Origin of the sequence: Enterocloster sp. OA13, from assembly GCF_022440595.1 — a bacterium.
In the GTDB taxonomy this organism is placed as follows: domain Bacteria; phylum Bacillota; class Clostridia; order Lachnospirales; family Lachnospiraceae; genus Enterocloster; species Enterocloster hominis.
Genome location: NZ_JAKNTF010000001.1, coordinates 6,340,399 through 6,571,084 on the forward strand (window position 1 = coordinate 6,340,399; position 230,686 = coordinate 6,571,084).

A 230,686-nucleotide genomic window follows, 5' to 3' on the forward strand; every position below is an offset into this window, starting at 1 on the left:
CCTGCGGCTTTCGCGGGTCATGGATGCCATGTTATGTAAATGGTTCCCAAACCCTGGAAATGATATATAAAAGATTCTGAGGTAAGGATTATTTTTCCAAAAACTTTACAGGATGCTGATTATGGACTTTACATGGTTCTTTTATACTGATACATGTGTTTACATATTTTATTAAATTGGCGAGGAGATGACTTAAATGAAAAAAAGAGGTTTATGCGTTATTCTGTCAGCAGTCCTGGCAGCAGCTTCCATGACAGGATGTTCCGCTAAGGCGGCGGCTCCGGCAGCAGACTTAAACGCTATGGGTGTGGATGAGATACTGGCAGAGGCAAAGAAAGAGGGAAGGGTCGATTCCGTGGGGATGCCGGATACCTGGGCAAACTGGATAGGGACTTGGCAGGATATTAAAAGTGATTATGGCCTGGAGCATACCGATACGGATATGTCATCTGCGGAGGAGATTTCCTTATTTGAATCTGAGAAGAAGAATGCCACCAAGGACATCGGTGATGTGGGACAGGCATTTGGTCCCATTGCAGAGGAAAAGGGAATTACATTAAAATACAAGACAAGCTACTGGGATTCCATTCCTGACTGGGCTAAGGATGGCGACGGGGACTGGATTATCGGCTACTACGGCACCATGACCATGATGACCAATAAAAAGCTGGTTGCGGAAGCGCCAAAATCCTTTGAGGATCTGCTTAACGGTGATTATAAGGTTGCGGTAGGCGATGTGACTGCAGCAAACCAGGCCCAGTTTGCAGTTCTGGCAGCAGCCATTGCCATGGGAGGAGATGAAGGCAATATCCAGCCGGGACTTGATTATTTCCGCCAGATTGCAGAGCAGGGAAGGCTGGATTTGGGAGAATTTTCCATGGCCCGTATTGAAAAAGGCGAAGTAGGGGTTGCATTCCTGTGGGATTACAATGCGCTTGGCTACCGTGACCAGTTTGTGGAGAATAACCCGGATGCGGATTTTGAGATTAATATACCTTCTGAAGGCTCCATCCAGAGCGGTTACTGCACTATCCTGAACGCATATTCCCAGAGGCCCCACGCAGCGGCCATGGCCCGTGAATTCATCCTCAGCGACAAAGGACAGATTAATCTGGCAAAGGGCTATGCCAAGCCTGTCAGGGATGTGGAACTTCCCGCTGAAATCAAGGAAAAGATGCTTCCTGACGAGCAGTATGAGAACAGCCGTATGGTAAATGACCAGGCCGCATGGGACAAGACCACCAAGGAAATCGGAACCCTTTGGCAGGAAAATGTGGTGGCATATGCTAAATAATGCAGGGGGAGTGAAATCGTGAAGAAACGGACGTATCTGGCCGCCCTTCTCCCCTTTTTGATACTGGCAGGAATGTTTGAAATCCTGCCGGTATTCACTATTATGGTGAAAAGTTTCATGCCCGAGAGCGGGGAGCTTGGCTTTACATTCCAAAATTATATGAATATATTCAGCAAGCCGTTGTATTATACGGCTATCAGGAACAGTTTCATCATATCTGTTGTCTCATCCGTCATTGGTCTTATGGCGGCGTTCATAGGAGGAAAGGCGGCCTGTGAAAAGGGCGGAAAGGCCAAGAAGGTATTCATGAGCGTTCTTAACATGGTATCCAATTTTTCCGGGGTGCCGCTGGCATTTTCCTTCATCATCCTTCTGGGCAATTCCGGGGTAATCACCATTCTGGGCAGGAGCCTGGGAGTGCAGGGAATGGCGGAATTTCCGCTTTACACCGTATGGGGGTTGATGCTTACATACATATATTTCCAGATACCACTTTCCACCCTGCTTTTGATCCCGTCCTTTGACGCCATCCGCAAGGAATGGAAGGAGGCGGTAAGCCTGCTGGGGGGAAGCAGCCGCGTGTTCTGGATGAAGGTGGGGATTCCCGTGCTTCTGCCCAGTATCATGGGAACATTTTCCACCCTTTTTGCCAATGCCATCTCAGCTTACGCCACGGCCTATGCGCTGTTGATGAATAACTTTTCCATCCTGCCGATCCGTATTGCGGAGCAGTTCAAGGGGGATGTGGTGCAGCGGCCCCAGTTCGGAAGCGCCCTAGCGGTGCTCCTGATGGTTATGATGACGGTGTCAATCCTGATTACCCAGTCCATAACAAAGCCGAAGGGAGGAGGACGGTAATGGAAAAAAAGAAAACCGGACCAGTGGTTGTCCTGTCCGTGATAGGGATTTACCTGCTGATACCCCTCTTTTTTACGTTCCTCTATTCGCTGTTCAGCGAGTGGATGGATATCATGCCAAAGGGATTTACCCTGCGGGCCTATGTGGAGATTTTTTCTGACAGTGCGTTCTGGATGTCCATTGGAAGGACCGTCCTCATATCCATCCTGCCCATTGTCCTCTGTACGGCCGCCGTGCTGCTGGCCATGTATGTGGTAGTGGTCTACTGCCCGGGGCTGGACCAATATATGCAAATACTATGCACCATTCCATACGCCATCCAGGGAGTCATCCTCCCCATCAGTGTCCTGGCCCTTTATGCCAATGCGCCGGAGCCGTTCAGCAACCGTGTATTCATGCTGACCTCCACCTACTGTATTGTGGTGCTTCCCTACATTTACCAGGGAATCAGGAATAACCTGAACGGAATGAATGCGTCCAGGCTGATTGAGGCCGCACAGATGCTGGGAGCGGGAACCTTTTATTCATTTTTCCATATAGTGGTGCCCAATATCATGAATGGGGTCATGGTGTCAGCCATGCTGGCCATGGCCATTGTGTTCGGTGATTTCGTTGTAATCAATACCCTGGCGGGAAATTATTTCCCTACTGCCCAGATGTATCTGTATGATGTGATGAAGAAATCCGCCCAGAGGACATGCGCCATCATCATCGTGCTGTTCTGCGTGACGCTGCTGATATCCGGATTTGTGTTCCTGCGTGGCAGGAGGGACGGGCAGGAACGATAGGCGGGAACCATGGACAGGAAGCTGGGGGCAGGAACGGCAGACGCATTGCATGAAGAAAGGAATGCATGGAGAGAGGAAGTAAACATGGCATATATTGAATTCAGGAATATAGATAAATTTTACGGGGCAAACCATGTGCTTAAGGGAATCAGCCTTGATATTGAGAAGGGACAGTTCGTGACCTTGTTAGGACCCTCGGGATGCGGGAAGAGCACGCTGCTGCGCTGCCTTTCAGGACTGGAGGCGGTAAATGGAGGACAGATTTTCCTGGACGGGGAGGATATCACGTCCAAGGAGCCAAAGGACAGGAACATCGGCATGGTATTCCAGCAATACAGCTTATTTCCCAACATGACGGTGGAGGAAAACATTGCCTTTGGCCTTAAGCTTAAGAAAATGCACCCGGATACAATCCAGGAAAAGGTAAAAGCCGCCATCCGTATGGTGGAGCTGGAGGGAAAGGAGCGGCAGCATCCGGCCAGCCTTTCCGGCGGGCAGCAGCAGAGGGTGGCGCTGGCAAGAAGCATTGTCATGGAGCCAAAGGTGCTGCTTTTGGATGAACCCTTAAGCGCCATTGACGCCAAGCTGCGCAAGTCCCTTCAGATCAGTATTAAACGGATTACAAAGGACCTGGGTCTGACGTCCGTGTTCGTCACCCATGACCAGGATGAGGCCATGGTGATGTCTGATGTGATTAACCTGTTCCACGATGGGAGGATTGAGCAGTCCGGTGACCCGGTGACCGTGTATACAAGGCCGGTCAGCAGCTTTGCGGCCAGTTTCATCGGAAGCTACAACCAGCTGACGCCTGAACAGTTTGCCCGGATGACCGGGAAGGGACGTTTGGGTGAGACAGCCATACGGCCGGAGACATTTTCCATATCATCATCCCCATTGGGCAATAGGGATGAGTACCAGTTTGAGGGGATTGTGGAGGATGACATGCCCAGGGGCAATGTGCTGCGGTACCAGGTAAATGTAAAGGGCGTACAGATCCATGTGGATGTGCTGTTCCGCAGCCATGTGCTGTTCCATCAGGGCGACAGGGTATACCTGTCGGTGGCGGAGAGGAACTGTATCCCGCTGTAGGGTGCATCTGAAGATGGTTTTTTGTCATCTGTGTGTCCAAGAAAGCAATGATTCAGATAAGGGCCAGGAGGGATTGGGCTTGATACAAGATCAGAGAGGTTTTACACCGGAAGGAAACTGGTACAAGGGCAATATCCACAGCCATACCACCAATTCAGACGGAAGGCTGGCTCCCGCTGAGGCGGTCCGGCTGTTTAAAGAAAACGGATATAATTTCCTGTGTTTTTCAGAACATGATTTATATACGGATTACAGGAAGGAATTTGACTGTGAGGATTTCATCATACTGCCTGGACTTGAGGCATCCGCAATCCTGTGCGGGGAGGACGGGCCACATAAATGCCTTAAGGTCCATCACATCCACGGCATCCTGGGAACCCGGGCCATGCAGGAGGAGGCAGGACAGAATGTGTTCAGGGAAAGGGAAGCCATACGGCCGTCTGTATCCTACGGGACATGGGACGGCGCGGGCGAGGCGGGAAGGCTTTGCAATTACCTGAAAAGCCGTGGCTGCATCACGGTCTACAACCACCCCGCATGGTCCAGGGTGGCGCATGAGGAATTCGTCCATACGGATCATCTGTGGGCCGTGGAAATCTTCAATTACGGCACTGTGAATGAAAGCGGCACGGGTTATGATACTGCCGGCTGGGACAGGATGCTCAGGGATGGGAAGAAGGTATTTGCAGTGGCAGCGGATGACAATCACAACGGAGGGGAGTTTGATGATGCCTGCGGCGGCTATATCATGGTGCGGGCAGGTAAACTGACCCATGAGGACATCCTTCAGAATATGATAGCCGGCAATTTCTATTCATCGGCAGGACCGGAGATATACAACTGGGAAATCCGGGACGGCAGGGCCTGTATCCGGTGTTCCCCGGTATACAGGATTGATTTTATTGCCGGGAACCATATAAATGCCGGGGGTTCCATTGTCTGTAAGGATATTGAAGGGACAACCGGGTATGGGGAATACAGGCTGACCGGGGATGAGGACTATATCCGGGCGCAGGTAAGCGACCGGTATGGGCGGACTGCCTGGACCAATGCGTTATTTTGACGGACCGGCTGTTGGGGGGGGGGTGGGATGGATGAAGTAACCTTATGGGGGACTTTTTAAATAAATACTTAATAAATGTGAAAAAGAGGGGTGTCCTTATACAAATGGACTCCCCTTTTTGAGTAGTAGAATAAACTTGTCCGCCTTATTTATTGGGCTCTTTGTCAATAGTTGGGGTGGGATTTGTAAAATCCCGCCCCAATTCTATGAAAAGGGCCCTTTTTATGTTTAGTTCCAGGTTTTACTGATTTTGGGCATGCCAAATAAGCCTCCGCATTACCGACCTTTTTATCCTATGATGTACAGTGAAGTATCCGGGTTCGGAACCGTTTGAAATTCCGGATTCCGTAGCTACTCCGTTTTAATACCTTTATCTTGTTGTTAAATCCTTCTGTGGGACCATTTGTCAACCCGTATTTAAAGGCATTCAGGATTTCTTTTCGCCAGGCCCTGTAGGTCTTAGCACAGGCTTCAAATTCCTTGATCCCACAGCTCTGTGCATTCGTAATCCAGTCATCAAATTCCTTCTGCTGCTGACGATACGCTTCCATCTGGCAGATATCATAGAACCACTCTTTCATCCGGTGTGCCAGACGTAGATCCTCGCTATAGTGAAGCATTAAATCACAGGCCTGTTTGTTCTCATCCTTCAGCTTTTTATAGCGGGTCAGAATGAGTTTCCGGCTGCGTTTATAATACTTACGCAGAGAAACCGGCATGGACCGCTGCAGTCGTTTGCGTACATTTTCAATCGCCCATGTCACCTGCCGGATGAAATGATATTTATCCACGATGATTGTAGCGTTTGGAAAGAAGGTCTGTGCAAGTTCGGTGTAGGGGCGCCACATATCGCAGACGAAGAACTTTACCTTCAGGCGTTCTTTCCTGGGAATGTTCCGCCAATAATCAGCCAGATGGCTCTGGGTCCGATCCGGGAGAATGTCGAGGATCCTGCGCTTTTTCGGATCAACCAGAATGCACTGATATTTACCGGTAGAAGCATTGCCTTTGAATTCGTCAATGGAAAGCGCTTGCGGAAGCTGGTCAGGCGGAGAATAGCAAATCGTGTCCAGAAGGCGGCAGACCGTCTGGACGGAAACACCGGTAAGCTCTGCAATCTGTTTTAAGGAAAAGGTCTGCCGGAGCAGGGAGACAATGTAAAATGCCAGCCTGCGGGTCCTGCGGTGGTATCTGGGGAGGAACGAATAGGGTTCCGTGAACCGTTTGCGGCAGTATGGGCAGAGGTAGCGGCGTTTGCGAAGGAGCAGGATAACTTGTTTTCCCAGTAAGGGAATGTCCTGGACCTCTTGTAAACGGTAATCATGAATCCGTTTTGTATTAGCCCCACAGCAGGGGCAAGTCTGTTCTACCGGTTGGGACTGGATGAAAATTTTAATGAAAGAGTCTGCCTGAACCACTTTTTTAATAAAAACACCTTCCAAGTTAAGGAAAGCCTTGGTATAATTAGGGTACATCTATAAGGGGTCACCTCCATAACATTAAACTTTGGTCGGAATAATGGGTTTGGGAGGCTTCTTATAGATGTATTTTATTACAATCAAAAGAATGTTGGAAGTGTGCTTTTCAGCACACCCCAACATTCAGTATAGAACCATTTATTGAAATAAAATGAGATTAAAATGATTAATAATGGGTAAAATATTATAAAAGACAATAATATATATAAAAAACAATTAATATGATTTAAATCTTATGGATATTGGTATATAATAATAAAAAGCCTAATAATAAAAAACCTAATTATAAAAATGAGGGGAGATTAAATGCTAAAATCAGAAGAAGTTTTTAAACCAGGCGCATTTCCGGATTATACATATGTATCCAGAAAGTTTGCTTCACCCAACATTTCATACGAGTTAAGATTGAAACAGGCATTGAAGATATCTGGCTGTCTGACTTCCCTGATAGGACCTTCCAAGATGGGAAAAACCATTTTGTGCGAAAAGGTAATTGGCTTTGACCATATCATCGAAGTGTCGGGAGCGGACTTTTCCGGCAATGCAGACTTTTGGGAAGTAGTCGCGGCCAGGGCGGGATTGCCATACCAGGGAGAGTTCACGATAACAAAGAACATAAAGGATGAATATCAGGATGAGGGGAGTGGGAGGACAGAAAAATTTGTCCTGACCAAAGATAAGGTAATCAACTACTATAAAGAGAAAAACTATGTATTGGTTTTAGACGATTTCCATTATGCCCCAGATGAAAAACGCTTACAGATTGCCCAGCAGCTAAAAGATGCCATACGGCGTGAATTCAAGGCGGTAGTAGTCTCATTGCCGCATCGTTCGGATGATGCTATACGGCAGAACGCTGATCTGTCAGGAAGGCTGAGCCTGATTAATATTGAGCCTTGGGAAGAACAGGAACTAAAAGAAATTGCCATAAAGGGATTTAAGGAACTGGGAATAGAAATATCGGATGCAATTGCTAAAAATATAGCCGTCGAAAGCCTTACGTCGCCCCAGCTGATGCAATACATCTGTTTGAGTATCTGTACATTGCTGGAAAGTGATGAGAAGAAGATAGAGCGGATAGATGAGTCTGTTTTAAAGACCGCATACTGCTTCACAACCATGAATTTTGAATATCAGGATGTAGTAAAGGTAATGACAAAAGGACCAAACCCAAGGGGAAAGAGCCGCACTATATTTGAGACAAAGGATGGCAAGCATTTAGATATATATGGTCTGCTCGTAGAGTCCCTGGCTAAAAACCCACCTATTATGAGCCTGACGTTTGACGATATCAAAGAAAGGGTTGACAGGTTGATTAAACCAGAGGGGAACAAACCCGGGAAGCAGGCATTGAAAGACAGCCTGAATAAGCTGCAGGAACTACTGACGGGAAGGGAAGATATTTACCGGGTGTTGGAGTGGAAGGATGGGATTGTTTATATTACAGATCCATTGTTCTTGTTTTATTTAAGATGGGGGAGAGAATCTTGACGACTGTTCTGGGAAAAATGATGGATAGCTTAGACGCAAGTGAAACAGAAATAGAATATAGGGCGCGGCTGGAGGAACTGAAGGAGACGCTGGCTGGTTTGGATGTTGACAATAACGTTCTGAAAAAGGTAAATGTACTTTCCGGTTACATGGAAAATAAGTTCTCTTATGAGGATACCTTAAAGAATATGAAAACAGCGAAAGAATGGGTGCTTTCTTATTTGACGGAGCAGATGTCCGCTATGCCCGGCAGCTATATGGAGACTGAAAACAGAATATTATGCCTGCAGGAAATTCTGGAAAAGTTCGACTTGTTTATGGAGGCATTTTTTGAAAAGGAACCCCATGGAAAGGCGGGTATTGATAAAAGAGCAATGAGGTCGCTTGAGATTAAAAATGAATATGACGTCCAACATATCTTATATGCGCTGCTCAAACCTCTTTTTCCCGAGGCCAGGACAGAAGTGCCGGAGGACACCGGTTTTTCGATGGTGCGCACAGATATATGGATAAAGGAACTTTCAGCAGTTATTGAAATAAAATGTTCCAGGGACTCCATGAGCATAAAGAAGCTGACCGAGGAAATCGCTGCGGATATGGTTCACTATCAGGCCGAACATATATTTTTCTTTTTATATGATAAAAATAAAATCATTGACAATCCTTATGCGTTTAGGAGCACTTACCAGCGGGTGATGGATGGCAAGGATATCCGTATCATCATCCACCAGCCTAAAACCCTGTAAGTGGGGCATATCGAAGAATAGGAAGCGGCTATCGTATTATGCCTTTTTATGTATAATTTTTGAAATATATGTTAAGGTCTTTATGATGATATATGTAAAAATGATTTACATTGCAATAGTTAGAAAACAGATGTAAAATATTTCTGTACTTAGAAAACTGAAAAGGAACAAAAGATGAATTTAATATGTGAAGTAACTATTAAAAATTTTCGCTCTATAGTGAGTCAAACTTTTATGACTCTTAGTATGAATATATTTGTTGGACTCAATGATGCAGGGAAGTCTAATTTCCTGAAAGCGTTGAATTTGTTTTTTAACAATGAAACTGACAATGGTAGAAAATTCGATTTTGATGTTGACTATTCAAACTTAGCTCCACAGCGAACGAAACGGGCAAAGGAAATTATTATACAGATTAAGTTTGAAATACCTACTAATTATACAGATGCAGGTTTCATAATATGGACAAAAACATGGCGGGCAGATGGTCTGTATTCTGATAAAAAAAACAGGGAATTTGCTAAATATTCTAAAGCGGCTACATTGTTAAATCGCATTAGATATAAATACGTTCCTGCAGTAAAAGGGGATGATTATTTTAGACAGTTGCTTGGTAGCCTTTATAGTAGTATATCAGTTAAAGCGGATAGTGAATTTATCAAGCTGACTGAGCAATATTCCACGGGACTTAAAGAATATACACAACGTATAAGCGATATTGTGGAAAAGAGTATAGGTATAAACAGTATTCTTGTTATGCCACGTAATCAATCTGATATTTTTAGTCAATTATCTTTTCTGACTCAAGACAATTCGTTAAATGAAATACTATTAGATCAGCGAGGAGATGGAATAAAAGCGAGGCATATCCCGGCAATACTAAAATTTATTGCTGAACAAAACAACAAATCAGTAGCAAGAGGTTCTGTTCCTTATACAACAATCTGGGGTTATGAAGAGCCTGAAAATGGTATGGAAATGTCAAGATGTTTTGATTTGTCGCGTGAATTGTCGAATTATTCAGAGGATATACAATTATTCATTACGACACATTCTCCTGCGTTTTATTCAATGAAAGATAAAAATGTAAGGATAATACATATTTGCAAAGATAAAACGAATGATGCTACTATTATTCATGAAAAAAATGATCCACAAAGTTTGCACTCTGCGATTGGCATTCTTCCACTAATTACACCTTTTATAGCGCAGTTGGAAAATCAACTGAAATCGGTTAATTCTTTGCTTAATGATAATTTTCTTAGTGATATACCTACCATTTGTGTCGAAGGGTTTACGGATAGGGAAGTTTTGAGACTGGCAATAAAGGTTCACTCGCCTGAACTATTTGACTTAATTAGAGAGGGAAGGATAAGAATACTAACAAGAGATGAAGGATGTGGTACAACACAGCTGAGAAATTGGGCGGAGGCCTGGAACTTAGTAGGATTTAAAAATAAATTATATATATTATTTGATAAGGATAAGGCCGGGAAGAGGGCAAAAGATGAGATAGATAAATTCAATAGTGCAATAATCAAAAGCCAGTATTATAAACCTTCTGATGAAATAATAGAAGCAGAGAAGTCAATGATTTCTAAAGGGGATTTTTTATTTGAAATGGAACATCTTTTTTCTACAGAGTTTTGGAACCTTATGAAACAGAAAGAACTTGTAGAGGAGCGGAGTACACAAGAACTGTTTGAAATGTATCAAGCTAATATGACTACAGATAGAACGTTAAATACAGTAATTTCGGAACTGGTTCCTAATGATGTAATAAGAAATACGATTGTAAAGCTTAATCCACATAGTGACAAAAAGGCTGCTATTGTAAGATTATGCCAAGAAGAATTTGATGCAGGAAACACGGCAATCTTTAATGGCTATAAGCGAACCGTTTATGATTTGGCAAGGAACTTTAAAGATTGTTTTTATGATAAGGAAAGTAATAGATACGAACAGCCCCAATCACTGGTTTGTTAGATAGTAACGTAAAAATCAGATATTACGCCGTGGTTTGCAACCTATGGAAAGATGAAAGGAGAACGGGATTTTTATGTCAGAAGTCTTCTGGATTATGAGAATTATGGAATAGAGGTGAAAGCAGGAAGTAACGCCGGTAATACTGTAACCCGCTTGTTAAAAGATGATAAGATAGATTATCCCTATTATTTGAAGGGGATACCTATGGGTGAAAGACATGAGATGGAAAAACCAGGACAGTTCCCTGTTTGGTGTATAGGATTGCTTTTGATTTGGGTGTATGGTAGCATAACTACTGTTTTTCAATCAAACAAATCAAATGCTAATATTGTGAAAATTGGGTGTCACTATGATGACATATGAAGAATATACATAGTATTTAATTGATATTGAACAGAGCGTGTTGACCGATACTATAATATACCTTATCGTATTACTTATTATAGGGACAAACTGACGTATTAAAAATATTTCCGCTAAATCCGTACGAGGTGGTGCTAATCCCAGGATTTTCCGCATATGATGTAAAAAAATCCTCAGGAGACTCACTTTGAAGGAGTATATTGAAGAACGTGCGGTAGCCATCGCCAATTACATCATAGACCACAATGCCACGGTAAGGCAGACGGCGAAGAAATTCGGGATAAGCAAATCCACGGTACATAAGGATGTAACTGACAGGCTGGAACACATCAATCCGGGGCTGGCTGCCCAGGCAAGGATTGTACTGGACGTAAACAAGTCCGAGCGCCATATCCGGGGAGGGCTGGCTACCAGGGAGAAATACCAGCACAGGCTGGCAATCTGCAGTAAACAGGAAGATTAAGCTGATATAAGGGCCAAATAAGAAAAACCACTGTTCCGGGCAGGTATGACTGTGCCTGGGACAGTGGTTTTACGTTGTCTAAGACTTATGGGCCGGTATTATCTTCCTACAGAATCAAACTCTTCGCAGATTTCTGCAGACGGCGCAGCGGTTGCCAGTGATACAATCACGATGGCAGCGCAGGCCACCAGGAATGCGGGGAGCAGTTCGTAGATATTCCATGCCCCGCCAAGGGGCCGCACGCCGTATTTCCATACGAATACCATGATACCGCCGGAAACCATGCCGGCCAGGGCGCCCTTGAGGTTGCTGCGCTTCCAGAACAGGGCGAACAGCATGACCGGGCCAAAGGAGGCTCCAAAGCCGGCCCAGGCAAAGGATACGATGGTGAACACGGAACTGTCGGGATTCCATGCCAGCGCAATGCCTACCAGCGCAATTCCCACAACCGTAAGGCGGGCAGCCATCATGGATGTTTTGGTGTCCATCTTAATCTTAAGGAAATCCTGGAGCAGGTTCTGGGACACCCCAGACGCGGCGGTCAGCAGCTGGGAATCAGCCGTGGACATGGTACATGCCAGGATTCCGGCCAGGACAACGCCTGCCACGATGGACAGCAGCAGTCCATGACGCCCCAGCAGGTCGGCCAGACGGATGATGACGGTCTCTGACTCGGAACTGGAGGAAAAGGTGGGGATGCTGCCTGCGACGGAAGCGCTGTAGCCGATGATTCCAATCAGGATTGCCACGAACATGGAGATGACCACCCAGATGGAGGCAATGCGTCGCGATGTCTTCAGCTTATCCTCATGGCTGATTGCCATGAAACGCAGAAGGATATGGGGCATGCCAAAATACCCCAGCCCCCACGCCAGGGTGGAAAGTATGGTGATGAATCCATAAGGGGAGGCCGTATTGTCCGCCATGTTATGGATATGGGTCATGCTCAGATATCCTGCGAGGGAACGGGCATTGTCCGCCACCGCATCCCAGCCCCCGGCAACATTGACCCCAAAGAATACAATGATGACCAGGGCAATGCTCATGACGATACTCTGGATTAGGTCCGTGGTGGAGACAGCCATAAATCCTCCCAGGACCGTGTAACCGATGATGACAATGGCGCCCACAATCATGGCTGCATGGTAATTTACGCCGAAAAGGCTGTTGAACAGGGTCCCCACAGCCTTAAAGCCCGAAGCCGTATAGGGGATGAAGAAGATAAGGATGACAATGGCGGCAATGCACATCAGTATGTTTTTCTCATCCCTGTAGCGCCGTGAGAAAAAGTCCGGGATTGTGATGGCGTCACAGGCCACGGAATAACGGCGCAGGCGCTTTGCCACAATCAGCCAGTTCAGATATGTACCTGCTGCAAGGCCGATGGCAGTCCACCCTGCGTCTGCGATACCGGTAAGGTATGCCACTCCCGGAAGCCCCATAAGCAGCCAGCTGCTCATGTCCGATGCCTCGGCGCTCATGGCGGTTACCAAGGCTCCCAGCTTGCGGCCCCCCAGATAAAATTCGTCGGCTGAATCACCGCCGCCTTTTTTGCTGAAATAGAAACCTACGTAGACCATGGCAGCCAGATATATGATGATGGCAGCCAGAATCCCTATTTGTCCTGTACTCATGTTTTCCCTCCTGTTTTCAATCAATTCAGCTTTTCAATCAATTATAGTGCATGCACCATATGTACGATACATTTTCGATATATTTATGATATATCTACATATTCATAATATATCCACGATACATAAAGCTGCATGGTGCTGCATTATATTGGCCATTACATACATTTCCCCGGAACCTGTCAGCCCGGGGAAAACGGAAGTAGCCATAATGTGCACATTATAACATGAGGTATAGGAGAACGCAATACAGAACAAAGTATAGACTGAATACTAGACGAAAATATTATTTATATTAAATATTCCTTATAAATAAAAGGAATATTGACCGTACGATATATTAAATAATATATGTTCAATAAAATAGAATTTATTTTCTTTCCCAATATTGGCCTGCCGGTTCCCTTCTTATAAGGTGTTTTCCCGGTGCTCCAGGAAGCTGCTCAGGAATCCAGGCATGACCGACACGCTGTACCGTCTGAGGGAGTATTCACCGCCGCACAGGCACCAGTCATAAAGGATTGCGCGTTCCGCTAATGCATACAGCTTTACCATTTCGCTGACGCTTAAGCCGGTGCTTAATTCACCGTTATCCTGGCCGTGGGCAATGATTTTGCGCAGGAGTTTATAATAGGTGCGGTTATGGTCCAGCAGGTGCTTTTCGCCGGCAGTGATCAGCTGGGTGGACAGGAGCCGGGCCAGAAGGTCCATGGAAATACTGTTCTCAATCATTCCAAACAGTTCGCTGTTAAGAAACAGCAGCCTGTCCATGGCGGTCATCTCCGGTTTTTCTGCCAGGATATCGGTAAGCTCTTCATATTTTTCATCAAATAACAGGCTTAAGGTGCTTAAAAGGGCATCCTTGCCATCAAAATAGTGGTAAAAGGAGCCCTTGGATGTGTGGGACAGCTCGATGATTTCCTCTACCGTGGTATCCTCGTATCCCTGTTCATAGAACAGCTTCCATGCAGCGCCTACAATCTTGCCCCGGGTGCCCCGGGCGGTTTTCTTGGCCATTGGTGATTCTCCTTCACATGTGTTAGATTATTTATTAATTTAACATATCTTAACATGTTTTACAATGAGGAAGAGGGATAAGCCGCCCTTAGGTCCGGTTATGGCTAATATGCACGAATTGTATATCACATTTACACAGAACCCATTGATTTTACGGATTAATGCGATTATAATTGTGTTCAACAAAACAAGCTACTTCTACCTGAACGGAGGAATTGATTATGGAAAAGAAAGACCTGGACTGGGGAAATATCGGATTTTCTTATATGCCGACGGACAAGCGATATGTTGCAAACTATAAAGACGGGGCATGGGGGGAGGGAGAACTGACTTCGGACTCCAATGTGGTGATTAATGAGTGCGCAGGCATCCTTCAGTACTGCCAGGAATGCTTTGAGGGCCTTAAGGCTTATACGACTGAGGATGGAAGCATTGTCACCTTCCGACCTGACCTGAATGCTGAACGCATGATGGACTCCGCGGCGCGCCTGGAGATGCCTCCATTCCCAAAGGAGAGGTTCTTGGAAGCAGTGGAAGCAGTGGTTAAGGCCAATGCGGCCTGGGTACCCCCCTTTGGCAGCGGCGCAACCCTGTATTTAAGGCCGTATATGTTTGCTTCAGGTCCGGTTATCGGCGTCAAGCCGTCGGATGAATATCAGTTCCGCCTGTTCGTGACCCCGGTAGGCCCGTATTTTAAGGGCGGCGCAAAGCCCCTGACCTTGTGCGTCAGCGACTTTGACCGTGCGGCGCCTCATGGAACAGGCCATGTGAAGGCCGGGCTTAACTACGCCATGAGCCTGTATGCCTCTGTCACCGCCCATGCAGCCGGTTATGATGAGAATGTATTCTTAGACCCGGGTACCAGGACTTATGTGGAAGAGACAGGCGGCGCGAATTTCCTGTTCGTTACCAGGGACGGGGAGGTGGTCACGCCTAAGTCTGACTCCATCCTTCCTTCCATTACCAGGCGTTCCCTGATCCATGTTGCCCAGCATTACCTGGGACTTAAGGTGACGGAGCGGCCTGTGAAGCTGGCTGAGCTGGCTGATTTTGCAGAGTGCGGCCTGTGCGGCACCGCTGCCGTCATTTCCCCGGTGGGCAAGATTGTTGACCATGGAAAGGAAATCTGCTTCCCCAGCGGCATGGATGAGATGGGACCTGTTACCAGGAAGCTGTATGAAACCCTTACCGGTATCCAGATGGGCACCATCGAAGCGCCGGAGGGCTGGATTAGGAAGATTGTATGAGGGAAGGTTGTATAAGGGAAGATTGTATATAGGGAAGCTTAAGCATTTTCAGGCACACTCTGAGATGAATCAAGAATAATCAGGACCTTCCGGAATATATTGATAGTAATTGTATCATATATTCCGGGAGGTTTTATTAACATGAAGGCATTTATCAAAGGGAAAATGTACCTGGGACTGCTGATGGTCATTGCCGCGTCGCTGTGGCTGGCAGGCTGTTCCGCTTCAAAGGATGACGGGGATAAGGTCCGGGACCTGGATTTTACGGTGGCCGGGGACCTGGATGTGCCGGATGAACTTAAGAAACTGATTGCTGAGAAACAGCAGCAGCCCTTCAAGCTTACATACAGCGATGAGCAGAACCTGTACATTGCAGTGGGGTACGGGGTACAGCCCACGGGCGGGTACAGCATCAGCGTAAACGACCTTTACCTTACCGACAACTCCATTGTAATCAACACGGAGTTAAAGGGGCCTGAGAAGGGGGAAAATGCAGGCACGGAGCAGTCTTTCCCATATATTGTAATCAAGACGGAGTATTTGGAGAATCCTGTCGTATTCCAGTAAAAAATCCTTTTTAAATTGAATATCATATGCTATACTATACGATATTTATGTTTTTCGGTAAATGTCGTGTCACAGCAGCAATGTTTTAACTTGTTAAAGAGAGGGTGGAGTATACTATGATATTCAAAGACATTTGGCTTGACATTAAGGCCGTACAGGAACGCGATCCCGCTGCCCGCAACGCACTGGAGGTGTTCCTGCTTTACCAGGGGGTCCATGCCCTCATATGGCACAGGTTTGCCCATTGGTTTTATCAGCATAAGATGTTTTTCATAGCCAGGCTTATTTCACAGATAGCACGGTTTTTTACTTTGATAGAGATACATCCGGGCGCCCAGCTGGGCCATGGGATCCTCATTGACCATGGAACCGGCGTGGTCATCGGTGAGACCGCGGTGGTGGGGGATAACTGTACGATTTACCAGGGAGTCACCCTGGGCGGCGTGGGCACGAAGAAGGGGAAGCGCCATCCAACCCTTGGCAGCAATGTCATGGTGGGGGCCGGAGCCAAGATTCTGGGGGCATTTGAGGTGGGGGATAACTGTTCCATTGCCGCCAACGCAGTGCTCTTAAAACCTCTGGAGGACAATGTGACCGCAGTGGGGATACCGGCCCGTCCGGTAAAAAAGGACGGCGTCACCATACCGAAGAATAAGAGAAGCCTGACGCTGGAAGAATACGAGGATATGAGAAGCCGGATGGAGCAGATGGAACAGGAGATTGAGTACCTGAAGCAGGCGCTGGCGGCCAGGGGGACAGAGGTTCCTTCCCAGGAAGACGCAGGGCAGGGAATACAGAATAAAGACACACGGGAGAAACCATACCAGTCATGAAGAATGAAGCACCATATGTGAATATAGAGCGGAGCATCATCAAGCAGTTCCGCAAGGAAATCTGGCGCCCCTTTGTCAGGGGGCTTCAGGAATATAAGATGATCCAGGACGGCGATAAGGTGGCTGTCTGTATCTCAGGCGGCAAGGATTCCATGCTGTTGGCCAAGTGCCTCCAGCAGTTAAAACGCCAGAGCGGCACGGAGTTTGGGCTGGAGTTCATTGTCATGGACCCGGGCTATCACCCTGACAACCGGAAGCTGATTGAGGATAATGCAGCCCTTATGAATATACCGGTCCGCATCTTTGATTCAGATATCTTTGATATCGTGGTGGATGTGGACCAGTCGCCCTGTTACCTCTGCGCCCGCATGCGGCGGGGGTACCTGTACGCCCATGCCAGGGAGCTGGGGTGCAATAAGATCGCGCTGGGCCATCATTTTGATGATGTGATAGAGACCATACTCATGGGCATCCTCTACGGGGGACAGATCAACACCATGATGCCTAAACTCCACAGCACCAACTTCGAGGGAATGGAACTGATCCGTCCCCTTTATTTTGTTAAGGAAGAGGATATCCTGGACTGGAAAGACTACAATGGACTGCATTTCCTCCAATGTGCCTGCCGGTTCACGGAGCAGGTTGCAAGGGAACAGGCGGCCAGGGGGATTACGGGGGATGCGGCGGATATCGTCCATACCTCCAAGCGCCAGGAGATGAAGGAATTAATCCGCTCCCTCAGGAAGAACAGCCCGTTCATCGACGCCAACATCATGAAAAGCGTGGAGAACATCAATCTGGACGCCTGCCTTGGATATGTGCAAAAGGGCGCGCGCCATCATTTTATGGACAAATACGATGAAAGATAAGATATAAAGCATAAACCACCTGCTGTCCGCATAGATTTTTCTAAAAGACCGGAGCGTATCTGAACACCATTCACGCCCGGCTGGCAGAAAACAATGTTCAGATACGTTCTGGAGAGATGGCAGGTGTTTTTATGGAATTAATAAAGAAACAGATACATATGAACCAATGGAAGGGAAATGTTACCACACAGATTACACTGGATGATGACTTTATTGTGCCGGACACCATGGACGATATGGAACAGGTGATGTTAGACACCGGGGAGATCCAGATTGAGACAGTGAAGAACCAGGGAGATAAGGTGGCGGTAAAGGGCAAGCTGGAGTTCCAGGTGCTGTACCGCAGGGAAGCGGGCGGACTCCAGACCCTGGGCGGCAACATCCCGTTTGAGGAAGTGGTCAATGTCCCCGGACTGGAGGAAAAGGACTACGTGGGCCTTAACTGGATGCTGGAGGACCTGAATACGGATATGATTAACTCCAGGAAGTTGGGGGTCCAGGCCATCATCACGCTTCAGGTGCGGGTGGAGACTTTGAGGGATGTGGAAGCCGCAGTGGATGTGGACATGGAAAGCGGAAGCCGCAGCGCCGGGGCCGGTCTGTCGGACACAGATGCATCGGGACAGGTACAGGTGGAAACACTGAAACGGACAGCCACCGCGGCAGCCATTGCCGTAAGGCGCAAGGATACATACCGCATCAAGGAAGAACTGAGCCTTACAGGCGGAAAGCCTAATATCGGCCAGCTTCTGTGGCGTGAAATGAAGCTTCGGGACATAACCGTAAAACCGCTGGACGGCCGTCTGCATCTGGACGGTGAACTGAGCGTATTTGTCATCTACAGCGCGGAGGATGAAAACATGCCCATGCAGTGGATGGAGGAGACCCTGCCATTCTCAGGCGACATGGAGATGGGCGATGTGAAGGAGGAGCAGATTCCCATGGTAACCGTGCGCCTGGCCCACAAGGATATGGAAGCCAAGCCCGACTATGACGGGGAAATGCGGGAAATGGACGTGGATGCTGTCCTGGAGCTGGATATCAAGCTGTACGAGGAAGAGCAGGTGGAGCTGTTAAGCGACATGTATTCCAACAACCGTGAGATTGAACTGACCCGGACAGAGGCCTGTTTTGACCAGATACTGACCAGGAATGTGTGCAAGTCCAAGGTGGCGGAAAAGCTGAAACTGCCCCAGGCCGAGCGTATCCTCCAGATCTGCCACAACGAAGGGACCATCAAGCTGGATGACGTGGAGGTGGGGGAGGACTGCCTGCAGATAGACGGCGTCCTGGAGGTGACCCTGTTATATCTTACCAGCGATGACACCTCGCCTGTACAGTCATCCGTGGAGCAGGTGCCGTTCCACTGTACCGCAGAAGCCAGGGGAATCCGTGAGGACAGCGTATACCAGCTGGATGCAGGGTTGGAGCAGCTGAGCGCGGTCATGATGGGCGGCGACATGGTGGAGGTAAAGGCAGTGGTTGCCCTGGATTTCCTGGTCCTGCAGCCGGTATGCGAGCCGGTGATTACCGGTGCGGCCGTCAATCCCATGGATCTGCAGAAGCTTCAGGAACTGCCTGGAATCGTGGGATATATTGTCCAGCCGGACGATACGCTTTGGTCCATTGCGAAAAAGTTCCATACCACCATCGGCACCATCATATCTACCAATGAACTGGCGGATGAGCAGGTGAAGCAGGGGCAGAGGCTGCTGTTGGTGAAGGAGATTGCGCAGGATTGAAGGGGCGGATGAAGGGGTGGGAAGGCTACGTCCGTGAAGAGGGTCAGGGCGGGCGGCGGCAGACCACGCGCTGAGGGCCGGAGGCCGCAGCTTCCAGGGCCCGGACAACAGAAAAGATGGGGGACCGGTGCTATTCACGGAGAAACTCTGATGAGCTTTCTCCGTTCAGAGCTCCTTGGATTCTTGCTTTGATGCAAGAATCCACCCCCATCTTTTCTGCTGCCCGGACCCAGGAATCTGAGGCCGCCGCCCGCCCTGACCCTCTTCACGGACTGCGTATTCCAACCGCTGCATGTGCAAAAGGGAAGAGGGTTGGGAGGGACGTGGGGATTATGCATTTAATTTTTTTTCATGAGTCCGGCGCCGCTGTTCCAGGCCTGGCCGACTTTTTCGCCGATGGCATAGTAGCCATTTTGAAATTGGTCAAATACGAATGCGTTCAGCTTTTTGGGGTCAACCTTGCCCTTTTCATTGAGTACATGCGCTTCCGCCAGTACGCCGACAATCCTGCCTATGACGTGGAAACCGTAGGCTTCATTTTTATATTCGACTACTTCACATTCAAGGGTTAGGGGAAATTCGTCGATGATGGGCGCGTTGACTTTTTGGCTTTTTACCGCAGTGAGGCCGCTGCGCTCAAATTTGTCCTCCATTTTGTTGCCGGTGGCAATGCCGAAGAAATCGGCTGCTTCCAGATGGTCCACGTCCGCAATGCTCAGTGTAAAAGCGTTTGTTTTCTTGATGTTCGCGGATGTTTTATGGTCCTCGCTGATATTGAGTGAGACCATATCTTCAGCACAGATACCTCCCCACGCCATGTTCATCACGTCTACCTTGCCGTCGTCACCATAGGTGGCTATCATAAGTACCGGCATCGGGAATAAATAGGGATTTACCGCAAGCTCTTTTTTCATGAATTGTACCTCCGTATTGTTTTGGTATTGATTTGGGTGTTTTTATGAACGTTTCCTTTACTGGATATTATAGTTGACGCAGAAACGGTTAACAAGTACACACATTAAAGATAGATACTTACTTATAGGGGAGCGCAGGAGCGGATGGTTTGAAATTAAGGAGGCGATGGGGACTTTTTGTGGCTGCTTAAGTTTGATAGCTGGATTATGCCAATCTTAAAAAAACTGTTTTAGTATTGGAAATTATGGTATACTAACAACAGTCGTACGAATAAAGAGAGGTAATTTTATGAAGCTTGATTTTAAGCCCGTGGTGGCTGGGGATATAGAAAGGCTGAAGCCTTTTTATGGCCTGAGGCCCAATAAAGCATGTGACAGTGTGTTTTTGGATTGTTTTTTATGGAAGGATTATTATCATGTGGAATGTACGGTCAGTGAGGACAGGGCGGCTTTGTGGCTGATGGAGAGGGATGGACAGGTTTCCACTGCCATGCCCATGTGCAGGGAGGAAGACCTGCCCTATTTTTTCCACCAGCTGGAGGAGTATTTCGCAGAAGTGCTCCATAAGCCGTTTTTTATTGCACTGGCTGATGAGGAGGCGGTGCAGTATCTGGGGCTGGACCCGAAGGAGTATGAGGTGGAGGAGCAGGTGGATTTAAAGGATTACCTGTATGACGGGGAGGCCATGCGCACCCTGTCAGGGAAGAAACTCCATAAGAAAAAGAACCATCTGAATGCCTTTATGAGGGAGTATGAGGGGCGGTATGAGTATAGAAGGCTCTGCTGTTCGGACAGGCATGAGGTCTGGGAGTTCATGGAGCGCTGGAGGCAGAAGAAGGCGGATGCCGATGCCCTGGAGGATTCATTGGAATATGAGGTGGCGGGTATCCATGAGATACTGAAGAACTGCTCCAGCCTGTGCGTGCGCATGGCGGCTGTGTATGTGGACGGACAGATGGAGGCATTTACTATTGGAAGCCTGAATGAACGGGAGAATATGGCGGTCATCCATATTGAGAAGGCAAACCCGGATATCAAGGGCCTGTACCAGTTCATTAACCAGCAGTTCCTGGTCAATGAGTTCCCGGATGTGGCCCTGGTGAACCGTGAGGATGATGTGGGGATGGAAGGGCTCAGGAAGGCTAAGATGAGTTACAATCCCATTGGATTTGCAAGAAAATATATGGTGAGGAAACGATGATCCGTTATTTGAACAGAGATGAGTATGGAAAATGCATCCCGCTGTGGAAGGAAGCTTTTCCTGAGGACTCAGAGGCGTTTTTGGATTACTATTTTGGGAAGAAGATTTTGGACAGCCAGGTGATTGTCAAGGAGGATGAAGGCGGGAAAATGCTGACCATGGCGCACCTGAACCCTTATAAGGTAAGGGTCAGGGACAGGATGTATGTCCTGCCCTATATCGTGGGTGTGGCAACCGCTTCAGACAGCCGCCATCAGGGCCATATGAGGGATGTTCTGGTGACAATGCTTCAGGACATGCATGAGGCGCATACGCCCTTCTGCTACCTGATGCCGGCTTCCCCGGATATCTACAGGCCCTTTGGGTTTGTATATGTCTTTGACCAGCCGGTGTGGACGCTGCGGGAGGATGCGGCGGCAGGAGTGCGGGCCATTGGGCTGCGCCTGGATGCTGCGGCGGATGAGGCCGGGGAAGAGGAGGCATATGTGGCTGCGGCGGAGGTGCAGACAGGGGCCTCGGGTGTAGCTATGGTGGAGATGCAGGCAAAGGCACCAGGCAGGATGGATCTGGCTGACTGGATGAACCGTTGGCTTGGGGGGCGTTTCCAGGTATATGCAGAGCGTGACAGCGCATATCTTCAGATGCTTCAGGCAGAGCTTGACAGTGAAGACGGACAGGTGTATGGATACCTGGATGGGCAGGGGGAACTGGCTGCCCTGAAGGCGGTCTGGGGCAAAGAAAAGCAGGAACAGAGGTTCCTCTATTGTGACAGGGATGAGTGGATTCAGGCGCCGGAGGACCTTCCGGCTGCTAGACCTGCAATCATGGCCCGTATTACGGATGTGGCGGCTATGGCGGAAGTCATTTCCGTGAATGAAGATTGTCCCTGCCCCAGGATGGAGGTTATGATAAGAATCAGGGACCGCCTGGTGGATGGCAATCACGGACTTTGGCGGTGGAGGCTGGGGACGGATGGTTCCAGGCTTGGGCGGATAGAGGGAATCGGGACCGTGGAAGGCTTTGGGATTGCGGAAGGCGGCAGTGATGCACTGGTATCCACAGAGGTTCTGGAACTTACGGTTGAGCAAATGACGGCCTGGCTGTTGGGATACCGTCCGCTGGATGAAATCATGGAGGCGGATAGCGGGGAGATTCCTTATTGGTGGCGGTACGTACAGCCGCTGAAAGGCGTTTTCCTGGATGAGGTTGTATAGCAGGGCTTCTATATAGCATAAGCTTGTATGATGGCATAAGCTTTTATCATAGCATAAGCTTCTATCATAGCATAAGGAGGGGAAAGTAAGTTATGGATGAAAAATGGCAGCAGCTTAAGGATTGGATTGATGGCAGCAGCAATATCGTATTTTTCGGGGGCGCAGGGGTGTCAACGGAAAGCGGTATCCCTGACTTCAGAAGCGTGGACGGGCTTTATAACCAACAGTATAAGTATCCGCCTGAGACTATCATCAGCCACAGCTTCTATGTCAGGTATCCCGAGGAATTTTTCCGTTTCTATAAAGACAGGATGTTGTTTACGGATGCCAGGCCCAATGCGGCTCATAAGGCCCTGGCGCATCTGGAGGGGCAGGGGAAGCTTAAGGCTGTGATTACGCAGAATATTGACGGACTTCACCAGATGGCGGGAAGCCGGGAGGTCCTGGAGCTTCACGGCTCCGTACATAGGAATTACTGCACAAGATGCGGGGAGTTTTATGATTTGGATTATGTGGTGAAGTGTGACGGTGTACCCCACTGCAGCTGCGGAGGTGTCATTAAGCCGGATGTGGTGCTGTATGAGGAAGGACTGGACAACCAGACCTTACAGAAGGCTGTAACATACATCCGGAATGCCGATGTGCTTATTATCGGCGGTACATCACTGGTTGTGTACCCGGCGGCCGGGCTGATTGATTATTACCGCGGAAATAAACTGGTACTGATTAACAAAGGCGCTACTTCCCGTGACTCCCAGGCGGATCTGGTCATCAGTGACCGGATTGGGGAAGTGCTGGGAACCGTGACAGGGGTGGACGGTTAAAAAGGATTGGGGACTGCGTGACAATCTTTTTTGGTTTTATATAGGGAATAAATCGGGAAAAGAAAAAAGAGAAAGGAAGTATACATATGTATAAGGCAGCAGAAAACAGATATGAGGCCATGGAATATAAGCGCAGCGGAAGAAGCGGGGTACTTCTCCCCAGGATATCCCTGGGGCTGTGGCAGAATTTTGGGCTGGAAAAACCATTGGATGAACAGAAGGAAATCCTGTTCAGGGCATTTGATATGGGCATCACGCATTTTGACCTGGCGAATAATTACGGTCATCCGGCCAATGGGATGGCGGAGGAGAATTTCGGCGCTATCCTGAAGTCGGACCTGGGCCGGTACAGGGATGAGATGTTCATTTCCACCAAGGCAGGTTATGATTTCCTGCCAGGACCTTATGGGGATTGGGGTTCCAGGAAATATCTGATGGCAAGTCTGGATTCCAGTTTAAAGCGGATGGGGCTTGATTATGTGGATGTATTTTACCATCACCGCCCAGATCCGGAGACGCCTCTGGAGGAAACCATGGGCGCGCTGTCTGATGCGGTCAGGCAGGGAAAGGCTTTGTATGTAGGCATTTCCAATTATAAAAAGGAGGAAGCGGAGAAGGCAATCAAGATCCTGCGCGACAACCACACCCCATGCCTGCTGCACCAGCCACGTTACAACATGCTGGACCGGTGGGTGGAAGACGGGCTTCTTGGGCTTTTGGACCGGGAAGGGGTAGGATGCATCTGCTTCAGCCCCCTGGCCCAGGGCGCGCTGACCAATAAGTACCTGCACGGTATTCCACAGGGTTCCAGGGCCTCCAGGGAAGGCACCAGCATAAGCGGGAATTACCTGACAGAGGAGAAGCTGGCGGGAATCCGGGAACTGGACTGCATCGCAAAGGAAAGGAACCAGACCCTGGCCCAGATGGCGCTGGCCTGGATCCTTCGGCGTCCTGAGGTCACAAGCGTACTGGTGGGGGCAAGCAGCTGCCGCCAGTTAGAGGATAATGTGGCAGCCTTAAAGAATACGGTATTTGGGCAGGAGGAACTGGCACGTATTGAGCAGATTTTAGCCGGTATACAGATAAAATAATAAATATGGAAGCCGGAGAAGTGAGACAATGGAAAAGCTGAATTACGAAGTGGGAGATGTTGTAAAGTTAAAAAAGCCACATCCATGCGGCAGCAGTGAATGGGAAATCCTCCGTGTGGGCGCGGATTTCCGCCTGAAATGCATGGGCTGCGGACACCAGATTATGGTTGCCCGCAGGCTGGTGGAGAAGAACACCAGGGGACTGACTAAGAAAACCGTATGAAGGTATGGCAAAACCGGATATCCAATCGGATACGAATCGGATATTTTACAAACGAGGATTGAAGAAAAAGTTGGAGAAAAATAAAAAACTCCTTGCATTTGTCCCAAGAGTTTGGTAAAATAATACTCCGTGACATATCATATCCTTGCTCCTGTTACTGAAAGCAGGGGCCAGAGACCACAAGGAGGTAAAGCAAGATGAACAAGTATGAATTAACCGTTGTTCTGAATGTGAAGCTTGAAGACGATCAGCGTGCAGCAGCACTGGAAAAGGTGAAAGGTTACATCACACGTTTCGGTGGCACCGTGACCAACGTAGATGAATGGGGTAAGAAGAGACTTGCATATGAGATCCAGAAGATGCATGAAGCTTTCTACTACTTCATCCAGTTTGAGTCCGATTCTGTATGCCCGAATGAAGTAGAAGCACACATTCGTATTATGGAACCAGTGATTAGATACTTATGCGTTAGGGTAGACGCATAAGATATACCCAACCCGCTTTTGCGGGGAAGAAAAAGGAAGAGTGACCGTATGAACAGAGTGATCCTAATGGGAAGATTAACAAGAGACCCGGAAGTCAGATATTCACAGGGAGAGCGTTCCATGGCTATTGCCAGGTATACCCTTGCTGTAGACAGAAGAGGACGCAGAGGCCAGGATGGCGGGGAGCAGACAGCGGATTTCATCAACTGCGTGGCATTTGACCGTGCAGGGGAATTTGCAGAGAAGTATTTCCGTCAGGGCATGCGTGTGCTTGTATCCGGCAGACTTCAGACAGGAAGCTATGTGAATAAAGAAGGTCAGAAAGTATACACCACCGAGGTCATCCTTGATGACCAGGAATTCGCAGACAGTAAGGGCGCAGCATCTGACATGGGCGGCGGCTATGGGCAGTCAGCACCATCTCAGAGACCGGCTCCTACCAGTGCGATTGGTGATGGGTTTATGAACATTCCGGATGGAGTGGAGGACGAAGGGCTTCCATTTAACTAGGATGTTCCATGGTTGAATAATAAAGGAGGACAACACCAATGGCATTTAATAAAACAGATAGACCAGATGGCGCTAAGATGAGAAGACCAGGCGGAATGCGCAGAAGAAAAAAAGTTTGTGTATTCTGTGGCGATAAGAACGGCACAATTGATTACAAGGATGTTAACAAGTTAAAGAGATACGTATCCGAGAGAGGTAAAATCCTTCCCCGTCGTATCACCGGCAACTGTGCAAAGCATCAGAGGGCACTGACTGTAGCTATTAAGCGTGCACGTCATATCGCTCTTATGCCATATACCTGTGATTAATTTATATTAACAGCAGATTCAGAGGACTTCATGCAGGGATGTATGAAGTCCTTTTTTGGCGAAAACCGGGACAATCGCAAAAGCGGGTTCAGAAGCATGAATAAATTTTCCAGAATGGTATTGACAAGTTTAAAGATTATGCTATAATCATTTACATAGCAAGGGAAACGTTCCCCTAACTCGAAAGGGAAGAATCCCTTACGCTTTTGCCTGAAAAGGGGAACGTTCCCCTAACTGGTAAAACAACAGGCTGCCCTCTACAACAGCATTGTCAAACGAATATATATATAGTATACTTAATCCGAAGAAGAATAAGTGACCATTCCTTCTTTTTATTTTAAGCATTTAGGGAAACGTTCCCCCTCCCTGCTGAAGCTTATAAAAAGGACTGGTCAATGATGAAAGCGGAGGTATGAGATGGCAACCATTATCGATGTAGCAAAATTAGCCAGGGTTTCAAAGACATCTGTATCCAGATATCTGAATGAGCAGGACCGGGGACATATGTCGGACGAGACAAAAGAAAGAATTAAAGATGCGATTGAACAGTTGAACTATGCGCCCAACAATGCGGCCAGGAGCCTGAAGGGAAAGGCGTCCAAGGTAATAGGGCTGGTCATCAATGACTTGGCAAACCCGTTTTTCTTACAGATGATACAGGGGATTGAAACCGAACTCAGGGACTCAGGGTATAATATCCTGATGTGTGATTCAAATCTGGATATTAACCGGGAAATCGAGTGTCTGAGGATGCTGGAACAGAGAAGGATTGATGGAATCCTGATTGTCGGCGTTAATCTTCCGGTCCAGCACCTGACGGACCTGAACATACGGGTACCTGTCGTATTACTGGAGCGTGATTCCGGGGACAGCCAGTTTGATTCAGTGAAGATTGATAACTATTCAGGCGCTTACGCAGCAGTTAAATATCTGATAGAAAAGGGATATGAAGGAATTGCCCATATAAGAGGAAACCAGGCTTCCATGATGGCGGTACAGAGAAAAGAGGCATATCAGGCTGCACTGAGGGAACATGGGTATGAGCCGGTTAAGGAATACGAGGTAGATGGACACTATACATTGGAGGGCGGCTACTCAGCCATGGAACAGCTGATGCAGCTTAAGGAACCGCCCCGCGCAGTATTCTGCGCCAATGATATGTCTGCGATTGGCGCATTGCGCTACTTGTCGCTGAATGGCTATAAGGTGCCGGAGGACATGGCGCTTGTTGGATATGATGATATTACGGTTGCATCCCTGGTGACCCCGCCCCTGACTACGGTCAGGCAGCCGGTTATGGAACTTGCGAAGATTGGCACACAGATATTATTGGAGCGTATGGAAATGAAAGAAGGGGAGACGTACCCGCCAAAGTCCGTTGTGCTTAAGTCTGAGCTGCTTGTACGGGATTCAACATAATATAAATACATTTGGGCCGTGTGCCAGGCTTACCGGACACAACGCGGCGCTGACAGGAGAATGGTGTATGAGGAATGAAGATTATCAACAGATGAAGGAAAACTGGAAGCAGATCATTTCCTACGGTCCCAGGCCCTTTGGTTCGGATTCACTGAAACAATGCAGCGATTATCTGACCGGGGAGATGAAAAAACTGGCTCCGGAAGCTTACCAGGAAAGCTACAGGGCAGATGCATGGGAAGTGGACAACTGGAATCTGGAGATAGTATCGCCTGCCCCAAGGAAACTTAATTCATATCTGTTTCTTGGCAGCGGGGCATCGGACGGATTTGAGGGAAGGCTGATATTTGCAGGACATAACCGTATCTGGAACATGTATGTGTGGGACCGCTATGCAGTGGTGGACGGATCAGGAGAAATCACGGCATATATTACGGTCAGGGGAAATGGGGAAGCGATTCCACAGATGCTGTTCACAGGGGACAGTGAACTGCCCCATTACATTGTGGGAATTGAGGAAAAGGATTTCTTCGAGGCTGCGGTGCTCGACCGTACAGTGGTCAGGGGATGTGCCCATTGCAGGAAGCTGCCTGATGCAAATTGTTATAATGTGGTGGGGATACTTGGGGAAGGGGACAGGAAAGTAGTACTCTGCGCCCATTATGACACTGTGTATAATACGCCTGGGGCCTATGATAATTCTTCGGGTGCAGCCGTTCTTCTGGAGATTGGGAGGCAGTTACATAATTATCACTTAAACACGCAGATTGAATTGCTGCTTACGGATGGCGAGGAGTTTAATCTGGTAGGTTCGCGCCGTAGATGCCAGCGGTGTGCAGATGATGATATCGGCATGGTCCTGTGTATCGACGGTGTTGGCCGGGATGAGGTGCTGGAGGTCTGGAGCGGGCCAGAACCATTCGAAAGGAAAATCCGCGGAATCCTCGAAAAAAGCAGCGAACATTTTAAAGCTTTATATAAATGTCCGCCTCCGCCGGGAAGCGATCAGGAACCGTACTATTCAGCGGGGATACCGGCCTGTATGCTGACATTTAATGACCAGGGGATCCTTCATTCGCCCAAGGACATCTTTGAGGAGAGCAAATTCAAGAATATGAACGTCATGGTCAGGATTTCACTGGACCTTCTGGAACAGTTGAATGTGATAAAGAGATAATGAAAGAAACAGGAAGAGTTACTTATGGAGAAGGAGGACAAAAGGAATGAAGAAAATGATGGCAATGGTGGTAACGGCAGCAATGTTGGCAATGACAGCAGTCACCGGCTGCAGCACGCCGGCAGGGAACGGGGCAGATACTGCCAGTACACAAAAGGAGTCCGGAGGGACACAGCAGGAAAGCCAGAAAACAGCAGACAAAGGGGAGGGGCAGAAGGTTATCGGCGTATCCCTGATGACACTGCAATATGAGTTCTTTCAGGATATGAAGGCGGGGATTGAAGCAGCGGCGGGCGATGATTATAAAATTGTATTTAACGATCCGGCCCTTGATTTACAGACCCAGATTGATGCCGTGGAGAATTTCTGCGCCCAGAATGTGGATGCCATTATATTGAATGCAGTGGATGCGGCGGGCATCGTGACTGCATTGGAAACAGCAGAGGAAAAGGGCATCCCGGTCATTACCGTGGATATGAAGCCGTCAGCCGGTACATATGTAACCTATATTGGTTCTGACAACTTCCTGGGCGGCGAGCTGGCTGCAAGATGGACCGCTAATAAGTTTAAAGGGGAAAGCCCGAATATTGTCCTGCTGACCAACCCGTTATCTTCAGCAGCCGTGGAACGTATTGACGGTTTTAAGGAAACCATTGCAGAGATAATGCCGGATGCAAAAATCATTGCAGAGCAGGGCGCGGATACAAGGGAAGCGTTCATGAGCACCATGGAAGATCTGCTGACCGCGAATCCTGAGATTGATTTGGTATTTGCCTACAGTGCCCAGGGGGGACTGGGAGCATATGACGCCATCCAGGCAGCCGGAAGGGACGGGGCCATATCAATTATCGGATTTGATGCCAGTGAAGAGGAGCAGACTGCAATTGCAGAAAAAGGATGTTATCAGGGTAGCATAATCCAGTTCCCGGACAAACTGGGACAGACATGTGTGGAGAGCGTGACCAGGGTATTGAATGGGGAAACATTGGACAAGGAAATTGGGGTGGAAGTCGGTGTCTATACGGCTGACGGCATTCTTTACCTGAAGGACCTGCAATAGCGCAAAAGCCGGTATGGGAACAGACTGGACTAGTGTACTGACACAATGACATTCAGGCAAACCTCCTTGTCTATTTTACTGATAGCACAGGTCAAAAATACTCAGCGTAGCCCGCTACGCCTCCGTTTTTTGACCTGCACTCTCAGAAAAATATCCTGCGGAGTTTTACCAGAAGTCATCGTGTCAGTACACTAGAAGACCAATAGATAAAAAAGGGGAATGAGAGGGCGTTATAATGAAGAAAATAGGATTGCTTCACGGGGAACTGTCAAGGACCATTGCAGAATTGGCACATGAGGACATTATATTAATAGGCGATGCGGGAATGCCGGTTCCGGAAGGGGTAAAGCTGATTGACCTGGCGGTTGTCTGCGGGGTCCCGTCATTTATCGATGTATTGAAAGCCGTTATGAGTGAGATGCTGGTGGCAAAGGGAATTATTGACATGGAGCAGGAGGAAGTCAGCCCGCAGATGGGGGTTAAGATCCGGGAGGCCGTGGGTAAGGAATTCCCATTGGAGATACGTCCTCACGCAGAGGTAAAGGAGCTGTCTAAGAAGGCGAAGGCTGTCATACGGACTGGGGAATTTACGCCATACTCGAATATCATACTGGAAGCAGACTGCTTATTTTAAACAACATAAGGTGGTGAGCACGTGGAGAATGATTATATACTGGAATTTCGGGGAATCAACAAATCATTTACCGGAGTAAAGGCCTTAAAGGATATCAGTTTCCAAATAAGGCGCGGAGAGGTACATGCCCTGATGGGGGAAAACGGGGCGGGTAAATCTACGCTTATGAAAATCCTTTCAGGGGCATATACAAAGGATTCAGGAGAAATCTTAGTTGATGGTAAGGAAGTAACCATTAAAAACACAAGTGATTCAGAGAAGCTGGGCATTGCCATCATATACCAGGAATTAAACCTGATTCCGGAATTGTCCGTGGCTGAAAACATTTTCCTGCACCGGCAGCCCCAAAGGGGAATCTTTGTGGACTGGAAGCAGATGAACGACCATGCGGCTGATGTGCTGAAACAGATTGATGTGGATATAGACACAAAGGCCACGGTGTCCTCCCTGAGTGTGGCGCAGCAGCAGATGGTGGAGATTGCCAAAGCGATTTCACTTAATTCCAGGGTGTTAATCATGGATGAGCCGACTTCAGCGCTGACAGAAGGGGAGACAAGAAAACTGTTCCAGGTTATTTCAAATCTGAAGAAGAAAGGGATAACCATGGTTTACATCAGCCACCGCATGGAAGAAATCTTCGAAATCTGTGATTCATATTCAGTAATGCGGGACGGCGCCTATATTGCCGGCGGCATGATATGTGAGGTGACGGTGGACAGGCTGATTGAGTACATGGTTGGCCGTTCCCTTTCACAGGTATTTCCGGCCAAACAGAATGTGATTGGCGATATAGTCCTGGAAGCCCAGGATATCAGCAGCGGTACTGAGGTCAGGAATGTCTCCTTCTATCTGAAGAAGGGTGAGATACTTGGGTTTGCCGGATTGGTAGGGGCAGGCCGGACCGAAACCCTGAAAGCCGTGTTTGGCGCAGATCCCAAATCCAAGGGGATGGTAAAGATAAATGGCCGGGTGGTTCCCATCCATTCTCCCAAGGATGCCATCCACTGGGGAATCGGCTTTGTCCCGGAGGACAGGAAACGGGAAGGACTGGTAACGGAACTGTCCGTCATGGATAATGTGGTAATGGCAAAAATGGAGAATTCCATGAACCATGGACTGTTCTCCATAGGGAAAGCTAAGGCGCTGTGCAGAAATTATATTGACAGCCTGATGATAAAAACCCCCTCGGAAAAGCAGCTGGCTAAGTATCTGAGCGGAGGAAACCAGCAAAAGGTAGTTTTGGCTAAATGGCTGAACTGTGCCCCGGATATCATTGTATTGGATGAACCCACCAGGGGAATTGATATAAATGCAAAAATGGAGATTTATAACATTATTGTGAAGCTGGCAAAAGAGGGGAAGTCCATCATACTGGTCTCTTCAGAGATGCAGGAGATTATCGGATTGTGTGACAGGGTCTATGTCATGTGTGAAGGTAAAGTGGCTGGCACGTTGATGAAAGAAGAATTAACACAAGAAAAGATTATGAGTTACGCAACAGGAGGCAGATAATATGGAGAAGGTAAGAAGCAGCAAAATCAATGTAAGCTGGAACGACATGGGGATTTTTATCATACTTGCTTTGCTGATAGTCATATTATCCGTTATTAGACCTGTGTTCCTGACCCCGGATAATATCATTAATGTCATCCGGCAGGTGACGATTGTGGCAATTATTGGGATTGGTATGTCATTTGTACTGATTTCAGGAGAAATAGACCTGAGTGTGGGTTCCATCTGCGCACTGTCCGGGATTATTGTTACCATGTGCCTGAGGGATGGTTTTGGGATGACGGTTTCCATCCTGCTGGCTTTAGGTACGGCGTCTCTTTGCGGGGCAATCAATGGGTCAATCCATGTTTTTGCAAAAATCCCATCCTTTATCGTGACCATGGGCATGCTGAATGTTGCCAGGGGGATTGTCCTTGTCATTACGAATTCCTATTCCATTACCGGTCTCCCTGACAGTTTCAAGGTAATCGGCCGGGGATACGTAGGCCCGATACCGGTTCCTGTGGTAATCATGGCTGTCTGTTATGTAATTGGTTTTGTAGTGCTTAAATATACGAAATTCGGCCGCAGCGCGTATTCCATCGGGGGTAATATTGAGGCGGCAAGGCTTTCCGGTGTTCCGGTGGTAAAGAATAAGATCCTGATTTATATCATCTGTGGGTTTACGGCAGGGATTGCGGGAATCATCCTCTCATCCAGGATGTTTTCAGGCCAGCCCAGCGCAGGAAACGGGCTGGAGCTGGATGCCATCGCGGCCTGTGTAATCGGCGGGACCAGTACCACGGGCGGAAAGGGAAGGCTGTGGGGAACATTTTTGGGAGCGTTGATTATGGGAATCATAACCAATGGAATGAATCTAATGAATATCTCCACAAACTGGCAGCTGATTGTACAGGGCATGATTATCGTCATAGCGGTTGGCCTGGACAGGATTAAGAGCAATTAATATAAAGGGGGAAGGATATGGATGATCTGAAGAAAGTGATACATGGGAATCAGGAACGATATCTGGACTTTCTGGGGAAACTGGTGAGCTTTGATACTTCTGTCATCCGCCACGGGGAAGACGGGCAGGAGGGCGCTGCGCAGATGTATCTGGCAGATTTCCTGGAAAGCCTTGGATGTGAGGTGGATGTATTTGAACCTGACAATGAACGGATGAAGCTATATCCAGGCTATAACCAGGGCCACAGCTATGCAGGAAGGCCTGATGTGGTGGGAACATACAGAGGTACGGGCGGAGGGAAATCCCTGATCCTTAATGGCCATATGGATACCATGCCATCCGGGAACCTGGACCGCTGGGAGACAGACCCCTGGAGGATGACGGAACGGGACGGACGACTGTACGGCCTGGGAACCGATGATATGAAAGGCGGGCTATCTGCCCTTGTGCTGGCATTGGAACTGGTGCTTTCCATGGGGATAAAGCCTAAGGGTGACATCCTGATCCAGAGTGTGGTGGATGAAGAGGGCGGAGGAAATGGGACACTGGCCTGCGCAGACAGGGGATACCGGGCCGATGGGGCAATCATAGCAGAGGGGTCGAACCTGGAGGTGTTTGCGGCAAACCGGGGCGCATGGCTGGTACAGGCGGATGTGGAAGGCATTCCCATCCATGCCAGCCTGAAAGGTTTTGGGGTCAATGCCATTGATAAGATGACAAAGGTTATTGACTCCATCCGGGAGCTGGAGACAAAGTGGATGACAACCAGACGCCATCCCCTTCTGGCACCGCCAACATTCAATATAGGCTGCATAGAGGGAGGGGTTGCCGCCTCCACGGTGGCTGAAAACTGCAGGCTTAAGTTTGATGTGGAGTATTTCCCATCGGAGACAGATGCATTTGGGGCCCGTCATCTGGTGGATAAGGACGAGGTGGCACGGGAGGTGGAACAGCATATCAGCCTTATGTGCCAGGGGGATGAGTGGCTGAGGGAGCATCCGGTCAGACTGCAGTGGTATCAGGACTGTTCTCCATTTGAAACAGACACCAGCCATCCCCTGGTTCAGACACTGGCGGATATATCAGGGGAGGTTACCGGGAAACGTGTGATTTCAGGCATGACAGCCGGATGTGATGCGCGTCATCTGACCAATATCCTTAAAATACCTACAGTGGTATATGGGCCTGGCAGCTGCCATTTTGCCCACAAGGTAAATGAATTCCTGCCCAAGGACCAGTTTTTAATGGCAATTGAAACGTATGCAAAGATGATAATCAAATGGACATGTTAGGAGGCTGTTATGGATAAGATAAAAGTACTGTTTGCAGGGGAATCCTGGTTTTTTACTACCACAGAGACAAAAGGGTTTGACCAGTTTACAATAGGCGGGTACGAAACGGAAATCGGCAGGGTAAGGGAAGTCATGAAGGATTATGCTGAGATTACCCATATTCCGGCCCATCTGGTATTACAGGAATTCCCAACCACGGCAGAAGAACTGAAAAACTATGATGTGGTGATACTCAGCGATGTGGGGGCCAATACATTCCTGCTGCACCCGGATACATTTTTCCGCAGCATACCAACGCCAAACCGCCTTCAGGCCATAGCCAGGTATGTAGAGGAGGGCGGGGCCTTTGGTATGATGGGGGGATATATGACCTTTATGGGCATCGAGGGAAAAGGCAAATGGCATAACACTGTCATTGAGGAGCTGCTGCCTGTTACCATGATGGAAGGGGACGACAGGGAGGAGCATCCAGAAGGCCTGGTTTTGGAAATTAATCCCCAGAGCCATCCCCTGCTGGCAGGGATGCCGGAGAAATGGCCGCCGCTTTTGGGATACAATAAGCTGGCTGCCAAAAAGGATGCGGATGTCGTGATTTCCTGGAAGGGGGATCCGGTGCTTGCCCTGGGCACATACGGGGAAGGCAGAAGCTTCGCATGGGCCAGTGACTGCGCACCTCATTGGATGCCGGCTGATTTTTGTGAATCTGACTGCAACCGTATGCTTTGGGAGCGGGTGTTGAACTGGGTGACAAAAAGAAATTAGGATACTGAATGATAAAATGGAAAAGCGGACTCTCCGGAGTCCGTTTTTCCATTTTGTATCATTAAGGGACTGTTGTATCCACCCTATAAATAAAAAACCATATCCTGCGTATTATACAGCTGTTTTGCCACAAACAGGGGGGTATCAAACCCGCCTGACTGGAAATCCCTGAACAGCAGCAGGGAGGAGCCGCGTCTGGTTTCCAGCAGTTCTGCCTCATAGGCGGTGGAGGTGGATATCTCCAGCGTCCTTTGGCTGGTATGTACGGATATTCCATGGTTGTTAAAACATTCAAAGATGGAACCTTCCAGATTCTCATGCAGGAGGAAATCATATTTCTTTAAAAAGTGGGATGTCTCAATCACCGTGGGGCGTCTGTCAATAAATCTCAAGCGTACCACTTCTATAATCTGTTCACTTTCATCAATTTTCAGGAAATCACATTCAGCTTTTGTCGCATAGGAGTAACCGGCAGAGAGTACCTGGGAGTGCAGTTCCTTGCCCAGGCGCCTGCAGGACTCGGTAAGTCCTGTCGTATCATTGGCCGACTGAAGCTTTTTCTTTGGAGCCACGAAGGTTCCCTTCCCCTGACTGCGGACTAAAAGCCCGTCCGACACCAATTCCAGGATAGCCCCCCGGACGGTTACCCTGCTGACATTGAAGACCTTCATGAGCAGGAGTTCGGAGGGGAGTTTTTCTCCAGCGGCTATGTTTCCCATGTTAATCTCTTCGGTTATCACATTGGCGACCTGCTTGTACAGAGGAATCATGCTGGTGGGGTCAATGCTGTTTGAATCGAAATTAAACATATGCTTCACCTTAATCATACCAAAATAGTCTTTGGCAAAAATCCTTTCTTAATACATTATAATACAACATAAATCAGCTTTTGGCAAGATGATACGGCGTAAACAAGGCACCCCCTCCTGTATTGTATTAAGATATGTATTAATACAATATAAAACAACATAGTAAAAAAGTACTATAAAATAAAAAGATATTTTAATTTTATATTATATATTGACAAATAGTGTATTAGAATGTATTATGACATATGAGGACAATAAACAATGTTGGAGGTGGAACAATGAAGTATGATTTGTTAACAGCCGGATTTCCCATTGTAGAAATCATGCGGAAGGAGAGAGGGGTAACCTTTGAAGAGCCAGCTGATTTTACCGGCCCTTATCCAAGCGGGGATACATGTATTGTTTTAGATGTTGCGTCTAGGCTGGGGTTGAAGTGCTGCTTTTTGGGAACCGCGGGCACGGATGCATTTTCAGACGTGGTGTTAAACCGCCTGAGGCAGGATGGGATTGACCTTTCATATGTAAGGAGGGTGGAAGGAGCATCCACGGCAATTGTTTTTGTAAGATACGGGAAGGATGGGAAACGGGAGTACCTGAATGTAATGGAGCACACTGCATTTTCTGATTTTAATGAAAGTGACATCTGTCTTGAGGCCGTGAAGGAGGCAAGGTGGGTACACTTCAGCGGGGAGGTGCTCAGCATAGCGTCCGACGGGGTCAGGAGAAAGGCAATGCTCAGGCTGCTGGAGGCAATACCGGCCGAAAGCAGGGTATGTCTTGACCCTAATTTCGTGGATGACCAGCCGGGCATCATGGATATCATGGAGCCGTTCATAGCCAGGGCCGACCTTATCCTGCCCAGTGAAGGGGAAGCCATGCAGATGATGGGCACGGATACGGACGAGGAGGCATGTAAAGGCCTGGCAGCCAAGGGGAAGACCGTGGTGCTGAAAAGAGGCAGCGGGGGCTGTGATGTCTATACAGCGGAAGGCGTATGCCATATCCCGGCATTCCACATAGAGGAGAAGGATCCAACGGGATGCGGGGATTCATTCTGCGCCGGGTTCATTACAGGACTTGTGGAGGGACAATGCATCCGGGATGCGGGTACGCTGGCCAATGCGGCAGGCGCGCTCCAGGCCATGCATGTAGGACCTATGGAAGGTGCGTTGTACAGGGAAGAAGTGGATGGGTTCATACAGGATCATAAAGGGGTGGAATAAGGAGGACAATATGGTAATCGATGTACATTATCATCCCGCGTTCATAAAAGAGGTCTGCGGGGATGAGGAATTGGCCGAGAGGCGCAGGAACGATATGGCATATTATAAGACCGGGGTTGCAGAGGTGGAGCGGATTAAGGAACGGATGAAGTCATCCGGGGTGGACCGGTGTTTCCTTCTTCCGCATGATTACTCCACCGTGTCCGGCGACAGGATTTCCAACGAGGAAATGAAGAATCTGGTGGAGCTGGGGGAGGGGATGTTCTATGGATTTGCCTCCGTGGACCCGGAACAGGAGGATGCGGGGGAAAAGCTGGAACATGCGTTCAGGGAACTGAACCTGTCTGGACTGAAGCTCCACCCTTCCAAACAGGGCTTTTATCCCAATGATAAAAAAATGTACGGGCTTTACGATATCTGCGTGAAATATAACAGGCCCATCCTGTTCCATGCAGGCTTCACATGGCAGCCGGGAACATTGGCAAAGTACTCCCATCCCCTGAACTTCGAGGAGGTTGCGCTGGATTTCCCTGAGCTCCGGTTCTGCCTGGCGCATATGGGATTCCCATGGGTGAAGGAGACAGCCATGATGATCCTCAAGTATCCCAATGTATATGCGGATACGTCGGCCCTGTATTTTGACAGCGCCTATGAATTTTACGAGTATCTGTTTAAACAGGAACTGGGATATGGGTGGCTGGACCGCAGCCTGCGCCACAAGGTGATGTTTGGTTCCAATATGCCCAGGTTTGAGGAGATGAGGATGCTGGCGGCTTTAAAAAGACTTGGTTTACGGGAGGAAACCGTGGAACTCATAACAGAGGACAACGCGTTGGTCTTCCTGGGAGAGAGGGAACAGGCATGGTTAGGTTAGAGAAGTTTGTGATCCATACAACAAAATATAATGATTTCATCAATATAACGGACCGGGTGGTGGATTTGGTGGGGCAGTCTGGGATTAAGGACGGGATGGCCCTTGTGATGACGGCCCACACAACAACAGGCATCACTGCCAATGAGGCCCTGGAATGCCTGCAGAGCGATATGAAGGATATGATGTGGAGGCTGGTTCCGGAATATGGGCACTATGCCCACAGCAGGATGCTCCATTCCTACGGCACAACGGCCGGAAACCCAACCGGTCATCTGAGGGCCATGCTCACGGGCAATCACGTGGTTTTCCCGGTATCTGAGGGGAAAATCGTCCGGGGGGATGCCCAGGAAATCTTTTTCTGTGAATTTGACGGGGCCCAGAGCAGGACGGTCTACGTAGAGATAATGGGTGAAGCATGATTGAAAGGAGGCACCTGGATGCCAGAAGATTACATACTCAGGATTGACAAGGTCGTAAAGCGGTTCGGCAATGTGACGGCGCTTAAGAATGTCTCGCTGAATGTAAGACGCGGGGAGATTCACGTACTGTGCGGTGAAAATGGAGCAGGCAAGTCCACCCTCATGAACATCATCAGCGGGGTATATCCGCATGGGACGTATGAGGGGAACTTTTATTACAATGACAGGGAATGCAGGTTCCGCTCCATTGGTGACAGTGAAAAAGAAGGAATCGTAATCATCCACCAGCACCTTGCCCTTATACCGGCCCTTTCCATTGCGGAGAACATCTATCTTGGAAATGAGATAAAAAAGGGCGTGTCCATTGACTGGAACCGGACCAGGCAGGAGGCAGCACGCTTCATGCACATCGTCGGACTCCATGAAAGCCCGGATACCCTGATACAGAACATCGGTGTGGGGAAACAGCAGCTGGTTGAGATCTGCAAGGCCATATCAAAGAATGTGAAGCTGCTTATCCTGGATGAGCCTACGGCTGCCCTGAATGATGAGGAAAGCGACACCCTGCTGAACCTGATACAGGAATTCAAGGAACAGGGCATTACGTCCATCCTGATTTCCCACAAGCTGAGGGAGGTCACAAAGGTCTGTGATGCAATTACCATCATCCGCGACGGGGAAACCATAGAGACACTATACAAAGGGGTGGATGAGATAAGCGAAGCCCGCATCATCAAGGGGATGGTGGGCAGGGAGCTGACCAACCGGTTCCCGGCCAGGGACAGCGCCATTGGCGATGTAAGCCTGGAAATCAGGAACTGGAATGTATATGACCCTGTAATCGCAGGAAAACAGATACTTCACAACATCAACATGTATGTGAGGAAGGGGGAGGTGCTTGGGATTGCAGGGCTGATGGGGGCAGGCAGGACAGAACTGGCCATGAGTGTTTTCGGCAGAAGCTACGGAACGGATATATCGGGGGAACTGCGGATGAATGGGAAACCCATACAGGTCCGCAATGTGCCGGAGGCCATCAGGAACGGGATTGCCTATGTATCAGAAGACCGCCATGTATATGGGATGATACAGGGACAGTCCATTACCAATAACATCACCCTGCCCAGCCTGGGGAACTTTGTGGACAGGGGCACCATTGACAGCAATAAGGAGGTGGTGGTTGCAAATGAATACAGGGAAAAACTGAGTATCAAGTGCTATAACGTGGAACAGGATGTATCCAAGCTTTCAGGCGGGAACCAGCAGAAGGTCATATTCAGCAAATGGGTACTGGCAGGTTCGGACGTGCTGATTCTGGATGAACCTACCCGTGGCATAGACGTGGGGGCGAAATACGAGATATACCAGGTGATGAATGAGATGGTCGGCCAAGGCAAGTCAGTCATACTGATCTCATCCGACATGCCGGAGATACTTGGGATGTGTGACCGCACATACATCATGAATGAAGGGTGTGTGGTCGGTGAACTGGAAGGAAATGAGATTGCTCAGGTCAATATAATGAATGCAATCATGCAGAATAGTAAGGTGGGTTAAGTCATGAAAAATAATAAAAAGATTCCTGCCATCAATTTGAGGCAGTATGGAATGATAATAGCGCTGGTGCTTATCACATTGTTTTTCGGGATCGTAACAGGCGGGGTGCTCTTTAAGCCCATGAACATCAGCAATATATTCATGCAGAACAGTTACATTATCTTTTTGTCAATCGGCATGTTTTTCTGTGTCCTGACAGGTAATGTGGATTTATCGGTAGGTTCGGTAGTGGGTGTTTCCGGGGCGCTGCTGGGGTTCATGATTGTGGAACACAGTGTACCGACCCCTGTGGCAGTGGTTGTCACATTGTTATTCGGTTTATTGATCGGCGTGTTCCACGGCTGTTTCATCGCGTTCTTAAATATACCGCCGTTTATTGTAACGCTGGCCGGCATGCTTATCTTCCGGGGCCTGACCATGGTAATCCTGCAGGGACAGTCCCTGTCGCCCTTCAGCAAAAGCTTCCAGTATTTCTCTTCTGGCTTTGTAGGGACGGATATGAAAGCCGGCGGTGTCAATCTCCTGTGCGTCCTGCTGTTTGCAGTGGCAGCGGCAGCCATTATCCTCGCGGAGAAGAACAGGAGGAAAGCAAGGATTAAATACGGGTTCGAGGTATCTTCCACCGGAATCATGGCGGCAAAGCTGGCAGCCGTGCTGCTGGCAGTGGGCGCCATCCTTATGGGACTGGGCATGTACCGTGGGATTCCCTTTATTCTGATCATATTGATTATTGTTGCATTGATTTATACATATATAGCGGATAAGACGCCGGTTGGCCGTCATGTGTACGCGGTCGGGGGGAACTCGGATGCAGCCAGGCTGTCGGGGGTAAAGACTAAGCTCATCATGTTCCTTGTATATGTAAACTGTTCCTTCATGGCTACCATTGCGGGCATTGTGGTTACCAGCCGCCTGAATGTGGCCACCTCCAAGGCCGGGACCTCATACGAGCTGGATGCCATCGCGGCCTGTTACATAGGCGGATGTGCGGCCTCAGGAGGCGCCGGCAGCATCATCGGCGTGATTACAGGTGCCGCGGTCATGGCGGTCCTTAACAACGGTATGTCCATACTGGGGATTGGAACGGATATGCAGCAGGTAATAAAAGGTTTCATTCTTTTACTGGCAGTAACATTTGATATCAGAGCCAAAGCAAAAGGTAAAAATTAAGGAGGAAAAAAGATGAAGAAGACGGTAAGAAGACTGATGGTGACATGTATGGTACTGGGCATGGCGGCAATGGCCCTGGGCGGCTGCAGCAGCTCAAAAAAGAAGGTCATCGGGGTATCCCTCCCAACCCAGGACCTGGCCAGGACACAGAAGGACCAGGAATATCTGACAAAATACCTGACAGAGATGGGCTATGAGGTAAATGTCCAGTTTGGCAAAGGCGATGCCAACATCCAGGCCTCTTCCATTGAAAACATGATTACCAGCGGGGTGGCAGGCCTGATCATATCACCCTTTGACAGCTCTTCCATGACAAAGGTCATAGAGCTTGCCCATGAAAATAATATCCCGGTCATTTCGTATGATTCCCTGTGCCTGAACACGGAATATATCGATTACTACAGCGCAGATGATCTGGAGGGAATCGGGGCCTGCCAGGCCCAGTATATCGTTGACCATCTGGGGGTTGCAGAAGGCAAGGGGCCTTTTAATATTGAGATTGTCGCAGGCGACCCTGCTGACAATAACGCTACCTACTTTTATAAAGGGGCCATGGATGTGCTTTCGCCATATCTGGAGGACGGCAGCCTGGTGGTTCCCAGCGGCCAGATTGAATTTGCAGTCTGCGGCACGCCGGAATGGGACGGCTCCAAGGCCCAGTCCAGGATGGATTCCATTCTGAGCACCTATTATACGGACAAACGTGTGGATGCTGTCCTGACCCAGAATGACGGAATTGCCCTGGGTGCAATCTCTTCCCTTAAATCCGTTGGCTATGGTTCCTCCGACATGCCCCTTCCTATTACCACCGGACAGGACTGTGACATTGCCTCCATCAAGTCCATTCTGGCCGGAGAGCAGACCATGACCGTGTTTAAGGACATCAGCGTGCTGGCAAAAAATGCGGCTGACGTGATTGACAGCCTTGTAAAAGGGGAAGAACCAAAGCTTGAGAATTACACCACATTCAACAATGGGGTAAAGGATGTGAAGGCAACCCTGGTCATACCGAAGGCCCTTGATAAAGATAACTGCGATGAACTGCTTTTTGACAGCGGCTACTATTCAAAGGATATGCTGAAATAAATATCTGGAGGAAATATGGGAAAATTAGGACTGAACCAACTGGCAGCCATGAACATGGTATATAACAGATATTCATTTACATACTTCCTGGATTCGCTGGAGCGGATGGGGGTAAAACAGTTTGAGCTTTGGGCCGGCGCCCCCCATTTCTGTAATTTCATCCAAAGCCTCAGCGATGCGGGTAAACTCAGGAAAGAGGTGGAAGCCAGGGGACTTAAGATTGTCTGCCTGACCCCGGAGCAGGTGCTGTATCCTCACAATATCGCATCGTCTGATAAGGAACTGAGACAGTTCAGCCTGGAGTATTTCTATAAATACATCGGACAGACAGCGGAACTGGGTGTGGATAAAATGCTGTGCTGCGCCGGATGGGGAGATTATGACCAGGACAGGGAGGATGCGTGGAAACGTTCCGTGGAAAGCCTGTGGTCCATGGTGGAGCGTGCAAAAAAGGCAGGAATCACGCTGGCCTTTGAGATATTGGGCAGATTTGAGAGTAACCTGGTCAATGACTTTGCGTCCACCAGGCGCATGATGGAGGAAATCCAGGATCCATGTTTTAAGTTATGCCTGGATACGGTTCCCATGCGCACCTGCGGCAGCAGCATATCAGATTTCTTCCAGGCGTTTCCGGGGCGGATATGCCATTTCCACATGACGGACGGGACCCCTGCGGGCCATGTACCCTGCGGCACAGGGGAGCATCCCATAGGCGCTTACATTGCCGAACTGGAACGGCTGGGATATGACAGGTACATTACCCTGGAAATCGGGGACACGTCCTGCTGTACCAATCCCCATGAGGCCACGGAATCAGGATTCAACTATGTAAAACAGTTTTTATGAAATGAGGCGGTCGGATGAAGCTTAAGAATATAAAAGATGTGGAAGGTTTCTTTCATGTCATTGACCAGTGTACGGGAAGGGTGGAACTTATATCTTCGGAAGGTGACCGGATCAACCTGAAGTCAAGGCTGACCCAGTATATGGCGATGGCGTCCATTCTCAACACGGACTATATCGATGAGCTGGAACTGGTGGTATCCAGCCCGGAAGATATGGAGCGCATTTTACGGTTTTTAGGCGTTGGAATCTAAAAAGCTTAAAAAAGTACTTTACAAAATATATTATATGTTATATTATAACGACATAGGACAATATATAACGAACTATTTCATATTACAGGAGGTAGAAAAACATGTTTAACTTCAATGTTCCACGTTATGAAAAGGTGGTAGGGGATGCAATCGCCTTAAGGCCACAGATTGAGAAAGCAGTGGATGAAATCTGCGCACAGGGCTACACCAATATTTTCTTCATAGGATGCGGCGGAACCTATGCACATTCGCTGCCCATGAAGTACTGGCTGGATACTACGTCGGATATTGATACATACAGCGTGATTGCAGCCGAGTTCATGGCAGCAGGGCATAAGAAGTTCACCAAGGATTCTGTCTGTGTGTTCTCCACCAGAAGCGGGAATACAAAGGAAATCGTGGCAGCGGCAAAGTATTGTAAGGAAGCCGGGGCAAGGACCATGGTGTATGTTTCCAATGACAATACGCCGGTTTGTGAGTATGCGGATTATAAGTTTGCAAGCTTTGCAGAGGATGACTGTCTGTGTGAAGCCATCTATACCTATATGATCATCCTCCTGAGCCGTTTTAAGAAAAATGCAGGGGAATTTGATGACTATGATGAGTTCCTGGGCCAGTATGAGGCGGTTGTCCCATATCTGGTTAAGGCCAAGGAGCAGTACGAGGACAGATGCGCAGCAATGGCAGCGCAGCATAAGGATACGGATTACCACATGGTAATCGGAGCAGGGATGCTCTGGGGGGAAGCCTACGATTATGCAATGTGTATCCTGGAGGAAATGCAGTGGATTAAGACAAAATCCATCCACGCAGCAGAGTATTTCCATGGAACCCTGGAACTGGTGGAGGAAGATACAAGCCTGATCCTGTTCTACGGGGAAGATGAGACAAGGCCCCTTATGGACCGTGTCCTGAACTTCTCCCAGAAGGTCACAAAGGTCATCAATGTATTTGACACCAAGGAGATAGAGCTTCCGTTTACCCAGGCAGTGTACAGGAAGATTGTATCACCCATGGTAATGTATGCAATCACCGAGCGCTTAAGCTGCCATCTGGAGAAGGAGCGGAACCATCCTCTTACAACCAGGAGATATTACCGTCAGATGGAATATTAATCTTATGAATCAATAGGAATCTGGGGAAATGCCGCCGGATCTGAATGGACAGCAGGAATCGCCCCGCATCATGTGCGGGGCGATTCCTTTGGGGAAAGGAACAGATATGAAATACAAGCTATTGGTCCTGGATATAGACGGGACACTGACCAATGAAAAGAAGGAGATAACAGGACACACAAAACATACAATCCTGCGCATGCAGAAAGCCGGAGTAAAAGTGGTCCTGGCATCGGGACGGCCCACCTATGGGGTGGTGCCTACGGCAAAGGAACTGGAACTGGAACGGTATGGAGGATTTATCCTGTCCTATAACGGAGGAAGGATTGTGGACTGTTCCACAGGAAAAACCATATATGAAAAGACAATTCCCCACAAGGCCATCAGTGGGATTTACAGCCAGGTCCGCGGCCTGGACGTGGCGCTGATGACATATGAGGGGGATACAATCATTACTGAGAATCCCCGTGACGCGTACGTGGACAAAGAATCATTTATTAATAAAATGAAGGTAAAGGGGGTTGGGAACTTCCTGGAATATGTCACGTTCCCGGTTGTTAAATGCCTGGTGGCAGCTGACGGCGGGTATCTTGCCACGGTTGAGGAGAAGCTGAAGGAATATTTTGGCAGCCAGTTAAGCATCTACCGCTCAGAACCATACTTTCTTGAAATCATGCCAAAGGATATTGACAAGGCTTCTTCCCTGGAACGTCTGCGCCTGCTGCTGGGGCTTGAAAGGGAAGGGATTGCAGCATGCGGGGACGGCCTCAATGACATTTCCATGATACAGTACGCAGGACTGGGGATTGCCATGGCCAATGCCCAGGAGGCAGTGAAGAAGGTGTGTGACTTTGTGACAAAGTCCAATGAAGAGGAAGGCGTGGCCTATGCCATTGACAGGTTCATCCTGAGTTAGGATGTGTCCGGACGCCCGGTGTGCGCGGATCGTCTGAGTATTGTAGGTGAGAAATACGAGCTGGAAGTGAATATGGCCGGCAGGGATAAGAAGTACAGTGAATAGGCGCGGCCTGTTCACTGTATTTTGTATATAGTGCATAAAAAATAGACCGTATATGTGTTGAATATGCAGAAATAAATAAAAACCCTTGATAGCTGATAATATCAGTGATATATTAAAGGAAACATCATTATAGGCTGGGCATGCAGATATACCAGAGTGTTTGCTGGCATCCCAAAGACAAACAAGAAGAAAAGGAGATTGAACCATGACCAAGAGAGAACGAGTAATCGCAGCAATCCAGCAGAAGGACATAGACGGGATCCCGTCCGGCTTTTCCCTTCATTTCCCGGAGGATAAAAAGAGGGGGGAGGCTAGTGTGAAGGCCCACCTTGATTTCTTCCGGGACACGGATACTGATATATGCAAGATTATGAATGAGAACCTGATTCCTGTGTTTGGGACAATCCATACCCCGGATGACTACAACAGGCTGATTCCCCGGATGACCATGGAAGATGGGTTCATGAAGGACCAGATGGCGCTGACAAAAGAAATCCTGGCCGGTTGTGACAAGGATGTGTTTACCATGGGAACCCTTCACGGTATCTGCGCGTCCGGCATCCATCCCATTGAGCAGGCCGGGGTCAACTACTTTGCTGCAAGGCAGATGCAGGTGGATTTCCTGCGGTGGGACGAGGAGAAGATGCTGTCCGCCATGCAGCGCATCACGGATGTGCTCTGCGACCTGGCGAGGAGTTACATAGAGGCGGGCCTGGATTCTGTCTATTACGCCTCCTTGGGCGGCGAGGAGTGCTTCTTTACCGATGAGGAATTTGCAAGATGGATCAAGCCTTTTGAAATCCAGGTCATGAAGGCGATTAAGGATGCGGGCGGATACTGCTTCCTGCACATCTGCAAGGATGGCCTGAACATGGAGAGATACAGGGATTATGCCCCTTACGCGGATGTTGTGAACTGGGGTGTATTCGAGGTACCCTATGACCTGGAAAAAGGCAGGGAGCTTTTTGGCGGCAAGACCCTTATGGGAGGACTTCCCAACCGCCACGGCGTACTGGTGGACGGAAGCGATGCCGGGATAGAGGCAGAAGTGAGGAAGGTCATCTCTGACTTTGGCAGGAAGGGCCTGATCCTGGGCGCCGACTGTACGCTGGCTACTGAGCAGGACCTTAATAAGGTGAGGCTGGCTGCAAGGACGGCACGGAGCTGCTGATATGCTGATAAGGGTTGTTGCAGGGACAGCGCAGGGCTGCTAATCTGCTGATAAGGGTTGTTGCAGGGACAGCGCAGGGCTGCTGATATGCTGACAAGGGTTGTTGCAGGGACAGCGCAGGGCTGCTGATATGCTGATAAGAACTGCGCAGGGACGGTGCAGGGCAGCACATAAGATATGTACAATAAAGGGAGAAAGCGGCGGACCGCTTTCTCCCTTTGACTTCTTAAGCATACAGCTCAACCAGATATTTAAGGATTTCAACCACCTTTTCCATGGACTGTACGGATACAAATTCATGACGTCCATGTCCGTTCTGTCCTCCGGTACAGAGGTTGGGGCAGGGCAGCCCCATGTAGGATAGGCGGGATCCGTCCGTGCCTCCACGGATCGGGTCCACAATGGGCGTGACACCGGCCTTTTCCATGGCGGTGAATACATGGTCAATCATTTCCTGATGGTCTTTTATCTTCTCATACATGTTCAGGTAGCTTTCCGTTATCTGGATTTCCACGGTTCCCTCACCGTATTTCCTGTTCAGGTATTGGGCAGCGTCCTTCATCAATTCCTGGCGTTCCATGTAATGCCCGTAATCGTGGTCCCTGATGATGTACTTCATGGTGGCTGTCTCCGTGCATCCCTCCATGCGGTCCAGGTGGAAGAAGCCCTCCCGTCCCTCGGTGCACGCAGGGGTTTCATAAACCGGAAGCAGGTTCTGGTATTCCATGGCCATGAGGATGGCATTCTTAAGCACGCCCTTGGAATAGCCGGTGTGCGCGGTCACGCCGTGGACCGTCACGACTGCCCCGGCGGCATTGAAGTTTTCGTAGGAAAATTCCCCAAGGATCCCGCCGTCCACCGTATATCCGTAGGCAGCGTCCAGTTTCTTCACATCCACATGGTCCGCGCCCCGGCCAATCTCCTCATCCGGGGTGAAAAGGATGCTGATTCCCGGATGGGGATGTTCCGGGTGTTCCATCAGAAACTGTGCCAGGGTCATGATTTCCGCAACCCCTGCCTTGTCGTCCGCGCCCAGCAGGGTGGTGCCGTCCGTGACAATCAGGTCCTGGCCCTTAAACTGTGCCAGGCTGGGATAATCGGAAACCCTGGTGACAATATTCTTTTCCTGGTTGAGGACGATATCCCCTCCATCATAGCCGGCCACAATACGGGGCTTTATATTGGCTCCCGACATGTCCATGGCCGTATCCATATGTGCAATCAGGGCAAGTCCCGGCCTGGTGCACCCGGCAGAGGCCGGGATGTGTGCGTAGACACAGGCGTACTGGTCCATCTCCACATCATGAAGGCCAAGTCCTTTTAACTCGTCCGCCAGGTATGCAGCCAGCTTCAGCTGCTTTTCAGTGGACGGCACCGCTGTGCTGGCGCTGTCGGACTGGGTGTCGAAGCTTACGTACGTTAGAAATCTGTCTTTCACGTTCTGGTTCATGTTATTCCTCCTGTTTTCCGTACTGCATGGAATGCAGCCGGTAAAATCCATTCTGCCGGCACGGTCCCTCCTGTCATCCTGTATGGACACTACCGGTAGGATACCCATATGATACCACTATCATGCGGATAATAAAAGATGCTGCCATATGAAAATGGCAGCATGGCTTGTTGGATCGGTTTTATTTGTGGAAATGCAGATGGCAGCATCCGTCGCCTGCAGCAATGGTCTTGGTGATATCCAGGGTCAGTCCCATCTGGTCGGCAATGCCGCGGTCACCATCCATGGCCATGTCACAGAGCAGCTCCAGTTCCTTGCCCTCGTAGCCCAGCTTCTCCCAGGCCTGTACAAGGGGACATTGATGGAACTCTGCAACCAGGTCGTCATGGGTTGCTTCCAGGACATCAATCTCCATGTTCCTTGCGCCCTGTCCGCTGAAGAACGCCTTGCCGAAATCGGCTGCGCTTTCAGGGTCTTCGCACTGTGGCTTGTACATATTGTCACCGTGGATGTGGCCGCACTTGCGGATTGCTTCACGGCACATCTTCTCGGCGTCAGCGCCCTGCTTTTTGGCCTGGTCATAAAGAAGGGCCATCCAGGTTGCCCTGTGCTCTACGGCACCGCGGCAGGCCATGGTTGCTGGGTCGGTAAATTTAGGTTCGTTGTGTTTGATAGACATTGTAAAATCCTCCTTAAATAAAATCAATGGATATTCTGATTTTATCCAGGCACGCAGGAATAACTGGTACTTATTTAAGCATGTAAAAATAATTTAGTCAATAGTTTTAACGCTTTATTTAATTTTTTGTCGCTTTTTACAATAAAACATCAAAAATATGAGCATTATGACTAAATATTATTAAGAAATACTCGAAGCCATTGACATTTTGTCGTCTTGTGATATTATCAGTGATATAACAATGATATTCTTAAAGTTCAGGCACGCAGCTACTATTAAGAAGTATCACGGAAATACGGAGGTCGATAAACAACATGTTTAAGTACACAGTCAAACGTCTGTTGGTAGCGATTCCCACCTTTTTCGGAATAACTGTACTTGTCTATCTGATTTCTGCAATGGCTCCCGGCAGCCCTTTGGAGATGCTCATGGCTGACCCCATGGCAACCAAGGAGAGCATGGAAGCCTTAAAGACGCAGATGGGGTTGAATGACCCGGCGATTATACAGTATTTCCGTTGGCTTGTAGCTATGCTGCAGGGTAATCTGGGAATCTCATACCGGAACAGCCTTCCTGTATTGGGACAGGTACTGGAAAAATTGGGACCCACACTGATACTTACCCTTTCATCCACTGTTTTATCAGTTCTGATTGCAGTACCCCTTGGAATCATGTCAGCGTATAAGCCTTATTCTGCATGGGATTACGCTTCATCCGGCTTTGCCTTTGTGGGAGCATCCACTCCTACCTTCTTCACGGGCCTTGTGATGATTTACGTGTTTGCAGTTAAGCTTCGGGTACTGCCCATGGGAGGAATGTATGATGCCGGAGTACATACAGTAGGTTCGGCAGCCCAACATCTGATCCTGCCCTGTCTGGTCCTGACCATATTTAATATAGGCAGTATACTGAGGCAGACGCGGGGCAGCATGATGGAGGTATTCAGCGAGGACTATATCAGGACGGCAAGGGCCAAAGGCCTTACAGAGCCAAGGGTGGTCATCATCCACGGCCTCAGGAACGCACTGATTCCTGTGGTTACCGTGCTCAGCACCATGATACCGTTCATGTTCGGCGGTGCGGTCGTGGCAGAGCAGGTATTCAGCTGGCCGGGTCTTGGAAGCCTGATGGTGCAGTCCATCAATGCCAGGGATTATCCCATGATCATGGGAATCACCGTAGTGATAGCAGCAGCCGTGCTGATAGGAAATGTCCTTACCGACATCGCCTACAGCCTGCTTGACCCGAAGATAAGAGAGAGCCGTTAGGAGGTAAGAGGATGTCAGGGACAACAGTTATGAAAAAGGACTCGTATTATCGAGACGTGCTCAAAAAATTCACGGCCCACAAGCTGGCCATGATTGGCGTGGCCATCATTGCATTAGAAGTGCTGCTGGTAATATTCCTGCCAATGATACTGAAGCTGGACCCATATACGTCCGATATACTGGCTTTCAGCGCCAAACCCGGCCCGGGGCATTTCCTTGGGACCGATGACACGGGAAGGGATGTGTTTGCAAGACTGGTATTCGGCGGACGGGTATCCCTGCTGGTAGGACTTCTTTCAGCCATCATAAGCCTTTTAATCGGGGTTCCCCTGGGGCTGATTGCAGGATATTACAAGGGTATCTGGGAAACCATCGTCATGAGGGCGGCGGACATCTTCATGTCCTTCCCATCCATGATACTGGTGCTGGTACTGGTGGCTGTGATCGGACCCTCCGTATGGACCGTAACACTGGTAATCGGTGTGCTGGGCTGGACGGATTTTGCAAAGCTCATATACGGCAATGTATTGTCGGTCAGGGAAAAGGAATATGTGGAATCGGCCAAGGCCGTCGGCACCAAGGACCTGCCCCTTTTGTTAAAGTATGTGGTGCCCAACGCATTTGCACCTATACTGATTAACTTTACATTCCGTACGGCGCAGGCCATCATCCAGGAATCCGCGCTTAGTTTCCTGGGCATGGGCGTCCAGCCGCCGCAGGCTTCCTGGGGTAACATCCTGTACGCCGCACAGTCCATCACCGTGCTTTCATCCAGGCCATGGCTCTGGGTACCGCCGGGCATCCTTCTGGTGCTGACGGTTTCCAGCATCAACTTTGTGGGTGATGGAATCAGGGACGCGCTGGATTCTAAGACGAAGATTAAGAAGAAATAATGAAAGATAAATCATCAAAGATAAACCATAAATGATAATAGGAGGAACATTATGAGACGCAATTTTGTAAGAGTAATCGCAGCTTCCCTTGCATCCGCCATGGTGCTTTGCGCATGCGGCGGTTCATCCACAGGGACGGACGGCACAACGGCCAACGCAGGCGGTGGGGCACAGGCGGAGGCGCCAAAGGCAGAGGGCGGCAGCAGCACCGGTGAGAAGATTGTCACCATTGCACAGTCCGGGGACTGGGATACCTTCATGGTCATGAACACCACCAACGCAGGCGCTGACAATGTAAATGAATTGATGTTTGACCGTCTGATGACCATCAACACCGACGGTACATTCGAACCCCGCCTGGCTAAATCATGGGAGACCAACGAGGCCCAGGACAAGATTACATATCATCTGTATGAGGATGCCAAGTGGCATGACGGCGAGCCTGTGACTGCCGAGGACGTTGTTTACTCCGCACAGGTTGCTTCTTCTGCTGAATATAACTATCTGCGCCGCATCCGTATGCAGTATTTTGCCGGCACGGATGAGACCGGATGCGAGACATCCACGGACAGCGTTGAGGTTAAGGCTGTGGATGACCACACCGTGGAGTTTACCTTAAAGACACCCATGGATCCCTCCATTGTTTACGCACTGGTGAACCGTGACTTCTTCATCATTCCGAAGCACCTGCTGTCAGGAATCGCTGACGCTGACCTGGTGAACGATCCATTCTGGCAGAAACCGGTAGGTTCCGGCCCATGTATCTTTGACAGCATGGAATCCGGCGTATCCATCGAGTTCCTGGCCAATAAGGATTACTACCTTGGAACACCTGACTTTGACAGGCTGGTATTCAAGAAGGTACAGTCCTCCAACATCCTTTCCGGACTTATGAGCGGCGAGATTGACGCGCTTTCCGGCAATACACAGATTCCGTTAGCTGACTGGGATGCGGCCAATAACACCCCGGGCGTGAAGGCAATGTCTGTCCCGACCTTTGCATACCAGTACATGGCCATGAACACGACCAGGGAATACCTGCCTGAGGAAATCCGCCATGCAATCAGCCTTGCAATCAACCGTCAGGTAATTGTGGAACAGCTCCTTCAGGGACAGGGCCGCGTTGCAATCGGACCCCTTCCGGAAGACCACAAGTACTATAACACCAACCTTAAGGTTGAGTATGATCCTGAGAAGGCCAAGAGCATGGTAGAGGCAGCTGGCTGGGATGCCAACCGCGAACTGGAAGTACTGGTTTCCACCGGTAACGAGGTACGTGAGAAATCCGCTATCTTAATCCAGCAGGATCTTCAGAAGATCGGCATCAAGACCAAAATCCAGACCCTTGACTTCCCAACCCTTCTGACCAATGCACGTAACGGGGACTACGACCTGTGCTTCATCGGTTCCGCTGGTTCCGTTGACCCATCCGAGTCCGTACCAAACGTAACCGCAGGCTACATGAATAACTTTACACAGCTGACCGACCCGACCCTGGGCGAGGTGGGCGAGTCCGGCGCCAAGGAAATCACCTTTGAGGCCCGTAAGGCAGTCTATGACAAGTACCAGGATATCCTGTTCCAGCAGATGCCCATGGCATTCCTGTACTTTACCAATGACCTTTTCGGATACAGCGACAAGCTGGAGAATGTCCGCGTAGGCGCCATTGATTACAATGTAAATAAGAATGTATGGGCTTGGAAGGTTAATAAATAATCTGGTTCAGGACGTTCCATACGAAAAGCGAGGTATTTAAATGTCTGAGAATTTGATTGAAGTAAAAAAACTCGTAACCCAGTTCTCCGGTAAGAATGGAACGGTTACTGCTGTGGACGGCGTATCCTTCAATATAAAGAAAGGGGAAACCCTTGGGATTGTAGGTGAGTCCGGCTGCGGCAAATCAGTGACGAGCATGTCAATTTTGAGGCTGATTCCTCCCCAGTCCGGTAAGATTGCATCCGGCGAGATCCTGTTTGAGGGCAAGGACCTGACCAAGCTTTCCGACAAGGAGATACGCCAGATACGTGGAAACGAGATTGCAATGATCTTTCAGGACTCCATGACAGGCCTGAATCCGGTGATGACCATCGGAAAGCAGCTTGTAGAAACAATAACCGCGCATAGTAAGATGGATAAAAAACAAGCCTGGGCAAGGGCCGAGGAGATGCTTATGAAGGTAGGCATCCCCTCCCCGGCCCAGCGCCTTAAGGAATATCCCCACCAGCTTTCAGGCGGCATGAGGCAGCGTGTCATGATTGCCATGGCCCTTTCCTGCAATGCCGCGCTGTTTATTGCCGATGAGCCGACCACTGCCCTGGACGTTACCATCCAGGCACAGATACTGGAGCTTATGAGGGAGTTAAAGGACAAGGAGAATAAGTCCATCATGCTGATTACCCATGACATGGGCGTGGTTGCGGAGATGGCGGACGACGTCATGGTCATGTATGCGGGCAAGGAGATGGAATACGGGGATGTCAAGAGCATTTTCAAGCATCCGCTCCACCCTTATACCCAGGGACTCTTAAAGTCCATACCGCGCCTGGACCAGGATTCCTCTGAGCGCCTGTTCAACATCCCGGGTTCCGTGCCGGACTTAAGTGAAATGCCAAAGGGGTGCAGGTTCTGTACCAGATGTACGCAGGCGTGCAGCAAATGCTTCGAGCAGGAGCCGGGACTCTATGAGATAGGGGAACAGAAGGTGCGCTGCTGGAAATACGCGCCGGAGGGAGGTTTTGGACATGATGGGGAATAGCAATGTACTGGTGGAACTGAAAGATGTGAAGAAGGAATTTGTCACGGCCAAGACCTTCACGGGGAAACCCCTGAAAATCGTACATGCCGTGGACAAGGTGAACCTTTCCATCTATGAAGGCGAGACCATTGGCGTGGTAGGTGAGTCAGGATGCGGAAAGTCCACTCTGGGGCGGTCCATATTAAGGCTCATCAATCCCACGGCAGGCCAGGTCCTCTACAGAGGGGATGACATTACAAAATACAACAAAGAGCAGATGCGCCAGATGCGCCGGAAGATGCAGCTCATATTCCAGGACCCGTATGCATCCCTGAACCCGCGTATGACGGTCCTGGAGCTGATCAAGGCCCCGTTAGACGCATTCGGCACAGGAACCAACGAGGAGCGGATCCAGAAGGTAAAGGAAATCATGGAGCTGGTAGGAATGCCGGAAAACATGATGAACCGTTATCCCCACGAGTTCTCAGGCGGCCAGAGACAGCGTATCGTCATTGCCAGGGCCCTTGTGCTGGACCCTGAGTTCGTGGTATGTGACGAGCCTGTATCCGCGCTGGATGTGTCGGTCCGTGCACAGGTGCTGAACCTGATACAGGACCTGCAGAAGACCAAGAAGCTGACCTACCTTTTCATTTCCCATGACCTGAGCGTGGTCAAGTATGTGTCTGACCGCATCGCGGTCATGTACCTGGGAAGGATTGTGGAGATTGCGTCCAAGGATGAGCTTTACAATCATCCGCAGCACCCCTATACAAAGGCCCTGCTGTCCGCAATCCCCATTCCGGATGTGGATAATAAGATGAAGAGGGAAATCCTCACAGGCGATGTCCCAAGCCCCTTGAATCCTCCGGCCGGATGCTATTTCCATACCAGGTGCAGATACGCATCTGAGCGGTGTTCGGCAGAATGTCCGCAGCTTCATGATGTGGGAGGCGGACACATGGTGTCCTGCCATTTGTGTGAGGAGGAACAGGACCATGTTTAAACCTGACAGCAGCTTAATGCAGGAAATTGATCAGTGGATAGAGAAGAACAAAGAAGCATTCGTAAAGGACTTAGACCGTCTGGTGGCTGTTCCCAGCATCTCGGTACATGGGGATGATACCTATCCTTATGGGAAGGAATGCGGCCGTGTGCTGGATGAGATGACAGCCCTGGCCGCGGGGTACGGGTTCCAGGTTAAGAACCATGAATACCACTGCGGCAGCCTGTTGGTTAAGGGAACCGGGGACAGCCCGCGCAGGATTGGCATCTATGCCCATCTGGATGTGGTGCCCCTGGGGGAAGGATGGCATAATCCTCCTCTTAAGTGTACGCAAAAGGACGGCTTCCTCATCGGACGCGGGGTGGGGGATAACAAAGGCCCGGGCATCTGCGCCCTGTACGCCCTGCGGTATCTGAAGGAACACGGCATTGAACTTAAAAATGACGTGTTGGTTTATTACGGGCTGTCTGAGGAAACGGGAATGCAGGATATAGAATATTTCTGCAGGACACAGCAGGTCCCGGATTTCAACCTGGTGGCGGACACCAACTTCCCTGTGTGTTATGGGGAAAAGGGGCTGATGCGCGCTGACATTGAGCGGGAGATTGAGGGAAACCTGGTATCCTTCCATGGCGGAAGCGTGGTGAATGTGATACCTCCAAAGGCAGAGGCCGTCATAAGCGGTGTAAGCCTTGAAGCCGCCAGGGAGAAGCTTGGGGATATTGAGGGAATCAGTGTGGACCGGGACGGGGAGTCTGTGAAGGTGACGGCCCTTGGGATTTCCCGCCATGCCGCATTTCCGGAAGGGTCCGTCAATGCCATCCAGGAGCTGTCCAAAGCCCTTACAGGCAGCGGGCTTCTCACCGGCAGCGCGGCCCATGGGGTGAAGGCCGTGGCAGCAATGACTTCTGACTATTACGGTGAAAGCTGCGGCATACCGTTTGAGGACAAGGAGTCCGGCAGGCTTACCTGTGTGGGCAGCGTTATCCATGCCCAGGACGGTGTGATGAAGGTATCCTTTGATACCAGATATCCGGTGACCGTGGATGGGGATGAGGTGGTGGATGGATTTAAGAAAAGGGCAGAATCCCTGGGGTTTGCGGTATCCGTGGGGGAACTGTCGGCCCCGGCCTATGTGCCCCTTGATAATCCCTATATCCCGGTACTCAGTGAAATCTGCGACTGCGTCCAGGGTAAGCACTATGAACCATATACAATGGGCGGCGGGACCTACTCCAGACACCTGCCTTGCGCCATCGGTTTCGGACCGGGCGTGCCCGATGCCCCCAATCCCTTTGAGAATGGCCACGGTCAGGGACATCAGCCAGATGAATGTGTGCCTTTTGACATGTTGCTAAAAGGCCTGAAAACATATATAATATCCCTATTAGAGTTAGACCGCATGCTATAATGCTAAGGGGAACAGGAACACAATAAGTTTGGCTGAACAGGACATGGAGGGGGAAATAAATGGGAAGCGGTAAGCCTTCGTCACTAAAGACTGAGATATATGATTCTATTCTGAAGGACATTATAGAGGGAAATTACAAGCAGAATGAAATTATCAATGAAAAGCAGCTGATTGAAAAGTATGGGGTCAGTAAATCCCCGATCAGGGACGCACTGATTGAACTTTGCAGCGAAGGCGTACTCATCAGCCACCCGAGATACGGGTACGAGGTGGTCAGGATTAATGAAAAGGAGATACGGGATATTGTTAACTTCCGTATCATGATTGAGACCGGCTGCTTAAGGGACGCGGCCACCATCATGACTAAAACGGATATCCGGGAATTAAGGGAATTCACCCTTACGGAGTGCAGCAACAGCGATGAGGACACCACCATCCTGGAACACTGGGATAACAACAGCAGGTTCCATCTCAGGCTGCTTTCCTACAGCGGCAACGATTACTGCTACAGCATGCTGCAGAAAAGCATCGGCATCATGACAAGGGCTTATGCCCAGAGACACTGGGAACGGTGGGGCACCATTTCCATACGCATGGGGTGTGAGAACCATCTGAAGGTGATTGATTACCTGATGGAGCAGGATGTGGACCGCGCGGTGAAGGAGCTGCGAGGGGATATTATATCTTTTCTTGATATCCTGTATCCTAATTATGGGAATAGGATGTATGTGTGATAATTGAATATGGATGTAACAGGCGGTATCTGGATTGTTGAAAACAGGTGCCGCCTGTTTTATGTAATTATTTGTATAAAACGTGTATTCCAATTTTACTAGCATATGATATAATGTAATATAATATTATATTAACACATAAAACATCATTGCATTTCCTTATGGGATTGATAAGATGTCTTTGAAAGAGGTGGAATATGCTGAATGCAAATAGTGCGGTGCCCTTATACCAACAGGTGGCGGAAGACATTAAGAACAGGATAACCAGCGGGGAGTACAGCCCAGGACAGGCCCTGCCCAGTGAGTCCAGGCTTTGTGAGCAGTACAATGTAAGCAGGATTACCATCCGCAATGCAATTGCCGACCTGGTGGAGCAGGACCTTCTCATCACACACCACGGCAAGGGGACATTCGTGCAGACACCTAAGATTTCCTCAAGCCTGAATACATTTAAAGGGTTCACTGTGTTCTGTCATGAGAACAACATCAACGCGTACACCCATATGCTGGGCATGAAGCGGCAGAAGCCCAATACGGCCATCATGAAAAAGCTGGAGCTTACGCCTGAGGATGACGTGGTATACCTGAAGCGCCTGCGCCATGTGAATGATAAGCCGGTCATGATTGAGCATGTAAGCCTTCCGTGCAGCCAGTTTGAATTCCTCCTGGATGTGGATATGGAGAACCAGTCCCTCTATGAGGTGATTGAGCGTCGTACAGGCATGCGGCTGGAAGATAACTGTTACACATCCATTACCCTGGAGACCAGTATTGCAACGGAAGAAGAAAGCCAGCTGCTTAAATTTGATTCGCCCCAGTCTGTTTTTGTGCTGATGGAGACAGTCATTACCCATACAGGCATACCGGTCCACTATACCAAGCAGATACTTTCAGGCAGGCATTTCAAGTTTTTCCTTTCCAATAAGGTAAACCAGCTGTCCATGAACTGGAATGAGGTTTAGGCTGTATCAATACTTCTCTGATTTCTGCTGAAATATGTTGTAAAATGTATTATGATGTATTATAATATATTTACTACTAACAATAGAAATGGAGAGTGTGATGGGGACAAGTAAAAATGTAAATCCGGACAGTATGACACCCATGTACAAGCAGATTATTGACATACTGGGCCGGAAGATTGAGGAGGGGGAATTAAGGCCCGGGGACAGGATCCCATCTGAGGCAGAGCTGATGCAGGCCTACCATGTGAGCCGCATCACGGTGCGCTCGGCCATCAATGAGCTGGAGGAGGACGGGATGGTGGTCCGCTCCAGGGGGAAGGGGACCTTTGTGGCTTCCAGGAAGGCCCTGTATTCCGTGGACGACCAGATCGGTTTTACCCATTCCTGTTTTCAGGAGGGCAAGGTGCCGAGGACAGAGGTATTAAGCGTGTCCTGGATTTATCCCACCAGGGCGGACGTGGAATTTTTCGGTATTGATGAAGATGAGACGATCCTGTGCACCAGGCGCCTGCGCTATGTGGATGATGTGCCTACCATGATTGAGGTAAACCACTACAACCGCATGTTCGGATTCCTGGAACGGGAGGATTTAAGCCAGTCGCTGTTTGAAATCCTCCAGAAACATAAAATCAGGCTGGGAGGGCATATACGTATCCTCGAGGTGTGTTACGCCAATTCCTCTGACGCAGGAATCCTGGGAGTGAAGCCCGGGGCGGCATTGCTGCTGTTTACGGATAAGCATGAAGATTCCGGGGGCAGCCCCCTTTACATATCCCGGCAGATGTACTGCACGGAGCGCCTTAAGTTTTATGTTTAAGCCCGTCGTATGGTTGGATATCAAGGAAGGGTATCGGGTAAGTGTATCAAGTAAGAGATAGCATTTTGAACTGAATTTCAGTTTAAAATGCTATTTTTATATTGACAGGGAATATGACATGATGTATACTTGTGGTAACATAATGTTATATAATGTATTATAAACAGAAGAGAGGAGTGGGAATATGGAGCAGTTCCTGTTGGCCAGTCATGGTTCCCTTGCGCGGGCCATGAAGGAGACAGCGGCATTTCTTTTAGGGGCAAATGAAAATGTCCATTGTCTCTGCGCCTATGTGGATGAAGCGTCCATGAACCTGGAGAAGATGGTGGGGGAGTGGGTGACGGGCAGGAAACCGGAAGAACACTGGACTGTCATTACAGATATCTTCGGAGGCAGTGTGAACAATGAATTCATGAAGTACACCGGGGACCGGAGGTTTAACCTGGTTGCAGGTATGAGCCTGCCTCTGGTCATTGCACTGCTTAACCATCCGGACGCAGTTGATCCGGACACTATCCGGGCCGTGCTCGCCCAGGTCAGGTCATCCATTGTTTACTGCAACGATATGGTGGAAAATCAGGATTTGGAAGATGAAGATTTTTAAGGAGGAAGAGTATGATTAAATTAGTCAGGGTGGATCACAGGCTGCTTCACGGACAGGTGGCAATGGCATGGACACAGTCCCTGGATGTGGATTGCATGCTGATTGCCAATGATGCGATCATGAAAGACGATATCCGGAAAACCACGCTGAAGCTGGCAAAACCAAATGGGGTAAAGCTTGTGATGAAGAACATCGAGGACTCCATCACGGCACTGAACAGCGGGGTTACGGACAAATATAAGCTTTTTATCATAGTGGAAAGCATCGAAGATGCCCACCGCCTTGCCACATCCTGTAAAGATATAAGGGAAATCAACCTGGGCGGCTGCAAGCCCAGGGAGGAAGCGGTTAAGAAGCTTTATAAGACCATACCGGTATCGGCCGGGGATGAGGCGCTTTTAAAGGAGCTTATGGAGGCAGGAATCAGGGTTGGGATACAGCAGGTTCCAAGTGATGCAAGGATTGAAGTAAAGGAAATCATTTAGGAGGAGAATTATGTTAGCGCAGGCAATTTTAATCGGATTCATAGCAATGTTTGTAACATTCGAATGGATGCTGGGTACCAACCTGGGGTCACGTCCCATTATAACCGGCGTGCTGGTAGGCCTTGTGATGGGGGATCTGAAGACAGGGATCATCCTTGGCGCAACCCTTGAGATGGTCTTTATCGGTTCGATCACCCTTGGGGCCGCTGTCCCGCCGGACGTCATCACAGGAGGAATCCTGGGGGCTGCATTTGCCATCTCAACCGGCAAAGGCGCGGACGTGGCCCTGGCCCTGGCATTTCCCATCGCGACCCTGTATCTTGTGGTGGATAACCTGCTTACCCTTGTGCTGCTTCCCGTGTTTGTCCATAAGGCTGACAAGTATGTGGAAAGAGGTGAATTCAGGAAGATGGAAATGATGCATATCCTGGGCGGCTTTGTGGTCAAGAGCCTTCCACGGGGAATCATATGCGCCGCTGCGTTTTACCTTGGCACGCCGGTGATGAACCGGGTTTTGGAGTCCATCCCTGAATTTGTCCAGAACGGCCTTGTGGCGGCAGCCGGATTCATTCCCGCCCTTGGTATTGCCCTGCTGACACGTATGATACTTACGAAGAAAACCGTTGTGTTCTTTGTGCTGGGCTTTACGGTCAGCGCATATTTACGGATCCCCATGCTTGGGATTGCCCTGCTTGCAAGTGTGCTTGCAGTGATACTGGTAGAGCTGCAGAGCAGCCAGACCGTTGTAAAACAGGAGGTAATGGAAGATGAGGACTTCTAATAACCAGATTACGAAAAAGGACCTGATGTCCATCTACATACGTTCGCTTTCCCTTGAGTATTCCTGGAACTATGAACGCCAGCAGCATATGGGGTACTGCTTCGCCATGCTCCCTGCAATCAGGCGGATATATGAGAAAAAGGAAGCCCAGATTGAGGCGGCCAGACGCCATATGGAATTTTTCAATACAACCCCCTATGTGTCCACCGCCATCATGGGGATATCCACTGCCATGGAGGAGAGCAATGCGGATAATGCTGACTTTGACACCTCTTCCATCAACAGCGTAAAGGTTGCGCTGATGGGGCCTCTTGCAGGAATCGGGGATTCCATGTTCTGGGGAACCCTCAGGGTAATCGCAACCGGGATCGGTACTTCCCTGGCGCTGAACGGGAACATACTTGGACCCATCCTGTTCTGGCTGATTTATAACATACCGGCGTACCTGGTGCGCTACTGGTGCCTGAAGTTCGGATACGGCTTTGGGACCAGCTTCCTGAACCGGATTGAAGAATCCGGCCTGATGCCCAAGCTGACCTACGGGGCTGCCGTCATCGGCCTTATGGTCATCGGCGCAATGATTCCCAACATGATTAATATACAGATAGCGGGAAGCCTGGGGACAGGGGAATCGGCGACGGCCGTACAGGCCATCCTGGACGGCATCATGCCAAGCCTGCTTCCGCTCCTGATGACACTGGGCGTGTACGGGCTTCTGCAGAAAAAGGTCAAGGTTTCATGGGTGCTTGTAATCCTTACATCCCTTGGTGTCATCGGTGCGTTATTTGGCATATTTGTGGTGTAAATCAGGACTGGGAATGATTTAAGATATAGGAGGAGAATGAAAAATGGTAAAGTTTGACGAACAGGCAATACTGGAAAATGGAGCTTACATCTATGCCATGAGGCAGGAGATTGAGGCAATTGCGGATACTGTGTGCGGTAAGGGATTTGACAATATCCTGTTCACCGCATCCGGCGGTTCCCTTGCGATGATGCAGCCGTTTGATTATATGATTTCCGCCACCTCCGGGCTGAATGTACAGTCCCAGGTGTCGGCGGAGCTGCTTACAACCGGCAACAGCCATCTGACGGACAGGACCATTGTGTTCATGGCATCCAAGTCAGGTGATACCAGGGAAACCGTGGAGGCGGCCAGGTATGTGAAGGAAAAAGGCGCCACAGTCATATCCGTCCTTGGAGTGGAAGGCTCCCCTCTGGAAGGTCTTTCTGACCACACGGTCATCTATAAGGACGGCCGTCCGCAGGAATACGTGTTATATATGCTGGTTGGCAGGATATTGTACAACATGGGCTATTTTGACGATTATGTCCAGTTTGCAGATGAACTTAAGAACCTGCCGGCAGCCCTTGTGTCCGTGGGAAAGGAAAGTGATGGAAAGGCCAGGGAGTATGCCATGAAATACAAGGATGACCCGTATCAGATATGGATCGGATCCGGCAACCTGTGGGGGCCCACCTATTCCTTTGCCATGTGCGTGCTGGAGGAATCCCAGTGGCTCCGCACAAAGTCCGTCACCTCCCCTGAATTTTTCCATGGGACCATCGAACTTGTGGAAAAAGGTGTGTGCGTCGCCCTTAACATGACAGAGGGCCAGACCAGGGTGCTGGATGAGCGCGTTAAGAACTTTGTCCAGGAGTATACCGATGACTTTACCGTGTTTGACACGGCGGATTACCAGCTTCCCGGAATCAGCCGGAAGTTCAGATGGCTCCTCTCACCAGTGGTAATCAACGCCGTCCTGTCCAGGGTAAGTAAGAATTTTGAGGAAATCAGGAACCACTCCCTGGATATCCGGCGATATTACAGGAAGCTTGAGTATTAAAGATTGGACAGGAGCGGGATGACAGACATGAAGATAGCTGGTATAGGTGACAATGTAATAGACCGGTATATGAACATGGGCGTCATGTTTCCGGGCGGGAACGCGGTGAACGTGGCTGCCCACGCAAGCAGGCTGGGGGCCGTGGCGGCCTATGTGGGAAGCATCGGGGCTGACCGGGAAGGCCGTATCATACGGGATGCCCTTACGGCCCTTAATGTGGACCTGTCCCAGTGCATATTCCATGAGGACAGCACCACTAAGAAGTGCGATGTGAACGTGTATGACGGGGAACGGGACTACATCGGGGCGGACGAAGGGAAGAACTGGGCCCATACCACACGGATAAGGGATTGTGATGTGGATTATCTGAGGGATTTTGATGTGGTGCACACCAGCTGCAATGCCAAGCTTCATGAGGATGTCCATAAACTTCAGGACCTGCAGGCCATGGTCACATTCGATTTTTCCGTAAAGGATAAGTACCGCACCCATGAATTCCTGGAACTGACCTGCCCCTACCTGGAACTGGGACAGTTCTCCTGTGAACATATGGAGACAGAGGCAATCCGGGAACTGATGAGGAAGGTATATGGCCAGGGCTGCAGGAACGTGGTGGCCACCATGGGGGGGCGGGGACAGCTGTTCTACAACGGAAAGGAATTTGTGGAAGGAAAAGCCCGGTATGTCAAGGCCCTGGACACCATGGGGGCGGGAGATTCCTTTATTGCGGCCGTGATTGTATCCCTTCTGAAACAGGGATGGAAGAAAGGGATTACATTGACAGGGGACGCAATCCGTCAGGCACTTCAGGACGGTGCGTCTTATTCAGCGGAAAACTGCCTTTGCGAGGGCGGTTTTGGATTCAGGAACCGGATTGAGGGGTGACAGGGATGAAGTGGGTTATATTTGATTTGGACGGGACTTTGAGCAGGACGGACATTTTCATCGTGCCATCCATCCGGGCGGCCATGGAGGAAGCGGGGCTGAGGGAGTGGACGGAAGAGGAAATCCGCATGACCATAGGGGAGCGGGCCGAGGAGACGAACCTGAAGCTGTTCGGCCAGGAGAGGTGCGCCCGGGCAGATGGGTTCTGGAAATTAGTTGAGCATTATCAGGAAAATGTATACAAGAATATGGAAACCGTGTACGACGGTGTCCAGGAGATGCTTGACAGCCTGCATCACAGGGGATACCGGACAGCGGTCTGTTCCAACGCGGACCGGGATTATATTGAAATGATGTTAGGCAGGCTGGGGATACGGGATAAGATAGATAAAATCCGGCCCGTGATACCCGGAAAGGATAAGGCGTGTTCCCTGGCAGCCCTTCTGGATGAGATAAAGCCTGAGGCCGCGGTCATGGCAGGGGACCGTATCTACGACGTGGCAGCGGCAAAGGCCAACCGGATTCCCTCCATTGCATGCCTTTACGGCTGCGGGACATGGGAAGAACTCAAGGAGGCCAGCTGCTTTGCCCAATCCCCGGCAGAGGTTGGCAGGCTGGCGGAGGCCATGCTAGGGAAAAAAGAATAGGGACAGATGAAAAGGATATCCCGGACGGGGATGTCCTTTTTTGATGGCCGCGATGCGCAGGGAAATGACGCCATGTGCCGGGGAAAACCGCCAAATGCCGGAAATTGCCGGGAAGTGCCAGGATATGCCAGGATATGCCGGAAACCATACCGCATCCCCGGCAATTCCCGGCATTTGTGCCAGTTTCCTGTGGGCAATCATAATTTTTATCAACAAAATACATAAAAAGGTATTTACAAAAGACAGGCGGTGTGATACTATAACGTCATAATACATTATGTATCGATATAATGATAAATGAAACAACTAAAGGAGAGGTGAAGTATGCTTAGACTCATAGGGGTAGGAGATAACGTGGTAGACTGCAACTACACCACAGGCATCATGTACCCGGGAGGAAACAGCCTGAATTTTTCAGTCTACGGCCGCCAGCTTGGGCATGAAACCGCGTATGCAGGGGTTTTGGGCACGGACATCCAGGCAGACATGGTGGTCCATGCGCTGAAGGATAAAGGGGTGGATATCTCCCGCTGCGTCAGGGTGCAGGGAGAGACCGGAATCTGCGGTATCCGGCTGAAGGACGGGGACCGCACCATTACAGATGAGAATGACGCTGGCGTGGTGAAGTCCCATCCGCTTCAGATTACAGAAGGACTGCTGGAATACATCAAGACCTTTGATGTGGTCCATTCCAGCTGTTTCAGCCACATTGAGGACCAGCTCATAAAAATCAGGGAGACAGGGGTCCCGCTTCTGTATGACTTCTCAGATGTGTGGGAGGAGGATGACCTGGCTGCGGTGTGTCCGGATATAACCATTGCATTCTTTTCCGGCAAGGAATTAGGGGAAGGGAAGCTAAAGGAGCTGCTGTACCGGTGCGTGCATGGGTACGGGTGCAGGCTGGCGGTGACCACCATTGGGAGCAGGGGAGCCATCGTGTATAACGGAAGGAAATACTACAGGAAGATGCCTTATAATTTTGAAGCGCCGGTGGTGGACACCACAGGGGCGGGGGATTCCTGGATAACGGCCTTCATTGCCTCCTACATAGAGAATAACAGGCGTATGTCCAGGCTGCATGAGGAACAGCTGCCTGACTTCACGAGGCAGGCGGACAGGGAGGATTACGAGGACCAGCTGATTGAATTCAGCATGTGCGCCGGCAATCTTCTGGCCAGGCATAACTGCCTGGTGGAAGGGTCCTTCGGATACGGGGCGGCATTTTAACCGTTTGATTTGGGAAAGGAGGCAGGACCTGCAGTCTGGGACCGCAGGGAAAGCATATGAGTGATACGATATTGAAAATGCAGGGAATATCTAAATTTTACGGCGGTATCAAAGCCCTGGAGAAAGTGGACTTTGAACTGTACCGGGGAGAAATCCTGTGCCTCTTGGGGGAAAACGGGGCAGGCAAGTCAACGCTGATGAAGATACTCTCCGGCGTGATTGAGCCTTCGGAAGGTGAGATTTTCCTGGAAGATAAGAAGATAAACATTAAGAACCCAAACATAGCCCACCACCTGGGAATCAGCACGGTCCATCAGGAACTGGTACAGTTTGCGGACATGACCATCATGGAGAACATCTATATGGGAAGGTATCCAAAAAAGGGCGGCCTGGTGGATTTTAAGACACTGAAGGAGAAGACCCTGGAGCTGATGGATAGCCTGGATATCCATTTCAATCCTTTTTCCTATATCAGGGACTTAAGCGTGGCACAGAGACAGATGGTGGAAATCATGAAGGCCGTGTCCTTTGACTCTAAGATCATTATCTTTGATGAACCCACGTCTTCCCTGACAACCGAAGAAACCACGGTGCTGTTCCGCATCATTGCGGACCTTAAGAGCAGGGGCATTTCCATGGTATACATATCCCACAGGCTGGAGGACATCTTTGCAATCGGGGACAGGATCACGGTCCTTCGGGACGGCAGGAACTCAGGCGGGGGAATGGTAAGTGAACTGAATACGGACCAGGTCATATCCCTGATGGTTGGAAGGGATGTGGAAAACCAGTTTCCCAAGGTCCATGTGGATATCGGGGAGGAAATCCTCAGGGTAGAGCACATAAACAATGAGTATGTCAAGGATGCGTCCTTTGTTCTGCATAAAGGGGAAATCCTTGGTTTCGGCGGATTGGTGGGCGCGGGACGGACCGAGCTCATGAGGGCTGTCATGGGACTTGATAAGGCATCGGGGACCATCTATAAGAATGGGAAGGTGATTGTGAACCACAACCCCACGGAGGCCATCCGCAATAAATTTGCCCTGGTTCCTGAGGATAGGAAGGACCAGGGGCTGGTACTGTTGTTGTCCATCCTCAAGAACATCGAGATGAGTTCCCTTCCGGAGCTGTCCTCAGGCGGCTTCATGAACTCCCAGAAGGAAAGGGAGTGCGCGGCTGAATATATGAAACGCCTGCAGGTAAAGGCAGCGGATGTCAACCAGGCGGCCGGGGATTTAAGCGGCGGGAACCAGCAGAAGGTAGTAATCGCAAAATGCCTTGCCACCAGGCCGGATATCCTGATTTTAGACGAACCCACCCGGGGCATTGATGTGGGTTCCAAGGCAGAGATTTATGAGATTATGAATCAGCTGGTATTGCAGGGGGTATCCATCATCATGATTTCCTCTGAACTTCCGGAACTGCTTAATATGAGCGACCGGATCATCATCATGAGGGAAGGGAAGATAACCGGCGAGCAGAACATGGGAGAAGCAACGGAAGAAACAGTAATGAAGCTGGCAACTAAGGAGGCAGTTTAATCATGAAAAATAAATCCATCCAGAAAGTATTGAACAATTCCAATTTTAAATCTTATTCCGGCCTGATCCTGGTCATCATCGTGGTGAGCGTGTTCATGAGCATCCGAAGCGAGAACTTCATGACACCTACCAATATCCTGAATGTATTAAGGCAGATATCCGTCTATGGGATCCTTGCCTGCGGCATGGCGTTCGCCATGATGACAGGGGGAATCGACCTGACGGTAGGATCCACTGCCGGCGTATGCGGCGCATTGGTAACCAAGTTTGTGGTGGAAGGGAACATGCCCCTGGTACCCGCCATCCTCATTGGGCTTTTAGTGGGCGCCCTTTTAGGACTGCTCTCAGGCATCTTTATCGCCAAGACAGGAATCCCTCCATTTATCATGACCCTGGGCATGCAGATTACCCTGAGAGGGGCATGTTACCTGATCTGTGAGGGAAAGCCCATTGGCAATATACCGGACAGCATGCTTCAGCTGGGCATCGGCTCCCTGGGCGGGATCCCCATCCCCATTTTCTTCATGCTTGGGACATTCGTGGTGGTTGGGATCATCCTTTCAAGGACTTCCTTCGGCCGTTCCGTCTACGCGGTGGGCGGCAACTACCAGGCAGCCCATCACTCGGGCATCAATGCCCAAAGGGTCATCATGTATGCCTACATGATCAGCGGTATCTGCGCTGCCCTGGCAGGCGTCATACTGTCAGCCAGGAATGCTTCCGCACAGCCCACGGCAGGCAATGCATTTGAGACAGAGGCCATTGCTGCCTGTGCAATGGGCGGCGTGTCGTTCAGCGGAGGAAAGGGCGCGGTGGTCGGCATATTCTTCGGCGCGCTCCTCATGGGCATCATCAACAACGGAATGAACCTTCTCTATATCAGCTCCTACTGGCAGCTGGTGGTTAAGGGAATCATCATCATAGCGGCAGTTATCTACTCCATCTTTAACAGCAGGAAGAAATAAAAAGGAAACTATAAAAAACCAAATAAATTTCAGGAGGAAAACAAAATGAAAAAGAGAATGGCAACCATGATCCTTTGTGCGGCAATGACGGCATCCATACTGGCAGGATGCGGTACGGGTAAGGAAAGCAATGCGCCAGGCGGCACTGCGGGAGGAACAGCCACAGGCACATCTCAGGATACCGCTGCAGCGGCCCAGGGCGAGGGGAAGGACGGTTACACCATTGCGGTTCTTGCATGGTCCCAGGCAGAGGAGTTCGGCGTGGACATTATATCCGGAGCTGAAAAAAAGGCGGCGGAGCTGGGCAATGTAACGGTTGTGAAGCCCGACCCGGCCGGTGACATGCAGAAGGAGATTGCAATCCTGGAGGACCTGATACAGCAGGGCGTGGACGCCATCTGCGTGGCTCCGGTGGATGCCAATGCCATTGTTCCCTATATAGATAAGGTAAGGGAAGCCGGAATCGTGCTGGTGGACTATGATATTGACACGGAAGCACAGTGTGATGCCAAGGTGCTTTCCGATAACGCGGCAGGCGGGGCCATGGCAGCGGATTATCTGGTACAGGAGATGGGGACAGAGGGTAAGGTGCTGATCCTTACCGAGGTTCCCGGGGTCACAACCGCAGAGGAACGTATCGCCGGATTCAAGGACCGCATGGCTGAGATTGCCCCCAACGTGGAGATGGTCGAGCAGCTTTCCAATGGTACGAGGGACACCCACAGGGCCACGACCGAGAACATGCTTCAGGCACATCCTGACATCACCGGAATCTTCTGCTTCATGGGCGACAATTCCCTGGGCGCTTATACTGCCTGCAAGACCAACAACAGGCAGGACGTGCTGATTGCCGGATATGACGCGACACCGGAACAGCTGGACATCATGAAAAATGACGGACCTGACTGCAACCTGATCTGCTCCGTTGCCCTGTATCCCAAGAAAATCGGTTACGTTGCTCTGGAAACCGCCTACAACATTCTGGAGGGTGAGGAAATCAGCGATGTTGTCTGGACTGAATTGGGACTCCTCACTGCAAAGGATGCTGATTCCTTTGAGGCAGAGTAGGGCATATCCGGGCGGAAGCGGGTCCCGCCATACGCCCGGGAACGTTCAAGGAGGAAACAGATGAAATTTTCGTTCTTAACATACCAGTTCTGCCGCTTTGGCCTGGAGCATTCATTTAAGATGGCGCAGGAATATGGGTTTGAAGGGGTGGAAGTCTGGGGAGGAAGACCCCATGCTTATGCCCATGACATGGGCAAAGAGGAGATACATGCCATTCTGGGATGGAAAAAACAGTATGGGGTGGAGATATCCATGTTCACACCTGAGATACTGGCATATCCATACAGCCTTACCTCGTCCATGGAAAAGGAACGCAGGGAAACCATTGAATACCTGCTGAAAAGTGTGGAGACAGCCGCAAGGCTGGGGACCGATAAGATGCAGATAACCGCCAAACACCCGGGATATGGGGTGAAACGGGAAACCGTATGGGAATACCTGGAAGAGGGAACATCCATCCTTTGCAGGAGGGCCGGGGAACTGGGGGTGGACATCATCCTGGAATCCCTGTCACCCTCGGAGGGGAACACCATCACCTGTGTGGATGACATCCTGCAGCTGCAGGAGCGGGTTAAAAGTCCCGCCCTGTGCGCCATGATTGACATGGTTCCGCCCGTTATTGCCAATGAGCCGTATTCTGACTATCTTGAGCGCCTTGGGGCATCCATGAAATACGTCCATATATGCAACGGGGACGGGGCCACGGAATTCCATATGCAGCTGGATGACCGGGACGGGGTGATTCCCGTGACTGACTTTTTCCGTATCCTGAAGCGGTATGGCTATGACGGATGGTGTTCCCTGGAACTGTTAAATCCCTACTTCAGGGATCCGGAGCTGTACCTCTCCCAGGCGGTGAGGGCCATCCGGCGTATCCGGGAAGAACTGGATTTATAAATAAAATATCATGTTCTGGGTGTTGTAGAGCTGTTTGCAGACGAACAGGGGATTGCCCTGGCTGTCTGACTGGTAATCCCGAAACAGCAGCAGAGGGGAGTTGCGCTTGATTTCCAGCAGTCCGGCCTCATTGGAGGACGCGTTGCTGATTTCAAGGGTCCTCCTGCTGTTGTGCACCGTGATACCGTGGGCGTGCAGGATTGAGAACACGGATCCCTCCAGGTTTTCATGGAGAAGAAAATCATACTTTCTTGGAAAGTAGAGGGTTTCCAAAATGGACGGATGTCCGTCTATGTAGCGGAGCCGTTTGATTTCAATGACCTGCTGGCTTTCATCCACCGCCAGGAATTCACTGTCGGCATGGGTGGGATAAGCGTATTCTACGGACAGCACCTGGGATTTAAGCACCTTGCCTGCCTGGCGGCAGGAATCAGTCAGGCCAGTGGTATCATTGGCGGACTGAAGCTTTTTCTGCGGCGCCACAAAGGTGCCCTTTCCCTGGCTGCGCACCAGAAGCCCGTCTGTCACCAGCTCCGAGATCGCGCCCCGGATTGTCACACGGCTTACGTTAAAGTCCTTCATCAGTTCAAACTCAGAAGGAAGCTTTTCTCCTACCTTCAGTTCCCCTTTGCGGATGCCTTCGGAGATAATGCTGGCCACCTGCTTGTACATGGGGGTAATGCTGGAGGGGTCTATACTGCCTGCATCGAAATGAATCATAAATATCACCGTCATTCTGCCCTATGGGGCGTTATGTCCGAACACGTCCCAGGCAGGAATCCTTTCTTAATACAATATAATATGACATAATCCGTGTTTTTGCAAGTTCCCATAAAGAAATTGGGAAAAAGAAAAAAAGTACTTTACAAAATACATTATGTGATGTAATATAACATCATAGGACGACATAATAAATTTAAATCCAAGGAGGAACCAGATATGTTTAATTTTGACATTCCACGTTACGAAAAAGTAGTCAGCGAGGCAATTGCCTTAAGGCCGCAGATTGAGAAAGCGGTAGACGAGATATGCAGCCAGGGTTACACCAATATTTTCTTTATCGGCTGCGGCGGCACATACGCCCATTCCCTTCCCATGAAGTACTGGCTGGATACAACATCACAGATTGATACATACAGTGTGATTGCGGCTGAGTTCATGGCAGCGGGCCACAGGAAGTTCACCAAGGATTCCGTATGTGTATTCTCCACCAGAAGCGGCAACACAAAAGAAATCGTGGCGGCTGCAAAGTACTGTAAGGAAGCCGGCGCCCGCACCGTTGTATATGTGTCCAATGACAATACCCCTGTCTGCGAATTTGCCGACTACAAGCTGTTCAGCTTTGCAGAGGATGACTGTCTGTGTGAAGCCATTTATACCTATATGATTGCCCTTCTGGCAAGGTTTAAGAAAAACGCAGGGGAATTTGACAAGTACGAGGAATTCATGGATCAGTACGCAGGGATTGTGCCATATCTGATCAAGGCAAAGGAGCAGTACGAGGACAGATGTGCGAAAATGGCACAGGAGCACAAGGATACGGATTATCACATGGTAATCGGCGCAGGCATGATGTGGGGAGAGGCCTACGACTATGCGATGTGCATCCTGGAGGAGATGCAGTGGATTAAGACAAAGTCCATCCACGCAGCCGAATACTTCCATGGGACCCTTGAACTGGTGGAGGAGGATACAAGCCTCATCCTGTTCTACGGCGAGGATGAGACAAGGCCGCTGATGGACCGTGTGATGGATTTCTCCAAGAAGGTCACAAAGGTAATCAATGTGTTTGACACCAAGGAGATTGAACTGCCTTTCACCGAAGCAGAGTACAGGAAGATTGTTTCCCCGATGGTGATGTATGCAATGACGGAGCGTCTTAGCTGCCATCTGGAGAAGGAGAGGAACCATCCTCTGACAACCAGGAGATATTACCGTCAGATGGAATATTAATTCAGGTTTGGTCCAGGGAGATTGAGGAGATAGAAGAAAATAGAAAAAGGCGTGGGCCTGGCGGCTGTGTGGCTGCCAGGCCCACGTCCTGTATCAGAGGGTAATCCGGTAAGTATACATGCTTCCTATATAATAGGTCTCAATATATTCCAGTATATCCCCGTTGTCCAGATACGTATTGTGAAATGATTTCAGCAGCGCCTCATTCTCTATCCCCAGCAGCTTCTTTTGCTCCTCAGTGGGCAGGGTGGCTGTCAGCGACAGGTCCATGGACTGTACGTTCAATCCGAGTTCCTTCACATATTCAAAGAAAGAGTGCTCCAGCCGGGTCACATCAATGGCCGGAAGGACCCTGCAGGGGACATAGGTATAGCTGATGCAGATGATCATGTCATTGCCGGTCCGGATGCGGGAGAAATAATGGACCATATCGTCCCCGGCCACGTTCAGGGCCTGGGCAGCGGCTTCAGGCAGTTCGCTTCCCCGGTATATCCTGTAGTCCACCAGCCGGGAACCGGGCGTCAGGCCAATGGAGCGCATGTCTTCTGAAAAGCTTTGAGGTATCCTGACAATGGGTTTCTGTATATGTACATTGGTCACGAAGCTGCCCTTGCCTGCCACCCGGTTGATATAACCTTTGGATGCAAGGGATTGGATTGCCTTGTTCACGGTCATCCTGCTGACCTGGAACGTGTCACACAGCTCCGCCTCGGTGGGAATCTGGTCACCGGGCCGCAGGATCCCGCCTTTTATCTGATTGAGTATGGAATCTTCTATTTGTATATACTTAGGTTTGCCTGACATGGAAATATCTCCTTTTATCTCACAATTATTCTAGTCTATTATATAATGAAAATTAATAAATGTCTATACATAAAGCGCCGTAAACCAGAAAAAACTTTATGAAAATTACTAAAAACCTCTTGAAAAGTATATGCGCTTATGGTAATATATAACCACGCGGACAAATGTATATACAAAGAACGATAAAAGATATATGCAATTGGACTGATTTAAGGAAGGAAATGGAAATACAAATAGACGGAAAGGAGGATGGACAATGAAAAATATGGTGCTGGTTACCCATGCGGATTTTGCAAAGGGAATCCTGACCTCCCTGAACCTGGTGCTGGGACAGGTGGAGCACGTGGATTACGTGAGCATCACGGCAAAGGAAACCATACCTGAGATAGCTTCCATGATTGAGGAAAAAATCACAGGCTTTGGCAGCAATGGCCCCACGGTGGTGCTTACGGATATCGCAGGCGGAAGCACCACCCAGGCAGCCATGAAGCTGTTGGGGGATGGACGGAAGGTGTATCTGGTAACAGGACTGAACCTGGGGCTGCTTTTGGAGATAGCGCTGCTTCCGCTGGGGGAAGGGGAAGAGGCTGACAAGGGGATGCTGCGCACGGCCATTGAGAATTCCAGGTCATCCATGTATCTGGTAAACGACATGATGGAATCCGGACCGGATACAGATGCATCCGGGGATTTAGGGGAACTGTAAGGAAGTAAAGGAAACTGCAGCAATGTTTTTAGGAAACCATAGGAGGAATAGGAATGATTAAGTTATTGAGGGTAGATGACCGTTTAATCCATGGACAGGTGGCTGTCAGCTGGACTTCCTATCTGGGGGCTGACACCATTGTGGTTGCCAACGATAAGGCGATTACGGATAAGCTGATGCAGATGGCATTTAACATGGCGAAACCTCCGCAGGCAGTGCTGTCCATCAAGTCCCTGGATGGCGCCGTGGCCGTCATTAATAATCCAAAGCATGCGGCCAGGACCATTTTCGTGGTGACGGCAAGCGTGGAGGATGCACGGTACCTGATGGAGAAATGCCCGTCCATCCCCAACCTGTGTGTGGGAGGCGTCCGTCAGGCGCCGGGAAAGAAGATGGTGGAACGCCAGGTGTACCTGGATGGGAAGGATATGAAGGGACTGGAAGAAATCCATGCCATGGGAAAGGATGTGTACCTTCAGGCAGTGCCCACTGAGAAGAAACTGTCCTATGAGGACATTGTAAAAGAGTATAACAAGTAAAAGAAGGGGGAATGTGTGATGTTATTTAAAGCATTAATTTTGGGAATCCTTGCAGGATTCGCCATCTGGGACGGCCGTGTATGCGGACAGCATATGTTTGACCGGCCAATTGTGACCGGGCCTATCGTAGGACTGATTCTTGGGGATGTACATACAGGCATCGTGATGGGGGCTTCCCTGGAGCTGGTCATGATGGGGATTGTGGGAATCGGCGCGGCCACGCCGCCGGATGTGGTCTCAGGAGGAATATTGGCAACGGCATTTGCCATCATGTCCGGCCTTGATATGGACGCGGCCGTGGCGCTGTCACTTCCAATCGCAACCCTGGCCCAGTCCGTGGGCATCCTGGACAGGACCATTAATACCACCTTCCTGCACTGGGCCGACAGGGCGGCTGAGGAAGGGGATTACAAGGGAATCTCAAAAGCCCTGTGGGCAGGGGCATGGCTGTTCTGGTTCAGCTCCTTCCTGGTTGTATTCCTGGGCGTGCTGCTTGGATCCAATACCATAGCCGGTTTTGTGGCTGCCCTGCCTCCGTTCATCCTGGGCGGACTGAAGGTGGCAAGTGGGATGCTTCCCGCACTGGGAATCGCAATCCTTATGCAGCTTATATTCGATAAGACCAATGCGGCATATCTCTTTGTGGGCTTTGTACTGACGGCGCTGCTGGGCATGAGCACGGTAGGCGTGGCGATTGTGGGCGCTACCATTGCCTATGTGGTTTATCAGCAGGCCATGCAGAGAAAACGCGACATGGCATCCATGGCAGTTAACACCATGTCAGATGATTTGGGAGGTGAATTATAATGGCAGGCACCAATGAAACTTTTAAAGAGGGCGGGATTGTCACAAAAAATGATATGCGCAGTGTATTCTGGCGCTCCTTCCCATTACAGGCATCCTTTAACTACGAACGTATGCAGAACGTGGGATTCTGCTATTCCCTCCTTCCGGTATTAAAACGCCTGTACCCGGAGAAGAAGGAGGCATCCGAGGCATTGAAACGCCACCTGTCCTTTTTCAACACAACGCCTCAGCTGGTGACCTTCATCACAGGCGCATGCATTGCCATGGAGGAGGAAAATAAAAAGTCCGGCGACCAGTTTGACATTGAATCCATTGCTGCTTTGAAGGCAGCCCTGATGGGACCCATTGCGGGAATCGGCGACTCCTTTTTCTGGGGTACCTTCCGCATCATCGCGGCAGGCATCGGCTGCGGGCTGGCGGCCCAGGGCAGCATCCTGGGGGCAATCCTGTTCCTCCTGATATTCAATATCCCCCACTATGTAGCCAGATGGTACGGGCTGAAGCTGGGGTATAAGAGCGGTGTCGGGTTCGTGGAAGCGGCCCAGGCATCGGGTATGATTGAAATACTTACAAATTGCGCCAAGGTCATGGGACTCTGCGTGGTCGGGGCCATGATAGCCTCCATGGTCTCCTTCTCAACGCCCCTGGTGCTTACCATGGGAGAGGCAACTGTTGAGATACAGGGTGTGTTTGACCAGCTGCTGCCTTCCGTGCTTCCTCTGGGACTGACTTTTGGGACATTTGCATTATTAAAGAAAGGATTTAAGACCACCACGATCATGTTCGGCATGATTGCCATCGGCATTGTGGGTGCGTTCTTCGGTATTTTATGATGGAATCTAAGATGTTTGAATACATATGTGAGACACCGGCCGTGCTGACCGATATCATTAACAGAAGAGAAGAGATAACAAAGGGCTTTGTAAGCCATTTTAAGGATGTGGAGATTGAGCAGATTTATGTAATCGGCTCCGGCACCAGCTATCACGCCGGCCTGGCAGCCAAGCTGTATCTGGAGGAGCTGCTGGGAATCAAGGTATTTAACATGTATCCGACCCAGTTTGCAAGGGAGGAAAAGGTATTTAATCAGAAAACCCTGGTAATCGGCATGTCCCAGGGCGGCCAGAGCCTGTCCACGGTGGAAGGCCTGGATTCCGCAAGGGAACGCGGACTGCACACGGCGGCCGTGTCCGAAAACCCGTCGGCACTTATCTTTGAACACGCCGACACATCAACTAAGATTGAGGTGGGGAATGAAAAATGCGGGGCAAAGACCAAGGGCTACGCAGGAACCACCGCTACCCTCATGATGATGCTCACGGAACTGGCCATTGCAAAGGGCATGGCCACGGAGGAAAAGGCGGCTGGATACAGGGAGCGCATGTTCCGGGTCATTGGCAACCTGGGGAAGGTCACGGACGCCGCCGTGGAGTGGTATAAGAGGATTAAAGACGAGTTCCTTCCGGCAAAGCGGGTGATTGTTGTGGGATATGACGGCATGTACTGTGATGTGCTGGAAGGCGCCCTTAAAATCCTGGAGACAGTCCGCCAGGGCGTGAGCGGGTATGATATCGAAGAATTTTTCCACGGCATCTATAACTCCATCACGGACAGCGCCCATATCTTCTACCTGGCTTCCAGGGGGGACTATAAGCCAAGGACCATGAAGCTGGTTGGGATACTCAGCGAGTGGACGCCGCATAATTACCTGATTGCATCGCCGGATGGAGTGGATGTGCAGTCTGACAAAAACCTGATTGTGGAATTCGTGGAAGACCCCATGTTCTCCTGCTGGGAATACATCATTCCCCTTCAGGTGGTAGCCTGCATGGCTCCCCAGGATTTGGGGATTAACCCGGACATACCTAAGGATCCTGAATTCCACAAGCGGATTGGCAGCAAGAAGCTGGACGGGGTGCGCGACCACTATGTGGCCCAGGAGGATGCATCCTTGAACACAGCGGTCCTGGAGAAATGATGATCCGTGCGGCGATATTTGACATGGACGGCCTGATGTTTGATACGGAGCGTCTTTATGGGGATGCCTGGTTGTATGCCGGAAGGGTAACCGGTTTCCCCATTACGAAGGAGCTGTTAAACCGTACCAGGGGAGCGGACCGCGGATCCTGTATCAGTGCGTTCAGGGAAGCGTTAGGGGATACATTTGATTTTTACGCTGTGCGCAGGTACAGGCAGGAGTATGTGGACGGGTATCTGGAAAAGAATGGGATGCCTCTGAAGCCAGGATTAATGGAACTTTTAGGTTATCTGAAACACTCCGGCTACGGTATCGGACTGGCCACCTCCACGGATGAACCCACTGCCAGGGAGTACCTCGGGATGGCGGGGGTCAGTGGATATTTTGACTGTATGATATTCGGGGATATGGTAAAGAGAGGTAAACCGGCCCCTGATATCTACCTTAAGGCGGCAGAGACACTGGGCAGAAGGCCGGATGAATGTATCGTCCTGGAGGATTCAATCCTGGGGGTCAGGGCGGGCGCCGCGGCCGGATGTCATGTAATCATGATACCGGATGAGGTGGAACCCGGGGAGCGGGAGAAGAAACTGATAACCCGCAGGATGGACAGCCTGATGGATGTGATTGCGTATCTGGGATAGGGGATATTTGAATACAATAAAAGGAAACGGCCGGGGCGCTCCAGGAACTGTTGGGGCGCCCCGGCCGCGGTCATGGGAAGGCCAGGGCCTCTGCCTGGTGTATTACTGGAATTTTATGCACAAGATTCAGCTTTTCATTTAAAATCACATATGCTAAAATAGGTACAGATAAATCACAGCTATTGACTTTTCCCAGCTGTGATGATATAAATAAAACCATACTAAATTACTATGAATAGTGTGCTTTGAATGAGGAATATTCTCAGGAGGAAACAGGATGAAGAATAAAAATACAATGGCTAAGAGGTGCGTTTCACTTGCCCTGGCCACAGTCATGGCCCTGTCGCTGGCAGGATGTAAGGCAGGGGGGAATGACGCGCCCCAGCCAGGAAGCGGGACAACAGGCCAGACCCAGGCCGGGGGCAGCGCTGCCGGGGAAAAGATTGTGAACATCGGTGTGACCAATACCCTGAACACCCTGAATCCCCTTCTGATGGACGGGATGGAGATGAACAAATACGCCACCGGCCTGATGTTCCTTCCTCTCATGGAACTGGACGGGGATATGAATTTTGAAGGGATGCTGGCGGATTCGGTTACGGCAGAGGATGACCGGAATTTCCTTGTGCATATAGATGACAAGGCGGTCTGGTCCGACGGACAGCCTGTAACCGCGGATGATGTGGTATATACGGCCCTGCGCATATGCAGCCCCACCATCGGCAATATGGCCATGATGTATTATGTATTCGAAGGCGTTGGGGATGACGGATTCGTGGCGGAAGGCGCAGACCATGTGGAAGGCATCACCAAGGTGGATGACAAGACCGTCCGCTTTACCACCAAGGCGCCCATGTCCCTGATTACATTTAACAGCTCCTATGCACGGTATCTCATGACGCTTCCAAAGCATGTGATTGAGAACATGAGCGAACAGGAGCTTATGTCCGACCCGTGGTTCAACCGCCCGGATGTGGTGAGCGGGCCATATAAAGTGACGGAATTTGACAGGGACCACTATGTATCCTATGAGGCTAATAAGGACTACTGGAAAGGCGCCCCCAAGATTGACCGGCTGAACATCAAGATCGTGGAGGGCAGCCAGCTGTATGCGGGCCTTAAGTCAGGTGAGATTGACGTGACCCAGAACACCCTGAGCGCCATCCCGCTGGAGGATTATGAGAGCATCCAGGCGCTGGAGAATGTGACCACCTCCTTCGGTGAACCCATAACCAACCAGTCCGTATTCATCAACACCACCAGCATAACGGATGCCAGAGTGCGCCAGGCCATGGTCTATGCCATTGACCGCGGCCAGATCCTGGAGCAGCTGTTAAAGGGCTACGGGGAGGTTTCGGAAGGTTTCCTGTCCTCGGCAAGCCCCTACTTTGACGATACCATCACCCCGCTTCCATATGACCCTGAGAAGGCGAAGTCCCTTCTGGAGGAAAGCGGATGGGACAGGAACCGGACCATTAAGTTCAGCATTAACTCGGATGACAGCACCTTTGTCAATGCTGCTTCCGTCATTGCCGCACAGTGGGCTTCGGTGGGCATCAAGGCGGAGATCCAGACCATGGACATCAATACCCTGATGGCCAATGCAGCAAAAGGTGATTTTGACGTGATGGCAATCCAGTACACCTATCCGCCGGTGGATCCTTACGCCGACGTGGCCTGGCTCCTTGGAGGCGAGGGCAGCTGGACCGGGTATGGCAATGATAAGATTAACGAGGCCCTGTCCAAGGTATCCCTTACCGATGATGTGGGCCAGTTAAAGGAACTGTACTCCATTGTTGACAGGCAGGTACAGGAGGACGTGCCCATGTTCTCCGCCTATATCATCAAGACCATGGCTGGCGTGAACAAGCGTCTTGTGGGTGCCAGGCCAAGTGTCTATGGTTTCCTGAACCATGTGGAACAGTGGGATATTGCCCAGTAAGCCAATTGAATCGCTAATATACAGAATCCCGGGGGGCGTTTGCTCTCTGGGTGTTCTTGATTCAGACCTGTTTCGGCCTGGCTGCCGCAGCAGGTCTGATAAATCAGTTCATAGAAATGAGGAATAATATGTCACATATCCTGGAAGTCTCGGATCTGGAGGTGTCCTTTTCCGGCGACGGAGGAAAGAATATAAGTGTGGACCACATAAGCTTTTATGTGGACCCCGGCGAGGTGGTCTGTATCGTGGGGGAATCCGGCTGCGGGAAAAGTGTCACGTCCCTGTCCGTCATGGGCCTTTTGGGCAGGGGAGGTTCCGTGACCTCCGGCAGCGTGCTGTTTGAGGGTAAGGACCTGCTGGCCATGACGGAAAAGGAACTGGACCAGATCAGGGGGGACAGGCTTACCATGATTTTCCAGGACCCCCTTACATCCTTAAACCCGGTGTTCACCATTGGGAACCAGATGACGGAAAGCATCCGGGTCCACATGGGCCTGGGAAAAGAGGAGGCAGCGGCCCGTGCCCTGATGCTTCTTAAGAAGGTGGGGCTGCCCGACGCTGCCGCCGTGATGCGGCGGTATCCCCATCTGCTATCCGGCGGCATGCGCCAGCGGGTGATGATTGCCATGGCCCTGTCCTGCAGTCCCTCCCTGCTGATTGCAGATGAGCCGACCACTGCGCTGGACGTGACAATCCAGGCCCAGATCATGGAGCTTATCCTGGAACTGAAGGAAGAACTGGGGATGTCGGTGCTTCTGATAACCCACGACATGGGCCTTGTGGCCCAGATGGCCGACCGGGTGCTGGTCATGTACGCGGGCCAGATGATAGAGCAGGCCCCTGTGCTGGAGCTGTTTGACCACCCGGCCCATCCCTACACCAAGGCCCTCCTGCGCTCCGTGCCAGGGATAATGGACCGGAGGGACCGGGTGCTGGAGTCCATAGAAGGCATGGTGCCGGAACAGTACGACATGATTACGGGCTGCCGTTTTGCGGACCGCTGTCCTTACAGAAGGGATATCTGCAGCCGGCCCCAGACAGATACGATGATAATGGACAGCCATCTGGTAAGATGCTGCCGCGCAGGGGAGGTGGGGAACGATGCTTCAAAATGACGGTATGGACACGGCTCCCCTTCTTCAGGTTGAAGGACTTAAGAAATATTATGCGGCCAAAAGCGGGATTTTCTCCCGGAGCACAGGCGAGATACGTGCCGTGGACGGGGTATCATTCTCAATCCATAAAGGTGAGACCCTGGGGCTGGTAGGTGAGTCAGGCTGCGGCAAATCCACCCTGGGCCGCCAGATTGTGGGGCTGGAGCGCCCCACGGGCGGACGCATCCTATATAAGGGCAGGGACCTGTCCCGTATGAGGAAGCCGGAGCTGAAGGCCATCCGTACCCAGTTACAGATGGTGTTCCAGGACTCCTACTCCTCCCTGAACCCGAGAAAGCATATTTTCGAAATCCTGGCAGAACCCATGCTTTATCATGGGCTGGCTGACAGGAGCAACATACATCAGAAGGTGGAGCATCTTCTGGATCTGGTGGGCCTTGCCAGGAATGCCCTTGGCCGTTACCCCCATGAGTTTTCGGGCGGACAGCGCCAGCGCATCGGCATTGCCAAGGCGCTTTCCCTGAATCCCAGCCTGCTTGTCTGTGACGAGCCGGTCAGCGCCCTGGATGTGTCCATCCAGGCCCAGATACTGAACCTGCTCAAGAACCTGCAGAAGGAGCTTGACCTGACCTGTATATTCATCGGCCACGGACTGGGCGCTGTCAATTATGTCAGCGACCGGATTGCGGTGATGTATCTGGGACAGATTGTCGAACTGGCCGACAGCAGGGAACTGTTTGACCATCCCCTTCATCCCTATTCCAAGGCATTGTTCGACGCAGTGCCCCTGGCCGATCCAAGGACCAGGAAGCGGCTGGGCCGGGGAGTGATTGAGGGGGAGGCGGAAATCCTGTCCGGGCCTGGGGAGGGATGCCCTTTTTATCCCAGATGCCCCAGACGCAGCCGGGAGTGTGCCGCGGCAGGGATGGACCTGAGGCCTGCCTCAGGCAGCGGCAGCCATCTTGTATCATGTATCCATGCCGGGCAGGAAGGAGTTGACTGATATGACAAAGTATATTATAAAGCGGCTTTTGATTGCCCTCCCAACCCTGATCGGGATTACCATCATTGACTATGCCATCATGTGTTTTGCGGGAAGTCCCCTGGAAATGATGCAGGGGGCGCGTATCTCCCAGGCAGCGGTGGCTGCCAAGGAGGCCGCGCTGGGGCTGGATAAGCCCTTCTATATCCAGTACTTCATGTGGCTGGGCCAGCTGCTCCAGGGCAACATGGGCTTTTCCATTAAATCCTATGAGGCGGTGGGCAGCATGATCGGAAGCCATCTTGGCCCCACCCTCCTGCTGATGGGGGTGTCCCTGATCGTGAGCCTGATCATGTCGGTGCCCGCGGGTATCTACAGTGCAATCCACCAGTATTCCAAGGGGGATTATGCCGTGGTCACGGCCTCCTTTTTCGGCAGCAGCATACCCGGATTTTTCCTGTCCCTCCTGCTGGTCTACATTTTCAATGTGACCCTGGGAATCCTGCCCTCAGGCGGTATGGTCACCCTGGGGACCGCAGGCGGGGCCGGGGACGTGGCGGCCCACATGGTAATGCCCGTGCTGGTGCTGTCCGTATCCATGGCAGGCACCAACATCCGCTATATCCGCAGCGCGGTTCTGGAAATCCTCCAGCAGGATTACCTGCGCACGGCCAGGGCCAAGGGTATCGGAAGACGGCTGGTCATCTACAAACATGCGCTGCGCAACGCCCTGGTCCCCATTGTCACGGTCATAGGGATGCAGATTCCCGTGCTGTTCGGCGGGGCCGTGATTGTGGAACAGCTTTTCTCATGGCCCGGTCTTGGACTGATGACCATGAGCGCAATCCTTAACAGGGATTACCCGGTCATCATGGGAGTCTGCCTTCTGTCCGCAGTGGTGGTGCTCCTTGCCAACCTGGTGACGGATATCGTGTATGCAGTGGTGAACCCGGCCATCCAGTATGAATGACAGGCGCAGAGGACGTGTTGGGAATTGCTTTCCGTTGGATGTACCGTTATGACAGGAGTAGGATAGAGATAAAATGGACAAAGACAGAGTTACGACATATGAAGATATAGGAAGAGAAAATTACTGGCAGACCGTGTGGCGCAGGTTCCGCCACCACCGCCTGGCCTGTGTGAGCCTGGCAGTGCTGGCTGTGATCTGTACGGCGGCCATACTGGCCCCCGTCATAGCGCCCTATGACCCGGAAGAGATAGCAGGTCCCTTTGGGGCGGCGCCCAGCCTTAAGTTTATCCTGGGCACGGACCAGATTGGGCGGGATATGTTAAGCCGACTGCTCTACGCTACCCGTATCTCCCTTCTGGTGGGCGTCCTGGCAACCGCCATCTCCACTGCCATCGGTGTGATCCTGGGGCTGTTAGGCGGTTACTTTGGCGGGTGGCTGGACATAGCCATCATGCGGTTTACGGATATGGTGATGTCATTTCCCTATATCCTTCTGGTGCTGGTGGCGGCGGCCATCTTTGAACCGGGTCTGTGGAGCATCATACTGATACTTGGGTTTGTGGACTGGCCGGGCATAGCCCGTCTGGTCAGGGGCAATGTATTAAGCCTGCGGGAAACCAATTTCGTGAAGAGCAGTATTGTGGCAGGCATGCCGGTGCGGCATATCCTTTTTTCCGATATCCTGCCCAACACAGTGGCCCCCATCCTGGTATACGCCACCTCGGTCATGGCGCTGTCCATGCTGGACGAGGCGTCCTTAAGCTTCCTCGGCATGGGGGTACAGCCCCCGGCAGCCAGCCTGGGCAACATGTTGAACAGCGCCCAGTCAATGACCGTGCTGACAAAACAGCCGTGGCTGTGGCTGCCTCCGGGTCTTTTGATTGTCATCCTGGTGGTTGCCATTAACTTTGTGGGGGACGCGCTCAGGGATGCCCTTGACCCGTCCGCTGTCATGACCATCCGAAAGGCCGGGACCGCTGTTCCCGGGACTGCGAAGGAAGATGGGGAAGGCAGCCGTGCAGAAAAAGAAGAAGGTGCAATATGAACCATTATATAGAAAAAACACATGCAATCCATACATTCTCCCCGGACCACCGGCCTGTGTGCCGGGTTAAGGCCGGGGACACCGTTGTATTTGAGACATATGACTGCCATATGGGCCAGCTCCTCCCGGAAGGTTCGGATTTTGCCCATGTGGACCATGGACTGGCCAATCCGGCCACAGGACCCATATATATAGAAGATGCATGTCCCGGCGACATGCTCCTGGTGGAGATACAGGACATGGAGCTGGACCAGGTGGGGATCCTGGACAAAGGACCTACAGGAGGTGCGCTTAAGGAACATTTCCCAGAGTATGTGATCCGGCGCCTGCCTGTAAAGGGTGGGAAGATATCCTATGGGGAACTGGAAATCCCGGTCCGTCCCATGATTGGGGTCATCGGGACCGCGCCGGGCCATGGGGAGGAAAGCACCCTGACCGCCAAGGACCACGGCGGCAACATGGACTGTACCAGCATTGCCCCTGGCGCGGTCCTCTACCTGCCTGTGAAGGTGCCGGGCGCGCTTCTGGCCATGGGGGACCTGCATGCCATCATGGGAGATGGGGAATGCGGCAACTGCGGTGTGGAGATCGGAGGAAGGGTCACGGTGCGGGTGGATGTGTTGAAATCGCTGGACCTTACATGGCCGCTGGTGGAACTGGCGGACCGGTGGATCGTGATTTCCTCCAGGGAGACCGTGGATGAGGCCTGCGGCCGGGCCGTGGAGCAGATGTTTGCGTTCCTCACGGAACGGGCGGGATTGTCCGGGCTGGACGCAGGGATGTATATTGATATGTTCGGCAATCTTGTGGTCTGCCAGATTGTCAATCCATATAAGACCGTGCGCCTGGAGATGCCAAAGTGGCCGTTGGAGCGGAAGGGATTTTATGGGTTCGGATTATATGGGGCCGGCAGGAATGCGCAGGAGGACGGCTTATGACCATCCATCAGATAGAGTGTTTCCTGGAAGCAGCCAAGACCCTTAACTTTACCGAGGCAGCCAGCCGGCTCTATATCTCACAGCAGGGCTTAAGCAGGCAGATTGCCTCCCTGGAAAAGGAGCTGGAGCTGCGCCTGTTTGACAGGACCACAAGGGATGTGCGCCTTACAAGAAGCGGCGAGCTGCTGCTGTGGAGGTGGAAGGACATCCCGGCGGAAATCAAGGATTCCGTGGATATGGCCAGGGAAGAAGGGGAGCGGGCAAAAAGCAGGATTAACCTGGCAGTGGTGGGGATGAACGGTATCATTGAGAAGGCGGGGAACCTTCTGGCTGATTACATGGCCATTGATTCTGACACGGAATTTGAGATAAATGAATTTACCAGCATCAAGGATATGACAAACGGCAATCCGGACCTGATGCTGACGGTCAGCTTCCTTCCCACCCATGAACAGCTGAAGGAGCGGTTCGGTGTGCTGTGTATTGGAAAACTCCCGTTGTACTATGTGCTGTCCAGGAAGAATCCCCTGGCAGAAAAGGAAAAAATAACCATAGAGGATTTTAAGGGGGAAACCATGCTCTGCCTGTATAAGAATTTTTTTGCAGGCGCGGAGATGCAGCTGTTCGAACTGCTGTCAAGGCAGGAACATATCCTTCAGAAAGCCCGGTTTTTCGAAAATGTCAACAGCCTTGAACTGGCATTGATAGCGAATGAAGGGATTCATATCGGCTTTAAGGAGTTCTACCATAATTACGGGGACCGCCTGAAACTGTTCCCCCTTCCCAATGAGGAAAACCAGGTCAGCGCCAATATAATTGTGATATGGCGTAAAGAGAATGAGAAGAGATTTGAAAATTTTATAAAATATCTGAAAAAATTTTATAATTAACAACTATAGGTTGTTAATTATCCGTATTTTGGTGTTAGACAAAAATGGGTGTGACTGTCTAAAATACTAGATGGTTGGTTTATATATAAAGAGGGCTTATATGGGGAAGGGCGCTGGCGGCAGACGCCCATTTCCCTTGTTTTTTTCTAACGTTATCATGCATCTCAAAATAATAAAGGATATGAAAGGAAAGAGGAGAAGATGAAAAAGGCAAAGACGCGCATTATCTGGGGAATCATTATTGTGATCATAGCAGTGATCCTGATTGCCCGCATTGTGAAGAAGGAAGAGCCTGTTGCCCCCACCCCGGATCCGGTAGTCACGGCTCAGACCCCGTTCATGGGAGATATTGAACTGACAACGGACCTGGTAGGCACCATTGAACCCGCGGATATTGTATACATATATCCAAAGGCTGGCGGTGACGTGACAGCAGTGAACGTTAAGGCAGGAGATACAATCGCAGCCGGCCAGGTACTTGTGGAGATTGATACAAAGCAGGTGGCATCAGCCAAGAACGCCATGGATACCGCCAAGGTTGCATGGGATGACGCTGTTTCCACGTTAAACCGCATGGCGCCCCTTCATGCATCAGGTTTTGTATCTGACAAGGAATTCGAGGGATATCAGACCGCGGCTGAGGCAAAGCGCCTCCAGTATGAGGCTGCCAAGATCGGCTATGACAACCAGATGGAATTCAGCCATGTCACATCCCCCATCAGCGGGCGCGTGGAACAGCTGAACGTGGAAGTCCATGACAGTGTGGGAACTTCAGGTCAGCTGTGCGTAATCGCAGGGGATGGCGGCAATAACGTGACCTTCTATGTGACTGAGAAGGTGAAGAACAACCTGAGCACAGGAACACCTGTGACAATGACCAAAGAAGGAACCCAGTACAGCGGCAGCGTGATTGAGGTTAACAATATGGCAGAAGCTTCCATCGGTCTGTTTAAGGTAAAGGCTTCCGTGGAGGATAATGAAACCATGGCGCCGGGAACCAGTGTGGAGATTAAGGTTCCCTCGGCAACGGCCAGGAATGTGATGCTGGTTCCCACCCACTGCGTATACTACAAGGCAGGGGACGCATATGTCTATACATACGACCAGGCCCAGGCCATCATCCATGAGGTCCCTGTGGAAATAGGCATATTTGATAAGGACAATATTGTTGTGACCTCAGGTCTTACCCTGGATGACATGGTACTCACCACATGGACCTCCGAACTTAAGGAAGGGACGAAGGTGACTCTGGATACAGGCGCAGCCAATGGGGACAGCCAGACAGGTGAATCTGAAAGTCCAGCCGCAGACCCAAGTGAAGCACAGTAGAAGGAGGCAGGAAAATGGGCTTAACGAAACTCGTCTTAAAAAGACCGGTCAGTACGGTTCTTGCAATCCTGTGCCTGATTGTGTTCGGTTTATCCTCTGTGATGAAATCACCGTTGGAATTAATGCCGGATATGAACATGTCCATGATGATTGTCATGACTGTCTATCCCGGGGCCAGCCCGGATGATGTGAATGAGCTGGTTACAAAACCCATTGAGGACAGGGCCAGTACCCTGAGCGGTCTGGATACCATCTCCTCACAGTCAAGGGAGAATACGTCCATCGTAATGTTAAAATACGATTACGGCACGGATATGAACGTTGCCTACGATGACCTTAAAAAGCAGATGGACCTTGCAAAGACGGAACTTCCGGATGATGCGGAGGATCCGATCATGCTGGAACTGAACACCAGCTTAAAACCGAACGTAATCATGGCTGTCAGCCATGGTGAGGACGATGACCTTTATAACTATGTAAATAACAATATCGTGCCTGAGTTTGAGAAACTGTCCTCTGTGGCAGAAGTATCCCTTGCAGGCGGCGTGCAGAAGTACATCAAGGTGGAGCTGCTGCCTGAGAAGCTGAAGCAGTACGGGGTCAGCATGAACTCCATTGCAGGCGATATCACCGGCGCGGACCTTACATACCCCGCAGGCAACACCGAGGTGGGCGACCAGAAGCTGGCCGTGTCAACGGAGCAGCCCTTTGAGACAATGGAAAGCCTCAATGACATCCCCCTTACGGTAAGCGGAAGCCAGACAGTTTATTTAAGCGATGTGGCCAACATATACATGGGCGCGGACGATATTGAGAGTATTGCGCGTTACAAGGCTGAGAACGGGGTACCGGAGGATATCGTGGCCCTGACCGTCAGCAAGCAGCAGGATGCGGCGACCCTGACCGTATCAAAGGATGTCAGCAAGGTGGTGGACCACCTGACAAAGCTGGACCCCACCCTTCAGATTACAGTGGTCAATGATGATAAGGACTCCATCATGTCCTCATTAAGCTCTGTTATTGAGACCATGGTCCTGGCCATCATCATTTCCATGGTCATTATCTGGCTGTTCTTCGGGGACCTGAAGGCCTCGCTGATTGTAGGAAGCTCCATTCCCGTGTCCATCCTGGCCTCGCTGATATTGATGCAGCTCATGGGCTTCAGCCTGAACGTAATCACCCTGAGCGCCCTGGTATTGGGCGTCGGTATGATGGTGGATAACTCCACGGTTGTACTGGAGAGCTGTTTCAGGGCAACGGACGATACGGGCTTCAGGGAATTTTCAAAGGCAGCCTTAAACGGAACAGGGGTTGTGTACCAGTCAGTCATCGGTTCCACACTGACCACCTGCGTGGTGTTCCTGCCCCTGGCCATGCTGGGCGGGATGACAGGTATGATGTTCCGGCCTCTGGGCTTTACCATCGTATTCTGTATGACGGCCTCCCTGATATCCGCCATTACGGTTGTGCCTTTATGTTACATGATATACAAACCGATTGAGAAGAAGACAGCGCCGTTCTCAAGACCGGTTGAGAAGATGCAGGCGGCTTACAGGACCATCATGGGAAGCCTTCTTAAAAAGCGCGGCCTTGTCATGCTGGCGTCCATACTGCTGCTGTTATTCTCCTTCTTCCTTGCCAGGTTCTTAAGGATGGAGCTTATGGCTGAGGATGACCAGGGCCAGATTACCGTTACGGCGGAAGTTAAGCCGGGTATGAAGATTGACAAGGTGGACGGGATCATGAAGCAGGTGGAGGAAATCATTTCCCAGCAGCCTGATGTGGAATCCTACTTCACCATGGCGGGAAGCTCAGGCCTGAGCATGAGTTCCGACCCCAGCGTGACCGTGTATCTGAAAAAGGACAGGAAGATGGAAACGGATGAGGTTGTCAAGCTGTGGAAACAGCAGCTGGCAGGAATCTCCGATACCAACATAACGGTGGAAGCCTACTCCCAGGTCAGCGCCATGATGGGCTCTGAGAATGATTATACCATTGAACTCCAGAGCACCAACTACGATGACCTGAAAGCGGTCAGCGATGACATTGCCCAGAGGCTGAGCCAGCGGCCTGAACTGACCAAGGTGCACTCCTCCCTGGAAAATGCGGCCTCGGTTGTAAAGGTTACGGTGAATCCCATTAAGGCCAGGGCAGCAGGCCTGTCACCGGCACAGATCGGCGGCACCCTGAACAACATGTTAAGCGGCGTGACCCCCACTACCCTTAACATCAATGGCGATGATATTGACGTTAAGGTGGAGTATCCCAGGGACCGTTACCGTTCCCTGGACCAGGTGGAGAGCGTTACACTCCAGACCCCAAGCGGCAAGTCCGTGGCCCTGACCGATGTGGCCCAGATCCGTTTCGCGGACAGCCCGGCATCCATCACACGACAGGATAAGCAGTACCGTGTGACGGTAAGCGGCATCTACACGGAGAATTCCAATAAGAATACAAAGACCCAGCTGATGGATGAAGTGATAAAGCCCAATGTGGGCGGCACGGTGTCCATTGCCCAGAATGCCCAGGAGGAATCCATGGCAACTGAGTTCAGCGCACTGTTCCAGGCCATTGGACTGGCAATCTTCCTTGTATTCGTAGTCATGGCGGCACAGTTTGAGTCACCTAAGTTCTCCATCATGGTAATGACCACCATACCGTTCTGCCTCATAGGCGCCTTCGGTCTCCTGTGGCTGGCGGACAGCGCCATCAGTATGACGTCGCTGTTGGGCTTTTTGATGCTGGTAGGTACGGTTGTTAATAACGGTATCCTGTATGTGGATACGGTGAACCAGTACCGGAGGGAGATGGACCTTAATACGGCCCTTGTGGAAGCAGGAGCCACACGTCTGAGGCCTATCCTCATGACTACCCTGACCACGGTGGTGGCCATGGTGCCCATGGCCCTGGCTCTGGGGGACAGCGGTTCCACGACCCAGGGACTTGCGCTTGTTAACGTCGGCGGCCTGACCGCGTCCACCATATTGTCACTGCTGATGCTTCCTGCATATTACAGCCTGATGAACGGCGGCGGGAAGAAGCGCATGATCATATCGGATTAAATGGTGTTAATAAGATGTTAAAAATTTACTATTTGCAAAACTGCAAAATGGTGGTATCATAAAAACAAATGCGGCTGCAGCAGAGAGGTCAATCGCCCCTTGGACCTGCAGCCTATTTTGATATAAGGAATTGTTATTTTTATAACAATTCCAAAGGTGCAGAATGGGTAGAAATATGGAAGCCTTTTGACGTTTTTTGTACGATATACAAAAATTTTTAGAAATCCTAAAAATTTTTCATGAAAAAGTAAGAAAGTGGATTGATAATTTTTTAGTCATGGGTTATAATCTATTCATATTGTACAAAAATAATAGGAAAGGCGTGGACAAATACTATTAACTTGTCATTTTATAGTTGAAACGTATTTGCCATAGTATTCCTACAGGCTTATCTGCACAGACTATTTACATATACCGGAGATAAGCATGGAGGAATTCCGGGAAGGAAAGGGGGATTTGGATTGGCCCAGGAGACAATTGATGCGATCCGGCAGGCAGAGGCAGCTGCCGAAGCAGCTGAAAAGGACGCGGTAAAACAGGCGGAAGCAATTGTGGCGGAGGCGAAGGCCCAGGGCGTGCAGTTAAAGGCAGACATGACAAGTGCTGCCAGGGAAGCTGCGGCGCGGGCCGAAGAAGACGCAAAGGCTCAGGGTGAGCAGATGATGCAGGCTGCGGGAGCAGAGGAAGTAAAGGAACTGGAACATCTGCGCAGTGCCGTGGCCGCGAAACAGGAACAGGCAGTCAAGATCATCTTATCGGAACTGCTGTGATGAAAGTCCACGATGGGAAGAATCGTGGAAAGGTAAGGAAAGTCCACGATGGGAAGAATCGTGGAAAGGCAAGGAAAGCCCACGATGATGAAGAATCGTGGGAAGGCAAGGAAGGAGGCGCTTAGGGTTGGCAGTAGTGCCCATGAAAAAAGTGCTGATCTGCGGACTGAAAAAGGACCGCAAGGGCACCCTTGAGCTTCTGCAGCGCCAAGGGGTACTTGAAATCAGCAATGTGCTGCAGGAAGATGATATGTTCCAGAAGATGGATGTAACGTCTTCCAAAACCGTATTTGAACGCAATGCCATCATAGCGGAACAGGCCGTCGGTATTCTGGATAAATATGCGCCGGAAGACAAGGGCATGCTGGACTCGTTCGCAGGCAGGGAAATCCTGACCGTGGAGCAATATGAGGCCAATGCAGGCCAGCACGACGAGACCATGAAGAAAGCCTACCGCTTACAGGAACTGGCAAAACAGATTGGCGAGAACAGTGCCGTCATCCCGAAGCTGGAGCAGCAGATGGAAGCACTGGCGCCATGGAAGTCCTTTGATCTGCCCCTTGATTTTAAAGGGACGAAGAAATCCGTGGCATTCATCGGTTCCATCCAGGAAGAGATTTCCCTGGAACAGCTGAGGGAACAGCTGGGCGTGCTTGCGCCGGGGGCTGAGACAATTGACCTTAACATTGTCAGTTCATCCAAGGAACAGACCTGTCTTTTCATTGTGTGTGCCAAAGGGGACGCGGAAGCAGTGGAAGACGCGTTAAAGAAGCTTAATTTTGTGAAACCGCCCCTCAGCTCCCTGGTGCCTGCCAAACGGCAGCAGCAGCTGGAGGAGGAGCTTTCCAAGGTAAAGGCTGAGATTGCAGGAGCGGAGAAGGCAATCGCCGAAATGGCGCCTGACCGGGACTCCATCAAGTTTGTTATGGACTACTACACCATGCGTTCCGAGAAGTACGGGGTGTTAAACGGTCTGGTACAGTCCAGGAGGGTATTCCTCATCACCGGATATGTCTCAGTGGAAGCAGCCCCCAAGCTTGAAAAGCTGCTTCAGGATAAGTATGAGGTGGTAATTGAATTTTCCGAGCCGGAAGAAAAGGATGACGTGCCCGTGGTGCTGCGCAACAACAAGTTCGCCGAGCCTGTGGAGGGGGTCATTGAGAGTTACAGCCTTCCGGGCCAGGGCGAGATAGACCCGTCCATGGTGGTGGCCTGCTTCTATTATGTGCTTTTTGGCCTGATGCTGTCCGATGCGGCCTACGGGCTTATCATGATTGCAGGAACAGCGTACTGCCTGACTAAGTTTAAGAACATGGAAGACGGAATGAGGAAGTTCATGAAAATGTTCATGTACTGCGGTATTTCCACCGCGTTCTGGGGCTTTATGTTCGGAAGCTTTTTCGGGGATGCGGTCAATGTGATTGCAACCACATTCTTCAACAGGCCGGACATAAGGCTGGCGCCCATCTGGTTTGAGCCGGTAAGCCTGCCCATGAAGATGCTGGTGTTCGCATTCCTGATCGGTATCATCCATCTTTTCACAGGACTTGGGATTAAATTCTATACCTGCGTTAAGAACGGAAGCCTGATGGACGGTATATATGATGCCGTGTTCTGGTATATGCTGGTGGGCGGCGGTATTGTATACCTGCTGACCATGTCCATGTTTACCGATATGCTGGGCCTGAGCTTCACCCTTCCGGCGGCAGCGGGAACCGTGGCAGCCGTGCTGGCGGTAATCGGCCTTATCGGCATTGTACTTACCAGCGGGCGGGAATCAAGAAGCTGGTTCAAGCGTATCCTGAAAGGCCTTTACGGGGCGTATGGGGTAACCTCATATCTGAGTGATATCCTTTCCTATTCCCGTCTGCTGGCCCTGGGTCTTGCCACCAGCGTCATCTCCACCGTATTCAACAAGATGGGAAGCATGGTGGGAGGGAACATTCCGGGAGCAATCGTATTCATCCTGGTATTCCTGATCGGACACAGCCTGAACCTGGCAATCAATGCACTGGGCGCGTATGTCCATACAAACCGTCTGCAGTTTGTGGAATTTTTCGGAAAGTTTTATGAGGGAGGCGGAAGGAAATTTGAACCCTTCGCCATTCACACTAAATATTATAAAGTCAAGGAGGACATTTAGTTATGGAGAATATGGGAGTTGTTTTAGCGTTATTAGGAGCTGTTCTGGCGGCACTTTTTGCAGGAATCGGTTCTGCTATCGGAGTTGGCATCGCAGGTGAGGCTGCTGCAGGGGTTGTGACAGAAGACCCCAACAAGTTCAGTAAGGTTCTGGTATTACAGCTGCTTCCTGGTACACAGGGTATCTACGGCCTGCTGATCGGTTTCATCACCCTGACACAGATCGGCATCATGGGCGGAAGCTCCGACATTTCCGTAGCTAAGGGATTCTTATATCTGGCAGCCTGCCTTCCAATGGCATTCGTTGGTTTATATTCCGCCATCAAGCAGGGCAAGGCCGCTGTTGCAAGTATCGGTTTAGTTGCTAAAAAGCCGGACCAGTTTGGTAAGGCAATGATCTTCCCGGCCATGGTTGAGACCTACGCCATCCTGGCACTGCTGATCTCCATCCTTGCTATCTTTGGTATTGCAGGCGTTAATGCGTAAGCATTGTACGGATATCAGGAGAGATTCAGGAAAGGAGAACATCGCATGGCGGGATTAGATAAAATCATCAGCCAGATAAAAGAAGAATCCCAGGAAACGGCGGCACGCACCTTAGCGGCGGCCAGGGATGAGGCGGAGAAGGTCCTGGCAGCTGCCCGTAAGGAAGCGGAAAGCGAGTGCGCCGACATTGAGAGGCGCTCCAGGCAGTCCGTTGCCAACATCCTGGAGAGGGGGCAGTCCGCTGCCGACCTTAGGAAACGCGGAAGTATCCTGGCCGAGAAGCAGAAGCTGATCGGCGACACCATTGAGAAGGCGAAGGCGGAACTCAAGGGAATGGACACGGATGCCTATTTCGACATGATTCTTAAACTGGCTGTCAAATCCGCACAGGAAGGTAAGGGCGAGCTTCTGTTTTCAGAAAAAGACCTTGCCCGGGTCCCTGAAGGGTTTGAGGACAGACTTAATGCTGCGTTAAAGGATAAGGACGCGGCCCTGCACATTTCCAAGGACACCAGGGATATTGATGCCGGATTTGTGCTGACCTACGGCGGGATTGAGGAGAACTGCTCCATCAACGCAATCTTTGATTCAGCCCACGAATTATTGCAGGATAAGGTGCAGGAAATTCTTTTTTCATGAACGGAGGAACTTTTTAAATGGCAGACAAACAATATGTTTATGCAGTAGCCCGTATCCGTTCCAAAGAATTGTCCCTGCTATCCGGCGCATTTTTAGATCAGCTGACAGCTGCAAAAGACTACGATGAATGTATCCAGCTTCTCATGGAAAAGGGTTGGGGCGACGACAGCACGGCAAGTGCTGAGGAACTTCTGGCCCTGGAGCGGGAAAAGACCTGGGGACTGATTTCAGAACTGGTGGAGGACGTGTCCGTATTTGACGTGTTCCTGTACGGCAACGACTACCACAACCTGAAGGCAGCCATCAAGGAGGCGGTCAAGGCAGAACGCACAGGCCATGACTATCCCGGAATCTACATTGACCAGGGCTCCGTGGATGTGAAGCTGATACGCGACTCCATACAGAACCGGGAATTCCAGAATCTTCCGGAACCCATGAGGGCACCGGCGGAAGAGGCCTATAAGGCACTTCTCCACACCCAGGACGGACAGCTTTGCGATATCATCATCGACAAAGCGGCCCTGGATGCGATTCATCATGCCGGTAAATCATCCGGCAATGAGTTCCTGAAGCTTTATGCGGAGCTGACAGTGGCAGCAGCAGATATAAAGACAGCGGTGCGGGCATCCCGTACCGGTAAGGACAGGGCATTTTTGGAACAGGCGCTGGCGCCTTGTGATACCTTGGATATAACACGCCTGGCCCAGGCGGCCATAGAAGGAGTGGATGCCATCGGTATTTACCTGGAATCCACCACCTATGCAGATGCGGTAGAGGAACTGCGCCGCTCACCTTCAGCCTTTGAACGGTGGTGCGACAATCTGATGATCCGCAAGATCAAGCCCCAGCAGTACAGCCCATTCGGACTTGGACCGCTGGCAGCTTATATTCTGGCGCGTGAGAACGAGATCAAGTCAGTTCGGATCGTACTTTCCGGGAAACTCAACCATCTTCCCGAAGAGTCCATCCGGGAAAGGGTAAGGGAGATGTATGTATAAGATTGCAGTGATGGGTGACCGGGACAGTATCTACGGTTTCGCAGCCCTGGGTCTGGAACCATTTCCCCTGACAGACCCGGTAGTGGCAGGAAAGAAATTAAGGGAACTGGGAGAAAGCGGATATGCCGTGATTTATATCACGGAAGCCCTTGCGGCCCAGGTTGAACCGGAGATTGACCGCTTCCGTGAAGCTGACCTTCCGGCCATCATACTGATCCCAGGTGTGTCCGGCAATACGGGCAAGGGAATCATGGCAGTGAAGAAGTCAGTAGAGCAGGCAGTTGGCTCTGATATAATATTTAATGGGCAGTAAGCGCTCATGACAAGGAGGTAAAAGATGAGCAAAGGCGTAATTAAAAAAGTAGCAGGTCCGCTGGTTATCGCAGAGGGCATGCGCGACGCCAACATGTTCGACGTTGTCCGCGTCAGCGACCAGCGTTTGATTGGTGAAATCATAGAGATTCATGGCGACAAGGCTTCGGTCCAGGTTTACGAGGAAACCTCCGGACTGGGACCAGGGGAGCCGGTGGAATCCACAGGCGTGCCCATGAGCGTTGAGCTGGGGCCTGGCCTGATTGGAAGTATATATGACGGTATCCAGCGTCCGCTGGATGCCATTATGGAGAAGACAGGCGGCAACCTGTTGAACCGCGGGGTGGAGGTTCCCTCCCTGAAGCGTGAGAAGAAGTGGACCTTTGTGCCTTCAGTGAATGTGGGCGACAAGGTGGGCAGCGGCGATATCATCGGTACGGTACAGGAGACGGATGTGGTACAGCAGAAGATCATGATTCCTGTCGGCATCGAAGGCACCCTGACCTATATCAGCGGCGGCGAGTACACGGTTACGGATACGGTTGCTGTGGTGACCGATGAGAAGGGACAGGAGCATCCTGTCAGCCTGATGCAGAAATGGCCGGTACGTAAGGGCCGTCCTTACCAGAGGAAGCTGTCCCCTGACATGCCCCTTGTAACAGGACAGAGGGTCATCGACTGTCTGTTCCCAATCGCAAAGGGCGGTGTTGCGGCTGTTCCCGGACCATTCGGTTCAGGTAAGACGGTTGTACAGCACCAGCTTGCAAAGTGGGCTGATGCGGATATCGTGGTTTACATCGGCTGCGGCGAGCGCGGCAACGAGATGACGGACGTTCTGAATGAGTTCCCGGAACTGAAGGATCCAAAGACGGGCAAGTCCCTGATGGAGCGTACGGTCCTGATTGCCAATACCTCGGATATGCCTGTTGCGGCACGTGAGGCGTCCATCTATACAGGTATCACCATTGCCGAGTATTTCCGTGACATGGGTTATTCCGTGGCCCTGATGGCAGACTCCACATCCCGTTGGGCCGAGGCACTCCGTGAGATGTCGGGCCGTCTGGAGGAAATGCCCGGTGAGGAAGGTTACCCCGCATACCTGGGTTCCCGTCTGGCACAGTTCTATGAGCGTGCGGGACGCGTGATTTCCCTGGGCAGTGATAACCGCGAGGGCGCGCTTTCCGTAATCGGGGCGGTATCCCCTGCGGGCGGCGATATTTCCGAGCCTGTCACACAGGCAACCCTGCGTATCGTCAAGGTATTCTGGAGCCTGGATGCCGACCTGGCATACAAGAGACATTTCCCGGCCATCAACTGGCTGACCAGTTATTCCCTGTACGTGGACACCATGGAAAAATGGTTCAACGCAGAGGTGGAAAGCGACTGGACCGAGCTTCGCGCCCGTCTCATGCGCCTGCTCCAGGAAGAGTCTGAGTTAAATGAAATCGTACAGCTGGTTGGTATGGACGCCCTGTCCGCGCCTGACCGCCTGAAACTGGAGGCAGCCCGTTCCATCCGTGAGGACTTCCTGCACCAGAACGCGTTCCATGAGATTGATACCTTTACATCCCTGAAGAAGCAGCACATGATGATGATGCTTATGATGGCATATTTTGATAAAGCAGGCCAGGCATTAAGCCAGGGTGTGAACATCGAGCGTCTGGTCAACCTTCCGGTGCGTGAGGCTATCGGACGTTTCAAATACACCGAGGAAGCCGATCTTGACAGCGTTTATGCAGATGTGATCAAGACACTGGAAGCAGAACTGAGCGATGAGCTGAGCAGAAAGGAGGACTTCTAATGCCCAAGGAATATAGAACAATTGAAGAGGTAGCAGGTCCTATCATGCTGGTCCGCGGCGTACAGGGTGTAACCTATGACGAGATGGGTGAGATTGAGCTGGCAAACGGCGAGAAACGCCGCTGCAAGGTCCTGGAGATAGACGGCGGCAACGCCATGGTGCAGCTGTATGAGGCGGCTACCGGCATCAACCTGGATTCCAGCAAGGTGCGTTTCTTAGGCCGTACCATGGAACTGGGCGTGTCCGAGGATATGCTCAGCCGTATGTTTGACGGCATGGGCAAGCCCATTGACGGCGGCCCCGACATCCTGCCTGAAAAGCGTATGGATATCAACGGCCTTCCCATGAATCCGGCAGCCAGAAGCTATCCTGAGGAATTCATCCAGACCGGCGTCTCTGCCATAGACGGACTGAATACATTGGTCCGCGGACAGAAGCTTCCTATCTTCTCCGCATCCGGACTGCCCCATGCCAACCTGGCAGCACAGATTGCGCGTCAGGCAAAGGTGCGCGGTACCAGTGAGCCTTTCGCCGTTGTATTCGCGGCCATGGGTATCACCTTTGAGGAGGCCAACTTCTTTATGGAGAGCTTCCGTGAAACAGGCGCCATCGACAGAAGCGTCATGTTCATCAACCTGGCCAATGACCCTGCGGTTGAGCGTATCGCAACACCGCGTATGGCGCTGACCGCGGCAGAGTACCTGGCATTTGAGAAGAATATGCACGTGCTGGTCATCCTGACCGATATCACGAACTATGCAGATTCCCTGCGTGAGATTTCCGCTGCGCGTAAGGAAGTTCCCGGCCGCCGCGGTTATCCGGGATACATGTACACCGACCTGGCTTCCCTGTATGAGAGAGCCGGACGCCAGAAGGGCAAGAACGGATCCATCACCATGATCCCGATCCTTACCATGCCTGAGGATGACAAGACCCATCCGATTCCTGACCTTACGGGATACATTACAGAGGGACAGATCATCCTGAGCCGTGACTTATACCGCAAGAACGTAACACCGCCAATCGACGTACTTCCTTCCCTTTCACGTCTGAAGGATAAAGGTATCGGCGAAGGCAAGACAAGGGCAGACCATGCCGATGTCATGAACCAGCTGTTTGCAGCCTATGCCCGTGGTAAGGATGCAAAGGAACTGATGGTAATCCTTGGTGAGGCAGCCCTGACTGACATGGATAAGCTGTATGCCAAGTTTGCTGATGAGTTTGAAAAAGAATACGTATCCCAGGGCTACTATGCTGACCGTGATATCGAGGAAACCATGGAAATCGGCTGGAAGCTCCTGCGCATCCTTCCAAGGAGCGAGCTGAAACGTATCAAGGACAAATTCCTTGACCTTTACTACGATGCAAAATAACCAGCAGTCAGAAAGGAAGTTGACATAACATGGGTGCAAAACATGTGAATCCCACCCGTATGGAGCTTACCCGTCTCAAGAAAAAGCTGGCGACAGCAATCAGGGGACACAAGCTCCTGAAGGATAAGCGGGATGAATTGATGCGTCAGTTCCTGGACCTGGTGCGTGAGAACAAAGCCCTTCGTGAGAAGGTAGAGGCAGGCATTGCGGCGGCCAACCAGAATTTTGTGCTGGCCCGCTCCGGCATGACAGACGAAGCCCTGAATGTGGCCCTGATGGCTCCCAAGCAGGAGGTTTATCTGGAATCCGAGACAAGGAATGTGATGAGTGTGGAGATTCCTGTGTTCAAGTATAAGACCAGGACTTCAGACCCCAATGACATCTATTCCTATGGATTTGCCTTTACCTCCAGCGATCTGGATGATGCGGTGAAAAGCCTGGCAGACCTTCTGCCGGATATGCTGCGCCTGGCCGAGTGTGAAAAGTCCTGCCAGCTCATGGCAGCGGAGATTGAAAAGACCCGCCGCCGTGTTAATGCCCTGGAGCATGTGATGATTCCCGAGACCCAGCAGAATATCCGCTACATCACCATGAAGCTGGATGAAAATGAGCGGAGTTCCCAGACAAGGCTTATGAAGGTTAAGGATATGATGCTCGAAGAAGCCCATCACTACAGCGAGAGGGAAGTTGTCCCTGTGGTGGATGAGGTGTGACCCGTATACAGTGAGCAGCGGGGAATCAGTCCGGACGGCTGAGGGACGGCTTCATGAAAGGTTAATAAAACTTTCATAAAAACCCCCGCAATGCCGGGTGGACAGAAGATAATAAATATGATAGAGTAAATTCCAGGTAATGGTATGAAAGCCATTGCCTGGGATTTATTATTTTCTAAGGAAGCCCGGATGACCGAGCTTTTTTTGTCACTGGAAACCACGGATCATGATACCGGAACCAGGATGGACGGATGGAACTGATAACGGTTTGGGATGATGGGAGGAAATGTAGATGAGGAAACCGTATTTTAGATTGAACAGGAAGTCAGCGGTCAGGATGGGTGCAGTACTGTCCCTGACCTTATGTATGGCCCTTCAGACAGCGGGGTGCAGTCCTGCGGGCAAGGGCGCGGAACAGACAACGGCTGCGCAGACGGCCGGGGCGGCCGGGGATGTTGCGGCAGACAAAGACAAGGCAGATGATGTCCAGGGCGCCGGTAAAGCTGCGGCAGACAAAGACAAGGCAGATGATGCCCAGGGCGCTGGTAAAGCTGCGGCAGATAAAGACAAGGCAGATGATGCCCAGGGCGCCGGTAAAGCCGCGGCAGATAAGGGGCAGGCGGGAACAGGCCAGGGCGTGGCGGATAAGGAGCAGGAAGGCGCCGGTGAGGCGGCGGCAGACAAGGCCAAGGCAGACGCTGGTGAGGCGGCAGACAAAGGTGAGGGCGACAGCGGAATCGAGGCCCAGCCGGGTGTGCCTTTAAAGGCAGGCAATAAGGCGCCTGACTTCACGGCGGAACTGATTGACGGTTCCAGCATCTCGCTTTCAGACCTGAAAGGAAAGCCGGTCATCATTAATTTCTGGGCGACCTGGTGCGGGCCGTGCGTCAGGGAGATGCCTGCTTTTGAGCGCTTAAAAGAAGATTTTGGGGATGAGATAGGCATCATTGCGGTGAACTGTGGGGATGATGCTGATACGGTGAAGGATTTTGTGGACGAATACGGATATACCTTCCCGGTGGTGCTGGATGAAGACTATGAGGTGACCATGCTCTATCCCTCCAATTCCATCCCATACACCGTGGTCCTGGATGCCAATGGCAAGATTACCCATGTATCAACCGGCGCATACGACGCAGATACCATGTACGGCAGGTATAAAGAGGCTCTGGGGCTATAGGGATACAGAGGGAAGACACGTGAAAGGGAGGACTGTCCCATATGAGGCATATGACGAGACAGAATCGAATAACGGTCCTGCTCCTTTTTCTGGGAGTTGTATTTCTGTGCGCCGGATTGTACCAGGGCGGATATCAGGACACCCTGCACAAGGCAATCCGGGTGTGTCTGGAGTGCATAGGAATCGGATGAAAGGATGAGGACCATGAAAAGGCGGCTGATACAGCTTTGTTCTGCATTACTATATAACCTGAACCTGAAGGGATTTGCCCAGGTATCCATTTATCAGGGCAAGGCCAAGGGCCTATGCGTGCCCGGCCTTAACTGCTACTCATGCCCCGGGGCGGTAGGTTCATGTCCGTTGGGGACACTTCAGAATTCCCTGGCGGCATTGGACCGGAAGATGCCCTTTTATATACTGGGGGTGCTGCTGCTCCTTGGGGTCACGCTGGGAAGGACCATATGCGGTTTCCTGTGTCCTTTTGGGCTTGTGCAGGAGCTGCTCTATAAAATTCCCGTCCCCAAGCTTAAGAAGAACCGGGTTACCCGGATTTTATCGAAACTGAAATATGTGATCCTGATTGTATTTGTAATACTGCTGCCCATTGTGTTTAAGATGGCCACAAGGCTTCCGGTGCCCGCGTTCTGCAAATACATATGTCCCGCAGGAACCCTGGAGGGAGGTATCCCCCTGGTGCTCCTGGATGAGTCCCTGGGCAGCCTTGCGGGGGCGCTGTTTTCCTGGAAAGTGCTTGTGATGGCCGCCATACTTATCAGCGCCTGTTTTATTTACCGAAGCTTCTGCCGTTTCCTCTGTCCCCTTGGGGCGGTTTATTCCCTGTTTGCCCCGGTGGCAATGCTGGGGGTCAGGATAGATGACGGCGCCTGTACCAGCTGCGGCAGGTGTGTGCGGACCTGTAAGATGGATATTAAGAATGTGGGGGATATGGAATGTATCCAGTGCGGGGAATGTATGAAGGAATGCGGTGTGGATGCAATCCATTGGAAGAAGCCATTCCGGTCATGAGAAGAAATCATTGAAAGAAAAAATACAAAATAAAAAACTTAGGATGTAAACTAAAAAGCTCCTGTGGGGGAAATTGGCGGCAAAAAGCCGTATTTCCCGTATACAGGAGCTTTTTCTTTTTAACCCATGTCCCTGGCTTTCAATCTTATTCCACTTCCAGAAGGACTTCGATTTCACATGCAATCCCACCTGGAAGTGCATTGGTACCGATGGCGGAACGGGCCGGGCAGCCCACTTCCTCGCCGAACAGGTCGACAAGCAGATTGGATGCGCCGTTTACCACCTGGGGCTGCTGGACGAAATCATCTGCGCTGTTTACAAAACCCAGCACCTTTACAAAACGTTTAATCTTATTGAGGTCGCCGGTTTTGGCCTCAATGTTTGCCAGAAGGTTCAGCATGCAGTTATAGGCAGCCTTCTGTCCTTCCTCCACCGTAAGGTCCTTTCCTAATTTGCCGACCACGGTGTTGCCGTTCCCTAAGTCCGGACCGCAGCCGGAGCAGTATAAAAGGTTTGTCCCAAATTCCTGTACTGGTGTATATACACCGCCCTTTGGCGGAGGCGCCGGAAGGGTGATTCCTTTTTCATTTAATCTGTCATATACGTTTGCCATAGTATTACTTCCTTTCAATCAAATGTTTATTTTACGGTTTCTGGCTGTTACTTCCCAAGTATCAAGGATATGTCCCTTTTCCACAACCGGTACCGATGGATACAGGGCGCTGGTGGGGCAGATATGGGTGGGCACCACGAAAAGTTCATCCCCCACCCTTGGGCACTGGTCTTCGTATCCTGGTTCCATGCAGAAGGCCCAATGTTCCTCGCTCTGGAACAGTTCCCTGACATGTTCCATTCCGGCAATGACGCCCCGGGTCCCTTCCGGGTCAGAGGCAATTCCCTTATATCCCAGGTCCAGTGTGAAATGACCCTTCAGCGGACAGCTGATGACCCTGGTCATGACGGCTGCGCCCGGAGTGAATACAAGATCCGGATACTTCATTGTATATCCATAGTCATTGACGAAATAGGTGCCGGGGGAAAGATACACCTCATACCCTGTCCTGGGAAAATCCACATAGCATGGCATGGAGGGGGAACCGCCCAATACCAGGGTCTTGCAGGAATATCCCTTTTCACACAGGTTCCTGCAGATGTCCCTAATCTGGGCAGCGCTGGTGTCTGCTTCCTTCTTGCGCTGGGTAAAGTCGTGTTCGGTACGGTGGCCGTCATAGCAGTGAAGGCCCATCATGGAGACGCCGTCCATCAAAGCGCAGTCCATGAAGAATGCCTCTGTATCCTTAACAGGCACGCCGGTGCGGTCCATGCCCAGATTCACATCCACCAGTACATTGGCCCTGAGTCCGGCTTCTGAGCACAGCTGTCCAAGGGCGCGTATCTGATTCTCATTGTCACCCACTGCCCAGAAACAGACCTTGGGATATGCCTGCATCAGTTGGATGAAACGGCTTATATTAGGGCCTACCAGAGGATATGCCACCAGGACATGGCCTGCGCCGCAGCCAGCGGCCATCTCTGCTTCCGCTATGGTTGCACACTTAAAACGGGTTATGCCGGCTTCCATCTGAAGGCGGACCATCTGGGCCATCTTGTGGGTCTTTACATGAGGCCACAGATATCCGGGGCCTCCGGCTAAGTCCACTGCCTTCTTAATGTTTTCTTTAATGATGTCCAGGTAGTAGACCAGGGCCGGGGTGATTACTTCTTTGGATTCTTCAAACTTGTAATGATTATCCATAACAACCTCCTTCACATCTAAACTCGGCAGAACCAGAAACACTGTTCATTATGGTTATAACACAAATTGTTGAAGCTTACAAGGCTAAAAATAGAAAAACATGCAAAAAAGTTAGTGATTAACAGAGGATAAAGAAAAAAGTGCACAAAAAAGTTAAAAAACATATTGACAATTTGTTTAAAGCTTATTACAATGGATTTAAACAAATTGTTGAACCGTTCAAAAATTTGGCAGAATTCAGAAACGGGTTCAGCAATCCTGTGGAACACTATCCATTTTTAATACTAAGGAGGAAGAGTATGTTAACAAAGACCCATGCAACATTCTTCATTATTGGATTCATGCTTTATGTGTGTTTGATGATTGTGGTAGGCATTATCTGCAGTAAAGGCAAATCCAAAGGAAAAGATTACCTTACAGGCGGCGGTAAGATGCCCATGTACCTCATTTTTGCCACCATGGGCGCCACCCTCATCGGCACAGGTTCGTCCATCGGCGCCACGGCCAACGGGTTTAAGAACGGTTTTGGCGGCTCTGCCTATGGTATGGGCGCTGCCCTTGGAATCCTGGCCCTGGTACTGGTGGCCAAGAAGTCCAAACTGAGGGCCAAGAACCTGCTGACCATGGCCGAGGAAGCGCAGTTCCATTACAACGGCAATAAGATGGTAAAAGCGGTCATGAGTTTCATGATGTACATCATTGAGGTCGTATGGCTGGGGAACCATATCAATGGAGGCGCTACTTATCTAAGCTATGTAACGGGAATGGACCTGACCACCTCCAAGCTGGTGGCAGTGCTTGCATTCGGAATCTATGTCATCATCGGCGGATATCTGGCAGTTGTATGGACAGACCTGATCCAGCTGACCGTGCTGGTAATCGGATTCATCGCCATTACAGCCATTGCCATTCCCATGGCAGGCGGATGGGGCAATATCTCCGGGACCATCACTGCGGCGGGCAAGGCAGGCAACTTAAGCTTTTACGGTGTTAAGTCCATGGGAGGCATGGCGCTGTTCTCACTGATGTTCTCCATTGCAATCCCCTGTCTGGGCACGCCTACATACCGTATGCGTATCTACACGGCCAAGGATGACAAGACCGCAATCCGGGCTTTGAGCCTTTCTGGATGGCTGTTGTTGATTTTCTCCCTTCTTCCTGCTATTATTGGTATGGCGGCATTTACAATCGCAACCAATACAGGCGCGCAGGCAGTACTGGAACAGCCGGATTTTGCATTTACCTATATCGCAACCGTTGTGTTAGGACCGGTCCTGGGCCTTATGTTCATGATTTCCGGCCTGTCCGCGACCATGTCCTCCGGTGACTCCGATGCAATCGCAGGAGTGACCATACTGATACAGGATATCTATCCAATCATCACCGGCCGGCAGCTGGATGATGAGAAGGTTGGGAAATACTCACGGGTAGCCACCGTGGCAACCCTGCTTCTTGCCTTCTTTGCAACCCTGTTTGCAAAGGATGTCATGAGTTACATCAGCAATGTAATCGGTTCCATCATCCCGGGCGTGTCCATCGCCATGCTGTTAGGCGCATGCTGGAAGCGCGCTACCTGGCAGGGAGGTATTGCCTCGGTAGGCGTGGGTACCCTGTTTGGCGTGCTGTATCTGGCAGTGCCCGCATTCTCCAGCGCGGTGGCCGGCATTTTCACCGGACCTGCCATTCCTGCAACACTGGTAGCCCTTGCAGCGGAAGTGATTGTTTCCTTATGCACAAAGAAAGAGGAAATGTCTGAAGAAGAAAGACTGGCTCTGGTTGTTGAATCAAGAGGAGCTGTAAAATAAGCATCAGCCGGGCATCGGGATGAAGACCCGATGCCTTAAGGCATGAAGGGAGATGAAATCATGGGGTTTGTAAAAGATAATTTCGAGGTTCTTGACAGTCTGGCAAAGTGTATTGCCATCCAGTTCGGGGCGAACTGTGAAGTGGTGCTCCACGACCTTACGCTGCCGTATGACCGCACGATCGTGTCCATCTATAACGGCCATGTGACGGGCCGCGAGGTGGGCGGAGGCGGCACCAATGCGGGACTGGAGATACTGAGGGGGACAGCCATGCCTGAAGACCAGTATGGTTATATCAACTATACAAAGGATGGAAGGACACTGCGCACCTCCAGCAAGTATTTCATGGGCGAGGATGGCAGGGTAGAGGGAAGCCTCTGCATCAACCTTGATATTACAGGCCTCATGATTGGCGAGGCGGCCATGAGGGCCATTAGCGGCCAGGGCGCTGAGACAAACACCAAGGAAGTATTCACCGCGAATGTGGACGAGCTTTTGGACACCCTGATGCAGGATGCGGTACAGAGCACCGGCAGACAGCTGGCCATGCTGACCAAAGAGGACAAGGTGGCAGTGGTCCGCTATCTGGATGAGAAGGGCGCGTTCCTTATTAAGAAGTCTGCTGAGAAGGTGGCGGATTTCCTTGGTATCTCCCGGTTTACCGTGTACAATTATCTGAACGAAGGAAATGGGACAAAGGAAAGCGGGGAAGACGGATAATGGCTTCAACATTAATAAAAAACGGATTGGTTTACGACGGTCTGGGAAATGCACCCCAGAAGGCTGATATATATATAAAGGATGACAGGATTGAACGGATTGGGGAAACTATCTGCCAGGAGGCGGATTTGGTGGTGGATGCGGCAGGAAGGGCGGTGACGCCGGGATTCATCGACATACACCGCCACTGTGATGCCAAACCATTTAACAGCAAGGACTTTGGGGATGTCCTGCTGTCCCAGGGCATTACCACAACCGTGGTGGGAAACTGCGGCATCTCCATGACGCCGGCCAGCGCGGACCCGGTGCGCGCAAAGGAGATGTATGAATTCGATGAGCCGGTGCTGGGACCGATTAAGGACAACCGGATCCGCACCTACCATGACTATATGGAAGCGCTGGATCAGACCGGGCTTCCGGTGAACTTTGGGTCCATGATAGGGACCGGGGCGGTGAAGATAACGGTCAAGGGATTTGCCGACACACCGTTCACGGATGAGGAGATGGCTGAGGCCAGGGCCTTGGTGGAGGATGCCATGAAGGAGGGAGCCGCGGGCGTGTCCGTGGGCATCATGTACCTTCCTGAATGCTACAGCACCACGGATGAGTTTGCCAGGCTGCTGGAGCCGGTGGGGCGTTACGGCGGGGTTGTGACGGCCCATATACGGGGCGAGGGCGACAGTATGGTGGACAGCGTGAAGGAAATGATTGAGATTGGACAAAAGGCAGGCTGTGCCGTGGAAATCAGCCACTTCAAGTCCTGCGGCATGGCCAATTGGGGAAAGGAAATCCACAGGGCCATCGGGCTGATTGAGGAGGCCAGGGCCAAGGGACAGGATGTGACCTGTGATTTCTATCCATATGAGGGAGGCTCCACTGCCCTGACCACCATGATTCCGCCTGTGTATGTGCGGGGGGACATGAACCGTGCGTTAAAGCGCATGGGGACTCAGGAAGGCGTTGCTGAATTCAGGGAAGCCTGCAGCGTGGCCTACGATGACTGGGATAACTTTGCAATCACCCTTGGCTGGGACAGGATACTCATATCCGGCGTTGTAAGGAAGCATAATGAAAAGTACCTGGGGATGACAGTGACGGAAGCCGCCAGGGCATTCGGGTTTGAGGATGCGGCGGCCTGTGCGGCCTGGCTGATGCACGATGAGGACGGAAGGACAGCCATCATTAACATGAGCATGTGCCAGGAGGACATTGACACGGTTGCCAGGCTTCCTTATTCCGTGGTCATATCAGATTCCATCTATGCGGACACCAATACGCCCCACCCCAGGATGTACGGTGCATTTCCAAAGATAATCCGGGAATATGTAAGGGAGAGGGGCATCCTTACCATGGAACAGGCCATCATGAAAATGACCTCCCTGCCCGCGGACCGCATGAAGCTTGAGGGACGGGGAAGGCTTGCCGAAGGGTGCTTTGCGGATGTGAACATATTTGACCCGGCAGAATTTAGGGACAATGCCACCTTCGCCGACCCTGCCAGGATGGCCGAGGGCCTGTGGCTCTGCATGGTCAACGGCAAGGCCGCTTTAAGGGATGGAAAGCCCTTAGGCGGATATCACGGAAGGAATCTGCGCATTAAGAGAAAGTAAAAGGAGGAAGACATGCCTCAGATTGTTACGGTTGGAGAGACAATGGCTGCATTTACCCCTGGTTCCACGGGATTCTTGCGGTATGTGAAAAACTATGAGATGCGGATTGCAGGCGCGGAAAGCAACCTTGCAATCGGCGTATCCAAGCTGGGACACAGCGCCGGATGGATCAGCTGTCTTGGCAGGGATGAGTTCGGGGAGTTTGTCCGAAACAGCATACGGGCCGAGGGCGTGGACACCAGCAGGGTCGTGTTTGACCCTGATTACAGGACAGGCATCATGTTCAAGCAGGTGAGGAACGCATCGGAGACCTCGGTATTTTATTATAGGGAAAATTCCGCCGCAAGCCATATGCATCCCCGGATGCTGGATGAGGATTATCTGGCCCAGGCCGATGTCATCCACCTTACTGGGATCACGCCTGTGCTGGGGGACAGCTGCCGGGAGACTGTATTGGCTGCCATGGATCTGGCGGGAAAGCATAAAAAGCTTATCAGCTTTGACCCCAATATCCGCAGGAAGCTTTGGAAGGACAGGGACTTTGTGCCAATGCTCCGGGATATGATGTTCAGGGCCCACATCGTACTTTTGGGAGCGGATGAGGCAGAGGCCTTACTGGGGGTATCGGAAGCCGGAAGGATCATGGACCTCCTGTTTGAAAAGGGACAGGCCAGGTATGTGGCTGTAAAGGACGGGGCCAAAGGCGCTGTTGTGGGAGACAGGGGAGGATTGACGGCAATCCCGCCGTTTCCCTGTGCCAGCATTGACCCGGTGGGCGCAGGCGATGCATTCAACGCCGCCTTCCTCTGCGGCATCCTGGAAGGAAGGGATGTGGCGGACTGCGGACGGATGGGCGCTGTGGCAGGGGCCCTTGCAACGGAAACCTATGGGGATACGGAAGGGTATCCCTCCATGGAACAGATGGAAACAGCAATGAAAGGTGAGGACATCATCTACCGGTAAGGAAGCCGGAAAGAAAGGAGAGGGAACCGATGAAACATATTTTGGAGAATAACAGGATTTGTGCAATCATGCGCGGGGTACCGTTAGGGAAGGCATTGGATTATGCGGACGCCGTATACCGCGGAGGCGTGCGGATGTTTGAAGTGGCCATGAACTCCGGGGATGCGGCAAAGCAGATTGAGCTTATGAGGAAGCATTTCGGGGACAATGCCTATGTGGGCGCAGGTACTGTAATCAGTGAAGAGCGCTGTAAGGCGGCCAGGGAGGCGGGAGCCCAGTTCTTCCTGACCCCATCGGCGACCACGGGCACCATGGAATTCTGCCGCAGATATGACATCCCTCTTCTTCCCGGAGTGCTTACCCCCACGGATGTGGCCGTCTGCCTGGAGTACGGATATAATATCATGAAGCTGTTCCCGGCCGGGGACATGCCGCCTTCCTATGTCAAAAGCCTGAAAGGGCCTTTTGACGGCACCGAGTACGTGGCTGTGGGCGGCGTCACCGCAGGCAATATCAAGACCTTCCTGGATAATGGATTTATCGGTGTGGGGATTGGAAGCAACCTGATGCCAAAGGAATACGTGAAGAATGACGAGTGGGATAAAGCGTCTGAATATGTAAAAGGGATTGTGGAATCCATATAAAAAGCGATGAACTTTACATTCCCAGCTGCCGGTGTTAAAATAAATTGGACACCGGCATTTTTGTATGCAAAAAGCATCTTGTAAAAACATCTTGCAAAAAACATCCTGGATACAGAGGTAATGACATGGAAACAAAGAGAATTGTTATTGAAGATAGAAGGAATATAAAGGATGAGGAGCTGGCAGAGGCTGCCGCGGTGCTGAAAAGCGGCGGTCTTGTGGCTTTCCCCACGGAGACCGTATACGGCCTGGGCGGCAATGCCCTGGATGAAGATGCGGCCAGGAAGATTTATGCCGCCAAGGGACGCCCCTCCGACAACCCCCTGATTGCCCATATATCATGCGCGGCAGAACTGGCACCCCTGGTAAGGGAGATACCCGAGGCCGGCAGGAAACTGATGGAAGCCTTCTGGCCCGGCCCGCTGACCATGATATTCCCCAAGAGCAGTAAGGTGCCCTACGGCACCACCGGAGGGCTGGACACGGTGGCTGTCCGCATGCCCGATGACCCGGTGGCCAGCCGCCTGATTGCCCTGGCCGGGGTTCCCGTCGCAGCGCCCAGCGCCAATACCTCGGGGCGTCCAAGCCCCACCACGGCGGACCATGTGTGGCAGGACATGAATGGGCGCATTGACATGATCATCGACGGGGGTCCGGTGGGAATCGGCGTGGAGTCCACCATTGTGGACATGTCATCCCCTGTGCCGTCGGTCCTGCGCCCGGGCGCCATCACCATGGAAATGCTCAGGGAGGTGCTCGGCGAGGTGGCTGTTGATCCGGCCATACTGGGACCCATGAAGGAAGATGTGAAGCCGAAAGCGCCGGGGATGAAGTACAGGCATTATGCGCCGAAGGCAGAGCTTACGCTGGTGGAGACTACAGGGCCAGTGGAGAGCATGGTGGAGAAGGTGAAGGAACTGGCCCATGAAAAGCTCGTCCAGGGCTGCCAGGTGGGCATCATCTGTACGGACGAATCCAGGTCATGCTATGCCGAAGGCACGGTGCGCAGCATCGGCGCCAGGGAAAGCCAGGAATCGGTAGCCCATAACCTGTATGCGGTGCTGAGGGAATTTGATGATCTGAAAGTAGAATATATATTCTCGGAAAGTTTTTCAGAGGACCACCTGGGACAGGCAATCATGAACCGGCTTTCAAAGGCGGCCGGGTATAAGATTGTGCGGGTGTAAGGATTGTGTGGGTATAAGACTGTACGGGAGTAAGGGTATACGGGAGTAAGATTCTACAGGTGTAAGAATGAGATGGAACGGACAAGGAGTGCAATATGGAGAAACAGACCCTGGGGGAGATTGCTGCCCAGAAGCTTTTAGGAATGATACAGGACAAGGGGTATACGGCTGGGGATAAGCTGCCTACGGAGGCAGAGCTGGTGGAACGTCTGGGAGTGGGGCGCAACACGGTCCGCGAGGCCCTGCGCATCCTTATGTCCAGGAATATCGTGACCATACGCCAGGGCTCGGGCACCTTCATATCGGACAAGAACGGGGTGGCCGACGATCCCCTGGGATTTTCCATGATAGAGGACAGGCGCAAGCTGACAGAGGATTTAATCCAGATCCGCGTGATGCTGGAACCGCCCATAGCGGCCCTGGCAGCCCAGAACGCCACGGCGGAGGATGTGCGGGTTTTAGGGGATATCCTGCTGGAACTGGAATCCTGCATGGAACGGCATGAGGATTATGCGGAAAAGGATTCCCAGTTCCATGCCCACATAGCCGGATGCAGCCACAATCTTGTCATGACCAACCTTGTGCCTGTGATTACAGACGGGGTCCGCGTATTTGCCGGCTCTGTCCGGGAGACAGAGTATGACAAGACCAGGGAATCCCATCGGAGGATTTACGAGGCAATCCGTGACCGGAGGCCGGTGGATGCCCAGCAGGCCATGTATTTCCATCTGATGTTTAATGACAACCGGTATAGGGATGAGATGAAATAGGGGGAAAGCATCCCCCTGTTTTTTATCTGTTTTCCAGCATCCAGTCCAGGATCCTGCGGATATAAACATCCCAGAAATCCCAGTTATGCCCGCCTGGCCCTTCTTCGTAGACAAGGTCTGCCTGCATGTCTTCCATGCGCTTTTTCACAGAACGGTTAATCTCATATAGGAAATCCCCGGTACCGCAGGCCTGATACAGCCTGGGGGCCGTATTATCATTCCTGCACTGCCCATACAGGGCGAACAGGTCCCTGTCGCTGCCGGAAAGCGCTTCCGGGTTCTGGAAGATATCATGCCATGGGAATGGGTTATCTATGGCGCCGCCCGTTGCCTGCTTATATAAAACCGCGATGTCCAGCGCCCCGGACATGCTGGCAGCCTTGGCATACAGATGAGGCGCTGACAAGGCCAGGTACCAGGCTCCGTAGCCTCCCATGGAGAACCCGGCGATGTAGGTATCTTCCCTTTTTTTGGAAACGGGGAACACGCTTGTGATGAACATGGGGAGTTCTTCCGTAAAAAAGGTGCGGTAGGCGCTTCCGCGGTACATGTCCTGATAGAAGGAATTGCCTGCGGAGGCCATGACCACGGCGCAGCGCCGTTCCTGGGCATACCGCTCGATGTTGCTGTAACGGATCCAGGAGCTGAAATCCCCATATGCGCCGTGCAGAAGGTAGACCACGGGCAGCCCTGTTTCATATTGGTACTGCTTTTGTACGTCCTGGTCCACAATCTGTTCATTTCCCTGCGGGGTTGGGATGATTACATTGATTGCAATATTATTTCCCAGTGTAGAACTATAATAGTGACATGTCATACTTGCCATAAAAATCCCTCCATAATCAAAAATTATTTTCATTATACAGGAAACGAAAATCTTATACTAGACGGAAATTGCCCTGTCTGGCCTGAAAATGAACGTATATTGTTCTTTTAAATCGGATGGGATTTTTTGTAAGCAATCGTATTTTAGTGAAAATACATGATAAATAGGGGGAATTCTTATGATTTCCTAAATAAAATACGAAAAATCCCATTTCGTTCAAAAGAGCAAGATATGCAAAGTTTCAGTGTAAATACTGCAAAATCCGTCTAGCTTTTAAACCTGCTTTTCCGTATGATTGAACCAGAATGATTCAAGGAGGAACGGTATGAAGGTATGTAAAAAGGCAATTGGAATCTGCTCCAGGGATGGTTATTATTCCATTCAGACCAATTGTGTGGAAATCCGTATATGGTTTCTGACAGATTCCATCGTAAGGATCCGGGCCGGGTTTGACGGGGATTTCGCAGAAGGGTCCTACAGCCTGGTCATGACTGCATGGGAGGATCCCATGGATGATTTGATGAAGGATTACAGGAAACGGATCCAGACGGCATGGTCCGGACTGACGGATGGAGAGGAACAGGCAGTGATCCAGGGTAAAAAGCTGAAGGTCGTGGTGGATAAGGAGCCGTTTGCCATCCGCATCTATGACCAGGACGGAACCATGCTTCATGGGGATATTGTGGACCTGGCCTACCAGGAAGATTCCAACCACCGCAGGATTCATACCAGCGAGATTTCGCCGGAAGATTGTTTCTATGGGTTTGGGGAAAAGAGCGGGGAGTGGAATAAAGCCCAGAAATACATGTGCATGAGCCCAAAGGATGCCATGGGCTATAACCCCAAGGAGACGGATTCCTTGTACAAGCATATTCCTTTTTATATTAAACTGAACCGCAGTACCAGAAAAGCAGTGGGGTATTTCTACCACAACACGGCTGAGTGTGATTTTGACATGGGACGTGAGAAAAGTAATTATTGGAACATGCACAGCCGTTACCGGACCGATGCGGGCGATATTGACCTGTTCTTTATTGCAGGTCCGGCTGTCCGCCAGGTTGTGGAGCGGTATACGGACCTGACGGGGAAATCCGCCATGCTTCCGCGCACGGCGCTGGGGTACCTGGGTTCATCCATGTATTACCCGGAACTGGAAGCGGACTGTGATGACGCAATCCTGGAATTCATCGATACCACGAAGGAAGAGGATATACCCGTGGACGGGTTCCAGCTCTCGTCCGGATACACCTCCCAGGAAACGGAGGAGGGCTTAAAACGCTGCGTGTTCACCTGGAATAAGAAGCGTTTTAAGGATCCGAGGAAGTTCTTTTCAGAAATGAGGAAGCGGGGAATTACCGTGTCTCCCAATGTAAAGCCCGGAATCCTTCTGGCCCATCCGGATCTTGAGAAGATGAAGGAACGTGATATTTTTGTAAAGGACAGTGAGGGGGACGGACCGGGCATCGGCACCTGGTGGGGCGGAAAGGGCGTATTCGTGGACTTTACGAAACCGGCTGCCAGGGCTGTTTGGAAGGACATGCTGAAAAAGTCAGTCCTGGAGATGGGGACCAGCTCTGTGTGGAACGATAACTGCGAATATGACAGCCTGGTTGATAAAGACTGCCGCTGTGATTTTGAGGGAAAAGGGACTACCATAGGCCAGGTGAAGGCTGCCATGGCTAACATCATGTGCCATGTAACGGCGGAGGCCGTGAGGGAAACCTTTGATAATACCAGGCCATTCATCGTCTGCCGTTCCGGACACGCAGGAATCCAGCGGTATGCCCAGACCTGGGCAGGGGATAACCTGACCTGCTGGGAGGCGCTTAAGTATAACATAGCCACCATCCTGGGCATGAGCCTGTCCGGCGTTGCCAACCAGGGCGCTGATATCGGAGGCTTTTACGGACCGTCCCCGGAAGCTGAGCTGATGGTAAGATGGGTGCAGAACGGCATTTTCCAGCCCAGGTTTTCCGTGCACTCCGTGAACACGGACAATACGGTAACCGAACCATGGATGTATGGGGACTGTACCGGACATATCCGGGATGCCATCAAGTTCAGGTACCGGATGATTCCCTATCTCTATTCCCTGATGGAGCGCGCCCATGAGACAGGACTTCCTATCATGGAACCTATGTGCAGCGCATTCCAGCAGGATCCGGCCTGTTATGAAGAGGGCGTGGATTTTATGATGGGCGATTCCCTTTTAGTTGCCAATGTGGTGGAAAAAGGCGCCGCGGCCCGCAGGATTTACCTGCCGCGGGAAGAGCGGTTCTATGATTTCTATACACGTAAGGCATATGAAGGCGGACAGACCATTGAGATACCGGTCACATTATCCAGCATTCCCCTGTTTGTACGCGGGGGAGCCATTATTCCCATGGCCCTGAACCAGATGGATAACCTGGCGGGGGAGAAGGCTGAAGGCATCTGCCTCCTATGCGCCCCGGACCGTGACGGTTCATTTACCCTTTATGAGGATGACGGGATTACGGAGGACTACAAAAAGGGCGGTTATCTGAAGACAGGGATTACCATGACCGCAGGCATCCGTACCATCCTTTCCTTCAGGCAGGAAGGGGATTATGAAACGGCGGTGGAGGACATGCAGATAGATATGATCCACAGGGAAAAGGCGCCGTTTGGAGTGACTGTGGATGGGGAGCAGCTGCCCCATTTCCTTCACCGGAAGAAATACGAAGCGGCCCGGGTTGGATGGTATTACAGCCAGACGCTGAAATCCGTACAGATAAAGTATCCGAACCCTAAAAAAGACTATGATTTAATCATTTCATTCGAACAGTTTGATATGATTGGAATGTGAGGACAGGAAGGAGATCCATGATTATGAAAAAATTCGCAGGCTTACTGACAGCGGCCGTCCTGACCGCCCTGACCTTGGCCGGATGTGCCGGTTCGGGGGCATCGGGCAGCGCTGATGCAACGGCAGAGCATCCATTGGTGCTGAATCTGGCCCACAACCTGGCGGAGAACCATATTACGTCAATCGCCCTGCAGGAGTTTGCAGATAGTGTGGAGGAAAAGAGCGGCGGACGTATCCAGATAAAAATTTTCCCCAACGGGACACTTGGCTCCGAAACAGAGGTGCTGGAGCAGCTGATGGCGGGTGTGGTGGACATGACCCGCGTATCGGCCCCCGGACTTGCGACGTATAATGAAGGGTATCATGCATTTGGGCTTCCCTACATATTTGATGACAATGAGAACTACTATAAGGTAATGGGGTCAGGGCAGATGGGGGAATTTTTCCGCTCCAGTGAGGCGGACGGATTTGTCACGCTGACCTATTACACTTCAGGCTCCCGTTCCTTTTACACCATAGACCGGCCCATCCGCACACCCAAGGACCTGGACGGATTAAAGGTGCGTGTACAGGACATGAAGTCCCAGACAGATATGATGAAAGCCCTTGGCGGCACTCCGGTTGCAATGGCCATGGGCGATGTGTATACCGCCCTTCAGACCGGGATCATCGATGGGACGGAGAACAATGAAACAGCGCTGACCACCGGTATGCACGGCGAAATCTGCAAGTTTTATTCAGTGGACCAGCATACCATGATTCCCGATGTCCTGGTCATTGCCACGGATACCTGGGAGAAGCTGTCACAGGAGGACAGGCAGATCCTGATTGACGCGGCAGGGGAGTCTACCAGGAACCATATCGAGAAATGGGAACAGGCAGTGGCAGAGGCAGTGGAGACAGCCACCAACGACATGGGGGTAACCTTCATTGAGGATGTGGACAAGGATGCGTTCCGCTCAGCCACGGCGGATATGATTGAGAGCTATAAGGCGCAGTATCCAAAAGTAGGGGATGTGCTTGATATCATCAATTCAGTGGAATAGGAGGGGGATTATGGAACAGTTCTTTACCAAATTAAAGCGGGGGATGATATTCCTGCTGTCATGGATTGCGGCTATCCTTCTGGTGGCCATGAGTTTTCTTGTTATTTACCAGGTATTTACCCGTTATGTGTTAAACAGCCCCAGCGACTTTACGGAGGAGATTGTCCGGTATCTGCTGATATGGACCGGTTTCATGGGCGCGGCCTATGGATTTTGCACCAGACAGCATATGGCCCTGCTTCTGCTCCATAATAAGATGACGCCTGAAAAGAGAAGGCTTCTGATGATATTTATCGATGTGTTGATATTTGCCTTTGCCCTGGCAATCCTGACAGTGGGAGGCGCCAAGCTTGCAGTCAGCGCAAGAAAAGAGTTCTCGGCCCTGCTGGGCATATCCAGAAGCCTGGTATACAGCATGGCCCCAATCTCGGGAGTGTTCATCATGGTTGCACAGCTTATCAATATCTGGGAAGATGTGACCGGGATTACCATTAAGGAGGAGGATAGATAAGTATGAATATAGCGATTACTGCTCTTGTATTGTTCGGGGTTTTTGCGGTATTACTGATTCTGGGCTGCCCTATTTCCATCAGTATTGCAATTTCCTCCATTGCCACCACCCTGGTGAACCTGCCCTGGGACCAGACCAGCTTCATCGTCATGCAGAAGATGAACAGCGGCGTGGAAAGCTTTTCCCTTCTTGCGGTCCCGTTATTCATACTGGCAGGTAATATCATGAACAACGGCGGCATTGCCAGAAGGCTGATCCGGTTTGCCCAGCTTCTGTCCGGACGCATTCCAGGCTCGCTGGCACATACCAATGTGCTGGCCAACATGTTCTTCGGCGCCCTGTCCGGTTCAGCGGTGGCGGCGGCTTCCGCTATCGGAGGCATCATGGCTCCCATGGAAGAGGAGGAAGGATATGACCCTGCGTTTTCCACCTGCGTGAATATTGCATCGGCGCCAACCGGGCTTTTGATCCCGCCGACCAGCGCGTTTATCGTATACTCCACGGTTGCAGGCGGCGTATCTGTTTCAGCCCTGTTCATGGCGGGCTATATACCTGGCATATTAATGGGCCTCAGCACCATGGCCATTGCATACTGTTATGCGAAGAAGCACAACTATCCTGTGTGCCAGAAGGTTACGGCCTCAGAAGCAGTCAGGATTACCCTGGACGCCATACCCAGCCTGCTTCTGATCGTGATTGTCATCGGCGGTATTGTGGGCGGTATCTTTACGGCCACGGAAGGCGCAGGCATCTGCGTGCTGTACTGCCTGATCCTCTCGCTGTTTTACCGTTCCATGACCAGGAAGAGCTTTATGAAAATCCTGCTCAACAGCGCGGCAACCAGCGGCATCATCCTGTTCCTGATATCCGCATCCTCGGCAATGTCATGGGTGATGGCCTATACAGGTATCCCGGCGGCCATCAGCAATGCAATCATGTCCATTTCCACCAACAAGTACGTGATTCTGCTTCTGATGAACCTGGTGCTTCTGGTGGTGGGCATGTTCCTGGATATCACACCGGCCTGCCTGATTTTCACGCCTATTTTCCTTCCCATTGTCCAGAGCCTGGGCATGGATCTGGTCCAGTTCGGCGTGGTGCTGACATTCAATATGTGTATGGGTACCATGACGCCTCCGGTGGGCTCGGTGCTGTTTGTTTCCTGCGGTATCAGCAAGGTGCCCATTGAACGGGTGTTCAAACCCCTTCTGCCCTATGTGGGGGCGCTGCTTATCGTGCTTCTTTTAGTCACTTATGTGCCGGCGGTTTCCCTGGCGCTTCCAAGGCTTATGGGACTCGTCTGATGATTCCCGCATTGCCCCGGCAGGCTTGCCGGGGCATTATTGTATCCATGATAGGAGGAATAGGAAAATGAACCAGGTAACGCCTGAAACAACCATAGGGGAGCTTTGCGGCCATGAGGAATTCAAACCCCTGTCGGATTACTTTTTTACAAACATGACGGAGGATGTATGGAACCGCCCCCTGAAGTATTATGGGTTTGAAAAATGTGGGTTTGCGGAAACATTGGAACGGATAAAGTCGCTGGTTGCCAGCGGGATGCCTTTGATTTACCCGGTGTATCAGGAGGGGGATGACAAGGGAAGCGTGAAGCTTGTTTTTATGCCGCCCGTGTCCCCTATGCTGTCCATGACGTCCAGCCATGCTTCTGGGAATTCCGGGAAGCCTTACGTGCTCATATGCCCCGGCGGCGCCTATGCGCGCCAGTGGGGCCTGATTGAAGGCCTGGCTTTAGGCGCCAGGATGAACAGGCTGGGATATCCGGCTTTTGTCTTATACTACAGGACGGCGCAGAAACCGCCGTTTGACCGTCCGCTGATGCCGAAACCGATTGAGGACCTGGCTGCGGCAATCCGGCTGATTGAACACAGGGCAGAGGATTTTGGGGTCAGGAAAGAAGATTATGCGGTGGCCGGATTTTCCGCCGGGGCGCACCTTGCCGCGGAGTGGGGGACGGTTAACCATGGCTTTGCCAGATACGGGCTTAATGGGCCGGCTGCTTTGCTGCTGGGATATCCCAGCATTTCCACGGACCTGTTCTTTGATGCGGCAGAGGAAGCCGGACGGAAAGGACAAGAGGCTGACGTGTCTTATCTCAAGCGGCTGGGCGGTGGGTCATTCACCAGGGAATCCCTGAGGGAATACAGCGTTGATCATCATATGGACCGGAATTATCCTCCTGTTTATGTGACCGCATGCAAAGATGACCCCATTGTTCCGGTGGGATGCAGCTACCGTCTGATTGGGCGGCTCAGGGAACTTGGGATTCCATTTGTGGCCAATATAGCGGAGCATGGAGGCCATAGCTTCGGGCTGGGGATTGGTACAAAGGTGGACGGCTGGCCGGAACAGGCGGCAGGGTTCTGGCAGCAGATGATTATGGAAAAGGCAGGTACAGGAAAATGAAGACCGTGGAATTAAAGGCCCTTGAGGTGATGGAAATTAATGCAGAGTGCCGGAACATAATTGAGGTGGGAGGCAACGAGGCCGGATACCAGAAGGTATTCCAGATAACAGGAGGGGACTTTCAGGGAGAAGGCATCAGGGGCAGGGTGGTGCCATGCGGTGCGGACTGGAATATAAAATACGGATATCATGGGCAGGGATATGTCTCAGAACAGGTTTATGCCAAATATATCCTGGAAACACAGGACGGGGTCCATATTGTCATTGAAAACAGGGGCATGTATCCCTGCGGACAGGACGGGGAAGCACGGATCAGGACCTCCCCCTCCTTCTTTGCCCCTGCAGGGGCCTATGAATATCTGAATTATGGCGTGTATGCGGCTGAACTCCATGCGGTCCGGGAGGAAGATGGCATACGCGTGCGGATTGTGGTGTACCGGTTATTGTAAGGACATGGAAGGTTTGCCGGTTAACAACCGGGAATACCGTGCCGTTCCATTGCAGCGCTGCGCTCCTTTGCCTGCTTACGGCTTTTGGAAGGGGACAGCCCGGTGACGGAGCGGTACACCCGGTTAAAATGTGTCACATTGGAAAATCCCACAATCTTGCTGATTTCCGTGACGCTCTTATCCGTTTCCATAAACAGTCTTTGGGCATGCCCCACACGCAGGCTGTTAATGTATTGGACAATGGTGCTGTTGGTGTATTTTTTAAATTCCCGGCACAGGTAATAAGGGCTGAGATAAAACTGTTCGGCCAGCTCATTCAGGGTGATGGGGTATGTATAATTCTCATGGAGATAGTGGATGATGCTGGTTATACGGCTCTGTTTCTCCGGTTTGGCGGTTTCGGTGGAATTGCGCAGCAGCAGGATCAGTATCTGGTTCAGGATGAAATACAGTGCCTCTTCTGAATAATTGTCATTGAATTCCTGTTCTTTTAACAGCGCGCGCAAAAGCGCGTGAGTCTCATTCTTCTCATCTGACTTATATACCCAGGCATGTTGGTTAAGCACATCTGTTACGCCGGGGACCGCTATCATTTCCTTGGTAAAATAAAGTACCAGCCGTTTAAAGGAGACATCGCTGTCCCCATAGGAATGGTGCATCACATAAGGGGGAAACAGGATGAATTCCCCGGAGTTAAGGCAGTACAGCGTATCATCCGCTATGTGGTACCGTTTGCCGGATTCCAGATAATACAGTTCAAAATACTCATGGTAATGGGACTTTGCCATGTTATCGTTTACTCCCTGTATCCGTTCGCAGGCAATCTGATATCCCTTGTCCATGCGCAGACCGGCCTGATCGATCATCTGAATTTCCTCCTGTGTTTTAAGCTGGATTATGTGGCGGTGTATCTGGTTTTACTATAATGAGGTTCAGGGGGAGATGTCAAGGGATTTATGTAAAACCCTCTAAAACACAGCGCATTATGTCCAGGAACCTGGATTTAAATGCCTGGGAATCCACCTTCAGCGCCACCATGGTTTCCCTGGTCCTTTCATGGTCCGCCATAAGATTTTCCGTTATCCTGCCGGTTAGGGGGCCGTCGGTGCACACGGTCAGATGGAAGGGCAGCATGGTGAAAATCTGCGGATTGCAGGCAGCAGCCACTGCCAAAGGGTCATGAAGGGCGCATCCTTTCAGGTAGGGATAGAAGCGGCGATACTCATTCAGATAAAAAGTAAGGAGATTACAGTAAAAGAATCCGGCTTCCGAACACAGATTCTTCCATGTCTGGATTTCATCCAATGTGAGCAGCGTTTTTCTGGTCACATCCAGGCCGATAAGGGTAAGAGGAAGCCCTGCTTCAAGTACTGCTTTCGAAGCCGTTGCATCAGCCTTTATATTGGCCTCAGCCACAGGGGAGGAATTACCCGGGCAGGTAAGGGCGCCTCCCATGGATATGATCTGGCCCATGGCCCGGCATTGGAGTGGATGCATACTAAGGAGTCTGGCCAGGTCCGTGAGAGGCCCGGTGGTGACAAGTGTTAAATCCCTGCCATACTGTTCAATGGATTCTTTTATGAATGTAACGCTGCTTTTAATATGCTCCGGCGGTCTTTCTTCCCATGACGGTTCCCCCAGAAGATTGGCTGCTCCGTCCATCCCGTGAAAATCCCCGTTGTAGGTGCGGATTCCCTGAAGCGGCGCGGTGCTGCCCGGATAAACAGGAACCTCCGGATGCCCCAGGAGGTTTAAAAGATGGCGGGTATTGCGGTAGGTTTTTTCCAATGGGGCCATGCCATAGGATACTGTAATTCCCAGAAGCCTGTATTCTTTCTGGCCCAAGGCATAGGCAATGGCCAGCGCGTCATCAATTCCCGTATCGACGCTCAAAATCATATAGTTCATTTTTTCCTCCTGTCAGCCCCTGCTTCTTCCGATGCAGGGTAATCACTTATTCCTCCTCTTGCCCGGTCCCGTCCGATGGACCGGACAGACGGTATCTGGAGGGAGGTACTCCCCAAAAAGATTTAAAACGTTTGGAAAAATAGAATAAATCGCTGTAGCCGGACTGCTCTGAAATCTGGGCAATGGACATATCCGTGTTTTTCAGCAGGTCCCTGGCGTGCTCCATTCTGCATCTGGTGATGTAGGCGGTAAGGGATATCCCCTGTATTTTCGTAAAGCTGCGGCTTAGATAGGAAGGACTGACAAGCAGCTCCGATGCAATGGTATTAAGGCTGAGACAGGCCTTGGCAAAATCCCGGTCTATTATCTTCTGGGACTGCAGGACCACTTCCTCTATGAAGTGGCGGTCCCCCGATTCCTGTGCGCTCAGTAAAGCTGAAAAGAGGCGGGTAAATGTTTCCTTAATTTCCTCCAGCCTTAGTCCGGATTGGATTAACTCGGTGCAGGACAGGGAATTCCAGTCCTTTTCACTGCAAAGGATATCCAGGTGTTTTTCGGCGGCATGATGGATGGCGGTTCCCATCAGGGATACAATTTCCGATTCAAGGGCCTGAATGGGAAACAGATGTTTTTTCAGCAATAGGAAAATCCTGTCCAGAACATGGAGTACAGCGGTTTCCTGTTTGCCGGACAGATCAAGCCTGAGCCTGTTGTTTAAGGCAGACAGACTGTCTAAGACCGGAAGGGAGGGCATTGACACCTGGCTGATATCAATGGTTTCCCCGTAAATGGTGCGGAGCCAGAAAAACTGAAGGCTGTTCTGATAGGCAGCAAGGATGTCCCCTGCTTTACCGGAGGCGGATATGGAATAGCCTGACAGCAAAGACAGATGAAACCGCTCACTGACTGACGCCTGCAGCCTGGTTGTAAGCTCCTGGCCTGACAGGGGGGCCAGGGAATTTTCTAAAAGAATGACGGAACGCCCGTATCCGTCCGGGTTGATCAGATAAAAGCAGGAGGAGGCTAAAAGCTGCTCCGCACAGTTATTCATAGCCAGCCGGTCAGCCTGCTTCTGGCCGTTATGCCGGTCACGGCTGTTCCTGGATGTGGTATCAAGAATCAGGATAAGGTAACGGGAAGAGGGGCGGATGCCGTATGCTTCCAGCAGTTCTTCCGCCCGGTCCGGGATATGCCCGGTATAGAGGCTTCGGAAAAAATTCCGCCGCGTTTCCTGCTCTATGACAGTACTGGTCCATTCCAGCTGTAAAAGAGCCTTTGTGCGGTTGCCCTCGCGGTCCAGTTCTGCCTTCAGGGATGTGATGGCCGCTGTCAGGGTTTCCGGTTTAATGGGTTTGAGGAGATAATCACTGACGCCATATTTCAGCGCCTCCCTGGCATATTCAAAGGTGGCAAAGCCAGTCAGGATGATTACATGGGGGCGCTTTTTTTCATCCAGAAGCTTCAGCAGGTCCATGCCGCTCTGTCCGGGCATGGAAATGTCCAGAAGAATCAGTTCCACCGCATTGTGCTCCAGGAATTCCATGGCCTGAGGTACGTTTGAGGCCTCGCCTGCATACTGGAAATCATAATCCTCCCATGGAATACAGCAGCGGATGTGCTGGCGTATGTAATATTCATCATCAACTATTAAAAAACGATACATCATGATTTATATTCCTTTCATCGTCCCTGTGATTGCCAGCTGGCTCAGCGGGAAACAACAGACAGATAACGGTCCCCTTTCCTGGTTCTGAGTCAATGGAAATGGACACCGAGTCCCCAAGGTTCAGCCGAAGCCGTTCTTCAATGCTGCGGATGCCAAAAGAGATGCCTGGCCGGGAAATGGATTCCCCTGAGAGGCAGTTCAGCTGTTCTTTTGTCATGCCGGCCCCATTGTCAGAAACAATCAGGCGGATCATATCCGATTCCCGCACACATGAGATAAGGATTTTCCCTGGGATTTTACCAGAGGAAAAGTCCGGGCAGGAGGCAAAGGCATGGATGATGGAATTTTCCAAAAGCGGCTGGAGGGTAAGCTTTGGAATGCGGCAGTCCAACACATCCTCATCTGCCCGGATATCCCAGGAAAACATTGCAGGATAGCGTTTGTCCATGATACTCATGTAATTTTCTGAAATCTCCAGTTCCGCCTTCAGGGAGATAATGGAATTGCCCTGATTTAATACGGCCCGGTAGAATTGGGAAATATCATGGATCATGGAAACAGCGGTGGAGTTCTCTCCGATGGCAACCATACCGCACAGATTTTCCAATGTATTATAAAGAAAATGGGGACGCATCTGCATTTGCAGATAGGCTACCTCATATTCCTTTTTCCGCTCCTCCGAAGTGCGGATCTGTTCCATCAAGTGTTCTGTATTTGCCGCCATCTGGTCAATCTGATTGGCAAGGGAACCAAGTTCGTCATGAAATGCGGCATGGATCCTGGTGGAGTAATCTCCCTGGGAAAGAAGCCTGACTTTATCCACAATCAGTTCCAGGGGCGCCAGGAAATACCGTGTTGCCTGATGGAATACAAAGAAGGACAGGACCAAAGCAGCAATGCCGATGAGTATGATGACTGTAACAAGGACATAGGAATCATGATAAACGGAGGCTTTGGAGACCAGGGTGGCGGTGGAGGCAGAGAGCCGGTCATAGGGCCTGGTAACCATAAGCTGGGAGTCATCCAGCATGACCGGGGTACCTGACAGGGGAGTAGGGGAATAAAGGTCCTCCGGGAACAGCAGTACATAAGCGGCATCTCCGGACAGCTCGGAAGGAAATAAAGCGGTGACGCTTTTTTCATCCAAGGTGAGGGAGAGGATGCCGCGCAGATGTCCATTGAGGTTATACATTTTCCTGATAAACACAAACTCTGCACATTGAGGATTCCCTTCCCTGGGAATTACATACCAGTGATGGGAATAACCATCGGAAAGAAAGGTCTCGATTAATTTTTCCTGGCCCGGAGAGCTTTTTAAGCTGCTTTCTTCATTAAAGGCCCGGTAAAAGCTTTTTCCGTCATATGTAAAGAATGCCATGGAGTAGATATCCTTCTGGACGCTTAAGAACTCCAGCAGATGGCTTGTGATTGTGGCGGAGTAAAGGTAGGAATCATAATAACCTGAATTTTTCTGGGATTCATAGGTCTCCTTATAAGCCTCATTCACTACAAAGTGAAGGGATGCGTTCTCAACGCGGTCCAGCAGGGCATCCAGCCGTTCCGATGCCAGGGCGGCCTGCTGTTCCAGGGATGCGATGGATTTTTGTCTCAGCATCCGGTTGCTGATAAAACCTATGCCTGCTGCAATACAGATGATGATGATGAGGTTAATTGCCATGCAGAATAGGTTAAGGCGGAAGCGCAATGAGGTTTTTTTGAACAAGGCCATTAAAATCTCCTTTCCTGATACAGTCTTATCATACTATAATGAAAATAATATTGTCAATTTTCCGGGGTTAAGCGGACAAAAAAATACAAAAAAGACAAGAAAGTATAAATATATTGAGAATAATTTGGGAGGGGGAGAATAATGAATGATAAATAGAGGCATATCTGCAAAAAAGTACAAATAAAAGAAAAAATGTCTCCATGGTAATGAACCATATTGGTGATAAAATAAGTTCAGATAGAAAAAATAAGGAGGAGAAGCATATGAAACGGATGGTATCACTGGTAATGGCAGCCGCCATGGCGGCTGGTCTTCTGTCAGGCTGCGGGTCATCTGGGGCCCAGGGGGGAAATGCCGGAACAGAGTCTGTGAAAGAAGAGTCAAAAAAGGAAGACTCAAAAGAGGAAGACTCAAAAGCGGCGGATTCAAAGACAGAAGGAGCAGGCGGCGAAACAGTAAAGATAACATATTTATCCAGATTTGTGAATCCGGAGCTGGTAAGGGCCGGCTATTATATTGAAAAGTTAAATCAGTTCCGCGAGGAAAATCCCAATATAGAAATAGAGGATATCTCCATTGGTGACGACTCGGAAGCCTTTAAGGCAAAAATCAATGCAGGTGTTGCTTCAGGGGACCTGCCGGACCTGTTCATTGCTAATAATGGGTTCCCTTTGGACCAGTGGGTTGAAAACGGGCTGGTGGCAGACCTGACAGAGGTGGTAAAAGCCCCTGATTGGACAGGCCCGTCTTCAGATGAGATGCTTGAGGCATTTACCTTTGGAGGCAGGATTTATGGCGTCCCCAATGCATTGAACACAGGACAGGTATTTGTTAATACCGGCCTGCTAAAAGAGCATGGCATCACAGAGGTTCCAAGAACCTGGGAGGAAATTGAGGCCATGGCGCCTGCACTGAATGAGGCGGGGATTGTCCCCTTTGGCGTGGCTGCCAAGAGCAAGGCAGAGGTGGGGAGGTTCATCAGTGCGTTATCCTGTATGATGTACGGCACCCGGTTCCGGGACCAGCTGGCAGATGCTTCGATTAAATGGGACGGCGGGGAAGGCATGGCTCTTGCAAAACAGTTTAAGACCTTTATAGACGAAGGCGTGCTTGACCCGGATGCTGTTTCCTTTGAAGTACAGGATACCATCTCACTGTTTGAACAGAAGCAGGTGGCCATGATGTACACGGCAGCATATCATTTTGACCGGTTCCAGCAGATGGACTTTTCAGACGATATTGTGTGCGTGAATTTTCCTTCCTTCGGTGACCGGCCTGAGAACAAGGACATCTGGATTGCCAGTGCCAGTGAAGGATTCATGATTTCTTCAAAGCCAGGTACCCCGGAATACGAGGCGGCCTGCAGCCTGCTGTCCTTCATGCTTTCGGCAGACACATTTAAGGGGTATGCAGAACGGAACGGCGGCGGTGCATTCCCTGTGGATTTTGACTTTGATTTTTCCAAGGCCAAGAATGTGGTGGGCAGCTTTATGGAAGAATTTTCAAAAAGAACGGCGTCCACAGATGAGTTTACGGCGTACCTGAATAATGCCAGCCTGGTGGATACAACCAGATCGGAATTCCAGTCCCTGTTTGTGGGAAGAAGTCCTGAGGAAGTGTGTAAGACCCTGGCAGAGCAGTATTCCAAGGAAGGGCGGTAGCCTTTAAAGGGCGCTGTGTGAGGAAAGGAGCTGCCAGATGAAGTTTCGTATAAATGGCAAGAAATATTCGCCGGAAGGGGTACTGCTCCTCCTTCCGGCCCTTCTTCTATATGGGGCAGTCATTGTGTTTCCGGTGTGCAGTACATTCTATACCTCTTTTTTTGAATGGAATGGGATTAAGCAGCAGGCCTACCGGTTTGTGGGACTTGAGAACTACAGGACCTTTTTTCATGATTATCAGACAGCCACTGCATTTAAGAATGTGTTCATGCTGGCAGGCACCGGCGTGTTCCTGACAATCCCCATTGCATTTTTCCTGGCTACCGTCATCAATCAGAAATTCAGGGGATTACGCCTGTTTAAAACCTTCTATTTCATGCCAGTGGTCATTAACCGGATTGCCATCAGCCTGATGTTTACATTCATCCTTTATCCCAAAATGGGGCCGGTCACTGTGCTTTTACGGGAATTTGGCATCCGTGGCATTAATATTCTGGGGAATTATACAACGGCCATGCCGGCGGTATGCCTGATTTATATGTGGTGTGATGCGGGCTTCCAGATGATTGTGTTCTCATCAGGTCTGGCAGCCATACCCGATGAGATTTATGAGGCTGCCCAGATTGACGGGGTAAGCAGCTTTCAAAAGCTGCGCTATATTACGGTTCCCATGATGAAGTCCACATTTAAGATTGTATTGGTATTTGTATTTACCGGGGCATTTAAGATGTTCGATTTGGTGATGGGCCTGACCTCTGGCGGTCCGGGCGGGGCGACTGAGGTACCCAACACGTTGCTTTACAACAATGCCTTTACATACAGCCGTCTGGGATATGCGGATTCCATTGCGGTGGTGGTGGTCCTTATCTGCCTTGCATTTTCATTTATTGTCAATCTTATATTTCGCCAAAGGGACTGAGAAAGGATGGAATCATGAAAAAAAGGATAACCCCGGGGACCATACTGTACTGGTCGGCAGCGGTCATATGGTTTTTGGCTGCTGCGTTCCCTCTGTATTTTACATTCATATCGTCCTTTAAGGACAACAGCCAGATATTCAGCGCCTTCCTGGTACCTTCGCTCCATCCGGTCTTTGAAAATTATGTAATGGCCCAGAAAATGGCCGGGATTTTAAAGGCCACGGCCAATTCGCTTTTTGTATCCGGCAGCGCCATCGCAATCATGCTGTTATTCTGTACAATGGCAGCCTATGTGACGGCAAGGAAAAGGGTACCGTTTGCATCGGTTGTTTCCGGCCTGTTAATCGCGGCCCTCATGATTCCCATACAGAGCGCCATTGTACCCATCGTACAGATGGTAAGCAGTCTGGGACTGAAGAACCGCCTGTGGACATTAACAATCATATATGCCGGATTAAATATGGCGCTTGTGTTTTTTATCATGAAAAATTATATTGAGGGAATACCCTCGGATCTGGATGAGGCTGCAATGATTGATGGATGCAGTTTGACCAAAATCGTCATGCTGGTCATCATGCCGGTGGCCAAACCGGCCATGGCAACCTGCGCCATCATCACCTTCCTGTTTACATATAACGAACTGCCCATTGCCAATGTCCTGATTAACGATAAAAGCTTAAGGACCATATCCGTGGCACTTCTAAGCCTGAAGGGGGATTTTGGGGTACTGTATTCCGTAATATTTGCAGCCATCATGATATCGTTGGTGCCCACGGTAACCATCTATCTTCTGGCGCAGGAAAAGGTAGAAAAGAGCATTGCAAGCGGCATGGTGAAAGGATAGGGGAAACGGACATGAAATGTGATATTTTGATTAAGGATTGTACGGTAATGACTGAAGATTATTCCACGCCCCGGCACATGGCGGTGGCGGTTGACCAATCCATGGTGCTGGAGGTGGGGGAAACAAAGGAGATGGAGGAAAGATACCAGGGAATCACGGTGTTGGACGGCAGGGGGAAGCTTGTCATGCCAGGTCTTACGGATGGACATACCCATGTATGCCAGCAGCTTCTCCGGGGCCGGATTTCCGATGAGTTTCCTATGATCTGGACCAGATTCCTGGTACCCTTTGAGAGCAGCCTTACAGAGGAGGATGTGGCTGCCAGCGCCAGGCTTGCATGCCTGCAGATGATTAAATCAGGGACCACCTCCTTTGCAGATGCAGGAGGCACGCACATGGAACAGGTGGCAGAGGTGGTCCTGGAATCCGGTATGAGGGCTTCCCTCAGCCGTTCCACCATGGATAAGGGGGAAATGATACCTGCTTCCATGAAGGCGCCTGCCAAAGCGTGCATCCAAAGAACGGAAGAACTTTACAGGCATTATAATGGAAAAGGAGATGGAAGGCTGGCCATCTGGTTTGGGCTGCGGCAGATTATTTCATGCTCGGATGAACTGATCCGTATGACAGGGGCGCGGGCAGCGGAATTAAAGACAGGAATCCATTTGCATCTGGCAGAACATAAGGATGAGGTGGTTTATTGCCTGGAACATTACCATCTAAGGCCGGTGGAATATCTCCACGGGATTGGGGTCCTTGGGGAAAATGTGGTTGCTGCCCATTGCGTTGCGGTAGCTGACAGGGAGATACCGGTGATGGCAGCAAGCGGTATGAAGGTGGTCCACTGCCCGCGGGCTAATTTCTGCTGCCAGGGATTCCCGAAAACGCCTCAGTTTTTAGACAGGGGGGTAACCGTGGGGCTGGGAAGTGATGGGGCTGCCAGGGATGATGTCAGCATATTTGAGGAAATGAAAACAATCCGGACCGGGTTGTCTGCTGCATGGGGACTTCCTGTCTTTGACTCCACGGCGCTGCCCAACAAGGATATCCTGAGGATGGCAACCATGGGAGGCGCTGCCGCCATGCAGATGGAGGGGGTAAAGGGGGCCGTGAAGCCAGGGGCGAAGGCGGACCTTATACTCATCCGCACCCATGCCCCCCATCTGGAGCCTACCAGCAACCTGGCCTACACCGTGGCGGAAACTGCTTATGGAAGTGATGTCAGTGATTCCATTATCAACGGAAAACTGGTTATGAAGGAAAGGCAGGTACTGACCCTGGATGAGGAGGCCATATTGGCAGATGCAGGACATAGGATGAAACAGGTCTATGAGAGGGCCGGGATTTAGAGGGGGATATGGTTTTGGAGCGGTATGACAAGGGAAACATGGTGCTAAAGAGGGTAAGGCAGCCAAAGGCAGAAATCCTGGAGCCGGTCCCTCTATCGGATTTTACCATGGAGGAGAGAAGGAAGAACTTACTTCGTGCAATGGAAGAGGAACAGATAGACTGCCTTATTATTTATGGGGATTTGGAGCATGGGTCTAATTTTGAATATCTTACAGGCTTCCTTCCCAGATTTGAGGAGGCGCTGCTGGTAATCCACCGCGGGGATACTGCCTTTTTGCTGTTGGGAAATGAAAACCTGAAAATGGCCAGCTATTCCAGGATACCGGCCAGGGCAGTCCATGTACCGGCATTTTCATTGCCGAATCAGCCGATGGACAGGGGACTTTCAATCAGGGACGGGCTTTTAAAAGCACGGGCAGCAGAGGCAAAGCGGATTGGGGTTGTGGGATGGAAGCTTCTTGAAGAAAGATGCACTGGTCAGGATGAGCTTTTTGATGTTCCATATTATATCATTGCCGCGCTGAAAAATCTGGCCGGAGCGGGGACACGGATAATAAATAAGACAGGCATCTTCATCCATCCCGGCCATGGAATCCGCACGGTGAACAACTGCAATGAGATAGCCCATTATGAATTTGGTTCAGCCCTTTCCGGCAACTGTGTCCTGGATGGCATGAACCAGGTAGGGCCGGGAAAAAGTGAGATGGAGATTGGGAGCAGCCTGAAAATCTGGGGACAGCCAAACAGCGTGGTGACAATCAGCGCAGCTGGTGAGCGGTTTCAGGACGCATCCCTTTACCCGGGAAGGAAAAGGGTTAGGATAGGGGACAAACTATCCCTGACAACGGGTTTTAAGGGCGGTCTTACCAGCCGGGCCGGGTATGCGGTAAGTTGTAAGGAGGAACTTCCTGAGACGTCCAGGGATTATCTGGAACGTGTGGCGGCCCCGTATTATGCAGCTATGGCGGCATGGCTGGAGCAGGTTAAGATTGGTATGAAGGGAGGGGAACTGTACCAGTTGATAGAAACCGTCCTGCCTAAGGAAGAATATGGATGGAGCCTGAATCCCGGGCATCTGACTGCGGATGAGGAATGGCTTTCATCTCCCATATGGAAGGATTCAGGCCAGCTGCTCAAAAGCGGGATGCTGCTGCAGGCAGATATCATTCCCAGCGTGCCTGGCTATGGGGGCGCCGGGGCTGAAAGCGGGATTGCCCTGGCAGATGAGGATATGAGGAACCAACTGAAGGAGTGTTATCCAAAGATGTGGAAACGGGTAGGGGACAGGCGGAAATATATGAAGGAAGAATTGGGAATCATCCTGCATCAGGAAGTGCTACCCTTATCCTGCCTGACCGGATATTACCGTCCATTCATGCTGGACAGGGAACGGGCGTTTACGGTTGTCAGGTAAAATCATATAGGAAAGGCGGAAGCCTTGATACCGACGGCATTGGCTGTATTGCGGTATCAGGGCTTTTTCTATAGGAAGGTGTGTCCTATGGAAAATGTACCCTATGGAAAATGTGCCAGTGGAGATACATACTCTGTATAAAGGAAAGTCATCCTATGAATTTCATGTAATTATATTTTTTGTATTGACTAAATCCATTATATATGATAAAAATAAAATATATTCATGGGATGAATCGAATGCGCATCAGTCAGATGGACGCAAAGTGCCAAAACAAGGAGGAAACAGCGGCATGAAACAGCTATATGATGTACTCATTATCGGCGGCGGCGTGGTAGGCAGCGCCATTGCCAGGGAAATGTCCAGATACACCCTTAAAATCGGTGTGTTGGAGAAGAATCTGGACGTATGCTATGAGACCAGCGGACGTAATTCCGGCGTGGTCCACGGAGGGTTTGCCTATGACACGGGATCCCTTAAGGCTAAGTTCTGTGTGGAGGGTAATAAAAACATGGGACAACTTGCAGAGGAGCTGGATTTTAAATTCATCCGATGCGGGAAGGTGCTGGTAGGCAACACGGAGGAAGATATGGAGACCCTGAAACGTACCATTAAGCAGGGGGAGGCCAACGGCGCTTCCGGGCTGGAGCTGATTGACAGCAGATGCCTCCATGAACTGGTGCCTGCAGTGGTGGGTGAGTTTGCCATGTTTTCACATAACAGCGGCATCGTGGATCCATTTAACTACACAATCGCGCTGGCTGAGAACGCACATGCCAATGGGGCGGACTACTTTTTTGACCATGAAGTGACTGCCATTGAACGGGATGGGGACGGAATTTACGCCCTTACAACCCCTCACGGCGTATTCCATACCCGCTGGGTGGTTAACAGCGCGGGGCTGGGCTGCGGACGGATTTCCGATATGCTGGGAATCAAAGGCTATAAGATCATCGGCTCAAAGGGCGACTATATCATACTGGACAAGAGGACCGGGCCGCTCCTTCCCATGCCGGTGTACCCGGTGCCGAGCAATACCTACATGGGGATTCATGTGACCAATACCACGGACGGCAATGTAATCATCGGGCCTAATGCAGATATGGTATCTGATTTTACATATTACGGCGTGCCCCAGGAAAATATGGATTACCTTGCTAAGAGCGCCTCCGGCCTCTGGCCCTGCATCCGCAAGCAGGATTATATCCGCAATTATTCCGGCATCCTTCCCAAGTGGGTGGATGACAATGGCGCAATCCAGGATTTTAAGATTGAAATCCGTGATGATATTGCCCCAAGGGCCATCAACCTGGTGGGGATAGAATCTCCCGGACTGACCGCCGCGGTGCCCATTGCCCGGTATGCAATCGGACTCATGTCAGAGCGGGAGAAGCTGGAGCCAAATCCTGGCTTTAATCCTGTGCGCAGGGGAATCCCAAGGTTTGAGGAGCTGACAAAGGAAGAACAGAACCAGCTGATACAGGAAAATCCGGACTATGGCGAGGTCATATGCCGCTGTGAAAAGGTGACCAGGGCTGAAATCCTTGCCGCAATCCACAATCCCCTGGGCGTGGACACCATGGCGGGCGTCAAGTACAGGACCCGTTCCATGATGGGGCGCTGTCAGGGCGGGTACTGCCAGATGCGCATTGCCCAGATGATAGAGGAAGAGCTGGGCAGGAAAGAGACTGAAGTACAATATGCAAGAAAAGGCTCCCAGATGTTTTTCGGCAGAGTCAGGCAGGAGGTGTAAGGAATGGACGGGCAGATGGACAAAAGGAAAGGCACCCGGATAGATACAGAGACAGGCAGCCAGATGGACGGAATCAGGACAGAAGCCGTTGACGTACTTATTGTAGGAGGCGGCCCGGCGGGGCTGGCGGCCGCAGTGGAATTATATCATAAAGGAATCCGCAATATCCTGATTGTGGAGCGCGAAAAACAGCTGGGCGGAATCCTGCGCCAGTGTATCCACGATGGCTTTGGGCTGACCCGCTTCGGCACCACGCTCAGCGGGCCTGAGTATGCCAAACGGTTTATCGATGAGGTGGAGGAACTTAAGATTCCATATATCACGGACGCTGCCGTGCTGGAAGTGACGGACACAAAGCTGGTAACAGCCGCCACCCGTGACGGCTTAAGGCAGTGGCAGGCCAAATCGGTGATCCTTACCATGGGCTGCCGGGAGAGGACAAGGGGGGCGCTGGGGATTCCGGGAGAGCGTCCCACCGGGGTGTTCACGGCAGGTGTTGCCCAGGCATACATTAATCTCTATAACATCATGCCCGCCAGGGAAGTGGTAATCCTGGGATCCGGCGATATCGGGATGATCATGGCCAGGCGGCTGACCCTGGAAGGCGCCCATGTACAGGCTGTATTTGAAATCCAGCCATATCCCAGCGGCCTTCCGCGCAACATTGAACAGTGCCTTAATGACTATGGCATCCCGCTGTATCTGAGCCATACGGTGACTGCAATCCATGGCGATAAGCGCCTTACGGGCGTGACCATTTCCCAGGTGGATGAGCATTTTAAACCCATTCCGGGCACGGAAAAGGAATACAGCTGTGATACGTTAATCCTCTCAGTGGGCCTGATACCGGAAAATGAACTTTCCCTGGATGCAGGCGTTGCCCTGGACGGCAGGACAAAGGGCGCTGTGGTGGATGAATATTTCCAGACCAATGTGCCGGGCATCTTTGCTGCGGGCAATGTGCTTCATGTCCACGATTTAGTGGACTTTGTATCCATGGAAGCCGAGAACCTGGCTGATTCGGCGGCGGAATACATCCGGGACGGGGGCCTCCCCGACTGTCCGGTTGAGATTAAGACGGACAGGAACATAAACCATACCGTTCCACAGCGGATTAGCGGCACACGGGGATTCAAGCTGTCCATGCGTGTAAACCGTCCAATGAAGGACTGCCGTATTGTTGTGCGCCAGGACGGCGTGGAGATTGCTGCAAAGAAGATGAAAAAGGCCATACCGGCAGAGATGATACAGATGGAAATCAAGCCGGAGCAGCTGAAAACATCCGGAAATCTGGAGGTGTGTGTGGAATGATGAGGGAATTTACATGTATCATCTGCCCGAATGGGTGCGAAATCAAGGCTGAAATAGAAGAAAAAGAGGGCGGCGCAGTGGAAATACGTTCCATTGAAGGCGCAACCTGCAAGAAAGGCAACGCCTATGTGGAACAGGAGTTAAAAGACCCCCAGAGGAATATTGCCACCTCCGTCCTTGTAAAAGGAGGAATCCTTCCCCTGGCCAGTGTGCGCCTGACAGCGCCAATCCCTAAAGGGCGCATATTCGATGCCATGGCTGAAATCAGGAAATGCACCCTGACTGCTCCGGTTGCATCAGGAACCGTGGTCATCCATAAACTTCTTGGTTACGATACGGATGTGATTGTGACAAAGGATATACCGGAAAGTACTGAAACATAATATATTATATTGATATAAATATATTAATCGGCCAATACTCAAAGCAAACAATACTCAAAGTAAATAATACTCAAAGCCATCAACATAAAAGCTTCCCAAAACATATATGCCGGCGTGGCACCATCCTTGGTACCACGCCGGCACATATACTGGGAAGCTTTTTTGCATCTTCGCATTTAAGACATCTGTTAATCTACAGGAAATAATCCGGGAACTTCTTTTTCAAAATCCCCTGGTCAACAAGGGCGGTGGATATATGTTCCACCATGGCCCTGCCGGCTGCCGCCGGGTCCTTATTCTCCAGCGCCCTGCAGATGGCCAGGTGTTCGTTGATGACACGGTCGGAGATGGCGATGTGGTAGCTGAGCTTTCTCTGGCGGTCGAAGTGGGGCATTACATTCTGCATGGTATCATAGATGAAGGACATGCCGCATATATCGTAAAATTCTTTGTGGAACGCAATGTCCAGGGAGAGGAATTTCTCAAAGTTTTCCCTGGGTCCGCCAGAAGCATAGTCTTTCTGGAGGGTGATGGTGTCATAGAGGTTGTCCAGGTTGCTCTGGGTAACAAGGGCGCAGCTCATCTCTGCCAAAGGGCCTTCAATCATCTTACGCATGGTACATACCTGTTCCACAATCTCCGAATTAATCAAGGACACAAAAATCCCGCGCTGGGGATAGCTTTCAATCAGCTGCCCGTTGGTAAGGGAGAGGATGGCCTCCCGGACCGGTGTCCTGCTGATATTCAGTTCTTTTGATATCTCCACATCTGAAATCTTCTGTCCCGGTTCAAAATTAAGGTTGATAATCTGGTACAAGAGGTACCTCTGTGCGTATTCCCGGGCAGTTTCCCCGGGCTTCTGAGTGAAATTTTCCATATTCAGGTCTCCTTTGGCAGTATATATATATTAATACCACGATTTGAGTAATATATTAAGTTATATATCTGTTAAATTTTACTTATCTTAGTATATCGTCTTTGTCATCAATCTGTCAAGTGAGACAGAAGACTGTGATATACAATAATACGGCATGTCAATAGGGTGTTAACAAACCTTAACGGTTAAAATGCACAAAAATTATTTAAAATAAATGTTAAATGTAACAAAAGTATCGTTAAAAAAATATTTATTATTGCAATTGTAACTCCTTGGTAGTATATTAACTGCATTAAGATATATTACATCCATGTTAATATATCGTTAAGATTCTTAATAATAGCATTAAGAAGGTATAAAGATAAGAAGAGGAGGATTAAAACATGAAGAAAAACATGAAAAAAATCTTAGGCGTGACACTGGCGGCATGTATGGTGGCAACATCACTGGCAGGATGCAGCGGTTCCCCGGGCAAGCAGACAACGGCAGCTCCGGCCGCAGGGGAGTCCGGGACAGAGGCAGGACAGGCAGCGCAGTCCACTGCAACCGGAGAGCCGATTAAGGTAGGCGTCTCCAACATGGTAACAGGCCCCATGGCAGCCGGCGGCATCCGTATGAAACAGGCCATTACAATGGCGTTTGAAGAGATTAATGCAAACGGCGGGGTACTGGGCGGGAGACCCCTTGAGATGGTATTGGTAGATGATACAGGAACCCCCACCGGAGCCGTTAACGCGGTTAACAAGATCCTGGGCGAGAACGTATCTGTTTCCATTGGACCGCACACTTCCCCAATGGCATCCGCAACCCAGGAACTTTACAGGAAGGCTGGTGTTCCTTTCATCACAGCAGCCACATCACCTAAGCTTCTGGAAGCTGAGAACCCATACTTCTTCCGTATTTCCGTATCCGACGGAGCAGTCGGACCGGCTATGGTAGAGTTTGCAAAGGACAAGTTCGGGGCAAAGAAGATTGGCGCCCTGTATGATACGGACGACTATGGCGTGGCCGCTGACGGGGCAACCAAGCAGTACTGTGCTGACAACGGCATTGAGTATTATTCAGAAGGCTTTACCTCCGGCGACAAGGACCTGACCTCCCAGCTTTCCAAGATTAAGGGATGGGGACCGGATGTTGTATTCGATTTCTCACATGACGCAGAGGCTGCCCTGATTGTACGCCAGTTAGACGAGCTTGGCATGGGCGATATCCCTCACGTTGGACCAAACGCACTTGCACAGTCCCAGACCTATGACCTGTGTGATGCAAAGCAGCTGGAAGGCACCTATGCATCCACTGACTTCTATGCAGACGAATCCAACGCAGCCATGAAGAAGTTCCTGGATGCTTTCCATGCACGCTGGGGCGAGGATGTGGAGAGGTATGCAGCCATGTACTATACGGCAGCCTATCTTGCAGCAGACGCCATTGACAGGGCTGGTTCCGACAAGCCTGAGGATATCAGGAAGGCATTGTCTGAGACAAAAGATTTCGACGCCGTATTCGGTAAGCTGAACTGCAATGCACAGGGTGAGATGAACACCAACCTGTACATCCTGGAATTTGACGGCGATAAGAATATGAACGTAACACAGCAGATATCCCTTGATTAATGGGTAATCACAAGGAGGTTTACATATGCAGGTATTTGTACAGCTGCTTATTACCGGTGTTGCCATGGGCTTCATCTATGCCCTGGTAGGTATTGAGTACACACTTATATGGAATTCAACCGGGCTCCTTAATTTCAGCCATGATAAATTTATTCTGTTTGGCGCCTATATGTTCGCAGGCTCCTATGTATTGAGCTTAGGGCTCCCGCCGGTACTGGCAATCCTGTGCACGGTCCTTACCATGTTCCTGCTTGGTATGGTAAGCGCATTTGCCATATTCAACCCCCTGAGCAAACTATCAACGAATTTATTTGCTGTAATCGGAACCGTCATACTTGGCAGGATCATCACGGAATGCGTACGTTTAATCTGGGGACCGCTGCCATTTACCCTGGACAACTTCCTTAGGGGCTCTTTTCATCTGGGCCCCATCGTAGTGTCCAAGGCACACATTGTAATCATCGTTGTATGTTCCATCATAACGGCAGGCCTTCAGATCTTCTTTAAGACCACCAAGATGGGGAAGGCCATGCGCTGTGTGTCTGAGAACAAGACAGCCGCATCCCTGATGGGCATCAACGTTCCCATGAACATTGCGTTTACGGTTGGCCTGTCAGCCCTTATCTGCGCAACCATCGGTGTCCTGGTCATACCGATTTTCAACGTAGAGCTGCAGATGTCATCCATGATTGGCCTGAAAGGCTTTGCATCCGGTGTAATCGGCGGGTTCGGATATCTTCCGGGCGCGATTGTGGGAGGCATACTCCTGGGGGTTGTGGAAATCTTCGGAAGCATGATCATCCCTTCTGTCTATAAGGACTGCCTGTCCTTTGTGCTGCTGATCATCTTCCTGCTGATTAAACCTTCAGGAATCTTAGGAAACAGGAGATAAGGAGGAGAGCGATGAAAAAGAATAAATCAGCAATGATAATTGCATTGGCGGCGATTGCTCTGGCAGCGGTTCTCCCTATGTTCATAACTAATAACTACCATCTGAACCTGATGATACAGGTGCTTATCAACATCATCATCGTGGTGGGCCTGAATTTCATCACAGGCCTGACCGGCCAGATGAACCTTGGAACCGCGGGAATCTTCTCCATGGGCGCTTACACATCCTCTCTGCTGGCTACCAAACTGGGGCTGAATCCCTGGATCTGCCTGGTTGCGGCTGTGGGCATGGGATGCCTCATCGGCATGGGCCTTGGATATCCTTCCCTGCGCGTATCCGGCGTATACCTGGCGCTGACCACCATCGGGTTTTCCGAGATTGTAAGGATCCTGATGACCAACCTGACCGGACTTACAGGAGGGGCGCTGGGCGTCACAGGCATTCCCACCTTCTCCATCTTCGGCTTCAAGTTCCAGAGCAACAAGGAGATTTATTACCTTTACCTGGTCATTGCGGTTCTGCTCATATTCAATGCGTACCGGATTGTCAATTCCAAGTGGGGGCGTTCCTTCCTTGCTGTCAAGGATAATCCGGATGCGGTTGAGGCGGGCGGCGTCAACATTGCCAACATCAAGATCATGGCATTTACCCTGGCAGCCATCTATGCAACCATCGCAGGCAGCCTGTATTCACACTATGTAGGCTTCATCAACCCAAGCGCCTACAACCTGGAATTTTCAATTAACTATGTAGTCATGCTGGTTATCGGCGGCATCGGTTCCGTGCCCGGCAATGTACTGGGCGCAATCCTGGTGACCCTGGTACCTGAGTTCTTACGGTTCATGGAGAATTATTACTGGCTGGTATTCTCCATCATCACCCTGCTGTTCGTCATTTTCCTGCCAAACGGGATTGTCTCCCTGTTCAGGATTAAGAAGTCAGCGGATAAAGCAGTGAAAGGAGGACAGGCAAATGTCTGATAACAGAGAAGGAAAATCCGTACTGACCCTAAAAAATGTCACAAAACGTTTCTCAGGACTGGTTGCGGTCAATGACCTGTCCCTTGACATGAAGGAGCGTACCATCCACGCCCTGATCGGGCCTAACGGCGCCGGCAAGTCCACGGCCATCAATATGATTACAGGACTCCTTCCATTGACCGAAGGTGAGATTTACCATGAGGGCACCAAAATCAGCGGCATGAGCGCACACCAGATTGCCCAGACCCGCTGCAGCCGTACCTTCCAGAACCTGAAGCTGTACCGTTCCATGACCGTGAAGGAGAACCTGATGATGGGCAGCATGATGGATATGAAGCAGGGCTTCTTCCCGTTCATGTTCAACTTCGGGGCGGCTGCAAGGGAGGAAAAGCTGATTCATGAAAAGGCTGATTCCATCCTGGAATTCATCGGACTTAAGGACCTGGCCAATGAATACCCGGCCAACATGCCTTACGGAAAGCAGAAGCTGACCGAACTGGCCCGATCCCTGATGTCAGACCCAAAGCTTCTGTTCCTGGATGAGCCGGCGGCAGGACTGAACCCGTCAGAACGTGTGGAATTCGTCAATATCATGCTGAAGGTATTTGATTCCGGCATTGACATTTTCCTTATTGAACACAACATGGATGTCATCATGAACATCAGCGACTATATCACGGTCATCAGCTTCGGCGCCAAGATTGCCGAGGGAACGCCGGAGGAAATCCAGCAGGATCCGGTGGTCATCAAGGCTTACCTGGGCGACCGTTATAAGCAGAACATGGCAAGGGGGGCTGCACATGCTTAAGGTAAATGGAATTGACGTATATTATGGCAAGGTCCAGGCTTTGTTCGACGTATCCATCGAAGTGGGGGACAACGAGATTGTCTCCATCATCGGAGCCAACGGAGCAGGCAAGACAACCCTCATGAAGTCCATCATGGGCATCAACAAGCCCAGGAAGGGAACCATTGAATACAACGGACAGGTCATCAGCGGCCTGCCCTCCCACAAGGTAGTGGGACATAAGATCGTGTACGTGCCTGAGGGGCGCGAGATATTCCCCAACATGACCGTGCAGGAGAACCTGGAGATGGGCGCTTACTCCGTGAAAATGTCCAAGGCCGACATGGACCGTCACCTGGAAGAGCAGTACGAAATCTTCCCAAGGCTGAAAGAACGTGCAAAGCAGAAAGCAGGTTCCATGTCAGGGGGCGAACAGCAGATGTTAGCCATTGCAAGGGGACTGATGTCAGACCCTGAACTGCTTATGCTGGATGAGCCAAGCCTGGGACTGGCGCCCGTTATCGTGGACGATATGTTCGACGTCATCGTGCGTGTCAATAAAGTAAGGAACATACCCATTGCAATCGTGGAGCAGAACGCATTCATGGCCATGTCCATTTCCAACAGGACCTATGTCCTGGAGGTTGGCAACCTGGTTGCCAGCGGGGACAGCAAGATACTGATGGATTCGGATGATATTAAGAAGGCGTATCTGGGGGGCTGATGATATGGATGGGCGTCGCTGTAATCCACGCAGTACTGTAATCCATGCAGTGCTGTGACCCGGGCGTCGCTGTAATCCATGCAGTATCAAATCCCCGGACGCCCAGAACCGAAAGCATTTAGTTAATAGGAGGAAAGAAACCGTGAAGGCGATTAAGTTTGAGGAACCATGGAAGGTTCAGTGCATTGATATAGAAAAACCAGAGCCAAAAGAAGGCCAGGCGCTGATTAAGGTAAGGGCAGCAGGCATCTGCGGCAGCGATATCGGGGCATTCAGGGGGACTAACCCACTGGTGTCATTTCCAAGGATAATCGGTCATGAGATTGTGGGTGAGGTGCTGTCCATACCGGAAGATAATGCCAGGGGGATTAAAGCTGGCGACCGCGTCATCGTGGATCCTTATCTCTACTGTGGTAAATGCTACCCATGTTCCATCGGCCGAACCAACTGCTGTACGGACCTTAAGGTATTAGGCGTGCATGTGGAAGGCGGGATGGCTGAGTACATGACCCATCCGGCCGATATGCTGTGGAAACTGCCGGACGACATGCCCTGGGATATCGCGCCCATGGCAGAGCCGCTGACCATTGCCCTTCATGGAATCCACAGAGGGAATCTGGCGGCAGGGGAGCACGTGGCCATTATCGGCGCAGGCCCCATCGGGCTGCTGGCAGCCATGGCGGCGCTGGCCTATGGCGCAGAGCCGATTGTCATTGATGTGGTGGACGGGAGGCTGGAATTTGCCCGTGAACTGGGAGTCAGGTATACGATTAACTCTGCTACCCAGGACCTGGCCAAAAAGGTGTCCGAATACACCGAAGGCCGCATGGCCGAGCTGGTGATGGAGTGCTCCGGCGCCAATGCCGCTGTCCGCTCCACCCTGGATATTGTGTCCCATGCGGGCCGTATCACCCTGACCGGATGGCCGAAGAAGGAAACGCCCCTGCCGACCGATGCCATCACCCGCAAGGAAGTGGACATCCGCGGCGCCCGCACCAGCGCCAATGAGTTTGAGGAGGCAATCGACCTGATTTACACCGGGAAGGTAGATGTGAGGAAAATCCTCACCAAGGTTGTGGATATGGATGGGACTCCGGGGACGATAATTGATATTGAGAAGAATCCGGGTAATTATATGAAAGTGAACGTAATGCTGGATTGATGAAGTGTGAGCCACGGGCCGGGGGATGTTGGGCCTGTGGCTTTTAATATGTCATGGACAGGAAATAAATACAGTAAATATATAAATATGGATAATTTACATAATAAATAAGGATAAACCAATACGAATATATCAATAATGTTGAAAAAATATTTAAAATATATTGACATCATAGTTGAAAAGTGATATATATAAACCATAAGATATTTATACGTATTTATAAAACATAAAAGAAAGGAAGAAAACATGAGCAAAACAGTTACCCGCGAAGACGTTGCTAGGCTTGCGAATGTTTCTCCTACCATTGTATCGTATGTGCTGAACAATTCCAACTATGTCAGCCAGGAAAAGAGGGAGAAGGTATTAGAGGCTGTCAGGGAGCTGAATTACATACCGAACCAGCTGGCAAGGGGGCTCAGGACCAGCCGCTCCGCCCAGTTCATATTTGTCTGCGACAATATTCAGGCGGAACTTTTTGAGGCAGTGGAAACCAGGCTTTTTGAGCATGGATACTATATATCCCTTAATTACAGCAGGAACACCAAGGAGTTCCTGGATATGCTGATCAGCAGGCAGCCGGAAGGAATCTTCATGGCTACCAATATGTTTGACGCCCAGCAGCTGAACACCATTGCCATGAACGGCATACCCATCATCCTTTACAGGACAAAGCATTACGAGGCGCTGGACCCCAGGATTGTGACCGTTGTACCGGATTACTATGACGCGGTCAGGAAGTCGGTGGATTATCTGATCCTGAAGGGCCATACCTGCATCGGCATGGTGCCCCCGGTCAAGTATCTGACAAAGGGCGTGGAGGGAGATGACTTCCGTGTCAGGGCATACGTGGAGGCCTTAAGGCGCAGCAACATTCCGGTCAGGCCCGAGCTTGTGTGTACCAGGACCCAGACCGTGGATGATATATGCGAGGAGGTATTCCGTATGCTGGTGTCCTCTGAGAAGGATGGGAAGCCCACGGCCCTGGTGGTGGGGAACGACTATCTTGCGGCCCAGATCATGCAGTACCTGAAGAAGCTGGATATTTCCGTGCCGGATGACCTGTCCGTGATCGGATGCGATAATACACAGATAGCGCCCCTTACCACACCGGCCCTTACCACGGTGGATGTGTCAAAGGAGAGACTGGCTAAGACATATGTGGATAAGATGCTTGCATTGGTGGAGGGACAGCAGGTGGAAGATGAATATATAGGCGTAAAGCTTATTATAAGGGAGAGCGCCTGAGAACACCCGTGCAGATGAAAAATGAAGAGGAATCCAAGTATTCCTTTTCATTTTATCCAATATTTATTCGAATAAATATTTTGATACTTAATCCCGGATAAGGGTTAAATATAATAAACATCAAAAAGAGCAAAAACTTTTTCTAAGAGAGGGAGAGAAAATGAGAGAAAAGAAAATCTATGAAGCATGCGAACGTCTGCTGACCGTGTGTTCCCACTGCAAAGAGGATGAGAATATCCTGATTGTGACGGATGAGGAAAGCATGGACATGGGAATGGCGCTCTGGGATGCCGCCGAACGGTTTCCCAACCGCACCCTGGTTCTGATGAATCCCAGGAAAATGCACGGAGAGGAGCCAACGGATCTGGTAGCTGCAGCTATGCTGAAAGCCGACGTCATCTTTCGTGCAACCACCTTTTCTTTATCCCACAGCTATGCAAGAAGGAGGGCGTGCGAGGCAGGTGCACGCGATTTAAACTGTTGTGACTATGACTTCGGAATGTTGGAAAAAGGCGGCCTCTACACGGACTTCGAGGCCAACAAAAAATACGTGGACCAGATTGCCAAAGGTTTTGCAGGAGGAGACCAGGTACACATCACTTCTGCCCTGGGAACGGACTACTACTGCAGCATCAAGGGACACAAGATATTCCCGCAGTACGGGATGAGCCATGAGAAAGGCCAGACCTGTTCACCGCCGGATATCGAGTGTGCCACCGGCGCCATCCCTGGCACTGCCCACGGCAAGGTGGTGATTGACGGAAGCATCACCCATCCGGCTATGGGGCTTTTGAAGGAACCCATTACCTTATATATTGAGAACAGCTTTGTAACAAAAATCGAGGGCGGCGAGGAAGCCCGGAAGTTTGAGAAGGTCCTTAAGGAGATTTACGACCCCAGGATTTACCGCATCGGTGAAATCGGCGTGGGACTGAACCCGGATGCAAGCCTCTGCGGAAGGATGCTGGAGGATGAGGGCTGCATGGGCTATGTACATGTGGCGCTGGGCAACAATGAGACGGATAACCAGGACTGCCTGCTCCACATCGACATGATGTTCAAGGACCCGACCATTGAAGTGGACGGCAAGGTGATTTTCGATGAAGGTAAGGTAGTGTTTGATTAAGAAGATAAAATATAGCTCAAACCAGGAGGAGCACAGAGATGAATATTAAGGATTACCCACACGGTTTATTATTTGATGAGAAGCTTCAGGCAGAGATAAAGGACAGATTCTGGAATGTGGATTCAGACCCGGAGGCAGGTAAGAGGCTGTTTTTTGAAAATGCAGGCGGTTCCCTGAGACTGAAGGCCGTCAACAAGGCTTACGGGGAAGCGGATACCTTCCCGGACTGTGATTCCAGGAAGCATCCAAGGGCAAAGGCATTGAGGCAGCTGACCTTAAATGGTTTCAGGGATTTGAGAATCATGTTCAATGCCCCCAAGTACGGACAGATAATTGCTGAGAAATCTTCATCTAAGGTAATGTTTGAGATGGTACGCACCGTCCTTGAGAACATAAAAGGCACTAATGTGGTTGTAACTGACCTGGACCATCCGTCCGCATATGATTCTGTTATGTACTATGGAAGAAAGGCAGGCATGGAGGTGCGCATTGCAAAGCCCAACAAGGTGACGGGCGGAATTGACGTGGAAGAGATTGAGCGTCTGGTGGATAAGGACACGGCCCTTCTGGTGTGCATCTATGCATCCAACCACACAGGCGCAGTGATGGACATGAAGGAAATCGTAACCCGCGCCCGCGCCATCAAGCCGGACTTATACATAATTTCCGATGCGGTACAGCACATGCCTCACGGACTGGTGGACGTGCAGGATTTACAGCTGGATGGAATCAACTTCGCAGCATACAAGATTTTCGGATGCAGGGGATTCGGCGCAGGCTATGTATCCGACCGTCTGGCAGCCCTGGACCATCCCGGAATCTTCGGCAACCTGGGTGACCCGTGGGAAATCGGCGGCCCTGCGCCAGCCATGTACGCCAGCGTGAGTGCTATCGTGGACCATGTATGCTGGATTGGCAGCCACTATATTGACAGCACGGACAGACGGGAGCTGTACGTGGAAGGTATGGAGCGCATTGAGATGCATGAGAGGGCGCTGCTTTACAGGGCCTTGGAGGGAACGGAGGAAGTTCCGGGAATCCGCCACATTCCTCATGCCAGGGTTGAATTTGACAGGGAGTCACTGGAAAACAGGGATTTCATCATGCCATTGACCTTTGATAACATCAGCTGCCCGGATGCGGTTACGGAGTTTGTGAAGAGGGATGTCATTGTCTATGACAGAAGCGATTCCAATTATTATTCCGTCCGCTCGCTGCATCCCTTTGACCTGGCAGGGATTGTGCGCGTGTCACCGCTTCATTGTCATGGGGTGGAGGATATTGATACGTTTTTGAAGGCGGCGGCGGAGATCGCGGCGTTGTAGGGTCCGCTGCATCCCGGGCATCCTCCCTGTTCAGACCCGCTCGCGCTTGGTTTACGCGCAGCGGTACTAAGACGCGTGAAGGACCGCGTCTAAGTGCCGGCGGGTAAAGATGGTCTTCTCAGGAAGGATGCCCGGGACACAGCTACGGTATTGGCAGGCCGGACCACAGCTTACTGGGTGGGAAGGAGTGGCAGCCGTACCGTAGCTTAATGGTTGAGATTGATTGGCAGGCCGTGCCATGGCTTAGTGGTTAAGATTGGTTGGCAGGCCATACCATAGTTTAATGGTTTAGATTGGCCATGCCATGGTTTGGTGAATATGAGGGGCTGGCAGGCCTGGGATGTGGAGTTTAGTGGTTTTTGCTGGGAAGTGGGTAGGGGGACTGCTTTTGGTGGATGTGAGGTTTTTTGGAGCTGTTAGTTAAGAGTATAAATAGGGAAGGGGTTTATTTTATGAGAAGATATTGGAAGATAGCAGCGGTTTTGACGGTGGCGGCCATGGTTATGGGGACGATGTCGGGGTGCCAGGGGGGTACGAAGGGGAAGGATGGAAAAGAGACGGTCGTGCTGGGGTGCGTGGGGCCTCTTACGGGGAATGCGGCGGCCAGCGGTCTGGTGCAGGCCAATGCGGTTGAGATGGCTGTGAATGAGATTAATGAGGCCGGCGGTATTGACGGGAAGTATATGATTGAACTTGTGAAGGAAGATGATGAGGGGGTTCCGGCAAAGTCTGTTACGGTTACGCAGAAGCTGGTGAACCAGAATAAGATAACGGCGCTGATCGGCGCGCTGAACAGTTCCTGTACCATTGCTGATATGGAGATTACGGCGGCTTCTAAGATACCGCAGATTACACCGTGCTCCAGCGCGCAGAGTATTGTGGAACAGGGGAATGAGTTTATCTTCCGTACGACTGCTACGGATACAACCCATATAAAGACGTTGTTTAAGTATTTTAAGGAAAAATTAAATGGACAGAAAGTGGCCGTGCTTTATGAATCGTCTGATTTCGGTACCGGCGCCTTTGGCATTATCCAGGAGCTGGCGCCGGAGTATGGGATCGATGTGGTGGCCAATGAAATGTATAATTCGGGTGAGAAGGATTTTTCCGTGCACCTGACTAAGATGAAACAGGCTGAGCCGGATGCCATTATCCTCTGGGGGTATTATACGGAGGCGGCGCTGATCTGTAAGCAGGCGAAACAGAACGGGATTGATGCGCCTCTTATCGGTACGGGATTTAATTCACCTAAGCTGGTTGAACTGGGCGGGGATGCTGTGAATGGGCTTATTTTTACAACTGCTTTTACAGAGGCTAACCCGGATGAGAAGGTCCAGGCATTTGATAAGAAGTATAAAGAGATTTACCAGCAAAGCTATGATCAGAATGCGCCTCAGGCTTATGACTCGGTTTATCTTCTGGCGGATGCAGTTAAGAGGGCCGGTTCGCTGGATGGGCAGGCTGTCAGGGATGCGCTCTTGGCAACCAAGGATTTTGAGGGAGCCGCAGGTGTCTATAACTTTGCTTCCAATGGCGAGATGATTAAGGACCTGATGGTTGTGCAGATTGTGGATGGCAGGCATACCATTGTGCCCATGGATTGAGGACGGCGTGTTAATGACAGACGGAGCCGCGGGGATGACTGTACTGCACGTAAGCGTTAAGGATAATGCTGGGTGCTCATAATGTAAGGAGGATACTATGGTCTTTCAACAGATTTTAAACGGTCTTACCAATGGCAGCATCTATGCTTTGCTGGCCATTGGCGTGACCATGATATATAAATCACTGGGTATGCTGAACTTTGCACATGGTGATACGATTATGATTTCTGCTTTTATCTGCCTGACCCTGATTACGGTGGGGATTCCCATCCCCCTGGCCATTGTGCTGACCATTATCGCGGCGGCGTTCATCGGGTGCTGCCTGGAGCGGTTTATCTACAGGAAGCTGGAGTTCAGCTCTTTTACCAATCTTCTGATTGCAACGGTGGGCGTGTCCTACATCATGAAGAATCTGGCCATTGTCATCTGGGGGGCTGAGCCTCAGGTGTTCCCGGCGCTGTTCAGCACGGATCCCATTAATCTGGGCCAGCTGCTGCTTCTGCCGCAGAACATTGGGATTATCTGTGTGGCTGCATGTCTTGTGGTGGTGCTTCAGCTGTTTTTTTATAAGACCAAGACCGGTAAGCAGATGAGGGCGGCTGCCACGGATTCCGAGGGCGCGTCCATGATGGGCATCAATGTGAATAGGTGCAGGCTGGTTACATTCGGCATCAGCGCCGCCTTTGCAGCCATTGCCGGAATCCTTCTTTCACCGATTTTCTATGTAAGCGTGGACATGGGTACGCTGGTTGGCCTGAAGGCATTTTCCGCTGCTATCCTGGGCGGGTTCGGCAATATCGTGGGGGCCATGCTTGGCGGAATCATACTGGGGATTGTGGAAGCGCTGGGGGCTACGTATGCCACGGCTGCTTATAAGGATATCATCTCGTTTGTGCTGCTGTTCCTGTTCCTGTATTTTAAGCCAAATGGGATTCTGGGCAAGCGCATCGAGCAGAAGCTGTAGGGAGGTATTGTGATGAAGCAGACAAAGAAAATTACCTTAATTGCAGTGGTTACGGCGGCAATCCTGATCCTGCCCTTCCTCCTTCCCAATGCATATATTATCCAGATTGTCAATATGATAGGCATCTATGCCATTGTTGGTACAGGGGTGAACATCCTGACCGGGTACACGGGACAGCTGTCCCTGGGGCAGGCGGCTTTTTATGGGATTGGCGCATATACCACGGCATTGCTGAACACAAAGCTGGGCTGCCCGTTTTTCGTGGTGCTTCCCGCGTCCATCCTGGTGACGGCCGTGTTCGGCGTGGTTCTTGCCATTCCGGCCCTTAAGGTGCGGGGCAGCTATCTGGCCCTTCTGACCATTGGCTTTGGCGAGATTGTCAGGATGGTGCTGGTGAACTGGATTGACCTTACCAATGGCCCGGCCGGGGTGGTGGGAATCAAGGCGCCGGACCTGTTTGGGTTCAAATTTGATACACTGTTCAAATATTACTATCTGATTGCATTTTTCGTGTTCATCGGAATCATGTACCAGAAATGGCTGATGAAGTCCAGGACAGGAAGGGCGTTCATGGCAATCCGTGATGATGACAAGGTTGCCGAGCTTACGGGAATCAATATCACTACCTTCAAAATCAGGGCATTCGTGCTGTCTGCGGTCTACTCCGCGGTGGCAGGCGTGCTGTACGCCATGATGATCCACTATGTAAGCCCTGACAGCTTTACCAGCAACGATTCCAACATGTTCCTGTGGACAGCCATCATGGGAGGCATGGGAACCACCATCGGGCCTGTGATTGGCGCCATTATCATGAATATCCTTCCAGAAGCCCTGCGTTTCCTGGGAGACTGGCGCATGGTTGTGTACGGGGTCATCCTTCTGACGGTCATTATCCGCTATCCGGGCGGCATCACGCCCTATGCGAAAAAACTCATTGGCTATGCACAGGCTAAATTCGACGGAAAGGACAGGTGAGGATTGTGGCAGTATTGGAATTAAAGGGAGTTACAAAACAATTCGGCGGCCTGACAGCTGTTTCTGAAGTTGACCTTAAGATAGAGAAAAACCAGATCTGTTCCTTGATCGGTCCCAACGGCGCAGGAAAGACAACGGTATTCAATATCATTACCGGCGTATACCAGGTGACCAAAGGCGATATCTTCTTTGAGGGCAGCTCCATCTGCGGCTGCGCCCCATATAAGATAGTGGACATGGGAATCGCCAGGACCTACCAGAACATCCGTCTGTTCAAGAAAATGACGGCAGTGGAAAATGTCATGACAGGTTTCCACTGCCGGAGCCGGGCCGGACTGTTCAACATCATCTACAACCGCAGGAAAATGCTGGAAGAGGACAGGGATATCCGTAAAAAGAGCGAGGAGCTTCTGGAGTATTTAAAGATTGCGGATTTAAAGGATGAGCTGGCCTCCAGCCTGCCTTATGGACACCAGCGGCTGCTGGAAATCGCCAGGGCCATGGCCACCCAGCCCAAGATCCTCCTGTTGGATGAACCGGCAGCAGGTATGAATGCCCAGGAAAAGGAAGAACTCATAAGGACCATCCGGGGCATCCGCAATGACTTTGGTATATCCGTCCTGATAGTGGAACATGACATGGACCTGATCATGAACATTTCAGATGATATCACGGTGTTAAACTATGGCGCGAGGATTGCCCACGGGGTTCCGGAAGAGATTCAGAACAATGAGGAAGTAATCGAGGCGTACCTGGGAAGGAGTGATTCTTAATGGGCCAGAGGGAAACGGTTTTAGACATATCCGGCTTACATTCCAGCTATGGGATGATTAAAGCCATCAAGGACATAAACATCCATGTGGACAGGGGAGAGCTGGTTTCTCTGCTGGGAGCCAACGGCGCAGGCAAGTCAACCCTTTTAAAATCCATCATCGGCATGGTACATATTGAAAGCGGCTCCATCAAGTACCAGGGCGGGGAGCTTGTGGGAAAGAAATCCCATGAAATCATCCCCATGGGAATCTCCATCGTACCGGAGGGGCGTAAGATATTCGCCGATGCCACGGTTATGGAAAACCTTGCCATCGGCTCCTACACAAGGGCTGCGGACAAAGCGCTGGACCAGAGGATATTAGACCAGGTATTTGAGTTTTTCCCGCGCCTTGCGGAGAGGAAAGGCCAGATGGGCGGGACGCTGTCCGGGGGCGAGCAGCAGATGCTGGCCATCGGAAGGGCCATGATGTCGGACCCCAGGCTCCTTTTGTTAGATGAACCATCCATGGGCCTTGCGCCGCTGGTGGTGGAGCAGGTATTCAACATCATTGAAAAGCTGAAACAGACAGGGATCACAATCCTCCTGGTGGAGCAGAACGCCAGGATGGCAATAAAGGTCAGCGACCGCTCCTACATGCTGAATACCGGAAAGATAGCTGGAGAGCTGGATGCCTCCGACGGCGCCAGCCAGGATGCGCTGCTTGAAGTGTATCTGGGCAAGAGCGGGAAATAAAGGGGGAAATGGGTATCATGAATCTGGAAAATGTTAAATTCAATACGGACACAAAGCTTGTGTTAAATATAGGCGACCCCATGGGCAAGACCAATGCACCCAGGGCATACAACAAACTGTTTGGGGAACTGGACATGAACGCAATCATGCTTCCGGTGGAAGTGGAAAAGGGAAAGCTGCCCCAGTTCATGGAGGCATGTAAAATGCTGGGCATCCGCTACATTTCCCCTACCATGCCCCACAAAAAGGATATCATCCCCCTGTTGGATGATGTGGATGAAAGTTCCAGGATATTCCAGTCCGTCAATGCAATCCGCATTGACGGGGACGGCACCAGCCACGGCGTGGGCATGGACGGTAAGGGCGCCCTGAACGCCATCCTTAGCAGCGGCGCCCAGCTTGAGGGGAAAGAGGCGGTGATGTTGGGAAGCGGCAGCATCAGCGGCGTAATCGGGCTGGAGCTGTCAAAGCACGGAATCAGGAAGCTTACCATATTAAACAGGACCGTTGAAAAGGCACAGGAAATCGCCGACATACTGAACACCCATACGTCCATGGAGACAAAGGCCCTGGCATCCACGCCGGAGAACCTTGACAAGGCGGCCGGGACAGCAAAGCTGTTCCTCCAGGTGACGCCCCTGGGAATGGCGGGATACGGTAAGACCCATGAATACCTGGGATTCATGGACTATCTTCCGCAGGACTGCGTGGTATTTGACGTCATCATCAACCCGGCGGACACTCCGGTAATCGCAGCCGCCAAGGCAAGGGGCCTTAAGACCGTACCCGGGCTTAAGATGCTGGCCGGACAGATGGAAGTCATTTTCCGTTTCATGTTCGGTGTGGAGCTTACCCAGGAGAATAAAGATGCCTGTATCCAGGAATTATGCCGGTTCCTGGGCGTTACCGTTGACTGATGATGGAAGTTAACCGTTATCTGGACCTGTTTGTGGACATAGGGCAGGCAATGCTTGAAGCAGGAGCCGAGATACACCGGGTGGAGGACACCATATACCGCCTGTGCGGCGCCTATGGCCTGGGAAGGGCGGATATATTCGCAATCCGTTCCCTGATCCTTGTGACAATCAGGGAGGACACGGGAAGGCTATACACGGACTCCAGAAGGATATATGGCATAGGCACCAATATGACCAGGCTGGAGGCGCTTAACGCCCTGTCCCGTTATATCTGCCGGGAGCGGCCGACGGCTATGGAAATCAGCAGGAGATTTAAGGAGTCCATGGAAAAAAATCCGGTTCCCTGGCAGGAGACCATGTTTGGATACATGCTGGCAGCCTCGTCCTTTGCCTGCTTCTTCGGAGGGCGTTTAAGGGACGGGGCTGCCGCTGCGGTATTAGGCTTCCTTCTGTTTGTGATGGACCGTCACATGGCGGGCAGAAGACTGCAGCGGTTTGTATACATTGCGTTCTGCTCCGTCATCCTCGGCTTTCTTGGGATGGGCTGGGGATGGACGGGATTGGGGCTTTTGCCGGACAAAATCATGATAGGCACAATCATGCTGCTCATACCGGGAATGGCCCTGATGAACTCTGTCAGGGATATGCTTAACAACAATGCCATCAACGGACTGTTCAGCTGTATAGACGCAGTCCTGACAGCAGGAGCCATTGCCGCGGGCTTCGGGGTTCCGCTGATACTGCTGGGAGGATTATAGGGAAATGATGGTTTCAGGAATAGCGGCAGCCGGCTCCTGGCTTCAGCAATCATGCTTTCAGGATTTAAGCTTCCAGGAATTAGGCTTCCAGACCCTTACCGCTGCCCTTGGCTCCCTGGCCTTTGGCATTGTCTACAAGGTAAGGAATGAGCGCCTTCCTGTGGTGGCGGCCGGAGGCGGCATTGGCTGGTTTTTATACAGCGTGATATTTTGCAGATGGGAAAGCATTTTCATAAGCAACATGGCGGCCTCGGTATTTGCAACCCTGTATTCGGAAGCAATGGCTAGGAAGCGAAAGGCCCCGGTGGTGGTGTTCCTGCTCCCGTGCCTGATACCCCTGGTACCGGGAGGCGGCCTGTACTACACCATGAGTTATGCCGTGTTAAAGGAAATGCAGCAGTTCCGCATCTATCTGTCCAATACGGCAGAGGCGGCCATCGGTATTGCGGCAGGAGTGATACTGGCTTCGGTTCTGGTACACCGTCAGATGCCGGGCCGGTGAACCGCAGCGCAGCCCCTGAAAAGGGGAGGATGAGAGGAGAAGAAGATGAGAGTAAAATATGAGGATATGGTAAACGAATTTAAACGTGTTCTGGTAAAATACGGATTTACGGAAAAAAATGCAGAGGATGCTGCAGGGATATTTGCCCAGAATTCCCTGGCGGGCGTATATTCCCATGGTCTGAACCGTTTTCCCAGGGTAATTGATTACCTGAAAAAAGGGGAGATTGACCCGCAGGTTACGGCTGACTGTGAGATGGCCATGGGCGCGTTTGAGCGTTGGGACGGACACAGGGGATTCGGCCCCCTGAATGCCAAGAAGGCCATGGACCGCGCCGTGGAACTGGCCAAACAGTATGGCATCGGCGTTGTGGCGCTGGGCAACAACAACCACTGGATGCGTGGCGGAAGCTATGGATGGCAGGCAGCCGACCAGGGATGCATCGGAATCTGCTGGTCCAACACACAGCCCAACATGCCTGCATGGGGCGGTATTGACAAGAAGATTGGAAACAACCCGTTTATCATGGCAATCCCAAGAAGTAATGGGGAGCATGTTGTAATTGACTGCGCCGTATCCCAGTTCTCCTATGGCAAGATGGAGGACTGCAAGCTGAAGGGCATTAAACTGCCAGTACCAGGCGGATATGACACCAAGGGCAATCTGACCACGGACCCTGCGGAGATTGAGAAAACCTGGCGCGTGCTGCCCATGGGATACTGGAAGGGAAGCGGCATTTCCATTGCCCTGGACCTGATTGCAACCGTGCTTTCCAATGGGAACTCCGTACATACCATAGGAACCTTTGGGGACGAGGTCGGCCTTACCCAGGTCATGATTGCAATTGACCCGTCGAAGGCCAACACACCGGAACTGACGGACCGGATAGTGACGGACATTGTCAACGATGTTAAATCCTCTGTTCCCGAAAAGGAAGGCGGCCAGGTCCTGTACCCAGGCGAGCCTGAGTTAAATGCCATCCGGGAGAACCGTGAAAACGGGATTCCTGTGGTGGAGGAGAAATGGAATGAAGTACTGGCCATGTAGATATCCATGCACAAAGCTATGAAAGAAGAGAGGTAGGAAAGATTATGTATGCAATCAAATATGACGAGCCGTGGAAGGTCAGGTGCGTTGAGGTTGACAGACCGGAAGCAGGAGAAAATGAAGCCCTGATCAAGGTCAGGTCGGCAGGAATCTGCGGAAGCGACATTGGCGCGTTCCGCGGTACCAACGGACTGGTTACATATCCGCGTATCATCGGTCATGAGGTGGCAGGGGAAATCCTGTCCATACCGGAGAATAATAAAAAGGGCCTGAAAGCAGGAGACCATGTAATTGTCGACCCCTATCTCTACTGCGGCTCCTGTTATCCCTGTTCCATCGGCCGCACCAATTGCTGTACGGACTTAAAAGTGCTGGGCGTCCATGTAGAGGGCGGGATGGCTGAATATTTTGTCCATCCGGCAGATATGCTGTGGAAGCTGCCAAAGGATATGCCTTGGGAGCTGGCACCCATTGCCGAACCCCTTACCATTGCACTCCACGGAATCCACAGGGGAGGTTTAAAGGCAGGGGAGCATGTGGCAATCATAGGAGCAGGTCCCATCGGCATCCTGGCGGCCATGGCAGCCATTTCGTACGGCGCCCATCCCATCATGATAGACCTGGTGGATGAACGGCTGGAGGAGGCAAGGAAGCTGGGGGTACAGTATACCATCAACTCCGGCAGGGAGGATACAGCGGCCAGGGTTTCAGAGTATACCAATGGACGGATGGCTGAACTGGTGATGGAATGTTCCGGAGCAAACCCGGCCGTGCGCTCTACCCTGGACCTTGTGTCCAACGCAGGGCGTATTACCCTAACAGGCTGGCCAAAGAAGGAGACGCCCCTTCCCACGGATGTGATTACCAAGAAAGAGGTGGACATCCGCGGCGCCCGCACCAGTGCCAATGAGTTTGAGGAGGCCATTGACCTGATCTATTCAGGAAAGGTGGATGCCCGGAAGATACTCACCAAGGTCATTTCCATAGAAGAAGCGCCTGAGACAATCATTGATATCGAGAAGAATCCCGGGGATTACATGAAGGTGAATGTTGTGATGTAAAAATGGTTTCCAGCCTGCGGTTGTGGGCTGGAAACCATTTTTTGCTTTTCAATTAAGAAATCACCCGGCCCATGGAGGAGAAGGCCCCAGGGACGGATACCCATCTTTGGGATACCCTGCATAAAGTCCGAAAACAATAGGAAAATGCCGGATTATGTGATATAATACGCTCCAAGAAATATTCCATTAATTGAAGACTTAAGAAGGAGGAATGCAGCAGTGACTGGAAAGCGTGCGGATTATATAACATGGGATGAATATTTTATGGGGGTTGCCCTGCTGTCAGGCAGACGGTCCAAGGATCCCAGCACCCAGGTAGGTGCGTGTATCGTGAGCCAGGACAACAAGATCCTGTCCATGGGCTACAATGGGTTCCCAAAGGGATGCTCAGATGACGAATTTCCATGGGGCAAGGAAAAACAGGAGGAAGACCCCTATAATTCCAAATATTTCTACTCCACACACAGCGAGTTAAATGCTATCCTTAACTACAGGGGAGGAAGCCTGGAGGGAAGCAAGCTGTATGTAACCCTGTTCCCATGCAACGAGTGTGCCAAAGCCATTATCCAGGCCGGAATCAAGACCATTATCTATGGGGAGGACAAGTATGCAGAGACTCCTGCCGTCAGGGCGTCCAAACGCATGCTGAACGCAGCTGGTGTGCGTTATTACCAGTACCAGCCCACGGGCAGGAAGATTGAAATAGAGGTATAAATCCCATGAAAATATTACTGGTGGCTGTCAACGCCAAGTATATCCATTCCAACCTTGGTATTTACAGCCTGAAGGCATATGCTGGGCAGCAGCTGGACAGCCTCCGGCCGCGGCAGGCCACAATCGAACTTGCAGAATATACCATCAACCATCAGATGGATGCCTGTCTGCAGGACATCTACAGGAGAAGACCCGATGTAATCGGGTTTTCCTGTTATATCTGGAATATCGGAGCCATCCGCGCCCTGGCAGCCGACCTTAAAAAGGTACTGCCCGGCATTCCCATCTGGTTCGGCGGACCCGAGGTATCCTTTGACTCTGAGAAGGTTTTGAGGGAAAATCCTTCTGTCACAGGAATCATGAAGGGTGAAGGTGAGGAGACATTTGCACAGCTGGCCCAGTATTATGTGGATAACCTGAGGGAAAATGAAGGATATTGTGGAGGAGCAGGCCAGGACGGGAAAGAGGATACATGTGGCCAGTCAGACGCCGACGGCCCTTCTGTTTGCGATATGTCAGGCGCTAGCGGCCCTTCTGCTTGCGGTATGTCAGACGCCAGTGGCCTTACCTGCTGCAATATTCCAGGTGCCGCTAGAGCGTGTTTGAAAATTCATTCCCGCCATCTGCACGCCCCACTTTGCGGCATATTTGGTCCCAATTCGGTCAACGTAGCCCGCTACGCCTCCCTCATCGGGACCAAATCTCCCACAAAGTGTGACGCACAGCTGACGGAAAGCAATTTTCAAACACGCTCTACTCCCCGCCCTGACTTGTCAGAAATCCCCGGTCTGACTTACCGCAATCCTGATGGTACAATCACAGATACAGGAATCCGTCCGGTGATGGACCTGAGCAGGATTCCATTTTCCTATCATACCGTGGCATTGGAGGATTTGGAGCACAGGATTATCTATTATGAAAGCAGCAGAGGCTGTCCATTTTCCTGTAGTTACTGTCTTTCATCCATAGACAAACAGGTGCGGTTCCGGGATTTGGAACTGGTTAAGGAGGAACTTTGCTATTTCCTGGATGCCAGGGTCCCGCAGGTGAAATTTGTGGACAGGACGTTTAATTGCAAAAAGAGCCATGCCATGGCCATCTGGAAATTCATACAGGAGCATGACAACGGTATCACCAACTTCCATTTTGAGATAGCGGCCGACCTGCTGGGTGAAGAGGAGATGGAACTTCTCGCAAAGATGCGCCCCGGTCTGGTGCAGCTGGAAATCGGCGTTCAGACCACCAATACACAGACATTGGAGGCCATACGGCGCAAAACCGACCTGCAGGAAATACAGCGAATTACCGCCAGGATTAACCAGGGCAGGAATGTACACCAGCATCTGGATTTAATTGCAGGACTGCCCTATGAAGGCATGGACAGCTTCCGGCGTTCCTTTAACGACGTGTATGCCATGGAGCCGGAACAGCTTCAGCTGGGGTTCCTGAAGGTGCTGAAGGGTTCTTATATGGAAGAGATGGCTTCGGCTTACGGACTTACCTACTCATCCATTCCTCCCTATGAAGTCCTCTCCACCAGATGGCTGTCCTATGACGGCATTCTCGAATTAAAGGAAGTGGAGGATATGGTGGAGGTCTACTACAACAGCAGGCAGTTTACCTGCACGCTGAAAGTCTTTGAGAAGGAGTTCACATCCCCATACGATATGTTTTACTTCATGGGAGAGTATTACAGGAACCGCGGACTGGCGGGAATCAGCCACAACCGGATTGCCAGGTATGAAATCCTGTTTGATATTATAAAGGAGCGCCTCATTTTGTTTGGTGGGCAGACCCATGATGTAATAGGGCATGCAGGTAATGCGGCCGTGTATGCAGATGATATGTCCAGACCACACTGTCCGAAACAGCAGGCCAAGCTGGCGGAACCGGTCCATCTGGATGATACGCCCCAACGTGAGCTGGAAACATACCGTGACCTTCTTATGACTGACCTTTACCTTCGGGAAAATGTCAAAAGCCGTCCTGGATTTGCCCGTGACCAGTCAGCGTTCAAAGCCCAAATAAAGGATTTCTTCATAAAAGAAGAAAAGGCCCCGCGGTATCTTACAGACTACAAAGGTTATGATTCCAGGCAGATGAGTAAAATGGCCCATGTGGAAGCCATGGCTGATGGAACCCTTGTCCTGTTTGATTACAGGAACCGGGATTCTCTGACCTATAATGCCAGGGCATGTGTGATAGATAAGACTGATAATGGATAAAGGAAGTAAATAATGAAAAAAACAGCAGTAAAAGCCCAAACGGTAAAGGAATCAGCAATGAAAGCCCCAACAAAAAAAGCCCCGGCAGCAAAAGCCCCAACAACAAAAGTCCCGACAACAAAATCCCCGACAACAATCCCGCCATCCCCCGCCTGCCCATCCGCCTCCAAGCCCTCATCTGGAAAACCGTCCAAAAAACGTGAGACAAAAAAGGAGCAGGCCGCCCGGATTGAACGCATCCTCAACGCGCTGGACAAGGAGTACGGAACTGAATACCGGTGCTACCTGAACCACGAAACCCCATGGCAATTACTGATTGCCGTCATCATGAGCGCCCAGTGCACGGATGCCAGGGTTAATATCGTGACCGCGGACCTGTTTAAAAAGTACGACACCCTGGAGAAATTCGCGGCCGCCGACCTTAAGGAGCTGGAGAAAGACATCCATTCCACTGGCTTTTATCATATGAAGGCAAAGAACATCATTGCCTGCTGCAAAGACCTGGTGGAGAAGTTCGGGGGCCAGGTGCCGGATACAATAGAAGATCTGACCTCCCTGGCCGGCGTTGGACGCAAGACTGCCAACGTAATCCGGGGCAATATTTACAATGAGCCAAGTATCGTGGTAGACACCCACGTGAAACGGATTTCCAGGAAGCTGGGACTTACCAAGGCAGAGGACCCGGAGAAAATCGAATATGATTTGATGAAGGTGCTGCCGAAGGGCCACTGGATTCTCTGGAACATCCATATCATAACCCTGGGAAGGACCATCTGTATTGCCCGCAGGCCGGGGTGCGGCCAGTGCTTTCTAAGGGAAGATTGCCCGGGCCGCGAAGAATAGGAGAAAATGTAAAACAATGACAAATTCATACATAGCCCTGGACCTGGAAACAACGGGACTGGAGCCAAAGCAGGAGAAAATAACGGAGATAGCCGCCTTAAAAGTAGTGGATGGCGTCATTTCCCAAAGATACGTCACATTTGTAAATCCAGGCCGGAGCCTTGGAGCATATATTACCCAGCTCACAGGAATCACGGACGGGATGCTGGCGGACGCGCCTCCCATTGAGGAACTCATAGAAGATGTGGTGAAGTTCTGCGGTGACCTTCCCCTTCTTGGCCATAATATCCGGTTTGATTACAGCTTTTTAAAACATGCGGCGGTCAACCGGCGTCTGGAGTTTGAACGTGAAGGCATAGACACCCTGACACTGTGCCGTGCATTTATGACAGGAGAGACCAGGAAGAACCTGTCCTGTGCCTGTTCCTATTTCCATGTTCCACAGTCCACGGCCCACCGGGCCCAGGCGGATGCGGAGGCCGCCCATCTGCTCTATCAGGAGCTGATGTCACGCCACGGCCAGGACCAGCCATCCATGTTTGACCCCAAACCATTGATTTATAAAGCAAAAAGGGACCAGGCGGCTACAAAAAGGCAAAAAGAATACTTGCAGGATTTATTAAAATGTCATAGAATAGACATAACTGTGCAGATAGAAGACATGAGCCGCAGTCAGGCATCGCGGATGATTGACACCATTATCTCCCAGTATGGAAGAATACCAAGACAAATCTCTTAAAAAGAGTGGTCTGCAGCAGACTAAGTAAGAGATTCTGAGGCATATTATTATAAAGAGGTGAATGTACATGATGAATATGAGTGATCCTAAATTTAAGAAAATCATTTCCACTGTCATTGTAGTGGTTTTAGTGCTGGCAATGATTGTGCCCATGGCGCTCAGTGCTTTGATGTACTAAGTAGTACTGGTGCTGGGATCCTGGATCCGCAGCATTGAATTAAAACCGGGAAGAGGAGAAATTATGAGAAAAGCAATAGGAAATGCCGGATTGGCGGCAGTCATCAGTATGGGGCTGCTTGCGGCATTTCCAGTGATGGCCTGGGCCGCTCCCGTACTGCCTGAGGGTATCAGCGCAGGCAGCCAGAGTCTGGCGGGGATGACGGCCGAAGAGGCAAAGGCAGCGGTGGAACAGTATGTGGACGGATTGGCGGGTCAGAAGGTGATTCTGAGCGTGGACGGACAGGATGTGGAAACCACGGCAAGGGAACTGGGCTTTCACTGGAGCAATGAACAGGCAGTAGACGAGGCGGCCAGCCAGTATGCGGGAGGCAGCCTGATTAAACAGTATATGGTCCAGAAGGACCTGGCGGCGGCGCCCGTGGACCTGGAACTGGATACGGCGGTGGATTCCGATAAGGTAAAGGCCTTTGTGGACACCCAGTGCCAGGCTGTGACGGCACAGCCCCAGGATGCGTCCATTACAAGGGAGAACGGCCAGTTTGTCATCACGGACTCCGTGGCAGGCAAGGTGGTTGACGCGGCAGCAACAGAAGCAGCGCTCAACGAAGCCTTGGAAGGCGGATTAGAAGAACCAGTTAAGGTAACGGCCCAGGTAACGGAACAGCAGCCTGCCATTACAAGCGAGGACCTGGCAACCATTCAGGATGTGCTGGGTACCTATACAACCGATTTCAGCAGCAGCGGCGCATCGCGCTCCACCAACCTGGCAGTAGGCGCGGCCAAGATTAACGGCCATCTGCTCATGCCCGGGGATGTACTTTCCGGTTATGAATGCCTGCAGCCATTTACAACCGCCAACGGCTACCGCACAGCGGCGGCTTATGAGAATGGCCAGGTAGTTGACAGCATTGGCGGAGGTGTGTGCCAGATTTCCACCACACTGTATAATGCATCACTGGAAGCAGAAGTGGAGATTGTCCAGAGACAGAACCACTCCATGATAGTAACCTATGTCAAACCGTCCAGGGATGCTGCCATTGCAGGCACATACAAGGATCTTAAGATTAAGAACAATTACGGCACCCCCATTTATGTGGAGGGGTATACCGAAGGCAAAAAACTGACATTTACCATTTATGGTAAGGAAACCAGGCCGGCTAACCGCAAGGTGGAGTTTGTTTCGGAGACAATTGGAAGCACCAGCCCGGGAGAACCCCAGCTGATTGTGGACAATTCCCTGGCTCCAGGCGCCCAGGTCAAGGTACAGTCTTCCCATACAGGACTTAAGTCCAGGCTTTGGAAAGTGGTGACCGTGGACGGCGTGGAGCAGGAAAGGACCCTTCTCAACAAGGATACCTATAATGCGTCCAAGGCAATCTACCGGGTAGGGCCAGCCCTTCCGGCTGTTGTACCCCCGGATCCCAATATGACAGCGCCTGTGGAGACGGCCCCGGCGGAGACAGCGCCAGCAACCGGCGTTGACGGCGGACCTGGAGTCACACAGCCGGCCCCGGAGAGTCCGGCTCCGGCAGCCCCAGCGGATCCGGCTCCGGCAGCCCCGGCGGATTCAGCGCCAGCACCGGCGGCGCCAGCTGATCCGGCCCCGGCAGCCCCGGTGGTAACGCCCATACCGGAGGCAGCGGGATGAGGACTGCAGGCCAGGGCCCGGAAGGGTTTGAGAAGCGGGATGGCTTCATGATACCAGGCCAGGATCTGGTGATGGCTGGCTTCACTGGTTTTGAGGGTACACGCAGGATTGGCCAATATAAGAGGGAAGAACTTGAGGCACATTTTTCCCCTATGTTCTTAAGGTGTCTGGACCAGACGGAAGACATTTCCGTAAAACAATGGATGGAATGTGAGACTGCACAGGGCAGCTGCCCTGTGTCGTCCTACGAATATGCAGGAGAGGGCGGCGTGTTAGCTGCCCTTTGGAATTTATCCGGGATTTTTAATGCCGGGATTGATGTGGATCTGAGGTTGTTTCCTATCCGGCAGATAACGGTGGAGATTTGTGAATTATATGAGCTGAATCCTTACAGGCTGCTGTGCGGCAACTGTGTTGTCATGGCGGCTGACCGGGGAGGACAGCTGGTCAGAAGATTAAGCGCGCAAGGGATTCCGGCGGCAGTCATCGGATGTGTGACAGAGGGCATTGCAAGGCAGATACGTCACGGAGAAGAGACAGCTGGCTATCTGGAACGGCCAAAGCCGGATGAACTGCTTAAAATTGTCACTACAATATAATAATCAGGATGGAGGATGTTGAACATGAGAGAGAAGATTCTTGCAGTCATTGAGAAGAACAGCAGGATTGATATTAAAGACCTGGCGGTCCTGCTGGGGGAAAGTGAAGTAGCGGTTGCCAATGAGATAGCGCAGATGGAGAAGGAACACATCATCTGCGGATACCATACCCTGATTAACTGGGACAATACCAGCGATGAGAAGGTGGTTGCCCTCATCGAGGTAAAGGTGACCCCTCAGAGAGGCATGGGATTTGACAAGATTGCAGAGCGCATATACCAGTACAGCGAGGTGGAGGCGGTTTACCTCATGAGCGGCGCCTATGATTTCACTGTATTCATTGAAGGAAAGACCATGCGCCAGGTGGCACAGTTCGTATCTGACAGACTGGCGCCGATGGAGTCTGTCCTCAGCACTGCAACCCATTTCGTACTGAAAAAGTACAAAGACCACGGCACCATCATAAGTGAGCCGGTACAGGATGAAAGGATGTTGATTACCCCATGAGAAACCCCTTATCAGAAAAAATTGTAAACATACCGCCCTCAGGCATCCGCAAATTTTTTGATATTGTAAGCGAGATGAAGGATGCAATCTCCCTTGGCGTGGGCGAGCCGGATTTTGAAACCCCCTGGCATATCCGGGAGGAAGGCATTTATTCCCTGGAAAAAGGGCGGACCTTCTATACCTCCAATGCAGGCTTGAAGCCACTGAAGGTGGAAATCTGCGAATACTTAAAGCGCAGATGTGGCGTGACCTATGACCCGGACCGGGAAGTCCTGGTGTCGGTGGGTGGCAGCGAGGCCATTGACCTTGCCATGCGGGCCATGCTCAATGACGGGGATGAGGTCCTGGTTCCCCAGCCCAGCTACGTGTCCTACATGCCCTGTGTCACCCTGGCGGACGGCGTACCCGTGGCAATCCAGCTGGAAGAAAAAGACCAGTTCAGGCTGACCCCGGAGAAGCTGCTGGAGAAGATAACGGACAAGACCAAGATCCTTGTGCTTCCCTTTCCCAACAACCCCACAGGCGCAATCATGGAACGGGAAGACCTGGAGAAGATTGTTGAAATCGTGCTGGAAAAGGATTTGTTTGTTGTATCCGATGAGATATACTCCGAGCTTACATATGGGGATGAGCCGCATGTGACCATTGCGTCATTCCCGGGCATGAAGGAGCGGACCGTCCTGATTAACGGATTTTCCAAGGCATACGCCATGACTGGCTGGCGTCTGGGCTATGCAGCTGCCCCGGCGGCCATACTGGAGCAGATGCTCAAGATTCACCAGTACGCCATCATGTGCGCCCCCACCACCAGTCAGTACGCAGCCATCTCTGCCCTTAAGAATGGGGACCCAGATGTGGCCATGATGCGCGAATCCTATAACCAGCGCCGCCGTTTCCTTCTTCATGCATTTGCTGAGATGGGAATCGAGTGCTTTGAGCCAAAGGGCGCATTCTATACCTTTCCCAACATCAAACGGTTTGGCATGACTTCAGAGGAGTTTGCAACCAGGCTGCTGCAGGAGGAAAAGGTGGCAGTTGTGCCGGGAACCGCGTTCGGGGACTGCGGTGAGGGATTTGTAAGGATTTCCTATGCTTACTCATTAAAGAACCTGAAGGAAGCCTTAAGCCGGATTGAGCGCTTTATTAACAGGCTGGACGGAAAGGCGTGACTGTATTATGATGAACGTAGTATTACTGGAGCCGGAAATGCCGTCCAACACAGGCAACATCGGCCGCACCTGCGTGGCTACCCAGACCAGGCTCCATCTGATTGAGCCTCTGGGTTTCAAGCTGAATGAGAAGGCGCTTAAGCGGGCTGGCCTGGATTACTGGGACAAGCTGGACGTGACCGTGTACAGTGATTACCAGGATTTCCTGGAGCGCACCCCGGATGCCCTGGGGCGCATGTACTTTGCTACCACCAAGGCCCACAAGGTTTACTCCGATATGAAATACGAAACAGACTGCTACCTGATGTTTGGTAAGGAAAGCGCTGGGATTCCCGAGGAAATCCTGGTAGAGAACGAGGACCACTGCGTCCGTATCCCCATGTGGGGCGATATCCGTTCCCTGAACCTGTCCAATTCTGTTTCTATTGTGCTGTATGAGGCGCTTAGGCAGCATGGGTTTGAGGAGATGGAGCTTATGGGGCAGCTGCATCAGCTGCATTGGAAGAATAAGTAGTTTCTATAATATTATGAATGGCTGCCGGCATGGGTGATGAACATGCCGGCAGCCGTTTTCTTTCCGTCCACCTGTCATAATCCCCCCATTTTACACATACCCTAGAAGTAGCTGAAACGGCAGCTTCCCGTTTCGACTAAATGTGATGGGATCAGAGTGTGGAGGGGTTGTAGATGAACGAGAAGTACGTGGAAGCCTTAGAGCAATATGATATGGATATTTTATCAGTCAGGAAGGGCCGTGGTTCATGGATCTGTGAGACCAGGAACGGATGCAGGCTTTTAAAGGAATACCGTGGAACGGTCAAGCGTCTGGAATTCGAGGACGAGGTCTTAAGGATACTGGATACGAGAGGAAGCCTGCGGGCGGACCAGTACATCAGGAACCGGGAAGGCAGTCTTCTGACCGTGACCGGGGATGGGACCCGCTACATATTTAAGGACTGGTTCATGGACCGGGAATGCAATATCAAGGACGGCTTTGAAATCCGCCAGGCATTGTCCCGTCTGGCCATGCTTCACAGTCAGTTAAGGGCAGTTGAGTTTAAAGAGGAATGGAGCATGGGCTCCAATCTTTGTGCGCCATTGGAAGAAGAATTAGAGCGCCATAACAAGGAAATGCAGCGTACCCGCAACTATATCCGGGGAAAGCGCAAAAAGTCCGATTTTGAGCTGTGTGTCATTGGAAACTACAATATGTTTTACGAGCAGGCCCAGGAAGCCGTGCAGGGAATCAAAGGGCTGTGGTCGGAGGAAGATGATCCAGCCTTTGAATATGATGCCCTGGAAGCAGCGGAAATACGGGAAATCGCCGCCAAAAGACAGCAGCGCGGTCCCGGCGGCGATGATGACCGCGCCGGAAAGCCCGTCTACCTGTGCCACGGCGACCTGGATCAGCACCATGTGCTGATGGGCAATGGCTATACCGCCATTATTGAATATAACCGGATGCATCTTGGCATCCAGGTTTCGGACCTTTACCGTTTCATGCGTAAGGTCATGGAAAAGCATGGTTGGAATATGGACCTGGGGCTGTCCATGCTGGACTCCTATGAGCGGGTCCTTCCCATGGACCGCCGGGAGCGGACCTGCCTGTACTACCTGTTCCTTTATCCTGAAAAATACTGGAAACAGCTGAACTTTTATTTTAATGCCAACAAGGCCTGGATACCGGAGCGCAATATCGACAAGCTTCGCGGCCTGGAGGAACAACAGCAGTTGCGGAATAGCTTCCTGAGGCGGCTGAGGGCGGACTGTGGCGTTTAAGAGCGGATTGCTGCTTAGGAGCGGGCTGCTGCGTTTAGAAACAGGCTGCTGCGCTTAGGAGCGGGCTGCTGTGCTTAGGAGCGGGCTGCCGCGTTTTGAAGCGGGCTGCCGCGTTTTGAAGCGGGCTGCCGCGTTTAAAAGTGGGCTGCTGCGTTTAAGAGCGGGCTGCTGCGTTTAAGCGCAGGCTGCTACGTTTAAGAGCGGACTGCTGTGTCCGGACAGACGCCTGTGGCTCGCTGTGTGGCGAAAAATAATGATGGCTTGTACTTCCTTTTTCTGGTTGGGTATAGTATAATCTTAATCAGAATATGCAGGCAGATTATGCATAGAATATCACATTCAGGAGGGAGTACAGAATGAAAGATTACATGAAGATATACCAGGAATGGTTATCGAACCCTTATTTTGACGAGGCCACAAAAGCTGAGCTTCGCGCCATAGAAGGCGATGAGAATGAGATTAAAGAGCGTTTCTATATGGACCTGGAGTTCGGCACGGCCGGACTGCGCGGTGTAATCGGTGCCGGCATTAACCGCATGAATATTTATGTAGTAAGACGCGCCACACAGGGCCTTGCCAATTACATCATCAAACAGGGCGGGGCAGATAAGGGCGTTGCGATTGCGTATGACTCCCGCCATATGTCACCTGAATTTGCCATGGAAGCAGCCATGACCCTGGCAGCCAACGGAATCAAGGCATACAAGTTTGAGTCCCTGCGTCCCACCCCGGAGCTTTCCTTTGCAGTTCGTGAGCTGGGATGCATCGCAGGAATCAATATCACGGCAAGCCATAACCCTCCGGAATACAACGGCTACAAGGTATACTGGGAGGACGGCGCCCAGTTCACCCCGCCCCATGATAAGGGCGTTACCGATGAAGTACTTGCAATCGAGGATCTGTCCACGGTTAAGACCACGGATGAGGCATCTGCACTGGCAGCAGGCAAGTATGAAGTGATTGGAAGGGAAATTGATGACAGGTACATTGCCCAGGTCAAGGCCCAGGTTGTGAACCAGAAGGCCATTGACGAGATGCAGGACCAGATTACAATCGTTTACACGCCGCTTCACGGAACCGGCAACATCCCGGCCAGAAGGGTGATGGAAGAGATTGGCTTTACCCACGTATATGTGGTTCCGGAGCAGGAACTGCCGGACGGCGATTTCCCAACCGTAAGCTATCCCAACCCCGAGGCTGCAGAAGCATTTGAGCTTGGCCTCAAGCTGGCAAAGGAAAAGGATGCGGACCTGGTACTGGCAACCGACCCGGATGCAGACCGTCTGGGCGTATATGTAAAGGACAGCGCTTCAGGGGATTACATCCCGCTGACAGGCAACATGTCCGGTTCCCTCCTGTGCGAGTACGTGCTCAGCCAGAAGCAGGCAGCTGGCAGGATTCCTGCCGATGGACAGGTCATTAAGTCCATTGTATCCACCAACCTGATTGACGCGGTTGCAAAGGAATACGGCTGTGAGCTGATTGAAGTACTCACCGGTTTTAAGTGGATTGGACAGCAGGTGCTTAAGAATGAGAAGACCGGACACGGAACCTATCTCTTTGGAATGGAAGAGAGCTATGGCTGTCTGATTGGCACCTATGCCCGCGATAAGGATGCGATTTCCGCAACAGCAGCCCTCTGTGAGGCAGCAGCATACTATAAGCAGAAAGGCATGACGCTGTGGGATGCCATGGTTGCCATGTATGACAAATACGGCTACTATAAGGATGCGGTCAAGTCCATCGGCTTATCCGGAATCGAAGGACTGGCCAAGATCCAGTCCATCATGGAGACCCTGCGCAACAACACCCCGGCCCAGGTGGGCAGCTACAATGTGGTTTCCGCAAGGGACTACAAGCTGGATACCATCAAGGACATGGCTACCGGGGAGGTGAAGCCTACCGGACTTCCGTCCTCCAACGTGCTCTACTATGACCTTAACGACGGCGCATGGATCTGCGTAAGGCCGTCCGGCACGGAGCCTAAGATTAAGTTCTATTATGGAATCAAGGGAAGTTCCATGGAAGACGCGGACGCCAAGGCGGAAAGCCTGGGAGCAGCCGTGATGGCCATGGTGGATAAGATGATGTAAGATAATATCATAATGGATATAAGGAGGGATGCCCGGCGGCGATGGCTGCAGGGCATTCCTTTTTTAAACTGAAACAGAACCGCACCATTTTACCGATGCAGTTCCATCCTGTTTAAAATATATCTGTCCTATCCGGACACCCGTCTACTTTTTCCTGTCAGCAATCTCCCTCAGTTCCTTCAGGGCCTCTGCAAACCTGGAAGAAGATGCGGTGGGGTTGCCCTTCAGCATGCTGCGCCTGTAATATCCCATGCGGCTGGACAGGCTGCGCCGTTTTTCCGTAATGGCAGTAAGCCGCCCGGATAGAGCCGCCATCCGTTCGTGGCGTGCCACGGCAGTGGCGCGTCTGTGCATATCTGTATCCTGCCCATCCGTATCCTTAAGTCCATCCACATCCTTAAGTCCATCTGTATCCTTAAGTCCATCCATATCCTTCAGTCCATCCGCATCCTTCAGTCCATCCATCCCCCTCTGTCCAAGGGAGGCGCTGACACGTGCGGCCGCATCCTCAGTCAGTTCAGCCAGCCGTTCCGCTGTCCGGGCCACCTTATCAGCGGTTCCCTCCACCAGCACGCCCACGCGCTCAGCAGTATCCTCCATCAAATCTCCCATGCGTTCCATGGTATTCTCCACAATCACATTCAGGCGTTCCGCCGCATCCTCTTTCAACGCGGATGTGCGGGAAGCTGCTTCTGACCTGACCTGCCCAAGCTTCTGTGACGCTTCTTCCCTGGCCTCCTCCATCCTCTGTGCTGTCTCAGCCTTTAAAAGCGCCATCTGCACCTGTATGTCGTCCAGCTCCGCACGCATGTTGGTCATGGCGTCCAGAACCTTGGCCAGGTCCAGGGCGGCCTTGACGGATTCAGCGGTATCGGCTGCAAACAGCAGTGACACCACAATCACGCATACCAGATTCACCATCAGCGGAAGTCCCAGGACATAACGTTCAATGGGCCGGTGGATTACCTCCGTAAGAAAGATGGTAAGGAATCCCCAGGCAATGGAAGAACTGAGGCAGATATAGCCTTTTACATTAAAACGCTGGTTACTGTAATCCCAGTATTTCATCTTAAACAGCTTCTCCATACCCCATCCCGTCACGTACTCCAGGATGGTGGCGGCAATCACGCCGGAAACATATACAAGGAACAGGTTATCCTTGACCGGCAGCGATACCCACAGCATCATCACCGCCCCTGTGCCGTAGAGCGGAAGCAGGGGCAGTCGGAGGAATCCCCTGTTTACAAACTGTCTTTTTTTAAGGGACACATAAGTAGACTCAAAAATCCACCCGAAGAAACAATATATAAAGAAGAAAGTAAGCCACTGGTACCATGAATATTCATACATATAAATTCATCCTCTGCTCTGTTTTATGACTCTAATCATACTGGGTTTTACCGGAAAATGCAATCTACCAGGTGACAATTTTATCAATCAGCACCCTTTGCTCGTCCGAAGAGCGTGTCAGGTAGATGCGGGTGGTTTCAATGCTTTCATGCCCCATAAGGTCGGCCAGAAGTGAGATATCATTGAATTTGGACAGGAAGTTCTTGGCAAAACGGTGCCGGAAGCTGTGGGGATAAACCGTATCAGGACTGATGCGGTAATGCCTGGCAAGGACCTTAAGCTGGCTGCTGATACCCCGCGGCGTAATCTGGTTCCCCTGCCGGTTGGTGAACACAAACCCGGACCGGATGCCGCGCAGGGCCAGCCAGGACAGCATTTCCCCGCAGAGCTTTTCCGGGAAATAAATGCGCCGCACCTTGCCTCCCTTGGAATACAGGTCCATGCAGCCAATCTGTATGTGCTCCGCCTTAATCTGCACCAGCTCGCTGACCCGGGCGCCCGTGGCCCCCAAAAACCGCACCACGAAATACCAGAACATGTTGCCATCCCGTTTCAGGCAGCGTTTCAGGCGCTCATAATCACGCTTGGAGATGATATTGTTGAGGAACGGCTTTTGCTGATGCTTTACCGAGGGCAGTTTATACGGGGAAAGCAGGGAAATGCTGCAGGGCGGTATGTCACACCCACACTCGCCGCCGTCCATCCCATCCCCGCCGTTTTCCCGTCCTTTTCCCGCTGCTTCCTGAAGCGCAATCACATACTGGTTAATGCCGTAAATCCGGGTATTGACCGTATTCGGCTTATAATGCTCCATGAGCCACACCTTATAAGCCTGCAGATACTCCACCGTCACATCCTGGTACAGCGAGTGGTAATGGCGCACCGATGTCAGATAGGAATCAATGGTATTTTCAGCCGACCCGCGTTTCTGGAGGAAATCACGGAAATATTCTAAGTTTGCCTGGAAATCACAGGTATTATTCATTATTTGTCCTTCTATGGAATCCATGTCATTCACCCTCCTTTGCAATCACCAGTCAACCACCTTATTTATGATCCGGTACTGTTCGCTGCTGCTGCGCCGCAGGTATATCCTGGTGGTTTCGATGCTCTCATGCCCCAGAAGGTCGGAAAGCAGTGTGATGTCGCCGCATTTCTCAATGAAATTCTTGGCAAACCTGTGCCTGAAGCTGTGGGGATACATGACCTCCGGGTCCAGATGGTAGCGGGCCGCGAACACCTTGAACTGGGCCCTTATGCCGGATGGGGAAAGGGGTGAGCCGAACCGGTTCAGGAACAGGTGCCCGCTCCGGCGGCCGATATGCTGGAACCACTGCTTAAATTCAATGCCCAGCTGGGTAGGGACATAGATACGCCTCATCTTATTGCCCTTGGAATAAATATCCTTATGCCCCCTGTCAATGTCCTCGATTTGAAATGTAATCAGCTCGCTGACCCGCACCCCGGTCGTGGTAATCAGGCGCACGATGAAATAGTAGGTGAACTCCTCATTTTCAACCAGCTTCCGTTTCAGATATTCATAGTCGGCCTGGCTGATGATTTTGTCCAGATACGTCTTCTGCTGTATTTTAATCATGGTTATGGGCGTGATGGATGTCTGCCGGTATTCCATGAAACAATTGAGGGCCCGGATCCGAAGGTTCACGGTCTGGGGTTTATAATGTTCCAGGAGATATACCTTATAGAGCTGCAGGTTGCGTGGGGTGAGCTGTGGATAGAGATGGTAGAACTGTTCCACCGCATAGCGGTACACACAGATTGTATTCGGCGATTTGTTACGCGCGACCAGATACTTCTCAAACAGGTCCAGCGTATGGTTAGGCTGTAGTTTCGGTGTAGCTGTCATGTTGTAATCCTCCTCTTTAGTGGTTAAATTTTCCATTTTTAATACTAATTTATATCTTCGGAAAATGTAAGAGGTGGGGGGATGGGCCGTGGACAAAAAGAACGCGGATATTACCTATTTGTGGCTATCTTGTGGCTATCATGATGGGGAACAACAAAAAAGAACGCCTCCCTGTGTCTCCACAGCCAGCGTTCTTTTTTGTTTTTTCCGCATGGCCCAGGGCCTGCGTGGGAATGGTAGGTATATAAAAAAAGAAAATGTTATTAGGGGGGCCGGACGAATTTCTTCGTCCGGTATGAGTATGAAAAAGCTTTGTGATTTCAAGTAATCACTTGAAACAAAGGCCTCGTCCACCTCTCGGTGAACTTGATATTATCATAAGCAATAATTGTGACAAAAATATGTCCGCAACATAAAAAAAACCTAAAGAAAATAAAAAAGAAAAAAACCCTTTGAAAACTTTACAATATTGTATATAATAGAAGCAATGCTATAAAAGCAAAACAGAACAAGCAGCCAGACTTTAGGAATAATTGAGCAGCCGTTCCGGGAAAACAGGTTCCATAAGCCTGCGCGCCGGTATGGATAGCGAGGAGGAATTATCTATATGTTTTCGATGATGTCCAATGATATTGGAATTGATTTAGGGACAGCCAGCATCCTTGTGTATATTAAGGGCAAGGGTGTTGTATTAAAGGAACCGTCCGTAGTGGCCATTGACCGTGACACCAACAAGATCATGGCAATCGGCGAAGAAGCACGTCTTATGATTGGACGTACCCCGGGCAACATCGTTGCCGTGCGTCCTCTGCGCCAGGGCGTTATTTCCGATTATACCATTACAGAAAAAATGTTAAAATACTTCATCAGCAAGGCGGTGGGCAAGAAGACGCTGCGCAAGCCAAGAATCAGTGTCTGCATCCCCAGCGGTGCCACTGAGGTTGAGAAAAAGGCAGTGGAGGATGCAACCTACCAGGCAGGCGCCCGCGAGGTTGCCATCATTGAGGAGCCGGTAGCGGCTGCCATCGGCGCAGGGATTGACATCGGCAAGGCCTGCGGCAACATGATAGTGGATATCGGAGGCGGTACAGCCGATATCGCGGTCATTTCCCTGGGTGGCCCGGTTGTGAGCACATCCATCAAGATTGCCGGGGATGACTTTGACGAGGCCCTGGTGCGCTACATGAGGAAAAAGCACAACCTTCTCATCGGTGAGCGCACGGCTGAGGAAATCAAGATTAACATCGGTGCCGCATACCGCAGGCCCGAAGTCCTTACCATGGAGGTAAGGGGACGCAACCTGGTAACCGGCCTTCCCAAGACCATCGTGGTTACCTCGGACGAGACACTGGAAGCCCTGCGCGAGCCGGCCTTACAGATTGTAGACGCGGTGCACAACGTGCTGGAGCGCACCCCGCCTGAACTGGCAGCCGATATCTTTGACAGAGGCATTGTCATGACAGGAGGCGGTTCCCTGCTCAGCGGTCTGGATGCCCTGATTGAGGAAAAGACAGGCATCACCACCATGATTGCGGAAGACCCCCTGACGGCAGTGGCAATCGGAACAGGTAAGTTCATTGAATTTGCCCACGGAATGAATATGATGATGGAAGCATCCATGGGCGGAAGCAGCAGAGAAGACTATTAAGAATCAGAACCCGGACATGCATATCGTTCCGGGTTCTTTCGGTTAAAAATATGGCAACGATTACAGGATTCATAGAGCGGATTAAATTCCGCAACGAGGATAACGGATACACGGTCTTAAGCGTCACGGACCAGAATGACGGCGATGAAGTCATCATGGTGGGAACCCTGGCCTATGCGGCAGAAGGCGACATGATAGAAGCCAGCGGCCATATGACGGAACATCCCGTGTACGGCGAACAGCTCCAGATAGAGAGCTACGAAATGAAAACACCCCAGGACGAGCTGTCCATGGAACGGTATTTGGGCTCCGGTGCAATCAAAGGCATCGGGGCCGCTTTGGCTGCCAGGATCGTGCGCCACTTTAAGGCGGATACCTTCCGGGTGATGGAGGAAGAGCCGGAACGCTTATCAGAGGTCAAGGGCATCAGTGAAAAGATGGCCATGGCCATTGCGGAGCAGGTGGAGGACAAGAAAGACATGCGCCAGGCCATGATGTTCCTTCAGAACTATGGCATAACCATGAACCTGGCAGCCAAGATATACCAGCAGTACGGGCCGACCCTCTACGGAATCATCCGGGAAAATCCTTACCGCCTGGCCGACGATATCCCCGGCGTGGGATTCAAGATGGCTGACGAGATAGCGGAACGGGTAGGTATTTTCACGGATTCTGACTACCGCATCAAGGCCGGGATCCTGTACACCCTTCTCCAGGCCACCTCAAACGGCCACACATACCTGCCCCAGACAGAGCTGTTTGCCCAGGCATCCGAACTTCTGAAGGTGGATCCATCAGCCATGGAAAAGCACCTGATGGACATGCAGATTGACCGCAGGGTGGTCGTAAAGCAGGCAGAACAGGGCCCGGTAATCTACTCCTCCCAGTATTACTATCTGGAGCTGAACGCCGCCAGGATGCTTCACGACCTGAACATCAAAGGCGACACGCCTGAGGCGGAGATAAAAGAAAACCTCAGGAAGGTCCAGGAAATCCAGGCCCGGGAGAGCCAGGCCCGTCAGGCCCGAACCCAGGAAAACCAGACCCAGCTAACCCAGGATAAGGAGCGTCAGACCCAGGATTCCATCTGCCTGGACAGCCTCCAGGAGAAAGCTGTCTACGAAGCTGTCAACAGCGGGCTTTTAGTCATCACAGGCGGCCCCGGCACCGGAAAGACGACCACCATCAACACCATTATCCGGTATTTTGAGATGGAGGGCATGGAAATACTCCTTGCAGCGCCGACCGGACGGGCAGCCAAGCGCATGACGGAGGCCACGGGCTATGAGGCCAGGACCATCCACCGCATGCTGGAACTGGTGCCATCAGGCCCGCCGGGCGGGGACAATGATAAATCAGGAATGGGCACCTCCGGCATGCATTTTGACCGGAATGAGGAAAATCCCCTGGACGCGGACGTAATCATCATCGATGAGATGTCCATGGTGGATATAAGCCTGATGCACTCCCTGCTGCGCGCCGTCAATGTGGGCACCCGTCTGATCCTGGTAGGCGATGTGGACCAGCTTCCAAGCGTGGGTCCGGGCAATGTGCTCCGGGACATCATAGATTCCGGCTGCTTCAATGTGGTCAAACTGACCAACATCTTCCGTCAGGCAGCCCAAAGCGACATTGTGGTCAATGCCCACAAAATCAATGCAGGGGAACGGGTGGACCTGGCAAAACGCAGCAATGACTTCCTGTTCATCCGGCGGGACAATCCGGACGCTGTCATAAGCGCGGCCATCACGCTGATTCAGCAGAAGCTGCCAGGCTATGTCCATGCCCAGCCATTTGACATACAGGTCATGACCCCCATGCGCAAGGGCGCCCTTGGGGTGGAGCGGCTGAACCAGGTGCTCCAGAACTACCTGAATCCCCCGGACAAATCCAAGAAGGAGAGGGAAGCAGGCGGAATCATTTACCGTGTTGGCGACAAGGTGATGCAGATAAAGAACAACTACCAGATGGAGTGGGAGGTCTGCAACAAATACGGCATCCCCACGGACCGCGGCGCCGGGATTTTTAACGGGGACGTGGGAATCATCCGTGAGATTAACGAGTACGCGGAACTTCTCACCGTGGAGTTTGACGAGGGCAAGAAGATAGAATACAGCTTCAAGCAGCTGGAGGAGCTGGAACTGGCCTATGCCATCACCATCCACAAATCCCAGGGAAGCGAGTATCCGGCCGTCATCATACCCATGTATAACGGCCCCAGGATGCTCATGACCCGCAACCTCATATACACGGCCGTGACCCGTGCCCGTGCCTGCGTATGCCTGGTGGGCCAGCCGGACGCCTTTTACACCATGGCGGGTAACTGCGTGGAACAGAAGCGGTACTCCGGGCTGAAGGTACGGATACGGGAGATTTATGAGATGGAAGGCTAGGATGAATGGCAAGATAAAGATTAACATAGTGAGATTATCTATTTATGGTAGAAATTGCTGCCTGCATCCAGTAAAAAACATCCCGCACGATATGCCGCTACGCCAGGATGGGAAAGGTACTGGTTCATGGACTTATGGGACTGTTGGATTAAAGTAGGCAGGATAAGTGAATAATGGACAGAATAAGGTTTCCGGGACGATGAATCCCGGAAATCTTTTATTTGTGTTACTGTATTGCCAGGAGGAATCTCCTTCATTTTATTTTTGTCCAAGGTCTGCATCAAGTCAGGTTCAGTTATTTTATTAGCATTCCTTCTGTATCATCTGATTGGAAAATAAGATGTGCAAAGCTTTGGCAGGCATTTTTAAGTTTTAGAAGGCTTTATGGAGCTTTGCAGGCATCACACGGTTTTAAAAGGTATTACAAGCTTTAGCAGGATTTATAACTGCTTACAAAGCTGCTACAGCTTTATAAGCAGTTGATTTTATAAGAAATCTGTGTTAGTGTAATCAATATACCCCAGATGTCCCTTCTGACATTAAAATTCCACATCATAATTCTGGCTTCCTATATCTATACCCACACACCTAAGACACCTAAGCCCACCGGGCTGTCAATGAAGTCAAACATATCCCATGAGAAGACAAAACAATCCATACAAAACGGAGAACCACGAAAATGAACCCAATCCAATCAATCACCAGCCATCTCTTAGACCTCCTGTTCCCGCGCCGGTGTCCTGTCTGCGCCCGGATTGTCATGCCCAGGGGCAATCTCATCTGCCCTGAATGTATGAAAAAACTGTCCTGGGTGCACAGGCCAACCTGCAAAAAATGCGGAAAGGAGGTACTAAGCGACACCATTGAGTACTGTTATGATTGTACAAAGCACAGAAGGAGCTTTGATTACGGCCTTTCCCTGGTTAATTATGATGACATTGCCAGTAAGTCCATGGCTCAGATAAAATACAACAACAAGCGCGAATACCTGGACTTTTACAGTGAAGCCATGTTCAGGGGATTGGGGAAGCGGATCCTGCGTATGAAGGCAGACGTCCTGGTACCTGTCCCGGTCCATCCGTCCCGTTTAAGGATAAGGGGATTCAATCAGGCAGAAGAACTGGCATGGCGGCTGTCTGAAAAGACAGGAATACCTGTAGACAGATCAATCCTGAAACGCAGCAAAAAGACTGCCCCGCAGAAATCATTAGACCCATCAGGCCGCCTGAAAAACCTGGAACAGGCATTTACAGCAGGACACATTCCCCCGAATATCCATTCCGTAATCCTGGTAGATGACATCTATACCACTGGAAGCACCATTGAAGCATGTACACGGGTGTTGAAAAAAGCCGGGATGGAACATGTGTATTTTGTCACGATTTTTATCGGACATGGGCAGTAATAAGTAAACATTAAAACCCTGCAATTCTAAAACGTAGTCTGAATCCGTCATCTAAATCCATCATCTGAATCCATCCCCTGAATCCATCCCCCCCTCCCGCCGCCCCGCTTCCGTGGCCGTGTTTTACGATTGGATTTCAATACAAAAACCGTAAGAAAGCATGCATTGACGCCCCATATTGCCCACAGTATAATAAAAGATACATATAGAAAGGACAATGCGTATGGTACAGAACAGAACCGAAGGGATTAAGAAAATGTCTCCGGTGCCAATGCCTGAAAATATCAAACAGGCGAAGCTGGTGTCAATGCTGCACAGAGGCAAGATCATACTTGCAGCTACAATACTTGCATCCATCTGCCTGTGGTTGCCGGGAAGCGGAAAACTGCCCGGAACATCTGTTTTTGCTCAGGAAACCGTGCAGCAGGAAACTGGAACACCGGAAACAGAAGAGAAAATAAATACCCCTGCTGAACTGAATGAATGGTATAGTCGCCAAACAGGGACAGATAATAAGATTGGTGTTATCTCCAAAGAACTGGTCATTACGGATGAAACCATATTGTTGGGAGCGCCCATAACTGATGGAGCCGGAGCTAACCGTTACTCAGACCAGACCGTAAAGACCGGAAACCGCAATACGGCCCGGAATCCAAACCATGGCCCGGTCCAAATCAAAATCCAGAGGGAAAAAGACGGGTCAGGCGGCATTATCAGGATCAGGGGCAATGGTTCCCTTATCATCAATGACCCGAATCTGCTCATTACCGGGCCGGACCGCCTGATTTCAGTGGAAGGCAATGGAAAACTGAATTTAAACCAGGGAAAAATAAAATTGGACAATACAAAACCGGATACCCCGGCCATTGTCTGCAGGAATAAGGAGCAGCAGATAAAAGTAAGCCCGGAATTCAATGAAGGCAGTCCGTTATATTTTGCCCCTCTTCCTGAGCCTGTTCCGCCGGATGAAACCGAGCCCCAGCCGGAACCGGAACCCCCGGGGCAGAATCCGGAAACATATCTCACGGAAGCCCTGCTCATGAACATCAATGCAGATGGAAGCGGAACCGCCAGGCTGCGGTTCCAGAACCTGCCCCCTGATATCACCGCCCTGTACATTTACCGCAGTGAAGACGGAAAGTCATGGACAAAGGAAAAGAACCGTGTGGAGACATCCGTTGCCCAAGGCGGCCAGGGCACGGCAGAATATGAGAATTTCCTGAAGGAGCCAGGCAATATCCTGAACCGCAGTATTGTGGAGGATGAATACCTGACCTACCGTTTCCAGTCAGATAACCGCTCATTTTATGTGAAGGCCAGAATAGAATGGCCGGACGGAGCCATCGACACCCCCAAGATAAGGGTGGCCATACCGGATTATACCGGACAGGGCCTGACCTTCTCCTACGGATGGGGTGGTTATGGGGGAAGCGGATACGGAAACAGCTATAATTCATACGGAAGCGGTAAAGGCAGCTCCTATGGCAATTCCTCCGGCACAGGAGGCAGTGCGGAAGGGGAAACTGATGCACCGGAAGGCCCGATTCGGCGGGGAGGAGGCCGCAGCAGGAATCATTACACGCCATCCCTGCCGTCCCAGCCATCCCAGTCATCCCCAATAGCAACCAGACCCATTGCCACAGCCACGCCATCTAATGCCATGGCTGCCGGAAGCGGCATATCAGCAGGGGAAGCCGGTGAGGCCCAGGAAGATGATGGTGAAAATGCAATACCCGTCCAGGAACCGGAATTGATGGAAGAAAATGATATCCAAAATATGGAATCCGGCCTGCCCGGTGAGCCGGAGGAAAATCAAGGCCCGGACAAAAAGCTGCAATATACGGTAATGGCCGCAGCGGTAATCCTCCTCACAGGGGGGACGGTCTTCTGTCTTCGCCATAGAAGGGGAAACAGGATAGGACAAAAAGAGACAGGACAAAAGGATAGAGGACAAAAGAAGAAGCAGGATAAATAAAAGGAAAACCAAACAGGACAGGACAAAATACATCCGGAAACCATGTGGAACTATGCGGAACACATGGGGAACCAGCCAGAAAAAAGACCTAAAAAACCTTGACGTATCGACATATATATGGTATAGTAGTCAGGCGAATGGAAGAGCTTAGGTCTTTTTTTTATGCTCAAAATTAAGTATCTAAGCAGCAAAATGTGAACTACGATAATATAAGTGGAGGTGGAAGTCGTGCGCACAAAAATTACACTGGCATGTACAGAATGCAAACAACGCAACTATAACATGACTAAGGACAAGAAAACTCATCCGGACCGTATGGAAACCAAGAAGTACTGCAGATTCTGCAAGAGACATACCATGCATAAGGAAACCAAGTAATCCTGTTCAGTAAAGGACGTGATAATATGGAAGAGAATACAGTGTCAACTGTAGAAACCACAGAAAAAACGGCCAAGGCTGACAAGGCAGAGAAGAAATCAGCTAAGAAGGAGAAAAAGCCTAGCTTTTTCAAAGGGCTGAAAAAAGAGTACAAGAAAATCGTCTTTGCTGACAAGGAAACAGTAGCAAAACAGACAGTGGCAGTGCTGTTCATGTCAATCTTCATCGGCGTGGTAATTGCTGTCCTGGACCTGGTCATGAAGTTTGGTTTAAGCTTTATTTTATAAAGTGAAGCAAACTCATGATAGGGATTGAATTAAAGGCGAGGGTGATTGTATGTCAGAAGCACATTGGTATGTAGTCCATACCTACTCAGGTTATGAGAACAAAGTCAAGGTCGATATTGAGAAGACAATTGAAAACAGAAACCTTCAGGACCAGATCTTAGAGGTATCCGTACCCATGCTTCCTGTAGTGGAGCTTAAGAACGGTGTGGAGAAAAAAGCTGACAAGAAGATGTTCCCGGGTTATGTGCTCATCAACATGGTCATGAATGACGACACATGGTATGTGGTGCGCAACACCCGCGGTGTCACGGGCTTTGTGGGTCCGGGCTCCAAACCGGTTCCTCTGACAGAAGAAGAGATGGCCAGCCTGGGCTTCAGGAGAGAAGAAGACGTCTTAGTCGATTTTGAAGTTGGAGATATGGTTGTTGTTATCTCCGGTGCATGGAAGGATACTGTCGGAGCCATCAAGGCGATTAACGACAGCAAGAAAACCATCACAATGCATGTAGAAATGTTTGGCCGTGAGACACCGGTTGAACTGGGATTTGCTGAAGTCAAGAGGATGTAGGCGGTCCTTTGCAACACAAAGAATCAGCTTTTGCAGGGCAAGGGCTGGTGGGAGGGACATTCCCGACAATACCACATAATTTTAGGAGGTGCCTAAGATGGCAAAGAAAGTAACAGGATATATCAAATTACAGATTCCAGCTGGCAAAGCAACACCAGCACCACCAGTTGGACCAGCACTTGGTCAGCACGGTGTCAACATCGTTCAGTTTACCAAGGAATTCAACGCAAGAACAGCAGATCAGGGCGATATGATCATCCCTGTAGTCATTACCGTATATGCGGACAGAAGCTTCAGCTTCATCACCAAGACCCCGCCTGCAGCAGTACTGATTAAGAAAGCCTGCAACATCAAGACCGCTTCCGCTGTTCCTAATAAGAACAAGGTTGCTGTCCTTAAGAAGGCTGACCTTCAGAAGATTGCAGAGACCAAGATGCCAGACTTAAATGCCGCCAGCTTAGAAGCTGCCATGAGCATGATTGCAGGAACTGCAAGAAGCATGGGCGTTACCGTCGAGGAATAAGAATTGGTGTATGAATCCGTATGCCCTTGAGCAAGGCACCGGGTTACTGGAGCATTTTCCCGTTATATGAACGTGGGAGGGAGATTCCCCGTCAATACCACTAGGAGGTTATTAAAATGAAATCAGGTAAAAGATATGCAGAGGCTATAAAGAATGTAGACCGTACTGCACTTTATGACGTAGCAGACGCAATCGCATTAGTTAAGAAGAATGCATCTGCAAAATTTAACGAGACTGTAGAAGTCCATATCAGAACAGGATGTGACGGACGTCATGCTGACCAGCAGATCCGTGGCGCCGTTGTACTGCCTCACGGAACAGGTAAGACCGTACGTATCTTAGTATTTGCAAAAGGACCAAAGGCTGACGAGGCTCAGGCTGCAGGTGCTGATTACGTTGGTGCTGAGGAACTGATTCCGAGGATCCAGAACGACGGATGGCTGGATTTTGACGTTGTTGTAGCTACTCCTGACATGATGGGCGTTGTTGGCCGTCTGGGCCGTGTACTTGGACCCAAGGGCTTAATGCCAAACCCAAAGGCTGGCACCGTGACCATGGACGTAACCAAGGCCATCAACGATATCAAAGCTGGTAAGATTGAATACAGACTTGACAAGACAAACATTATTCACGTGCCAGTAGGAAAAGCTTCTTTCACAGAGGAGCAGTTAGCGGACAACTTCCAGACGCTTATTGATGCAATCATGAAAGCGAAGCCAAGCACAGTTAAGGGTGCATACCTTAAGAGCGTTGCCCTGACCTCAACCATGGGACCTGGCGTTAAGCTGAATGTAGGTAAGCTGGTCAACTAATTGATTGCAGTAATATAGACGGTGTCATCCCGCAGTAAAATGAGGCTTGACATCAATCATACAATGTGATATGATACCACAGTATTGAATGCCCTGAGACAGCAGGTACCGTAAGGTGTAAGGCGTAACCGCCTGCCGAGGAACATACAAAACTCTGATTATTCATGATGAGATTTTGCAGACCTCTCTGTCCATATGGCAGAGAGGTCTTTATGTATTCCATGCTATGACGGTTTTCAATGCAAGAATAAAATAAGGAGGTAAACCATTCATGGCAAAAGTTGAATTAAAACAGCCAGTTGTAGACGAAATCAAGGGAGTACTTGAAGGCGCTGCAGGCGCAGTCATCGTTGATTACCGCGGTCTGACTGTAGAGCAGGATACCCAGCTGCGTAAGAAATTAAGGGAAGCTGGTGTGACCTACAAGGTATACAAGAACACCCTGATTAAGCGTGCAGCAGAAGGAACCGAATTTGCAGCACTTGAACCACAGCTGGAAGGACCGACCGCATTAGCAGTATCCAAGGAAGATGCGACCGCTCCTGCAAGGATTTTAGCAGAATTTGCTAAGACAGCACCTAAGCTGGAGCTGAAGGCATCCATCGTTGAAGGAACCTACTACGACCAGGCCGGAACCCAGGTTATTGCAACCATCCCATCCAGGGAAATCCTGCTGGGCAAGCTGCTTGGCAGCATCCAGTCTCCTATCACCAACCTGGCCCGCGTACTCAATCAGATTGCGGAGAAGAACGGTGGGGCTGCAGAAGCATAATCACCTTATCTTTTGCATGGGACAGCAGGGCGTCATCAGCTGCCTGATTAGGAATCAGTGATTAGTATCAATAGATATATAATCAATGATAAGGAATAAGATTGGAACATCATTCAGGCCCATCAGGGACTGAAGATGAGTTAAAACAACATTTAACATGTAATACCGAATACCAAATACTAAATATCAAACAGGAGGAACATAAAATGGCAAAGTTAACAACCGCTGAGTTTATCGAAGCTATCAAGGAATTATCCGTATTAGAACTGAACGAATTAGTAAAAGCATGTGAGGAAGAGTTTGGCGTATCCGCAGCAGCAGGCGTTGTAGTTGCAGCAGCAGGCGCTGGCGCAGCAGCAGCTGAAGAGAAGACCGAATTTGACGTAGAGCTGACCGAGGTTGGTCCAAACAAGGTTAAAGTCATCAAGGTTGTACGTGAAGTTACCGGCTTAGGCCTTAAGGAAGCTAAAGACGTAGTTGATGGCGCTCCAAAGGCAATCAAGCAGGGCGTATCCAAGGAAGAGGCTGAGGATGTTAAGGCTAAATTAGAGGCTGAAGGCGCTAAGGTTACCCTGAAGTAATTTAACTTTATATCTTCAACATTACATCTTGAAAAAGCTTGTAACAAGGCGGCTGTCAGAGAAATCTGGCGGCCGCTTTTTGTGGACTTATTTTACAACCGCCAATTACCGTGCTTGTCATATTACCTATTTTTCAGAGTAAAATAGTATTGGCTGTGTTCAAGCTTTTCAAGTCATTTTTCTGCCCTGTGGCATTGTTTGTGTGGTGGTTTGTATGATTTACCCTTGTTTATAAAAATGATACCGAACCATAGTTATTAGATGACGGGGATGTCAAATACATTGGTGTACTGACACGATGGCATTCAGATAAACCTCCTTGTCTATTTTCCTGATAGCACAGGTTAAAAATACTCAGCGTAGCCCGCTACGCCTCCGTTTTTTTACCTGCACTCTCAGAAAAATATCCTGCTGAGTTTTACCAGAAGTCATCATGTCACTACACTGGATTTGTTGGAAAATGTTGTATTTCAAAACCCCATGTAAGAATCCTACAAAATTCACATGTAAAAGCCGGATGTTAAGAACTTATATAAGATTCCTGTATGAGTGAGTGGATAAGGATTTTTTTGAAAATGTAAACACTTACAATTTTCCATTAAAATCCCTTGCATATTTTTAGATAATGTTGTATAGTAATCTCAGAAATAAAGCGATAGTGCTTCATATGTAAAAATGTAAGCACTTACAAAAAGCAATCCAATTTTTAATCCTATGGAGGTAGCAGACATGAGCAATAATGTAAAAGAGACAGTTATCCAGTTTGGCGAAGGCGGATTCCTGCGTGGATTCGTAGATTACTTCTTCCACAAACTTCAGGAAAAGGGCTTATATGATGGAAAAATCGTTGTAGTGCAGCCAATTGAAAAAGGAATGTGCCAGATGCTGGCCGACCAGAACTGCGAATACAATCTGTTTCTCCGCGGCATTGATAATGGAGAAGTAGTTAATGAGCATACCCATGTAACATCCATATCCAGAGCGCTGAATCCATACACACAGTATGAGGAGTATATTGCCCTGGCAGAAAGCCCTGACTTAAGGGTACTGGTTTCCAATACAACAGAAGCCGGAATTGAATATCTTGGAACAGAAAAACTCAGCGATATGCCGCCCAAGTCCTATCCTGCAAAATTGTGTCAGTTCTTATATAAAAGGTACAAAGCAGGATTAAAAGGTCTGATTCTCCTTCCATGCGAGCTGATTGATGACAATGGCGACAACTTAAAAAAATGCGTTCTTCAGTATGCAGATCTTTGGGAGCTGGAAGATGGCTTTAAAAATTGGCTTGAAACGGACAATGATTTCTGCAGCACACTGGTAGACCGTATTGTTACCGGTTATCCGAGAGATGAAGTAGAAGAACTGACAAAAAAGATTGGCTACGAAGATAAGTTAATTGATACAGCAGAGATTTTCCATCTGTGGGTAATCGGCGGGCATCATGAGGACGAGCTTCCATTCCAGAAAGCCGGCTACAATGTTGTGTGGACCGACGATGTGCATCCATATAAGAAGAGAAAGGTCCGTATCCTAAACGGCGGCCACACCTCCATGGTTTTAGGCGCATATCTTTATGGGCTTGAGACAGTAGGTGAATGCATGAAGGATGAAAAAGTTTCTTCCTTCCTTAAGAAATGCATCTTTGAAGAAATCATTCCTACCATAGGGGATACAGAAGACAACCGTAAGTTCGGCGCAGCTGTGCTGGAGCGTTTCTCCAATCCATTTATTAAGCACCTGCTGTTAAGCATTGCCCTTAATTCCGTGAGCAAGTTCCAGGTACGTGTCCTTCCAACCATACTGGAATACAAAGAGAAGTTTGGAAAATACCCTGCAGCCCTGACTTTCTCCATGGCGGCCCTTATCTCCTTCTACCGTACCGATAAGGCAAATGACGGCGAAGAAATCCTTGCGTTCATGAAGACTGCCTCTGTAGAAGACATCATGAAGCGTGAAGACTACTGGCACGAAGACCTGAGCGAGATGATTCCAATGGTTCAGGAATACTACGATTTAATCCAGGACAAGGGAATGGCAGAAGCATACAGCGCTGTTTTGGCAAAATAAATGTCAATAAAATGAGCATCAGAAAAATGGTACCTGATACCAAAAATCGGGTATCATTTTTTATTACCCTCAAATTGTACAAATATAAGTACAAATTTCGAAAGACCTTTGCTTTTTGTAATAATTACGTAAGAAAATGCACAGGTAAATGTTATGGTATTTTCCTCGGATTTATACTATACTAAATGCGTGTGATGGAGTTGGAAAGCTTCCATTGGTAAATTGTCTAATTTACGCATTTTTAGTAGAATTTGCAAAAAATGCAAAAAAACTATTGATAATTTTCCTTATCCGAAGTATAATCAACTCGTAATGCAATTAGGAATTTCAAAAAGTATTTCAAAAAGAAAAAGGAGAGTGCATTAATTATGAGAAAGCAGACAAAATTAGTTGCTGTATTATCAACAGCAGCACTGCTCGCTATTGGTGCATCCATGACTTCTTTCGCAGCTCAGGGTTGGGCCGAGGAAGATGGTACTTGGGTATACTACGACAGGAATGGCGACAGAGTAACTGATAAGTGGGCTAAGTCCGGTAATAACTGGTATTACTTAGACAGCGATGGCGAGATGGCTATCGATACCCTGATTGAGGATGGCGACAACTACTACTATGTAGATGTTAATGGCGTTATGGCTTCTAATCAGTGGGTTGCTATCGAGAACGAGGATGCAGGCGATGATGATGAGCCAGAGAATTACTGGTACTATTTCCAGGCTAATGGTAAAGCATTAACCAACGGAAATAACAGCAACATCGCATTAAAGACTGTTAACGGCAAGAAGTATGCCTTTGACGAAGAAGGTAAGATGCTGTACGGCTGGGTTGCAAAAGACAACGCAGAGCGTATCGACAATACAGACGGTGATGGCTTCAAGACCGGTGACTATTACTTCGGTGACGAGAACGACGGTGCAATGACCGTTGGTTGGTTACAGATGGATATCACATATGATGAAGCAACCAGCGATTACGAGTTTGCTCCTGTATTTAATGATGATGAGGATCAGACACGTTGGTTCTACTTCCAGTCTAATGGTAAGAAAGTTAAGGCTGATGGAGCAAGAGAAGCAAAAGAGAAGACCATCAATGGTAAGAAATATGCATTTGACCAGTATGGTGCTATGACAGCTGAGTGGTCTCTGGATCGTGAAGATGCTGATAAGCTGGCTACAGCTGATCGTGCACATAGCGATAACAGCACAGCAACAGGAAACAGCGTTACTGCTAGGTATGCTCAGGAGTGGAGATACTTCAATAGCGTAGAAGATGGTTCCAGAATCAGCAAGGGCTGGTTCAAGGTAGTTGCAGCTGAATGGCTGAACAACGATAAGTTTGATGATGATGAGGATTCCTGGTACTATGCAGACGGCAGCGGCAATCTGTATGCTGGTGAGTTCAAGACCATCAAGGGTAAGAAGTATGCATTCCGTGATGATGGCCGTATGGTTGATGGCCTGAAGTTCATCAAGGATTTGGGTACAGGCTTAAGCGTAAGAGCTGATGATGATGGATCTCTTCCATTCGATACTGAGGATGACTTCAATGATAGTGCCCTTCAGTATGAGAAGCAGGGATATAGCTGCTACTACTTCGGTGATGGTAATGATGGTTCTATGAAGACCAACAAGACCAGCATTGATATCGATGGCGATAAGTTTAATTTCTACTTCCAGAAGTCTGGCTCCAAGAAGGGTGCTGGTTTAACTGGTGAGAAGGATGACAAGTATTATCAGTCTGGTAAGATGCTTGCAGCTGGTAAGGATGAGAAGTATCAGGTAATTCAGAAGGTTAGCACAGCAACTGAAGAAGGATATAAGAAGTTGGCTGATGTTGATGATTTCTTAGATGCTATTACTGCTAGCAACTATGCTGATCACACCAATAGTACTGATGCAGTCAAAGAAGCACAGTTAGCAACAGTTGGTGTTAACAAGAAGGGTGAAGATATCAAGGATCTGTACATGATTAATGGTGGCAGTGGCCTGTCTTCTGATAATTATTTCTTAGTAAACACATCTGGTAAGGTTATTGACAGCAAGACCAAGAGCACTGATGGTAGTGATTTCGTATACGTTACTGCAAAGGGCGGAAAAATTCTTGCTATCTACAGCGAAGACTAATTATTAGTTAGTTAGACTTAGTAGTATGATTTAGGGGGAAGCGTTGTGACTGATTTAATATTAAATTAAGTCACAACGCTTCTTTTTTAATAAGAATAAAGGAGAGGAAATATATGATATATAAAAAGCTTAGACCATTGGTGTTGGCATTATTGATTTCTGCATCATCAGCTTTTCCTGCAATGGCAGATAGCGCTGCAACAACCATGGAAAACAGCGGTGCATATCTCTTTGAATGGCGTCCTGTGGACTGTGGAGATGGCCATTCCTTTGCAATTCTAGTAGGCGGTAATACGATTTATGAAAGTGATGTCATACTGAGCAGAGGGTATGATTATGCATATACTTTTAAACCAATGGAGTATTCAAGGCCGTGGGGACAAGTCCCGGATTTGGTTAATATTGATGGAGTATGGGGGATTCCGGAGAATTGGACATCCATGCCGGAAGGAAGTCAGCCAGTTACACGTATTGTTCTTTATACCAACAATAAGAATCTGTCCAGTAATGAAAGATATGTAGATGTTGTCCATCTTCCCGGTAATGTAAATAGTGCAGAATTGCCACCGGAAGTAAGAAAATACTTGATTAATGTAGATGGATCCGATGCAGGTGCATATAATGGAACCATTACCTCTGGTTGGGTACAGGAAAATGGCCAATATAAATATAGGAAGCCGGATGGTACGTTTGTGTCAAATGGATGGTTAAAGGTTAACGACCAATCCTATTATATGAATGAAAATGGAATCATGCTTACAGATACAATTACTCCTGATGGGATTTATGTAAATGCAAGTGGTGAAAAGACGAATTATATACCAGGTTGGTATCACGATGAAAAGGGATGGCGTTATATACAGAAAAACGGTTATTATGCCGGCGCTACCTGGATTCAAGGTGATGACGGGAAATGGTATTATATTAATATTGGAACATATATGGAAATCGATGATACTACACCAGATGGCTACCGGGTAGACGCTAACGGTGTATGGGATGGACAGCCGTCTACCATTGACAACACAAAGAATCTTGGACCAGGTGCAACATCAGAGGCTGACGCTGAAGGCTGGGAGGCGTCTGGAGATAATTGGAAATATAAATTATCTGATGGAAATTATGTAACAAATGCATGGAGAGAGGTAGACGGAAAGTGGTATTACTTTAACGGCGACTCTCTGATGGTTACAAATCAGACCACACCTGATGGCTACTATGTGGGAGCAGATGGTGTGTGGAATAATTAGTTTTTGTGATTTGGCCCCAAAAAGTTAGACAAAAAGTAATGGTTACGCAACTAAAAAGGATTGAATCCTATATTAGATAGGACTTAGTCCTTTTAGTTTTGCGGCTTTATGATAAGGGCACTTTTTATGCATGGTTCCAAGTTTTGCTGATTTTGAGCATGCCAAATAAGCTTTCGCATTATCCTATGATGTACAGTGGAGTATCCGAGTCCGGAAGGGCTTGAGGTTCCGGATTCCGTAGCTACTTCGTTTTAATACCTTTATCTTGTTGTTGAATCCTTCTGATGGACCATTGGTCAGCTCGTATTTGAAGGCGTTCAGGGTTTCCATCCGCCAGGTTCTGTAGGTTTTGACACAGTCCTCAAATTTTTTAATCCCGAAGCCAGGTGCATCCGCAATCCAGTCAACGGATTCCCGCTGCTGACGGTAGGCCTTCATCTGGCAGATATCATAAAACCACTCCCCATGCGGTGCGCCTAGCGTAGGCCTCATTGTACAGAAGCATCAGATTACAAGCCCGTCCTCGTCCTTTAGCTTTTTATAGCGGGTCAGGATGAGCTTGCGGCTACGTTTGTAATACCCACGCAGGGAAATTGGCATGGGCTTCTGAAGCCGTCTGCGTACATTTAATGGCCCATGTGATTTGGCGGATGAAATGGTATTTAACCACAATAATCTTTGCGTTTGGGAAGAACGTCCGTGCAGGCGCTATATAGGGCCGCCACATGTCGTAGATGAAGAACTTTACATTCTAGGCATTCTTTCCTGAGGTTACTACGCCAATAATTAGCCAGATGACTCTGAGTCCGGTTTGGAAGGATATCGAGGATGCGCCGCTTTTTCGGATTAACCAGGATGCTTTGATATCTGCTGCTGGAAGCGTTCCCTTTGAATTCGTCAATGGAAAGTGCCTGAGGGAGCCGGTCGGGCGGAGGATAGCTGATGGTATCCAGGAGCCGGCAGACCGTCTGGACGGAAACACCGGTAAGCCCAGCAATCTGTTTCACGGAAAAGGTCTGGCGGAGCAGGGAGACAATGTAGAATGCAAGCCTGCGTGTCCTGCGGTGGTAGCTGGGCAGGAAAGAGCAGGGTTCCGTAAAACGTTTGCGGCAGGAGGTACAGAGGTAACGCCGTTTACGAAGGACCTGGATTACGTGTTTGCCCCGTAATGGGATGTCCTGGACCTCCTGCAGACGGTAATCATGGACCCGTCTGGTTTTAGCCCCACAGCAGAGGCAGGTCTGTTCTGTCGGTTGTGACAGGATAAAAATTTTAATGAAAGAGTCCGCCTGGACTATTTTTTTTAATCGAGACACCTTCCAAGCCAAGGAAAGTCTTGGTATAATTAGGGTACATCTATAAGGGTCATCTCCGTATACATTAAACTTTAATCGGAGTAATGGTTTTGGGAGGCTTCTTATAGATGTATTTTATTACAATCAAAAGAATGTTGGAAGTGTGCTTTTCAGCGAGACCGTTTTAAATTTTGTGTAAACTCAAAAAACTGATACAAGATATGTCATTGGTTACCAAAGGGTAAAGCCGTTTTTTGGGCCTTGCCCTTCCTCTGTATTATAATGCTGTTTTTGGGCATGTCAAGAAAAACTGATTTGGCAGCCCGCTTCTGCTTATAATCAGGATAAACGCTCCTCGAAATATATCTCCAGCTGGGAGTGAATCTGGCCCCAGTCCTGAGGTGCCCGGTCCATTTCTTCGTGATGTCCATCATCGCCAGATATAGCATTTTTAACAGGCTGTCATCAGAAGGAAATACCGTCTTTGACTTTGTCACTTTCCGTAGCTGGCGATTGAACCCCTCTATCGTATTTGTCGTGTATATCAGGCGTCTCACCGCTTCTGGATATTTGAAGTATGTTGACAGATCTGCCCAATCCTCTCTCCAGGATTCCGATATCTTGGGGTACTTACCATCCCATTTCTCACTGAAATCTTCCAGGGCACCCAAGGCTGCATCCTCTGTCGGTGCAGTATATACCCGCTTTAAATCAGCCATTAGCGGCTTGATTTCTTTGTAGGATACGAATTTCGTTGTGTTCCGGATCTGATGGATGATGCACTGCTGAATCCCTATCTGGGGGTATACCGCTTCGATTGCCTGGGGGAATCCCGTCAGGCCGTCTACACATGCAATCAGGATATCATTCACTCCGCGGTTTTTCAATCCGTTCAGGATGGACAGCCAGAACTTTGCACTTTCATTTTGCCCCACATACATCCCCAGGACATCCATCCTTCCATCCATGCCAATCCCTATGGCGATGTATACCGCCTGCTTTGAAATGCGTCCTTCGTTGCGTATATGGTAATGGATTGCATCCAGAAATACAACGGCGTATATCTCATCCAGAGGGCGTTCCTGCCACTCTTTTACGATGGGGGGTATCTTGTCTGTGATACGGCTTATGGTGCTGTCGGAAATGTCAATCCCATAGAGTACCCTCATGTGGCTCCCGATGTCATCCGTAGTCATCCCTTTTGCGTACATGGAGATGATCTTTTCCTCCATGTCCTGAGTGACCGTGTTTTGATATTTCTTGATGACCTGCGGTTCAAACTCCCCGGCCCTGTCCCTGGGTATATCAAGCCCCATATTGCCGTAGCTGGTATGCATGGTCTTTTGGGAATGTCCGTTGCGGCTGTTGCCCCTATCCTTGTTGCGGTAATCGTATTTGGAATAGCCCAGTTCCTCGTCCAGCTCCTCGTCCAGAGCACCCTCTAGAATGACCGACATCATGTCCCTCATGATTGCATTCACATCGGTACCGTCTTTGATTTTCACATCATTCTGTTTTAAATAGCCCTTCATGAGCTCCCGCATAGCAGCTTTCTGTGGTGTGTCGTTTTTTCTTGCGATAATAAAACCTCCAAACTGTGTGATTTTATCTTACATCAGTTTGGAGGTTTACACAATCTTTGGGATAGTCCCGAAGTGCTTTTCAGCACACTTCCAACATTCAGTATAGAACCAGTTTTCTTTCCAAGACTTTGATATTTTGGGGTACTCCGCATCCCATTCGTCTCCGAAATCTTCCAAGGCCTCCAACCAATGCTGCATCCTCTATTGGTGCGGTATATACCCGCTTTAAATCAGCCATCAGGGGTTTGATTACTTTATAGGATAGAAACCGTAGTATTCCGAATCTGATGGATTATGTACTGCTGAATCTCCGTTTGGGGGTATACCGCTTCAATGGCTTGGGGAATTCCGTCAGTCCGTCCACACACGCAATCAGGATATCATTTACTCCCTGGGTTTTCAGACTGTTCAGGATGGACAGCCCGAACTTTGCGCTTTCGTTTTGTCCCACATATATGCCCAGGATGTCTTTCCTGCCATCCATACCAATCCCTATGACTATGCCATAGCCTGCTTCACAACATGCCCTTCATTACGTATATGGTAATGGACTGCATTCGGGAATACGACTGCGTAAATCCCATCCAGAGGGCGTTCCTGCTATTCTTTTACGATAAGAAATACCTTGCTGTGATGCTGCTTATGGTGTGCTGTCAGAGATGTTGATGCCGCAAAAAATCCGCATATGGCTCTCGTTGTCATTTGTAGCCATCCCCCTTGCATACATGGAGATGATTTTTCCTCCATGTCCTGCGTGGCTGTGTTCTGCTATTTCTTGATTATCTGCGGTTCAAAATCCCCATTCTGGTCTCTGGGAATATCAAGCCCCTATGTCTCCATCGCTGGTATAGATGGTCTTCTGTAAATGTCCATTCCAGCTGTTCACCGTATCTTTGTTCCGGTAATCGTACTTGGAATAGCTTAGTTCCTCATCCAAAGTTCCTCCCAAAATGACTGACATCATATCCTTTATGATGGCATTCACATCAGAACCGCCTTTGATTTTTACATCATTCTGTTTTAAGTAGTCTTTCATGAGTTTCCGCATAGCGGCTTTCTATGGTATATCATTTTTTCTTGCCATGATACCCCCCAAAAAACTGTGTGATTTTGTCTTACATCAGTTTTTGGGGAGGGGGCACAAAATTTGAAACTCCCTCTTCTATAATATCGATTTTATCATAGAAGGTCTTTTATTAATCTAAAATAAACTCTTTATGCCATAGCTTTACTATATCTACCGAATAAGTCTCAGAGAATGTCTATTCTACCCATACACCATCAGAATTAACATTATAGCCATCCGGAGTCTGCTGGTCTATAACCATTAAAGAATTTTCATCGAAATAATACCATTTCCCATCAGCCTGTTTCCAAGCATTGGTTACGTATGCGCCATCCTCCTGCTTGTATTTCCAGCCGTTATCCGTATTCTCCCAACCGGCAAAACCTGACCCTCCTGGTCCTGGGTTTATATTATTGGAAATAGTACTAGATTCCCCATTCCATACACCGCTCTCATCCACATAAAAGCCATCCGGGGTTGTGGTGTTAACCGCCATGTAAGCCCCAATATTGAAGTAATACCATTTTCCATCCGTATCCTGAATCCAAGTTGCGGCGGCGTAATACCCATTTTTCTGTATATACCTCCAGCCCTTTTCATCGGAAACCCAGCCCGGCTTATAGCTTACCTTTTCGCCGTTTGGATTGACATAGGTTCCGTCCGGGGCATAGGTATCTGTCAACCTGACACCATTTTCATCCATGTAATATGTTTTCTCATCTACAGTAAGCCAACTGTTGGATACATAACTCCCATCCGGTTTCCGGAAAGTCCACTGACCGCTGTCATTCTGTACCCATCCAGCGGTTTCTGTCCCTTCGTAGGCACCTGCATCAGAGCCATCCACGTTAATCAGATATTTGCGGACTTCCGGAGGCAGACTGGATGAATCCACATTGCCAGGAAGATGGACAACATGTATATACCGTTTATCCGTGTCCAGATTCTTATAGTTGGTCTTAAGTACTATCTGTAAGGTAGGCTGGGCTCCTTCCGGAAGAGAAGGCCAGTTCTCCGGAATCGCCCAGACACCGTCCACATTCACCAAATCCGGTACCGTGCCCCAGGGTCTTGAATACGTTGCGGGTTCAAATGTGTAGGCATAATCATATCCACGGTTCAATATGACATTGCTCTCATTAATCGTGTTTCCGCCTACAAGGATGGCAAAGGACACGCCATCCCCACAGTCTACTGGACGCCACTCAAACAGGTAAGCACCGCTATTCTCCATAGTTATACTGCTTGATGCATCTGCGAAGGCCGGAAACGCAGCCCCCACAGATAGTGCCATCGCCATTCCAAATACCACTAATTGCTTTTTCAGCATGAATTAGTACCTCCTAGATATACGTATTGAATGTTTTAAGTAATCTTGTAAACAAAAAAGAAGCGTTGCGACTAATCATATATCCCAATCAGTCACAACGCTCCCCCTTAAATTGTTATTTGAGCAAAACTACTACCTGTGTATAATTAACTCTCAACATAGATGATTCTAACAACACCCTTGTTATCGGTTACGTATACATAATCGCTGCCGTCTTTGCTCTTGCTCTTGCTGTCAATTACTTTACCAGATGTATTAACCAGCTTGAAGTCACCTGTATTTAAACCAGTGTAATCAATTACATACAACTCAGACAAATCTGCGGTCTTCTTGCTGAAGGAAACGCCTGTTACCTTATTGGCTTCTGCTACATCAGCATCAGTCACATTCCCCTTAGCACTTACCTTCGTACCAACTTCGCCTAAGAATGCATCTACATCATCAAGCTTGGTATATCCGCCAGTAACAGCCTGGATTACCTGATACTTCTCATCAGAGCCTGCCTTCAGCAACATACCAGACTGATAGTACTTGCTATCCTTCTCGCCTGTCTTACCAGCACCCTTGTTGCTTCCAGACTTTTCAAAGAAGAAGTTGTAGTTATCACCATCAATTGAAATCGTAGCTTTATTGGTCCTCATGGCACCATCATCACCACCGCCGAAGTAGTAGCACTTATAGCCTGAGTTCTCGTACTTAGGAGCATTATTAAGGAAATCATCCTCTGTATCGAACGGACCAAAAGCTGCTTCATCATTATCGTCAGCTTTAACTGTGAGTCCGCCATTTTCCTCCTTGATAAACTTCAGTCCATCAACCATGCGGCCATCATTCCTAAATGCATACTTCTTGCCCTTGATGGTCTTGAAGTCACCTGCATACAAATCACCGCTTCCATCAGCATAGTACCAGGCATCCTCATCATCATCATACTTCTCATCATTCAGATATTCTGCGGATACTACCTTGAACCAGCCCCTGCTCTGCTTTGCACCGTTCTCAACATCGTTGAAATATCTCCACTGCTGAGCATACTTAGCTGTTACAGAATTACCAACCTCAGAATTACTCTTGCTGGCTACGATATCAACACCACTCTTGGAAGCTTCATAGATATCTGCAGACCACTCAGCTACCATTGCACCATACTGGTCAAATCCGTACTTCTTACCATTGATGGTCTTCTCTTTTACTCTGTCAGCATCATCAGATTTAACTTTCTTACCATTAGACTGGAAATAGAACCAACGGGTCTGGTCTTCATCATCTGTAAATACAGGTGAAATTGCGTTATAAGTATCATTATCAACATCGGTATACGTAATATCAATCTGTAACCATCCGGTGGTCATAGCACCATCGTCCGCATCGCCGAAGTAGTAATCACCATCTGTGAAACCTTCACCGTCCGTGTTATCAATACGCTCTGGATTGTCTTTTGCTACCCATCCGTAAAGCATCTTGCCTTCATCATCAAAAGCATATTTCTTACCATTTACTGTCTTCAAAGAAACATTATCGCCACTATTCTTTAAAGCCTTACCGTTTGCTTGGAAGTAATACCAGTAATTATCTGGCTCATCGTCTTCACCGGCATCTTCATTTTCAATAGCTACCCACTGATTGGAAGCCATAACGCCATTGATATCTACATAGTAGTAGTTATCGCCATCCTCAATCAGGGTATCGATAGCCATCTCGCCATCACTGTCTAAGTAGTACCAGTTGTTACCGGACTTAGCCCACTTATCAGTTACTCTGTCGCCATTCCTGTCGTAGTATACCCAAGTACCATCTTCCTCGGCCCAACCCTGAGCTGCGAAAGAAGTCATGGATGCACCAATAGCGAGCAGTGCTGCTGTTGATAATACAGCAACTAATTTTGTCTGCTTTCTCATAATTAATGCACTCTCCTTTTTCTTTTTGAAATACTTTTTGAAATTCCTAATTGCATTACGAGTTGATTATACTTCGTATATGGAAAATTATCGAAGAATATGAAAGTGATATCCCAAAATAGTCAAGTCTGATTAGGATGATTTTAAACTTAAAGGGCTTTGTTTTAAGAAAAAAGTCTCTATTGAGGATATGGTCCGCAATATACTTGAAATATAAGTCATAAATATTGGTAAAAATATGCATAGTTTTTTAAAGGATGGATTTATAAAGTTGCGTTATTATGAGCAAAATGATATACTGTAATGGCATTATGAATTTCCGCCTTTTTTTGTTTATTTATAGAGAATTTATATTTTATAAAATATAGGATAGAGAGATGAGTGGTTATAGGATGGAAGCACAAGAGAAAGAAAAACAAATTGATTTTTTAACACATTGGAGAAAAGTAAATAGTATTATAGCAATGGCAGGTACTTTATTAATACTTATTGGACTTCCGCTAGTTTTTCAGCACTATTATTTTAACCTTCTTGATGTAAAATACTATTATTATTGTGCAGTGATAATTGGCATGATAATTGCGGTAATAATTACTGCTTGTATTTTCTTACATCAAGATATGAGAGAGTTTGGTGGGGGTACCCTAAAAAAAATAGTAAGTAGTTTTTCTTTCTGTTCATTGAGATTTGTGGATTGGGCTATGATTGCTTTTATAGTGGCAGCAACAATCTCAACTTTGCAATCGGATTATTTTTACGAATCCTTTTGGGGAAATGAAGGAAGATTTTGTGGACTTTTTTTGATTTTATTATACGGTATTTGCTTTTTTATTATTAGTAAGTGTCTGAATTTTAGGCAGTGGTATTTAGATGTGTTTTTAGCTGCTGGTGTCGTTGTGAGCCTTATTGGTATTTTGCATTTTTTTAATATTGATCCGATTGGATTTAAAGATAATATTTCTCCATATGATTATAATATTTTTACTTCCACGATTGGTAATATTAACACATATACATCGTATATAGCGTTGATTACAGGAGCAAGTGCAGTATTGTTTTCTATGGAAACAAAGACTGCTAAAAAAGTATGGTACGCGCTATGCATGATAGTGGCATTTTGTTCATTGTTGATGGGGGGGAGCGATAATGCTTATTTGGCGTTATTAGCATTATTGGGTATGATGCCTTTATACCTATTCAATAAAATGAGAGGTATAAAAAATTATTTTTCTATTTTAGCTATTATATGTTCAGAGTTTATGCTGATTGGATTTATAAGTGATAAATGGGCTGATAGAGTGCTGGAGATAAGCGGCATTTTTAATATGATATCCGATTTTAGTTTATTGCCCTTTATTACCATGGCTTTGTGGGTGTTTGTGGTTGCATTGTATACGATGGATAGTGCGCAGAAACAGCCTAGAGAAACTAAGATTGCCAGGAACATATGGTTAGGGATGCTTATTGTAGTTGTAGCTATAGTTGCATATATATTATATGACGCTAATTTCCGAGGTAATGGCGATAAATATGGGAGTTTGCAAGCATACCTAGTTTTAGATAATAATTGGGGAACGAATAGAGGATATATTTGGAGATTGGCAATTCGAATTTATAAAGATTTTCCGATATCCCACAAGTTATTTGGGTCTGGACCGGATACATTTGGCATACTTACAGTTACGCAGTATTATGATGAAATGTTAAGAATTTATAATCAAAAATTTGAAAGTGTTCATAATGAGTATTTACAGTATTTTGTTACATTGGGGATAGTTGGCATAATAGCATATCTTAACTTATTAATTTCATCACTTGTAAGGATGATTCGTAGGTCTGGTGGAAATCCGGCTGTAATGGCAATTGTATATTCGGTTATAAGTTATGGCGCCCAAGCTGTTGTGAATATCAGTGTTCCAATTGTTGCTCCAATCATGTTGCTTTTAATTATGATGGGGTTGTCAGATTCTAAAGATAGTATATAGTGTAAACGGAATAGGTAATAGTAAATGTGGAAGATATTTTCTATTGCATCTATATAAGTTTCTGGTGTATTCTTATAGAAGACGCAGGAAGAATAAGTTTCAAGTAAAGGTAAATACAAGTGAAAAAGTTTAGCCAGTATAAACGATTGATAAAATTTATATATGCCATTAATGCTATTGGCCTGGTCGTAGCTGTTTATTGGTTTGTTTGGGTAGGGTATTACAATAAGATTATAGAAGACCCGTTTTGGCGACGAGGAAATTGGCTGATGGTTGCTTTGTATGCAGCATTGATGGCTTTCTTTTATAAAACTTATGGCGGTTTTAAAATCGCCTATTTGAAAATAGGTAATTTAATTTGGTCACAAATATTATCCATTATTTTTGTGAATATAATTTCTTATTTACAAATTGCTCTTCTTGATAAAAAGTTGCATCCAGTATACCCTATGTTTTTGATGACGTTACTTGATTTTGTGATTGTTGCTGTTTGGGCAAATTTTTTTCAATGGATTTATCGAAAGATGTTTCCACCAAAGAGATTACTGCTTGTATATGGCGAACGTCCAGCTTTTCATCTAAGAGAAAAAATTAACTCTAGAGAGGATAAGTACTATTTAGATAGTGCGGTGAATATTTCTGAGGGAATACAAAAGATTATAAAACAAGCAGTGAAATTTGACGCAGTGATTATTGGCGATATTCCTGCACATGAAAGAAATCAATTAATGAAATTGTGCTTTCAGAAATCCATACGTACATATACCGTACCTAAAATATCTGATATTTTACTTCGTACATCTTCCGAACTGGATATTTTTGACTCACCACTATTGCTATCACGTAATGAAGGCTTGCAAATAGAACAGTTAGTTACAAAGCGAGCTTTAGATGTGATATTTTCGATAGTGGGTTTAATTGTGTCAAGCCCTTTTTTTATCATAATCGGATTACTAATAAAATGTACAGATTATGGACCTATATTTTATCGCCAAAAAAGGCTGACTCAAGGCGGAAAGGAGTTCTGCATATGTAAGTTTCGGACAATGATACAAGATGCAGAAAAAGGAATGGGGGCTAGACTGGCAGCAGAAAATGATGAACGCATATTACCTATCGGGAAGTTTCTCAGAAGAACCAGATTGGATGAACTGCCACAGCTGTGGAATATATTAAAGGGCGAGATGTCCGTAGTGGGACCTAGACCGGAGCGCCCAGAACTTGCGGAAAAGATAGAAGAGGAGATTCCAGAATTTTGTTATCGTTTGAAAGTGAAAGCTGGGTTAACGGGTTATGCACAAATTTATGGCAAGTATAACACAACGTCATACGATAAACTGAAATTGGATTTAAAATATATTAGAAACTATTCACTTTTTTTGGATTTGAGACTTATTCTTATGACACCGAAGATTATGTTTATGAAGGAAAGTACGGAAGGAATAATGAAAGAAAAGGATACAAAGGTAATATAAATGAAAAACGAAAAAATATTAACGGTGGTTGTTCCAACCTATAATGCAGAGAAATATTTGGAGAAAAATTTAAACTCGTTATGTGTGGAAGAATTACTATCTAAAATTGAAGTGATTATTGTGAATGATGGTTCTACAGACTCTTCGAAAAATATTGCTCAAAAATATGCAGATAAGTATCCGGATAGTTACAAGGTGATTACGAAAGAGAATGGAGGGCATGGTTCAGGAATAAATTATGGGATAATGTATGCTCAGGGATATTATTTCAAAGTGTTAGACGCAGATGATTGGGTAGAAGAAGGCGCTTTTAAGAATTTGGTTAATTATTTGAAAATATGTGATGATGATATTGTGTATTCCGGTTTCCTATGGGCTTTTGATAACCATAGTGGTGACGAAGATTCTTTTTACAAAAAGCCAGAATTGAAGGAACCATTTGGTAGTGTCCAATATAAACAATCTTATATTTTTACTGATATAGCAGAAAAATTATATATTAAAATTCATAATTTGACAATTAAGACTAAAATATTACAAGAGAATAATATATCAATAGATACTCATTGCTACTATGTAGACACAGAATTGATTACCTATCCCATTCCTTATGTGAAAACTATCAGTTTCTTAGAGGATAATGTTTATATGTACCGCATTGGTAGAGTGGGACAAAGTGTCAGTATAGAAAAAATGCAAAAGAATGAGAGAAATTATGATAAGGTTATACAATCTTTGACAGAATTTTATGATGAATTAGGAAAAACGATACCCTGCACAATAGCACATAAAAATTATGTGGCAGGTATTATTGCCCGCGTAGTAGCTGGGAAAATTAAAATTTTATTGAGTTATCCTGCATCAAGAGAGCGATTAAAAGAATGTAAAGAATATGACGCTCGATTACAGAAAAAGTATCCTGATATCTATTATAAAAACAAGAACATGGCAATTAAAATATTACGATGGTCATCTTATAAATCATATTGGATAGCACATAGCTTATTGAATGTAAAGTTTAAGGTAAGCTCAATTTAGAAGTGAAAGGTATGTAAAATGAAGACTACAATAAAAAGATTACAAACATTCGCTCACTATAAGCCTTTGTTTATGCAACTTGTTGCTAAGGATATAAAACTTAAGTACAGAAGGAGTTTTTTGGGGTACATTTGGAGTATTCTAAATCCCTTGATGATTATGGGAATTATGGTAATAGTTTTTTCTAATATGTTTAGATGGGATATAGTGAATTATCCTGTGTACTTAATAATTGGACAGACTATTTTTAGTTTCGTGTCCGAATCAACAAATCAGGCTATGTGGTCTATTACTGGAAATGCTGCCTTATTGAAAAAAACATACGTACCTAAATATATTTTTCCATTGTCTAAAATCACCAGTTCTTTTGTGAACACGCTATTTGCATTGGGAGCAATGCTTATTGTCTTTATTGCATGCAGAGTGAAATTTAATATCTATATGCTGTTTTTACCGGTTATATTGCTAGAAGTTTATGTTTTTTGTTCTGGGCTGGGATTGTTATTGGCTCAGGGTACAGTGTTTTTTAGAGATATTCAGTATATATATGGAGCGTTTATTACAGCATGGACATATTTAACACCTATATTTTATCCCATTCAACAATTGCCATTTGAATTAATGTGGATGATTAAACATTTTAATCCACTATATTCGTATATAACTCAATTTAGGACGATTGTTTTGGATGGTGCATTTCCAGATATAAGATTAATTGTCTATGGAGTTGTGGTAGCTGGTTTGTCACTTGCAATTGGTCTGTTTGTTTTTCTTAAAAAACAGGACAAATTTATATTATATATATAGATAGGAAAAAACACATGGTAGAAAATATACAAGAGTATGCAGTGGTTGTGGATCATGCGACAGTCCGTTTTAATATGGCCTCAGAGCGAATAGATAATTTAAAGGAATATTTTGTAAAGTTTGTTAAGCGTGAGTTAATGTTTAAGGAGTTTCTGGCATTAAAAGAAATAAGTTTTAAAGTAAAAAAGGGGGAGTCTTGGGGAATAATTGGTACTAATGGGTCTGGAAAGTCAACATTACTTAAATTAATTTGTGGTATTTTGAAACCATATAAAGGAACTGTAGTTATGAACGGCACAGTAGCCCCTTTGATTGAACTTGGAGCTGGATTTGATGGCGATTTAACAGCGAGAGAGAATATCTTTTTAAATGGGGCAGTGCTTGGTTATGATAAAAGGTTTATGTCGAATCATTTTGATGAAATCGTAGATTTTGCGGAGTTGCGCGGATTTTTGGATATGCCTATAAAAAACTATTCATCGGGTATGGCTGCAAGGCTGGGATTTGCGATTGCGACAGTAGTTCGCCCTGATATTCTAATTTGTGACGAAGTTTTAGCCGTTGGAGATTACGCATTTCAGCAAAAATGTGAAAGAAGAATGAGTGATATGAGAAAGCGGGGAACGACTTTACTGTATGTATCACATTCCATAGAGTCGGTCAAGGAAGTATGCGATCATGCACTTTGGATTGATAAAGGAAATGAAAGAATGCAGGGAGAGGTTAATTTAGTTTGTAATGCATATATGAAAGAGATGGGGCATTAAAAACGGCTTGGTGAGGGAGGAAGATGTGGCAATAAAACGTTATTTGCATAATATTTTTAAGCACCATCTGGTCAGTATACGGCAATGGGCAAAAGATAAGCCGTTTTGGGGATGTCTTTTAAAAATACTATTAAGAGGAAGGACAAAGGAGTTTCAGCAGTATGTAGCGAGATATATACCGGCCCCGACTGTTGGAGAAATAAAGTGTGTTACACGAAATTTAACAGTTAGTACTTTGGGCACGCTTAATGCAAAAAAAATAATTATGTATTTAGAAAGAGATTCTGGTTCTGGTGGCTTTTGCGCTGAATGGGTATATTGGTTAAATCGGCTTTCGTTTTCTGATAAGATGGGATTCAAGCATTGTATAAATTGGACTGATAGTCAGTTTTATAAAGAAAGCGAATTAGAAAATAATAATATTTTTGAATACTTTTTTGAGCAACCAGCAAATATTTCAGTGGAAGATGCTGTAGAAAGTCAAAATGTTATTTTTGATTATAATACTATTGACTATGGATATTATGATTTTTTTGCCCCGGGCCGAAATGATGATTATATTATTACTGATCAGGATATTATTAGTTTTGCCGAAATTCAGAAAAAGTATATTAGATTAAATGAACATTTGAAGAATGAAATAAGTATGGATATAGTTAATCTGATAAATGGAAAAAAGACACTTGCAGTACATGCCAGAGGTGCGGATGCTAATGTTCCCTATAATAATCATCCGATACCAGTAAAAGTAGAGGGTTATATAGAGAACGCCAGAAGAGAAATGGACACTATACAGGCAGAAAAGATTTTTTTGGCAACGGATGATAATAATATTCTGAAGCGATTTATAGAAGAGTTTGGAGACAATCTCTTATACTATCAGGATGTAGAACGCTCTAATGGATTAAGAATGAGTTGTTATGGTGAAAACAGCCGGCCTTTGCACCATTACAAATTGGGAAAGGAAATTATTAGAGATGTATATACTATGGCTACTTGCCAAGGATTAGTGTGTAGTGCTTCGTATGTGAGTTATATGGTCCAGATTGTGAAAAAATCAATGGATTGTGATTTTGAAATAGTATATTGTATTAAAACAGAATTACGAAAAAAAGGATTAAATCTCACTGACCCTAAGGCAATTAGAAGTATTGAAAAAATTTGGAATCAAGAGTTAGAAAACAAATTGTAAAAAGGAAGGATAGAAGATGAAAGTTGCGCTTATCACTGGTATAACAGGACAAGATGGTAGTTTTTTGGCAGAGTTTTTGGTAGAAAAGGGATATGAGGTGCATGGTATAATAAGGAGAGCCTCAATTTCTAATACTAGTAGAATTGACCTTTTATTAGAAAAGAAGGCCATTACACTGCATGATGGAGATTTGACTGATACTAGTAGTCTTATTAGAATTATTAATCAGGTAAAGCCAAGTGAGATTTATAATCTTGCGGCACAAAGTCATGTTCAGGTTAGCTTTGATGCCCCTGAATATTCGGGGGATGTTGATGCCTTAGGGGTTTTACGTATTTTGGAATCTGTAAGAATACTTGGTATGGAAAAAACGTGTCGAATATACCAGGCATCAACTTCAGAACTTTTTGGAAAAGTAGAAGAGGTTCCCCAAAGAGAAACCACACCTTTCCATCCTTACAGTCCATATGCAGTAGCTAAACAGTATGGTTTTTGGATTGTCAAGGAATATAGAGAAGCTTATGGGATGTTTGCTGTAAATGGAATCCTTTTTAACCATGAATCAGAAAGAAGAGGAGAAAATTTTGTGACAAGAAAAATTTCCCTTGCAGTTGCGAGAATAGCAAACAAACTGCAGGATAAATTGTATTTAGGGAATTTAGACTCGTTAAGGGATTGGGGATATGCAAAAGATTATGTAGAATGTATGTGGTTGATGCTCCAGCAGGATAACCCAGAGGATTTTGTGATTGCAACGGGAGAACAGCATACAGTTAGGGATTTCGTGGAAAGAGCCTTTCGGGTTGCTGGAATTGATATTGAATGGAGTGGTAAGGGTATAGATGAAAAAGGACATGATAAGAAAAGTGGCAAGATATTAGTTGAAGTTGATAAACGGTGGTTTAGACCTACAGATGTGGACAATTTGTGGGGGGATCCCACAAAAGCAAGAACTGTCTTGGGATGGAATCCTCAAAAAACAAGCTATGAACAATTAATTGAAATAATGGTAAAGCATGATTTAGAAATTGCAAGAAAAGAGGGCTAAATAAATGGAATTTAAACTTTGTGACAATCCTTGGGGTGAAGAGGAGATAAATGCAATTCAGCGTGTGATTAATTCTAATATGTATACTATGGGAGAAAATGTAAAAGAGTTTGAGCGGTCATTCGCAGATAAATTTGGGGCGAAATATGCGGTTATGGTAAGTTCAGGATCCACTGCCAATTTGCTCGCAGTTGCAGCGTTAGTTTATTCTAAAAGACTCCCTCGTGGAAGCGAAGTTATTGTACCTGCAGTTTCGTGGAGTACAACGTATGCACCGCTAGAACAGTATGGCATGAAAGTCGTTTTTGCTGATATTGATTCAAATACATTGAATATAAATATTGAGTCATTGAAAAAATGCATTACTGACAAGACTAAAATGATATTTTTGGTTAATCTATTAGGCAATCCAAATGATTTTGATAAGATATTTGAAATTTGTAAAAGTAGGGATATAATTATCATTGAAGATAATTGTGAATCATTAGGTGCTCAATATAATGGAAGACAACTAGGAACCTTTGGACTATTGGGAACATATTCATCTTTTTATTCACATCATATATGCACAATGGAGGGTGGAGTTGTAGTTACTGACGATAAGGAATTGTACGAATATATGTTGGCAATAAGGGCACATGGTTGGACAAGAAATCTTCCAAATGATAGTATTATTTATGAAAAGAAGGATGATTCTTTTTATGAGAGTTTTAATTTTATTGTTCCGGGATATAATCTTCGACCATTAGAGATGGAGGGCGCAATAGGGATAGAACAGTTAAAGAAGATGGATTACATGATTGCACAAAGAAGAGAAAATGCAAAGTATTTTAAGACTAAGATGGAGCAGATTAATGGTATAAGGACACAAAAGGAAATTGGAAGTTCATCTTGGTTTGGATTTGCACTGATTTTGGAAAAGCAGTTACTAGGGAAAAGAAATGAAATTGTTAAGGAATTTGCCAGAAAAGGGATTGAAACAAGACCTATTGTAGCTGGTAATTTTACCCGAAATAAGGTGATTGAATATATGGATTATGAAATACCGGAGCCGTTAATAAATGCTGATGATATTCACTTCAACGGTTTTTTTGTGGGTAATCATAGTAAAAATAACTTTGCTGAAATTGACTATTTTTATGATGTATTGCAGAATGTTATTAAGAAATGGATGTGATGCTATGGAAAAAACAGCTAAAATATATATTGCAGGTCACACTGGTCTGGTTGGTAGTGCGATAGTCCGTGTTTTGAAAACTGAAGGCTACGAAAATCTTATATTAAGAACTCATAAGGAATTAGATTTGACGCGACAAATGGAAGTGGAAGGATTTTTTGCTCAGGAAAGGCCAGAGTATGTATTTATTGCTGCCGGATTAGTTGGAGGTATTAAAGCAAATAGCGATGCACCAGCAGATTTTTATTATGAAAATATGCAGATAGCTAATAATCTTATATGGTCAGCACACAAAATCAACGTTAAAAAGTTGTTGTATCTAGGTAGTGCATGTATGTACCCTAAGGATTGCGAGCAACCAATGAAAGAGACATCTGTTCTTTCAGGCTATCCAGAGGTGACAAACGAAGGTTATGCACTAGCGAAAATCTGTGGTACCCGTTTGTGTAGCTATTTATATAAACAATATGGAAAAAATTTTATATCAGCTATTCCTGCGAATGCCTATGGGATAGGGGATTGTTTTGACCAGAATAAATCGCATGTGATTCCGGCATTACTTTTAAAATATCATAAAGCTAAGATTAATGGAGAAAAGCAGGTGGTTCTATGGGGAACCGGGAAAGCAAGACGTGAGTTTATAAATACGACAGATATCGCTAATGCGAGCCTTTATTTGATGAATTACTATTCAGATGAAAAAACAATTAATATTGGAACAGGTGAAGAAGTATCGATAATGGAACTTTCCCAGATGATTAAGCAGGTGGTTGGATTTTCGGGAGATATTATATGCGATTTAACAAGACCAGATGGCATGCCAAGACGTATGCTCGACTCCTCAGCAATATATAGACTGGGCTGGTCTCCCAAAGTTTCGTTAGAGGATGGATTAAAAGAGTTATACAATGCCTATCTTAATAATTAATAAATGAAAGAGGAGCATAGAGGAGGGCAAGCATTGATGTTGGAATTACCAAACATAGGATTTGGAACGGCTGATTTGGGAGATGCTGCTGAGGATGCTGTTTTTACTGCGTTATGTAATGGATATAGGCTAATTGATACAGCAAGAGTCTATGGTAGTGAGGCAGCAGTCGGCAAAGCTCTTAGTAGAGCTTATAAAGAAAATGGTAGTAAACGATCAGATTATATAATTCAAACAAAACTAAGTCCCAATGTTTCTGGATATGATGAGACGCTTGCTGATTTTGAGCAGTCCCTGGAACTACTGAATACTGAGTATGTTGATGCTTATTTTATTCATTGGCCAGTTAGTAGAGGAAATGAAAAAACATATCATGCAAAAAACATTGAAACTTGGAAAGCTTTTGAAAAACTATATAATGAAAAGAAAATAAAAATACTTGGAGTATGTAATTTTTTGGAACGGCACTTGCTAGATATATATGCAAACTGTAAAGTGATGCCACAAATTCATCAATTGGAGATACATCCAGGATATCAGCAATATGGTTTAGTAGAGTTTTCTCGAAATCATGGAATGATTATTGAGGCCTGGTCACCTATGGGACGAGGTATTCTGAATAAAGATGTATACTTAAAGATGGCGCAATCTTATAATATGGATATTGGTCAGCTTGCATTAAAATGGAGTATCCAAAAAGGTTTTATTCCATTGACTCGTTCAAAAACTAAAGAACATATTATAAATAATAACTTTATTTTTGATATCTTCATAAATGAAGGAGATATGAATCAAATAGATTCTCTAAATACAAATACAGGATATATGGATATATGGAGTTATAAAAGACAGCAGATGTATTAATGTGCTAAAGGAGGATTGAATTATGCGGGTTGCAGATTATTTAGCGTCAAAATTGTATAATGTCGGAATTGAAGAGATTTTTATTGTTACTGGCGGTGGGCTTATGTTTCTGACGGATGGAATTGCTTGTCACCCTAAAATTAGGCCGATTCCATGTTTACATGAGCAAGCTGCATCTATGGCAGCAATATCTTATTCTCAAATGAAGGAGGGTTATGGATGTTGCTATGTTACAACAGGATGTGGTGGTACTAATACAATTACAGGTGTGTTACATGCATGGCAGGATCATGTACCGGTCATATATGTTTCGGGACAATGTAATAGAAATGAGATGATGTGTATATCGAAATCTCCCGTTCGTCAGATTGGGCTTCAGGAAGCTGATATAGTATCGATTGTAGAGTCTATTACTAAATATGCAGTAACTATAATGAATCCTGAGGATGTAGTCTATTGTGTTGAAAAAGCATTATATATGGCTAAAAATGGAAATCCTGGTCCTGTATGGCTAGATATTCCTATGGATATACAAGAAGCGGAGATAGATATAAGCAAATCACAACATTATATTCCCGAAAAGAACTATAAAATGAATTGTACAGCAGAGGAAGTTGAATATGTAGTTAAAGCTTTAGAATCGGCAGAACGTCCAATGGTGATTGTTGGGCAAGGAGTCCGTTTGGCGGGAGCTTGTAATGATTTAATTGATTTTATTGAAAAGAATCAAATTCCTATGGTTGGGACGAGAATGGGGTGGGATATTTATCCCAGAAACAGAGAGTTACATATCGGCTTGGCGGATACGAGAGGGACGCGGGCAGGAAATTTTGCTATTCAAAATGCAGATGTGGTTTTATGTATTGGAAGTAGATTGTCTATGATGACAACGGGATATAGTTATGATTTATTCTTGAGAGGGGCAAAAAATTTTATTGTTGTAGATATTGATGAAAATGAACATAGGAAGGGTACCGTCCATATTGATAAAGTTATAAATGCTGATGCAAAATGTTTTTTAGGGTCATTACCTAAATTGAATTTAAAAGATATTTCAGCTTGGAGAGAAAAGTGTCTTTATTGGAAGCGCAAATGGCCAATGATTACCGAGGAACATAATAATGATAAAGATGCAATTAGCAAATTTGGTTTTATTGGTGTATTGAATCACTATTTAGCAGAGGATAGTGTTGTAGTTACTGATGCAGGCGCAACAACTGAGATTCCTATGCAGGCATTAAATTACACAAATAGTAAACAGAGATATTTGGGGAGTGCATCTCAATGTGAGATGGGATATGCTATCCCAGCATCTATAGGTGCATCCATTGCTAAAGATTGCAATGAAGTAATCTGTATTGTCGGAGATGGCAGCCTTCAAATGAATATTCAAGAACTTCAGACAATTGTAACGCAGAATTTGCCTATAAAAATTTTTGTATGGAATAATGGTGGGTATGGAACTATTCGGGGGCATCAAAAATCTATTTTTAAGGGGAGATTTGTAGGTGTTGATGCTGCAAGCGGAACAGCTTTTCCTGATTTAGAAAAAATATCTAAAGCATATGATATTTCTTATCATGCAGCAAGTAATTTGGAGGAATTAGAAGACTGCATGCAACAGATGTTTAATCACATGGGGCCAGCTATATGTGATGTAAGATGTTGGAAGGAAGAAGTGAATCCTATATCTAAAGCTCAGATGAGATTGAGCGATGGTACAAGAATGGCTATGCCTCTCGAAGATATGTACCCCTTTATTGATCGCGATGAGTTCGAAGCGGAAATGCTAGTTAAGCCAGTAAAGTGGTGGAAATAAGGAACAAACGATATGGAGAAGTATTATGGAAATTAAGAAAAGAATCCTATGGTTTATACGTTTATTTAGGCCGGTATATGTGCCATTTTGTAATTGGATTAGAAAACATTTCAAAAGTACAGGTTTTTTCTTTTGCTATTGTAAAATTATAAGAAGGATGTGGAATCCTAATTTTAGAAAGTATATATCTCAATATAGGAATCCAACGGAATCGGAAGTAAGAAGAGGGAATAATCATCCTATTATCAATATGCCAGTACATGTATTGGGACCTTTAAACAAAGGGAAAATCATAATGCTTCTAGAGAACCAGTCTCATCACGGGGGATTTTGCGCTTTATGGGTATACTTTCTTAATAGACTCTCATTTTCTGATAAAATGGGGTTCTATCACGTCATTGATTGGAATGAGAGTGAGTTCTATCAGGAAGACCATCCTGTCAATGGTGCAACAAGTATTTTTGAGTACTATTTTGAGCAACCTTGTGGAATAAGCTTGAAAGATGCCCACAAAAGTAGTTGTGTAGTCTATGATTGGAATAATCCGGAATTTGGCTATGATGAGGTATTTCATGTAGGTGGCCCGATTGATTATCAATTTTCAACGAAAGATATTGAAAAATTTGCCCGGATACAGAGAAAGTATATCCATTTACATCCAGAAATTGAAAAGTCTTTTACTTATCAAATCAATACTCTTTTTCAGAATAAAAAGGTTGTACTTGGAGTTCATGCACGTGGCGCGGATACAAAAATTGGATATAAAAATCATCCTACTATTATTACATCGGAAGATTATATAGATAAGACAGAACTTTTAGCCAACAAAATAAATGCGGATTTAATCTTTTTAGCTACGGATGATCAGGAAATGTTGGAGCAGTTTAAAGAGAAATTTGGCTCTAAATTAGTATATTACGATGATGTTATTCGATCAAATGGTACAGTAATGAATTGCTTTATTGAAAAGGAACGGGAGAATCACCATTATTTGTTAGGGTTAGAAATAATACGTGATGTATATACTTTGGCAGCATGTCAGGGTTTGGTTTGTGGTATGAGTTACGTGAGTTTTATAGTGCAAGTATTAAAGAAAGCGAACAACCAAACATTTAGCGCTTTTTATAGAATTTTTAAAGGTTTGGCAAAGGATGGTGTTGAGTTAACTGATTCCAAAGCAAGAGAAAAAATTAGAGAAAAGTGGAATAAAGAGTTGGGGTATATGGATAATAATAGGAAGCAATTATGATGATAAGGAGATACAAAGAATGTTAAATGACAGAGTGAAAATATTAGATTGTACATTAAGAGATGGCGGATATGTTAATAACTGGGAGTTTGATACTGAAACGGCTATTAAGGTTATTGATGGCTTATATACTAGTGGTGTAAGATATATTGAAATAGGTATTATGGGGCAAGGTGGTATTCCAGGGAAAAGTACTAAATTTTCTTCTTTTAATCAAGCAGAGGTCTTGTTAAGTAATAGAAGAGATGATTGCCAATATGCTGTTATGATAACTAAAAGCGAATCTGATAATTTTGAAATACCGGTGAGAAGTAAAAAAACTGTTGACATCATTAGAATTGCTTATTTCAAGAATGAGTTATCTGAAGCATTAAAATATGCGGAAGAATTGAAGGAGAAGGGGTATGAGGTTTTTTTACAGGCCATGGCTACATTTATGTACTCCAGAAAAGAGTTGGAGGATATGATATTAGCTATAAATAAGGTACAACCAAGTGCATTTTATATTGTTGATAGTTTTAGTAACATGTTTCCTGAGGAAGTACGTTCTTTTGCTCAAGTAGTATTAGATAAGTTGGATGAAAAGATTGAGTTTGGTTTTCATGCTCATAATAATATCCAAATGGGATTTGCAAATGTGATTGAATTCTTAAAAGCAAATACTTCAAGAACTGTATTTGTGGATGGGAGTATCTATGGTATGGGAAGAGGTGCAGGAAATGTACCAGTTGAGTTAATAATGGATTATGTGAATAGGGAGGATAAAGCATATGATATAGCAGCTATTTTAAAGGTCTATCAAGATTATATTCAACCTATTTTTAAACAGTATTTCTGGGGTTATACCCATCCATATTATTTAACTGCAAGTAAAGATATGAATTCTGTTTATAGTTGGTATTTTACAAATAAAGGAATCACTGATATAATGCAATTGAATAGAGCGCTAGATAGTATTAAGGACGAGAGTAAATATACTTTAGCTCGTAATGAAGCAGATGAAATCACTAGAATGATTCAGGAGGAAAAGAATGACTGAGGAATTAAAAGATTTACGCAAACTAATTCTTGATATAGCCTATTATGGTCAAGATGCAAACTTGCAGAGTATTTTTTCATCAGTTGAAATTATAAATGTTTTATATAGCCGTATTTTGGATATTACACCCCAAAATATGAACGCTTCTGAACGCGACTTTTTTGTGCTGAGTAAAGGACAATCTACCATGGGCGTGTTAGCAATTCTAGCAAAAAAAGGTTTCTTTCCAATAGAAGAATTGAAAGGTGCTTGTCAATATGATTCAATAATCAGTATGCAGGCAGATAGAACAAAGGTACCAGGAATAGAGGTATCAGCAGGTAGTTTAGGACATGGCTTTCCTATTGCAGTTGGAGTGGCATGGGGGAATAAGTTGCAGAAACGTTCTAATCAGACATACGTTTTGGTCGGAGATGGTGAAATGAACGAGGGGACAATGTGGGAGGCTGCGTTGTTTGCAGGTAGTGAAAAGTTAAATAATCTGACTATGATTGTTGATGATAATCATTCTCTTAAAGAAATGTTAGATATTGGGAGTTTTACTCAAAAACTTGAGACGTTTGGTTTTGAGGTTGAGGACGTGGATGGTCATAGTGAGGAAGCACTTTTTCAGGCATTTACAAAGGTAAGGACAGAAAAACCGAGGGCAATTGTTGCAAATACAATACGAGGATATGGCTCTAAAACCATTATGATGGATAACACATGGTTTCATAGGGCTCCGAATAAGGAAGAATTAAAAAAATTGAAGGAAGAAGTTGATGCTTTTGAATAGGAAAAATTCTCCATATGATGTAATAGATTCAGAGGTTCATGAAATAGGTCGAGTAACAGTCGTGAAAGAAACATTTTTAATAGATGGTCAAGAAGAACCTTATACTTATGTTATTAACCGAGATAGTGTTTGTGTAATTCCTCTGTTTGAAGAGAAGGTAGTGATAATAGAACAGTATAGATATACATTGGATAAATGGTTATATGAATTTCCTGCAGGGGGAATTGATGAAGGAGAAGATAGCATTAGCGCTGCGCAACGGGAGTTGCGAGAGGAAACTGGTTTTATAGCTGAGGAACTGATATATCTTGGTGAATACTATATGAATCAAGGAATTTCTTCTGCAAAGTGTGATTTGTATTTTGCTAGATGTAATAAAAGAGATGGCACAAATTTTGATAAAACAGAATTAATTCGGACCCAATTAGTATCAGTAAAAGAATTTGAAAATATGATTGATAATAATCTTTTTAAATTGCTAATTGGTATAGTGGGATGGTATCAAGTAAAAAAACGAAGATTGATTTAGAGGAGAAAAATTTTGAGAAAAGCAATGAAGTCATGTGTTTCAAACATGATTCTGGATAACGAAAAAGCTATATTACTTTTAATTGATATTGGCGCATTTGGATTTAAAAAGTTTATGGAAGAGCATCCAAATCAAGTTAAAAATATTGGAATATTCGAACCAGGAACTGTCAGTATAGCATCTGGGTTGTCACTATCTGGTATGATACCAACAATATATGGAATTTCACCGTTTATTGTACAACGTTCCTTAGAACAATTGAAATTAAACTTTGTCTATCAGAATGTAGGGGGGAATTTTATTACCACTGGTGCTTCGTATGATTTTTCTAAATTGGGATATTCTCATTACTGTCCAGAAGATGTAGAAACATTAAAAACATTACCTGGGATGGAGATTCTAGTTCCTGGAACTCCAAAACAATTTGAGACATTATTTTCTAGATGTAGTATGAATGATAGGCCATCGTATTTTAGAATGACTGATTATTGTAATCAGATAGATGTTCCAGTTGAATTTGGAAAGGCGACTTTGGTAAAAAAAGGGAAAAGGGCAACTGTGCTTGTCTTTGCCGAGATGTTTGACTCAGTTATGGAAGCATGTAAAGATTTAGATGTAACAATATTATATTATACGACTGCAGCGCCCTTTGATGTTGTGACATTGCAAAATAATATAGAAAATGGAAAACTATTTATATGTGAGCCATTTTATGAGGGTACTTTTTCGACAGATATCATAAAAGCAACTAAAGGAATGTGTGTTACTATTGATGAGATTGGTGTACCTCGTCAGGTATTGCGTTCTTATGGGAGCAAGAGGGATAAGGACATGCAATTAGGTTTAACTGTTTTGAACATTAAGAAAAAATTGACTGCCTTTTTGGAGGAGTAAGCTATGAATATTATATTATTATCTGGGGGGTCAGGGAAAAGGCTTTGGCCACTTTCTAACGAGGTTAGATCAAAACAATTTTTGAAGTTGTTCGAGGCAGAGAATGGGCAGTATGAGTCTATGACTCAACGTGTTTGTAGGCAGATACGAACCGTGGAGCCAGAAGCGAATATAACTATTACAACAGGTGTCCAGCAGAAAAGCGCAATAATTAATCAATTAGGACAAGATATTGATATATGTATTGAACCTATGAGAAGAGACACATTTCCAGCTATTGCACTTGCTATAGTATATTTAAAAGAAAAAAGAAATTTGTCTAGGGAAAGTGCCGTCATTGTGGGACCTGTAGATCCGTATACAGATAATCAATATTTTTGTAAATTTCATGATTTGGAAGAGGCTGTGATTACTGGAGATAATAATCTTGTATTAATGGGAATCAGCCCAACATATCCTAGTGAAAAGTATGGATATATCCTTCCTGAATTAGGAGCAGGAAAGGTTAGAAAAGTTAAATCTTTTAAGGAAAAGCCATGTTTAGAGGATGCAAAAACCTTGATTTCACAGGGGGCAATGTGGAACAGTGGGGTTTTTGCTTTTAAAATAGGTTACATTTTAGATATTCTTTCTGAGTATGTAGATGATATAGCATATGATTACTTATATGAACATTATCATGAACTTCCTAAACTCTCTTTTGATTATGCGGTAGTAGAAAAAGAGAAGAACATAGGTTGTATATCATTTCAAGGCGAGTGGAAAGATGTGGGCACATGGAATACGCTTGCTGAGGAGATGAGTAGTTCGGCTTTAGGAAATGTTCTTTTGGTAGAGAATTGTGAAAATGTTAATGTTATTAATGAGTTGGATATACCTGTGTTGGTTGCGGGAATTAAAGATACAATTATAGCAGCTTCGGCTGATGGTATTATTATAAGTGATAAAAATGCAAGTTCTTTCATAAAGCCTTATGTAGAAAAAATAGATCAACGTGTTATGTTTGAAGAAAAATCTTGGGGGGATTTTAGGGTTCTTAGTGTAGAAAAGTATGCGATGACAGTAAAGTTACATATTAATGCGGGTCGATTTATGAGTTATCATTGCCATCATAATCGAGATGAAGTCTGGACGATTTTAAAAGGTGAGGGCGTCGTGGTTTTAGGAGAGCGAAAGAGGCCAATAGGAGCTGGGGCGGTGGTGGAAATGCCGGCTGGAGTAAAGCACACGATTAAGGCTATAACTGACATGGATGTCTTGGAAATACAAATGGGAGATAAAATTTCAGACGAGGATGCTGAAACGTTTACCATATAATTGTTTTGGTGATTATGTTTTGGGTGGATTTTTATAAAAAAATTTATCCCAGTATGAAATTGATATTCCAGATATAATAAATGAAAGTACTAATCCTCCCCGGTTATTCTGGGGAGGATTGTGTAATTGGAAAATGTGATAATGAAGATTTATATAAAAGAGATAACGATAAAACGAGTAATAGCGAGACAGGGAACTTAAACTGGATATTTAAGATGAAGAATGAGAAGATATAATTAGAGCAATATGGGAACTGGACTCATTTAGGTATCATGCGCGATTATTGAGACAGAAATATATAAAAAAATATATGGTTAAGAGGAGAAGCGTTAGCTGGAATTTCTAAAATGCTTGATAAAGTTATGAAGAGGTCCTTGCGTGCATTGGAATTAGCCACAATGATGACACTAGAGAGAGGAAGATATATTTAAACTTCTGATGAGGAGGGTATCATCCTAATGTATTCTGGAAGGAGACATAAAGGATACTTAGTTTATTTTAGTTATGAACAGATGTTAGGAATCATTTTTTTGAGCGTTAGGGCTACGAAGCAAGTCCTAAAATGCATATATGTTGATAAGAAGAAGCGGTTCCTGATATTAACAGGAAACCCACAGGGAGGTCTAATGAGTCTGATATATAATAGTTAGGCATTAGGTGGAATGGAGAGGCTCAATGTAATCGTAACATTATATAAGTATAAAAATGTAGAGATTATAACAGGAGTAGTGTGCATGGATTATGTATAATTAAGTGTAGCGATATCGTCCTTATGGGCGAGTAGTAATTACCCCTTTTTGGGAGCTGATTTTAAACGACAGGTCTGACTGGTGGCTGTTAATTTGTCAATATAACGGAAAAAAATGAATCAGTGATTCTATATAGAGGAAAAGGCGTATGAATGAGAAAAGTAATAATAAATATTTGTTTTATGCAGAAATACTTTTTTGCATGTTTGTTTTTTTGAAGCAGTTCTATCTATTGCCCTCTGGTTCTATTGGTATTGGTGATGTTTTTTTAATATTCTCTGCTATTATTGTATTTGTGATTAGTACAATAATTAAAAAGGAAACAATATTATATCCCTACGATTTATACTGGTATGCATTTATAGTTTTTGTTATTATTATAAATGGTTCTTATTTTGTAGGTACTAAAAATCTAGAGTTTCTAAAGTATATTGTGTATTGGCTATATTGTACTATTGCGATTTGGACATTTCGTAAATTGGCTGGTAAACAGTTTTTTAATAGGATAGCAAAAGTATGTAAGATTAATATTATTTTGCAAGTTATGATTTATTGCTTAGGTTTAGGACGCTACTATCATGAGGGTTGGGGGGGAGGAAGGTTTATGGGGACGTTTAACGACCCCAATCAATGTGCTTTTTTTATCTTTACCATGCTTCTTTTTTTATTCATATGCCAATGCTATAGCGGGGGATTCGAGTTTGGCATTTTTTTTCTTCTATCTATTTTTGTAATTTATGTGACAAAGTCAACTGGTATGTTTTTGGGAGTTTTTACTTTTGGCTTATTATATGTAATGCAAAAGATTGTTCTGAAATATAAAGTTTCATCAAACAAAAGGCTTTGGAATCTCTTTTTTTTAATAGGCATTTTAACGATATGTTTAGTATTATATATAATATGGCCGGCAAAGAATTTTGATATTACCCAAAGTGGTTATACTTTACTATCAAGGATTCAACAAAAGATATGGAAGTTTTCTCATGGTAATTTGGCAGACCTTTTATATGATAGAAGTGCAGAACGTTTAGTACAGTATCCTCAGTATCTATTATATGGTGCAGGTGAAGGCGGGTTTGAAAGGTTTCCTTTAGGTGATTTTGTATATAAAATTAGCCCAGGTGTATTTGTTATGGAATTTACACATGAAATTCATTCAAGCTTTTTTGAGATATGGTTTTGTTATGGTGTAGTTCCTGCTGCGATATTGATGTTGTGGATTATAAAAAATATTAGAGCATGTGATAAGAGGATATTAATTGCAGTTGGGGCAATTTTAGTTGAAAGTTTCTTCTTAGTGAATTACCGACAACCATTTTTTTGGTATATTATAGTTTACTCAAGTACTATTAGAAGTAATAGAGAAAGGTTATGCAAAGAAGTTGGATAGGGGAGGTGCAAATAGATGAAACCATATTCTGTGTTGATGTCGGTTTATGCCAAGGAGCAACCCCAATTTTTAAAGTTGGCAATCGAAAGCATTTTAAACCAAACTGTAAGTGCAGACGAATTTATAATAGTCTGTGATGGACCACTAACCTTTGATTTAAATTATATATTAGATTTATATAATTATAAATATAAAACGTTTTTTAAAATAATACGTTTGCCTCGGAATATAGGATTAGGTCTTGCTTTAAGGGAAGGTGTCAAACAGTGTAGTAATGAGCTGATTGCTAGAATGGATAGCGATGATATTTCATGCCCTAATAGAATGGAGAGGCAGATACAGCAATTCGAGGAGGATGAGCTGTTAGACTTTTGTAGTGGTTATATAGCCGAATTTGATATGAATCCTGAAGATGTTATTGCGTACAGAAAGGTTCCAGGTACTCATAGTGAAATTTTTAAGTATGCCCATAAACGTAATCCAATTAACCATATGGCTGTTATGTATAAAAAAAGCAAAGTTATAGAAGTGGGGAGTTATGAAGATATAAAAGGTTTTGAGGACTATTTTTTATGGGTTAAGATGCTACAAAATAAGTGTAAAGCTAAAAATATAGAAGATGTTTTGGTTTTTGCGCGAGTTGGTAATGGTATGAGCAAAAGACGAGGAGGGATAAGATATCTTAAACAAGTTATCAATGTGGAAAATAGATTTTATAGGATGGGATTTTTATCGAAAAAGGAATATGTATACAATATGATAGTAAGGGGGGTAATCACTTTAATGCCAGATGTAATAAGAAGAGGCATCTATAGATTTTTTTTACATTCATAATCTACATGATAGCCTTGGGATTATTGAATTAAGGCATTAGACTATCTTTCTACAGAAAAAGAATAGATAGAAATATTGTAGAGTAATAGCAATATATTAACCTTATTAGGGAGAAAGGAAAAATCCAATAATCTATTAGGCGGATGTTTGGATTGTAAGAGGCTGAATGGAATTAAGATATAAAATTATAATATTTCTGAGCGTTATGATATTATGTGGTTGTACCAATTTGAATGCAAAATTTGACACGAGTCAACCTATATCTCAATATATGGCTATCACCGAAATAGATGAAACGTCAGAAGAAATAGGTCTGTCTATTAATGGATACTATCTAACGTTGTATCCAAATAAAGATGAGACATGGATTGAGCCAATGTCGATGGCGGCGGATGCACCTAATTATTTTAAGTTTAATGCCTTTTCAGGTTATACGATAAAGGTAAATGGACAAGAGGTTGAAAGTGATGGAACGATTGAAGTTAAAATTGACGGAAGCGGTGGATTAAAAAAGTCAGTAGGTATTCCGATTGAATTTTGTAATATTAAAACTGAAGAAGTAACAAGGCAATATGTCAGGTGTTTAAACCAAGGCTTTCCAGAGATTATTACTGTTAATAATGGAGCAGATGACGGGTATTATTACTTTGAACCAACCTTAGATTGGATTGCAAAGATGAATACTGATTCTGAGATAATGTACTACAAATACTGTGAGGATAATTTGTATGATTTTCGTCCATTCGAAACGGAAAGTGGAGAATTATACTATGGATATAGAACACCCTATGCAAATGAGGATCAACGTTTATTGGTAGTAAGCAGTTCTTTAACTGAATGTAAGCAGGTTATTATGGATAGCAACTATCAAGTGATAAAGGAAATTTATGGAACCTTAGATGATTTTGGCAAGTTTACAAATACAGCGTTGGATAGTCACGAATTTCTTTTGTTTGATAGGGATCACTACATTACGTTATCTTATGTACCAACATATGTATATAATATACCTCAAGAATTTAAAAGTAGAGGGCAGTTTCCATCTCGTGTGATGTCTGCTTTAATACAGGAAGTAAAAGACGAAAAAGTGATTTTTGAATGGAGGAGTACTGACTATCCAGAACTTTATGGAATGAGCGTTGAAGGAAACAAATATGATTTTTCAGAAGGTGATTGGTGTGACTATATACATGTAAATAGTATAGATATTTGTCCTAATGATAACAATTTAGTTATATCTATGCGTAATACAGATTCAATAGTTGAAATTAATAGGAAGACAGGTAATATAGAGTGGGTGTTAGGTGGAAAAATGGACATGTTTGGTTTAACAGAAAATCAGAAAACGGCCAGGCAACATTTTGCTAGATTCACAGAAGATGGAACATTGACGGTTTTTGACAATTCTACAAACTATATGGTTACAGAAAAAAGTGAATATGTGGGGAATGGAACTGGCTATCCGAGGATAGTAGAATACAAATTGGATGAAAGGGAATTAGAATTAGGGGATTTTAATACATATGAATATAAAATACCGCAAAGTGAAATAATGGGGTCAGCCACAAAATTATCAAATGATGGGTTTATTGTAGGTTGGGGGGGTAGTATTAAGGTACCATGTAAAATGCTTTTTAGTGAAATTGATTTTGACAATCAGAAGGTACTATTTGAGGCAACAAATAAAACCGGGAGTAATATGACATATAGAGTGTATAAATATCAGCGCTAAATAATATATAGATGCGTTAGTTAATAACAGAAGAGAATATTTTATTAATAAAGATTTGCTAAATTTAAAAGTTTTTGAAGAAAACACAATACAGTAATGAATTTATAATACAGAAAAAAGGAGTAGTATATGTATTTATCATAAATACATTACACAATTTTAGAATGGACACATTGATTAAGAAAAGATGGGAACAATGGATAGAAAGGATTGATGATAAAGATTTGATTAGGGAACTTCAATCTATAGGAATGGATTGGAATCAGATTGAAGATTGTTTTTATAAAGAGCTAGAATTTGGAACTGGTGGCCTTCGAGGAGTGATTGGGGTAGGTACAAATCGCATAAATGTATATACAGTCGCAAAAGTGTCTCAAGGATATGCTAATTACTTACTGAAAAATTTTTTAAATCCTTCTGTGGCAATTGCTTTTGATAGCCGAATAAAGTCAGATGAATTTGCCAAAGTTGTAGCTGAAGTATTAGTAGCTAATGGAATACGGGTACATATATATCATGAGTTAATGCCAACACCTTGTCTTTCGTATGCTATTAGATATTTAAAATGTTCGGGGGGAGTGGTAATTACAGCAAGCCATAATTCGTCAAAATATAATGGATACAAAATATATGGTCCGGATGGATGCCAGATTACGATACATGCTGCAAAAGCGATTGTCACAGAGATTGAGGCTATTGATATATTCGATGATATAAAAAAGCTTCCTTTTCAGGAGGGAGTAAAGTCTGGAGAGATATCTTATATTGATGAGACAATTGTAGACTCATTTATTAAGGCAGTTTCTTCACAATCTTTATATTGTAATAAAGAGATAAATAAATCTTTATCTATTGTATACACGCCGTTAAATGGAACAGGCTTAAAATGCGTTACAAGATGTTTGATGGAAAGCGGTTTTACTAATGTTTCTGTAGTTCAAGAACAGAAATATCCAGATGGAAGATTCCTCACTTGTCCATATCCCAATCCAGAAGTTAAGGAGGCTCTAGAATTAGGCTTACGTGATGCAAAAAAACTAAAAAGTGATTTGCTTTTGGCTACTGATCCTGATTGTGATCGTATTGGAATTGCAGTGAGATTTAATAATCGCTATATACTACTCAGTGGTAATGAAGTGGGAATGCTTTTGCTGGATTATATATGTAAACGCCGTATTGAGATAAATAAAATGCCTCAGTTTCCTATAATAATAAAATCAATTGTTAGTATTGATATGGCAACTCGAATTGCTGAAGATTATGGTGTTTGTGTAGTAGATGTTTTAACAGGATTTAAATTTATAGGCGAACAGATTGGATTATTGGAGGAAAAGGGCGAAGAGGAACGATTTATTTTCGGTTTTGAAGAGAGTTATGGATATTTAACTGGTAGTTATATAAGGGATAAGGATGGTGTGGGAGGTGCATTGGCTATCTGCGAGATGATTGCTTATTACAAAAGCCAAGGAAAGAATCTGATTGAGGTTTTGGATGGACTCTATAAGAGATATGGATATTGTTTAAATACACTTCATAGTTATGAATTTGACGGAGTATATGGATTGGAAAAAATGGAAGGTATCATGAACTATTTTAGGAACAATTGTCTTGAATATTTGTTTGGTCATAAAATTCTGGCAGTAAGTGATTATAAAAAATCGATGATTAATTATAGTAGTGGATGTGTAGAAGCTATTAATCTTCCGTCATCTGATGTACTTAAGTTTTCTTTAGAAGGAAATTGGTCCGTTGTAATACGTCCTTCAGGCACTGAACCAAAGCTTAAAATGTACTATTCAATTAGTGCGTCTAATCGCAAATTGGCAGTTGAGTTAGAGCGTGCTTTTGTAAAAAAAGTTGAAGAGAGAATTATTTTAAATTAAAATTTTGATTGTATAAAAGTATACGGTAAATAATTAGTACCGTGCTAGTTTTATTTATCCATGGGATAATAACTCCAGAAAACTACAAGTTTTTTAAAGGAGTTATCTTATGGATAAGATTACACATCAGATCCGTGCAGAGCGCTGGACTAAAATCCTGAAGAGATTGTTTCAAATTTTGTGTAAACTCAAAAAACTGATACAAGATATGTCATTGGTTACCAAAGGGCAAAGCCGTTTTTCCGGGCCTTGCCCTTTTTCTGAATTATAATGCTGTTTTTGGGCATGTCAAGAAAAACTGATTTGGTAGCCCGTTTCTGCTTATAATCAGGGTAAGCGTCAAATCTCACGCCTAGATATTTTTTAGATTCTGTGGCAAACTTGAAAAAACTAAAAAAACTACTAGTTTTTTCAAGGAGGGTGTAAAGTTGGATGCTTGTACTCATGAGGTTCGCCTCAATCAATGGAAACTGATTATCGAGCAGTGTCAAAGCCGTCCCGATGGGCAGTCAGCCAGGCAGTGGATGGCAGAAAACGGGGTTCAGGAAAAAACTTATTACTACTGGCTCAGGAGAGTCCGTAAAGAAGTCTACAGCCAACTGAGTGATGGAAGTACTTTTTCTTCCTGCAATGCAGGAAAAAAGAACAGTTACCTTTGCTGAAGTCCCCATGATACCGCAACAGAATCCGGAAATTCCTTTTTTTTCCAGCCCGCAGTCGTGATTAAAACTTCCCATGCTACTGTGGCAGTGTCAAACGAAGTTTCCGACAAGCTGCTTACCAGACTTCTGCAGGAGGTGTCCAATGCTTGAGGACGCCGGTGGAATCCGGCGCGTGATACTCGCATGTGGTTTTGTTGACCTGCGCAAAGGAATTGATGGACTGGCCCAGGTCATCGGTTCACAGTACAACCTGAATGCGTTTGAAAAAGGAACCCTTTTTCTGTTCTGTGGAAGGCGTTCAGACCGTATGAAGGGACTTCTCTGGATGGGGAGGATTCCTGCTATTATACAAAAGGTTTGAGGACGGTTCCCTGACATGGCCAAGGACAACACAGGAAGCTGCAGATATCACCGAAGAACAGTTCCGCCTCCTGATGCTGGGCCTTAATCCTCTTGACTTGAAGATCAAGGAAGTACATCCGGCAAAGGTTTTCTAAAAAGTATTGTGCAAAACAGAGAAAAATTTCTGTTGTTTTATCGCATAAAATCTGCTTATGGAAGCACTTTTTGAGATGTTGTGAAAGCACGTCTGCCGCCCGTATAAGTGTGATGTAAGTAATAATTGAACCTTGAAAACTCTATATTCCCTCATTGTATATGGGCAGGCAACGCTGTTTTAAGCATAGGCGTTTTGCCAAAAGGCGGGATGCTTACGATTCGCTATTTCACTGATTCTGTAGTATGATCAGAGACAGTAAAGGACAAGGAGCGGATTAATGGGCAGCAAGCATACACTGGGTGAATTGAATAACTTAAGCCGTGAAGAGTTGATTACCATCATTCTCGGTATGCAGGGACAGCTTGATGCGTTGAATGAATACATCGAGAAGCTTATTGAGCAGGTACGTCTTGCAAACCAGCAACGCTTTGGCCGTCATACGGAAACAATGGCATCCATTGAGGGACAGTTATCTTTTTCGATGAAGCAGATGCCTTGTACAATCGCTTGTACAGGAGCCGGGTCCTGATGAGATCCTCCCTAAAAAAGCAAAGAAGAAAAAATCTAAGGGGCAACGGGAAGCGGACTTAAAGGATTTCCCGGAAGATGTCATACCAACCCACACGGTATCTAAAGAGGTACTGGATGCTTCCTACGTTGAAGGCAACTGGAAACAGATGCCCAGTGAAACCTACAAACGTTTAAGACACGAACCTGAGAGCTGGACTGTAGAAATCCACACTGTAGATGTCTTTGTGGGAACCGATGGTTACCATCAGGATGAGTTCCTGCGTGGTGACCGTCCAAAGGATCTGTCCCGTGGCAGTATGGCAACACCTTCCCTTGCAGCTTCTATCCTAAATGTAAAGTATGTGAATTCTGCTCCGCTGCATCGGATTGAACAAGAATTCTCCCGTAACGGGGTCAACATTTCAAAGCAGACCATGTCAAACTGGATGATAAACAGTTCCCGCAGGTACTTGGCGCCTCTGGTGGGGGGCATCAAGCAGGAACTGTTAAAGCTTCCAGTGACACAGTCGGATGAGACTCCCCCCAGGTAATCAACGACGACAGAGCCCCCGGAAGCAAAAGCTATATGTGGGTGCATCGCTCCGGTGAATCCCATACAGGGTTCCCAATCGTTATCTATGAATACCAGAAAGGCAGGAACCATGTGTTTCCGCTTCAATCCTATCAGAATTACGAAGGAATTCTGGTTACCGATAGCCTTTCCCAGTATCATTTGATAGAAAAAAAGCTTCGGGGACTGATAAATGCCAACTGCTGGGCACATGCAAGAAGGGATTATGCCGATGCCATAAAGATAGCGGATAAATCCAATCCTGATGCGGTACGACGTTCGGTTGCCTATCAGGCATTAAGGCGGATATCCCAGATCTATAAACTGGAAGGTGCCTTAAAGGATTTGACAGCCGGGGAACGTCTCAAAGAACGCCAGAACTCAATCAAACTTTTGGTTGAGGAGTATTTTGCGTGGGTAAAAAGCCAGCTTAAAAAAACTGCCGTACCTCCCAAAGGGAAAACAGCCGAAGGACTGAAATACAGCCTGAATCAGGAAAAGTATCTGAAGGTATTTCTGACTGATGGGAAGGTACCCATTGATAATTCAGCAAGTGAACGTTCCATCAGGACTTTCTGTATCGGTAAAAAGAACTGGGTGTTTCACGATTCCATTCAGGGAGCGCAGGCAAGCGCTGTCATCTACAGTATTTCGGAAACCGCAAAGCTCAATAACCTGAGACCTTATTATTATTTTAAGCATTTACTCACAGAGCTTCCCAAACTCTGTGACGAAAAAGGAAATATAGATTCTACGAAGCTAAACCACTTATTGCCATGGGCAAAAGAGTTACCGGCTGAATACAGAAAACCACGCCGCTGATATCTGTTAGCGGCGTTAATTTATAGGTAGGCGCAGGATTTGACGCTTACTAATCAGGATAAACGCTCCTCGAAATATATCTCCAGCTGGGAGTGGATCTGGCCCCAGTCCTGGCTGATTATTCCGGGGTTCTTTGAGCCACCTGTCCGGACTTTGAGAGCTACTGTTCCGGAGAATGGGAGCCGCAAATTCCGGTAATTCAGAGCCACTTTGGGCTCTATTACATATAGTTTCCTTTATACTGTAGATACACACTTTTGTGTGAATACAGATAAAGGAGGTCACCACTATGACCCAATATCGTGAAATCCTTCGCTTAAAAAGCCTGGGATTCAGTAATCGGAACATGGCACACAGTTGCGGAGTGTCCCGAAATACTGTCGCTAAAGTCACCAAAAAGGCTGCGGGAATAAATCTTTCCTGACCATTGGATTTTGACATGACCGACAGTGCCCTTGAGGAACTTTTGTTTCCTAAGGATAAGTCAGCCACCAAGCGACGGATGCCTGACTTTGACTACATCCGTAAAGAACTGTTACGGAACGGAGTCAACAAAAAGCTCCTCTGGGTGGAATACTGTGAGGAATGCCGCATGAACGGAGAAGAACCACTCATGTATTCCCAGTTCTGCTATTACATCCAAAAGGACGAGGAAAAGCGCAGAGCCACCATGCATATCCAGCGGAAACCCGGTGAATAGATTGAACTTGACTGGGCAGGAGATCCTGCCCACATCATGGATCCGGATACCGAAGAGATCACAGATGCATGGGTTTTTGTAGGGGTTTTGACCTACAGCTAGTATGCATTTGTAAAGGCATACATGGATGAAAAGACAAACAACTGGATTAAAGCACACATCCAGATGTTTGAGTTTTTCGGTGGTGTTACACCAATGCTGGTCTCCGATAACTACACAACTGCAGTAAATCATGCAAAGAGCGACTGGTATACCATTGCTTTGAATACCACATATCATGAGATGGCAGAGCATTATAATCTTGCCATCGTTCCGGCAAGAGTCCGGAAACCCCAGGATAAACCGAATGTTGAAGGATCTGTTGGTAAAATATCCACATGGATTACAGCAGCCCTTCGAAATGAACAGTTTTTCTCTTTGCTCGAGTTAAATGCAGCAATCCGAGAAAAGCTGGATGCCTATAATGCCCGTAAATTCCAGAAAAAGGAATGTAGCAGGCTGAGTTTATTTCTTGGGGAAGAAATGCCATCATTGGCTCCGTTGCCTGCTACACCCTTTGAACTTGCCGAGTGGAAACAAGCCACCGTGCAGTTCAACTATCACATCGCAGTAGAGAAGATGTTCTACTCCGTGCCTTATCGGTATATCAAAAATAAGGTTGATGCGCGTATAACAGATACAACGATTGAAATTTTTTATAATCACCATCGAATCGCCTCCCATCGCAGGCGCTATGGCCGAAGCGGTCAGTATTCCACTGTTACGGAACATATGCCGCAGGACCACCAGAAATATCTGGAATGGAACGGCGGCCGTTTCCGCAGATGGGCAGATTCGATTGGGATTAACACAAGTAAGGTTGTCGATGGAATCCTTACCCCCGACAGGGTTGAACAGCAGTCCTACAGAAGCTGTATGGGGCTGCTGAGACTGGCAGAAAAGTATTCGCCAGCAAAACTGGAACAGGCATGCACAAAGGCACTCACTTATTCTGGAAAACCCAGCTACAAAAGTATCAATAACCTGCTCGCTGCCATGAAGGATGAATCTGATTCCTCATCAGATGATACCGTTACATCCAGGGCAGAAGCAAAACCACATGGCATTACTAGAGGTGTCGGATACTATGGAGGTAAAGATTGAAAATTAGAAGTAGAGGTTATCCATTACCTTAAACGTACAACAAATAAGCCATCTTTCGGTGGCCACTTTAAAAATTGAATATTGAGAAGTTAAGGTTATGCAGTTGCTGATTTGATTTTATAACCCTGATTTCTTGCGATAAGGATTGCCTGTTCTACCGTTATTTCACGGTCAACCGGAGGCAGGTCGGATTTCCTATAAAGTTCTGAATTATAGTTTTCACCGTTCTTCAACATGTGGTATAATGCGCTAAGAAGCATTCTTGCGATTGTAATGATTGCTTTCTTGTGACCGCGACGCTTTTTGAGACGGAGATAACGGTTATGCACTTCAGGATGCTTTGAGCTTTTAACAACAGCGTTAGCGCACTGTACTAAAAGCGATTTGATATAGCATCCGGCTTTGGAAACCCGGACAGATTTTTTCTTCCCTGCACTTTCATTATTGGTTGGAGTAAGACCAGCCCATGAGCATAGGTGTTTCGCCGAAGGAAAAGCCTCCATATTGGTACCGATTTCGGAAATGATTCCGATGGCAGTAAAATCACTGCTGATACCAGGAGCGGTTTGAAGAATAGCAAGTTCCTGCTGACAGGGAGCGGCGAGCGCAAGAATGAGTTCTTCAAGTTCTGCTTTCCGGGATTCAAGGCTTTCATAATGAGCTTTGATTACCTTAAGTTTTCCTGCCTGTTCCGGTGTGATATAGCCGTCAATGGCATCACGCAGTTCGGGAAGTTTCTTTTTTAAACTTTTGAAAACAAGGGGCTCAAGGTCAAAGGAAGTATCTTCAGGGTTTTCTAAAATCTGATCCAGTATAGCCTGAGCAGATCTGCCGAAGGTGTCGGAAACAACGTTTCCCAACTGGATATTGGAAACCGTGAGACAGTTCTGCAGACGATTTTTTTCGCTTGACTTGAAACAGGTCAGTTTGAACCGGTAACGCATAAGGTCACGGAGCTGGCGGATATCAGCAGGTGGCATAAAGCTTCCGGCAACAAGGTCATGCTTAAACAGGTCAGCAATCCATCTGGCATCTTTCTTGTCAGTTTTCTTTCCACGGATAGCCTTAACATATTTCGGATGGGCAAGGACAATCGAACAATCCTTTTCAAGGATGTTATAAATAGGAATCCAGTATTTACCGGTAGATTCCATGCAGACGTCTTTGTAATTACGGTCGAGCAGCCATTGTAACAAATCTTTCAGACCTTTCGTGTAGGTAGAAAAACGATGGCGCTCGTAAGAAGTGACGCCCTGCTTGTCAGTAGAAACAATGCAGGCGACGACAAAAGTCTTGTGGACATCAATGCCACAGCAGACTTTGTACACGATTTTTAAAGCCATAGGGACTCCTTTCAGAACCGGAGAGGTTCACTAAAGATTATAGGGAAAGACGGCATTGACGGAACGCCTAAGCCATAAACGAGATTGTTTAAACAAAGATAAGATTACGTGCTTGATGTCACACTTATTTGTGCTTGAAAAGGCGGACTACACATATAATCATTCGGTCATCCGGAAAGCCGGGAAGCCCACTCACCTCCCCGTGATTTGTAGTATACCGAGTTTCCTACAAAGAAGAATTATAACAAAGAAATAAGCTCAGGAAAACATTTTCATTACGTTTTGTGCCTGAGCGAAGCGAAAGGAATGGATATAATCATGACAAATCAAAGTACACCCGATAAACTTATTGAAATGCGTCTTACTTCCATGGCAGATGCATTCCGTAGCCAGATGGATGACAGCAGCATGAAGGAAGTTCCGTTTGAGGACCGTTTCGGTATGCTGGTCGATGTTGAATACAGCATCCGCAAGAATAACCGGCTGAAAAGGCTAATCCGTTCATCAGAACTGGAACAGCCCGATGCAGGTATAGCAGCGATTGACTACCAGTCCGGTCGCAAACTGAATAAAACACTGATTGGCAGACTGGCAACCTGTGAATACATCACCGAATGCCGCAACATCTTTATTACCGGAGCAACCGGAAGCGGTAAAACCTACATGGCCTGTGCCTTTGGTATGGAAGCCTGCAGGCATTTCTATTCGGTAAAATATGTACGCCTTCCGGATTTATTACTGGACTTATAGGCTGCCAGAGATAATGGCACATTTGCTGCCACTATGAAAAAATACATCAAGCCAGTACTGCTGATTACCGATGAATGGCTGCTGCTGAAACCCATAGAAGATGAAGCTAGAAACCTGTTTGAACTGATCCATAAGAGATGGAAAAAATCCTCTACGATTTTTTGCTCTCAGTTCCGAGAAAGTGAATGGTATCAGCAGATCTGTGGTGGTGAAAGCACCCTTGCAGACGCCATCATGGATCGTATATCCTACGATTCATACAAAATCGATATTGAAAGCATTGATCCGACCAAAGATTTCTCGATGAGGGAGGTATACGGTCTGAATCCGGCACAATCTAAGTAACAAAACAGGTGGCTCCGTTAGTCCGGACAGGTGGCTCTCGCCACACTGGACTGGCGGCTCCGCCGCACCGTAATATTCATCCTGGCGGTGCCCGGTCCATTTCTTCGTGATGTCCATCATCGCCAGATATAGCATTTTTAACAGGCTGTCATCAGAAGGAAATACCGTCTTTGACTTTGTCACTTTCCGTAGCTGGCGATTGAACCCCTCTATCGTATTTGTCGTGTATATCAGGCGTCTCACCGCTTCTGGATATTTGAAGTATGTTGACAGATCTGCCCAATCCTCTTTCCAGGATTCCGATATCTTGGGGTACTTCCCATCCTATTTCTCACTGAGATTTTCCAGGGCACCCAAGGCGGCATCCTCTGTCGGTGCAGTATATACCCGCTTTAAATCAGCCATCAGCGGCTTGATTTCTTTGTAGGATATGAATTTCGTTGTATTCCGAATCTGACGGATGATGCACTGCTGAATCCCTGTCTGGGGTATACCGCTTCGATTGCCTGGGGGAATCCCGTCAGGCCGCCTACACATGCAATCAGGATATCATTTACTCCGCGGTTTTTCAATCCGTTCAGGATGGACAGCCAGAACTTTGCACTTTCATTTTGCCCTACATACATCTCCAGGACATCCCTCCTTCCATCCATGCCAATCCCTATGGCGATGTATACCGCCTGCTTTGCAATGCGTCCTTCGTTGCGTACATGGTAATGGATTGCATCCAGAAATACAACGGCGTATATCTCATCCAGAGGGCGTTCCTGCCACTCTTTTACGATGGGGGGTATCTTGTCTGTGATACGGCTTATGGTGCTGTCGGAAATGTCAATCCCGTAGAGTTCCCTCATGTGGCTCCCGATGCCATCCGTAGTCATCCCTTTTACGTACATGGAGATGATCTTTTCCTCCATGTCCTGAGTGACCGTGTTTTGATATTTCTTGATGACCTGCGGTTCAAACTCCCCGGCCCTGTCCCTGGGTATATCAAGCCCCATATTGCCGTAGCTGGTATGCATGGTCTTTTGGGAATGTCCGTTGCGGCTGTTACCCGTATCCTTGTTGCGGTAATCGTATTTGGAATAGCCCAGTTCCTCGTCCAGAACACCCTCCAGAATGACCGACATCATGTCCCTCATGATTGCATTCACATCGGTACCGTCTTTGATTTTCACATTATTCTGTTTTAAGTAGCCCTTCATGAGCTCCCGCATAGCAGCTTTCTGTGGTGTGTCGTTTTTTCTTGCGATAATAAAACCTCCAAACTGTGTGATTTTATCTTACATCAGTTTGGAGGTTTACACAATCTTTAGGATACTCTCAAAAAACACTGCCTTGTGGCTGAAAGCCATTTGGCAGTGTTTTTAATCCCTCTTACGACACAACCCGATAACTCCCTCTATCCGGCACCGCCGTATCCCACTCCGGCATCCAGGCCCCATCGCTTCCAACCCAATAATACATCTCAATTGCATTGGACTTCACATAGCAATCAGATTCCATATATCCATTATAATTAAAATAATACCACTTATCATTAATGATTCTCCAGCAGTCTGTTGCATAAGTTCCATCCCCATACTTAAACTTCCAGCCAGAGTAAGCTTTTTCCCATGTACCATTTCCACGGGACCATGCATCTTCACGGGTCAGGACCTTGGCATCGGAGTCGGCGGACCAACCGCTGGATTCTGTTGTATAGGTGCCGAGTGCGCGTACATTAAATGTATAACTGCCTTCTGTATTGATATAAGAACTGAAATCATGAGAACAGGCTGTCTCTGTTGCTATGGCCAGCAGGCGGTTATTTTTATACAGTTTCACCTCATACTTTTCTGAACCCTCAACTTCGTCCCACACAGCAGTATCGCCGCTCCAGCTTGTAGCTGTACTCACAGGCAGATTACCGGATATTTCAGGAAGGTAAACCTGCAGGATTAGTGAGCTTCCGTCTGATTCAATGTGGGATTCTTTATATTGTATACCCAGACCGGACAGGGTAAAACTATTTTTCTTAATGTCAGAGAAGCGGTAGCCGTCCTGCGCAGATAATTCAACCTCAGCCTCAGGGCGCTCGCCGAAAATCCAGGTATCATCGTCTTTGAGATATACCGTCCCCTCAACCTTATACTGGCTGCTGCTGGAATTGGCATAGATGTTGCCTACAATATCGCCGCCCTTGGGGGACTTATCCCAGGAAAAGGATAGGGATACGGAAGTGATGGATTTTTCCTGAGCAGAGGCGCTGATAAAACCACCAACGGTCAGACATGCTGCTAAAATGGGAATTGCGAATACTTTTTTTAACATAGAATTACTCCTTTCCATAGGAATTGAACTAATGGATGAAAGTTTAGTTATCATTTTTATTGTAACGTATAACCACGAAAATGTCTAATGTTTGCAGAAAGAAATACCTAAAATGAAATACTAGAAATGATGAATCACCAAAAATAATGGAACACTGAAAATAGGGATATCCAACATAAAAAGTAAATGAAAACAAAGTCAACATGTAAATATTAAAAAATCATTACAGAAAACGGTCTAATTTCCTGCTCAAAATTAAGATTACATAATAACCCACATATACTATAATAGATTAATAGGTATGCCTATGACAGTAGCGTTATTATGTAATAAAAGAATGTAAGCGATGTCTTAATATAGAATATAGAAAGAATGGACAAAACACATAATAAACGAGGCGTAAGATGATAAAGGCGTATAAACAGAAAGATATAAAGTCATAGAGATAAAAGACATAGGCAGATAAAGGTATAGGGAGACCAAAATATAGTAGTATGAATTCAAAGAGACGCAAATGCGCAAGGGGAGAAAAACAATCGTAGACAAAAGCATAGGGGAGTAAAAGCATATTGATTTTTTGTGGGGTGGATATAGGGGCGAAAAACATAGGGACGAAAAAGCATGGAGAGACAAATAGACAGGGAACAAGAGCATAAAAATACAAAAGTATAAAAGTACAAAAGCATAAAGGAATAATGTATAGCAATTAAGACTTGAAATTGTATCTACAATATGGAGTAACCATATAGTAAAAAATCTAGAAAGATGGCTTTGCCCTTCGTAACTATCAACTTATCTTATTTCAGCTTTTTGAGTTTACATAAACATTGAAACGGTCTCCTAAATTTTCCGTACCTCTCCCCTCCTCACCGCCAAAAAACTGCTCTAATATAATAATCCTCTCCCATATACCCACCTCCGCCCACAATAAACTCCACTCCCTAGTAAAAAGAAACAGATATAAATATCCGATTGGCCATATCCATACCCCCACCCAGTTTCCAACAAAAAGAATATCCACCAAAAGCTAGTCAATAATCTAGTGGAAAGCACAGCCAAAACAATACCGAAATACAGTCCAATATATGGACATTTCCCTATTCCATAATGAAAAAACAAACCAATAGCAATGGAAGCCCTGCCTTTGCTATAAACGTCCTATCGAACCAACATATTACACAGAAATCAAATAAAAAGGAGGCTAACATATGGGACACCTGACCACCCGCGACGCCTACAAAAACCTGAGTGACCGCATCAACTGGTTTACCCAGGGCGCACCGGCGTCGGAGACGTTATATAAGATTTTACAGGTTCTATATTCGGAGAAGGAGGCCAAGTGGGTTGCGCTGCTTCCCGTGCGTCCGTTTACCGTGAAAAAGGCTGCAAAGATATGGCAGACATCTGAGTATAAGGCAGAGCGACTTCTGGACCATCTCTGTGAAAAGGCCCTGCTGGTGGACTCCTGGCACAATGGGGTCCGTCAGTTCGTGATGCCGCCGCCAATGGCTGGATTCATTGAATTCGCCCTGATGAGGACCAGGGGGGACATTGACCAGAAATACCTGAGTGAGTTGTACTACCAATACATGAATGTGGAGGAGGATTTCATCAAGGACCTGTTTTACGCCACGAAGACAAAGCTGGGGCGTGTATTTGTCCAGGAGCCGGTCCTTACCAATGATAAAATGAATCACATCCTGGATTATGAGCGGGCCACCCATATTGTGGAGGAGGCGGAGTATATTGGACTTGGTTTATGTTATTGCCGCCATAAGATGTCCCATGCAGGCCATCCCTGTGAGATTGACGCGCCCTGGGATGTGTGCCTGACGTTTGACAATGTGGCCCGTTCCCTGGCAGAGCATGGGGATTATGCGCGGCTTATCTCCAAGGAAGAAGCCTTGGATGCTCTGGAGCGCTCCTATGCCAGCAATCTGGTGCAGATTGGGGAAAATGTCAGGGAACATCCGGCGTTTATCTGTAACTGCTGTGGCTGCTGCTGTGAAGCCCTGCAGGCGGCCCGGCATTTCAGCCCCATGCAGCCCGTTGCCACAACCAACTATATACCGGACATTTCGGAGGGGACATGTGTGGGATGTGGGAAATGCGCCAGGGTCTGCCCGGTACTGGCCATTTCCATGAAAACGGATGGAAATGGGAAAAGGATTCCTGTTCTGGACCGGGACATCTGCCTGGGCTGCGGCGTGTGCGCCAGGAATTGCAGTGTCAAGGCGATTGAACTTAAAAAACGGCCGGAACAGATTATAACCCCGGTAAACAGTACGCACCGGTTCGTGCTCCAGGCAATCGAAAAGGGGACCCTGCAGAACCTGATTTTTGATAACCAGGCGTTTGCCAACCACAGGGCCATGGCAGCTGTGTTCGGAGCCATCCTGGACCTGCCTCCTATTAAGCAGGCCATGGCAAGTAAGCAGTTTAAGTCCATTTACCTGGACAGGCTGCTGTCCATGCACAAGGAGAGGGGAAAATGATTGTCAGTGTGAGCCGCAGAACCGATATACCGGCATTTTACCCGGATTGGTTTTTCCGGCGTCTGGAGGAAAAGTATGTTTATGTGAGAAATCCCATGAATCCCAGGCAGGTCAGCGAACTGCGGCTGGACCGGGATTCAGT

At 48.3% G+C, this 230,686-nt stretch carries 213 protein-coding genes, 6 pseudogenes and 1 other annotated feature (2 of these 220 running past the window's edge); of the genes and pseudogenes, 188 read left to right on the forward strand and 31 right to left on the reverse strand.

Annotated elements, in window-relative coordinates:
- From MCJ35_RS28365 to MCJ35_RS28390, 6 genes are all read left to right on the forward strand, one after another.
- Positions 1-80, forward strand: the 3' portion of a protein-coding gene (locus MCJ35_RS28365; protein WP_034576935.1) for a histidinol-phosphatase. It extends 751 nt beyond the left edge of the window; only the last 80 of its 831 coding nucleotides appear in the window; its start codon lies beyond the left edge, outside the window; the stop codon is at positions 78-80.
- A gap of 116 nt (positions 81-196) precedes the next feature.
- The gene (locus MCJ35_RS28370) at positions 197-1,294 is read left to right on the forward strand and encodes an ABC transporter substrate-binding protein (protein WP_025484122.1); all 1,098 of its coding nucleotides are present in this window, start codon (positions 197-199) and stop codon (positions 1,292-1,294) included.
- Positions 1,295-1,312: 18 nt separating this feature from the next.
- A complete protein-coding gene (locus MCJ35_RS28375) occupies positions 1,313-2,152 on the forward strand; it encodes an ABC transporter permease (protein WP_025484121.1) in 840 nt (279 codons plus the stop codon).
- On the forward strand, positions 2,152-2,940 hold the full coding sequence (locus MCJ35_RS28380) for an ABC transporter permease (RefSeq protein ID WP_240299728.1): 789 nt from the start codon (positions 2,152-2,154) through the stop codon (positions 2,938-2,940). The genes MCJ35_RS28375 and MCJ35_RS28380 overlap by 1 nt, the downstream gene beginning before the upstream one ends.
- 84 nt (positions 2,941-3,024) lie before the next feature.
- Positions 3,025-4,029: an ABC transporter ATP-binding protein gene (locus MCJ35_RS28385; protein WP_008724383.1), complete on the forward strand. Its 1,005-nt coding sequence runs from the start codon at positions 3,025-3,027 to the stop codon at positions 4,027-4,029.
- 79 nt (positions 4,030-4,108) lie between these two features.
- Entirely contained in the window at positions 4,109-5,092 is a 984-nt protein-coding gene (locus MCJ35_RS28390) for a PHP domain-containing protein (protein ID WP_051400601.1), read from the forward strand.
- A 293-nt stretch (positions 5,093-5,385) separates the two neighbouring features.
- On the opposite strand, the gene MCJ35_RS28395 is transcribed toward MCJ35_RS28390, so the two are convergent.
- Positions 5,386-6,567 (reverse strand): ISL3 family transposase, encoded by a 1,182-nt coding sequence (locus MCJ35_RS28395; RefSeq protein ID WP_008726829.1) that lies wholly within the window; start codon positions 6,565-6,567, stop codon positions 5,386-5,388.
- Positions 6,568-7,032: 465 nt separating this feature from the next.
- Between MCJ35_RS28395 and MCJ35_RS28400 the strand changes: the two genes are divergently transcribed.
- From MCJ35_RS28400 to spoIIID, 5 genes are all read left to right on the forward strand, one after another.
- Positions 7,033-8,061 carry an ATP-binding protein gene (locus MCJ35_RS28400; protein ID WP_240299729.1) on the forward strand — a complete coding sequence of 343 codons (1,029 nt, stop codon included), beginning with the start codon at positions 7,033-7,035 and terminating at the stop codon, positions 8,059-8,061.
- On the forward strand, positions 8,058-8,807 hold the full coding sequence (locus MCJ35_RS28405; protein ID WP_025484115.1) for a PD-(D/E)XK nuclease domain-containing protein: 750 nt from the start codon (positions 8,058-8,060) through the stop codon (positions 8,805-8,807). Before MCJ35_RS28400 ends, MCJ35_RS28405 begins: the two co-directional genes overlap by 4 nt.
- Before the next feature lie 174 nt (positions 8,808-8,981).
- Entirely contained in the window at positions 8,982-10,793 is a 1,812-nt protein-coding gene (locus MCJ35_RS28410; RefSeq protein WP_008724390.1) for an ATP-dependent nuclease, read from the forward strand.
- A 51-nt stretch (positions 10,794-10,844) separates the two neighbouring features.
- Positions 10,845-11,156: a hypothetical protein gene (locus tag MCJ35_RS28415; protein ID WP_008724391.1), complete on the forward strand. Its 312-nt coding sequence runs from the start codon at positions 10,845-10,847 to the stop codon at positions 11,154-11,156.
- A 187-nt stretch (positions 11,157-11,343) separates the two neighbouring features.
- Complete coding sequence (gene spoIIID / locus MCJ35_RS28420; protein ID WP_008724393.1) at positions 11,344-11,619, forward strand: sporulation transcriptional regulator SpoIIID; 276 nt, start codon at positions 11,344-11,346, stop codon at positions 11,617-11,619.
- A 98-nt stretch (positions 11,620-11,717) separates the two neighbouring features.
- On the opposite strand, the gene MCJ35_RS28425 is transcribed toward spoIIID, so the two are convergent.
- The gene (locus MCJ35_RS28425; RefSeq protein ID WP_025484113.1) at positions 11,718-13,253 is read right to left on the reverse strand and encodes a sodium/proline symporter; all 1,536 of its coding nucleotides are present in this window, start codon (positions 13,251-13,253) and stop codon (positions 11,718-11,720) included.
- Between the two features lie 405 nt (positions 13,254-13,658).
- Positions 13,659-14,267 (reverse strand): TetR/AcrR family transcriptional regulator, encoded by a 609-nt coding sequence (locus MCJ35_RS28430; RefSeq protein WP_025484112.1) that lies wholly within the window; start codon positions 14,265-14,267, stop codon positions 13,659-13,661.
- A 221-nt stretch (positions 14,268-14,488) separates the two neighbouring features.
- On the opposite strand from MCJ35_RS28430, the gene MCJ35_RS28435 reads away from it, so the two are divergent.
- From MCJ35_RS28435 to MCJ35_RS28455, 5 genes are all read left to right on the forward strand, one after another.
- Positions 14,489-15,514, forward strand: a complete 1,026-nt coding sequence (locus MCJ35_RS28435; RefSeq protein ID WP_025484111.1) for a branched-chain amino acid aminotransferase — start codon at positions 14,489-14,491, stop codon at positions 15,512-15,514.
- A gap of 141 nt (positions 15,515-15,655) precedes the next feature.
- Entirely contained in the window at positions 15,656-16,081 is a 426-nt protein-coding gene (locus MCJ35_RS28440; RefSeq protein WP_008724418.1) for a protease complex subunit PrcB family protein, read from the forward strand.
- Positions 16,082-16,197: 116 nt separating this feature from the next.
- Entirely contained in the window at positions 16,198-16,914 is a 717-nt protein-coding gene (gene cysE, locus MCJ35_RS28445; RefSeq protein WP_008724419.1) for a serine O-acetyltransferase, read from the forward strand.
- A complete protein-coding gene (locus tag MCJ35_RS28450; RefSeq protein ID WP_008724421.1) occupies positions 16,911-17,783 on the forward strand; it encodes a tRNA 2-thiocytidine biosynthesis TtcA family protein in 873 nt (290 codons plus the stop codon). Before cysE ends, MCJ35_RS28450 begins: the two co-directional genes overlap by 4 nt.
- A gap of 131 nt (positions 17,784-17,914) precedes the next feature.
- Complete coding sequence (locus tag MCJ35_RS28455; RefSeq protein ID WP_025484109.1) at positions 17,915-19,525, forward strand: DUF3794 and LysM peptidoglycan-binding domain-containing protein; 1,611 nt, start codon at positions 17,915-17,917, stop codon at positions 19,523-19,525.
- Between the two features lie 338 nt (positions 19,526-19,863).
- On the opposite strand, the gene MCJ35_RS28460 is transcribed toward MCJ35_RS28455, so the two are convergent.
- Positions 19,864-20,439 carry a flavin reductase family protein gene (locus MCJ35_RS28460; protein ID WP_120056584.1) on the reverse strand — a complete coding sequence of 192 codons (576 nt, stop codon included), beginning with the start codon at positions 20,437-20,439 and terminating at the stop codon, positions 19,864-19,866.
- Positions 20,440-20,728: 289 nt separating this feature from the next.
- Here MCJ35_RS28460 and MCJ35_RS28465 point away from each other — a divergent pair, with 289 nt between their 5' ends.
- From MCJ35_RS28465 to MCJ35_RS28540, 16 genes are all read left to right on the forward strand, one after another.
- Positions 20,729-21,640, forward strand: a complete 912-nt coding sequence (locus tag MCJ35_RS28465; RefSeq protein WP_008724426.1) for a DUF2156 domain-containing protein — start codon at positions 20,729-20,731, stop codon at positions 21,638-21,640.
- An 8-nt stretch (positions 21,641-21,648) separates the two neighbouring features.
- The gene (locus MCJ35_RS28470) at positions 21,649-22,854 is read left to right on the forward strand and encodes a GNAT family N-acetyltransferase (RefSeq protein ID WP_240299730.1); all 1,206 of its coding nucleotides are present in this window, start codon (positions 21,649-21,651) and stop codon (positions 22,852-22,854) included.
- A gap of 92 nt (positions 22,855-22,946) precedes the next feature.
- On the forward strand, positions 22,947-23,678 hold the full coding sequence (locus tag MCJ35_RS28475) for an NAD-dependent protein deacylase (RefSeq protein WP_025484104.1): 732 nt from the start codon (positions 22,947-22,949) through the stop codon (positions 23,676-23,678).
- A gap of 86 nt (positions 23,679-23,764) precedes the next feature.
- Entirely contained in the window at positions 23,765-24,769 is a 1,005-nt protein-coding gene (locus tag MCJ35_RS28480) for an aldo/keto reductase (RefSeq protein ID WP_008724432.1), read from the forward strand.
- Positions 24,770-24,797: 28 nt separating this feature from the next.
- Positions 24,798-24,992 (forward strand): DUF951 domain-containing protein, encoded by a 195-nt coding sequence (locus tag MCJ35_RS28485; RefSeq protein ID WP_008724434.1) that lies wholly within the window; start codon positions 24,798-24,800, stop codon positions 24,990-24,992.
- Positions 24,993-25,189: 197 nt separating this feature from the next.
- A complete protein-coding gene (rpsF, locus tag MCJ35_RS28490) occupies positions 25,190-25,477 on the forward strand; it encodes a 30S ribosomal protein S6 (RefSeq protein ID WP_008724436.1) in 288 nt (95 codons plus the stop codon).
- Between the two features lie 48 nt (positions 25,478-25,525).
- Positions 25,526-25,987: a single-stranded DNA-binding protein gene (locus MCJ35_RS28495; protein WP_008724437.1), complete on the forward strand. Its 462-nt coding sequence runs from the start codon at positions 25,526-25,528 to the stop codon at positions 25,985-25,987.
- A gap of 38 nt (positions 25,988-26,025) precedes the next feature.
- Positions 26,026-26,295 carry a 30S ribosomal protein S18 gene (gene rpsR, locus MCJ35_RS28500; RefSeq protein ID WP_002568382.1) on the forward strand — a complete coding sequence of 90 codons (270 nt, stop codon included), beginning with the start codon at positions 26,026-26,028 and terminating at the stop codon, positions 26,293-26,295.
- A 417-nt stretch (positions 26,296-26,712) separates the two neighbouring features.
- Entirely contained in the window at positions 26,713-27,714 is a 1,002-nt protein-coding gene (locus MCJ35_RS28505) for a LacI family DNA-binding transcriptional regulator (RefSeq protein WP_025484101.1), read from the forward strand.
- A 67-nt stretch (positions 27,715-27,781) separates the two neighbouring features.
- On the forward strand, positions 27,782-28,891 hold the full coding sequence (locus tag MCJ35_RS28510; RefSeq protein ID WP_025484100.1) for a M28 family peptidase: 1,110 nt from the start codon (positions 27,782-27,784) through the stop codon (positions 28,889-28,891).
- Between the two features lie 46 nt (positions 28,892-28,937).
- Positions 28,938-29,951 carry a substrate-binding domain-containing protein gene (locus MCJ35_RS28515; RefSeq protein ID WP_025484099.1) on the forward strand — a complete coding sequence of 338 codons (1,014 nt, stop codon included), beginning with the start codon at positions 28,938-28,940 and terminating at the stop codon, positions 29,949-29,951.
- 235 nt (positions 29,952-30,186) lie between these two features.
- Positions 30,187-30,585, forward strand: coding sequence for a D-ribose pyranase (gene rbsD, locus MCJ35_RS28520; RefSeq protein WP_025484097.1), 399 nt, complete (start codon positions 30,187-30,189; stop codon positions 30,583-30,585).
- 21 nt (positions 30,586-30,606) lie between these two features.
- Positions 30,607-32,097, forward strand: a complete 1,491-nt coding sequence (locus MCJ35_RS28525) for a sugar ABC transporter ATP-binding protein (RefSeq protein WP_240299731.1) — start codon at positions 30,607-30,609, stop codon at positions 32,095-32,097.
- A gap of 1 nt (position 32,098) precedes the next feature.
- On the forward strand, positions 32,099-33,043 hold the full coding sequence (locus MCJ35_RS28530; protein WP_025484096.1) for an ABC transporter permease: 945 nt from the start codon (positions 32,099-32,101) through the stop codon (positions 33,041-33,043).
- A gap of 17 nt (positions 33,044-33,060) precedes the next feature.
- Positions 33,061-34,335, forward strand: coding sequence for an ArgE/DapE family deacylase (locus MCJ35_RS28535; protein WP_025484095.1), 1,275 nt, complete (start codon positions 33,061-33,063; stop codon positions 34,333-34,335).
- Positions 34,336-34,344: 9 nt separating this feature from the next.
- Positions 34,345-35,097, forward strand: a complete 753-nt coding sequence (locus MCJ35_RS28540) for a glutamine amidotransferase (RefSeq protein ID WP_025484094.1) — start codon at positions 34,345-34,347, stop codon at positions 35,095-35,097.
- Between the two features lie 83 nt (positions 35,098-35,180).
- Here the strand turns inward: MCJ35_RS28540 and MCJ35_RS28545 are convergent, their stop codons facing one another.
- The gene (locus MCJ35_RS28545) at positions 35,181-35,906 is read right to left on the reverse strand and encodes a GntR family transcriptional regulator (protein ID WP_008724447.1); all 726 of its coding nucleotides are present in this window, start codon (positions 35,904-35,906) and stop codon (positions 35,181-35,183) included.
- 278 nt (positions 35,907-36,184) lie between these two features.
- Here MCJ35_RS28545 and MCJ35_RS28550 point away from each other — a divergent pair, with 278 nt between their 5' ends.
- From MCJ35_RS28550 to MCJ35_RS28600, 11 genes are all read left to right on the forward strand, one after another.
- Positions 36,185-37,129, forward strand: coding sequence for a sugar kinase (locus tag MCJ35_RS28550; RefSeq protein WP_025484093.1), 945 nt, complete (start codon positions 36,185-36,187; stop codon positions 37,127-37,129).
- A 10-nt stretch (positions 37,130-37,139) separates the two neighbouring features.
- A complete protein-coding gene (locus MCJ35_RS28555; RefSeq protein WP_025484092.1) occupies positions 37,140-38,003 on the forward strand; it encodes an amidohydrolase family protein in 864 nt (287 codons plus the stop codon).
- Entirely contained in the window at positions 37,991-38,422 is a 432-nt protein-coding gene (locus MCJ35_RS28560; protein ID WP_025484091.1) for a secondary thiamine-phosphate synthase enzyme YjbQ, read from the forward strand. The genes MCJ35_RS28555 and MCJ35_RS28560 overlap by 13 nt, the downstream gene beginning before the upstream one ends.
- Before the next feature lie 18 nt (positions 38,423-38,440).
- The gene (locus tag MCJ35_RS28565) at positions 38,441-39,979 is read left to right on the forward strand and encodes a sugar ABC transporter ATP-binding protein (RefSeq protein ID WP_025484090.1); all 1,539 of its coding nucleotides are present in this window, start codon (positions 38,441-38,443) and stop codon (positions 39,977-39,979) included.
- 3 nt (positions 39,980-39,982) lie between these two features.
- On the forward strand, positions 39,983-41,149 hold the full coding sequence (gene mmsB, locus MCJ35_RS28570; protein WP_008724457.1) for a multiple monosaccharide ABC transporter permease: 1,167 nt from the start codon (positions 39,983-39,985) through the stop codon (positions 41,147-41,149).
- A gap of 12 nt (positions 41,150-41,161) precedes the next feature.
- Complete coding sequence (locus MCJ35_RS28575; protein WP_008724459.1) at positions 41,162-42,235, forward strand: substrate-binding domain-containing protein; 1,074 nt, start codon at positions 41,162-41,164, stop codon at positions 42,233-42,235.
- 15 nt (positions 42,236-42,250) lie between these two features.
- Positions 42,251-43,081: a sugar phosphate isomerase/epimerase family protein gene (locus tag MCJ35_RS28580; RefSeq protein WP_025484089.1), complete on the forward strand. Its 831-nt coding sequence runs from the start codon at positions 42,251-42,253 to the stop codon at positions 43,079-43,081.
- A gap of 14 nt (positions 43,082-43,095) precedes the next feature.
- Complete coding sequence (locus tag MCJ35_RS28585) at positions 43,096-43,332, forward strand: hypothetical protein (RefSeq protein ID WP_008724463.1); 237 nt, start codon at positions 43,096-43,098, stop codon at positions 43,330-43,332.
- 101 nt (positions 43,333-43,433) lie between these two features.
- Positions 43,434-44,447 (forward strand): SIS domain-containing protein, encoded by a 1,014-nt coding sequence (locus MCJ35_RS28590; RefSeq protein WP_008724465.1) that lies wholly within the window; start codon positions 43,434-43,436, stop codon positions 44,445-44,447.
- A 106-nt stretch (positions 44,448-44,553) separates the two neighbouring features.
- The gene (locus MCJ35_RS28595) at positions 44,554-45,363 is read left to right on the forward strand and encodes a Cof-type HAD-IIB family hydrolase (protein WP_025484086.1); all 810 of its coding nucleotides are present in this window, start codon (positions 44,554-44,556) and stop codon (positions 45,361-45,363) included.
- Positions 45,364-45,673: 310 nt separating this feature from the next.
- The gene (locus MCJ35_RS28600; RefSeq protein WP_025484084.1) at positions 45,674-46,639 is read left to right on the forward strand and encodes a uroporphyrinogen decarboxylase family protein; all 966 of its coding nucleotides are present in this window, start codon (positions 45,674-45,676) and stop codon (positions 46,637-46,639) included.
- Between the two features lie 226 nt (positions 46,640-46,865).
- On the opposite strand, the gene pepT is transcribed toward MCJ35_RS28600, so the two are convergent.
- Together pepT and MCJ35_RS28610 are read right to left on the reverse strand one after the other, a co-directional pair.
- Entirely contained in the window at positions 46,866-48,089 is a 1,224-nt protein-coding gene (gene pepT, locus MCJ35_RS28605) for a peptidase T (RefSeq protein WP_227809051.1), read from the reverse strand.
- A gap of 181 nt (positions 48,090-48,270) precedes the next feature.
- The gene (locus MCJ35_RS28610; RefSeq protein WP_008724473.1) at positions 48,271-48,768 is read right to left on the reverse strand and encodes an L-2-amino-thiazoline-4-carboxylic acid hydrolase; all 498 of its coding nucleotides are present in this window, start codon (positions 48,766-48,768) and stop codon (positions 48,271-48,273) included.
- A 314-nt stretch (positions 48,769-49,082) separates the two neighbouring features.
- Here MCJ35_RS28610 and MCJ35_RS28615 point away from each other — a divergent pair, with 314 nt between their 5' ends.
- The 21 genes from MCJ35_RS28615 to MCJ35_RS28715 all read left to right on the forward strand — a co-directional run bounded on the left by MCJ35_RS28615 (position 49,083) and on the right by MCJ35_RS28715 (position 69,540).
- On the forward strand, positions 49,083-50,036 hold the full coding sequence (locus MCJ35_RS28615; RefSeq protein ID WP_008724476.1) for an ABC transporter permease: 954 nt from the start codon (positions 49,083-49,085) through the stop codon (positions 50,034-50,036).
- A gap of 11 nt (positions 50,037-50,047) precedes the next feature.
- Positions 50,048-50,929 carry an ABC transporter permease gene (locus MCJ35_RS28620; protein ID WP_008724478.1) on the forward strand — a complete coding sequence of 294 codons (882 nt, stop codon included), beginning with the start codon at positions 50,048-50,050 and terminating at the stop codon, positions 50,927-50,929.
- Positions 50,930-50,980: 51 nt separating this feature from the next.
- A complete protein-coding gene (locus MCJ35_RS28625) occupies positions 50,981-52,645 on the forward strand; it encodes an ABC transporter substrate-binding protein (RefSeq protein WP_025484080.1) in 1,665 nt (554 codons plus the stop codon).
- Positions 52,646-52,685: 40 nt separating this feature from the next.
- On the forward strand, positions 52,686-53,684 hold the full coding sequence (locus tag MCJ35_RS28630; RefSeq protein WP_025484078.1) for an ABC transporter ATP-binding protein: 999 nt from the start codon (positions 52,686-52,688) through the stop codon (positions 53,682-53,684).
- Positions 53,671-54,666, forward strand: a complete 996-nt coding sequence (locus MCJ35_RS28635; protein ID WP_025484077.1) for an ABC transporter ATP-binding protein — start codon at positions 53,671-53,673, stop codon at positions 54,664-54,666. Before MCJ35_RS28630 ends, MCJ35_RS28635 begins: the two co-directional genes overlap by 14 nt.
- Positions 54,659-56,077, forward strand: a complete 1,419-nt coding sequence (locus MCJ35_RS28640; protein WP_025484076.1) for a Sapep family Mn(2+)-dependent dipeptidase — start codon at positions 54,659-54,661, stop codon at positions 56,075-56,077. Before MCJ35_RS28635 ends, MCJ35_RS28640 begins: the two co-directional genes overlap by 8 nt.
- A 59-nt stretch (positions 56,078-56,136) precedes the next feature.
- Complete coding sequence (locus tag MCJ35_RS28645; RefSeq protein ID WP_008724488.1) at positions 56,137-56,811, forward strand: GntR family transcriptional regulator; 675 nt, start codon at positions 56,137-56,139, stop codon at positions 56,809-56,811.
- 197 nt (positions 56,812-57,008) lie between these two features.
- Entirely contained in the window at positions 57,009-57,773 is a 765-nt protein-coding gene (locus tag MCJ35_RS28650) for a GntR family transcriptional regulator (protein ID WP_025484074.1), read from the forward strand.
- Positions 57,774-57,873: 100 nt separating this feature from the next.
- A complete protein-coding gene (locus MCJ35_RS28655; RefSeq protein WP_025484072.1) occupies positions 57,874-58,593 on the forward strand; it encodes a GntR family transcriptional regulator in 720 nt (239 codons plus the stop codon).
- Between the two features lie 184 nt (positions 58,594-58,777).
- Complete coding sequence (locus MCJ35_RS28660; protein WP_025484071.1) at positions 58,778-59,197, forward strand: PTS sugar transporter subunit IIA; 420 nt, start codon at positions 58,778-58,780, stop codon at positions 59,195-59,197.
- An 11-nt stretch (positions 59,198-59,208) separates the two neighbouring features.
- Positions 59,209-59,682 carry a PTS sugar transporter subunit IIB gene (locus MCJ35_RS28665; RefSeq protein ID WP_025484070.1) on the forward strand — a complete coding sequence of 158 codons (474 nt, stop codon included), beginning with the start codon at positions 59,209-59,211 and terminating at the stop codon, positions 59,680-59,682.
- 10 nt (positions 59,683-59,692) lie between these two features.
- A complete protein-coding gene (locus tag MCJ35_RS28670; RefSeq protein WP_008724498.1) occupies positions 59,693-60,463 on the forward strand; it encodes a PTS mannose/fructose/sorbose/N-acetylgalactosamine transporter subunit IIC in 771 nt (256 codons plus the stop codon).
- Positions 60,450-61,268, forward strand: coding sequence for a PTS system mannose/fructose/sorbose family transporter subunit IID (locus tag MCJ35_RS28675; protein ID WP_025484069.1), 819 nt, complete (start codon positions 60,450-60,452; stop codon positions 61,266-61,268). The genes MCJ35_RS28670 and MCJ35_RS28675 overlap by 14 nt, the downstream gene beginning before the upstream one ends.
- Before the next feature lie 43 nt (positions 61,269-61,311).
- Positions 61,312-62,310 (forward strand): SIS domain-containing protein, encoded by a 999-nt coding sequence (locus MCJ35_RS28680; protein ID WP_025484067.1) that lies wholly within the window; start codon positions 61,312-61,314, stop codon positions 62,308-62,310.
- 27 nt (positions 62,311-62,337) lie between these two features.
- Complete coding sequence (locus tag MCJ35_RS28685) at positions 62,338-63,195, forward strand: PfkB family carbohydrate kinase (protein ID WP_008724504.1); 858 nt, start codon at positions 62,338-62,340, stop codon at positions 63,193-63,195.
- 5 nt (positions 63,196-63,200) lie between these two features.
- Complete coding sequence (locus MCJ35_RS28690) at positions 63,201-63,842, forward strand: HAD family hydrolase (RefSeq protein ID WP_034576910.1); 642 nt, start codon at positions 63,201-63,203, stop codon at positions 63,840-63,842.
- Positions 63,843-64,166: 324 nt separating this feature from the next.
- Entirely contained in the window at positions 64,167-65,069 is a 903-nt protein-coding gene (locus tag MCJ35_RS28695) for a PfkB family carbohydrate kinase (RefSeq protein WP_025484063.1), read from the forward strand.
- 56 nt (positions 65,070-65,125) lie between these two features.
- On the forward strand, positions 65,126-66,610 hold the full coding sequence (locus MCJ35_RS28700; RefSeq protein WP_025484062.1) for a sugar ABC transporter ATP-binding protein: 1,485 nt from the start codon (positions 65,126-65,128) through the stop codon (positions 66,608-66,610).
- A 2-nt stretch (positions 66,611-66,612) separates the two neighbouring features.
- Positions 66,613-67,575 (forward strand): ABC transporter permease, encoded by a 963-nt coding sequence (locus tag MCJ35_RS28705; protein WP_008724514.1) that lies wholly within the window; start codon positions 66,613-66,615, stop codon positions 67,573-67,575.
- A 45-nt stretch (positions 67,576-67,620) separates the two neighbouring features.
- A complete protein-coding gene (locus MCJ35_RS28710; protein ID WP_227794454.1) occupies positions 67,621-68,643 on the forward strand; it encodes a sugar ABC transporter substrate-binding protein in 1,023 nt (340 codons plus the stop codon).
- Positions 68,644-68,703: 60 nt separating this feature from the next.
- A complete protein-coding gene (locus MCJ35_RS28715) occupies positions 68,704-69,540 on the forward strand; it encodes a TIM barrel protein (protein ID WP_025484058.1) in 837 nt (278 codons plus the stop codon).
- Here MCJ35_RS28715 and MCJ35_RS28720 read toward each other — a convergent pair.
- Entirely contained in the window at positions 69,535-70,260 is a 726-nt protein-coding gene (locus tag MCJ35_RS28720; protein WP_008724520.1) for a GntR family transcriptional regulator, read from the reverse strand. The two genes, MCJ35_RS28715 and MCJ35_RS28720, sit on opposite strands and share 6 nt — an antisense overlap.
- 219 nt (positions 70,261-70,479) lie before the next feature.
- On the opposite strand from MCJ35_RS28720, the gene MCJ35_RS28725 reads away from it, so the two are divergent.
- Entirely contained in the window at positions 70,480-71,493 is a 1,014-nt protein-coding gene (locus MCJ35_RS28725) for an SIS domain-containing protein (protein ID WP_008724522.1), read from the forward strand.
- A 93-nt stretch (positions 71,494-71,586) separates the two neighbouring features.
- Here MCJ35_RS28725 and MCJ35_RS28730 read toward each other — a convergent pair whose 3' ends face one another.
- Positions 71,587-72,297 carry a GntR family transcriptional regulator gene (locus tag MCJ35_RS28730; protein WP_008724523.1) on the reverse strand — a complete coding sequence of 237 codons (711 nt, stop codon included), beginning with the start codon at positions 72,295-72,297 and terminating at the stop codon, positions 71,587-71,589.
- 256 nt (positions 72,298-72,553) lie between these two features.
- Here MCJ35_RS28730 and MCJ35_RS28735 point away from each other — a divergent pair, with 256 nt between their 5' ends.
- The 27 genes from MCJ35_RS28735 (at position 72,554) to MCJ35_RS28865 (ending at position 100,684) form a co-directional block, all read left to right on the forward strand.
- The gene (locus MCJ35_RS28735) at positions 72,554-73,003 is read left to right on the forward strand and encodes a PTS sugar transporter subunit IIA (protein ID WP_008724525.1); all 450 of its coding nucleotides are present in this window, start codon (positions 72,554-72,556) and stop codon (positions 73,001-73,003) included.
- Positions 73,004-73,056: 53 nt separating this feature from the next.
- The gene (locus MCJ35_RS28740; RefSeq protein WP_025484056.1) at positions 73,057-73,542 is read left to right on the forward strand and encodes a PTS sugar transporter subunit IIB; all 486 of its coding nucleotides are present in this window, start codon (positions 73,057-73,059) and stop codon (positions 73,540-73,542) included.
- Positions 73,543-73,560: 18 nt separating this feature from the next.
- On the forward strand, positions 73,561-74,349 hold the full coding sequence (locus tag MCJ35_RS28745; protein WP_025484055.1) for a PTS mannose/fructose/sorbose/N-acetylgalactosamine transporter subunit IIC: 789 nt from the start codon (positions 73,561-73,563) through the stop codon (positions 74,347-74,349).
- A complete protein-coding gene (locus tag MCJ35_RS28750; protein ID WP_034576905.1) occupies positions 74,349-75,182 on the forward strand; it encodes a PTS system mannose/fructose/sorbose family transporter subunit IID in 834 nt (277 codons plus the stop codon). The genes MCJ35_RS28745 and MCJ35_RS28750 overlap by 1 nt, the downstream gene beginning before the upstream one ends.
- Positions 75,183-75,193: 11 nt before the next feature.
- Positions 75,194-76,327, forward strand: a complete 1,134-nt coding sequence (locus MCJ35_RS28755; protein WP_008724531.1) for an SIS domain-containing protein — start codon at positions 75,194-75,196, stop codon at positions 76,325-76,327.
- Positions 76,324-76,971 carry an HAD family hydrolase gene (locus MCJ35_RS28760; protein WP_008724532.1) on the forward strand — a complete coding sequence of 216 codons (648 nt, stop codon included), beginning with the start codon at positions 76,324-76,326 and terminating at the stop codon, positions 76,969-76,971. The genes MCJ35_RS28755 and MCJ35_RS28760 overlap by 4 nt, the downstream gene beginning before the upstream one ends.
- A 277-nt stretch (positions 76,972-77,248) precedes the next feature.
- Positions 77,249-78,913, forward strand: coding sequence for an ABC transporter substrate-binding protein (locus tag MCJ35_RS28765; RefSeq protein WP_008724535.1), 1,665 nt, complete (start codon positions 77,249-77,251; stop codon positions 78,911-78,913).
- A gap of 128 nt (positions 78,914-79,041) precedes the next feature.
- Positions 79,042-80,028, forward strand: coding sequence for an ABC transporter ATP-binding protein (locus tag MCJ35_RS28770; protein WP_008724537.1), 987 nt, complete (start codon positions 79,042-79,044; stop codon positions 80,026-80,028).
- Entirely contained in the window at positions 80,015-81,031 is a 1,017-nt protein-coding gene (locus MCJ35_RS28775; protein ID WP_008724538.1) for an ABC transporter ATP-binding protein, read from the forward strand. The genes MCJ35_RS28770 and MCJ35_RS28775 overlap by 14 nt, the downstream gene beginning before the upstream one ends.
- 1 nt (position 81,032) lies before the next feature.
- Entirely contained in the window at positions 81,033-81,980 is a 948-nt protein-coding gene (locus MCJ35_RS28780; protein ID WP_008724540.1) for an ABC transporter permease, read from the forward strand.
- Positions 81,981-82,053: 73 nt separating this feature from the next.
- On the forward strand, positions 82,054-83,025 hold the full coding sequence (locus MCJ35_RS28785; protein WP_008724542.1) for an ABC transporter permease: 972 nt from the start codon (positions 82,054-82,056) through the stop codon (positions 83,023-83,025).
- Positions 83,022-83,963, forward strand: coding sequence for an acetamidase/formamidase family protein (locus tag MCJ35_RS28790; protein WP_025484046.1), 942 nt, complete (start codon positions 83,022-83,024; stop codon positions 83,961-83,963). The genes MCJ35_RS28785 and MCJ35_RS28790 overlap by 4 nt, the downstream gene beginning before the upstream one ends.
- Complete coding sequence (locus tag MCJ35_RS28795; protein WP_008724545.1) at positions 83,960-84,853, forward strand: LysR family transcriptional regulator; 894 nt, start codon at positions 83,960-83,962, stop codon at positions 84,851-84,853. Before MCJ35_RS28790 ends, MCJ35_RS28795 begins: the two co-directional genes overlap by 4 nt.
- A gap of 201 nt (positions 84,854-85,054) precedes the next feature.
- Entirely contained in the window at positions 85,055-86,182 is a 1,128-nt protein-coding gene (locus MCJ35_RS28800) for an efflux RND transporter periplasmic adaptor subunit (protein WP_008724546.1), read from the forward strand.
- A 14-nt stretch (positions 86,183-86,196) separates the two neighbouring features.
- Complete coding sequence (locus tag MCJ35_RS28805; RefSeq protein ID WP_008724548.1) at positions 86,197-89,244, forward strand: efflux RND transporter permease subunit; 3,048 nt, start codon at positions 86,197-86,199, stop codon at positions 89,242-89,244.
- A 461-nt stretch (positions 89,245-89,705) separates the two neighbouring features.
- On the forward strand, positions 89,706-90,014 hold the full coding sequence (locus MCJ35_RS28810; RefSeq protein ID WP_025484045.1) for a hypothetical protein: 309 nt from the start codon (positions 89,706-89,708) through the stop codon (positions 90,012-90,014).
- Positions 90,015-90,141: 127 nt separating this feature from the next.
- Positions 90,142-92,157, forward strand: coding sequence for a V-type ATP synthase subunit I (locus MCJ35_RS28815; RefSeq protein WP_008724577.1), 2,016 nt, complete (start codon positions 90,142-90,144; stop codon positions 92,155-92,157).
- A gap of 2 nt (positions 92,158-92,159) precedes the next feature.
- On the forward strand, positions 92,160-92,642 hold the full coding sequence (locus MCJ35_RS28820) for a V-type ATP synthase subunit K (protein WP_008724579.1): 483 nt from the start codon (positions 92,160-92,162) through the stop codon (positions 92,640-92,642).
- A gap of 45 nt (positions 92,643-92,687) precedes the next feature.
- On the forward strand, positions 92,688-93,281 hold the full coding sequence (locus tag MCJ35_RS28825) for a V-type ATP synthase subunit E (RefSeq protein ID WP_008724581.1): 594 nt from the start codon (positions 92,688-92,690) through the stop codon (positions 93,279-93,281).
- A gap of 17 nt (positions 93,282-93,298) precedes the next feature.
- Positions 93,299-94,279 carry a V-type ATPase subunit gene (locus MCJ35_RS28830; protein WP_008724584.1) on the forward strand — a complete coding sequence of 327 codons (981 nt, stop codon included), beginning with the start codon at positions 93,299-93,301 and terminating at the stop codon, positions 94,277-94,279.
- Complete coding sequence (locus MCJ35_RS28835) at positions 94,272-94,592, forward strand: V-type ATP synthase subunit F (RefSeq protein WP_008724585.1); 321 nt, start codon at positions 94,272-94,274, stop codon at positions 94,590-94,592. The genes MCJ35_RS28830 and MCJ35_RS28835 overlap by 8 nt, the downstream gene beginning before the upstream one ends.
- A 24-nt stretch (positions 94,593-94,616) precedes the next feature.
- Positions 94,617-96,392, forward strand: a complete 1,776-nt coding sequence (locus MCJ35_RS28840; protein ID WP_008724587.1) for a V-type ATP synthase subunit A — start codon at positions 94,617-94,619, stop codon at positions 96,390-96,392.
- A complete protein-coding gene (locus tag MCJ35_RS28845) occupies positions 96,392-97,765 on the forward strand; it encodes a V-type ATP synthase subunit B (RefSeq protein WP_008724589.1) in 1,374 nt (457 codons plus the stop codon). Before MCJ35_RS28840 ends, MCJ35_RS28845 begins: the two co-directional genes overlap by 1 nt.
- A gap of 29 nt (positions 97,766-97,794) precedes the next feature.
- A complete protein-coding gene (locus MCJ35_RS28850) occupies positions 97,795-98,478 on the forward strand; it encodes a V-type ATP synthase subunit D (RefSeq protein WP_007861605.1) in 684 nt (227 codons plus the stop codon).
- A 292-nt stretch (positions 98,479-98,770) separates the two neighbouring features.
- Positions 98,771-99,658: a TlpA family protein disulfide reductase gene (locus tag MCJ35_RS28855; protein WP_240299732.1), complete on the forward strand. Its 888-nt coding sequence runs from the start codon at positions 98,771-98,773 to the stop codon at positions 99,656-99,658.
- Positions 99,659-99,699: 41 nt separating this feature from the next.
- Complete coding sequence (locus MCJ35_RS28860) at positions 99,700-99,849, forward strand: CD1871A family CXXC motif-containing protein (RefSeq protein WP_008724594.1); 150 nt, start codon at positions 99,700-99,702, stop codon at positions 99,847-99,849.
- 13 nt (positions 99,850-99,862) lie between these two features.
- Positions 99,863-100,684 carry a 4Fe-4S binding protein gene (locus MCJ35_RS28865; RefSeq protein ID WP_025484040.1) on the forward strand — a complete coding sequence of 274 codons (822 nt, stop codon included), beginning with the start codon at positions 99,863-99,865 and terminating at the stop codon, positions 100,682-100,684.
- A gap of 145 nt (positions 100,685-100,829) precedes the next feature.
- Here the strand turns inward: MCJ35_RS28865 and MCJ35_RS28870 are convergent, their stop codons facing one another.
- Entirely contained in the window at positions 100,830-101,297 is a 468-nt protein-coding gene (locus tag MCJ35_RS28870) for a RidA family protein (protein ID WP_008724598.1), read from the reverse strand.
- Between the two features lie 18 nt (positions 101,298-101,315).
- Positions 101,316-102,440, reverse strand: a complete 1,125-nt coding sequence (locus MCJ35_RS28875; RefSeq protein WP_025484039.1) for a D-TA family PLP-dependent enzyme — start codon at positions 102,438-102,440, stop codon at positions 101,316-101,318.
- A gap of 299 nt (positions 102,441-102,739) precedes the next feature.
- On the opposite strand from MCJ35_RS28875, the gene MCJ35_RS28880 reads away from it, so the two are divergent.
- From MCJ35_RS28880 to MCJ35_RS28910, 7 genes are all read left to right on the forward strand, one after another.
- Positions 102,740-104,245: a sodium:solute symporter family protein gene (locus MCJ35_RS28880; RefSeq protein WP_008724600.1), complete on the forward strand. Its 1,506-nt coding sequence runs from the start codon at positions 102,740-102,742 to the stop codon at positions 104,243-104,245.
- A gap of 60 nt (positions 104,246-104,305) precedes the next feature.
- Entirely contained in the window at positions 104,306-104,965 is a 660-nt protein-coding gene (locus MCJ35_RS28885; RefSeq protein WP_008724601.1) for a helix-turn-helix transcriptional regulator, read from the forward strand.
- Positions 104,965-106,575, forward strand: coding sequence for an N-acyl-D-amino-acid deacylase family protein (locus tag MCJ35_RS28890; protein ID WP_025484036.1), 1,611 nt, complete (start codon positions 104,965-104,967; stop codon positions 106,573-106,575). The genes MCJ35_RS28885 and MCJ35_RS28890 overlap by 1 nt, the downstream gene beginning before the upstream one ends.
- Positions 106,576-106,587: 12 nt before the next feature.
- Positions 106,588-107,538 carry a sugar kinase gene (locus tag MCJ35_RS28895; RefSeq protein WP_025484033.1) on the forward strand — a complete coding sequence of 317 codons (951 nt, stop codon included), beginning with the start codon at positions 106,588-106,590 and terminating at the stop codon, positions 107,536-107,538.
- A 29-nt stretch (positions 107,539-107,567) separates the two neighbouring features.
- On the forward strand, positions 107,568-108,182 hold the full coding sequence (locus MCJ35_RS28900; RefSeq protein WP_008724606.1) for a bifunctional 4-hydroxy-2-oxoglutarate aldolase/2-dehydro-3-deoxy-phosphogluconate aldolase: 615 nt from the start codon (positions 107,568-107,570) through the stop codon (positions 108,180-108,182).
- A 125-nt stretch (positions 108,183-108,307) separates the two neighbouring features.
- Positions 108,308-109,369: an L-threonylcarbamoyladenylate synthase gene (locus tag MCJ35_RS28905; RefSeq protein ID WP_025484030.1), complete on the forward strand. Its 1,062-nt coding sequence runs from the start codon at positions 108,308-108,310 to the stop codon at positions 109,367-109,369.
- A 95-nt stretch (positions 109,370-109,464) separates the two neighbouring features.
- Positions 109,465-110,139 carry a FadR/GntR family transcriptional regulator gene (locus tag MCJ35_RS28910; RefSeq protein ID WP_008724610.1) on the forward strand — a complete coding sequence of 225 codons (675 nt, stop codon included), beginning with the start codon at positions 109,465-109,467 and terminating at the stop codon, positions 110,137-110,139.
- A gap of 22 nt (positions 110,140-110,161) precedes the next feature.
- Here the strand turns inward: MCJ35_RS28910 and MCJ35_RS28915 are convergent, their stop codons facing one another.
- Entirely contained in the window at positions 110,162-110,965 is an 804-nt protein-coding gene (locus tag MCJ35_RS28915) for an alpha/beta hydrolase (RefSeq protein WP_025484029.1), read from the reverse strand.
- A 325-nt stretch (positions 110,966-111,290) separates the two neighbouring features.
- On the opposite strand from MCJ35_RS28915, the gene MCJ35_RS28920 reads away from it, so the two are divergent.
- From MCJ35_RS28920 to MCJ35_RS28945, 6 genes are all read left to right on the forward strand, one after another.
- Positions 111,291-113,792, forward strand: coding sequence for a glycoside hydrolase family 31 protein (locus tag MCJ35_RS28920; protein WP_240299733.1), 2,502 nt, complete (start codon positions 111,291-111,293; stop codon positions 113,790-113,792).
- A gap of 23 nt (positions 113,793-113,815) precedes the next feature.
- Positions 113,816-114,838 carry a TRAP transporter substrate-binding protein gene (locus MCJ35_RS28925; RefSeq protein WP_025484027.1) on the forward strand — a complete coding sequence of 341 codons (1,023 nt, stop codon included), beginning with the start codon at positions 113,816-113,818 and terminating at the stop codon, positions 114,836-114,838.
- Positions 114,839-114,848: 10 nt separating this feature from the next.
- Positions 114,849-115,349, forward strand: coding sequence for a TRAP transporter small permease (locus MCJ35_RS28930; RefSeq protein WP_025484025.1), 501 nt, complete (start codon positions 114,849-114,851; stop codon positions 115,347-115,349).
- Positions 115,350-115,351: 2 nt separating this feature from the next.
- Positions 115,352-116,653, forward strand: coding sequence for a TRAP transporter large permease (locus MCJ35_RS28935; RefSeq protein ID WP_025484023.1), 1,302 nt, complete (start codon positions 115,352-115,354; stop codon positions 116,651-116,653).
- A 67-nt stretch (positions 116,654-116,720) separates the two neighbouring features.
- Positions 116,721-117,776 (forward strand): alpha/beta hydrolase, encoded by a 1,056-nt coding sequence (locus MCJ35_RS28940; RefSeq protein ID WP_025484021.1) that lies wholly within the window; start codon positions 116,721-116,723, stop codon positions 117,774-117,776.
- The gene (locus tag MCJ35_RS28945) at positions 117,773-118,225 is read left to right on the forward strand and encodes a DUF3237 family protein (protein WP_008724631.1); all 453 of its coding nucleotides are present in this window, start codon (positions 117,773-117,775) and stop codon (positions 118,223-118,225) included. The genes MCJ35_RS28940 and MCJ35_RS28945 overlap by 4 nt, the downstream gene beginning before the upstream one ends.
- Before the next feature lie 20 nt (positions 118,226-118,245).
- Here MCJ35_RS28945 and MCJ35_RS28950 read toward each other — a convergent pair whose 3' ends face one another.
- The 4 genes from MCJ35_RS28950 to MCJ35_RS28965 all read right to left on the reverse strand — a co-directional run bounded on the left by MCJ35_RS28950 (position 118,246) and on the right by MCJ35_RS28965 (position 123,528).
- Positions 118,246-119,091, reverse strand: coding sequence for an AraC family transcriptional regulator (locus MCJ35_RS28950; RefSeq protein ID WP_025484018.1), 846 nt, complete (start codon positions 119,089-119,091; stop codon positions 118,246-118,248).
- A gap of 88 nt (positions 119,092-119,179) precedes the next feature.
- The gene (locus MCJ35_RS28955) at positions 119,180-120,133 is read right to left on the reverse strand and encodes a nucleoside hydrolase (RefSeq protein ID WP_240299734.1); all 954 of its coding nucleotides are present in this window, start codon (positions 120,131-120,133) and stop codon (positions 119,180-119,182) included.
- 46 nt (positions 120,134-120,179) lie between these two features.
- Positions 120,180-121,799: a response regulator gene (locus MCJ35_RS28960; protein ID WP_025484017.1), complete on the reverse strand. Its 1,620-nt coding sequence runs from the start codon at positions 121,797-121,799 to the stop codon at positions 120,180-120,182.
- Positions 121,774-123,528 (reverse strand): cache domain-containing sensor histidine kinase, encoded by a 1,755-nt coding sequence (locus MCJ35_RS28965; RefSeq protein ID WP_025484016.1) that lies wholly within the window; start codon positions 123,526-123,528, stop codon positions 121,774-121,776. Before MCJ35_RS28965 ends, MCJ35_RS28960 begins: the two co-directional genes overlap by 26 nt.
- A 263-nt stretch (positions 123,529-123,791) precedes the next feature.
- On the opposite strand from MCJ35_RS28965, the gene MCJ35_RS28970 reads away from it, so the two are divergent.
- From MCJ35_RS28970 to MCJ35_RS29005, 8 genes are all read left to right on the forward strand, one after another.
- Entirely contained in the window at positions 123,792-125,189 is a 1,398-nt protein-coding gene (locus MCJ35_RS28970) for an ABC transporter substrate-binding protein (protein ID WP_025484013.1), read from the forward strand.
- A 37-nt stretch (positions 125,190-125,226) separates the two neighbouring features.
- Positions 125,227-126,108 (forward strand): carbohydrate ABC transporter permease, encoded by an 882-nt coding sequence (locus tag MCJ35_RS28975; protein WP_025484011.1) that lies wholly within the window; start codon positions 125,227-125,229, stop codon positions 126,106-126,108.
- A 14-nt stretch (positions 126,109-126,122) separates the two neighbouring features.
- Positions 126,123-126,953 carry a carbohydrate ABC transporter permease gene (locus MCJ35_RS28980; protein WP_040382175.1) on the forward strand — a complete coding sequence of 277 codons (831 nt, stop codon included), beginning with the start codon at positions 126,123-126,125 and terminating at the stop codon, positions 126,951-126,953.
- Between the two features lie 11 nt (positions 126,954-126,964).
- Positions 126,965-128,302, forward strand: coding sequence for an amidohydrolase (locus tag MCJ35_RS28985; RefSeq protein WP_025484010.1), 1,338 nt, complete (start codon positions 126,965-126,967; stop codon positions 128,300-128,302).
- Between the two features lie 14 nt (positions 128,303-128,316).
- Entirely contained in the window at positions 128,317-129,717 is a 1,401-nt protein-coding gene (locus MCJ35_RS28990; RefSeq protein ID WP_081739103.1) for a M24 family metallopeptidase, read from the forward strand.
- A 292-nt stretch (positions 129,718-130,009) separates the two neighbouring features.
- Entirely contained in the window at positions 130,010-131,470 is a 1,461-nt protein-coding gene (locus MCJ35_RS28995; RefSeq protein ID WP_227809025.1) for an NAD(P)/FAD-dependent oxidoreductase, read from the forward strand.
- A gap of 63 nt (positions 131,471-131,533) precedes the next feature.
- A complete protein-coding gene (locus tag MCJ35_RS29000; protein WP_008724652.1) occupies positions 131,534-132,781 on the forward strand; it encodes an NAD(P)/FAD-dependent oxidoreductase in 1,248 nt (415 codons plus the stop codon).
- Positions 132,778-133,164: a DUF1667 domain-containing protein gene (locus MCJ35_RS29005; RefSeq protein WP_025484008.1), complete on the forward strand. Its 387-nt coding sequence runs from the start codon at positions 132,778-132,780 to the stop codon at positions 133,162-133,164. The genes MCJ35_RS29000 and MCJ35_RS29005 overlap by 4 nt, the downstream gene beginning before the upstream one ends.
- A gap of 193 nt (positions 133,165-133,357) precedes the next feature.
- Here the strand turns inward: MCJ35_RS29005 and MCJ35_RS29010 are convergent, their stop codons facing one another.
- A complete protein-coding gene (locus tag MCJ35_RS29010) occupies positions 133,358-134,041 on the reverse strand; it encodes a GntR family transcriptional regulator (RefSeq protein WP_025484007.1) in 684 nt (227 codons plus the stop codon).
- 383 nt (positions 134,042-134,424) lie between these two features.
- Between MCJ35_RS29010 and MCJ35_RS29015 the strand changes: the two genes are divergently transcribed.
- The 30 genes from MCJ35_RS29015 (at position 134,425) to MCJ35_RS29160 (ending at position 165,726) form a co-directional block, all read left to right on the forward strand.
- Entirely contained in the window at positions 134,425-135,654 is a 1,230-nt protein-coding gene (locus MCJ35_RS29015) for an ABC transporter substrate-binding protein (RefSeq protein WP_025484006.1), read from the forward strand.
- 25 nt (positions 135,655-135,679) lie between these two features.
- Positions 135,680-136,546: a branched-chain amino acid ABC transporter permease gene (locus MCJ35_RS29020; RefSeq protein WP_008724661.1), complete on the forward strand. Its 867-nt coding sequence runs from the start codon at positions 135,680-135,682 to the stop codon at positions 136,544-136,546.
- 11 nt (positions 136,547-136,557) lie between these two features.
- Entirely contained in the window at positions 136,558-137,526 is a 969-nt protein-coding gene (locus tag MCJ35_RS29025; protein ID WP_008724663.1) for a branched-chain amino acid ABC transporter permease, read from the forward strand.
- The gene (locus MCJ35_RS29030) at positions 137,519-138,334 is read left to right on the forward strand and encodes an ABC transporter ATP-binding protein (RefSeq protein ID WP_025484004.1); all 816 of its coding nucleotides are present in this window, start codon (positions 137,519-137,521) and stop codon (positions 138,332-138,334) included. Before MCJ35_RS29025 ends, MCJ35_RS29030 begins: the two co-directional genes overlap by 8 nt.
- The gene (locus MCJ35_RS29035; protein WP_008724665.1) at positions 138,327-139,037 is read left to right on the forward strand and encodes an ABC transporter ATP-binding protein; all 711 of its coding nucleotides are present in this window, start codon (positions 138,327-138,329) and stop codon (positions 139,035-139,037) included. Before MCJ35_RS29030 ends, MCJ35_RS29035 begins: the two co-directional genes overlap by 8 nt.
- Before the next feature lie 142 nt (positions 139,038-139,179).
- A complete protein-coding gene (locus MCJ35_RS29040; protein WP_025484003.1) occupies positions 139,180-140,199 on the forward strand; it encodes a zinc-binding alcohol dehydrogenase family protein in 1,020 nt (339 codons plus the stop codon).
- Positions 140,200-140,445: 246 nt separating this feature from the next.
- A complete protein-coding gene (locus MCJ35_RS29045) occupies positions 140,446-141,444 on the forward strand; it encodes a LacI family DNA-binding transcriptional regulator (RefSeq protein WP_025484002.1) in 999 nt (332 codons plus the stop codon).
- 160 nt (positions 141,445-141,604) lie between these two features.
- Positions 141,605-142,570 carry an aminopeptidase gene (locus MCJ35_RS29050; protein ID WP_025484001.1) on the forward strand — a complete coding sequence of 322 codons (966 nt, stop codon included), beginning with the start codon at positions 141,605-141,607 and terminating at the stop codon, positions 142,568-142,570.
- A 38-nt stretch (positions 142,571-142,608) separates the two neighbouring features.
- Positions 142,609-143,895: an aminotransferase class V-fold PLP-dependent enzyme gene (locus MCJ35_RS29055; protein WP_025483999.1), complete on the forward strand. Its 1,287-nt coding sequence runs from the start codon at positions 142,609-142,611 to the stop codon at positions 143,893-143,895.
- Between the two features lie 452 nt (positions 143,896-144,347).
- A complete protein-coding gene (locus MCJ35_RS29060) occupies positions 144,348-145,499 on the forward strand; it encodes an ABC transporter substrate-binding protein (protein WP_025483998.1) in 1,152 nt (383 codons plus the stop codon).
- 97 nt (positions 145,500-145,596) lie between these two features.
- Entirely contained in the window at positions 145,597-146,463 is an 867-nt protein-coding gene (locus MCJ35_RS29065; RefSeq protein ID WP_025483997.1) for a branched-chain amino acid ABC transporter permease, read from the forward strand.
- 12 nt (positions 146,464-146,475) lie between these two features.
- Complete coding sequence (locus tag MCJ35_RS29070; protein ID WP_025483996.1) at positions 146,476-147,438, forward strand: branched-chain amino acid ABC transporter permease; 963 nt, start codon at positions 146,476-146,478, stop codon at positions 147,436-147,438.
- Positions 147,439-147,443: 5 nt separating this feature from the next.
- Positions 147,444-148,211 carry an ABC transporter ATP-binding protein gene (locus MCJ35_RS29075; protein WP_025483995.1) on the forward strand — a complete coding sequence of 256 codons (768 nt, stop codon included), beginning with the start codon at positions 147,444-147,446 and terminating at the stop codon, positions 148,209-148,211.
- Positions 148,211-148,945: an ABC transporter ATP-binding protein gene (locus MCJ35_RS29080; RefSeq protein ID WP_025483994.1), complete on the forward strand. Its 735-nt coding sequence runs from the start codon at positions 148,211-148,213 to the stop codon at positions 148,943-148,945. Before MCJ35_RS29075 ends, MCJ35_RS29080 begins: the two co-directional genes overlap by 1 nt.
- 17 nt (positions 148,946-148,962) lie before the next feature.
- The gene (locus MCJ35_RS29085; RefSeq protein ID WP_025483993.1) at positions 148,963-149,862 is read left to right on the forward strand and encodes a shikimate dehydrogenase family protein; all 900 of its coding nucleotides are present in this window, start codon (positions 148,963-148,965) and stop codon (positions 149,860-149,862) included.
- Positions 149,862-150,620: a threonine/serine exporter family protein gene (locus tag MCJ35_RS29090; protein ID WP_051400598.1), complete on the forward strand. Its 759-nt coding sequence runs from the start codon at positions 149,862-149,864 to the stop codon at positions 150,618-150,620. Before MCJ35_RS29085 ends, MCJ35_RS29090 begins: the two co-directional genes overlap by 1 nt.
- A 4-nt stretch (positions 150,621-150,624) precedes the next feature.
- Positions 150,625-151,122, forward strand: coding sequence for a threonine/serine exporter family protein (locus MCJ35_RS29095; protein ID WP_025483990.1), 498 nt, complete (start codon positions 150,625-150,627; stop codon positions 151,120-151,122).
- Positions 151,123-151,167: 45 nt separating this feature from the next.
- Positions 151,168-152,169: a 3-dehydro-L-gulonate 2-dehydrogenase gene (gene yiaK, locus MCJ35_RS29100; protein ID WP_025483989.1), complete on the forward strand. Its 1,002-nt coding sequence runs from the start codon at positions 151,168-151,170 to the stop codon at positions 152,167-152,169.
- A 44-nt stretch (positions 152,170-152,213) separates the two neighbouring features.
- Positions 152,214-153,230: a zinc-binding alcohol dehydrogenase family protein gene (locus MCJ35_RS29105; protein ID WP_025483988.1), complete on the forward strand. Its 1,017-nt coding sequence runs from the start codon at positions 152,214-152,216 to the stop codon at positions 153,228-153,230.
- Between the two features lie 219 nt (positions 153,231-153,449).
- Positions 153,450-153,944, forward strand: a complete 495-nt coding sequence (locus MCJ35_RS29110) for a deoxycytidylate deaminase (RefSeq protein ID WP_008726177.1) — start codon at positions 153,450-153,452, stop codon at positions 153,942-153,944.
- 5 nt (positions 153,945-153,949) lie between these two features.
- Positions 153,950-156,169: a B12-binding domain-containing radical SAM protein gene (locus MCJ35_RS29115; protein ID WP_025483986.1), complete on the forward strand. Its 2,220-nt coding sequence runs from the start codon at positions 153,950-153,952 to the stop codon at positions 156,167-156,169.
- 135 nt (positions 156,170-156,304) lie between these two features.
- Positions 156,305-157,012 (forward strand): endonuclease III, encoded by a 708-nt coding sequence (nth, locus tag MCJ35_RS29120; RefSeq protein WP_034576876.1) that lies wholly within the window; start codon positions 156,305-156,307, stop codon positions 157,010-157,012.
- A gap of 16 nt (positions 157,013-157,028) precedes the next feature.
- Entirely contained in the window at positions 157,029-157,751 is a 723-nt protein-coding gene (locus MCJ35_RS29125) for a 3'-5' exonuclease (RefSeq protein WP_008726182.1), read from the forward strand.
- A gap of 241 nt (positions 157,752-157,992) precedes the next feature.
- Positions 157,993-159,579: a VanW family protein gene (locus MCJ35_RS29130; RefSeq protein WP_227794411.1), complete on the forward strand. Its 1,587-nt coding sequence runs from the start codon at positions 157,993-157,995 to the stop codon at positions 159,577-159,579.
- Positions 159,576-160,178, forward strand: a complete 603-nt coding sequence (locus MCJ35_RS29135) for an AIR synthase family protein (protein ID WP_025483978.1) — start codon at positions 159,576-159,578, stop codon at positions 160,176-160,178. Before MCJ35_RS29130 ends, MCJ35_RS29135 begins: the two co-directional genes overlap by 4 nt.
- A gap of 24 nt (positions 160,179-160,202) precedes the next feature.
- On the forward strand, positions 160,203-160,685 hold the full coding sequence (locus MCJ35_RS29140) for an Lrp/AsnC family transcriptional regulator (protein ID WP_008726188.1): 483 nt from the start codon (positions 160,203-160,205) through the stop codon (positions 160,683-160,685).
- A complete protein-coding gene (locus MCJ35_RS29145; RefSeq protein WP_008726189.1) occupies positions 160,682-161,854 on the forward strand; it encodes an aminotransferase class I/II-fold pyridoxal phosphate-dependent enzyme in 1,173 nt (390 codons plus the stop codon). The genes MCJ35_RS29140 and MCJ35_RS29145 overlap by 4 nt, the downstream gene beginning before the upstream one ends.
- 7 nt (positions 161,855-161,861) lie before the next feature.
- Positions 161,862-162,368, forward strand: coding sequence for a tRNA (cytidine(34)-2'-O)-methyltransferase (locus MCJ35_RS29150; protein WP_025483977.1), 507 nt, complete (start codon positions 161,862-161,864; stop codon positions 162,366-162,368).
- A 173-nt stretch (positions 162,369-162,541) separates the two neighbouring features.
- Positions 162,542-163,633, forward strand: a complete 1,092-nt coding sequence (locus MCJ35_RS29155; protein WP_025483976.1) for a spore coat protein CotS — start codon at positions 162,542-162,544, stop codon at positions 163,631-163,633.
- 356 nt (positions 163,634-163,989) lie between these two features.
- Positions 163,990-165,726 carry a phospho-sugar mutase gene (locus tag MCJ35_RS29160; protein ID WP_025483975.1) on the forward strand — a complete coding sequence of 579 codons (1,737 nt, stop codon included), beginning with the start codon at positions 163,990-163,992 and terminating at the stop codon, positions 165,724-165,726.
- Between the two features lie 144 nt (positions 165,727-165,870).
- Here the strand turns inward: MCJ35_RS29160 and MCJ35_RS29165 are convergent, their stop codons facing one another.
- The 3 genes from MCJ35_RS29165 to MCJ35_RS29175 all read right to left on the reverse strand — a co-directional run bounded on the left by MCJ35_RS29165 (position 165,871) and on the right by MCJ35_RS29175 (position 168,943).
- Positions 165,871-167,076 carry a putative ABC transporter permease gene (locus MCJ35_RS29165; protein WP_025483974.1) on the reverse strand — a complete coding sequence of 402 codons (1,206 nt, stop codon included), beginning with the start codon at positions 167,074-167,076 and terminating at the stop codon, positions 165,871-165,873.
- 64 nt (positions 167,077-167,140) lie between these two features.
- The gene (locus tag MCJ35_RS29170; RefSeq protein ID WP_025483973.1) at positions 167,141-168,061 is read right to left on the reverse strand and encodes a tyrosine-type recombinase/integrase; all 921 of its coding nucleotides are present in this window, start codon (positions 168,059-168,061) and stop codon (positions 167,141-167,143) included.
- 45 nt (positions 168,062-168,106) lie between these two features.
- Positions 168,107-168,943 carry a tyrosine-type recombinase/integrase gene (locus tag MCJ35_RS29175; RefSeq protein WP_008726205.1) on the reverse strand — a complete coding sequence of 279 codons (837 nt, stop codon included), beginning with the start codon at positions 168,941-168,943 and terminating at the stop codon, positions 168,107-168,109.
- A gap of 88 nt (positions 168,944-169,031) precedes the next feature.
- On the opposite strand from MCJ35_RS29175, the gene MCJ35_RS29180 reads away from it, so the two are divergent.
- The 15 genes from MCJ35_RS29180 to MCJ35_RS29250 all read left to right on the forward strand — a co-directional run bounded on the left by MCJ35_RS29180 (position 169,032) and on the right by MCJ35_RS29250 (position 185,728).
- On the forward strand, positions 169,032-169,271 hold the full coding sequence (locus MCJ35_RS29180; protein WP_150825023.1) for a hypothetical protein: 240 nt from the start codon (positions 169,032-169,034) through the stop codon (positions 169,269-169,271).
- Positions 169,272-169,550: 279 nt separating this feature from the next.
- Positions 169,551-170,591, forward strand: a complete 1,041-nt coding sequence (gene mreB / locus MCJ35_RS29185) for a rod shape-determining protein (RefSeq protein ID WP_008726208.1) — start codon at positions 169,551-169,553, stop codon at positions 170,589-170,591.
- Between the two features lie 50 nt (positions 170,592-170,641).
- Positions 170,642-172,984 carry an SF1B family DNA helicase RecD2 gene (gene recD2, locus MCJ35_RS29190; protein WP_025483972.1) on the forward strand — a complete coding sequence of 781 codons (2,343 nt, stop codon included), beginning with the start codon at positions 170,642-170,644 and terminating at the stop codon, positions 172,982-172,984.
- A 679-nt stretch (positions 172,985-173,663) separates the two neighbouring features.
- Positions 173,664-174,389 carry a ComF family protein gene (locus MCJ35_RS29195; protein ID WP_025483970.1) on the forward strand — a complete coding sequence of 242 codons (726 nt, stop codon included), beginning with the start codon at positions 173,664-173,666 and terminating at the stop codon, positions 174,387-174,389.
- A 223-nt stretch (positions 174,390-174,612) separates the two neighbouring features.
- Positions 174,613-176,364 carry a hypothetical protein gene (locus MCJ35_RS29200; RefSeq protein ID WP_240299735.1) on the forward strand — a complete coding sequence of 584 codons (1,752 nt, stop codon included), beginning with the start codon at positions 174,613-174,615 and terminating at the stop codon, positions 176,362-176,364.
- Positions 176,365-176,592: 228 nt separating this feature from the next.
- Positions 176,593-176,742: a 50S ribosomal protein L33 gene (gene rpmG / locus MCJ35_RS29205; RefSeq protein WP_008726232.1), complete on the forward strand. Its 150-nt coding sequence runs from the start codon at positions 176,593-176,595 to the stop codon at positions 176,740-176,742.
- 26 nt (positions 176,743-176,768) lie between these two features.
- The gene (gene secE, locus MCJ35_RS29210; RefSeq protein WP_008726234.1) at positions 176,769-177,029 is read left to right on the forward strand and encodes a preprotein translocase subunit SecE; all 261 of its coding nucleotides are present in this window, start codon (positions 176,769-176,771) and stop codon (positions 177,027-177,029) included.
- 49 nt (positions 177,030-177,078) lie between these two features.
- Complete coding sequence (nusG, locus tag MCJ35_RS29215; RefSeq protein WP_008726236.1) at positions 177,079-177,597, forward strand: transcription termination/antitermination protein NusG; 519 nt, start codon at positions 177,079-177,081, stop codon at positions 177,595-177,597.
- 97 nt (positions 177,598-177,694) lie between these two features.
- A complete protein-coding gene (rplK, locus tag MCJ35_RS29220) occupies positions 177,695-178,120 on the forward strand; it encodes a 50S ribosomal protein L11 (protein ID WP_008726238.1) in 426 nt (141 codons plus the stop codon).
- A 116-nt stretch (positions 178,121-178,236) separates the two neighbouring features.
- The gene (gene rplA / locus MCJ35_RS29225) at positions 178,237-178,932 is read left to right on the forward strand and encodes a 50S ribosomal protein L1 (RefSeq protein WP_008726240.1); all 696 of its coding nucleotides are present in this window, start codon (positions 178,237-178,239) and stop codon (positions 178,930-178,932) included.
- 74 nt (positions 178,933-179,006) lie between these two features.
- Positions 179,007-179,154, forward strand: a sequence feature (ribosomal protein L10 leader region).
- Between the two features lie 49 nt (positions 179,155-179,203).
- The gene (gene rplJ / locus MCJ35_RS29230) at positions 179,204-179,704 is read left to right on the forward strand and encodes a 50S ribosomal protein L10 (protein WP_008726242.1); all 501 of its coding nucleotides are present in this window, start codon (positions 179,204-179,206) and stop codon (positions 179,702-179,704) included.
- A gap of 206 nt (positions 179,705-179,910) precedes the next feature.
- Positions 179,911-180,285, forward strand: a complete 375-nt coding sequence (gene rplL / locus MCJ35_RS29235; protein ID WP_008726244.1) for a 50S ribosomal protein L7/L12 — start codon at positions 179,911-179,913, stop codon at positions 180,283-180,285.
- Positions 180,286-181,014: 729 nt separating this feature from the next.
- On the forward strand, positions 181,015-182,355 hold the full coding sequence (locus MCJ35_RS29240; RefSeq protein ID WP_025483962.1) for a tagaturonate reductase: 1,341 nt from the start codon (positions 181,015-181,017) through the stop codon (positions 182,353-182,355).
- A gap of 368 nt (positions 182,356-182,723) precedes the next feature.
- Positions 182,724-184,478, forward strand: coding sequence for a PspC-like choline-binding domain-containing protein (locus MCJ35_RS29245; RefSeq protein ID WP_240299736.1), 1,755 nt, complete (start codon positions 182,724-182,726; stop codon positions 184,476-184,478).
- A gap of 113 nt (positions 184,479-184,591) precedes the next feature.
- Positions 184,592-185,728, forward strand: coding sequence for a PspC-like choline-binding domain-containing protein (locus MCJ35_RS29250; protein WP_025483960.1), 1,137 nt, complete (start codon positions 184,592-184,594; stop codon positions 185,726-185,728).
- Positions 185,729-185,911: 183 nt separating this feature from the next.
- Here the strand turns inward: MCJ35_RS29250 and MCJ35_RS29255 are convergent, their stop codons facing one another.
- The 8 genes and pseudogenes from MCJ35_RS29255 to MCJ35_RS29290 form a co-directional block, all read right to left on the reverse strand.
- Entirely contained in the window at positions 185,912-186,220 is a 309-nt protein-coding gene (locus tag MCJ35_RS29255; RefSeq protein WP_353656093.1) for a transposase, read from the reverse strand.
- A gap of 73 nt (positions 186,221-186,293) precedes the next feature.
- On the reverse strand, positions 186,294-186,455 hold the full coding sequence (locus MCJ35_RS29260) for a transposase (RefSeq protein ID WP_240299737.1): 162 nt from the start codon (positions 186,453-186,455) through the stop codon (positions 186,294-186,296).
- On the reverse strand, positions 186,391-187,044 hold the full coding sequence (locus MCJ35_RS29265) for a transposase family protein (protein ID WP_240299738.1): 654 nt from the start codon (positions 187,042-187,044) through the stop codon (positions 186,391-186,393). The genes MCJ35_RS29260 and MCJ35_RS29265 overlap by 65 nt, the downstream gene beginning before the upstream one ends.
- 318 nt (positions 187,045-187,362) lie before the next feature.
- A pseudogene (locus MCJ35_RS29270) lies at positions 187,363-188,567 on the reverse strand (IS256 family transposase).
- A gap of 331 nt (positions 188,568-188,898) precedes the next feature.
- Positions 188,899-189,090 (reverse strand): transposase, encoded by a 192-nt coding sequence (locus MCJ35_RS29275; RefSeq protein WP_025483955.1) that lies wholly within the window; start codon positions 189,088-189,090, stop codon positions 188,899-188,901.
- Between the two features lie 336 nt (positions 189,091-189,426).
- Positions 189,427-189,642 carry a hypothetical protein gene (locus tag MCJ35_RS29280; protein ID WP_240299739.1) on the reverse strand — a complete coding sequence of 72 codons (216 nt, stop codon included), beginning with the start codon at positions 189,640-189,642 and terminating at the stop codon, positions 189,427-189,429.
- A gap of 226 nt (positions 189,643-189,868) precedes the next feature.
- Positions 189,869-191,002: a PspC-like choline-binding domain-containing protein gene (locus MCJ35_RS29285; RefSeq protein WP_025483952.1), complete on the reverse strand. Its 1,134-nt coding sequence runs from the start codon at positions 191,000-191,002 to the stop codon at positions 189,869-189,871.
- A gap of 146 nt (positions 191,003-191,148) precedes the next feature.
- Positions 191,149-192,900: a PspC-like choline-binding domain-containing protein gene (locus MCJ35_RS29290; protein ID WP_240299740.1), complete on the reverse strand. Its 1,752-nt coding sequence runs from the start codon at positions 192,898-192,900 to the stop codon at positions 191,149-191,151.
- Positions 192,901-193,277: 377 nt separating this feature from the next.
- On the opposite strand from MCJ35_RS29290, the gene MCJ35_RS29295 reads away from it, so the two are divergent.
- The 27 genes and pseudogenes from MCJ35_RS29295 to istA all read left to right on the forward strand — a co-directional run bounded on the left by MCJ35_RS29295 (position 193,278) and on the right by istA (position 223,298).
- A complete protein-coding gene (locus tag MCJ35_RS29295; protein WP_240299741.1) occupies positions 193,278-194,885 on the forward strand; it encodes an O-antigen ligase family protein in 1,608 nt (535 codons plus the stop codon).
- Between the two features lie 119 nt (positions 194,886-195,004).
- Positions 195,005-196,360 carry a sugar transferase gene (locus MCJ35_RS29300; RefSeq protein ID WP_025483950.1) on the forward strand — a complete coding sequence of 452 codons (1,356 nt, stop codon included), beginning with the start codon at positions 195,005-195,007 and terminating at the stop codon, positions 196,358-196,360.
- The gene (locus MCJ35_RS29305) at positions 196,361-197,398 is read left to right on the forward strand and encodes a glycosyltransferase family 2 protein (protein WP_025483949.1); all 1,038 of its coding nucleotides are present in this window, start codon (positions 196,361-196,363) and stop codon (positions 197,396-197,398) included.
- Between the two features lie 18 nt (positions 197,399-197,416).
- Entirely contained in the window at positions 197,417-198,205 is a 789-nt protein-coding gene (locus MCJ35_RS29310) for an ABC transporter permease (RefSeq protein WP_025483948.1), read from the forward strand.
- 14 nt (positions 198,206-198,219) lie between these two features.
- Entirely contained in the window at positions 198,220-198,972 is a 753-nt protein-coding gene (locus tag MCJ35_RS29315) for an ABC transporter ATP-binding protein (protein WP_240299742.1), read from the forward strand.
- A gap of 25 nt (positions 198,973-198,997) precedes the next feature.
- Positions 198,998-200,164, forward strand: coding sequence for an O-fucosyltransferase family protein (locus MCJ35_RS29320; RefSeq protein ID WP_025483947.1), 1,167 nt, complete (start codon positions 198,998-199,000; stop codon positions 200,162-200,164).
- Positions 200,165-200,180: 16 nt separating this feature from the next.
- Positions 200,181-201,212 (forward strand): GDP-mannose 4,6-dehydratase, encoded by a 1,032-nt coding sequence (gene gmd / locus MCJ35_RS29325; protein ID WP_025483946.1) that lies wholly within the window; start codon positions 200,181-200,183, stop codon positions 201,210-201,212.
- A gap of 4 nt (positions 201,213-201,216) precedes the next feature.
- A complete protein-coding gene (locus MCJ35_RS29330) occupies positions 201,217-202,389 on the forward strand; it encodes a DegT/DnrJ/EryC1/StrS family aminotransferase (protein WP_025483945.1) in 1,173 nt (390 codons plus the stop codon).
- 4 nt (positions 202,390-202,393) lie between these two features.
- Positions 202,394-203,317, forward strand: a complete 924-nt coding sequence (locus MCJ35_RS29335) for a GDP-L-fucose synthase family protein (RefSeq protein ID WP_025483943.1) — start codon at positions 202,394-202,396, stop codon at positions 203,315-203,317.
- A 36-nt stretch (positions 203,318-203,353) separates the two neighbouring features.
- The gene (locus tag MCJ35_RS29340) at positions 203,354-204,181 is read left to right on the forward strand and encodes an aldo/keto reductase (protein WP_034576843.1); all 828 of its coding nucleotides are present in this window, start codon (positions 203,354-203,356) and stop codon (positions 204,179-204,181) included.
- 22 nt (positions 204,182-204,203) lie between these two features.
- The gene (locus MCJ35_RS29345; RefSeq protein WP_025483941.1) at positions 204,204-206,000 is read left to right on the forward strand and encodes a thiamine pyrophosphate-binding protein; all 1,797 of its coding nucleotides are present in this window, start codon (positions 204,204-204,206) and stop codon (positions 205,998-206,000) included.
- Positions 206,001-206,025: 25 nt separating this feature from the next.
- Positions 206,026-207,249: an O-fucosyltransferase family protein gene (locus MCJ35_RS29350; protein ID WP_025483940.1), complete on the forward strand. Its 1,224-nt coding sequence runs from the start codon at positions 206,026-206,028 to the stop codon at positions 207,247-207,249.
- A 19-nt stretch (positions 207,250-207,268) separates the two neighbouring features.
- Positions 207,269-208,288 (forward strand): aldolase catalytic domain-containing protein, encoded by a 1,020-nt coding sequence (locus MCJ35_RS29355; RefSeq protein ID WP_025483939.1) that lies wholly within the window; start codon positions 207,269-207,271, stop codon positions 208,286-208,288.
- Positions 208,281-209,063: a transketolase gene (locus MCJ35_RS29360; protein ID WP_025483938.1), complete on the forward strand. Its 783-nt coding sequence runs from the start codon at positions 208,281-208,283 to the stop codon at positions 209,061-209,063. Before MCJ35_RS29355 ends, MCJ35_RS29360 begins: the two co-directional genes overlap by 8 nt.
- Positions 209,050-209,592 (forward strand): NUDIX domain-containing protein, encoded by a 543-nt coding sequence (locus MCJ35_RS29365; protein WP_025483937.1) that lies wholly within the window; start codon positions 209,050-209,052, stop codon positions 209,590-209,592. Before MCJ35_RS29360 ends, MCJ35_RS29365 begins: the two co-directional genes overlap by 14 nt.
- Positions 209,593-209,604: 12 nt before the next feature.
- Positions 209,605-210,486: a transketolase family protein gene (locus tag MCJ35_RS29370; protein WP_025483936.1), complete on the forward strand. Its 882-nt coding sequence runs from the start codon at positions 209,605-209,607 to the stop codon at positions 210,484-210,486.
- A gap of 3 nt (positions 210,487-210,489) precedes the next feature.
- Positions 210,490-211,803, forward strand: coding sequence for a sugar phosphate nucleotidyltransferase (locus MCJ35_RS29375; protein ID WP_025483935.1), 1,314 nt, complete (start codon positions 210,490-210,492; stop codon positions 211,801-211,803).
- Between the two features lie 897 nt (positions 211,804-212,700).
- Positions 212,701-213,942: a hypothetical protein gene (locus tag MCJ35_RS29380; protein ID WP_240299743.1), complete on the forward strand. Its 1,242-nt coding sequence runs from the start codon at positions 212,701-212,703 to the stop codon at positions 213,940-213,942.
- A gap of 15 nt (positions 213,943-213,957) precedes the next feature.
- Positions 213,958-214,776 (forward strand): glycosyltransferase, encoded by an 819-nt coding sequence (locus MCJ35_RS29385; RefSeq protein ID WP_025483932.1) that lies wholly within the window; start codon positions 213,958-213,960, stop codon positions 214,774-214,776.
- Between the two features lie 166 nt (positions 214,777-214,942).
- A complete protein-coding gene (locus MCJ35_RS29390) occupies positions 214,943-216,508 on the forward strand; it encodes an aryl-sulfate sulfotransferase (RefSeq protein WP_025483931.1) in 1,566 nt (521 codons plus the stop codon).
- A gap of 164 nt (positions 216,509-216,672) precedes the next feature.
- Complete coding sequence (locus MCJ35_RS29395; protein WP_025483930.1) at positions 216,673-218,391, forward strand: phospho-sugar mutase; 1,719 nt, start codon at positions 216,673-216,675, stop codon at positions 218,389-218,391.
- A 109-nt stretch (positions 218,392-218,500) separates the two neighbouring features.
- Positions 218,501-218,662: a hypothetical protein gene (locus tag MCJ35_RS29400; protein ID WP_155858424.1), complete on the forward strand. Its 162-nt coding sequence runs from the start codon at positions 218,501-218,503 to the stop codon at positions 218,660-218,662.
- A gap of 157 nt (positions 218,663-218,819) precedes the next feature.
- A complete protein-coding gene (locus MCJ35_RS29405) occupies positions 218,820-219,053 on the forward strand; it encodes a hypothetical protein (RefSeq protein WP_240299744.1) in 234 nt (77 codons plus the stop codon).
- A 142-nt stretch (positions 219,054-219,195) separates the two neighbouring features.
- A pseudogene (tnpB, locus tag MCJ35_RS32420) lies at positions 219,196-219,550 on the forward strand (IS66 family insertion sequence element accessory protein TnpB).
- Positions 219,551-219,829: 279 nt separating this feature from the next.
- Positions 219,830-220,081, forward strand: a complete 252-nt coding sequence (locus tag MCJ35_RS29415) for a transposase (RefSeq protein WP_240299745.1) — start codon at positions 219,830-219,832, stop codon at positions 220,079-220,081.
- A 298-nt stretch (positions 220,082-220,379) separates the two neighbouring features.
- Positions 220,380-221,455, forward strand: a pseudogene (tnpC, locus tag MCJ35_RS29420) (IS66 family transposase).
- 289 nt (positions 221,456-221,744) lie between these two features.
- Positions 221,745-223,298, forward strand: a pseudogene (gene istA, locus MCJ35_RS29430) (IS21 family transposase).
- 95 nt (positions 223,299-223,393) lie between these two features.
- Here istA and MCJ35_RS29435 read toward each other — a convergent pair.
- Complete coding sequence (locus MCJ35_RS29435; RefSeq protein ID WP_025483928.1) at positions 223,394-224,641, reverse strand: IS110 family RNA-guided transposase; 1,248 nt, start codon at positions 224,639-224,641, stop codon at positions 223,394-223,396.
- Between the two features lie 318 nt (positions 224,642-224,959).
- Between MCJ35_RS29435 and MCJ35_RS29440 the strand changes: the two are divergent.
- A pseudogene (locus MCJ35_RS29440) lies at positions 224,960-225,736 on the forward strand (ATP-binding protein).
- Positions 225,737-225,814: 78 nt separating this feature from the next.
- Here MCJ35_RS29440 and MCJ35_RS29445 read toward each other — a convergent pair.
- Positions 225,815-226,989 (reverse strand): annotated as a pseudogene (locus MCJ35_RS29445) (IS256 family transposase); the annotation flags it as partial.
- A 124-nt stretch (positions 226,990-227,113) separates the two neighbouring features.
- Positions 227,114-228,049 (reverse strand): hypothetical protein, encoded by a 936-nt coding sequence (locus MCJ35_RS29450; protein ID WP_025483925.1) that lies wholly within the window; start codon positions 228,047-228,049, stop codon positions 227,114-227,116.
- A gap of 1,208 nt (positions 228,050-229,257) precedes the next feature.
- Between MCJ35_RS29450 and MCJ35_RS29455 the strand changes: the two genes are divergently transcribed.
- On the forward strand, positions 229,258-230,544 hold the full coding sequence (locus MCJ35_RS29455; protein WP_025483923.1) for a 4Fe-4S dicluster domain-containing protein: 1,287 nt from the start codon (positions 229,258-229,260) through the stop codon (positions 230,542-230,544).
- Positions 230,541-230,686, forward strand: partial view of a DUF1848 domain-containing protein gene (locus tag MCJ35_RS29460; protein WP_025483922.1) — the start only. Its footprint extends 781 nt past the window's final position; only the first 146 of its 927 coding nucleotides appear in the window; the start codon lies at positions 230,541-230,543; its stop codon lies beyond the right edge, outside the window. The genes MCJ35_RS29455 and MCJ35_RS29460 overlap by 4 nt, the downstream gene beginning before the upstream one ends.

Coding starts and splice junctions, on each gene's coding strand:
- MCJ35_RS28705 (WP_008724514.1), top strand. CDS start 66,613: ATGAAAAATAAATCCATCCAGAAAGTATTGAACAATTCCAATTTTAAA.
- MCJ35_RS29290 (WP_240299740.1), bottom strand. CDS start 192,900: ATGAGAAAGCAGACAAAATTAGTTGCTGTATTATCAACAGCAGCACTG.
- MCJ35_RS28450 (WP_008724421.1), top strand. CDS start 16,911: ATGAAGAATGAAGCACCATATGTGAATATAGAGCGGAGCATCATCAAG.
- MCJ35_RS28730 (WP_008724523.1), bottom strand. CDS start 72,297: ATGTCAGGCAAACCTAAGTATATACAAATAGAAGATTCCATACTCAAT.
- MCJ35_RS29175 (WP_008726205.1), bottom strand. CDS start 168,943: ATGACAGCTACACCGAAACTACAGCCTAACCATACGCTGGACCTGTTT.
- MCJ35_RS28875 (WP_025484039.1), bottom strand. CDS start 102,440: ATGGATAATCATTACAAGTTTGAAGAATCCAAAGAAGTAATCACCCCG.
- MCJ35_RS29160 (WP_025483975.1), top strand. CDS start 163,990: ATGAAAGATTACATGAAGATATACCAGGAATGGTTATCGAACCCTTAT.
- MCJ35_RS28540 (WP_025484094.1), top strand. CDS start 34,345: ATGGATAAGATAAAAGTACTGTTTGCAGGGGAATCCTGGTTTTTTACT.
- MCJ35_RS28955 (WP_240299734.1), bottom strand. CDS start 120,133: ATGAACTATATGATTTTGAGCGTCGATACGGGAATTGATGACGCGCTG.
- MCJ35_RS28850 (WP_007861605.1), top strand. CDS start 97,795: ATGGGTGCAAAACATGTGAATCCCACCCGTATGGAGCTTACCCGTCTC.
- MCJ35_RS28590 (WP_008724465.1), top strand. CDS start 43,434: ATGTTTAACTTCAATGTTCCACGTTATGAAAAGGTGGTAGGGGATGCA.
- MCJ35_RS28750 (WP_034576905.1), top strand. CDS start 74,349: ATGGCAGGCACCAATGAAACTTTTAAAGAGGGCGGGATTGTCACAAAA.
- MCJ35_RS28980 (WP_040382175.1), top strand. CDS start 126,123: ATGAAAAAAAGGATAACCCCGGGGACCATACTGTACTGGTCGGCAGCG.
- MCJ35_RS28770 (WP_008724537.1), top strand. CDS start 79,042: ATGTCACATATCCTGGAAGTCTCGGATCTGGAGGTGTCCTTTTCCGGC.
- MCJ35_RS28795 (WP_008724545.1), top strand. CDS start 83,960: ATGACCATCCATCAGATAGAGTGTTTCCTGGAAGCAGCCAAGACCCTT.
- MCJ35_RS29240 (WP_025483962.1), top strand. CDS start 181,015: ATGAGCAATAATGTAAAAGAGACAGTTATCCAGTTTGGCGAAGGCGGA.
- MCJ35_RS29055 (WP_025483999.1), top strand. CDS start 142,609: ATGAATATTAAGGATTACCCACACGGTTTATTATTTGATGAGAAGCTT.
- MCJ35_RS28545 (WP_008724447.1), bottom strand. CDS start 35,906: ATGTTTAATTTCGATTCAAACAGCATTGACCCCACCAGCATGATTCCT.
- MCJ35_RS29310 (WP_025483948.1), top strand. CDS start 197,417: ATGAAGACTACAATAAAAAGATTACAAACATTCGCTCACTATAAGCCT.
- cysE (WP_008724419.1), top strand. CDS start 16,198: ATGATATTCAAAGACATTTGGCTTGACATTAAGGCCGTACAGGAACGC.
- MCJ35_RS29065 (WP_025483997.1), top strand. CDS start 145,597: ATGGTCTTTCAACAGATTTTAAACGGTCTTACCAATGGCAGCATCTAT.
- MCJ35_RS29400 (WP_155858424.1), top strand. CDS start 218,501: ATGGATAAGATTACACATCAGATCCGTGCAGAGCGCTGGACTAAAATC.
- MCJ35_RS28900 (WP_008724606.1), top strand. CDS start 107,568: ATGAAACATATTTTGGAGAATAACAGGATTTGTGCAATCATGCGCGGG.
- mreB (WP_008726208.1), top strand. CDS start 169,551: ATGTTTTCGATGATGTCCAATGATATTGGAATTGATTTAGGGACAGCC.
- MCJ35_RS29315 (WP_240299742.1), top strand. CDS start 198,220: ATGGTAGAAAATATACAAGAGTATGCAGTGGTTGTGGATCATGCGACA.
- MCJ35_RS28780 (WP_008724540.1), top strand. CDS start 81,033: ATGACAAAGTATATTATAAAGCGGCTTTTGATTGCCCTCCCAACCCTG.
- gmd (WP_025483946.1), top strand. CDS start 200,181: ATGAAAGTTGCGCTTATCACTGGTATAACAGGACAAGATGGTAGTTTT.
- MCJ35_RS28945 (WP_008724631.1), top strand. CDS start 117,773: ATGAAGACCGTGGAATTAAAGGCCCTTGAGGTGATGGAAATTAATGCA.
- MCJ35_RS28825 (WP_008724581.1), top strand. CDS start 92,688: ATGGCGGGATTAGATAAAATCATCAGCCAGATAAAAGAAGAATCCCAG.
- MCJ35_RS28685 (WP_008724504.1), top strand. CDS start 62,338: ATGAAGATAGCTGGTATAGGTGACAATGTAATAGACCGGTATATGAAC.
- MCJ35_RS28690 (WP_034576910.1), top strand. CDS start 63,201: ATGAAGTGGGTTATATTTGATTTGGACGGGACTTTGAGCAGGACGGAC.
- pepT (WP_227809051.1), bottom strand. CDS start 48,089: ATGAACCAGAACGTGAAAGACAGATTTCTAACGTACGTAAGCTTCGAC.
- MCJ35_RS28575 (WP_008724459.1), top strand. CDS start 41,162: ATGAAGAAGACGGTAAGAAGACTGATGGTGACATGTATGGTACTGGGC.
- MCJ35_RS28410 (WP_008724390.1), top strand. CDS start 8,982: ATGAATTTAATATGTGAAGTAACTATTAAAAATTTTCGCTCTATAGTG.
- MCJ35_RS28835 (WP_008724585.1), top strand. CDS start 94,272: ATGTATAAGATTGCAGTGATGGGTGACCGGGACAGTATCTACGGTTTC.
- MCJ35_RS28665 (WP_025484070.1), top strand. CDS start 59,209: ATGATTAAATTAGTCAGGGTGGATCACAGGCTGCTTCACGGACAGGTG.
- MCJ35_RS29380 (WP_240299743.1), top strand. CDS start 212,701: ATGAATGAGAAAAGTAATAATAAATATTTGTTTTATGCAGAAATACTT.
- MCJ35_RS28710 (WP_227794454.1), top strand. CDS start 67,621: ATGAAAAAGAGAATGGCAACCATGATCCTTTGTGCGGCAATGACGGCA.
- MCJ35_RS29030 (WP_025484004.1), top strand. CDS start 137,519: ATGTCTGATAACAGAGAAGGAAAATCCGTACTGACCCTAAAAAATGTC.
- MCJ35_RS29085 (WP_025483993.1), top strand. CDS start 148,963: ATGAATCTGGAAAATGTTAAATTCAATACGGACACAAAGCTTGTGTTA.
- MCJ35_RS28745 (WP_025484055.1), top strand. CDS start 73,561: ATGTTATTTAAAGCATTAATTTTGGGAATCCTTGCAGGATTCGCCATC.
- MCJ35_RS28950 (WP_025484018.1), bottom strand. CDS start 119,091: ATGATCGATCAGGCCGGTCTGCGCATGGACAAGGGATATCAGATTGCC.
- MCJ35_RS29010 (WP_025484007.1), bottom strand. CDS start 134,041: ATGGAAAATTTCACTCAGAAGCCCGGGGAAACTGCCCGGGAATACGCA.
- MCJ35_RS29165 (WP_025483974.1), bottom strand. CDS start 167,076: ATGTATGAATATTCATGGTACCAGTGGCTTACTTTCTTCTTTATATAT.
- MCJ35_RS28995 (WP_227809025.1), top strand. CDS start 130,010: ATGAAACAGCTATATGATGTACTCATTATCGGCGGCGGCGTGGTAGGC.
- MCJ35_RS28755 (WP_008724531.1), top strand. CDS start 75,194: ATGTTTGAATACATATGTGAGACACCGGCCGTGCTGACCGATATCATT.
- MCJ35_RS28820 (WP_008724579.1), top strand. CDS start 92,160: ATGGAGAATATGGGAGTTGTTTTAGCGTTATTAGGAGCTGTTCTGGCG.
- MCJ35_RS28550 (WP_025484093.1), top strand. CDS start 36,185: ATGAAGTATGATTTGTTAACAGCCGGATTTCCCATTGTAGAAATCATG.
- MCJ35_RS29080 (WP_025483994.1), top strand. CDS start 148,211: ATGGGCCAGAGGGAAACGGTTTTAGACATATCCGGCTTACATTCCAGC.
- MCJ35_RS29275 (WP_025483955.1), bottom strand. CDS start 189,090: ATGGATGGCAGGAAAGACATCCTGGGCATATATGTGGGACAAAACGAA.
- MCJ35_RS28595 (WP_025484086.1), top strand. CDS start 44,554: ATGAAATACAAGCTATTGGTCCTGGATATAGACGGGACACTGACCAAT.
- MCJ35_RS28615 (WP_008724476.1), top strand. CDS start 49,083: ATGTTTAAGTACACAGTCAAACGTCTGTTGGTAGCGATTCCCACCTTT.
- MCJ35_RS28475 (WP_025484104.1), top strand. CDS start 22,947: ATGGATGAAAAATGGCAGCAGCTTAAGGATTGGATTGATGGCAGCAGC.
- MCJ35_RS28555 (WP_025484092.1), top strand. CDS start 37,140: ATGGTAATCGATGTACATTATCATCCCGCGTTCATAAAAGAGGTCTGC.
- MCJ35_RS29000 (WP_008724652.1), top strand. CDS start 131,534: ATGGACGGAATCAGGACAGAAGCCGTTGACGTACTTATTGTAGGAGGC.
- MCJ35_RS29255 (WP_353656093.1), bottom strand. CDS start 186,220: ATGAGGCCTACGCTAGGCGCACCGCATGGGGAGTGGTTTTATGATATC.
- MCJ35_RS28455 (WP_025484109.1), top strand. CDS start 17,915: ATGGAATTAATAAAGAAACAGATACATATGAACCAATGGAAGGGAAAT.
- MCJ35_RS28775 (WP_008724538.1), top strand. CDS start 80,015: ATGCTTCAAAATGACGGTATGGACACGGCTCCCCTTCTTCAGGTTGAA.
- MCJ35_RS28865 (WP_025484040.1), top strand. CDS start 99,863: ATGAAAAGGCGGCTGATACAGCTTTGTTCTGCATTACTATATAACCTG.
- MCJ35_RS29245 (WP_240299736.1), top strand. CDS start 182,724: ATGAGAAAGCAGACAAAATTAGTTGCTGTATTATCAACAGCAGCACTG.
- MCJ35_RS28620 (WP_008724478.1), top strand. CDS start 50,048: ATGTCAGGGACAACAGTTATGAAAAAGGACTCGTATTATCGAGACGTG.
- MCJ35_RS29335 (WP_025483943.1), top strand. CDS start 202,394: ATGGAAAAAACAGCTAAAATATATATTGCAGGTCACACTGGTCTGGTT.
- MCJ35_RS28880 (WP_008724600.1), top strand. CDS start 102,740: ATGTTAACAAAGACCCATGCAACATTCTTCATTATTGGATTCATGCTT.
- rplL (WP_008726244.1), top strand. CDS start 179,911: ATGGCAAAGTTAACAACCGCTGAGTTTATCGAAGCTATCAAGGAATTA.
- MCJ35_RS28560 (WP_025484091.1), top strand. CDS start 37,991: ATGGTTAGGTTAGAGAAGTTTGTGATCCATACAACAAAATATAATGAT.
- MCJ35_RS28505 (WP_025484101.1), top strand. CDS start 26,713: ATGGCAACCATTATCGATGTAGCAAAATTAGCCAGGGTTTCAAAGACA.
- MCJ35_RS29450 (WP_025483925.1), bottom strand. CDS start 228,049: ATGTTAAAAAAAGTATTCGCAATTCCCATTTTAGCAGCATGTCTGACC.
- mmsB (WP_008724457.1), top strand. CDS start 39,983: ATGAAAAATAATAAAAAGATTCCTGCCATCAATTTGAGGCAGTATGGA.
- MCJ35_RS28415 (WP_008724391.1), top strand. CDS start 10,845: ATGAAAGGAGAACGGGATTTTTATGTCAGAAGTCTTCTGGATTATGAG.
- nusG (WP_008726236.1), top strand. CDS start 177,079: ATGTCAGAAGCACATTGGTATGTAGTCCATACCTACTCAGGTTATGAG.
- MCJ35_RS28510 (WP_025484100.1), top strand. CDS start 27,782: ATGAGGAATGAAGATTATCAACAGATGAAGGAAAACTGGAAGCAGATC.
- MCJ35_RS29015 (WP_025484006.1), top strand. CDS start 134,425: ATGAAGAAAAACATGAAAAAAATCTTAGGCGTGACACTGGCGGCATGT.
- MCJ35_RS28925 (WP_025484027.1), top strand. CDS start 113,816: ATGAAAAAATTCGCAGGCTTACTGACAGCGGCCGTCCTGACCGCCCTG.
- MCJ35_RS29145 (WP_008726189.1), top strand. CDS start 160,682: ATGAGAAACCCCTTATCAGAAAAAATTGTAAACATACCGCCCTCAGGC.
- MCJ35_RS28940 (WP_025484021.1), top strand. CDS start 116,721: ATGAACCAGGTAACGCCTGAAACAACCATAGGGGAGCTTTGCGGCCAT.
- MCJ35_RS28640 (WP_025484076.1), top strand. CDS start 54,659: ATGTTTAAACCTGACAGCAGCTTAATGCAGGAAATTGATCAGTGGATA.
- MCJ35_RS29280 (WP_240299739.1), bottom strand. CDS start 189,642: ATGAAAGACTACTTAAAACAGAATGATGTAAAAATCAAAGGCGGTTCT.
- MCJ35_RS28610 (WP_008724473.1), bottom strand. CDS start 48,768: ATGTCTATCAAACACAACGAACCTAAATTTACCGACCCAGCAACCATG.
- MCJ35_RS28515 (WP_025484099.1), top strand. CDS start 28,938: ATGAAGAAAATGATGGCAATGGTGGTAACGGCAGCAATGTTGGCAATG.
- MCJ35_RS28645 (WP_008724488.1), top strand. CDS start 56,137: ATGGGAAGCGGTAAGCCTTCGTCACTAAAGACTGAGATATATGATTCT.
- yiaK (WP_025483989.1), top strand. CDS start 151,168: ATGAGAGTAAAATATGAGGATATGGTAAACGAATTTAAACGTGTTCTG.
- MCJ35_RS28655 (WP_025484072.1), top strand. CDS start 57,874: ATGGGGACAAGTAAAAATGTAAATCCGGACAGTATGACACCCATGTAC.
- MCJ35_RS29115 (WP_025483986.1), top strand. CDS start 153,950: ATGAAAATATTACTGGTGGCTGTCAACGCCAAGTATATCCATTCCAAC.
- MCJ35_RS28695 (WP_025484063.1), top strand. CDS start 64,167: ATGCTTAGACTCATAGGGGTAGGAGATAACGTGGTAGACTGCAACTAC.
- MCJ35_RS28435 (WP_025484111.1), top strand. CDS start 14,489: ATGGAAAAGAAAGACCTGGACTGGGGAAATATCGGATTTTCTTATATG.
- rbsD (WP_025484097.1), top strand. CDS start 30,187: ATGAAGAAAATAGGATTGCTTCACGGGGAACTGTCAAGGACCATTGCA.
- MCJ35_RS28380 (WP_240299728.1), top strand. CDS start 2,152: ATGGAAAAAAAGAAAACCGGACCAGTGGTTGTCCTGTCCGTGATAGGG.
- MCJ35_RS28630 (WP_025484078.1), top strand. CDS start 52,686: ATGTCTGAGAATTTGATTGAAGTAAAAAAACTCGTAACCCAGTTCTCC.
- MCJ35_RS28740 (WP_025484056.1), top strand. CDS start 73,057: ATGATTAAGTTATTGAGGGTAGATGACCGTTTAATCCATGGACAGGTG.
- MCJ35_RS28675 (WP_025484069.1), top strand. CDS start 60,450: ATGAGGACTTCTAATAACCAGATTACGAAAAAGGACCTGATGTCCATC.
- MCJ35_RS29035 (WP_008724665.1), top strand. CDS start 138,327: ATGCTTAAGGTAAATGGAATTGACGTATATTATGGCAAGGTCCAGGCT.
- MCJ35_RS28785 (WP_008724542.1), top strand. CDS start 82,054: ATGGACAAAGACAGAGTTACGACATATGAAGATATAGGAAGAGAAAAT.
- MCJ35_RS28440 (WP_008724418.1), top strand. CDS start 15,656: ATGAAGGCATTTATCAAAGGGAAAATGTACCTGGGACTGCTGATGGTC.
- MCJ35_RS28485 (WP_008724434.1), top strand. CDS start 24,798: ATGGAAAAGCTGAATTACGAAGTGGGAGATGTTGTAAAGTTAAAAAAG.
- MCJ35_RS28735 (WP_008724525.1), top strand. CDS start 72,554: ATGAAAAATATGGTGCTGGTTACCCATGCGGATTTTGCAAAGGGAATC.
- MCJ35_RS28960 (WP_025484017.1), bottom strand. CDS start 121,799: ATGATGTATCGTTTTTTAATAGTTGATGATGAATATTACATACGCCAG.
- MCJ35_RS28895 (WP_025484033.1), top strand. CDS start 106,588: ATGCCTCAGATTGTTACGGTTGGAGAGACAATGGCTGCATTTACCCCT.
- MCJ35_RS28870 (WP_008724598.1), bottom strand. CDS start 101,297: ATGGCAAACGTATATGACAGATTAAATGAAAAAGGAATCACCCTTCCG.
- recD2 (WP_025483972.1), top strand. CDS start 170,642: ATGGCAACGATTACAGGATTCATAGAGCGGATTAAATTCCGCAACGAG.
- rplK (WP_008726238.1), top strand. CDS start 177,695: ATGGCAAAGAAAGTAACAGGATATATCAAATTACAGATTCCAGCTGGC.
- MCJ35_RS29390 (WP_025483931.1), top strand. CDS start 214,943: ATGGAATTAAGATATAAAATTATAATATTTCTGAGCGTTATGATATTA.
- MCJ35_RS29330 (WP_025483945.1), top strand. CDS start 201,217: ATGGAATTTAAACTTTGTGACAATCCTTGGGGTGAAGAGGAGATAAAT.
- MCJ35_RS29170 (WP_025483973.1), bottom strand. CDS start 168,061: ATGAATAATACCTGTGATTTCCAGGCAAACTTAGAATATTTCCGTGAT.
- MCJ35_RS29365 (WP_025483937.1), top strand. CDS start 209,050: ATGCTTTTGAATAGGAAAAATTCTCCATATGATGTAATAGATTCAGAG.
- MCJ35_RS29435 (WP_025483928.1), bottom strand. CDS start 224,641: ATGGCTTTAAAAATCGTGTACAAAGTCTGCTGTGGCATTGATGTCCAC.
- MCJ35_RS28385 (WP_008724383.1), top strand. CDS start 3,025: ATGGCATATATTGAATTCAGGAATATAGATAAATTTTACGGGGCAAAC.
- rpsF (WP_008724436.1), top strand. CDS start 25,190: ATGAACAAGTATGAATTAACCGTTGTTCTGAATGTGAAGCTTGAAGAC.
- MCJ35_RS28680 (WP_025484067.1), top strand. CDS start 61,312: ATGGTAAAGTTTGACGAACAGGCAATACTGGAAAATGGAGCTTACATC.
- MCJ35_RS29385 (WP_025483932.1), top strand. CDS start 213,958: ATGAAACCATATTCTGTGTTGATGTCGGTTTATGCCAAGGAGCAACCC.
- MCJ35_RS29340 (WP_034576843.1), top strand. CDS start 203,354: ATGTTGGAATTACCAAACATAGGATTTGGAACGGCTGATTTGGGAGAT.
- MCJ35_RS28430 (WP_025484112.1), bottom strand. CDS start 14,267: ATGGCCAAGAAAACCGCCCGGGGCACCCGGGGCAAGATTGTAGGCGCT.
- MCJ35_RS29140 (WP_008726188.1), top strand. CDS start 160,203: ATGAGAGAGAAGATTCTTGCAGTCATTGAGAAGAACAGCAGGATTGAT.
- MCJ35_RS29195 (WP_025483970.1), top strand. CDS start 173,664: ATGAACCCAATCCAATCAATCACCAGCCATCTCTTAGACCTCCTGTTC.
- MCJ35_RS28930 (WP_025484025.1), top strand. CDS start 114,849: ATGGAACAGTTCTTTACCAAATTAAAGCGGGGGATGATATTCCTGCTG.
- MCJ35_RS28905 (WP_025484030.1), top strand. CDS start 108,308: ATGGAAACAAAGAGAATTGTTATTGAAGATAGAAGGAATATAAAGGAT.
- MCJ35_RS28480 (WP_008724432.1), top strand. CDS start 23,765: ATGTATAAGGCAGCAGAAAACAGATATGAGGCCATGGAATATAAGCGC.
- MCJ35_RS29070 (WP_025483996.1), top strand. CDS start 146,476: ATGAAGCAGACAAAGAAAATTACCTTAATTGCAGTGGTTACGGCGGCA.
- MCJ35_RS28395 (WP_008726829.1), bottom strand. CDS start 6,567: ATGTACCCTAATTATACCAAGGCTTTCCTTAACTTGGAAGGTGTTTTT.
- MCJ35_RS28965 (WP_025484016.1), bottom strand. CDS start 123,528: ATGGCCTTGTTCAAAAAAACCTCATTGCGCTTCCGCCTTAACCTATTC.
- MCJ35_RS29155 (WP_025483976.1), top strand. CDS start 162,542: ATGAACGAGAAGTACGTGGAAGCCTTAGAGCAATATGATATGGATATT.
- MCJ35_RS29395 (WP_025483930.1), top strand. CDS start 216,673: ATGGACACATTGATTAAGAAAAGATGGGAACAATGGATAGAAAGGATT.
- MCJ35_RS29045 (WP_025484002.1), top strand. CDS start 140,446: ATGAGCAAAACAGTTACCCGCGAAGACGTTGCTAGGCTTGCGAATGTT.
- MCJ35_RS28805 (WP_008724548.1), top strand. CDS start 86,197: ATGGGCTTAACGAAACTCGTCTTAAAAAGACCGGTCAGTACGGTTCTT.
- MCJ35_RS29130 (WP_227794411.1), top strand. CDS start 157,993: ATGAGAAAAGCAATAGGAAATGCCGGATTGGCGGCAGTCATCAGTATG.
- MCJ35_RS28635 (WP_025484077.1), top strand. CDS start 53,671: ATGATGGGGAATAGCAATGTACTGGTGGAACTGAAAGATGTGAAGAAG.
- MCJ35_RS29415 (WP_240299745.1), top strand. CDS start 219,830: ATGGGCAGCAAGCATACACTGGGTGAATTGAATAACTTAAGCCGTGAA.
- MCJ35_RS28885 (WP_008724601.1), top strand. CDS start 104,306: ATGGGGTTTGTAAAAGATAATTTCGAGGTTCTTGACAGTCTGGCAAAG.
- MCJ35_RS28915 (WP_025484029.1), bottom strand. CDS start 110,965: ATGGCAAGTATGACATGTCACTATTATAGTTCTACACTGGGAAATAAT.
- MCJ35_RS28725 (WP_008724522.1), top strand. CDS start 70,480: ATGTTTAATTTTGACATTCCACGTTACGAAAAAGTAGTCAGCGAGGCA.
- MCJ35_RS29090 (WP_051400598.1), top strand. CDS start 149,862: ATGATGGAAGTTAACCGTTATCTGGACCTGTTTGTGGACATAGGGCAG.
- MCJ35_RS29150 (WP_025483977.1), top strand. CDS start 161,862: ATGATGAACGTAGTATTACTGGAGCCGGAAATGCCGTCCAACACAGGC.
- MCJ35_RS29455 (WP_025483923.1), top strand. CDS start 229,258: ATGGGACACCTGACCACCCGCGACGCCTACAAAAACCTGAGTGACCGC.
- MCJ35_RS28460 (WP_120056584.1), bottom strand. CDS start 20,439: ATGAAAAAAGAGCTTGCGGTAAATCCCTATTTATTCCCGATGCCGGTA.
- MCJ35_RS29005 (WP_025484008.1), top strand. CDS start 132,778: ATGATGAGGGAATTTACATGTATCATCTGCCCGAATGGGTGCGAAATC.
- MCJ35_RS28670 (WP_008724498.1), top strand. CDS start 59,693: ATGTTAGCGCAGGCAATTTTAATCGGATTCATAGCAATGTTTGTAACA.
- MCJ35_RS28800 (WP_008724546.1), top strand. CDS start 85,055: ATGAAAAAGGCAAAGACGCGCATTATCTGGGGAATCATTATTGTGATC.
- MCJ35_RS28970 (WP_025484013.1), top strand. CDS start 123,792: ATGAAACGGATGGTATCACTGGTAATGGCAGCCGCCATGGCGGCTGGT.
- MCJ35_RS28790 (WP_025484046.1), top strand. CDS start 83,022: ATGAACCATTATATAGAAAAAACACATGCAATCCATACATTCTCCCCG.
- MCJ35_RS28565 (WP_025484090.1), top strand. CDS start 38,441: ATGCCAGAAGATTACATACTCAGGATTGACAAGGTCGTAAAGCGGTTC.
- MCJ35_RS28975 (WP_025484011.1), top strand. CDS start 125,227: ATGAAGTTTCGTATAAATGGCAAGAAATATTCGCCGGAAGGGGTACTG.
- MCJ35_RS28700 (WP_025484062.1), top strand. CDS start 65,126: ATGAGTGATACGATATTGAAAATGCAGGGAATATCTAAATTTTACGGC.
- MCJ35_RS29360 (WP_025483938.1), top strand. CDS start 208,281: ATGACTGAGGAATTAAAAGATTTACGCAAACTAATTCTTGATATAGCC.
- rplJ (WP_008726242.1), top strand. CDS start 179,204: ATGGCAAAAGTTGAATTAAAACAGCCAGTTGTAGACGAAATCAAGGGA.
- MCJ35_RS28860 (WP_008724594.1), top strand. CDS start 99,700: ATGAGGCATATGACGAGACAGAATCGAATAACGGTCCTGCTCCTTTTT.
- MCJ35_RS29125 (WP_008726182.1), top strand. CDS start 157,029: ATGACAAATTCATACATAGCCCTGGACCTGGAAACAACGGGACTGGAG.
- MCJ35_RS28760 (WP_008724532.1), top strand. CDS start 76,324: ATGATGATCCGTGCGGCGATATTTGACATGGACGGCCTGATGTTTGAT.
- MCJ35_RS29350 (WP_025483940.1), top strand. CDS start 206,026: ATGGAAATTAAGAAAAGAATCCTATGGTTTATACGTTTATTTAGGCCG.
- MCJ35_RS28535 (WP_025484095.1), top strand. CDS start 33,061: ATGGATGATCTGAAGAAAGTGATACATGGGAATCAGGAACGATATCTG.
- MCJ35_RS28660 (WP_025484071.1), top strand. CDS start 58,778: ATGGAGCAGTTCCTGTTGGCCAGTCATGGTTCCCTTGCGCGGGCCATG.
- MCJ35_RS29095 (WP_025483990.1), top strand. CDS start 150,625: ATGATGGTTTCAGGAATAGCGGCAGCCGGCTCCTGGCTTCAGCAATCA.
- MCJ35_RS28425 (WP_025484113.1), bottom strand. CDS start 13,253: ATGAGTACAGGACAAATAGGGATTCTGGCTGCCATCATCATATATCTG.
- MCJ35_RS29285 (WP_025483952.1), bottom strand. CDS start 191,002: ATGCTGAAAAAGCAATTAGTGGTATTTGGAATGGCGATGGCACTATCT.
- MCJ35_RS28720 (WP_008724520.1), bottom strand. CDS start 70,260: ATGATTCATTTCGATGCAGGCAGTATAGACCCCTCCAGCATTACCCCC.
- MCJ35_RS28650 (WP_025484074.1), top strand. CDS start 57,009: ATGCTGAATGCAAATAGTGCGGTGCCCTTATACCAACAGGTGGCGGAA.
- MCJ35_RS29200 (WP_240299735.1), top strand. CDS start 174,613: ATGGTACAGAACAGAACCGAAGGGATTAAGAAAATGTCTCCGGTGCCA.
- MCJ35_RS29345 (WP_025483941.1), top strand. CDS start 204,204: ATGCGGGTTGCAGATTATTTAGCGTCAAAATTGTATAATGTCGGAATT.
- MCJ35_RS28890 (WP_025484036.1), top strand. CDS start 104,965: ATGGCTTCAACATTAATAAAAAACGGATTGGTTTACGACGGTCTGGGA.
- rplA (WP_008726240.1), top strand. CDS start 178,237: ATGAAATCAGGTAAAAGATATGCAGAGGCTATAAAGAATGTAGACCGT.
- MCJ35_RS28600 (WP_025484084.1), top strand. CDS start 45,674: ATGACCAAGAGAGAACGAGTAATCGCAGCAATCCAGCAGAAGGACATA.
- MCJ35_RS28935 (WP_025484023.1), top strand. CDS start 115,352: ATGAATATAGCGATTACTGCTCTTGTATTGTTCGGGGTTTTTGCGGTA.
- MCJ35_RS28920 (WP_240299733.1), top strand. CDS start 111,291: ATGAAGGTATGTAAAAAGGCAATTGGAATCTGCTCCAGGGATGGTTAT.
- MCJ35_RS28400 (WP_240299729.1), top strand. CDS start 7,033: ATGGGAAAAACCATTTTGTGCGAAAAGGTAATTGGCTTTGACCATATC.
- MCJ35_RS28465 (WP_008724426.1), top strand. CDS start 20,729: ATGAAGCTTGATTTTAAGCCCGTGGTGGCTGGGGATATAGAAAGGCTG.
- MCJ35_RS29295 (WP_240299741.1), top strand. CDS start 193,278: ATGAGTGGTTATAGGATGGAAGCACAAGAGAAAGAAAAACAAATTGAT.
- MCJ35_RS29135 (WP_025483978.1), top strand. CDS start 159,576: ATGAGGACTGCAGGCCAGGGCCCGGAAGGGTTTGAGAAGCGGGATGGC.
- MCJ35_RS28830 (WP_008724584.1), top strand. CDS start 93,299: ATGGCAGACAAACAATATGTTTATGCAGTAGCCCGTATCCGTTCCAAA.
- MCJ35_RS29060 (WP_025483998.1), top strand. CDS start 144,348: ATGAGAAGATATTGGAAGATAGCAGCGGTTTTGACGGTGGCGGCCATG.
- MCJ35_RS29305 (WP_025483949.1), top strand. CDS start 196,361: ATGAAAAACGAAAAAATATTAACGGTGGTTGTTCCAACCTATAATGCA.
- rpsR (WP_002568382.1), top strand. CDS start 26,026: ATGGCATTTAATAAAACAGATAGACCAGATGGCGCTAAGATGAGAAGA.
- MCJ35_RS28855 (WP_240299732.1), top strand. CDS start 98,771: ATGAGGAAACCGTATTTTAGATTGAACAGGAAGTCAGCGGTCAGGATG.
- MCJ35_RS28715 (WP_025484058.1), top strand. CDS start 68,704: ATGAAATTTTCGTTCTTAACATACCAGTTCTGCCGCTTTGGCCTGGAG.
- MCJ35_RS29020 (WP_008724661.1), top strand. CDS start 135,680: ATGCAGGTATTTGTACAGCTGCTTATTACCGGTGTTGCCATGGGCTTC.
- MCJ35_RS28585 (WP_008724463.1), top strand. CDS start 43,096: ATGAAGCTTAAGAATATAAAAGATGTGGAAGGTTTCTTTCATGTCATT.
- MCJ35_RS28495 (WP_008724437.1), top strand. CDS start 25,526: ATGAACAGAGTGATCCTAATGGGAAGATTAACAAGAGACCCGGAAGTC.
- MCJ35_RS29375 (WP_025483935.1), top strand. CDS start 210,490: ATGAATATTATATTATTATCTGGGGGGTCAGGGAAAAGGCTTTGGCCA.
- MCJ35_RS29025 (WP_008724663.1), top strand. CDS start 136,558: ATGAAAAAGAATAAATCAGCAATGATAATTGCATTGGCGGCGATTGCT.
- MCJ35_RS28370 (WP_025484122.1), top strand. CDS start 197: ATGAAAAAAAGAGGTTTATGCGTTATTCTGTCAGCAGTCCTGGCAGCA.
- MCJ35_RS29355 (WP_025483939.1), top strand. CDS start 207,269: ATGTTAAATGACAGAGTGAAAATATTAGATTGTACATTAAGAGATGGC.
- MCJ35_RS28530 (WP_025484096.1), top strand. CDS start 32,099: ATGGAGAAGGTAAGAAGCAGCAAAATCAATGTAAGCTGGAACGACATG.
- secE (WP_008726234.1), top strand. CDS start 176,769: ATGGAAGAGAATACAGTGTCAACTGTAGAAACCACAGAAAAAACGGCC.
- MCJ35_RS28845 (WP_008724589.1), top strand. CDS start 96,392: ATGCCCAAGGAATATAGAACAATTGAAGAGGTAGCAGGTCCTATCATG.
- MCJ35_RS28580 (WP_025484089.1), top strand. CDS start 42,251: ATGGGAAAATTAGGACTGAACCAACTGGCAGCCATGAACATGGTATAT.
- MCJ35_RS28765 (WP_008724535.1), top strand. CDS start 77,249: ATGAAGAATAAAAATACAATGGCTAAGAGGTGCGTTTCACTTGCCCTG.
- MCJ35_RS28840 (WP_008724587.1), top strand. CDS start 94,617: ATGAGCAAAGGCGTAATTAAAAAAGTAGCAGGTCCGCTGGTTATCGCA.
- MCJ35_RS28910 (WP_008724610.1), top strand. CDS start 109,465: ATGGAGAAACAGACCCTGGGGGAGATTGCTGCCCAGAAGCTTTTAGGA.
- MCJ35_RS29260 (WP_240299737.1), bottom strand. CDS start 186,455: ATGTGGCGGCCCTATATAGCGCCTGCACGGACGTTCTTCCCAAACGCA.
- MCJ35_RS29105 (WP_025483988.1), top strand. CDS start 152,214: ATGTATGCAATCAAATATGACGAGCCGTGGAAGGTCAGGTGCGTTGAG.
- MCJ35_RS29250 (WP_025483960.1), top strand. CDS start 184,592: ATGATATATAAAAAGCTTAGACCATTGGTGTTGGCATTATTGATTTCT.
- MCJ35_RS28625 (WP_025484080.1), top strand. CDS start 50,981: ATGAGACGCAATTTTGTAAGAGTAATCGCAGCTTCCCTTGCATCCGCC.
- MCJ35_RS28985 (WP_025484010.1), top strand. CDS start 126,965: ATGAAATGTGATATTTTGATTAAGGATTGTACGGTAATGACTGAAGAT.
- MCJ35_RS29050 (WP_025484001.1), top strand. CDS start 141,605: ATGAGAGAAAAGAAAATCTATGAAGCATGCGAACGTCTGCTGACCGTG.